General features: G+C 67.9%; 197 protein-coding genes and 1 pseudogene (1 of these 198 cut by a window edge). 139 read left to right on the top strand and 59 right to left on the bottom strand.

Annotated elements, in window-relative coordinates:
• The 15 genes from treZ to FHY09_RS12215 all read left to right on the top strand — a co-directional run.
• A protein-coding gene (gene treZ / locus FHY09_RS12285; RefSeq protein ID WP_166927162.1) for a malto-oligosyltrehalose trehalohydrolase crosses the window boundary here: on the top strand, nucleotides 1–952 show its 3' portion. 803 nt of this gene lie to the left of the window's left edge; the window shows 952 of its 1,755 coding nt (coding positions 804–1,755); its start codon lies off the left edge, out of view; it ends in the stop codon at nucleotides 950–952.
• Nucleotides 949–2,829, top strand: a complete 1,881-nt coding sequence (locus FHY09_RS12280; RefSeq protein ID WP_166927161.1) for a 4-alpha-glucanotransferase — start codon at nucleotides 949–951, stop codon at nucleotides 2,827–2,829. The genes treZ and FHY09_RS12280 overlap by 4 nt, the downstream gene beginning before the upstream one ends.
• A complete protein-coding gene (treY, locus tag FHY09_RS12275; RefSeq protein WP_166927160.1) occupies nucleotides 2,829–5,426 on the top strand; it encodes a malto-oligosyltrehalose synthase in 2,598 nt (865 codons plus the stop codon). Before FHY09_RS12280 ends, treY begins: the two co-directional genes overlap by 1 nt.
• Nucleotides 5,416–5,610 carry a DUF2934 domain-containing protein gene (locus FHY09_RS12270; RefSeq protein WP_166927159.1) on the top strand — a complete coding sequence of 65 codons (195 nt, stop codon included), beginning with the start codon at nucleotides 5,416–5,418 and terminating at the stop codon, nucleotides 5,608–5,610. The genes treY and FHY09_RS12270 overlap by 11 nt, the downstream gene beginning before the upstream one ends.
• On the top strand, nucleotides 5,597–7,714 hold the full coding sequence (gene glgX / locus FHY09_RS12265; RefSeq protein WP_166927158.1) for a glycogen debranching protein GlgX: 2,118 nt from the start codon (nucleotides 5,597–5,599) through the stop codon (nucleotides 7,712–7,714). Before FHY09_RS12270 ends, glgX begins: the two co-directional genes overlap by 14 nt.
• 113 nt (nucleotides 7,715–7,827) lie before the next feature.
• Nucleotides 7,828–8,769, top strand: coding sequence for an acyl-CoA dehydrogenase (locus FHY09_RS12260; protein ID WP_166927157.1), 942 nt, complete (start codon nucleotides 7,828–7,830; stop codon nucleotides 8,767–8,769).
• Nucleotides 8,757–9,569, top strand: coding sequence for a PIG-L family deacetylase (locus tag FHY09_RS12255; protein WP_166927156.1), 813 nt, complete (start codon nucleotides 8,757–8,759; stop codon nucleotides 9,567–9,569). The genes FHY09_RS12260 and FHY09_RS12255 overlap by 13 nt, the downstream gene beginning before the upstream one ends.
• Nucleotides 9,566–10,153, top strand: coding sequence for a methyltransferase domain-containing protein (locus FHY09_RS12250; RefSeq protein ID WP_166927155.1), 588 nt, complete (start codon nucleotides 9,566–9,568; stop codon nucleotides 10,151–10,153). Before FHY09_RS12255 ends, FHY09_RS12250 begins: the two co-directional genes overlap by 4 nt.
• The gene (locus tag FHY09_RS12245; RefSeq protein WP_166927154.1) at nucleotides 10,150–10,872 is read left to right on the top strand and encodes a glycosyltransferase; all 723 of its coding nucleotides are present in this window, start codon (nucleotides 10,150–10,152) and stop codon (nucleotides 10,870–10,872) included. Before FHY09_RS12250 ends, FHY09_RS12245 begins: the two co-directional genes overlap by 4 nt.
• Nucleotides 10,873–11,001: 129 nt before the next feature.
• Complete coding sequence (locus FHY09_RS12240) at nucleotides 11,002–11,862, top strand: STAS domain-containing protein (RefSeq protein ID WP_166927153.1); 861 nt, start codon at nucleotides 11,002–11,004, stop codon at nucleotides 11,860–11,862.
• Between the two features lies 1 nt (nucleotide 11,863).
• Nucleotides 11,864–12,226 carry an STAS domain-containing protein gene (locus tag FHY09_RS12235; protein WP_166927152.1) on the top strand — a complete coding sequence of 121 codons (363 nt, stop codon included), beginning with the start codon at nucleotides 11,864–11,866 and terminating at the stop codon, nucleotides 12,224–12,226.
• Nucleotides 12,223–12,624 carry an anti-sigma regulatory factor gene (locus FHY09_RS12230; RefSeq protein ID WP_166927151.1) on the top strand — a complete coding sequence of 134 codons (402 nt, stop codon included), beginning with the start codon at nucleotides 12,223–12,225 and terminating at the stop codon, nucleotides 12,622–12,624. The genes FHY09_RS12235 and FHY09_RS12230 overlap by 4 nt, the downstream gene beginning before the upstream one ends.
• Nucleotides 12,615–13,634 carry an ATP-binding protein gene (locus tag FHY09_RS12225; RefSeq protein WP_166927150.1) on the top strand — a complete coding sequence of 340 codons (1,020 nt, stop codon included), beginning with the start codon at nucleotides 12,615–12,617 and terminating at the stop codon, nucleotides 13,632–13,634. Before FHY09_RS12230 ends, FHY09_RS12225 begins: the two co-directional genes overlap by 10 nt.
• Before the next feature lie 34 nt (nucleotides 13,635–13,668).
• Nucleotides 13,669–14,523 carry a sensor histidine kinase gene (locus tag FHY09_RS12220; RefSeq protein WP_166927226.1) on the top strand — a complete coding sequence of 285 codons (855 nt, stop codon included), beginning with the start codon at nucleotides 13,669–13,671 and terminating at the stop codon, nucleotides 14,521–14,523.
• Entirely contained in the window at nucleotides 14,516–16,456 is a 1,941-nt protein-coding gene (locus FHY09_RS12215) for a response regulator (protein ID WP_456362808.1), read from the top strand. The genes FHY09_RS12220 and FHY09_RS12215 overlap by 8 nt, the downstream gene beginning before the upstream one ends.
• Nucleotides 16,457–16,485: 29 nt before the next feature.
• Here the strand turns inward: FHY09_RS12215 and FHY09_RS12210 are convergent, their stop codons facing one another.
• From FHY09_RS12210 to FHY09_RS12175, 8 genes are all read right to left on the bottom strand, one after another.
• A complete protein-coding gene (locus tag FHY09_RS12210) occupies nucleotides 16,486–17,112 on the bottom strand; it encodes a nucleotidyltransferase family protein (RefSeq protein ID WP_456362800.1) in 627 nt (208 codons plus the stop codon).
• The gene (locus FHY09_RS12205) at nucleotides 17,109–18,110 is read right to left on the bottom strand and encodes an XdhC/CoxI family protein (protein WP_166927147.1); all 1,002 of its coding nucleotides are present in this window, start codon (nucleotides 18,108–18,110) and stop codon (nucleotides 17,109–17,111) included. The genes FHY09_RS12210 and FHY09_RS12205 overlap by 4 nt, the downstream gene beginning before the upstream one ends.
• The gene (paoC, locus tag FHY09_RS12200; protein WP_166927146.1) at nucleotides 18,110–20,308 is read right to left on the bottom strand and encodes an aldehyde oxidoreductase molybdenum-binding subunit PaoC; all 2,199 of its coding nucleotides are present in this window, start codon (nucleotides 20,306–20,308) and stop codon (nucleotides 18,110–18,112) included. The genes FHY09_RS12205 and paoC overlap by 1 nt, the downstream gene beginning before the upstream one ends.
• Nucleotides 20,305–21,291: an FAD binding domain-containing protein gene (locus FHY09_RS12195; protein WP_166927145.1), complete on the bottom strand. Its 987-nt coding sequence runs from the start codon at nucleotides 21,289–21,291 to the stop codon at nucleotides 20,305–20,307. The genes paoC and FHY09_RS12195 overlap by 4 nt, the downstream gene beginning before the upstream one ends.
• Nucleotides 21,288–21,929, bottom strand: coding sequence for an aldehyde dehydrogenase iron-sulfur subunit PaoA (gene paoA, locus FHY09_RS12190; protein ID WP_166927144.1), 642 nt, complete (start codon nucleotides 21,927–21,929; stop codon nucleotides 21,288–21,290). The genes FHY09_RS12195 and paoA overlap by 4 nt, the downstream gene beginning before the upstream one ends.
• Nucleotides 21,930–22,100: 171 nt before the next feature.
• Nucleotides 22,101–24,509 (bottom strand): hybrid sensor histidine kinase/response regulator, encoded by a 2,409-nt coding sequence (locus tag FHY09_RS12185; protein WP_166927143.1) that lies wholly within the window; start codon nucleotides 24,507–24,509, stop codon nucleotides 22,101–22,103.
• On the bottom strand, nucleotides 24,496–24,966 hold the full coding sequence (locus FHY09_RS12180) for a response regulator (protein ID WP_166927142.1): 471 nt from the start codon (nucleotides 24,964–24,966) through the stop codon (nucleotides 24,496–24,498). Before FHY09_RS12180 ends, FHY09_RS12185 begins: the two co-directional genes overlap by 14 nt.
• Entirely contained in the window at nucleotides 24,963–27,197 is a 2,235-nt protein-coding gene (locus FHY09_RS12175) for an ATP-binding protein (RefSeq protein ID WP_166927141.1), read from the bottom strand. Before FHY09_RS12175 ends, FHY09_RS12180 begins: the two co-directional genes overlap by 4 nt.
• Before the next feature lie 315 nt (nucleotides 27,198–27,512).
• Between FHY09_RS12175 and FHY09_RS12170 the strand changes: the two genes are divergently transcribed.
• Nucleotides 27,513–28,550, top strand: coding sequence for a TraB/GumN family protein (locus FHY09_RS12170; protein WP_166927140.1), 1,038 nt, complete (start codon nucleotides 27,513–27,515; stop codon nucleotides 28,548–28,550).
• Nucleotides 28,551–28,565: 15 nt separating this feature from the next.
• Here FHY09_RS12170 and FHY09_RS12165 read toward each other — a convergent pair whose 3' ends face one another.
• From FHY09_RS12165 to FHY09_RS12150, 4 genes are all read right to left on the bottom strand, one after another.
• Entirely contained in the window at nucleotides 28,566–28,988 is a 423-nt protein-coding gene (locus FHY09_RS12165; protein WP_166927225.1) for a YqaA family protein, read from the bottom strand.
• Nucleotides 28,989–29,051: 63 nt separating this feature from the next.
• A complete protein-coding gene (locus FHY09_RS12160; protein ID WP_166927139.1) occupies nucleotides 29,052–30,515 on the bottom strand; it encodes a UdgX family uracil-DNA binding protein in 1,464 nt (487 codons plus the stop codon).
• On the bottom strand, nucleotides 30,505–31,779 hold the full coding sequence (locus FHY09_RS12155) for a putative DNA modification/repair radical SAM protein (protein WP_166927138.1): 1,275 nt from the start codon (nucleotides 31,777–31,779) through the stop codon (nucleotides 30,505–30,507). Before FHY09_RS12155 ends, FHY09_RS12160 begins: the two co-directional genes overlap by 11 nt.
• A gap of 98 nt (nucleotides 31,780–31,877) precedes the next feature.
• Nucleotides 31,878–32,321, bottom strand: coding sequence for a BLUF domain-containing protein (locus FHY09_RS12150; protein ID WP_166927137.1), 444 nt, complete (start codon nucleotides 32,319–32,321; stop codon nucleotides 31,878–31,880).
• 266 nt (nucleotides 32,322–32,587) lie between these two features.
• On the opposite strand from FHY09_RS12150, the gene ligD reads away from it, so the two are divergent.
• Nucleotides 32,588–35,101 carry a DNA ligase D gene (gene ligD / locus FHY09_RS12145; protein ID WP_166927136.1) on the top strand — a complete coding sequence of 838 codons (2,514 nt, stop codon included), beginning with the start codon at nucleotides 32,588–32,590 and terminating at the stop codon, nucleotides 35,099–35,101.
• A gap of 35 nt (nucleotides 35,102–35,136) precedes the next feature.
• On the opposite strand, the gene FHY09_RS12140 is transcribed toward ligD, so the two are convergent.
• From FHY09_RS12140 to FHY09_RS12130, 3 genes are all read right to left on the bottom strand, one after another.
• On the bottom strand, nucleotides 35,137–35,604 hold the full coding sequence (locus FHY09_RS12140) for a hypothetical protein (protein ID WP_166927135.1): 468 nt from the start codon (nucleotides 35,602–35,604) through the stop codon (nucleotides 35,137–35,139).
• On the bottom strand, nucleotides 35,601–35,882 hold the full coding sequence (locus FHY09_RS12135) for a DUF3247 family protein (RefSeq protein WP_166927134.1): 282 nt from the start codon (nucleotides 35,880–35,882) through the stop codon (nucleotides 35,601–35,603). Before FHY09_RS12135 ends, FHY09_RS12140 begins: the two co-directional genes overlap by 4 nt.
• 130 nt (nucleotides 35,883–36,012) lie before the next feature.
• A complete protein-coding gene (locus FHY09_RS12130) occupies nucleotides 36,013–36,507 on the bottom strand; it encodes a TspO/MBR family protein (RefSeq protein WP_166927133.1) in 495 nt (164 codons plus the stop codon).
• 158 nt (nucleotides 36,508–36,665) lie between these two features.
• Between FHY09_RS12130 and FHY09_RS12125 the strand changes: the two genes are divergently transcribed.
• Complete coding sequence (locus FHY09_RS12125; RefSeq protein WP_166927132.1) at nucleotides 36,666–37,013, top strand: hypothetical protein; 348 nt, start codon at nucleotides 36,666–36,668, stop codon at nucleotides 37,011–37,013.
• Nucleotides 37,014–37,171: 158 nt separating this feature from the next.
• On the opposite strand, the gene FHY09_RS16435 is transcribed toward FHY09_RS12125, so the two are convergent.
• Nucleotides 37,172–37,591, bottom strand: coding sequence for a hypothetical protein (locus tag FHY09_RS16435; protein ID WP_456362799.1), 420 nt, complete (start codon nucleotides 37,589–37,591; stop codon nucleotides 37,172–37,174).
• 173 nt (nucleotides 37,592–37,764) lie between these two features.
• On the opposite strand from FHY09_RS16435, the gene FHY09_RS12115 reads away from it, so the two are divergent.
• The 4 genes from FHY09_RS12115 (at nucleotide 37,765) to FHY09_RS12100 (ending at nucleotide 43,300) form a co-directional block, all read left to right on the top strand.
• Nucleotides 37,765–40,335, top strand: a complete 2,571-nt coding sequence (locus tag FHY09_RS12115; RefSeq protein WP_166927131.1) for a glycoside hydrolase family 3 protein — start codon at nucleotides 37,765–37,767, stop codon at nucleotides 40,333–40,335.
• A 191-nt stretch (nucleotides 40,336–40,526) separates the two neighbouring features.
• The gene (locus FHY09_RS12110; protein ID WP_166927130.1) at nucleotides 40,527–41,477 is read left to right on the top strand and encodes a glutathione S-transferase family protein; all 951 of its coding nucleotides are present in this window, start codon (nucleotides 40,527–40,529) and stop codon (nucleotides 41,475–41,477) included.
• A gap of 158 nt (nucleotides 41,478–41,635) precedes the next feature.
• Nucleotides 41,636–42,391, top strand: a complete 756-nt coding sequence (locus FHY09_RS12105; protein WP_456362807.1) for a histidine phosphatase family protein — start codon at nucleotides 41,636–41,638, stop codon at nucleotides 42,389–42,391.
• Between the two features lie 27 nt (nucleotides 42,392–42,418).
• Nucleotides 42,419–43,300: an NAD(P)H-hydrate dehydratase gene (locus FHY09_RS12100; RefSeq protein ID WP_166927129.1), complete on the top strand. Its 882-nt coding sequence runs from the start codon at nucleotides 42,419–42,421 to the stop codon at nucleotides 43,298–43,300.
• 12 nt (nucleotides 43,301–43,312) lie between these two features.
• Here FHY09_RS12100 and FHY09_RS12095 read toward each other — a convergent pair whose 3' ends face one another.
• The 6 genes from FHY09_RS12095 to FHY09_RS12070 form a co-directional block, all read right to left on the bottom strand.
• A complete protein-coding gene (locus FHY09_RS12095; protein ID WP_456362798.1) occupies nucleotides 43,313–46,108 on the bottom strand; it encodes a PAS domain-containing protein in 2,796 nt (931 codons plus the stop codon).
• Nucleotides 46,109–46,243: 135 nt separating this feature from the next.
• Nucleotides 46,244–46,495: a hypothetical protein gene (locus FHY09_RS12090; protein WP_166927128.1), complete on the bottom strand. Its 252-nt coding sequence runs from the start codon at nucleotides 46,493–46,495 to the stop codon at nucleotides 46,244–46,246.
• Nucleotides 46,492–47,835: a TFIIB-type zinc ribbon-containing protein gene (locus tag FHY09_RS12085; protein WP_166927127.1), complete on the bottom strand. Its 1,344-nt coding sequence runs from the start codon at nucleotides 47,833–47,835 to the stop codon at nucleotides 46,492–46,494. Before FHY09_RS12085 ends, FHY09_RS12090 begins: the two co-directional genes overlap by 4 nt.
• Nucleotides 47,836–47,856: 21 nt before the next feature.
• A complete protein-coding gene (locus FHY09_RS12080; RefSeq protein ID WP_166927126.1) occupies nucleotides 47,857–48,999 on the bottom strand; it encodes an SPFH domain-containing protein in 1,143 nt (380 codons plus the stop codon).
• Nucleotides 49,000–49,076: 77 nt separating this feature from the next.
• Entirely contained in the window at nucleotides 49,077–50,663 is a 1,587-nt protein-coding gene (locus tag FHY09_RS12075) for an SDR family NAD(P)-dependent oxidoreductase (protein ID WP_166927125.1), read from the bottom strand.
• Between the two features lie 185 nt (nucleotides 50,664–50,848).
• Complete coding sequence (locus tag FHY09_RS12070; RefSeq protein ID WP_166927124.1) at nucleotides 50,849–51,742, bottom strand: NAD(P)/FAD-dependent oxidoreductase; 894 nt, start codon at nucleotides 51,740–51,742, stop codon at nucleotides 50,849–50,851.
• Between the two features lie 133 nt (nucleotides 51,743–51,875).
• On the opposite strand from FHY09_RS12070, the gene FHY09_RS12065 reads away from it, so the two are divergent.
• Genes FHY09_RS12065 through FHY09_RS12055 form a run of 3 tightly spaced genes read left to right on the top strand, consistent with a single transcriptional unit; the run spans nucleotide 51,876 to nucleotide 55,721 of the window.
• The gene (locus tag FHY09_RS12065; RefSeq protein WP_166927123.1) at nucleotides 51,876–53,921 is read left to right on the top strand and encodes a TonB-dependent receptor; all 2,046 of its coding nucleotides are present in this window, start codon (nucleotides 51,876–51,878) and stop codon (nucleotides 53,919–53,921) included.
• A gap of 48 nt (nucleotides 53,922–53,969) precedes the next feature.
• Nucleotides 53,970–54,320 carry a DUF6966 domain-containing protein gene (locus FHY09_RS12060; RefSeq protein WP_166927122.1) on the top strand — a complete coding sequence of 117 codons (351 nt, stop codon included), beginning with the start codon at nucleotides 53,970–53,972 and terminating at the stop codon, nucleotides 54,318–54,320.
• A gap of 42 nt (nucleotides 54,321–54,362) precedes the next feature.
• Nucleotides 54,363–55,721 carry an EAL domain-containing protein gene (locus FHY09_RS12055; protein WP_166927121.1) on the top strand — a complete coding sequence of 453 codons (1,359 nt, stop codon included), beginning with the start codon at nucleotides 54,363–54,365 and terminating at the stop codon, nucleotides 55,719–55,721.
• A gap of 37 nt (nucleotides 55,722–55,758) precedes the next feature.
• Here FHY09_RS12055 and FHY09_RS12050 read toward each other — a convergent pair whose 3' ends face one another.
• Nucleotides 55,759–56,235 (bottom strand): hypothetical protein, encoded by a 477-nt coding sequence (locus tag FHY09_RS12050; protein ID WP_166927120.1) that lies wholly within the window; start codon nucleotides 56,233–56,235, stop codon nucleotides 55,759–55,761.
• A gap of 434 nt (nucleotides 56,236–56,669) precedes the next feature.
• Here FHY09_RS12050 and FHY09_RS12045 point away from each other — a divergent pair, with 434 nt between their 5' ends.
• The 8 genes from FHY09_RS12045 to FHY09_RS12010 all read left to right on the top strand — a co-directional run bounded on the left by FHY09_RS12045 (nucleotide 56,670) and on the right by FHY09_RS12010 (nucleotide 67,410).
• Nucleotides 56,670–57,233, top strand: a complete 564-nt coding sequence (locus FHY09_RS12045) for a fimbrial protein (RefSeq protein ID WP_166927119.1) — start codon at nucleotides 56,670–56,672, stop codon at nucleotides 57,231–57,233.
• Between the two features lie 58 nt (nucleotides 57,234–57,291).
• Nucleotides 57,292–58,032, top strand: coding sequence for a fimbria/pilus periplasmic chaperone (locus FHY09_RS12040; RefSeq protein ID WP_166927118.1), 741 nt, complete (start codon nucleotides 57,292–57,294; stop codon nucleotides 58,030–58,032).
• A gap of 45 nt (nucleotides 58,033–58,077) precedes the next feature.
• Nucleotides 58,078–60,753: a fimbria/pilus outer membrane usher protein gene (locus FHY09_RS12035; protein WP_166927117.1), complete on the top strand. Its 2,676-nt coding sequence runs from the start codon at nucleotides 58,078–58,080 to the stop codon at nucleotides 60,751–60,753.
• Nucleotides 60,750–61,811, top strand: coding sequence for a fimbrial protein (locus tag FHY09_RS12030; RefSeq protein ID WP_166927116.1), 1,062 nt, complete (start codon nucleotides 60,750–60,752; stop codon nucleotides 61,809–61,811). The genes FHY09_RS12035 and FHY09_RS12030 overlap by 4 nt, the downstream gene beginning before the upstream one ends.
• A 1-nt stretch (nucleotide 61,812) precedes the next feature.
• Nucleotides 61,813–62,307 (top strand): fimbrial protein, encoded by a 495-nt coding sequence (locus FHY09_RS12025; RefSeq protein WP_166927115.1) that lies wholly within the window; start codon nucleotides 61,813–61,815, stop codon nucleotides 62,305–62,307.
• A 9-nt stretch (nucleotides 62,308–62,316) separates the two neighbouring features.
• Complete coding sequence (locus FHY09_RS12020) at nucleotides 62,317–62,796, top strand: fimbrial protein (protein WP_166927114.1); 480 nt, start codon at nucleotides 62,317–62,319, stop codon at nucleotides 62,794–62,796.
• A gap of 10 nt (nucleotides 62,797–62,806) precedes the next feature.
• A complete protein-coding gene (locus FHY09_RS12015) occupies nucleotides 62,807–63,301 on the top strand; it encodes a fimbrial protein (RefSeq protein WP_166927113.1) in 495 nt (164 codons plus the stop codon).
• A gap of 191 nt (nucleotides 63,302–63,492) precedes the next feature.
• The gene (locus tag FHY09_RS12010; RefSeq protein ID WP_166927112.1) at nucleotides 63,493–67,410 is read left to right on the top strand and encodes an ESPR-type extended signal peptide-containing protein; all 3,918 of its coding nucleotides are present in this window, start codon (nucleotides 63,493–63,495) and stop codon (nucleotides 67,408–67,410) included.
• A 99-nt stretch (nucleotides 67,411–67,509) separates the two neighbouring features.
• Here FHY09_RS12010 and galE read toward each other — a convergent pair whose 3' ends face one another.
• The 3 genes from galE to FHY09_RS11995 form a co-directional block, all read right to left on the bottom strand.
• A complete protein-coding gene (gene galE / locus FHY09_RS12005) occupies nucleotides 67,510–68,628 on the bottom strand; it encodes a UDP-glucose 4-epimerase GalE (RefSeq protein ID WP_166927111.1) in 1,119 nt (372 codons plus the stop codon).
• The gene (locus tag FHY09_RS12000; RefSeq protein WP_208407815.1) at nucleotides 68,625–72,494 is read right to left on the bottom strand and encodes a family 1 glycosylhydrolase; all 3,870 of its coding nucleotides are present in this window, start codon (nucleotides 72,492–72,494) and stop codon (nucleotides 68,625–68,627) included. Before FHY09_RS12000 ends, galE begins: the two co-directional genes overlap by 4 nt.
• 248 nt (nucleotides 72,495–72,742) lie before the next feature.
• Nucleotides 72,743–73,390, bottom strand: coding sequence for a hypothetical protein (locus tag FHY09_RS11995; protein ID WP_166927110.1), 648 nt, complete (start codon nucleotides 73,388–73,390; stop codon nucleotides 72,743–72,745).
• 202 nt (nucleotides 73,391–73,592) lie between these two features.
• Between FHY09_RS11995 and FHY09_RS11990 the strand changes: the two genes are divergently transcribed.
• From FHY09_RS11990 to FHY09_RS11975, 4 genes are all read left to right on the top strand, one after another.
• Nucleotides 73,593–74,072, top strand: coding sequence for a YetF domain-containing protein (locus FHY09_RS11990; protein ID WP_166927109.1), 480 nt, complete (start codon nucleotides 73,593–73,595; stop codon nucleotides 74,070–74,072).
• Nucleotides 74,073–74,221: 149 nt separating this feature from the next.
• Entirely contained in the window at nucleotides 74,222–75,883 is a 1,662-nt protein-coding gene (locus tag FHY09_RS11985) for a bifunctional diguanylate cyclase/phosphodiesterase (RefSeq protein ID WP_166927108.1), read from the top strand.
• 206 nt (nucleotides 75,884–76,089) lie between these two features.
• Entirely contained in the window at nucleotides 76,090–79,407 is a 3,318-nt protein-coding gene (locus FHY09_RS11980) for an ESPR-type extended signal peptide-containing protein (RefSeq protein ID WP_166927107.1), read from the top strand.
• A gap of 220 nt (nucleotides 79,408–79,627) precedes the next feature.
• Nucleotides 79,628–82,861, top strand: coding sequence for a YadA-like family protein (locus FHY09_RS11975; RefSeq protein ID WP_166927106.1), 3,234 nt, complete (start codon nucleotides 79,628–79,630; stop codon nucleotides 82,859–82,861).
• A gap of 67 nt (nucleotides 82,862–82,928) precedes the next feature.
• Here FHY09_RS11975 and FHY09_RS11970 read toward each other — a convergent pair whose 3' ends face one another.
• From FHY09_RS11970 to FHY09_RS11960, 3 genes are all read right to left on the bottom strand, one after another.
• On the bottom strand, nucleotides 82,929–84,359 hold the full coding sequence (locus tag FHY09_RS11970) for a PepSY-associated TM helix domain-containing protein (protein WP_166927105.1): 1,431 nt from the start codon (nucleotides 84,357–84,359) through the stop codon (nucleotides 82,929–82,931).
• Between the two features lies 1 nt (nucleotide 84,360).
• Complete coding sequence (locus FHY09_RS11965; protein ID WP_166927104.1) at nucleotides 84,361–86,400, bottom strand: TonB-dependent receptor; 2,040 nt, start codon at nucleotides 86,398–86,400, stop codon at nucleotides 84,361–84,363.
• A 185-nt stretch (nucleotides 86,401–86,585) separates the two neighbouring features.
• On the bottom strand, nucleotides 86,586–86,885 hold the full coding sequence (locus tag FHY09_RS11960; protein WP_456362797.1) for a DUF2946 family protein: 300 nt from the start codon (nucleotides 86,883–86,885) through the stop codon (nucleotides 86,586–86,588).
• Nucleotides 86,886–87,351: 466 nt separating this feature from the next.
• Here FHY09_RS11960 and FHY09_RS11955 point away from each other — a divergent pair, with 466 nt between their 5' ends.
• Both FHY09_RS11955 and FHY09_RS11950 read left to right on the top strand, forming a co-directional pair.
• Nucleotides 87,352–89,535, top strand: a complete 2,184-nt coding sequence (locus FHY09_RS11955; protein ID WP_166927103.1) for a TonB-dependent siderophore receptor — start codon at nucleotides 87,352–87,354, stop codon at nucleotides 89,533–89,535.
• Between the two features lie 22 nt (nucleotides 89,536–89,557).
• Entirely contained in the window at nucleotides 89,558–91,222 is a 1,665-nt protein-coding gene (locus FHY09_RS11950; protein WP_208407811.1) for an ABC transporter ATP-binding protein/permease, read from the top strand.
• A gap of 104 nt (nucleotides 91,223–91,326) precedes the next feature.
• Here FHY09_RS11950 and FHY09_RS11945 read toward each other — a convergent pair whose 3' ends face one another.
• The 3 genes from FHY09_RS11945 to FHY09_RS11935 all read right to left on the bottom strand — a co-directional run bounded on the left by FHY09_RS11945 (nucleotide 91,327) and on the right by FHY09_RS11935 (nucleotide 92,824).
• Complete coding sequence (locus tag FHY09_RS11945) at nucleotides 91,327–91,932, bottom strand: DUF4142 domain-containing protein (RefSeq protein WP_166927102.1); 606 nt, start codon at nucleotides 91,930–91,932, stop codon at nucleotides 91,327–91,329.
• Nucleotides 91,933–92,071: 139 nt separating this feature from the next.
• The gene (locus FHY09_RS11940; protein ID WP_166927101.1) at nucleotides 92,072–92,266 is read right to left on the bottom strand and encodes a hypothetical protein; all 195 of its coding nucleotides are present in this window, start codon (nucleotides 92,264–92,266) and stop codon (nucleotides 92,072–92,074) included.
• Between the two features lie 81 nt (nucleotides 92,267–92,347).
• The gene (locus FHY09_RS11935; RefSeq protein WP_166927100.1) at nucleotides 92,348–92,824 is read right to left on the bottom strand and encodes a DUF4126 family protein; all 477 of its coding nucleotides are present in this window, start codon (nucleotides 92,822–92,824) and stop codon (nucleotides 92,348–92,350) included.
• Between FHY09_RS11935 and FHY09_RS11930 the strand changes: the two genes are divergently transcribed.
• From FHY09_RS11930 to FHY09_RS11895, 8 genes are all read left to right on the top strand, one after another.
• Entirely contained in the window at nucleotides 92,823–93,764 is a 942-nt protein-coding gene (locus tag FHY09_RS11930; RefSeq protein WP_456362796.1) for a CS1 fimbrial subunit B flags: Precursor, read from the top strand. The genes FHY09_RS11935 and FHY09_RS11930 overlap by 2 nt on opposite strands.
• 127 nt (nucleotides 93,765–93,891) lie before the next feature.
• On the top strand, nucleotides 93,892–94,377 hold the full coding sequence (locus tag FHY09_RS11925) for a CS1 type fimbrial major subunit (RefSeq protein ID WP_166927099.1): 486 nt from the start codon (nucleotides 93,892–93,894) through the stop codon (nucleotides 94,375–94,377).
• Between the two features lie 74 nt (nucleotides 94,378–94,451).
• Nucleotides 94,452–96,953 carry a TcfC E-set like domain-containing protein gene (locus tag FHY09_RS11920; RefSeq protein WP_456362795.1) on the top strand — a complete coding sequence of 834 codons (2,502 nt, stop codon included), beginning with the start codon at nucleotides 94,452–94,454 and terminating at the stop codon, nucleotides 96,951–96,953.
• 26 nt (nucleotides 96,954–96,979) lie between these two features.
• Entirely contained in the window at nucleotides 96,980–98,224 is a 1,245-nt protein-coding gene (locus FHY09_RS11915) for a hypothetical protein (RefSeq protein WP_166927098.1), read from the top strand.
• A gap of 124 nt (nucleotides 98,225–98,348) precedes the next feature.
• Complete coding sequence (locus FHY09_RS11910; protein WP_456362806.1) at nucleotides 98,349–99,302, top strand: polysaccharide deacetylase family protein; 954 nt, start codon at nucleotides 98,349–98,351, stop codon at nucleotides 99,300–99,302.
• Between the two features lie 116 nt (nucleotides 99,303–99,418).
• Nucleotides 99,419–99,946: a DUF6622 family protein gene (locus FHY09_RS11905; RefSeq protein WP_166927096.1), complete on the top strand. Its 528-nt coding sequence runs from the start codon at nucleotides 99,419–99,421 to the stop codon at nucleotides 99,944–99,946.
• 98 nt (nucleotides 99,947–100,044) lie between these two features.
• Nucleotides 100,045–100,455, top strand: coding sequence for a hypothetical protein (locus FHY09_RS11900; RefSeq protein ID WP_456362794.1), 411 nt, complete (start codon nucleotides 100,045–100,047; stop codon nucleotides 100,453–100,455).
• Between the two features lie 20 nt (nucleotides 100,456–100,475).
• Nucleotides 100,476–101,186: a hypothetical protein gene (locus FHY09_RS11895; RefSeq protein ID WP_166927095.1), complete on the top strand. Its 711-nt coding sequence runs from the start codon at nucleotides 100,476–100,478 to the stop codon at nucleotides 101,184–101,186.
• Between the two features lie 144 nt (nucleotides 101,187–101,330).
• Here FHY09_RS11895 and FHY09_RS11890 read toward each other — a convergent pair whose 3' ends face one another.
• Nucleotides 101,331–102,290 carry an AraC family transcriptional regulator gene (locus FHY09_RS11890; protein ID WP_166927094.1) on the bottom strand — a complete coding sequence of 320 codons (960 nt, stop codon included), beginning with the start codon at nucleotides 102,288–102,290 and terminating at the stop codon, nucleotides 101,331–101,333.
• Nucleotides 102,291–102,393: 103 nt separating this feature from the next.
• On the opposite strand from FHY09_RS11890, the gene FHY09_RS11885 reads away from it, so the two are divergent.
• On the top strand, nucleotides 102,394–103,638 hold the full coding sequence (locus FHY09_RS11885; protein ID WP_166927093.1) for an MFS transporter: 1,245 nt from the start codon (nucleotides 102,394–102,396) through the stop codon (nucleotides 103,636–103,638).
• A gap of 910 nt (nucleotides 103,639–104,548) precedes the next feature.
• Here the strand turns inward: FHY09_RS11885 and FHY09_RS11880 are convergent.
• Both FHY09_RS11880 and FHY09_RS11875 read right to left on the bottom strand, forming a co-directional pair.
• Nucleotides 104,549–105,545: pseudogene (locus FHY09_RS11880) on the bottom strand (IS3 family transposase).
• A gap of 288 nt (nucleotides 105,546–105,833) precedes the next feature.
• Nucleotides 105,834–106,205 carry a MerR family transcriptional regulator gene (locus FHY09_RS11875; RefSeq protein WP_166927092.1) on the bottom strand — a complete coding sequence of 124 codons (372 nt, stop codon included), beginning with the start codon at nucleotides 106,203–106,205 and terminating at the stop codon, nucleotides 105,834–105,836.
• A gap of 143 nt (nucleotides 106,206–106,348) precedes the next feature.
• Between FHY09_RS11875 and FHY09_RS11870 the strand changes: the two genes are divergently transcribed.
• The gene (locus FHY09_RS11870) at nucleotides 106,349–107,200 is read left to right on the top strand and encodes an alpha/beta fold hydrolase (protein ID WP_456362793.1); all 852 of its coding nucleotides are present in this window, start codon (nucleotides 106,349–106,351) and stop codon (nucleotides 107,198–107,200) included.
• Nucleotides 107,201–107,269: 69 nt separating this feature from the next.
• Here FHY09_RS11870 and FHY09_RS11865 read toward each other — a convergent pair whose 3' ends face one another.
• Nucleotides 107,270–107,587 carry a winged helix-turn-helix transcriptional regulator gene (locus FHY09_RS11865; protein WP_456362792.1) on the bottom strand — a complete coding sequence of 106 codons (318 nt, stop codon included), beginning with the start codon at nucleotides 107,585–107,587 and terminating at the stop codon, nucleotides 107,270–107,272.
• A 154-nt stretch (nucleotides 107,588–107,741) separates the two neighbouring features.
• Between FHY09_RS11865 and FHY09_RS11860 the strand changes: the two genes are divergently transcribed.
• Entirely contained in the window at nucleotides 107,742–108,473 is a 732-nt protein-coding gene (locus FHY09_RS11860) for an SDR family oxidoreductase (protein WP_166927089.1), read from the top strand.
• A 1,408-nt stretch (nucleotides 108,474–109,881) separates the two neighbouring features.
• Nucleotides 109,882–110,292, top strand: a complete 411-nt coding sequence (locus FHY09_RS11855) for a DUF350 domain-containing protein (protein WP_166927088.1) — start codon at nucleotides 109,882–109,884, stop codon at nucleotides 110,290–110,292.
• A gap of 120 nt (nucleotides 110,293–110,412) precedes the next feature.
• Here FHY09_RS11855 and FHY09_RS11850 read toward each other — a convergent pair whose 3' ends face one another.
• A complete protein-coding gene (locus FHY09_RS11850; RefSeq protein ID WP_166927087.1) occupies nucleotides 110,413–110,835 on the bottom strand; it encodes a baeRF12 domain-containing protein in 423 nt (140 codons plus the stop codon).
• Between the two features lie 151 nt (nucleotides 110,836–110,986).
• Between FHY09_RS11850 and FHY09_RS11845 the strand changes: the two genes are divergently transcribed.
• The 4 genes from FHY09_RS11845 to FHY09_RS11830 are packed head-to-tail and all read left to right on the top strand — an operon-like array spanning nucleotide 110,987 to nucleotide 114,767.
• Nucleotides 110,987–111,676: a DUF3348 family protein gene (locus tag FHY09_RS11845; RefSeq protein ID WP_166927086.1), complete on the top strand. Its 690-nt coding sequence runs from the start codon at nucleotides 110,987–110,989 to the stop codon at nucleotides 111,674–111,676.
• A 10-nt stretch (nucleotides 111,677–111,686) separates the two neighbouring features.
• Nucleotides 111,687–113,777: a hypothetical protein gene (locus tag FHY09_RS11840; protein ID WP_166927085.1), complete on the top strand. Its 2,091-nt coding sequence runs from the start codon at nucleotides 111,687–111,689 to the stop codon at nucleotides 113,775–113,777.
• 2 nt (nucleotides 113,778–113,779) lie between these two features.
• The gene (locus tag FHY09_RS11835) at nucleotides 113,780–114,421 is read left to right on the top strand and encodes an OmpA family protein (protein ID WP_166927216.1); all 642 of its coding nucleotides are present in this window, start codon (nucleotides 113,780–113,782) and stop codon (nucleotides 114,419–114,421) included.
• Between the two features lie 16 nt (nucleotides 114,422–114,437).
• Nucleotides 114,438–114,767: a DUF2894 domain-containing protein gene (locus FHY09_RS11830; RefSeq protein ID WP_166927084.1), complete on the top strand. Its 330-nt coding sequence runs from the start codon at nucleotides 114,438–114,440 to the stop codon at nucleotides 114,765–114,767.
• A gap of 57 nt (nucleotides 114,768–114,824) precedes the next feature.
• On the opposite strand, the gene FHY09_RS11825 is transcribed toward FHY09_RS11830, so the two are convergent.
• Together FHY09_RS11825 and FHY09_RS11820 are read right to left on the bottom strand one after the other, a co-directional pair.
• Nucleotides 114,825–115,580: a SapC family protein gene (locus FHY09_RS11825; protein ID WP_166927083.1), complete on the bottom strand. Its 756-nt coding sequence runs from the start codon at nucleotides 115,578–115,580 to the stop codon at nucleotides 114,825–114,827.
• A 112-nt stretch (nucleotides 115,581–115,692) separates the two neighbouring features.
• Nucleotides 115,693–115,965, bottom strand: coding sequence for a hypothetical protein (locus tag FHY09_RS11820; protein ID WP_166927082.1), 273 nt, complete (start codon nucleotides 115,963–115,965; stop codon nucleotides 115,693–115,695).
• A gap of 262 nt (nucleotides 115,966–116,227) precedes the next feature.
• Between FHY09_RS11820 and FHY09_RS11815 the strand changes: the two genes are divergently transcribed.
• Nucleotides 116,228–118,405: a TonB-dependent siderophore receptor gene (locus FHY09_RS11815; RefSeq protein ID WP_166927081.1), complete on the top strand. Its 2,178-nt coding sequence runs from the start codon at nucleotides 116,228–116,230 to the stop codon at nucleotides 118,403–118,405.
• Nucleotides 118,406–118,491: 86 nt separating this feature from the next.
• On the opposite strand, the gene FHY09_RS11810 is transcribed toward FHY09_RS11815, so the two are convergent.
• The 8 genes from FHY09_RS11810 to FHY09_RS11775 all read right to left on the bottom strand — a co-directional run bounded on the left by FHY09_RS11810 (nucleotide 118,492) and on the right by FHY09_RS11775 (nucleotide 127,442).
• Nucleotides 118,492–119,253 carry a heme ABC transporter ATP-binding protein gene (locus tag FHY09_RS11810; RefSeq protein WP_166927080.1) on the bottom strand — a complete coding sequence of 254 codons (762 nt, stop codon included), beginning with the start codon at nucleotides 119,251–119,253 and terminating at the stop codon, nucleotides 118,492–118,494.
• Nucleotides 119,250–120,254, bottom strand: a complete 1,005-nt coding sequence (locus FHY09_RS11805; protein WP_166927215.1) for an iron ABC transporter permease — start codon at nucleotides 120,252–120,254, stop codon at nucleotides 119,250–119,252. The genes FHY09_RS11810 and FHY09_RS11805 overlap by 4 nt, the downstream gene beginning before the upstream one ends.
• A 47-nt stretch (nucleotides 120,255–120,301) precedes the next feature.
• Nucleotides 120,302–121,351, bottom strand: a complete 1,050-nt coding sequence (locus FHY09_RS11800; protein WP_166927079.1) for an ABC transporter substrate-binding protein — start codon at nucleotides 121,349–121,351, stop codon at nucleotides 120,302–120,304.
• A 66-nt stretch (nucleotides 121,352–121,417) separates the two neighbouring features.
• Nucleotides 121,418–122,407 (bottom strand): alpha/beta hydrolase-fold protein, encoded by a 990-nt coding sequence (locus FHY09_RS11795; protein ID WP_166927078.1) that lies wholly within the window; start codon nucleotides 122,405–122,407, stop codon nucleotides 121,418–121,420.
• A 137-nt stretch (nucleotides 122,408–122,544) separates the two neighbouring features.
• Nucleotides 122,545–122,937 (bottom strand): fluoride efflux transporter CrcB, encoded by a 393-nt coding sequence (crcB, locus tag FHY09_RS11790; RefSeq protein WP_166927077.1) that lies wholly within the window; start codon nucleotides 122,935–122,937, stop codon nucleotides 122,545–122,547.
• 1 nt (nucleotide 122,938) lies between these two features.
• A complete protein-coding gene (locus tag FHY09_RS11785; RefSeq protein ID WP_456362805.1) occupies nucleotides 122,939–124,228 on the bottom strand; it encodes a replication-associated recombination protein A in 1,290 nt (429 codons plus the stop codon).
• Between the two features lie 129 nt (nucleotides 124,229–124,357).
• The gene (gene lolA / locus FHY09_RS11780) at nucleotides 124,358–124,996 is read right to left on the bottom strand and encodes an outer membrane lipoprotein chaperone LolA (RefSeq protein ID WP_166927075.1); all 639 of its coding nucleotides are present in this window, start codon (nucleotides 124,994–124,996) and stop codon (nucleotides 124,358–124,360) included.
• A gap of 91 nt (nucleotides 124,997–125,087) precedes the next feature.
• Entirely contained in the window at nucleotides 125,088–127,442 is a 2,355-nt protein-coding gene (locus FHY09_RS11775; protein WP_166927074.1) for a DNA translocase FtsK, read from the bottom strand.
• 223 nt (nucleotides 127,443–127,665) lie between these two features.
• Here FHY09_RS11775 and trxB point away from each other — a divergent pair, with 223 nt between their 5' ends.
• On the top strand, nucleotides 127,666–128,634 hold the full coding sequence (gene trxB, locus FHY09_RS11770; protein WP_166927073.1) for a thioredoxin-disulfide reductase: 969 nt from the start codon (nucleotides 127,666–127,668) through the stop codon (nucleotides 128,632–128,634).
• A 120-nt stretch (nucleotides 128,635–128,754) separates the two neighbouring features.
• Here trxB and FHY09_RS11765 read toward each other — a convergent pair whose 3' ends face one another.
• Nucleotides 128,755–130,098, bottom strand: coding sequence for a nucleotide disphospho-sugar-binding domain-containing protein (locus FHY09_RS11765; RefSeq protein WP_166927072.1), 1,344 nt, complete (start codon nucleotides 130,096–130,098; stop codon nucleotides 128,755–128,757).
• A gap of 238 nt (nucleotides 130,099–130,336) precedes the next feature.
• On the opposite strand from FHY09_RS11765, the gene FHY09_RS11760 reads away from it, so the two are divergent.
• The 3 genes from FHY09_RS11760 (at nucleotide 130,337) to infA (ending at nucleotide 132,525) form a co-directional block, all read left to right on the top strand.
• Nucleotides 130,337–131,470 (top strand): GNAT family N-acetyltransferase, encoded by a 1,134-nt coding sequence (locus FHY09_RS11760; protein WP_166927214.1) that lies wholly within the window; start codon nucleotides 130,337–130,339, stop codon nucleotides 131,468–131,470.
• A 10-nt stretch (nucleotides 131,471–131,480) separates the two neighbouring features.
• Nucleotides 131,481–132,221, top strand: coding sequence for a leucyl/phenylalanyl-tRNA--protein transferase (aat, locus tag FHY09_RS11755; RefSeq protein WP_166927071.1), 741 nt, complete (start codon nucleotides 131,481–131,483; stop codon nucleotides 132,219–132,221).
• Nucleotides 132,222–132,306: 85 nt separating this feature from the next.
• Entirely contained in the window at nucleotides 132,307–132,525 is a 219-nt protein-coding gene (gene infA, locus FHY09_RS11750; protein ID WP_005409596.1) for a translation initiation factor IF-1, read from the top strand.
• Between the two features lie 144 nt (nucleotides 132,526–132,669).
• Here infA and clpA read toward each other — a convergent pair whose 3' ends face one another.
• The gene (gene clpA / locus FHY09_RS11745; protein WP_166927070.1) at nucleotides 132,670–134,952 is read right to left on the bottom strand and encodes an ATP-dependent Clp protease ATP-binding subunit ClpA; all 2,283 of its coding nucleotides are present in this window, start codon (nucleotides 134,950–134,952) and stop codon (nucleotides 132,670–132,672) included.
• Between the two features lie 341 nt (nucleotides 134,953–135,293).
• A complete protein-coding gene (gene clpS / locus FHY09_RS11740; RefSeq protein WP_166927069.1) occupies nucleotides 135,294–135,620 on the bottom strand; it encodes an ATP-dependent Clp protease adapter ClpS in 327 nt (108 codons plus the stop codon).
• Between the two features lie 108 nt (nucleotides 135,621–135,728).
• Here clpS and FHY09_RS11735 point away from each other — a divergent pair, with 108 nt between their 5' ends.
• The 6 genes from FHY09_RS11735 (at nucleotide 135,729) to FHY09_RS11710 (ending at nucleotide 140,035) form a co-directional block, all read left to right on the top strand.
• Nucleotides 135,729–136,193, top strand: a complete 465-nt coding sequence (locus FHY09_RS11735; RefSeq protein ID WP_166927068.1) for a hypothetical protein — start codon at nucleotides 135,729–135,731, stop codon at nucleotides 136,191–136,193.
• A 1-nt stretch (nucleotide 136,194) separates the two neighbouring features.
• Complete coding sequence (locus tag FHY09_RS11730; RefSeq protein ID WP_456362791.1) at nucleotides 136,195–136,656, top strand: NUDIX hydrolase; 462 nt, start codon at nucleotides 136,195–136,197, stop codon at nucleotides 136,654–136,656.
• Nucleotides 136,653–137,792: a tRNA 2-thiouridine(34) synthase MnmA gene (mnmA, locus tag FHY09_RS11725; RefSeq protein ID WP_166927066.1), complete on the top strand. Its 1,140-nt coding sequence runs from the start codon at nucleotides 136,653–136,655 to the stop codon at nucleotides 137,790–137,792. The genes FHY09_RS11730 and mnmA overlap by 4 nt, the downstream gene beginning before the upstream one ends.
• Complete coding sequence (hflD, locus tag FHY09_RS11720) at nucleotides 137,789–138,403, top strand: high frequency lysogenization protein HflD (RefSeq protein WP_166927065.1); 615 nt, start codon at nucleotides 137,789–137,791, stop codon at nucleotides 138,401–138,403. Before mnmA ends, hflD begins: the two co-directional genes overlap by 4 nt.
• A 138-nt stretch (nucleotides 138,404–138,541) precedes the next feature.
• Complete coding sequence (locus FHY09_RS11715) at nucleotides 138,542–139,732, top strand: methyl-accepting chemotaxis protein (protein WP_166927064.1); 1,191 nt, start codon at nucleotides 138,542–138,544, stop codon at nucleotides 139,730–139,732.
• Between the two features lie 159 nt (nucleotides 139,733–139,891).
• Nucleotides 139,892–140,035: a hypothetical protein gene (locus FHY09_RS11710; RefSeq protein WP_166927063.1), complete on the top strand. Its 144-nt coding sequence runs from the start codon at nucleotides 139,892–139,894 to the stop codon at nucleotides 140,033–140,035.
• 147 nt (nucleotides 140,036–140,182) lie between these two features.
• Here the strand turns inward: FHY09_RS11710 and FHY09_RS11705 are convergent, their stop codons facing one another.
• Nucleotides 140,183–142,945: an EAL domain-containing protein gene (locus FHY09_RS11705; RefSeq protein ID WP_166927062.1), complete on the bottom strand. Its 2,763-nt coding sequence runs from the start codon at nucleotides 142,943–142,945 to the stop codon at nucleotides 140,183–140,185.
• Nucleotides 142,946–143,097: 152 nt separating this feature from the next.
• Between FHY09_RS11705 and FHY09_RS11700 the strand changes: the two genes are divergently transcribed.
• Together FHY09_RS11700 and FHY09_RS11695 are read left to right on the top strand one after the other, a co-directional pair.
• Nucleotides 143,098–145,197, top strand: a complete 2,100-nt coding sequence (locus tag FHY09_RS11700) for a PAS domain S-box protein (protein WP_166927061.1) — start codon at nucleotides 143,098–143,100, stop codon at nucleotides 145,195–145,197.
• 6 nt (nucleotides 145,198–145,203) lie between these two features.
• Complete coding sequence (locus tag FHY09_RS11695; RefSeq protein WP_166927060.1) at nucleotides 145,204–146,976, top strand: EAL domain-containing protein; 1,773 nt, start codon at nucleotides 145,204–145,206, stop codon at nucleotides 146,974–146,976.
• Nucleotides 146,977–147,027: 51 nt separating this feature from the next.
• On the opposite strand, the gene FHY09_RS11690 is transcribed toward FHY09_RS11695, so the two are convergent.
• The 4 genes from FHY09_RS11690 to flgA all read right to left on the bottom strand — a co-directional run bounded on the left by FHY09_RS11690 (nucleotide 147,028) and on the right by flgA (nucleotide 149,724).
• Nucleotides 147,028–148,245 carry an ATP-binding protein gene (locus tag FHY09_RS11690; RefSeq protein ID WP_166927059.1) on the bottom strand — a complete coding sequence of 406 codons (1,218 nt, stop codon included), beginning with the start codon at nucleotides 148,243–148,245 and terminating at the stop codon, nucleotides 147,028–147,030.
• 117 nt (nucleotides 148,246–148,362) lie between these two features.
• The gene (locus tag FHY09_RS11685) at nucleotides 148,363–148,701 is read right to left on the bottom strand and encodes a flagellar protein FlgN (RefSeq protein WP_166927058.1); all 339 of its coding nucleotides are present in this window, start codon (nucleotides 148,699–148,701) and stop codon (nucleotides 148,363–148,365) included.
• A complete protein-coding gene (gene flgM / locus FHY09_RS11680; RefSeq protein ID WP_166927057.1) occupies nucleotides 148,698–148,994 on the bottom strand; it encodes a flagellar biosynthesis anti-sigma factor FlgM in 297 nt (98 codons plus the stop codon). The genes FHY09_RS11685 and flgM overlap by 4 nt, the downstream gene beginning before the upstream one ends.
• Before the next feature lie 79 nt (nucleotides 148,995–149,073).
• Nucleotides 149,074–149,724, bottom strand: coding sequence for a flagellar basal body P-ring formation chaperone FlgA (gene flgA, locus FHY09_RS11675; protein WP_166927213.1), 651 nt, complete (start codon nucleotides 149,722–149,724; stop codon nucleotides 149,074–149,076).
• 177 nt (nucleotides 149,725–149,901) lie between these two features.
• On the opposite strand from flgA, the gene FHY09_RS11670 reads away from it, so the two are divergent.
• The 65 genes from FHY09_RS11670 (at nucleotide 149,902) to FHY09_RS11350 (ending at nucleotide 217,014) form a co-directional block, all read left to right on the top strand.
• Nucleotides 149,902–150,840, top strand: a complete 939-nt coding sequence (locus tag FHY09_RS11670; RefSeq protein WP_166927056.1) for a chemotaxis protein — start codon at nucleotides 149,902–149,904, stop codon at nucleotides 150,838–150,840.
• Nucleotides 150,841–150,953: 113 nt separating this feature from the next.
• Nucleotides 150,954–151,349: a flagellar basal body rod protein FlgB gene (flgB, locus tag FHY09_RS11665; RefSeq protein ID WP_166927055.1), complete on the top strand. Its 396-nt coding sequence runs from the start codon at nucleotides 150,954–150,956 to the stop codon at nucleotides 151,347–151,349.
• Between the two features lie 3 nt (nucleotides 151,350–151,352).
• Nucleotides 151,353–151,760, top strand: a complete 408-nt coding sequence (gene flgC / locus FHY09_RS11660; RefSeq protein ID WP_166927054.1) for a flagellar basal body rod protein FlgC — start codon at nucleotides 151,353–151,355, stop codon at nucleotides 151,758–151,760.
• A 23-nt stretch (nucleotides 151,761–151,783) separates the two neighbouring features.
• Complete coding sequence (locus FHY09_RS11655; protein WP_166927053.1) at nucleotides 151,784–152,464, top strand: flagellar hook assembly protein FlgD; 681 nt, start codon at nucleotides 151,784–151,786, stop codon at nucleotides 152,462–152,464.
• A 34-nt stretch (nucleotides 152,465–152,498) separates the two neighbouring features.
• A complete protein-coding gene (flgE, locus tag FHY09_RS11650) occupies nucleotides 152,499–153,722 on the top strand; it encodes a flagellar hook protein FlgE (protein ID WP_166927052.1) in 1,224 nt (407 codons plus the stop codon).
• 32 nt (nucleotides 153,723–153,754) lie between these two features.
• A complete protein-coding gene (locus FHY09_RS11645) occupies nucleotides 153,755–154,507 on the top strand; it encodes a flagellar basal body rod protein FlgF (RefSeq protein ID WP_166927051.1) in 753 nt (250 codons plus the stop codon).
• Between the two features lie 160 nt (nucleotides 154,508–154,667).
• On the top strand, nucleotides 154,668–155,453 hold the full coding sequence (gene flgG / locus FHY09_RS11640; RefSeq protein ID WP_166927050.1) for a flagellar basal-body rod protein FlgG: 786 nt from the start codon (nucleotides 154,668–154,670) through the stop codon (nucleotides 155,451–155,453).
• Between the two features lie 23 nt (nucleotides 155,454–155,476).
• Entirely contained in the window at nucleotides 155,477–156,169 is a 693-nt protein-coding gene (gene flgH, locus FHY09_RS11635) for a flagellar basal body L-ring protein FlgH (RefSeq protein ID WP_166927049.1), read from the top strand.
• Nucleotides 156,170–156,179: 10 nt separating this feature from the next.
• Complete coding sequence (locus FHY09_RS11630; protein WP_166927048.1) at nucleotides 156,180–157,295, top strand: flagellar basal body P-ring protein FlgI; 1,116 nt, start codon at nucleotides 156,180–156,182, stop codon at nucleotides 157,293–157,295.
• Nucleotide 157,296: 1 nt separating this feature from the next.
• Nucleotides 157,297–158,517: a flagellar assembly peptidoglycan hydrolase FlgJ gene (gene flgJ / locus FHY09_RS11625; RefSeq protein WP_166927047.1), complete on the top strand. Its 1,221-nt coding sequence runs from the start codon at nucleotides 157,297–157,299 to the stop codon at nucleotides 158,515–158,517.
• Nucleotides 158,518–158,524: 7 nt separating this feature from the next.
• The gene (flgK, locus tag FHY09_RS11620; protein ID WP_166927046.1) at nucleotides 158,525–160,405 is read left to right on the top strand and encodes a flagellar hook-associated protein FlgK; all 1,881 of its coding nucleotides are present in this window, start codon (nucleotides 158,525–158,527) and stop codon (nucleotides 160,403–160,405) included.
• Nucleotides 160,402–161,604, top strand: a complete 1,203-nt coding sequence (gene flgL, locus FHY09_RS11615; RefSeq protein ID WP_166927045.1) for a flagellar hook-associated protein FlgL — start codon at nucleotides 160,402–160,404, stop codon at nucleotides 161,602–161,604. The genes flgK and flgL overlap by 4 nt, the downstream gene beginning before the upstream one ends.
• A gap of 298 nt (nucleotides 161,605–161,902) precedes the next feature.
• Nucleotides 161,903–163,063 (top strand): flagellin, encoded by a 1,161-nt coding sequence (locus FHY09_RS11610; protein ID WP_166927044.1) that lies wholly within the window; start codon nucleotides 161,903–161,905, stop codon nucleotides 163,061–163,063.
• 73 nt (nucleotides 163,064–163,136) lie between these two features.
• A complete protein-coding gene (locus FHY09_RS11605; RefSeq protein ID WP_166927043.1) occupies nucleotides 163,137–164,312 on the top strand; it encodes a flagellin in 1,176 nt (391 codons plus the stop codon).
• Between the two features lie 77 nt (nucleotides 164,313–164,389).
• The gene (locus FHY09_RS11600) at nucleotides 164,390–165,547 is read left to right on the top strand and encodes a flagellin (protein ID WP_166927042.1); all 1,158 of its coding nucleotides are present in this window, start codon (nucleotides 164,390–164,392) and stop codon (nucleotides 165,545–165,547) included.
• Between the two features lie 474 nt (nucleotides 165,548–166,021).
• Nucleotides 166,022–167,404, top strand: coding sequence for a flagellar filament capping protein FliD (gene fliD / locus FHY09_RS11595; RefSeq protein ID WP_166927041.1), 1,383 nt, complete (start codon nucleotides 166,022–166,024; stop codon nucleotides 167,402–167,404).
• 105 nt (nucleotides 167,405–167,509) lie between these two features.
• Nucleotides 167,510–167,926 carry a flagellar export chaperone FliS gene (gene fliS, locus FHY09_RS11590; protein ID WP_166927040.1) on the top strand — a complete coding sequence of 139 codons (417 nt, stop codon included), beginning with the start codon at nucleotides 167,510–167,512 and terminating at the stop codon, nucleotides 167,924–167,926.
• Nucleotides 167,923–168,228, top strand: coding sequence for a hypothetical protein (locus tag FHY09_RS11585; RefSeq protein ID WP_166927039.1), 306 nt, complete (start codon nucleotides 167,923–167,925; stop codon nucleotides 168,226–168,228). The genes fliS and FHY09_RS11585 overlap by 4 nt, the downstream gene beginning before the upstream one ends.
• Nucleotides 168,225–168,815, top strand: coding sequence for a PilZ domain-containing protein (locus tag FHY09_RS11580; RefSeq protein ID WP_166927038.1), 591 nt, complete (start codon nucleotides 168,225–168,227; stop codon nucleotides 168,813–168,815). Before FHY09_RS11585 ends, FHY09_RS11580 begins: the two co-directional genes overlap by 4 nt.
• Before the next feature lie 124 nt (nucleotides 168,816–168,939).
• Nucleotides 168,940–169,572 carry a response regulator transcription factor gene (locus FHY09_RS11575; protein WP_166927037.1) on the top strand — a complete coding sequence of 211 codons (633 nt, stop codon included), beginning with the start codon at nucleotides 168,940–168,942 and terminating at the stop codon, nucleotides 169,570–169,572.
• Between the two features lie 262 nt (nucleotides 169,573–169,834).
• Nucleotides 169,835–171,244 (top strand): RNA polymerase factor sigma-54, encoded by a 1,410-nt coding sequence (gene rpoN, locus FHY09_RS11570; protein WP_166927036.1) that lies wholly within the window; start codon nucleotides 169,835–169,837, stop codon nucleotides 171,242–171,244.
• 10 nt (nucleotides 171,245–171,254) lie between these two features.
• Complete coding sequence (locus FHY09_RS11565; protein WP_166927035.1) at nucleotides 171,255–171,632, top strand: response regulator; 378 nt, start codon at nucleotides 171,255–171,257, stop codon at nucleotides 171,630–171,632.
• Nucleotides 171,629–173,119, top strand: a complete 1,491-nt coding sequence (locus tag FHY09_RS11560) for a sigma-54-dependent transcriptional regulator (RefSeq protein WP_166927034.1) — start codon at nucleotides 171,629–171,631, stop codon at nucleotides 173,117–173,119. Before FHY09_RS11565 ends, FHY09_RS11560 begins: the two co-directional genes overlap by 4 nt.
• A 148-nt stretch (nucleotides 173,120–173,267) precedes the next feature.
• Nucleotides 173,268–173,705 carry a hypothetical protein gene (locus tag FHY09_RS11555; RefSeq protein WP_166927033.1) on the top strand — a complete coding sequence of 146 codons (438 nt, stop codon included), beginning with the start codon at nucleotides 173,268–173,270 and terminating at the stop codon, nucleotides 173,703–173,705.
• Nucleotides 173,706–173,905: 200 nt separating this feature from the next.
• Nucleotides 173,906–174,268, top strand: a complete 363-nt coding sequence (fliE, locus tag FHY09_RS11550; protein ID WP_166927032.1) for a flagellar hook-basal body complex protein FliE — start codon at nucleotides 173,906–173,908, stop codon at nucleotides 174,266–174,268.
• Nucleotides 174,269–174,286: 18 nt separating this feature from the next.
• Nucleotides 174,287–175,945 (top strand): flagellar basal-body MS-ring/collar protein FliF, encoded by a 1,659-nt coding sequence (fliF, locus tag FHY09_RS11545; protein WP_166927031.1) that lies wholly within the window; start codon nucleotides 174,287–174,289, stop codon nucleotides 175,943–175,945.
• A 7-nt stretch (nucleotides 175,946–175,952) separates the two neighbouring features.
• Complete coding sequence (gene fliG, locus FHY09_RS11540) at nucleotides 175,953–176,939, top strand: flagellar motor switch protein FliG (protein ID WP_166927212.1); 987 nt, start codon at nucleotides 175,953–175,955, stop codon at nucleotides 176,937–176,939.
• Nucleotides 176,936–177,583, top strand: a complete 648-nt coding sequence (locus FHY09_RS11535) for a FliH/SctL family protein (RefSeq protein ID WP_166927030.1) — start codon at nucleotides 176,936–176,938, stop codon at nucleotides 177,581–177,583. Before fliG ends, FHY09_RS11535 begins: the two co-directional genes overlap by 4 nt.
• Nucleotides 177,580–178,962: a FliI/YscN family ATPase gene (locus tag FHY09_RS11530; protein ID WP_166927029.1), complete on the top strand. Its 1,383-nt coding sequence runs from the start codon at nucleotides 177,580–177,582 to the stop codon at nucleotides 178,960–178,962. Before FHY09_RS11535 ends, FHY09_RS11530 begins: the two co-directional genes overlap by 4 nt.
• Nucleotides 178,959–179,432, top strand: a complete 474-nt coding sequence (gene fliJ, locus FHY09_RS11525) for a flagellar export protein FliJ (protein WP_166927028.1) — start codon at nucleotides 178,959–178,961, stop codon at nucleotides 179,430–179,432. Before FHY09_RS11530 ends, fliJ begins: the two co-directional genes overlap by 4 nt.
• Entirely contained in the window at nucleotides 179,429–180,586 is a 1,158-nt protein-coding gene (locus FHY09_RS11520) for a flagellar hook-length control protein FliK (protein WP_166927027.1), read from the top strand. The genes fliJ and FHY09_RS11520 overlap by 4 nt, the downstream gene beginning before the upstream one ends.
• A gap of 157 nt (nucleotides 180,587–180,743) precedes the next feature.
• Nucleotides 180,744–181,265: a flagellar basal body-associated FliL family protein gene (locus FHY09_RS11515; RefSeq protein WP_166927026.1), complete on the top strand. Its 522-nt coding sequence runs from the start codon at nucleotides 180,744–180,746 to the stop codon at nucleotides 181,263–181,265.
• Nucleotides 181,266–181,276: 11 nt separating this feature from the next.
• Nucleotides 181,277–182,281, top strand: coding sequence for a flagellar motor switch protein FliM (gene fliM / locus FHY09_RS11510; protein WP_166927025.1), 1,005 nt, complete (start codon nucleotides 181,277–181,279; stop codon nucleotides 182,279–182,281).
• Nucleotides 182,278–182,622, top strand: a complete 345-nt coding sequence (gene fliN / locus FHY09_RS11505) for a flagellar motor switch protein FliN (RefSeq protein ID WP_166927024.1) — start codon at nucleotides 182,278–182,280, stop codon at nucleotides 182,620–182,622. The genes fliM and fliN overlap by 4 nt, the downstream gene beginning before the upstream one ends.
• A gap of 2 nt (nucleotides 182,623–182,624) precedes the next feature.
• A complete protein-coding gene (gene fliO / locus FHY09_RS11500) occupies nucleotides 182,625–183,032 on the top strand; it encodes a flagellar biosynthetic protein FliO (protein WP_166927211.1) in 408 nt (135 codons plus the stop codon).
• A 1-nt stretch (nucleotide 183,033) separates the two neighbouring features.
• Nucleotides 183,034–183,837: a flagellar type III secretion system pore protein FliP gene (fliP, locus tag FHY09_RS11495; RefSeq protein ID WP_166927023.1), complete on the top strand. Its 804-nt coding sequence runs from the start codon at nucleotides 183,034–183,036 to the stop codon at nucleotides 183,835–183,837.
• 57 nt (nucleotides 183,838–183,894) lie between these two features.
• On the top strand, nucleotides 183,895–184,164 hold the full coding sequence (locus FHY09_RS11490; protein WP_166927022.1) for a flagellar biosynthetic protein FliQ: 270 nt from the start codon (nucleotides 183,895–183,897) through the stop codon (nucleotides 184,162–184,164).
• Between the two features lie 10 nt (nucleotides 184,165–184,174).
• Nucleotides 184,175–184,966: a flagellar biosynthetic protein FliR gene (fliR, locus tag FHY09_RS11485; RefSeq protein ID WP_166927021.1), complete on the top strand. Its 792-nt coding sequence runs from the start codon at nucleotides 184,175–184,177 to the stop codon at nucleotides 184,964–184,966.
• A gap of 59 nt (nucleotides 184,967–185,025) precedes the next feature.
• Nucleotides 185,026–186,156, top strand: a complete 1,131-nt coding sequence (gene flhB / locus FHY09_RS11480; RefSeq protein WP_166927020.1) for a flagellar biosynthesis protein FlhB — start codon at nucleotides 185,026–185,028, stop codon at nucleotides 186,154–186,156.
• Nucleotides 186,153–188,258, top strand: coding sequence for a flagellar biosynthesis protein FlhA (gene flhA, locus FHY09_RS11475; protein WP_166927019.1), 2,106 nt, complete (start codon nucleotides 186,153–186,155; stop codon nucleotides 188,256–188,258). Before flhB ends, flhA begins: the two co-directional genes overlap by 4 nt.
• 148 nt (nucleotides 188,259–188,406) lie before the next feature.
• Nucleotides 188,407–190,293: an AAA family ATPase gene (locus tag FHY09_RS11470; RefSeq protein ID WP_166927018.1), complete on the top strand. Its 1,887-nt coding sequence runs from the start codon at nucleotides 188,407–188,409 to the stop codon at nucleotides 190,291–190,293.
• Complete coding sequence (locus tag FHY09_RS11465) at nucleotides 190,280–191,167, top strand: MinD/ParA family protein (protein WP_166927017.1); 888 nt, start codon at nucleotides 190,280–190,282, stop codon at nucleotides 191,165–191,167. Before FHY09_RS11470 ends, FHY09_RS11465 begins: the two co-directional genes overlap by 14 nt.
• The gene (locus tag FHY09_RS11460; protein WP_166927016.1) at nucleotides 191,164–191,907 is read left to right on the top strand and encodes an RNA polymerase sigma factor FliA; all 744 of its coding nucleotides are present in this window, start codon (nucleotides 191,164–191,166) and stop codon (nucleotides 191,905–191,907) included. Before FHY09_RS11465 ends, FHY09_RS11460 begins: the two co-directional genes overlap by 4 nt.
• A 22-nt stretch (nucleotides 191,908–191,929) precedes the next feature.
• Complete coding sequence (gene cheY / locus FHY09_RS11455; RefSeq protein WP_166927015.1) at nucleotides 191,930–192,322, top strand: chemotaxis response regulator CheY; 393 nt, start codon at nucleotides 191,930–191,932, stop codon at nucleotides 192,320–192,322.
• Nucleotides 192,322–192,930: a protein phosphatase CheZ gene (locus tag FHY09_RS11450; RefSeq protein WP_166927014.1), complete on the top strand. Its 609-nt coding sequence runs from the start codon at nucleotides 192,322–192,324 to the stop codon at nucleotides 192,928–192,930. Before cheY ends, FHY09_RS11450 begins: the two co-directional genes overlap by 1 nt.
• Before the next feature lies 1 nt (nucleotide 192,931).
• Nucleotides 192,932–194,767: a chemotaxis protein CheA gene (locus FHY09_RS11445; RefSeq protein ID WP_166927013.1), complete on the top strand. Its 1,836-nt coding sequence runs from the start codon at nucleotides 192,932–192,934 to the stop codon at nucleotides 194,765–194,767.
• A gap of 76 nt (nucleotides 194,768–194,843) precedes the next feature.
• Nucleotides 194,844–195,584 (top strand): flagellar motor protein, encoded by a 741-nt coding sequence (locus FHY09_RS11440; RefSeq protein WP_166927012.1) that lies wholly within the window; start codon nucleotides 194,844–194,846, stop codon nucleotides 195,582–195,584.
• A 1-nt stretch (nucleotide 195,585) separates the two neighbouring features.
• Nucleotides 195,586–196,572 (top strand): flagellar motor protein MotD, encoded by a 987-nt coding sequence (motD, locus tag FHY09_RS11435; RefSeq protein WP_166927011.1) that lies wholly within the window; start codon nucleotides 195,586–195,588, stop codon nucleotides 196,570–196,572.
• Between the two features lie 4 nt (nucleotides 196,573–196,576).
• Complete coding sequence (locus FHY09_RS11430) at nucleotides 196,577–197,359, top strand: ParA family protein (RefSeq protein WP_166927010.1); 783 nt, start codon at nucleotides 196,577–196,579, stop codon at nucleotides 197,357–197,359.
• Complete coding sequence (locus tag FHY09_RS11425) at nucleotides 197,356–198,603, top strand: chemotaxis protein CheW (RefSeq protein WP_166927009.1); 1,248 nt, start codon at nucleotides 197,356–197,358, stop codon at nucleotides 198,601–198,603. The genes FHY09_RS11430 and FHY09_RS11425 overlap by 4 nt, the downstream gene beginning before the upstream one ends.
• A gap of 78 nt (nucleotides 198,604–198,681) precedes the next feature.
• On the top strand, nucleotides 198,682–198,990 hold the full coding sequence (locus FHY09_RS11420; RefSeq protein ID WP_166927008.1) for an STAS domain-containing protein: 309 nt from the start codon (nucleotides 198,682–198,684) through the stop codon (nucleotides 198,988–198,990).
• On the top strand, nucleotides 198,987–199,352 hold the full coding sequence (locus tag FHY09_RS11415) for a response regulator (RefSeq protein WP_166927007.1): 366 nt from the start codon (nucleotides 198,987–198,989) through the stop codon (nucleotides 199,350–199,352). The genes FHY09_RS11420 and FHY09_RS11415 overlap by 4 nt, the downstream gene beginning before the upstream one ends.
• A 54-nt stretch (nucleotides 199,353–199,406) precedes the next feature.
• Nucleotides 199,407–201,389 carry a chemotaxis protein CheA gene (locus FHY09_RS11410; protein WP_166927006.1) on the top strand — a complete coding sequence of 661 codons (1,983 nt, stop codon included), beginning with the start codon at nucleotides 199,407–199,409 and terminating at the stop codon, nucleotides 201,387–201,389.
• Between the two features lie 333 nt (nucleotides 201,390–201,722).
• On the top strand, nucleotides 201,723–203,963 hold the full coding sequence (locus FHY09_RS11405) for a methyl-accepting chemotaxis protein (protein ID WP_166927005.1): 2,241 nt from the start codon (nucleotides 201,723–201,725) through the stop codon (nucleotides 203,961–203,963).
• 167 nt (nucleotides 203,964–204,130) lie between these two features.
• Complete coding sequence (locus tag FHY09_RS11400) at nucleotides 204,131–204,307, top strand: hypothetical protein (protein WP_166927004.1); 177 nt, start codon at nucleotides 204,131–204,133, stop codon at nucleotides 204,305–204,307.
• A 31-nt stretch (nucleotides 204,308–204,338) separates the two neighbouring features.
• Complete coding sequence (locus FHY09_RS11395; RefSeq protein WP_166927003.1) at nucleotides 204,339–206,537, top strand: methyl-accepting chemotaxis protein; 2,199 nt, start codon at nucleotides 204,339–204,341, stop codon at nucleotides 206,535–206,537.
• 145 nt (nucleotides 206,538–206,682) lie between these two features.
• The gene (locus FHY09_RS11390) at nucleotides 206,683–207,462 is read left to right on the top strand and encodes a flagellar brake protein (protein WP_166927002.1); all 780 of its coding nucleotides are present in this window, start codon (nucleotides 206,683–206,685) and stop codon (nucleotides 207,460–207,462) included.
• 143 nt (nucleotides 207,463–207,605) lie between these two features.
• Nucleotides 207,606–208,103 carry a chemotaxis protein CheW gene (locus FHY09_RS11385; protein WP_166927001.1) on the top strand — a complete coding sequence of 166 codons (498 nt, stop codon included), beginning with the start codon at nucleotides 207,606–207,608 and terminating at the stop codon, nucleotides 208,101–208,103.
• Nucleotides 208,104–208,222: 119 nt separating this feature from the next.
• Nucleotides 208,223–208,603 carry a hypothetical protein gene (locus FHY09_RS11380; RefSeq protein WP_166927000.1) on the top strand — a complete coding sequence of 127 codons (381 nt, stop codon included), beginning with the start codon at nucleotides 208,223–208,225 and terminating at the stop codon, nucleotides 208,601–208,603.
• A gap of 94 nt (nucleotides 208,604–208,697) precedes the next feature.
• Nucleotides 208,698–211,073: a methyl-accepting chemotaxis protein gene (locus FHY09_RS11375; RefSeq protein ID WP_166926999.1), complete on the top strand. Its 2,376-nt coding sequence runs from the start codon at nucleotides 208,698–208,700 to the stop codon at nucleotides 211,071–211,073.
• Between the two features lie 182 nt (nucleotides 211,074–211,255).
• A complete protein-coding gene (locus tag FHY09_RS11370; protein WP_166926998.1) occupies nucleotides 211,256–213,544 on the top strand; it encodes a methyl-accepting chemotaxis protein in 2,289 nt (762 codons plus the stop codon).
• A gap of 53 nt (nucleotides 213,545–213,597) precedes the next feature.
• Nucleotides 213,598–214,464 (top strand): CheR family methyltransferase, encoded by an 867-nt coding sequence (locus FHY09_RS11365; RefSeq protein WP_166927210.1) that lies wholly within the window; start codon nucleotides 213,598–213,600, stop codon nucleotides 214,462–214,464.
• Nucleotides 214,461–215,057 carry a chemoreceptor glutamine deamidase CheD gene (cheD, locus tag FHY09_RS11360; RefSeq protein WP_166926997.1) on the top strand — a complete coding sequence of 199 codons (597 nt, stop codon included), beginning with the start codon at nucleotides 214,461–214,463 and terminating at the stop codon, nucleotides 215,055–215,057. Before FHY09_RS11365 ends, cheD begins: the two co-directional genes overlap by 4 nt.
• Nucleotides 215,054–216,127, top strand: a complete 1,074-nt coding sequence (locus FHY09_RS11355) for a protein-glutamate methylesterase/protein-glutamine glutaminase (RefSeq protein ID WP_166926996.1) — start codon at nucleotides 215,054–215,056, stop codon at nucleotides 216,125–216,127. The genes cheD and FHY09_RS11355 overlap by 4 nt, the downstream gene beginning before the upstream one ends.
• Nucleotides 216,128–216,222: 95 nt before the next feature.
• A complete protein-coding gene (locus FHY09_RS11350) occupies nucleotides 216,223–217,014 on the top strand; it encodes an alpha/beta fold hydrolase (RefSeq protein WP_166926995.1) in 792 nt (263 codons plus the stop codon).
• 116 nt (nucleotides 217,015–217,130) lie between these two features.
• On the opposite strand, the gene acnB is transcribed toward FHY09_RS11350, so the two are convergent.
• From acnB to FHY09_RS11335, 3 genes are all read right to left on the bottom strand, one after another.
• Nucleotides 217,131–219,722, bottom strand: a complete 2,592-nt coding sequence (acnB, locus tag FHY09_RS11345; RefSeq protein WP_166926994.1) for a bifunctional aconitate hydratase 2/2-methylisocitrate dehydratase — start codon at nucleotides 219,720–219,722, stop codon at nucleotides 217,131–217,133.
• A gap of 62 nt (nucleotides 219,723–219,784) precedes the next feature.
• The gene (locus tag FHY09_RS11340; protein ID WP_166926993.1) at nucleotides 219,785–220,183 is read right to left on the bottom strand and encodes a type II toxin-antitoxin system VapC family toxin; all 399 of its coding nucleotides are present in this window, start codon (nucleotides 220,181–220,183) and stop codon (nucleotides 219,785–219,787) included.
• Nucleotides 220,184–220,190: 7 nt separating this feature from the next.
• Nucleotides 220,191–220,415 carry an AbrB/MazE/SpoVT family DNA-binding domain-containing protein gene (locus FHY09_RS11335; protein ID WP_166926992.1) on the bottom strand — a complete coding sequence of 75 codons (225 nt, stop codon included), beginning with the start codon at nucleotides 220,413–220,415 and terminating at the stop codon, nucleotides 220,191–220,193.
• Between the two features lie 307 nt (nucleotides 220,416–220,722).
• Between FHY09_RS11335 and acnA the strand changes: the two genes are divergently transcribed.
• The 3 genes from acnA to FHY09_RS11320 all read left to right on the top strand — a co-directional run bounded on the left by acnA (nucleotide 220,723) and on the right by FHY09_RS11320 (nucleotide 224,726).
• Nucleotides 220,723–223,476 carry an aconitate hydratase AcnA gene (gene acnA / locus FHY09_RS11330; RefSeq protein ID WP_166926991.1) on the top strand — a complete coding sequence of 918 codons (2,754 nt, stop codon included), beginning with the start codon at nucleotides 220,723–220,725 and terminating at the stop codon, nucleotides 223,474–223,476.
• Between the two features lie 225 nt (nucleotides 223,477–223,701).
• The gene (locus FHY09_RS11325) at nucleotides 223,702–224,076 is read left to right on the top strand and encodes a type II toxin-antitoxin system prevent-host-death family antitoxin (RefSeq protein ID WP_166926990.1); all 375 of its coding nucleotides are present in this window, start codon (nucleotides 223,702–223,704) and stop codon (nucleotides 224,074–224,076) included.
• Complete coding sequence (locus tag FHY09_RS11320) at nucleotides 224,076–224,726, top strand: AAA family ATPase (protein WP_166926989.1); 651 nt, start codon at nucleotides 224,076–224,078, stop codon at nucleotides 224,724–224,726. Before FHY09_RS11325 ends, FHY09_RS11320 begins: the two co-directional genes overlap by 1 nt.
• 63 nt (nucleotides 224,727–224,789) lie before the next feature.
• On the opposite strand, the gene FHY09_RS11315 is transcribed toward FHY09_RS11320, so the two are convergent.
• Nucleotides 224,790–226,343 (bottom strand): BCCT family transporter, encoded by a 1,554-nt coding sequence (locus tag FHY09_RS11315; RefSeq protein ID WP_166926988.1) that lies wholly within the window; start codon nucleotides 226,341–226,343, stop codon nucleotides 224,790–224,792.
• Nucleotides 226,344–226,510: 167 nt separating this feature from the next.
• Between FHY09_RS11315 and betI the strand changes: the two genes are divergently transcribed.
• The 3 genes from betI (at nucleotide 226,511) to betA (ending at nucleotide 230,495) form a co-directional block, all read left to right on the top strand.
• Nucleotides 226,511–227,146: a transcriptional regulator BetI gene (betI, locus tag FHY09_RS11310; protein ID WP_166926987.1), complete on the top strand. Its 636-nt coding sequence runs from the start codon at nucleotides 226,511–226,513 to the stop codon at nucleotides 227,144–227,146.
• A 52-nt stretch (nucleotides 227,147–227,198) separates the two neighbouring features.
• Nucleotides 227,199–228,671, top strand: a complete 1,473-nt coding sequence (gene betB / locus FHY09_RS11305; protein ID WP_166926986.1) for a betaine-aldehyde dehydrogenase — start codon at nucleotides 227,199–227,201, stop codon at nucleotides 228,669–228,671.
• A gap of 144 nt (nucleotides 228,672–228,815) precedes the next feature.
• On the top strand, nucleotides 228,816–230,495 hold the full coding sequence (gene betA, locus FHY09_RS11300; protein WP_166926985.1) for a choline dehydrogenase: 1,680 nt from the start codon (nucleotides 228,816–228,818) through the stop codon (nucleotides 230,493–230,495).
• The last annotated feature ends 191 nt before the right edge of the window (nucleotides 230,496–230,686 follow it).

Below are 230,686 nucleotides of genomic sequence, written 5' to 3'. Positions count from 1 at the left end.
GCAGCTCGCCGATGCCGTGCGTGGCAGCGTGCCGGCCGGGCGCCATGTCCATCTGGTCCTGGAAAACGAGCACAACCAGGCCCATTGGTTGCGTGGCACGTTCGACGCGCAGTGGAACGATGACTTCCACAACGCGCTGCATGTGCTGCTTACGGGCGAGGACGAAGGTTACTACGCGGCCTACGCCGGGCCGGGGCAGGCCGCGCACCTGCTGGCCCGGTGTCTGGCCGAGGGATTTGCCTGGCAGGGCGAAGCCACGGCCGATGGGCGTGTCCGCGGCGAGCCCAGTGGTGACGTGCCACCGGAGCGCTTCGTGGTATTTGCACAGAATCACGATCAGATCGGCAACCGGGCATTCGGCGACCGGCTGATCACGCAGGTGAGCCTGGAGCGCTATCGCGCGGCGCTGGCGCTGACCCTGCTGACGCCCATGGTGCCGCTGGTGTTCATGGGTGAACCCTGGGGCGCCCGCCAGCCCTTCCAGTTCTTTACTGATTTCGAAGCGCCGCTGGACGAAGCCGTGCGCGAGGGGCGGCGCGGTGAGTTCGCGGCGTTCGCCGCCTTTGCCGATCCCGAGGCGCGCGACCGGATTCCAGACCCGAATGCGCGGGCGACGCTGGAACGCTCGCGCGTCGCACTGCCCGACCCGGGCGATGAGGACGCGGCCGAAGCCACGGCCTGGTTCAAGGCGGTGCTCGCCCTGCGCCGTGATCATCTGCAGCCTGGGCTGGCGCAGGCTCGGTCGCTGGGCGCAACGGCCCTCGGCGATCAGGCGGTACAGGCCGGCTGGCAGCTTCCAGGCGGCCAGTGGTGGGTCGCCCTCAACGCCGGCGACGAGCCGGTCCGGCACGGCATGCCGGAGGGCGTCACGCTACTGGGGCAGGGCGCGTCTGAGGATGCGGAGCTGTTGGCGGCCGGGGGCGGATTCATCGCACGCTGGATCGCGGCATGAACGTCCGTGAGGAGCGGCACCGTGCCGCGCGGCAGGCGGGCATCAAGGTGGAATGGACCGACGTCGCCGGTCGTCCCCGGCGGGTCGAGGATGCCGCCCTGGATGCGATTCTCGACGCACTGGGCCCGCAGGCGCATGCAACCGATGACGATGCCCCGGCCCTGCTGACGGCCATGGCGGGGGAGACGCTTGCGATCCCCGGCAGCGCCGCCGCCGAGGCCCAGTGGATCGACGAGAAAGGCGAGGCGCAAACGGCGGCGCGCGCGCGCGACGGCGGTTGGCAGGTGCCAAACGCGCCCGGTTACTGGCAGTGGCGGCAACGCGGACGCCTGCAGGCGGTCGCCGTGGCACCCGCCCGCGCGTGGTACCCCGATCCCACGCTGGAAAAAGGCGACTGGGGACTGGCGGCGCAGGTCTACAGCCTGCGCGCCACCGGCGATGGCGGTATCGGAGACAGCGCCGGCTGCCTGCCGTGGCTGGCCCGGATGGCGCGCGAGGGCGGCGGTGCCTTGGCCTTGAGCCCCCTGCATGCCTCGATGCCCGTGGGACCGGGATTCAGTCCCTACTCGCCGAGCGACCGGGCCTGGTTGGATCCGCTGCAGGCGTCTCCCCTGCAGGTGCTGGGTGATGCGGCCAACGCCGTGCGCGTGGCCGATCCGGACCTGGATGGGCGGCTGCGCGCACTCGAGCAGAATGTACAGATCGACTGGCCCGCCGCTGCGGCCGCGAAGTGGCAGTGGATCACCCGACTGCCGGCCTGGCTGCAGACCCATCAGCCGGAACGCTGGCAGCGTATCGAAGGCGAATTACGTGACGCGGGCGCGCCGCTGCAGGCGTGGAGCCGGGAAACGGCCGTGCTCTGGCACGACAGCGCGGGGCAGCAGGCATTCGCGCAATGGCTGGCGCGGCGTGCATGGCGTGAAGTGCAGCAGCTGGCCCGTGGCCGTGGAATGCGCATCGGACTGATTGCCGACCTCGCCGTGGGCTTCGACCCCGCGGGCGTGGAAGCGCGGCGAACACGTGGCGCCGTGATGCCCGGCCTGGAGCTCGGCGCGCCTCCGGACGCGTTCAATTCCAATGGCCAGGCGTGGGGCATCACTGGATACGCGCCCGGCGCCCTCAAGGCATCGGGGTACGCGCCGTTCATCGCGCTGCTGCGGGCGGTGATGGCTGATCGTGGTGGCATCCGCATCGACCATATACTGGGGCTGCAGCGGCTGTGGGTGCTGCCTCGCGGCGAGCAGAGCGGTGTCGGAGCGTATCTTCAGTACCCCTTCGACGACCTGCTCAATCTGCTGGTATTGGAGTCGTGGCGCCATCGCTGCGTGGTGATCGGCGAGGATCTTGGCGTGGTGCCCCCGGGCATCCGCGATCGTCTGGCGGCGCGTGGCGTGCTGGGCATGGATGTGCTGGCTTTCAGCCGCGACGACGATGGCTTCATTCCACCGGCGCGGTGGCGCAAGGGCGCAGTGGCGATGACCTCCACCCATGACCTGCCACCGATCGCCGGGTGGCTGGCAGGGCGTGACATCCAGTGGCGGCAGCGTCTGGGCTGGACCGACCATGCGGCGGCACAGGATGCCCGTACCGAGCGTGAGGCCCAGGTCGGGCAGCTGGCTGACCTGGCACGCGCCACCGGCGTGGCCACCGGTGATGCCCATACCGATGCGCTGGCACTCACCGCGCGCTCGCCGGCGGTGCTGGCCCTGCTGCCGCTGGAAGACGCACTCGCGCTCGATGAGCAGCCCAATCTCCCCGGAACGGTGGACAGCCATCCCAACTGGCGCCGCCGCCTGCCGACCACCGTGGACGAAGGCGGCGTCAGTACACGGCTGCGTGCCTTCGCCGCCGCCAGAACGCTACCTGGAGAATCTTGATGACCCCGCTGCGCGCTACCGTCCGCCTGCAGTTGCACGCGGACTTTGATTTCGATGCAGCCCGCCTTCAGGTGCCGTATTACGCGGCGCTCGGCATCAGCCACCTCTACCTGTCACCGATCGCCACGGCCAGTGCCGGCTCGACCCACGGCTACGACAACATCGATCCGACCTGCATCAGCCCGGAACTGGGCGGGGAGGCCGGGTTCGTCGCCCTGGCCGACGCGGCCCGGGCGGCGGGGATGGGCATCGTGCTGGACATCGTACCGAACCACATGGCGGCCGAGCCCGCCAATGGCTGGTGGGCCGACGTCCTCCGCCACGGCCGGCGCAGCCGCCATGCGGAGTGGTTCGACATCGACTGGCAGGCGCCCGGTTGCGGGGGCCGGCTGTGGTTGCCGGTCCTTGACCGACCGCTGGACGATGCCATCGCGCAGGGGCTGCTCGAGGTGCACGCCGATGACACCGGTCCGTGGCTTCAGCACCACGACCTGCGGCTGCCGCTGTCACCGTTGAGTTACCCCTTGCAGTCCGGCTCCTGGCCGGACTGGACGCGGCGCTGCAACAGGGCCCCCGAGCGCATGCACGCTCTGCTCGAGCGGCAGGCGTATCGGCTGGCCTGGTGGCGGACCGCCGCCGAACGGGTGAACTATCGCCGTTTCTTCGATATCAACGGACTGGCGGCCTTGCGGGTGGAGCGCAGCGACGTGTTCGATGCGGTGCATGCGCTGCCGCTGCGCCTGGTCAGTGAGGGTCGGGTGGACGGCCTGCGCATCGACCATGTGGATGGGCTGGCCGATCCGGCAGGGTATCTGCAGCGCCTGCGCGCCGCCCTCGATGACGCCGGCCGACAGCGTGGCCTGGCGGCCGGAACGGTAACGCTGCACGTGGAAAAGATCCTTGCCGACGACGAATCGCTGCCCGCCCGCTGGGCATGCGACGGCACCACCGGCTACGACTTCATGGACCAGGTAGGCGCACTGCTGCACGATCCGGCCGGTGAGGCTCCCCTGCAGGCACTGTGGCAGCGCCTGTCCGGACGGGCCGACGATTTCGAAGACATGCAGCGGCAGGCGCGCGTGGAAATGCTCGATGGCTCGCTGCGGACCGATCGCCAGCGCTGCCTGCGCGCGGTCGCTGCCTGCATGGACGGCCAATCCGGTGGCAATGACCTGACGCCGGACATGTTCGAGCGGGCGCTCACGGCCCTGCTGCGCTGCTTCCCGGTCTACCGCACGTACGGCCTGCGCGATGGCGATGACCAGCGTTACCTGCAGCAGGCGGTCGACGCGGCCAGGCGGACACTTGATGGGGCGGCCCAGGTGGCGCTGTCACGCCTGTACGATTGGCTGATCGATACCGCCGTGGATACGCCGTGTGCGGCCGAGCGCGCCAATCTGCGCGTGCGGGTGGAGCAGCTGGCGGCCCCGCTCAATGCCAAGGCGGTGGAGGACACCGCGTTCTACCGCCACGGCCGGCTGTTGTCGCGCAATGAGGTCGGCAGCGATCCCGCGTGTTTCTCATTGGCGCCGGCGGCGTTCATCGAGCGCGCGCGGCAGCGAGGCGACCGCCATCCGCAAGCCTTGCTGGCCTTGGCCACGCATGACCACAAGCGTGGACCGGACGCGCGCATGCGATTGGCCGTGCTGGCCTCTCATGTGGCCAACTGGGAACACGCGCTGCAGCAGGTGCAGTCGCTGGCCGCCGCGGCCGGCAGGCCGTGTCCGCTGCCGGAGGCGCACGCGGCCATGCTGGCGCAGTCGCTGGTCGCCAGCTGGCCCTTGGAGCAGGCGGCCGACCTGGACGCCTACGCCACGCGGATCAGCGACTGGCTGATCAAGGCACTTCGGGAAGGCAAGCAGATCAGCCGCTGGAATGATCCGGACACCGGATTGGAAACAGGCGCGACCGACTGGGTTCGCTGGCTGCTCACCGAACCGGCCGCGCTGCCCGCACGCGGTGCGATGCAGGCGTTCGCTGCGCGGATCGCCGCGCCCGCAGCGCGGTTGGGGCTGGCACAGCTGGCCCTTCAGCTGTGTTGTCCGGGCGTGCCCGATCTTTACCAGGGTAACGAAGGCTGGGATACCAGCCTGGTGGATCCGGACAATCGTCGGGCGGTCGATCATGCCCAGCGCGTGGCATGGCTGCAGGACACCCGCAGCTGGGCCGAGCTGCTGCGAAGCTGGCAGGACGGTGCCCCGAAAGCCCGCCTGCTGGCGCGGGGGTTGCAGCTTCGCCAACGTAACGCGGCGCTCTTTGAACGGGCGCCCGTACAGGCCATTACGCTGCCCGAAGCGGCAGCCGGTTGGTTGCTGATGACGCGCGTGATCGACGACCACGCGCTCTTCCTGCTCGTACATCTTCGCGCCACAGCGCTGGATCCGGCGCCCCCGGGCAGCGATGCCGAAGCCGATCTTTCGCGCGTGCATGACGCCGACAGTGTCACGCTGGCGCTGCCCGGCCTGCCGCGTGGTCGCTACCGCAGCGTGCTGGCCGAGGGCGTAATGGAGGTGTCGGACGATGCGCCGACGCTGGGGCGGCTGCATCAGGGCAGCCCGGTCGCACTCTGGGTAAAGGACGCAGCAGATGAACGTTGATGAGGCGGAGCGCAAGGCACGGATCGGCGCACTGGCACAGCAGATCTGGGAGGCCGAAGGGCGTCCTGACGGACAGGAGCAACGCCACTGGCACATGGCCGAACGCCTGGTGCAGGCTGAAATGACCGTGCTGCCAGTGGAACGTCGCATGGACGAAGAGGAGCCGATGGGTGGCAGGTCGTAAGTGGACACAGACCTCGCGCGTGCGCGAGGGCAGGCCGTACCCGCTCGGTGCGACCTGGGATGGCCTGGGGGTCAATTTCGCGCTGTACTCGCGGCATGCGACCAAGGTGGAACTGTGCCTGTTCGACATGCGCGGCCGCGAGATCGAGCGCGTTGTGCTGCCCGAATACACCGATGAGATCTGGCACGGCTACCTGCCTGATGCGCGGCCGGGACAGCGCTATGGTTATCGGGTCCACGGCCCCTACGCGCCGGAGGAGGGGCATCGGTTCAACCCCAACAAGCTGCTGCTGGATCCGTACGCCAAGCAGATCGTCGGCGAGGTGAAGTGGGCGCCGCATCTGTTTGGCTACACACTGGGCCACCGCGATCTCGACCGCAGCTTCGACCGCCGCGACAGCGCGGCCTACATGCCCAAGTGCGCGGTGATCGATCCGGCCTACACCTGGGGCAGCGAGAAGGCCCCCGGCACGCCATGGGACCGCACGGTGATCTACGAAGCGCACGTGCGTGGCTTCACCATGCAGCACCCGGACGTGCCGCTGATCGAGCGGGGGACATTCTCGGCCCTGCGCCACGACGCGGTGGTCGACCATCTGAAGCATCTCGGCGTCACCGCCATCGAACTGCTGCCGGTGCACGCCTACGTGGACGACCAGCACCTGCTGGAAAAAGGCCTGCGCAACTATTGGGGCTACAACACGCTGTGCTTCTTCGCGCCACAGCCGCGCTACCTCTCGCTCGGCATCGTGGCCGAGTTCAAGCAGATGGTCGCGCGTCTGCATGACGCTGGCATGGAAGTGATCCTGGACGTGGTCTACAACCACACCGCCGAGGGCAACGAGCTCGGCCCCACGCTGTCCTTCAAGGGCATCGACAACACCAGCTACTATCGCCTGGCCGAAGATCGACGCTACTACATCAACGATACCGGCACCGGCAACACCTTCGACCTGACCAACGCCGGCGCGCTGCGCATGGTGATGGATTCGCTGCGGTACTGGGTGACCGAGATGCACGTTGATGGTTTCCGTTTCGATCTGGCGACCATCCTCGGCCGTGAGCGGCACGGGTTCGACCCCTCCTGCAGCTTCCTCGACGCGGTGCGGCAGGATCCGGTGCTGAGCCAGGTCAAGCTGATCGCCGAACCGTGGGACATCGGGCCGGGCGGCTACCAGCTGGGCAATTTCGCACCGGGCTGGGCGGAGTGGAATGACCGCTATCGTGACACCGTGCGCGGACTGTGGCGCGGCGATGGTGGCCAGCTGCCTGCATTCGCTGCGCGGTTCACCGGTTCGGCCGATCTGTTCGACCACCATGGCCGTCGGCCGGCCGCCAGCGTGAATTTCATCACGGCCCATGATGGTTTCACCCTGCATGACCTGGTCAGTTATGCCGACAAGCACAACCTGGCCAACGGCGAAGACAACCGCGATGGCCACTCGCACAACCTCTCCTGCAACCACGGGGTGGAAGGCGAGACCGACGATGAGACGATCATCGCGCTGCGCGGCCGCCAGATGCGCAACCTGCTGGCCACGCTGCTGCTCTCGCAGGGTACGCCGATGCTGCTGGCGGGCGATGAGTTCGGCCACACCCAGCAGGGCAACAACAACCCCTACTGCCAGGACACGCCGCTGAGCTGGATCGACTGGGAGCGGGCCGCACTGCCGCGCGCACAGGCGCAGGCCGCCTTCGTGCGCCGCGTGCTGCAGTTGCGGCGCCGCTATGCACTGCTGCGGCGGAACCGCTTCCTGCACGAGGGCACCGACAATGAGCGCGGCGTCAGTGACATCCACTGGATGCGTCCGGACGGCGGGCCGATGGCACCAGAGGACTGGCATGACGGTGAACGCCGCGCGCTGACCATCGTGCTGGATGGGCGTGGCGCCGACAGTGGCCCGCACGTGCCCGCACGGCACCTGAGCCTGGCGCTGCTGCTCAATGCGGGTGATGAAGCGGTAGCGTTCGCGGTGGGTGATGATGCCCTGCAGTTCCGCCGCGTTCTGGTGCAGACGCCGGAAGCGCCCCTGGAGATGGATGCGGACGGCAACTGGTTGATGCCGCCGCACAGCCTCTGCCTGCTGGCGGCCAGCACCTCCTGAAGACATGCGCGACGTGGCCCGCCGCCAGATTTCATGCGGCGGCGACATCTGCCCGACAGCGTGCACACCAGGTCCTCACTACGGTGAAGCCTTCCCGAAACACTGGCGCGCGCATGCTCGACACCCTGCAGTCTCCCGGTCTGCCCGAGCTGGCACGCCGCTATATGGCCCAGACCCCCGACCTGCCTCACCCGGGCACGGGCCAGACGCTGCAGCGTTGGCAGGCGCTTGCCGCGCTGGGCGCCCGTGACCTGGCGCTGGCGAAGGTGCTGGAAGCGCATTACGACGCGCGGGCGATCCTGGTCGACCTCGGCCAACCGCTGCCCGCCGCGGAGACGCTGCTCGCGGTCTGGGCCGCCGAGACACCGGATTGCGTGCTTTCAGCGGACGCCTGCGGCACCCTCGACGGCAGCAAGGCCTGGTGCTCCGGCGCGAGCCTGGTCGACGCCGCACTGGTGACCGTGCGCGAAGGCCCGCAGCCCGGCCTTTATCTGTTGCCACGCTCCCAGGCGGTCACGCTGGACGAGGACGAGTGGCCAGCGCCGGGCATGTCGTTGATTCCTTCCACCACCATCCGCGTCACCGCAGCCGTCGCCACGCGGCTGGGCAGCGCCGAAGCGTATCTCGGGCGGCCCGGCTTCTGGCACGGTGGCGCTGGCATCGCTGCGGTCTGGCTTGGAGCAGCGGGGGCCCTCGTTGCCGCGATGCAGGCCAAAGCGGAGGGGGAGGTGCGCGCCCGTCTTGCCGGGGAGGCCGTGATGGCCCTGGCAGCAGCGACGGCGTTGCTGCGTGAGCTGGCAGTGCGCATCGACACCGACCCGTCGCAGTCGCATCGCGCGCAGGTGGTGCTCGTGCGCAGCGTCGCCGAGCGGGCCTGCACCCGTATCCTCGACCTCGCCGGACGCGCGCTGGGACCCGGTCCCATGTGTCTCGAGCCGGCTCACGCCCGGCGGTGGGCCGACCTCACCGTGTTCATCCGCCAGAGTCATGCCGACCGTGACTGGGCATGGCTGGGCGCTGAAACGCAGGCACTGGAATCCTCATGGCGCCTGTAACGCCTGGTGTGCATGCCGTGCCCAGCGGCGTTGCCACGGCACGTCGGCCGGAGGACGCGCCGCGCATCCACGGCGAGGGCACCGCCGAGTCCGCCTGGGAACAGTACAACGCGCTGTGGCAGCGGCCGTCGACGACGCTGGGGCAGTTGCTGGGCGATACGGTGCGCCTGGTGGTGATCGCTCCGCATCCGGATGACGAGGTGCTTGCCTGCGGCGGTTTGATGGCCATGGCCGCTGCAGCGGGGGTGACGGTGCAGGTCATCGCGGTGACCGATGGCGAAGCGTGCTATCCCGGCGAGGCCTGGTGGACACCAGAGCGCCTGGTGTCCGCGCGCAGGCAGGAGCTTGAGCAGGCGCTGGCCGCGCTCGGCGCCGCCGGCACGGGCGTGCGTCACCTCGGGATCGGCGATGGCAAGGTAGGCGTCCACGAACACGAACTGGAGCGCGTGCTCCGCGCCCTGCTGCGTGCCGGTGATCTGGTGCTCGTGCCGTGGCGGCACGACGGGCACCCTGATCACGAGGCCACTGCCCGGGCGGCGCTGGCCGCTGCCGCTCAGGCCGGCGCGCGCGCACTGGAATACCCGGTATGGGCCTGGCACTGGCTGCCTCCGGCGCAGGTGCAGCAGGTGTGGCAACGGCCCCTCCTGCTCGATATCAGCGCCAGGGCCGCGGACAAGCAGCGTGCCATCGCCTGCTTCGCGACGCAGACCGGTCAGGTTGCCCACCTCCGCGCGGCGCCCATCCTGCCGCCGCACGTACTGGCCCGTTTCGCGCGCAACCACGAGGTGTTCCTGGGATGAGCACGATTCCCGATTTCGAACGGCTGCACGCGCAGCCCGATCCTTTTGGTTACCACAGCCGTTGGTATGAGGCGCGCAAGCGCGCGCTCCTGCTGGCCAGCCTGTGTCAGCGCCGCCATGCGCGTGGATGGGAGCTGGGCTGCTCCAATGGCGTACTCACCGCGGCACTGGCCGAGCGCTGCGATGCGCTGCTGGCCACCGACCTCAGTGCGGCCGCGGTAGCGCAGGCCCGGCGGGCCGTTGCGGACCAGCCCCATGTGACGGTGCAGCAGGCTCGCCATCCCGGGGACTGGCCGGCAGGCACGTTCGATCTGGTGGTCTGCAGCGAGATGGGCTACTACCTGCGACCGGAAGAACTGTCGTCGCTGCGCCAGGGGCTGCATGGCGCATTGACGCCCGACGGGTTGCTGGTGGCGTGCCACTGGCAGGTTCCTTTCGCACAGGCGGCCAGCACGGCAGCCCAGGTGCATGCCCAGTTGGGGCACGGCCTGGCAGAGGTCTTCGTCTGGCGTGACGCCGACTTCGTGTTGCAGGGGTGGATGCGCGAAGCCCATTCCGTGGCGGCGCAGGAGGGGCTGCGATGATCGGCGTGCTGATTCCCGCGCACAACGAGGCCGAGCGCATCGGCGCCTGCCTGGCGTCGATCCAGCGGGCCGCGCTGCACCCGGCGCTGCGGGGTGAGGAGGTGCATGTGGTGGTGGCGCTGGACAGCTGCAGCGATGCCACGGCCTGGCACTGCGCGCGGGCGGGGGTGGAAACGCTCTCCGTGAAGGTGCGCTGTGTCGGCGCGGCGCGCGCGGCGGCGGCTGACTCCCTGATAGCGCGCGGGGCCAGCTGGCTGGCCAGCACCGATGCCGACAGCCTGGTGCCTGCGGATTGGCTGGTGGCTCAGCGTGAGGGTGGGCACGATGCGTTCTGCGGCGTCGTGGACCTGCACTGCGCCAACGCGCGGGAGCGGCGCCTGCGACGACGCTTCGTCGCGGGCGAACGCTGGGGGGATGGGCATGGCCGCATCCACGGCGCCAACCTCGGCGTATCGGCGGTGGCGTACCAGCGGGTCGGCGGGTTTGCCGCGGTGGCCTGCCACGAAGACGTTGGGCTGGTCGAGCGGCTGCGCGGTCAGGGCGCCCGGATCGCATGGCGGGGCGAGCCGCGCGTGCTCACCAGCGGACGGCTTCAGGGCAGGGCGCGAGGTGGCTTCGCGGACCATCTGCGGAACCTGCAGGATGTGGCGCTCGGGCGGGAAACGGAACGCGGCACGGCCATCCTCGCGGGCAGCATCGTTGCGGTGACAGTGGCCTGAGCGAACTGACGCCATCTTCACGTGCGTACGACGCCTTCACATGATTGAATATGGAGGTCAAGGGGAGGACACGGCGCAGTGTGGCGCAGTCGCACCGTCCCCATGCCCCGTCTCCCAAGGAATGAACGCATGTCCACGCTCCATCCCCGTACGATCGAACTGATCCGCGCCCACCAGTCGCAGCTCAGTGCCCAGTGGCGCACTACGCTGGACGCCAGTGGCCTGAAGGACGATCCCCGTGCGGCGACGCTGGATCCGGACGCCCAGGCCAATGCGTTCCTGCGCCTGCTGCTGCCCGCGCTGGGCTCTGGCAGCGCCGGCACGCTGCAGGGCGCGGAGTGGCAGGAGGTGCGCCGCTTCCTGGAAGACCTGTCCCGCCAGCGCGTGCTGAAGGGCTTCAGTTCCGAGGAGACCGCCTCGTTCGTGTTCTCGCTCAAGCGTCCACTGTTCGATCTGGTGCAGAACGGCTTCGCCGACGCGCCGCAGGACATGGCCGCGCAGCTGTGGGCGGTTTCAGAGATGCTCGACACCCTCGGCCTGCATACGGTGAAGGCCTTCCAGCGCACCCGTGAAGACGTGATCCAGCGCCAGCAGGAAGAAATGCTCGAGCTTTCCACCCCGGTGGTGAAGCTCTGGGACGGCGTACTGGCGCTGCCCATGATCGGCACGCTGGATTCACAGCGCACGCAGGTGGTGATGGAATCGCTGCTGCAACGGATCGTGGAGACCGAAGCGGAGATCGCCATCATCGACATCACCGGCGTGCCGACCGTGGACACGCTGGTCGCGCAGCACCTGCTGAAGACGGTCACCGCAATCCGACTGATGGGCGCCGATGCGATCATCAGCGGCGTGCGCCCGCAGATCGCACAGACCATCGTGCACCTGGGTCTGGACCTGCAGGGCATCGTGACCAAGGCCAACCTGGCCGATGCGCTGGCGCTGGCGCTCAAGCGTACCGGCCAGATCGTCACCAAGGTGGCCCGCTGAGATGGAACGCATCCCGGTCCTTCGGATGGGTGACCTGCTGCTGGTCACCATCCAGGTCGACATGCATGATCAGCTCGCGCTGACGCTGCAGGAAGACCTCAGTGAGAAGATCAGTGCCACCTCCGCACGCGGGGTGCTGATCGACATCTCGGCGCTGGATATCGTCGATTCCTTCATCGGACGCATGATCGCCACCATTTCCGCCATTGCGCAGGTGATGGATGCCACCACGGTGGTGGTCGGCATGCAGCCTGCCGTGGCGATCACCCTGGTCGAACTCGGACTGGATCTGCGCGGTGTGCGTACGGCGCTGAACGTGGAGCGTGGCATGCGCCTGCTGCAGCGCGCCCGGGACGAGGCATGATCACCGACAGTGGCGTCCAGCCGGTCCGTAACGAGCAGGACATCGTGCTGTCGCGGCAGAAGGTGCGCCAGCTGGCGGTCCTCGTGGGCCTGCGCCTGGTCGACCAGACCAAGCTGGTCACCGCCGCCAGCGAACTGGCACGCAACGCGGTGATCTACGGTGGGGGCGGTGACATGCAGTGGGAAACGCTGGCCGAAGGCCTGCGCAAGGGCGTGCGCCTGAGTTTCATCGATCAGGGGCCCGGCATTGCGGACCTGGCGCAGGCGCTCACCGATGGCTGGTCCTCGGGCAAGGGCATGGGCCTGGGCCTGTCCGGTTCGCGGCGGCTGGTGGACCAGTTCGAACTGGACAGCGCGCCAGGGCAGGGTACAAGGATCGTCATCACCAAATGGACATGAACTTCTGCGGCCACGTGACCCGCGTGGTGGCCGTCGAGGAAGTCTCCCAGGTGGGTCAGGCACGCCGCGAGGCGCTCGCGCTGGCCTCGGCGCTGCAGTTCGACGATGTGGATGCGGGCCGGGTCGCACTGGCCGCCACCGAACTGGCCACCAATCTGATGCGCCACGGCGGCGGCGGGCGGCTTTACATCTCCCGCGTGGAGGGTCGCGGCTTTCGTGGGGTGGAACTGCAGACGATCGATGCCGGACCGGGGTTCAACCTCGTCAGCTCACTGCCTGACGGGGTGTCCACCGGCGGCAGCCAGGGCCTCGGCCTGGGTGCGATCCGGCGGCAGTCCAGCCTGTTCGACGCCTGGAGCGATGCGCGCGGGTGCATCGTGGTGGCGCGGATCTATCCCTCCCGGGCCCCGGCCAACGTCGACCGCGGCTATGGCGCCGTGCGGCTGCCGATCCGTGACGAACAGGCCTGCGGCGATGCCTGGCACCTGGGCATCGAAGGCCAGCGCGTGACGCTGACAGTGATCGATGGCCTGGGTCATGGGATCGACGCCGCCGAAGCGGCCCAGGCGGGAACGGCGGCCGCAGCGGCCGCGGCGGCAAAGGGTCCGCCCGATGCCGAAGCGTTGATCGGCCATCTGCATGCGGCGATGTCCGGTACGCGCGGCGGTGCCGTTGCAGTGGCCAGCGTCGAGGAGGGGACCGTGACCTTCGCCGGCATCGGCAACATCAGTGGCAGCCTGATCACCGACGACGAGTCGCGTGGGCTGGCCTCGATGCCCGGTATCGTGGGCGCACGGTTCCGCAAGGTGCAGACATTCCGTCTTCACGCCGCGCCGGGCAGTCTGTTGCTGATGCACAGCGATGGGCTGCAGTCGCGCTGGAACCTGCGCGACTATCCGGGCCTGCTGTACCGGCACCCGGCGCTCATCGTGGCGGTGTTGCAGCGCGATTTCGACCGGGGCCGTGACGATGTCTGTATCGTGGCGGTGCGTACAGGCGCCACGGAGTGATGGAGTGACGGCAGTGGAAGAGCAGCACCTCGAGATGGCGCGGCTGGCGGCGGAGAACGCGGCGCTGCGCGCGGAACTGGACGAGACCAACCAGGGCGTGCTTGCGTTGTATGCCGAGCTGGACGAGCAGGCGGGTCAGCTGCGCGAGGTCTCCGAACTCAAGAGCCGGTTCCTGTCCTACATGAGCCACGAATTCCGCACGCCGCTGGGCTCCATCCTCAGCATGACCCGGCTGCTGGAAGACGGCATGGATGGCCCGCTCAATGAAGAGCAGCTGCGCCAGGTACGTTTCGTGAGCGCCTCGACAGTGGAGCTGCGCGAGATGGTGGATGACCTGCTCGATCTTGCGAAGATCGAGGCCGGCCGCATCACCATCTCGCCAGGCTGGTTCGACCTGATGGACCTGTTCGCGGCGCTGCGCGGCATGTTCCGTCCGCTGGTCGAGGGCGGGCAGCGCGTGGACCTGGTCTTCGAGGATCCGCCGCCCCTGCCGATGCTGTACACCGACGACAAGAAACTCGCGCAGATCCTGCGCAACTACATTTCCAATGCGCTGAAGTTCACGCTCGATGGCCGGGTGGTGGTGTCCGCCGCGCCGGAAGGCGATGACCAGCTGCGGTTCACCGTGCGCGATACCGGCATCGGCATCGAGGCCGACCTGCTGCCGACACTCTACGAGGATTTCGTGCAGGTGGATTCGCCGCTGCAGAAGCGCCTGCGCGGTACCGGCCTGGGCCTGTCGATCTGCAAACGGTTCGCCGATCTGCTTGGCGGACGGGTGGAGGCGGAAAGCGTGGTCGGCCAGGGTTCGGCGTTCCACGTGATCCTGCCGCTGCAGTTCAAGGGACCGGCGGACGCCAGCGGGCAGGAGCGCTCCGATGATCCTTGAGCGCGAGCGTGTATTGATCGTCGACGACAATGTTGCCACGCGCTACGCCGTGCGTCGTGTACTGGAACGCTACGGCTATGCGGTGCAGGAAGCGGGTACGGGCGGCGAAGGCCTGACCGCGCTGCAGCAGGCCGAATTCAGTGCCGTGGTGCTGGATGTGAACCTGCCGGACATGAGCGGTTTCGATGTCGTGCGCATCGTACGGGCGTCGGCACGGACCCAGCTCGTGCCGGTGGTGCACGTGTCGGCGGCCTCGATCGCCACCGGCGACCTCATCACCGGCCTTGAAGCGGGCGCGGATGCCTACCTGGTGCACCCGGTGGATCCCGGCATCCTGATCGCCACGCTGCGCAGCCTGCTGCGCGCGCGGCGTGCGGAAGAAGCGCTGCGCGAAGCCGATGCGCGCTTCCATGCCATCTATACCCAGGTCAACGCACCCATCGCCATGCTTGATCCGGACCTGCAGGTGCGCGAGTGCAACCCCGCGTTCCAGCGCCTGTTCGGCATGCAGCCGATGGACGCGCTGGGCCCTGCGCTGCAGGCCAACGCCGAGTTCACGCTGGACCTGCGCAATGCACTGGCCGAGCATGCTCCGTGGCAGGGCATGCTGGCCCTGGCCGTCAGTGGTCGCCAGCCGCGCGTCACCCAATGGCGGCTGACCCCGGACCGTCGCAGCGGCAACGGGCTGGTGGTGGTGGAAGACATCACCGAGTACCACGAGCGGGCGCGCGAGCAGCGTGCTGAGCTGGAAACCGCGGCCTCCGAGCTGGCCTTCCAGATCGCCGAGCGCGAGCGCACCGAGGGTGAACTGCTGCAGGCACAGAAGATGGATGCGCTCGGCCAGCTGACCGGGGGCATCGCGCATGATTTCAACAACCTGCTGACCACCATCATCTCCGGCCTGGACATGATCGAGCTGTCCGTGCACTCGGGAAAGCTGGAGAAGGTCCCGCATTTCACCGCGGTGGCCGCGGCCTCGGCCCAGCGCGCCGCAGCGCTCACCCAGCGCATGCTCGCCTTCGCCCGCAAGCAGCCGCTGGACGCACGTTCGTTCGAGGTCATCGAACGCGTGCGCTCGCTGGAAGACCTGCTGCGGCGTTCGATCGGCGAAAACATCGAACTCGAGTTCGAACTGGGCAGTGAGCCACTGGTGGCGCTGGCCGATCCGAACCAGTTCGAGAACGTGATCCTCAACCTGGTCATCAATGCGCGCGATGCGCTGCGGGGCAGCGGCCTGATCCGCCTGCGTGCCGAGGCCACCACGGTGGAGCGCGATCTGGAGCTGCTGCCGGGCCAGTACGTCAGCGTCAAGGTGATCGACAACGGTACCGGCATCGCCCCCGATCTGCTGCGCAAAGTGTTCGAGCCGTTCTTCACCACCAAACCGCAGGGCGAGGGAACAGGCCTGGGGCTTTCGATGACGTACGGTTTCGCGCGCCAGTCGGGCGGAGCGGCGCGCATCGCCAGCGAGCCGGGCGAAGGTACCGAGGTCGAACTGCTGCTGCCAACCGGCTCGCTGTCGGCGGTGCAGGCCTCCGAGAACACCGCGCAGTCGCCCCTGGGGCAGGCCGAGCGCATCCTGCTGGTGGACGACACCGATTCGGTGCGGATGATGGTGGGCGAGATGCTGGCCGAGGCCGGCTACCAGGTCATCGCCGCGGCCGAGGCGCGCCAGGCACTGCGGCTGCTGCGGTCCGAGCCGGATGTCGACCTGCTGCTTTCCGACGTCGGGCTGCCGGGCATGAATGGTCGCGAGCTGGCCGATGCCGCGCGCGAGATCAATCCGCAGCTGCCGGTGCTGTTCATCACCGGCTACACGGAGCGTGCCGCCGTGCGCGGAGAGTTCCTCGGCGAGCGCATGGCCCTGCTGCCCAAACCTTTCAGCCTGCACGAACTGCTGCGCGCCGTACGCGAGGCGCTGCACCAGGTCTGAGCCGCCCAGCGGCACCAGCGGCTTCCCGTCTAGGGGTCGATCAGGCCGCGTTCCCGGGCGTGCGCCAGGTCTGCCGGCGTGTCGATGTCCAGCGCCAGCGCGGGATCGTCGAGCAGGTGCAGGTGGGGCGCCGGCAGCGCACGCAGGCGCTGGCGGAACCCCTCATCGTGACGCCCCGCGCGGCCGGCATCGCCGGACGGGGAGCGGCCGAGCCCGATGAACCATTCGCCCGGGACCACGGCGGGCATCGAGGGCTGCCCTTCGATGCGTGTCGCCGCACAGCCGCTGATCGAGGCCCGAGCACCTGCCAGCAACGCATGCAGATGAGGCGCATCAAGCGCCGGCTGGTCGCAGCCCAGGATCAGCACGGGCGCCTGGGCGTCCACATGGGCGGCGGCCAGCTGCAGGCTGCTTGCCATGCCACTGCTGGCCGCCGTGTTGACCAGAGGCCGATGGTCGATGTCCTCGAGCAGCGTGTGCCACTGCTGGCCGCCTGGCGGCAGTAGCACAATCAGCAGGGCAGGGCATGTCCGTGCGGCGCACCGCGCTGCACGGTGCAGCAGGGTCTCGCCATTGCGCTGCAGAAGTTGCTTGGGCTGTCCCAGGCGCCGACTGCCACCGGCCGCAAGCACGATCGCTACGTGCTGCGAGCTCACCGCCGGTGCTGCTCCGTTCCGTGACGCCACGCCTGCAACTGCGCGGCGATGCTCAGCGCGATGGCGTCCGGGCCGCGGCCGCCCAGTGCCAGGCCGATCGGGGAACGCAGGCGCGGCATCAGTGCCGCGACCTTGTCGGCGGGCAGCAGCGAGAGCAGATCGTCGCGACGACGCACCGGCCCCAGCAGCCCGATGAAGCGCACGGGCGCGTCGGCCAGTGCGTCCAGGGCCTGCAGATCGAGCTCGAAGGCATGATGCATCACCAGCACCGCATCGGGCACGGACGCGTCGGACGGCACGGCGCCCTCCGGCGCACGCACGGCGGCGGCGATCCGCGCCCGCTCCCGCCACGCCGCGCGCGGCTCATGCACCTCGACATGCCAGCCCAGTCCCTGCAGCATCGGCAGCAGGGGATCGGCCTCCGGCCCGGCGCCCAGCAGGTGGACGCGCGGAGCGCGCTGCCATGGCAGCGACCAGTGCACACGGGGGCTTACCCATCCGGGGGAGTGCGCAAGGAGCTGCAGCTCGGCGTGGTCCGGACCACAGCGCAGCGCCACGCGCCCGTCGGCATGCAGGTCCCACAGCAGCCGCACCGGATGCTGCAGCCAGCGATTGAACAACCCGCCCATCGGCGCCAGCGCGGCCAGCGGCATCAGCACCAGGCGCTGGGCTCCGCGGCAACCGACCGCACTGCCCGAGAACAACGCCGCATCATCGCGCGTGTCGATCTCCATCCAGTCCATGCGCTGTTCCCCGGCAACCTGCAGCGCACGCCGCTCGATCTCCGGTTCGAGGCACCCCCCGCTGATCCACCCGTGGTGACCGGCGGGCGTGAACAGAACCGGCGTTCCAACGCGGGCGTAAGTGGAGCCCTCGGTCTCCAGCACCAGGGCCAGCGTGCTGCCGGCGGGAGCGTGCAGCAGCGGAACCATCTGCTGCACGACGCTGCGGACATTGCCGTCCTGGACCTCCAGTGGGCGAGGTACGGGAATGTCCATCAACCGAGCGCGGGCAATCCGTGCAGCAGCTTGTCCAGCGTGACCGGATACTCGCGCACGCGCACACCGGTGGCGTTGTAGATCGCGTTGGCAATGGCGGCGCTCACACCGCACAGCCCGAGCTCACCCACCCCCTTGGCCTTCATGGGCGAGGACACCGCATCGGCTTCGTCGAGGAACACCACCTCCTGGTGCGGCACATCGGCATGCACCGGCACTTCGTAGCCGGCCAGGTCGTGGTTGACGAAGAAGCCCAGGCGCGGGTCGACGGCCAGTTCCTCGCACAGCGCGCCGCCGATGCCCATGGTCATCGCACCGATCACCTGGCTGCGCGCCGTGATCGGATTGAGGATCCTGCCGGCAGCGCACACGGCGAGCATGCGCCGGATGCGGGATTCACCGGTGGCCACGTCCACGGCTACCTCAACGAAGTGCGCGGCGAACGTGGACTGCTGGTATTTCTCCTGCAGTTCGGCGAACTCGATCTTGTCTTCGCCGACCAGTTCGCCACCCCGCGTGGCCTCGTGCAGCGCCACGCTGCGGCCACCGGCGACCACGTGGCCATCCGTGAACTCGGCGGTCTCCGGGTCGAGTCCAAGCGTGCCCGCCACCTGTTCACGCAGCTTCACGCAGGCCGCATACACACCGGCCGTCGCGCTGTTGGCGCCCCACTGACCGCCCGAACCGGCCGAGGCCGGGAACAGCGAATCGCCCAGTTCCACGCTGACCTTGTCCAGCGGCAGGCCGAGCATTTCGGCGGCCGTCTGCGCAAGGATGGTGTAGCTGCCGGTGCCGATGTCGGTCATGTCGGTCTGCACCAGCAGCGTGCCGTCAGGCTTGAGCCGCACGCGCGCGCCGGAGGTCATCACCAGGTTGTTGCGGAAGCCTGCCGCCACACCCATGCCGATCAGCCAGCGGCCCTCGCGGCGCGTCGCCGGCGTGGTGGCACGCTGCGCCCAGTTGAAGCGCCTGGCGCCCTCGCGCAGGCAGGTCACCAGCTGCCGCTGCGAGAAGGGGCGCTCGGGCTTGGCCGGATCGACCTGGGTGTCATTGCGGATACGCAGCTCGACCGGGTCCATGCCAAGCTTCTCGGCCAGTTCGTCGATGGCGATCTCCAGCACCATCAGGCCCGGCGCTTCGCCCGGCGCGCGCATCGCGTTGCCTTCCGGCAGGTCCAGTGTTGCCAGGCGCAGGCCGGTCAGGCGGTTCGCTCCTGCGTAGAGCAGCTGGGTCTGCTGCACCGCCTCTTCCGGCGAGCCGCCGGGCAGGTTGCCCGACCAGGATTCATGACCGATCGCGGTCAGCGTGCCATCGGCCCTTGCACCGAGCCTAACGCGCTGCAGCGTTGCAGGGCGGTGCGTGGTGTTGTTGGCGATCAGGGGCCGGGCCAGCGCCACCTTGACCGGGCGCTTGGCCGCGCGGGCGCCAAGCGCGGCGAGCACCACGTCCGAGCGGATGAACAGCTTGCCGCCGAAGCCACCGCCGATGTACGGCGAGACCAGCCTGACCTTGTCCTCGCCGATGCCCAGCGTGGTGGCCAGGTCCTTGCGGCCCCAGGCGATCATCTGGTTGGAGGTCCAGACCGTCAGCTGATCGCCCTGCCACGCCGCCAGCGTGGCGTGCGGTTCCATCATCGCGTGGGACTGGTCCGGCGTGTGATAGGTCTGGTCGAGCTGCACCGGCGCCTTGGCGAAGGCTCCTTCGAAGTCACCCACGCGCACGTCCGGATCGGTGTCCTGCAGCGGCGCCTTTCGATCATGCTCGGCCTGCAGGTCGAAGGCGCCCTTGGCCGGGGCATAGCGGATGCGGACACGCTCGGCGGCCGCGCGCGCCTGCTCGAACGTCTCGGCCACCACCAGCGCGAGCGCCTGGTGGTAGTGCTCGATCTCCGGCCCGCCCAGCAGTGCGGCGGTGTTGCGCGGCGAGGTCTTCAGCGTGCCGGCGTTTTCCGCCGTGACAATCGTGATCACCCCCGGCGAGCGCCGCGCGGCGTCCAGGTCCATCGACTGCACGCGCCCCTTGGCGATCCCTGCGCCTACGACGCAACCGTAGGCCACGCCCTCCACCACGTCGTGCCATTCGTAAGCGTAATGCGCGCGTCCTGTGGTCTTGAGCGGACCGTCGATGCGCGTGTGCGGCTTGCCGACCACGCGCTGGCGGTCGATCGGGTTGGGGCCTGCCGGCGTGGTGAACTTCATGATGCGCTCCTTGTCGAGCCTGGGGCGGCGGGCCGGGCGGCGGCCTCCTGCAGTACGGCGGCCAGCGTGCGCTCGGCGAGCACGCGCTTGAACGCGTTCTGGCCGTGGCTGGCAGCACCGTCGAGCAGGCGCTGCATCACGGCGGCCGCGCCCTGCGGGAGGGCGGCATCCGCTTCCGGGGTGCGCCAGGGCTTGTGGGCTACACCGCCCAGTGCAACGCGTCCGGTGCCGTCGGGCTGGATGATCGCCGCCACCGAGACCAGCGCGAAGGCGTAGGACGCCCGGTCACGGACCTTGCGGTAGAGCTGCGTGCCGCCCACCGGCGCCGGCAGGTGCACGGCGGTGATCAGCTCCCCGCGCTCCAGTACGCTCTCGATGTGTGGCGTGCTGCCCGGCGCCGGATAGAAGGACGCCAGCGCGATCCGGCGTGTGGCGCCATCGCTGCGCACGGTTTCCACCACAGCGTCGAGAACCCTCATCGCCACCGCCATGTCGCTGGGGTGGGTGGCGATGCAGGCCGCACTGGTGCCGACGATGGCCAGCTGCCGGTCCACGCCGCCGATCGCGGCGCAGCCACTTCCCGGCAGACGCTTGTTGCAGGGCTGGGCGGTGTCGTAGAAGTACGGGCACCGCGTGCGTTGCAGCAGGTTGCCTGCGGTGGTGGCCTTGTTGCGCAGCTGGCCGGACGCACCGGCCAGCAGGGCGCGGCTGAGGACCGCGTAATCACGGCGCACGCGTGCATCGGCCGCGAGATCCGAATTGCGAACCAGTGCGCCGATGCGCAGGCCGCCATCGGGCAGTTCGTCGATACGGTCCAGCGCCAGACCGTTGACATCGATCAGGTGCATCGGTGTTTCGATGTCCAGTTTCATCAGGTCGAGCAGGTTGGTGCCGCCGCCGATGAACTTCGCGCCCGGGGTGCGTGCGGCGGCGGCGGCGGCCTGCGCCGGCGACGCGGCGCGTTCATAGGAGAAGGCCCTCATGCGCGGCTCCCCCGTGCGTCCTGGATCGCCTCGATGATGTTGGAGTAGGCACCGCAGCGGCACAGATTGCCACTCATGCGCTCGCGGATCTCCTCGTCGCTCGGCTGCACCGGGCCGTCCAGCGAGGCGCTGACGTGGCTGGGATGGCCGTCGGCGATCTCCTTCAGAACGCCGACGGCGGAGCAGATCTGGCCGGGCGTGCAATAGCCGCACTGGAAGCCGTCATGGCGCACGAACGCGGCCTGCATCGGGTGCAGGGCGTCGGGCGTGCCCAGGCCTTCGATGGTGGTGATTTCGGCGCCATCGTGCATCACGGCCAGCGACAGGCAGGCGTTGATGCGGCGCCCATCGAGCAGCACGGTACAGGCGCCGCACTGGCCATGATCGCATCCCTTCTTGGTGCCAGTGAGGTGCAGGTGCTCACGCAGCGCATCGAGCAGGGTGACACGCGTGTCCAGCTTCAGCACATGCGAGGTACCGTTCACCGTGAGGCGGATGTCGGCCATCACCGGTGCACGGGCGGGATCACCGGGCTGGACAGCGCCGAGGGCGGTCGGCGCGGCCAGGGTGGTGGCCGAGCCGGCGCCGAGCTTGAGCATCTCGCGGCGGGTCAGGTTGAGGGGGGAGGGCTGGGACATGGGTTCCTCGCTGGCGAATCGGGCCTGGCTGGCGGGTGGGCCGACGGGGAAGGCGTTTCCGCCCCGCGCGACACTGCCGGGAATCATCCCCAAGGCCGGGTCGTCATACGGTGAACCGCGGCCCGGCCACGCCTGCCCGGCCAGCCCGCAGGACGGCCGCAACGCCCGCCGTCAACCTGCCGTGGACGGGCCTTCGAGCGCAGCGCGGACGGCCCGCCCGAGGTCACTGCGCGTGAACGGCTTCGCCAGCAGCGCGACGTTGGCGCCCGGATTGCCCTTCATGCCGAGATCGCGCGGATAGCCCGAGGTGAACAGGATCCGCATCTGCGTATTGCGCAGCCGGACCTGCCGGGCCAGCTCCCAGCCCGACATGCCAGGCATCACCACGTCCGAGAACAGCAGGTCCACATGCACATCCGGGCGGTCGAGCAGGCGCAGGGCGGAGGGGCCATCGTGGGCTTCCAGCACCCGATAGCCGAGCTGGCGCAGGGACTCCACCGTGTACGCGCGCACATCGTCGTTGTCCTCGGCCACCAGGATGTTCTCGTTCCGTCCCTCGAGGCTTCCCATCAAGGCGCTGTCCACCTGGCGTGCCTCCGGCAGCGGCAGCAGGGAGCGCGGGAACAGGATGGTCACCAGGGTGCCATTGCCGGGACTGGACTCCACCAGCACCTGCCCCCCCGACTGCTTGACGAAGCCATACACCATCGGCAGGCCGAGCCCGGTCCCGCGACCCACCTCCTTGGTGGTGAAGAACGGCTCGAAGACCCGCTCCAGCGTGGCGCTGTCCATGCCCTGGCCGGTGTCGCGCACCCGCAGGATTGCGTACTCCCCGGCCGGTACATCGCGGTACTGCGCGGCCTGGTCTGCATCCAGGTGCACGTTGCCCACCTCGATGACCAGCTGGCCGCCTTCGGGCATCGCATCGCGTGCGTTCACGGCGAGGTTGAGCACCGAGGCTTCCAGCTGCGCCGGGTCCAGCTCGACGCACCACACATCCGCTGCGGCATGCAGTTCCAGCTGCACCAGCTCGCCCAGCGTGCGCTGCAGCATGTCCTGCATCGCGGCCACGCGAACGGAGAGGTCCACCGCCTCGTTCTTCAGCGGCTGCCGCCGGGCGAAGGCGAGCAGGCGCTGGGTCAGGCTCGCCGCGCGCATCACCCCCTTGAGCGCGTTGTCGAGCGCGCGCGCCGGCGCGGCAGCCTGATCTCCCAGCCGCTCGTTGAGCAGCATGGCGTGCTCCACGTTGCCGGCGATGACGGTCAGGATGTTGTTGAAATCATGCGCGATGCCGCCGGTGAGCTGGCCGATCGCCTCGATCTTCTGCGATTGGCGCAGGGCGTCCTCCGCCTGCCGGCGTGCGGTGGTTTCAACGGCCTCGGCCACGATGGCGGTGACACTGCCGGTAGGGTCGAGCAGCGGCCGGAACGAGAATTCGAAGCTGCGCAGCCCGGTCGGCAGGTTCAGTTCCAGCTCGTGCCCCGAGGCGTCGCCAGCGGCGGCCGCATCCAGGGCGGCGCGCACCCGCGCCCCTGCCTCCGGCGTGGCTGAAAACCATACCGAGTCGGCGAACAGGCGTCCGCTGACCTGCTCCTTGCTGGCCAGCACGGCCGCGAGCGAGGCCACGTTGGCGTCGATCACCACCCCGTCCGGCGACAGCAGGATCTGGTGCTGGAAACTGGATTCGAAGATCGTCAGCAGGCGGCCTTCGCTGCGCTTGAGTTCGGCGGTGCGCTGCTGCACCAGCCGCTGCAGCGATGTATTGCTGTCCCGAAGCGCGTTCTCCGCGTCCTTCAGGTCGCTGATGTCACGGGCCAGGATGAAATACCCGATGACGCTGCCATCGGCCTCCTGCTCGGGTACACCGTCCATCTGCACGAAGTGCGATGTGCCATCGCGATGCGGCAAGGCGGCCTGGAAACGCACGCGCTCGCCACCGAGCAGGGCTTGGAGGTGGGGCACCAGTTCGGCGAACGCCGCTTCGCCCACGGCGCTGGCCATGGGGTGTCCCGCCATGTCGCCAGGCGACAGGCCGAACCAGTCCTCGTGCGCGGCATTGGCGAAGCGGTAACGGTGGTCCGGGCCGAAGTGGGCGATCAACGCAGGCAGCGCATGCGTGATCAGCTGCAGCTGCGCGCCGGCCCGCTTCAGTTCCGTCTCCACTTCCACGCGACGGTTGCGCTCGGCATCCTCGCGTACGGCGCGCAGGATCGCGTCGGGCAGGCGCTGCAGGCGCTGCTTGACCACGTAGTCGCGCGCGCCGCGGGTCAACGCCTGCACCGCAAGTTCCTCGGTCAGCGTGCCCGACACGAAGATGAAGGGCACTTCGGGTGCGATGGCGTGCGCGATCACCAGCGCCGAATCACCGTCGAACCCCGGCAGGACATGATCGGCGAGGATCACATCGTGACGGCGCGCCTGCACCGCCTCGATGAACGCCCCGCGCTGCCAGACCCGCTCGTGCACGAAATCCAGGCGCGCACGCGTGAGCTGCGCCAGGATCAGCTCCGCATCCAGCGCACTGTCTTCCAGCATCAGGATGCGGATCGGCGGCACTACGCCCACGTCAGCCTGCGCCATGGGCACCGCGGTCGATGCTGCGCGGCGGCGGTGGCTGGTTGGTGAGGCCCCAGAACATGCCCAGGCCCTGGATGGCCTCGAAGAATTCCTTGAAGTCCACAGGCTTGACCACGAACGCGTTCACGCCGAGTTCGTAGCTGCTGGCCAGGTCCTGCTCCTCGCGCGAGGAGGTCAGCATCACCACCGGCGTGCTGCGCAGTGCCGGATCGCGGCGGATCAGCTCCAGCACTTCCAGGCCGTTGAGCTTGGGCAGCTTGAGGTCGAGCAGCACCACCACGGGCCCGCCGTGGTTGTCGCCGGCATACTTGCCTTCGCAGCGCAGATAATCGAGCGCTTCGGCGCCATCACGCACGTGGGTGACTTCGTTGAGCAGCTGGCAGCGTGCCAGCGCGGCCATCGTCAGCTCTGCATCCTTGGGATTGTCCTCGACGAGGAGGATGGGTCGCAGGTCCCTCATGAAACGGCTCCGGCAGAATGGGGCAGGGAGAAATAAAGGGTGGCGCCCGCCCCGAGCGCCCCCTCGGCCCAGGTGCGGCCGCCGTGGCGGCCGATGATGCGGCGCACGTTGGCCAGCCCGATGCCGGTTCCTTCGAATTCATCGGCGTGGTGCAGGCGCTGGAACACGCCGAACAGCTTGTCCACATAGCGCATGTCGAAGCCGCAGCCGTTGTCGCGGACGAAGAAGATGTCTTCCCCGTCCTCGCGCCGATACCCGATCTCGATGCGCGGCGATGGGCGGTCACGGGTGAATTTGATCGCATTGCCGATCAGGTTCTGCCACACCAGCCGCAGCATGGCCGGGTCGCCCTCGACGTGCGGCAGGGGCGGGATGTGCCAATCGATGCTGCGGCCCTCGTACTCCATGTCCAGCTTCTGGCGCACGTCCAGCGCCAGCGCGGACATGTCGACCTTGGAGCGGCCCATCGTGGAGCGGCCCATCTGCGAGAAGCTCAGCAGGTCATCCACCAGCGTGCCGGCGGACTTGGCCGACTCCACGATGGTATCGAGGAAGCGCTTCTCGGTGGCGTCCATGCGCTCGCCCGCAGAGCTGTTGAGCAGTTCGGCATAGCCGACGATGTGGCGGAAGGGCGCGCGCAGGTCATGGCTGACCGAATAGGAAAACGCTTCGAGTTCCTTGTTGCTGCGCATCAGCTGTTCGTTCAGCTCGGCCAGCTCTTCGGCCTTGCGCAGCACGATGTCGACGATGGCCACGCGCAGCTCCAGCGCGGCCTCGCGGTCTACATCGCTCCACGGCAGCGACTGTTCGACCACCGTTTCCTTCCAGGCCTCGAAGGAGGCGCGGGGCGACAGCACGCCGTTGTCCACCTGCTTGGCTGGCATGCCGCCCCAGCGCACCGTCCGGACCACTTCGGCGCGGAACCAGATGACATAGCTGTCGTGCAGCTGGGACACCGACACCGCCAGCACGCCGCTGGCGCGGTCGGCGATGGCCGAGCCACCGGACCACAGTGACGGCAGCGAATCGGTGCAGAAAATATCTTCGCCGCCACGTTGGGCGAGCCAGTCCACCAGTGCCAGCACGTCGTTGCGGGTCGGGCAGTCGCCGAGGAACAGGCCATCGCCACGGTGCACGATGGCCACGCCAGTGGCGTCAGTGAGCGCCATCAGGCGGGCCGGATCGCGACCGAGGGCGCCCAGGAAGTCCGTGTCACCGGCCATCCGCCCGAGCAGCTGCATCTGGATGGCCCGGCGTGCCACGCGCTCTTCTACGCTCAGCGCCCGCTCTTTCAGGGCCAGCTGCAGCGACAGGATCTGGCCGACGAACTCGCAGGCCGTGCGCACGTGGTACGGCACGCGGCGCGGGTGTGCGCTGTGGCAGGAAATCAGGCCCCACAGGCGGCCCTCGCGCATCAGCGAGACCGACATCGACGACCCGGTGCCCATGTTGCGCATGTACTGCAGGTGCACCGGCGAAACACTGCGCAGCACCGACAGGCTGAGGTCGGTCGGCGGCGCATCGGCACGGGCCGCACTGCGCAGCAGCGGCACCGGCTGGTAATCGTTGTCCGCGATGAGCCGGACCCGGTTGCGCTCGTACAGCGCGCGCGCCTGTGCGGGGATGTCCGATTCGGGAAAACGCAGGTCCAGGTACGAGGGCAGGGCGTCGTTGCGGTCCTCGGCGACCACGCGACCGTTCCACTCGGCGTCGAACTGGTAGACCAGCGTGCGGTCGAAGCCGGTCAGTTCACGCACGTGCCGTGACGCGATGGCGCACAGCGCGGTGGTGTCGGCGGCCTGCTCGATCTCGGCCATGAAGACCCGGATCGCAGGGTAGAGCTCCTCCAGCGAGCCGGGCTCGCCTGCGACGGGCTCTTCGAGCTCCACGATGACATGGCCGCCGCAGCGGTGCGCGATCACGTGGTGGCGCCCGAAGCTGGCGAGCGGCCAGGAGCCGAGAAACGCGACGCTGCCGGGCGCAAGATCGCGCAGCACCGGCACGGACGATTCAAGCAGCCCACCCAGGGCACGCTCGACCGGCTGGTCCAGCGGATCACCCAGTGCCTGCAGCAGCGCCGGCCGTGACACGGCGCGCTCGATCACGGCGAGCGTTTCCCCGTCGAGGACCAGGGCCAGTCCATACGGCTGGATGGCGCCGGGCGTGTGGATCGGTTCGCGCGCGCACGCGGAAAGGTCTCCTGCGATGTCAGCGTGACCTTGCAGCGTCATGCGTGCTTTCTCCTCTGCCTCAGTCAACGAAGTGCGCCCAGCGCGCCATGCCGGCCCCGAAGGGCGATGACAGGCGGGGCGATGATCTTCGTGCAGGAAGGATGAACGCCACGTGCAGTGTGTATGGTGCCGCATATTGTCGCCCACGCCCAGCGACGATTATCTTCGGCCGGGCATGGCCGGACGGCGGCGGTGCCTTCACCGGGTTGCTGCCCGACCCGCAGGTCAACAAATACGGTATGGAGCTAGGTCTGCATGGGGTGCGATATCACGAAGCCGCACGGCGGTGCGCGAGCGGCGGGGCGGCCCACGGGCATGCAGCGGCCAGCTCTGTCGGTGATGCGGACGCGGTGGGTGGGCCTGGTCGTGATGGGCATGCTGCCCTGGACGCTGATGGCGGCCCCCGTCATGCCCGCACCCGTGGCGCCGGCCCGGCCGGTCGATCTGGCCGCCGTGCAGGTGCGCGGCGAACAGCCCGGGCCCGGTCTCTGGAAGATCAGCAACGCGCAGGGGCATACGCTGTGGCTGCTGGGCACGGTCTCGCCGCTGCCGGAGGGGATCGAGTGGACCTCGACCGAGGTCCTGGCGGTGATCGCGGCGGCCGACCACCTGCTGATGCCGCCGGGCCCGCGCCTGAAGCAGGAGATCGGCGTGCTGCGCGGGCTGACGCTGCTGCCGGCGGCGCTGCGCGCCAAGCGCGATCCGCAGGGGCGCACCCTGGCCCAGGCGCTGCCACCGCAGACCTTCGCCCGCTGGCAGGCGCTCAAGTCGCAGTACATCGGACGCGATCGCGGCCTGGAACAGGACCGGCCGATCGTTGCGGCGGCCGCGCTGTACGGTGCCTTCCTGGAGCGCAACGCGCTGGTCACCGACCGCGACGTGCAACGGACCCTGCAGCGGGCGTACAAGGCGCGCGGCCTGGCACCGGAGGACGCACGCGTGGTGGTCGATGTCCCCGACGTGCGGGCTGTGCTGAAGGACCTGCGCACCACCGCCGTGGACGACACCGCCTGCCTGCAGGAGACCTTGGACATCGTGGAGACCGAGCTGCCGCTGCTGCGCGAGCGTGCCAATGCCTGGGCGCTGGGTGACGTGGCGGCGCTGCGGCGACTGGCACGCGCCGGCCGCCGGGCCTGCACGGTGGCGCTGGAAGACAGCGCGTTCGCGCGCCGGCACGGGTTCAACGATCTCCCGCAACGTGCGCGCCAGCACTGGGTGGATCGCGCGGCGGCCGCACTGGACACCCACGCGTCCACCTTCGCCGCCGTTCCCCTGCGCCTGCTGCTGGGCGAGGAGGCCTACCTGGAGGCGTTCCGGCAGCGGGGGTATACGGTCCACGCGCCGCCGGAATGACGGCGCGGCAGGGGGTCACATCACCCCGAGGGTGACGACGGCCAGCACCGCGTAACGACCGGCCTTGGCCACCAGCACCAGCGGCAGGAACGTGCGCAGGGGCTCGCGCATCACCCCTGCCGCCAGCGTGATGGGGTCGCCGATCACCGGCGCCCAGGACAGCAGCAGCGACCAGCGGCCATGGCGGCGGTAAGCCGCCTGTGCCTGCCGCAGGCGCGCCGCGGACACCGGGAACCAGCGGTGGTGCTGGAAACGCAGCACCTGCCGTCCGAGCCACCAGTTGATCAGCGCACCGAGCACGTTGCCGGCGGTCGCCACGCTTACCAGCAGTACCGGGTCGCCGCCGCCCACCAGCAGGGCCACGAGCACGGCTTCGGACTGGGCGGGCAGCAGGGTGGCGGCGATCAGCGCCGCAAGGAAGAGGCCAAGCAGGGACAGCATGCGGTCGACGGCAGCGCAGGTGGACGCCCTGCCGGCGCAGTATGCCGGAGCGGCCGCCGATCACACCTCGCCGAGCGTGCGCAGGTCCTTGAGCAGCACGGCATAGGCCGCCTCGCGCGCCGCGCCTTCGCCCTGCCGCAGCACCCAGGAGGGATGCACGGTGACCAGGGCCGGGGTCTGGTCATGCAGGGTATGCCACTGCCCGCGTCCTTCGCTGAAGCGGAAGCGCGCGCCCAGCAGCGCCGAGGCCGCGGTGGCGCCGAGGCAGACGATGCGTTCCGGGCGCACCCGCTGGATCTCTTCGGCCAGCCAGGACCGGCAGGTGGCCACGTGGGACTCGTCGGGACGCTGGTGGATGCGGTATTTGCCCCGGCGCTGGAAGCGGAAATGCTTCACCGCATTGGTCATGTACAGCGCCGGGCGCGGGATGCCGGCCTCGGCCAGCACACGGTCCAGCAGTTGCCCCGCAGGCCCGGTGAACGGGCGCCCGCTGAGATCTTCCTGGTCGCCGGGCTGTTCGCCGATGAACATCACCCGCGCGTCCGCCGGGCCTTCACCGAACACGGTCTGGGTGGCCGGCTCCCAGAGCGGGCAGCGGCGGCAGGCGGCGGCCGCTTCGCGCACGGCGGCCAGGGGCAGCGCGCTGTCGAGCGCTGTGGCCGGCGCGGTGGCCTGCGCGGCGGCGGGCCGCGGGGCGATGTCCGGGATCCTGCGGCGCGGCGCCTGGGCTTGGCGCTGGTGCATCTGCTCCACGCGTCCAGCGGCGTCGCGCACCAGGCTGGGCAGCAGGCTTACCTCGGGCAGATGCTTCCAGTATTTCACCGGCATCTCCTGGCGCATCATCCGCTGGTTCAGGCGCGCAGGATTGAAGATGTTGGCGTAGTACGCGCGCCACAACGATTCCTGCGCGTCTTCGGGAGGCGCATCGGCCTGGCGGGCCCCTTCGCCCATGCGCAGCGCCTGCCCATCCCACCATGCACTGCGCAGCGGAGTGAGGATGGCCCAGCGCATGCCGGTGAAGCGGCGCACGAAGAACGGGGCAACGCGGTCCACGATCGCATGCTCGGGCTCGAACCACGCGATGAAGGCATTGTCTTCGCCGGGCACCGCACGGAAGCGCACGAACGCCTTCATTTTGTGACTGTCGCGGCGGACGGCCTGGGCCAGCGCCATCGCCCGGACCACATCGGCGTCAGCCGGGTTGGACAGCACCTCGCGCTCGCCGTGGGTGATCCGCCAGAGCAGCCGGTACAGCAGGGGCAGGCGTTGCCGGTCGCGATGGCAGATCACCGTGGCGGCCAGCTCCATGAAGCCGCGCGGTACGCGCAGCGTGGCCGCGTCCCGGCTCGCGGGTGCGGCGTCCAGCCCCGGCGCATCGAGCAGGCTCGCCTCGGTGCCTTCCTGCCAGTCCAGCTGCGCGGGCGGCACATCGGCGGCCAATGCCAGCCGCGCCTGGGCCCGCCACGCGTCGCTGCACCACGACGGATCCACGCGCGCCGTCCAGCGCGCCGCCTCAGCCGGCATACAGCTCGCCGAACAGGGAGCCCTGGCGCGGCGGCGGCGCCAGCCGGGCGCGCAGGGTGGCCGGATCATCCAGCGCACGGCGCGGGTGGTGGTCCAGCAGCTGCACGAAGGGCAGCACCTTGCTCATCGGCGCTCGCAGGCGCGCCACGTCGGCCACGCGCAGGCGGCCATGGCGGCGCGCCATCAGCAGCCGCTTGACGTTGCGCACGCCGAGCCCGGGCACGCGCAGCAGCATTTCCTTCGGGGCGACATTGAGGTCCACCGGGAACTGCTCCGGATGGCGCAGCGCCCAGCCCATCTTCGGGTCGATCTCCAGGTCCAGCATGCCGTCCTGCGTGGTATCGGCGATCTCACCGACATCGAAGCCGTAGAAGCGCAGCAGCCAGTCGGCCTGGTACAGCCGGTGCTCGCGCTGCAGCGGCGGCGGCTGCAGGGGCAGGGCACGGCTGGCATCGGGAATCGGGCTGAAGGCTGAGTAATACACCCGGCGCATGCGGTAGTTGCCATACAGCTGGTCGGACGCGGTGAGGATGTCACGATCGCTCGCACCGTCCGCGCCGACGATCATCTGGGTGCTCTGGCCGGCCGGCGCGAAGCGCGGGGGTCTGGCTGCGGTCGCGCTGCGCACGGGTACCGCCGCCGGCTTGCGCGCTTCCTTGGCCTCTTCGATGCGCCAGCGCAGCTCACCCATGGCGCCGCGGATGGAGGGTAGCGTCTTCTCCGGCGCAAAGGCGGCCAGGCCGGCTTCGGTCGGCAGTTCGATGTTGATGGAAAGACGATCGGCATAGCGTCCCGCCGCCGCGAGCAGCTCCGGCGAGGCCTCCGGGATGGTCTTGAGGTGGATGTATCCGCCGAAACGGTGCTCCTCGCGCAGCTGCCGCGCAACTTCGACCATGTGCTCCATGGTGTAGTCGGCGCTGCGGATGATTCCACTGGAAAGGAACAAACCCTCGATGTAGTTGCGCTTGTAGAAATCCATGGTCAGCGCCACCACTTCCGCTACGCGGAAGCGCGCGCGCGGCACGTTGCTGGACACCCGGTTCACGCAGTACGCGCAGTCGTAGATGCAGAAATTCGTGAGCAGGATCTTCAACAGCGACACGCAACGCCCATCCGGGGTGTAGCTATGGCAGATGCCTGCGCCTTCGGTACTCCCGATGCCACCGGAGGCCGCCGAGTTGCGCTTGCCCGCCCCGCTGGACGCGCACGACGCATCGTACTTGGCGGCATCAGCGAGGATCTCGAGTTTCTGAAGGGTCTCCATTTGGAAAGGCTATAGGTGCAGCGTCTCAACCCGTGAGACTGGAACAGCCGCCGGGTGAATCATTCATGTCGCTGGGACATGGTGGGCCGGTGCAGCACTCAGCTGTCCGCGAGGGCGGCACTGCCGGGATGCGCACTGGCCAGCCTGATCAGGCCCTCCACGCCATAGAGGCGTTCGCCAGGGACCGACTTGCGGTTGACGAACCCGCTCCAGTCATTGCGGATCGCCGTGCGCAGCTGGTCCGGATCGGCCGGAAGCAGGTGCATGCTCCAATCCGGAAAATGCCGCCGCCCGATCCGCGCGCGGCCGAGTTCCATCAGACTGTGGTGGCTGGTTGCGCCGCGGATGCGTGCATAGGCGGCGTCCAGCCCTTCGTCGGGCCCCTCGATGTACTGCAGGAACCGGGTGCCATCAAACAACAGGACACCGGTGATACCGGCGCTCAGATTGAACGCGGCGGCGGCCTCGGTCAGTTCCTGGACGTGCGCCGAGGTACGGTCGGGAGAGATTTCGCTGGTGTAGGCGATCGCGCGAAGCGACATGGCGGGTCCTTGCTGGCGAGCGAAACGTACCGCCGGCGGGATCCTGCTCGGACACCTGCGGGTCGTGTGCATGATGCCGCTGGCGGAGGGGGGGGGCTAACCTCACTATGCGCTTTTCTGTGTACGACAGTGCCTAGGGCGTGTGAGGGGCAGGTGCGTGCAACTGAGGCGATGGTCGGAAGACGGCGCCCTCGCGCCGGATTCACGGCTGCGCGACGGGGCCGCACGCACGCTCGGGTCCGTTGCAGTGCACACAGGCGCTTCCCATGACCCTTGCCGACTACCGCCGCAAACGCCGCTTCGATCGCACCGCCGAGCCGGCGCCCGCACGCGCGCAGGCCAAGGGTAAACGGGCGATCTTCGTGGTCCAGCTGCATCACGCCAGTCATCGGCACTACGATTTCCGCCTTCAGGTGGGTGATGCGTTGAAAAGCTGGGCAGTCCCCAAAGGGCCAAGTTACGACCCGGCGGTGAAGCGCATGGCGGTGCAGGTCGAAGATCACCCGGTGGACTATGCCGGCTTCGAAGGGGCCATTCCGAAGGGCGAATATGGCGGCGGCCACGTGGCCCAGTTCGACCACGGCGTGTGGTCGACCGAAGGCGATGCCCAGGCCCAGCTGGACAAGGGCCACCTGCGCTTTGAACTGTTCGGCGAAAAGCTCAAAGGGGGCTGGCACCTGGTGCGCTCAGGCAAGCCGGCGCGCCAGCCGCAGTGGCTGCTGTTCAAGGACAAGGACGCCCATGCCGGGAACGTGGAGGCGGACGACCTGCTCGCCGATGTGACACCGCCGCCGGCCGCGGACCTCAAGCGTGCCGGCAGTGGCAAGCCGGCACGCAGGCGCCTGAAGGCGCCGCCGACGCCGAGGCGCCGGCGCCGCGTGGACTGGGCCGGCAAGGCCCTGGCGCTGCCCGGAGCGACGGCGGGGCAGATGCAGGAGGGGGCCTTCGCGCCGCAGCTGGCCAAGCTTGGCGACGCACCGCCGGCAGGCGAGGGCTGGCTGCACGAGATCAAATGGGATGGCTACCGCATCCTCGCCACGATCCTCGGGGGGGAGGTGCGGTTGTGGTCGCGCAATGCGCTGGAGTGGACCGATCGGCTACCGGAAGTCAGGGCGGCGCTGGAGGCCCTCGGCCTGGAGTCGGCGTGCCTGGATGGCGAGCTGATTGCCGGCCGTGGCCGCAAGGAAGACTTCAACCTGTTGCAGGCGACGCTTTCCGGCGAGCGCCAGGGTGCCCTGGCGTATGTGATGTTCGACCTGCTGCATCTGCAGGGGGTGGATGTCAGCGCCGCGCCGCTGCTGGAGCGCAAGGCGCTGCTGGGTGCCCTGCTGGAGGGGGTTGCCGCGCCGCTGGCGATGAGCACCCATGTGGTGGGGGGCGGCCTGGCTGCGTTCGACGCGGCGGCGGCACAAGGCTTTGAGGGCCTTATCTCCAAGCGCGTGGACCCTCCCTACCGGCCCGGCCGTAGCGATGACTGGCGAAAGACCAAGCAGCTGGCCAGCGACGAGTTCGCGGTGGTCGGCTACACCGCGCCCAAAGGCAGCCGCACCGGCTTCGGCTCCCTGCTCCTGGCGCGGCCGGACCCGACGGTCGGCTGGCGTTACGCGGGCCGGGTCGGCACCGGCTTCAGCGATGCCCTGATGCGCGAGGTCACCACGCGGCTGGCCAAGGGCGGTGCGCGACGCCCGAGCGTGCAGGTGGACGTGGATGACCCCGAGCTGCGCGCGGCGACCTGGTTTGCGCCGCGTTTCGTGGTGGAGGTGTTCTTTCGCGGCATCGGCGGCCATGACCTGCTGCGGCAGCCCTCGTTGAAGGCGATACGGGACGACAAGATGATCAGTGACCTGAAGAACAGCGACCGCGGCGATAGGCGTGGGGCCTCCGAAGCGGACGTCGGCGCAGGCGGGGCATTGCCCGCGTTGTCCAGCCCCGACAAGGTGATGTTCCCCAAGGACGGCATCACCAAGCAGGAGGTGTGGGACTATTATCTCGCTGTGATGGACCACCTGCTGCCCGAGATCCAGGGCCGACCTCTTTCGATCATCCGCTGCCCCAGCGGGACGGGCCGTCCGTGTTTCTTCCAGAAACACCACACGGCCGGACTTGCGCTGACCCGCGCGGTGCCGCTGAAGGAAGAGGAGGGCGAGGAGGCGCCCTACCTGGTGGTGGACAGTGCGGCAAGCGTGATGGAACTGGTGCAGTTCAATGCGCTGGAGTTCCATCCCTGGGGCAGCCATGCGCAGGACCCCGAACGCGCCGACCGCGTGGTCTTCGATCTGGACCCGGGCCCGGGGGTGACGTTCGCCGAGGTCAAGCGTGCGGCGACGGACATCCGCGGGCTGTTGAAGCAGCTCGACCTGGTGTCGTTCGTGCGGGTTTCCGGCGGCAAGGGGCTGCACGTGGTGGTGCCGTTGAACCCCGGCTGCGACTGGTCGGTTACGCGGCGTTTCGCCAAGGGTTTCGCCGATGCATTGGCCCAGTCCGAACCGAAGCGCTTCCTGGCCACGGCCAGCAAGGAGCAGCGCAAAGGTCGCATCTTCATCGACTACATGCGCAACGGGCGCGGAGCCACTGCTGTGGCGTCCTATTCGCTGCGCGGACGACCGGGTGCGCCGGTGGCCATGCCGGTGAGCTGGGCCAGTCTTTCAAGGCTGAGTGCGGCCGATGGATTCACGCTGCATGATGTACCAGCCACGCTGCGCCGGCGGCGCAAGGATCCATGGGCGGACATCAACACCGTCAAGCAGGATCTTTCGCGGTGGGCGGAGGAGGCCGGGTAGCCTCTGCCCGGCACGTTCCGGCGCGTTGCTACAGGTCAATTGACCGGCGCAGGCTGTGCATGAACCCAGTCGCGCAGGCGCCGCAGCGCTTCGTCGGCGGCGGCCTGCGGTGTCACCGAGACCAGCGATGCCAGCAGGCGCGCGAACACCCCGTCGATTTCATACTCCAGCCACAGGGTGACCTCATTCCCCTGGCCCACCTCTGCCGGCAGCACGGTCAGTCGACTGGTGGCGCCCCACGGGCCGTCGCCCTCGATCGCATGCACCACCGCAGTGGACATGCGTTCGACAACGGTCACCGTGGCGGCAGGGTGGCGGCCGAGCGGCGCGTTGAGATGCCATCGCACCGCGCCCTGAGTGTCCAGCACGCGTTCGGCCGCTCCGGCGAACAGATGGTCCTGCACGACCGGATCACACCATGCCTCGAGTATCTGCGCGGCATCGCCTTCGATCCGGGCCGTGGAAGACACCTGGCCGGGCGGCAGGGCATCGGGCGTGGTCATTTGGAGCCCACCCGCACGATGTGGTCCACCTCGTCCAGCGCGAGCAGATGCACTCCACCGTCGCCGAGGTCGAAACGCAGCAGGCCGTTGGTGCCTTCGGTGCCTGCGGCATCGACCATCTGCAGTACCGCAGGACGTTCAACCACGGTACCGACCAGCACGCGGCCATCGCGCAGGTGGAGTTCGGCGACAAGCTCGGCATCGAGGGCCTGCTGCAGCGATTTCAGCCGTTCGATTTCTGCGGCGTCGGTGTGGACGCGGTCTACGATCTTGGTCATGGGAGTCTCCGGACTGGGAACCCCACAGTCGCGCGGAACGGGTCAACCCCGTGTCGACACGCTTGCAGGCGCCTTTCACGCCAGCCGGTGATCGCCCCTGCGCTTCGCGTGGGTGGGCGGTGCACGAGGCTCATCCCAGCACGGCTGGGTTGGCCTGCCAGACCGCCCAGTTCAAGGCTGCCGCGAAGGTGATCCAGGCCAGGTAAGGCAGCATCAGCACGGCGGCGAGCCGGTCGGCCCGCCAGAACAGCCTGACCGTCAGCAGCAACGTGGCCCAGAGCACCACGATATCCAGAAAGGCCAGCGCGCCCTGGTGCCAGGCAAAGAACAGCCAGCTCCAGAGGCCGTTGAGTGCCAGCTGCAGCAGGAAGATGGACAGCGTGCCGGCCTGTGCGCGCCACCCACCGCGGCGCCACACCCGCCAGGCCGCAACGGCCATGAGCGCATAGAGAACACTCCAGACGGGGCCGAACACCGACCCTGGCGGCGCCCAACGCGGTTGGACCAGCGAGGCATAGAAACTGCTCGCTGAAACCGAGGCGACGGCACCGAGCGCCGCCACCGCGAAACAGAGCAGCAGCCAGCCGAGGAGGGCGGGCAGTGGATGAGCAGGTCGGCGCGGCATGATGAGGGCTCCAGGAAATGCGCATCGAAGGCGCAGGCACGGGGGAGGGCCCGAGAGGATGGCAAACCATGTGTTTCCACGCCGTATGCACGCAGACGTACACCCACGCTGCACGGTGGCGCCATTACGCTGGATCCACTTCTTCAGGTGATGGACCCATGATCCCGAGTTCCTACTGGCGCAAGAGCTGGGGCGCGTTCGTCAAGCCCAACACCGGCACCTTCGAGATTCTCGATATCGCCTGCCTGCAGGAGCCTGCTTCGCAGCGCATCGTGCATCTGTATCAACTGGACGTGCGCTGCACCGCATGCGACCACGCATTTGCTGCCCGCGATGGGCGCGGTATGGCCACCGTGATTGGCGCCCGCGTTCTCAACTGCCCGATCTGCAGCAGCAGCCAGGCAGTGGCCAATACGGAACTTGCACGTTTTGTCAGCCAGGGCGCGGCCGGGAAGGGCCCGCGGGTGCCGCAGGATGCAGCGGTGCCGGTACACGCCGTCGCCTGAACACCAGGATTTGCGGCAACGTCGGCGAGCCTCTCCGGGGGCTTTCAACGTGGGCGTCACTTCAGACCTGACGCTCAGGCTGCGGGGGCGCTTTCAGATGTCCAGCAACGGAAAAGCCCGCCGGAAGCGGGCTTCTGCACGGGGCGGGAACACGGCCATCATGCCGTGGCGTATGTCCAGCTTGAATACGGATTCGGGCGCGCCACGGCGGGCGCTTCAAGGTGGGCCAGACGCGCGTTGCTGACCGCCTGATGGGCGCCGCAGCCGCTGCAACGGAAGACCGTTCCGCCCGGAAGATGCATCAGTTCGCGCTCGCCCGACGATGAGGTTGTCTCGCAACGCTGGCACTGCAACGTCAGCGCGGTGATGCGCGTGATCTGCCCCGCTGCATCGTAGGCGGCCTGGTAGTCGATGATCTGGAAGGGGCCAGTGTGGGTCATGCGGGCCAGCCATGTGGAGGGGTAGGGTCGAGAATCAGGGTTGCGCTGTGAAGCCCGCGCATCGGCGCAGGCGTCTTTCGTGAAAAAGGACTCACGCTGCGCGCTGCCGAAGGAGGGAGCGGCGGCTGGGGGCGTCATGCATGCTGCGCAGCTCGTGCTGCAGCGCAGCGAACAATCTCTCGGAGTATCAGCGACTTGGCACTTTCTCGGCAGCGCGGCGGCTTGGGGCAGGGCCAGAATTGACAGCGTTGTCAGGTGCCGCTTACAAGGGCAGTGTCCGTTCCGTCGCCATTCAAGGAAGTCCGCGTCCCATGACCACTCGCCTGCCGTCCCTCCCGCATTCCGTTCCGCGCCCGCACCGTCGGCTGCTCGCTGCCGCCCTCGCGCTTGCCTGCCTGTCCGGCGCGGCGATTGCCCAGCCGGCAGAGGGTGCTCCGCCCAGCGTGGTGCCCGCGCACTGGCCGCAGCCGCATTGGCCGCTGCCGGTGGATCCGGCGCTTCAGTCGCGCGTGGATCGTCTGCTGGCGAGCATGACGCTGGAAGAAAAGGTCGGCCAGATCGTGCAGGGCGACATCGCCAGCGTCACGCCCGAGGACATCCGCAAATACCGGTTGGGATCGATCCTCGCCGGCGGTGGATCCGATCCTGGCGGCCGCTACAACGCAGCGCCCGCTGAGTGGCTGGCCCTGGCCGACGCGTACTGGGAGGCCTCCATGGACACGCGCGGCGGCGGCAAGGCGATCCCCGTGATCTGGGGGATCGACGCGATGCACGGACAGAGCAATGTCATCGGCGCCACGCTGTTCCCGCACAACATCGGCCTGGGTGCCACGCGCAATCCCGAGCTGCTGCGCGAGATCGCGCGCATCACCGCCGCCGAGACCCGCACCACCGGCATGGAATGGACCTTCGCGCCGACGGTCGCGGTGCCGCAGGACGATCGCTGGGGCCGCACCTACGAGGGGTACTCGGAGGATCCGGCGCTGGTGGCGAGCTTTGCCGGCGTCTTCGTCGAGGGACTGCAGGGGCGCGTGGGCGCGGAGGATTTCCTCGACGACCACCATGTGATGACCACGGTCAAGCATTTCCTGGGCGATGGCGGGACCGCCAACGGCAAGGACCAGGGCGATACGATCGTCAGCGAAGCGCAGCTGCGCGACATCCACGCCGCCGGCTACGTGCCGGCGATCGCCGCCGGGGCGCAATCGGTGATGGCCTCGTTCAACAGTTTCCACGGCGAAAAGCTGCATGGCCATAAAGCGCTGCTCACCGACGTGCTGAAGCAGCGCATGGACTTCGGTGGTTTCGTGGTGGGCGACTGGAACGGCCATGGCCAGGTCAAGGGCTGCACCAACACCGACTGCGCGCAGACGTTCGTGGCCGGCCTGGACATGGCGATGGCACCGGATACCTGGAAGGGCCTGTACGAGAGCACGCTCCGGCACGCGCGCGATGGCACCCTGCCGATGGCGCGCCTGGATGATGCGGTGCGTCGCATCCTGCTGGCCAAATTCCGCATGGGGCTGTTCGAGAAGCCCAAGCCGTCCGAGCGCGCACTCGGCGGCCGGTTCGAGCTGCTGGGATCGCCGGCGCACCGCGCGGTGGCCCGGCAGGCGGTGCGCGAATCGCTGGTGCTGCTGAAGAACCAGAACGGCGTGCTGCCGCTGGCTGCCGATCAGCGTATCCTGGTGGCCGGCGGTGGCGCGGACAACATGACCCAGCAGACCGGTGGCTGGACCCTGACCTGGCAGGGCGATGGCACGCGCCGCGAAGACTTCCCCAACGCGCAGACCGTCTGGGACGGACTGAAAGCGCAGGTGGAAGGAGCCGGTGGACAGGCTGAGCTTGCCGTGAAAGGGAATTACACGCAGCGACCGGACGTGGCGATCGTGGTGTTCGGTGAAGACCCGTACGCCGAGTTCCAGGGCGACCTGCCAGACCTGATGTTCAAGGGCGGCCGCTCGGGCGACCTGGAGCTCATCCGCAAGCTGAAAGCCGATGGCATCCCGGTGGTGGCGGTGTTCATCAGCGGCCGCCCGCTGTGGATGAACCGCGAGATCAATGCGGCCGACGCGTTCGTGGCGGCGTGGCTGCCCGGCTCGGAAGGCGGCGGCGTAGCCGACGTCCTGCTGCGCGGCAAGGACGGCAAGCCACAGCACGATTTCAAGGGAAAGCTCAGCTTCTCCTGGCCGCGGCGCGCCGACCAGTACGCCAACAACGTGGGGCAGAAGGGCTACAGCCCGCAGTTCGCCTACGGCTACGGCCTGACCTACAAGGACACGGGCAATCTGCGGAAGCTTTCCGAAGAGCCGGGGATCGATCCCGATGCCGCGCGCACCAGCACCTGGTTCGACCGCGGCGTGGCCACGACGGGGCTGACGCTGCGGCTGACCGGGGCCGATGGCGAGGCGATGGATATCGTGCATCCCAATGCCACCACCTCCGATGGGTCGATCGCCATGACCGCGGTCAACACCGAGGTGCAGGAGGGGGGCCGCCAGTTCGTCTTCAGCGGCACGGGGCGGGTGGACCTGCGCGCGAACATGCCGCTGGACCTCACCCGCGAAACCAACGGGGACGTGATGGCCGTGGCCACCGTTCGCGTGGATGCACTGCGTGCGGGTGCGATGGTCACCTACCTGGCTGCATGCGGTGAGGGTTGCGGGGCCAGCGTGCCCTTGCAGGACGCCCTGGCGGCGCTGCCGCAGGGCCAGTGGGCACGGTTGGGCATCCCACTGAAATGCCTGCGCAGCGCCGGCGCGGACACTGCGAAGCTGGGCACGCCGTTCGCGCTGCGCGCCGATGCAGGTGTCACGCTGTCGCTGGCACGGGTCAGCATCGGCACCGACGCCGACCAGAAGGTCACGTGCCCGGCGCCATGACGCGGCGCTGAGAATGTCCCCCGGAGCAGGCGCGGCGCGCGTGGCATCGCGCCCGCTCCGGCAGCGCCGGCGCCGTCTCCCGTTCGCCACGCCTTCACTGCACGCAACCGCCCGGGCCACTACAAAGGAACTCACGACCGCGGGCCGTGCACTTCCGCATCCGGCCTGCACGGCATGGAGGTGGACGCTGCATGGGTAGGCTGATCGACGGAACATGGGAGCAGGGCACGGCGGGCAGCGCTGCGGCTGATGGGCATTTCAAGCGCGAGGCCGCCACCTTCCGGCGCTGGGTGACGGCCGATGGACAGCCCGGCCCGGACGGCGCGCCCGGCGTCCCTGCCGCGCCTGATCGCTTCCGCCTGTATGTCAGCCTGGCCTGTCCGTGGGCGCACCGGACGCTGATCTTGCGCGCGCTCAAAGGCCTGGAGGCGATGATCCCGGTCTCGGTGGTGCACTGGTACATGGGCGAGCAGGGGTGGAGCTTCACGCCGGGCGAGGGCGTTGTCGCCGACCCCGAACACGGGGCGCGGCACCTCCATGAACTCTACGCGGCGGCCAGACCGGGGATGACCGGCAAGGTGACCGTACCGGTGCTGTGGGACCGCCACGACGGCAGCATCGTCAGCAACGAATCGGCCGACATCCTGCGCATGTTCAACAGCGCGTTCGACAGCCTCGGCGCGCGCAGTGGCGATTACTACCCGGCCGCGCTGCGGGAGCGGATCGATGCAGTGAATGCCGAGGTCTACGAAGCGGTGAACAACGGCGTATACAAGGCTGGGTTCGCGTCGACCCAAGCGGCCTACGAGGAAGCGGTCGGCCCCTTGTTCGAGACACTGGATGCCCTCGACGCGCGCCTGCAGCAGCAGCCCTGGCTGGTAGGCGAGGGCATGACCGAGGCCGACATCCGGCTGTTCACCACCCTGATCCGGTTCGATGCCGTCTACGCGGTGCATTTCAAGTGCACGCTGCGGCGCATTGTGGATTACCCCGGACTGCACGCATTCGTGCAGCGCATGCTGGCAATTCCGCAGATCGCAGCGACGGTGGACATGATGCATATCAAGCGGCATTACTACGAAAGCCACCGCCACCTCAATCCGAACGGCATCGTGCCGGTGGGGCCGGCCCATCTGTACTGAGCACGCCCTGCCGGGCACGCGTGACCGGCCCGCTGCAGCGAGCAGGATGTCGTGAGCATGCGAAGGGCACCTTGGCGATGTTCACCGCTGTTCAACGACGGCACGGCTACAACGGTCCTGCCGCTTTGAGGGAGAACCGCGTGGAGCAGAAGAGTGCGATGGAGGGCGCCAGCGCCCGTTGGCCGGCACGGATGTGGATCGTGCGGCATGGACAGAGCGCCGGCAACGTGGCGCGCGATCATGCGGAGGCGCACGGTGTGGCATTGATCGACCTGGAGCATCGCGACGCCGACGTGCCGCTGTCCCGGCTGGGAGAGCAGCAATCGCAGGCGCTGGGTGCGTGGATGGCGGCACGACCGGCTGAGGAGCAGCCGCAGATCGTCCTCGTGTCGCCGTACGTGCGCGCGCGGCAGACGGCGCAGGCGGTATGTGATGCGCTATCGCCCGACCGGGTGCGGATGATCGTGGACGAGCGGCTGCGCGAGAAGGAGTTCGGCGTTCTCGACCGGTACACCTCCGCCGGCATCGTGGCCACGTTTCCGGAGCTGGCGGAGCAGCGCAAGCTGGTCGGCAAATTCTATTTCCGCCCGCCGGGCGGCGAAAGCTGGTGCGATGTCATCCTGCGCCTGCGCGGCGTGGTGGGTGACCTGCAGCAGAGCCACGCCGGTGCGCGTGTGTTGATCGTCGGTCACCAGGTGATCGTCAACTGCATGCGTTATCTGCTGGAAGGGCTCGACGAGCGCGCGATCCTGGACATCGATCGCGAGGGCGATGTGCCCAACTGCGGGGTCACGGAATACCAGGTGACCCCCGATGGCAATGGCCTGGACCTGGCTGCGGCCAATTTCGTGGCGCCCGCATCGTCACCTCTGACCTGCACCCGCGAGCCCGACGCGCCCGCCGGCGCACGCTGACCCCCGTCCGCCGAGAACCCGCTGACAATGCCGACCGACACGCCCATCGAACTCACGCCCGCCGTCCTGCGAGGCATCCCCTTGCCGGCCCCCGGGCAGGACAAGGAAGACCGCGGACGCGTCTGCGTGATCGGCGGCTCAGCACGCGTGCCCGGCGCCGTACGACTGTCAGGCGAAGCAGCGCTGCGCGCCGGGGCTGGAAAACTGCAGATCATCACGGCGCGCAGCGTGGCCTGCGCGTTGGCTGTCGCCGTACCTGAGGCGATGGTGGTCGGGCTGCGCGAGCGGGCTGATGGGGAGATCGCAGCCGGAGACAAGGCTCTGGATGCCGCGCTGGATACCTGTGGCGCGCTGGTCATCGGCCCCGGCATGCTGGGCAGCCGTTTCCTTGCACGTCTGACCGAACGGGCGTCGCAGGCGCAGGGGCAGATCGTGCTCGATGCCGGCGCCCTGCAGCGGGGGGTACGCGCGGCAGAGGGCGCGCCCTTCGTACTGACACCGCACGCGGGCGAGATGGCCGCGTTGTGTGACGGCGACAAGGATGCCGTGGAACACGATCCCCTCGCGCACGCCCGTCGAATCGCGGCGCAGACCCGCAGCGTGGTGGTCATGAAAGGACCGCTCACCTACGTGGTCGCGCCCAGTGGGCAGGCGTGGCGCAACGAGGGCGGCGGCCCGGGCCTGGGAACCTCCGGCTCGGGCGATGTGCTGGCCGGGCTCATCGCCGGCTTCGCCGCACGCGGCGCCAGTGCACTGGATGCTGCGCTCTGGGGTGTGTGGACACATGCCGAGGCAGGCCGCCGACTGGCCATCGAAGTAGGAGCGCTGGGCTTTCTCGCACGCGAGATCGCGCCGCGGGTGCCCGCCATCCTGCACGGGTTTCCCCTGCGTGGCCAGTCGCAGGGCTGAGCCCGCCCCGGCTCAGCGCACCGTGTCGAGAACCTCGCGCACGCGTCGTGCGAGCGCCTCCACGGTGAACGGTTTGCCGATCAGCTGCACACCGGAATCAAGCACGCCATCGTGGACCAGGGCGTTGCGGCTGTAGCCGGTGGTGAACAGGACCTTGAGATCCGGATAACGGTGGCGCGCGGCATCGGCCAACTGCCGGCCGTTGACTTCGGGCATCACCACGTCGGTGAACAGCAGCACGATGCCTGGCTGCTCATCCAGCAACCGCAGCGCACCGGCCGCGTTTTCCGCCGCCACCACCGGGTAGCCCAGCTCGGTCAGCGCATCGATGGAGAACTGGCGCACGGCCGGTTCGTCATCCACCACCAGGATCAGTTCCGCGCCCCCGCGCACCGACGCCGCGGCAGGGCCCTGGGTCACAGCGACAGGGCGGACCTCGTCGAGCAGGCGCGGGAGGTAAACCCGCAGCGTGGTGCCTTGGCCCTCCGTGGAGGACAGCCGCACGTGGCCGGAGGACTGCTTGACGAAGCCGTAGACCTGCGACAGCCCGAGCCCGGTGCCCTGGCCCACTTTCTTGGTGGTGAAGAACGGCTCGAAGGCCTTGGCCATCACTTCGGCCGACATGCCGCTGCCGGTATCGGATACGCACAGCCCCACGTACTGGCCCGGCGGCACGTCGGCCGCGCGCGCCTTCTCCGGGTCGCGCAGATCGAGGTTCGCCGTCTCGACCAGCAGCCGGCCGCCGCCGGGCATCGCGTCGCGTGCATTGACCGCCAGGTTGAGAATGAGGTTCTCGAGCTGGTTGGCGTCGGCATAGACGCTCCAAAGATCGGCGGCGAGCACGGTTTCCAACCGCACGCTGCCACCCAGCGAATGCACCAGCAGGTCGGACATGCCGGCCACCAGGCGGTTGGCGTCCACCGCCACCGGCTGCAGCGGCTGTTGCCGCGAGAAGGCCAGCAGGCGCTGGGTCAACAGTGCCGCACGCCGGGCGCCATCGATGGCCATGTCGATGTAGCGCCGCGCTCGCGGGTCGTCATCGCCGACCCGGGCCGACAGCAGGTCAAGCGGCCCGATGATCGTGGCCAGCATGTTGTTGAAATCGTGCGCGATGCCGCCGGTGAGCTGGCCCACGGCCTCCATCTTCTGGCTCTGCCGCAACGCATCCTCGACCCGCGTGCGTTCGGCCACTTCGGCCGCCACGCGGCTCTCCAGATGCTCGTTGAGCTCCTGCAGCCGTGCCTGCACGTGTTTGCGCTCGGTGACATCCACCACCACGCCAAGCACGCGCAGGCAGCGGTCGCCCTCGAACACACCGCGCCCCTTGGCGGCCACCCAGCGCACCACGCCGTCTTCGCGCCCGACCGTGCGGTATTCCACATCATAGAGCGCACGGCGCTGCGGATCGGCGGCGGCGGCGAAGGCGGCCAGCGTGGCGTCCTGGTCATCCGGGTGCAGGCCGGCCGTGAAGTCGGCGAACGTCACATCACCCTCGGTGGTGATGCCGAACATCCTGCGCGTACGCGGGGCCCAGATCAGGCGGTCACGCACCATGTCCACGTCCCAGAACCCGATGTCGGCGCCCTCGGTGGCCAGCCGCAGGCGTTCCTCGCTCTGCGCCAGCGCCGCCTCGGCGGCCTTGCGCCGGGTCAGGTCGAGCATGGCGCCGATCATCCGCAGCGGCTTGCCGCCGGGCCCGCGCAGCACGGTGCCACGATCCAGTACGGACGCGTAACTGCCATCGGCGCGCTGGAACCGGTACTCGCCCATCCATTCGCTGCCATCACCTTCGATCACGGCGTGGATCTCGCGGTCTATCCGGTCACGATCATCGGGATGGATGTGGTCGATCCACCACTGTGCATCGGTCTCGGCCAACGCGTGGCCGAACAGCTTGCGCAACGCCTCGTTCCAGATCACGTGGCCGTCCTGCATGCGCCAGTCCCAGATCGCGTCGTTGGTGGCGTGCGCGGCGAGCCGGTAGCGTTCCTCGATCTCCAGGTGCAGGGCTTCGGCCGCCTTGCGTGCGGTGATGTCCAGCGAGGTGCCGACCAGCCCGATCACATCGCCCTGTGCATTGCGTAGCGGCGCCTTGGTGGACAGCCACCAGGCCTGCGTGCCGTCGGGCAGGCTCACCGCCTCTTCGACCTGCTCGCCCAAGCCACTGCGCATGATGCGTTCGTCGTTGGCCATCACCGCGGCGGCCTGCGCGGGATCGCGCAGGACTTCGGCATCGGTGCGTCCCACGTAGTCTTCCGGCGGCATGCCGAGCAGTTCGCTGGTGCCGCGATTGCCGATCAGCAGCCGGCCCAGGCGGTCCTTGGCGTAGACCACGCCGGGCGCGGCCTCCATGAAGGAGCGCAGCAGCGTCTGCGCCTCATCGCGCTCGCTTTCCACACGGCGCCGGTCCTCGATGTCGATGATCACGCCGGGGAAGGACACCGCACGCCCCTCGGCATCCATGTCCACCCGGCCGATTGCTTCGATCCAGCGGTAAACGCCTTCGGCGCTGCGCGTGCGGTACTGGTGCGCGTAACGTCCACCGCGCTTCATGGCCTCGCTGATCGCATTGCGCAGGCCCGGCAGATCGTCCGGGTGCACGGCGGACAGCAACGCCTCCAGCGGCAGCTCGCTGTTTGCCGGCGCACCTTCCATCCCGAAGGCTCCGGCCAGTGCGGCGTCCATGGTGACGCTGTCGCGCGTGATGTCCCAGAACCAGGTGCCGACGATGGCACCGGCGGCAAGGGCCAGCTTGACCCGCTCGCTATCGCGCGCGCTCTGGTTTTCGGGCATTTCGGTCTGCTTCACGAACGTCTCGTCAGGGAAAGTCGATGCGTCGGGACGCATCACCGGCCCTGCCGGTCCTGCCCCCCGCCCGCATGCCCAATTTACAGGTAGTGCCGTCGCGCCATCCTCACGCGCCAGCGACCGGGCAGGCAGCGGCTAGCGCTTCACGCGCACCACGCGCGTGCGGTAGGCAGTCCCGTTCTCGCCGCGGATCCGCCGCTCCTGCGTGCCGGTAACCGTATCCACCTGCCGGTCCACACCGGCGATCGGACCGGCCTGCACGCGGGTTTCGCGTTCGAACGCATGCGATTTGTCGGTGTTGCGGTAATAACGGTACAGCGCCCAGTACAGGGCCGCCGCACCCGTGGGGCCGGAGAGCAGCAGCCACAGGCCAGTATCGTCGCTCATGAGGTCGCCACCAGTATCGAGAGTGCGAGGGCTTCGATCACCGTGCCGACGGCGAGTGCGGCCAGCAGCAGTTTCCATTTCTGTACGGGCACGCTGCCCATGGTCTCGCCGGTGCGCCCGTTGACCGCGATGTAATGCAGCATGCCGCCGTTGCGACCCGGCTGGTGGTACGAATACAGCCACACCGGCAGGTACATCGAGACCCAGCGCGTGCCGTGCACGTCCAGGGCTTCCTGTTCCCAGCGCACGCCACGGTCATAACGGCCCAGCGAGGGCGCCACCTGCGCACGGGCGATGGACAGGAGCTGGTCTTCCAGCCGTGGCCGCAGCGCTTCCACGTCGACGTTGCGCTTCTCCGAAGTAAAGCCGACCAGGTAGGATGCGTTCCACTTCAGCGCATTGGCGGTGTCGAACGGCAGGATCGCGTTGATGATGTTGTTGGTGTTTGCCGAGACATCCAGGTTGCCACGCTCGGCTGAAGATTCCAGGGGCAGGTCATCGACGGTGAAGTCGACGCTTCGCTCGACCTGGTAGACCGCCGCATCGTAATAGGTGCGCTTGTTCTTTTCGGTGCCGCGGGTGTACTGCCGGGTCAGGATCTCGCCCTTGCCGGCCACGCTGGCGCTGACATTGCCATCGACGATCATGTAGGGCAGGTAGACGCCCACCACGTTCTCCGGCGTGAACTCGGCCTTGAAGGCCTTGAGGGCGAACAGGCGGCGCTTGTCGACGAACTGGCGGATGCGCGAAACCGCATCGACCTGGCTGATCCGGAACGGCAGGACGGCATCGGGCACGGCGCCGTTGCTGACCTGTTCGTTGACGCCGAACACGTGACGGCACCAGTGGCAGCGCGCGGTCATCGACGTTTCGGTGTTGATGGTGACTTCCGCACCGCAGCCGGTGCACTTGAAGGTCATCAGGGTATCGGTGCCGGCCGCGATGTCGCGCGCACCGGAGGCGATCACCGTGCCGCGCAGCGTGTCCAGATCGTCGCCGAAACCGAAGGCCTCCTCGACGCGGGTGCCGTGCCACTCATTGCGGCAGTACAGGCACACCAGCACGTCCGTGCCGATCTTCAGCCGGATATCGGTGGCGCCGCAGCGCGGGCAGCGGTTGGCGCCGTCGGTGAGTTCGGCGCTGGACGTATCCAGGGCCGCGGGATCGGGCGCCCGCAGCTCCTCGCCGATCGGGTCGGGCAGGGCGGACGGGTCGAGACCGTGTTCGCCGGGCAAGGGCGGCACGTCCCGGGGGGAGCCCGGGCCCACCGCGGTGCGCGGCGGCGGGTTGAACGGCGGTGAGCCGCCGGGCAGCGGCGGCGGACGTGGCGTGTCGGACATGGTGTGCGGCTCGCTGCCCTGTTACAGGCCCAGCGCCTTGGTCTTCAGCGCGTTGTAGTCGTCTTCGGTGATCAGGCCGAGGTCCAGCATCTCCTTGGCCTTCTTCAGCCGGGCCACCGGGTCCTCGGCGGCGGGAGCTGCCGGCTGCTGCATCGCGCCGATGCCGCCCATCATGCCGCTGGCCATGCCCACCCCCACCAGGCCCGCCGCGCCGCCGGTCTCGCCCGCCGACTGGATGCCCTGGGCCACGCTGGCCTGCAGGTTGGAATTGCCACGGGCCCCGGACAGCGCGTCGGCGCGCTGCACGGTCTTGAGCAGTTCACGGGTGGCGGCGTCGTACTCGATCGAGACGATGGTGGTCTTGACGATGGCCAGGCCGCGATCCGAATGCCACTGGTAGGCCGTCTCCACCGCCGCCGACAGGCTCTGCGCGAAGCCGAGTGAATCCTGCTGCAGGCGCGTGATGCGGTTGCCCTTGCCCGGATCGTTGGTGTACAGGCTGAACGCCGGTGCCAGCGAACCCACCACCTCGTTGAACAGCTGGTTGGCCGCCGGGTTGTCCAGGTCGGTGAAGTCGAACACCTCGCCGGGCTGCAGGTAGCGCGCGGGCACGAAATTCTTCACGAACAGGATCGGATCGACGATCTTCAGCGTGTACGAGCCACGCGTCATCGCGCCGACCTGGGTACCCAAGAAGCCGTCGTCCCAGTAGATTTCCGATTGCGTGCCGAAGCGGTTGTCCGGCAGTTCCTTCAGCGAAACGAAGAAGGCCAGTTGCTGGGCGCCCGGCTGGCCACCGAACTTGAAACGTTCCCAGCTCTGCCGGATCAGCGGGCTGAGCAGGCCGTCACCGGCGAAGATCGACTGCGAGTTGAGATCGTCCGAGCGCCACTCGTAGCCGCCCGGCTCGGCCACGAACGCGGTGACCGCACCGTCCTGCAGGAGCAGCAGGCCGTAGCCTTCAGGCACCACGATCTTCGAGCCGTTGGTGATGATGTTGGAGGAGGCGCGGGTGTTGGACCCGCGGCCGGCGTTGGTGCCGTTGGGAACCGCAGCGAACAGCGCCGCCGTCGCCGGAAGACCCGCGGGCACGGTGAAGAAGTCCTTCCACTGATCCGCGAGAACGCCACCCACCGCACCTGCGATCGCCTGCCGAAGACCCATGACACCATCCTTTGATTGGCCGACAGGCGCGTTGCCCGTCGTGACCATCGGACTATATCAGGCGCGCCGGGCGCTGCTCACCAGTCCGTCGGTGCATAGTCCTTGAGGAACTGGCCCCAGACATGCTCGCCGCTGTTGAAGCCGTGGATGATCGGATCGACGATGCGCGCGGCACCGTCGACGATGTCCAGCGGTGGATGGAAGCGTTCCTGCTCGACCTTCTTCGCGGCGATCTCCACCGGATCCTCATCGGTCACCCAGCCGGTATCGACGCTGTTCATGTGGATGCCGTCGTTGAAGTAATCGGCCGCCGAGGTGCGCGTCATCATGTTCAGCGCGGCCTTGGCCATGTTGGTGTGCGGATGGCGGGTGGTCTTGAAGTTGCGGTAGAACTGCCCCTCCATCGCCGACACGTTGACGATGTGCTTGTCGCGCTCCGGCGAACGCAGCATGAGCGGCTTGAGCCGGGCATTGATGATGAACGGTGCCACGGCGTTGACCAGCTGCGTTTCCAGCAGTTCCACCGAAGACACCTCAGCCAGCAGAAGGCGCCAGGAATTGCGCCCACGCAGGTCCACCTGCTGCAGGTCCTGGTCGAGCCGGCCTTCCGGGAACAGGTGCTGCTGGCTGACCAGCTCGTCATCCAGCAGGGGCACCTGCGAAAGTTCGGCGGCACGTGGCAGCGCCTCCCCACCGCGCCCGGCCGCCTGTACGGCGGGCAGGGCGGTGGCCGAGGCCGCCTCGAGCAGCTCCGGCACGCGCAGGCCCTCATACTGCCCGACCAGCCGGCGGATGGTTTCCGGCAGCTCGTGCACCGCCGCGGTTTCGCCGGCCATCATGTGGGCGTAGAACTGCGGCGGCCGGCGCACGGTCTGGCAGGCATTGTTGATGATGAAGTCCAGTCGGCTGCGCGTGGCCAGCAGTTCGCTGCAGAACGCTTCCACGCTCGGGGTGTGGCGCAGATCCAGCCCGTACACCTGCAGGCGATGGCCCCACTCGGCAAAGTCCGGCTCCTCGGCGTAACGCGCGGCCGAATCACGCGGGAAACGCGTGGTGACGATCAGCTCGGCGCCGGCGCGCAGCAGTTTCAGGCCGGCCTGGTAGCCGATCTTGACCCGCCCACCGGTCAGCAGCGCGACGCGGCCGCGCAGATCGGCGGTTTCGGTGCGCTTGTGGAAATTGAGCTCGGCGCAGGCCGGGCACATCTGGTCATAGAAGTGATGCAGCTGGGTGAACTTCTGCTTGCACACGTAACAGTGGCGCAGCTCCGGCGAATGCGTGGGTTCCACGGCCGCTTCGGCGGCGCCGTCGTTGTGGGCGTCGTGCAGGCCGGCGGCATGCGGCGGGAAATAGTTCGGCGTACTGAACACCGGCTTGCGGCGCAGGGCGCGGATGCCGGTCTGTGCCAGCAGCGCTTCGGCCTTGGCGACCTTTTCCTGGTGCCGCGCCTTGGCCTGCTGCTTGAGCTTCGCACGCCTGGCCTTGGGCTCCGGATGGTAGACCTGCGCGACGACGCGGTGCAGCCGCGCGCGGTCGGCCTCGGGCAGGGCGTCGAGGACGCTGCGGTCGGCGTCGATGGTTTCCAGCAGGTCGAGGGCGTGGCGCAGGCGCTCGGCCAGCGGGGCGTCGTCGACGGCGGGGAGGGGCGGGGGAGAGGTGTTCAAGGCAGGTCCGGAAAAGCGGCGAGGCGGGGCGTTTGGCACAGCGCGATGACCGCGTTGTGCGGCGCCCGTGCTGCGGCCGGCCGCAGGGGCCGGGCCGCCCATTGTCTCCGATCCGGCGCCTGCTGCGCCAACCGGCGTTCAGCCCCCTGGCCCGGCGCCCGCGCGCCGCTGGCGGCGATTGCCCCTCAGCCCTCGGGCCAGACCAGCGAACGGTGGATCTGCGCGCCGGCCCACGCGCCATCGGCCACCGCCAGGGATACCGAGTGCGGCATCCGCGCGGCATCGCCGCAGGCGTACACGCCCGGCACGCTGGTCAGCTTGGCATCGCTGGTCTGGTACTGCGTGCCGAGGGGCGTCTCCATCAACGCGCACCCCAGGGCGTCGGCCACCGGTGTTGACGGTGCATTGCGCGAGGCGGTGAACAGGCCGGCGAAGGAGAGGCGGCGACCGTCAGCAAGCAGCACATCGGCGTGGCCCTGCAGGCGCGTGATGGCCTGCGTTTCCACGCTGACGCCGCGCTGCTGCAGCGCGCTGCGGGCATCGCCGTCGAGGGTGAGGGCGCCGTTCAACAGGAACGTGACGGTGCCCCATTCCGGCAGCAGCTGGGCCTGGTGCACCGACAGCGGACCGGTGGCGATGACGCCGATGGCGCCCTGGTCAAGCTCGTAGCCATGGCAGTACGGGCAATGGAACACGCTGCGGCCCCAGCGCTCGCGCAGGCCGTCGACCGCCGGCAGCTCATCGGAGACGCCGACGGCCAGCAGCAGGCGCCGGGCCTCGTACCGCGCGCCAGCGGCCGTGGTCACGATGAAGGCATCGTTGCGGCCGGACGCGTCCACCGCCGTATCGTCCATCCAGGTCAGCGTGGGATACGCCTGCAGCTGGCGCTTGGCGATCGCAGCGATCTCCGCCGGATCGCTGCCGTCCTGGCTCAGGAAGCCGTGCGAGTGCGACGCGAAGCGGTTGCGGCGCTGGCCGGCGTCGATGATCAGTACGCGGCGGCGCGCGCGCAGCATTTGCAGTGCGGCAGCCATGCCGGCGTAGCTGCCGCCGATGATGATGAGGTCGTAGGGGGTCATGATCGAGCCTGATTTGCGGAAAGGGTTGGCGCACAGTGCGCTGATTACGACGTAATGTTATAGTGTTTCATTCGCGCTGTGCAGGCGCCTGCCGTGCGTGGTGGGAGCCACTCCTCCAGACAGATGCCCGCCCATGAAAGCCCCCGCCCTTGCCGTTGCGGTCACCGCCGCGCTGCTCGCACCGGACACCCGTGCCCAGTCCTCCGATTCCGCACTCACCCTGGGGCGTGTGGATGTGCACACCCACCGCGAGGGCCAGCTCACCGCCCACCAGGTCCTCACCTCGGTGGACGTGCTGGGCGCCGACCAGATCGCTGACAAGAACGTGTCCCAGAGCTGGGAACTGCTGGGGCAGATGCCCGGCATGCAGCTCACGGAAACCCGGCAGGGCGCGGAGTCGGGCAAGGTGAGTTTCCGTGGCTTCAATGGCGAGGGTTACCTCAACGCCATCAAGACGCTGATCGACGGCATTCCGAGCAACGTCAACAGCGGCAACCAGCGCTTCATCGACATGCTGTTCCCGTTGGAGATCAGTTTCATCGAGGTGGTGCGGGGCACCAACGATCCGCGTTATGGCCTGCACAACATCGGGGGCAACGTGAACTTTGGAACCCGCCAGGGCGGCAATTACACCGACGGCCGGGTGGCGTACGGCAGCCACGCCACGCGCGACGCCCAGCTGGCCGTCGGACGCGAGGCGGACGGCCTGGCGCAGAATTATTTTGTCGGGGTGCAGGCCTCGCACGGTTACCGCGACCATGACCGTTCGAAGAAGTGGTCGGTGGGTGGCAAGTGGTTCCATGGCGATCTCGAAGAAGGCCTGCGGCTCGGGCTGACCGCGCGCGCCTACCATCACCAGGCCGACGAGCCGGGCTTCATGACCGCCGATGAGCTCAGCGCCGACCGCCGCGGCAGCGAACGCCGCAATGCCAACGATTACGACGACCGTGACATGCGCCAGCTCGGCCTGCACCTGGACATGCGGCTGAGCGACAGTGTGACGTTCGGCGCCCGGCTGTACCACAACCGCTACGAGGACGACCGCAAGGTCACCTTCAGCGACCTGCCCACCGGCAATGCGCCGCGCCAGCGCCGGGTCTGGGATGAGCGCCAGAGCGGCCTGCTGGGCACGTTGACCTGGCAGGCCCGCGCGGACCTTGCGCTGGAAACCGGCGTGAACTACGAACACCAGGACAACGGGTATCGCCGTGAGCGTTTCAGCCAGGGCGTACCGACCGATTTCACCGCCGCCCCGGCACGGATCCAGAACGATGACCGCCATACATTCGACAACTGGGGCGCGTACGCCCAGGCGGTCTACCAGCCGCTGCCCGCGCTGAAGATCGTGCCAGCGTACCGGGTCGACCGCTTCAGCGGCTCCACCCGCGTGCTGGGCGGCCCTGCCAGCCCGCTGCAGCGTTATGGCAGCATCGGCCAGCCCAAGCTCAGCGTGGTGTATTCGTTCTCGCCGCAGACCCACCTGTATGCCAACTGGGGACGCACGTTCCAGGTGCTGACCGGGTCAACGGCACCGGCCTATCTGACGCCGGGGCAGGGGCCGATGCAGCCGTCCACCAATACCGGCACGGAAGCGGGCCTGAAGTTCAGTCCCTTCGCCGGCAGCCAGGCGCGGCTGGCCGTCTGGCAGCAGGACGCGGCCAACGAAGTATCGAACATGCCGGCCACCGGCACCACGGTGACCCTGGGCAAGACACGCCGCCGCGGGGTGGATGCGCAGATCAACGCACAGGTGGGCGAGCGCTGGACGCTGTGGGCCTCGCATGCCTACCAGGAGGCAAAGATCGAACGCGACGGCCGCCCCGGTGCAGTGTCCCTTGCGGGACGCGAAGTGGCCGCCGTGCCGCGGCACATCAGTAATGTGGGGGTGGATTTCCAGGCCACGCCTGCGCTGCAGCTGGGCGTGCAGGGCAGGGCGCAGGGCGACTATTACCTTGAAGAACAGAATGTCACCGGCAAGTTCGGCAACTTCGCAGTGCTCGACCTGAGCGCGCGCTACGAGCTCTCGCCGCGATGGAGCATGGACCTGCAGGTCCGCAACGCCACCGGCCGCGACTACGCCTACGCGTGGTACGACAGCTTCTTCTGGGAACAGGCGCAGCCGATGTTCTCGCCGGCTGCGGGCCGCACCGTCCACCTGGGCTTCAACATGAAACTGTAAGTGCCCGGCGCGTAGACTCCGCTACCCACCGTACGACCATGGCCCGTCATGCCCGATCCGGACGCCCCGCTGCATACCCTGGTTGAAACGCTTTCGCGGCTGTGCGCGCTGCTCCTTCGTGATCCGGGCGGCCCCTGGTACCGGCATTTCGCCGCCTGCCTGCAGCAGGCCCGTGAGCAGCGGGCCGGACCCGGCGACCTGGCTGCGCTCCATGCGCTCGCCGACCGGGTCCTTTCGGTGTATGGCGGCATGGGCAGCTTCAACGATTACGTGCCGCGCCACGAAGGGCGGTGGATTGCCGGCATGGAGGAACTGGAGGCACTTTCCGTGCAGGTCTGGCAGGCCGCGCACGCGCTGCGCGCGGTGGCTGGCCCTTTGCGCGACGAACCACTAGTGTAGAGAGCCCGTCGCGGCGCTACCCGGATCGGAGACGGATTTCTGATGAGAAACGCTGGGCGTTCGGCGGCACAGACGGCGAAGTTCGATGGTGCCGCGCGCAGGGAAAAGGTCGGGGCGATCCTCACCCTCACCGGGGTGTCCTGCATCGTGCTCGGGCTCGGCTGGATGGCCTGTTACCTGTACTTCGACCGGGCGGGCCTGGCGATGGCCTTCACCGGCCAGATCGCCGTGGGCCTGCTGGCCCTGTCGCGCAGCAAGCGCTCGGACAGCACCTCGCTGCTGATCGTGGCGCACGGCATCTTCGTGGCCATCTGCGCGGTGGCGATCATCGATGCGCCCATCGCCTGGGTGCCGCGCTCGGCGCACCTGTATTTCCTGCCGCTGGCCGCAGGCGCGATCTTCACCTTCGAGCCGCGCGAGCGCTACGGGTCGGTCGTGTTTCCGCTGCTCTGCACGGCCACGCTGGTGGCCTTCGCCACCGGCCTGCTGGACGCCGCCGCGCCGGGCCGTTCGCCGCCGATCCAGGTCCGCGCGTGGGGCGCGATCCTCAACACCGTCCTGTCCATGGCCCTGCTTGCGGCCGTGTTCGTGATCTACCGGGCCGACATCGGACGCCGGCTGCAGCTTGAGCGCAGCCTCGGGAGGGCGGTGCGCAATGGCGAGATCGAAGTGCATTACCAGCCACAGGTACGCGCCGATGGCGGGCTGACCAGCGTGGAAGCCCTGGTGCGCTGGCGCCACCCCTCCGGCGTGCTCATCCAGCCGGACGGCTTCATCGCACTGGCCGAGGAAAGCCTGCTGATCCGCGACATCGGCCTGGAGGTCCTGCGCCAGGCCTGCGCCACGCTGAAACTCTGGGCACAGGATCCGGAGCGCCGACATCTGACGATCGCCGTCAACGTCAGCCCAGTGCAGCTTGCCGATGAACGTTTCGTCGGCGCCGTGACCGCGATCATCCAGGCGGCGGACGTGCGGCCGCGCCTGCTGGAGTTCGAGATCACCGAATCCGCGCTGGGCAGTGATCCGGCGCAGGCGTGCGCGACGATGCGTGCCATCGAGGCGCTCGGGGTGAGCTGGGCGCTGGACGACTTCGGCACCGGCTACTCCTCGCTCGCCACGTTGCGGCGGTTGCCGGTGCGGGTGCTGAAGATCGATCGACAGTTCGTGACCGACGCCACCACGCAGGAGGCCGCACGTCGTCTGCTGGGCAAGATCGTGGAGATCTCCGAGGTGATGGGCATGGAAGCACTTGCCGAGGGCATCGAGACCGCCGCGCAGAAGGAGCTGCTGCTGCGCATGGGATGCCGGCGCTTCCAGGGTTTCCTGTTCGGCCGCCCGATGCCGCTGGACCAGCTCGATGCGTGGATCAGCCACCAGGGGGTCACAGCGGCCGAAGCATGAGCACCGGGCAGGGCCCGGCGCTCGATGCCTGCGCGGATCAGCCAGGCAGCGCCCACTTGTCCGGGTCGGCGGGTTTCTCCTTGTAGATCGTGCCCGCGAAATCCACGTGCAGTTCGGTCCATCCGCCGCCGCCCCGGCGGGCCAGTACCTCGAAATGCTTCGGCTTGCGCCGGGGCTCGCCGCGGACCTTCCAATCGGCCTTTTCCACGGCCGCCAGCGCCACCAGCGGGTCGGCCGGCACGTCCGGATGCGCATGCTTTGGGGCATGGTGGGGCTTGGCGTGGTGCACCTCCACGAACCGGCCGCCTTTCCTGGCGATGCGCAGCACCTTGATTTCCGAGGGTCGTTGTTCGCCTTCAAGCCGGACGGTCAGCCCGGGCTCGAGCGCGAAGGCCTGCGCGCCCTTGGGGCCGAGGTCGGCCAGATGGACCGTGTTCCCGCTGAGCACCGTGAAGCGGTGTGCGAAGACGTGTTCGATGGTGCCGGCCAAGGCCAGCGTTTCGTGGTGCGGCATGTATTTCTCCTGAGAGCGCCCAACCGCGGGCGCAGCTGAAGGATGAGGCGCAACGCCACGCATTCAACCCGCCAGCGGCGCCTCACACGCAGGGATTCATCCCAGGGACAGTCGCCATCGCACGCAAAAAACGTGACGCGTCACGCCAATCCTGTTGCTGGAGCGCAGTGGGACAGCGAAAGGCGGCAAGGGTTCGGCCCCCGCGGCGTGGGAAACGGGGGGGGGGATGCGCCGAAGTTCAGCGGATGAAAGTGGGCCCTGTCCGATGGAGCGCTCCCGGAGGCTTGCCTACGCTCCTTTCCGTACGCCGCAGTCTGGCGTGCCGGGAAGGACCCTGCATGTGTCCGTTCCGTCAATCGGACCTCACCCGCTCCCGGGTGTGGTTTTTTCGCCGCCTGCGTGCGGATCACATCTGTGAAGAAGACAACGACCCCATGAAGCTCATCAAGTTTGCTTCCGCTGCAACCCTGCTGCTGGCCGCTGCCGGCGCCAACGCCCAGTCCTACGGCTCGGGCATCATCGAGTTCACCGGCGAAGTCACTGACCTGACCTGCACCATCTCCGGTGGCGCCGGTGCCATCGGCACCACCAACATCACCGTGCCGATGGATCCGGTGGAAGCCAGCACGCTGCCGGCCGCCGGCGCCGTCGCCGGCCTGCACCCCTTCCAGCTGGTCATCGGTGGCCCGGGCCAGGGTACCTGCCAGAACGGCAAGGTCGCCGAGCTGTACTTCGACCCGACCGCCGGCCAGGTGGACGCCACCAACGGCAACCTGCGCAACCAGGAAATCAACTCGCCGGCGGCCAACACCCAGATCCAGGTGCTCTACAAGAACGCCGTGGTGGATCTGCGTGACCCGTCGTTCAAGACCGATCCGGTGACCATCACCAACAACACCGCGACCATCGACATGGCCAGCCAGTACGTCGCCAACGGCGGCGCGGCCGCTCCGGGCTTCGTCCAGTCCTACGTCAACTACAAGGTTGTCTACAACTGAGTCGCAGGGGCCGCCGAACCTCGGCGGCCCCATCGGCCGGTCCCCACAGAGGTGTCCCATGAACGCTATCACCCGCATCGTCGCGGCGGGCGCACTCGCGCTGGCCACTCTGCTGTCCACCCCCGCACAGGCGTCGGTGGTGATCGGCGGCACCCGCGTGGTCTACGATTCGAAGGACAAAGAAGTCTCGCTCAAATTCATGAACGAGGGCGAGCGCGCCGCACTGGTCCAGGTCTGGCTGGACGACGGCGATGACCAGTCGACACCTGACACCGCCAAGGCACCGTTCGTGGTCGCCCCGCCGGTGTTCCGCCTGGATCCGAAGAAGCAGCAGACCACGCGCATCATGTTCACCGGCGCTTCGCTGCCGACGGACCGCGAAACGCTCTACTGGCTCAACATGCTGGAGATTCCGCCGAAGATTGGCGAGGCCGACGCCAACATCCTGCAATTCGCCTTCCGCACCCGTATCAAGGTGTTCTACCGGCCAGCCGGCCTGTCCGGCGATGCGGTGCTGGCGCACGAGAAGCTGCGCTGGACGCTGGTGTCCGGCCCCAAGGGCCTGGTGCTCCGCGCCGACAACCCCACGCCGTACTACGTCAACTTCGCCAACGTCGCGCTGTCGGCAGGCGGCGAGGTGAAGGGCGGGCAGGGCGGTGGCATGGTCGCGCCCCTGTCGCAGGCGGAGTTCCTGCTCAACGGCCTGACCACGCGCCCTCCGGGTGAGGTCAAGGCGGCCATCACCGTCATCAATGACTTCGGTGCATTGGTGGACACCCAGGTCGCCCTGCAGCCCTGATCAGCGCCTTCACCTGCGCTCCGCCTACCACCCGGGAGAGACACGATGAATGCTCATCACCGGGCGCCCACCCACGGCGCCCGCCGCCTGCGGCATGCCCGGCTGCCTGCGCTCGTCGCGGCATTCGTTCTTGCCCATTCGGCCGCTGCCGAGTCTGACGACCCGGCACCGTCGGTCGAGTTCGACGCCGCCTTCCTTCCCGTGGGCGCGTCCTCGCGCCTGGACCTGGAGCGCTTCTCGCAGGATGGCTATGTTGCGCCAGGTACCTACCGCGGTGATGTGCGGCTCAACGGACAGTGGCAGGCCCGCACCGATATCGTCTACCGCGAGATCGACGGTGAGTCACGCCTGTGCCTGGATCCGGCTGCGCTGGTGCGCTACGGCATCGCGCCGCTGCGCCTGCAGAGCGATCCACAGCATCTGCCGCGCGTGCCGTGGCCGGAGACGTTGTACTGCGGAAACCTGGGCGATCTGATCCCCGGTGCGACGGCGACGTTCGACGCCGGCAAGCAGAGCCTGGACCTGGAGGTCGCGCAGCTCTACCTCAGCACCGAAGCGCGCGGCTATGTGGATCCCAGCCAGTGGGACCCGGGCATCTCGGCGCTGGCGCTGAGTTACAACGCCAACGTTTACCGTTACCAGAGCAACGGGGCGACCCGCTATTCCAGCTTCCTGGGCCTGAACGCCTCCGGCCGCGTGGCGGGCTGGCAGTTCTTCCACCAGGGCGCGCTGACCCGCAGCGGCAGCCAGCCGCAGCAATACCGTTCCAACGCCGCCTATCTGCAGCACGATATCGTGCCGTGGAAAGCGCAGCTGCTGGTGGGCGACACCACGACCCCGGGCGACCTGTTCGAAAGCGTGCGTCTGCGGGGGGCGCGGCTGGGCAGCGACGACCGCATGCTGCCGCAGTCGCAGCGTGGCTTCGCGCCGGTGGTGCGGGGCGTGGCGGAGACCAACGCCCGGGTGATCGTGCGCCAGCGCGGCAACGTCCTGCTGGAAACCAGCGTGGCACCGGGGCCGTTCGAGATCACCGACCTGTACCCCACCGGGTACGCTGGCGACCTGGACGTGGAGGTGGTGGAGGCCGATGGGCGTTCGCGCACGTTCACCCTGCCGTACTCGGCCGTGCCCCAGCTCCTCCGGCCTGGCCAGTCGCGCTGGGGTGTCGCCGCCGGACGCGTTGATGAAACCTCGCTGCGCGATGCGCCGGACCTGCTGCAGCTGCAGTACCAGCGCGGCCTGTCCAATACGGTGAGCACCTACGGTGGCGCCGTGCTGGGCCAGGACTATCGCGCGATGCTGGCGGGCACGGCGGTCAACACGCCCTTCGGCGCACTGGCCGCCGACGCCACCTGGGCGCGCACGGATGTGTCCGGCCTGGCGTCGATGTCCGGCAGCAGCTTCCGCGTGGCCTACAACCGCAATGTGGTCAGCACAGGCACTACCTTCGCCATCGCGGCCTACCGCTATGCCACCGACGGCTTCGTGAGCGTGCGTGACTGGGCCGCACTGCGTGATGCGCGCGCGCGGGCATTGGGTGTCGATGCGGTGGCGCGACAGCGCAACCGGATGGACCTGAGCATGAACCAGCGGCTCGGCGAGCGCGGCGGCCAGTTGTTCGTGATCGGCACGCGTCGCGATTACTGGAATGCACCGGGGCGCCAGATCGATCTGAGCGTGGGCTACAGCAACCAGTGGAAATCGCTCAGCTACAGCCTGAATTTCCAGCGCACGCGAGATTCGATCGATTTCATCGGCTCCCGGTTCGACCCGCTGCCCGCCGAGGCGGCAGTGCCGCGGCTGCCGACCCCCACGCGAACGGACAACCGCCTGATGCTGATGGTCTCCATGCCGCTGGGTCGCAGCGTACGTGCACCGACCGGCAATTTCATGCATACCCGCAGCCGCAACGGCGAGCCGTCCACGCAGCTGTCAGCCAACGGCCTGCTGGCGCGCGACGAGCGGGTCAGCTACGGCGCAGCGGTGTCGAGGATCTCCGGACGCAACACCGTCGATGCCAACCTCGGTTTCCGTGGCTCGCGTGGCCAGGTGTCGGGCAATGTGACCCGCGGCAGCGACTATACGCAGGTCGGCCTGGGCGCCTCCGGTGGCGTGGTGCTCCACGAAGGCGGGGTGACCTTCGCACCCCCGCTTGGCGAGACCATGGCACTGGTCCATGCGGCGGGCGCGCAGGGTGCACGCGTGGAGAACAGCAGCGGAGCGAAGATCGATCGGCGTGGCTACGCCGTGGTCCCTTTCCTCACGCCGTACCAGCTCAATACGATTTCGATCGATCCCAAGGGCACCGGCTACAGCGTGCAGCTGGACGAGACCGCACGCATGGTGGCCCCGCGTGGCGGCGCACTGGTGCGCCTGGAATACGGCACCACGCTCGGCCAGAGCGTGATGGTCGACGCGTTGACCGACGAAGGCCTGCCGCTGCCGTTCGGCGCGGAGGCCACCACGGCAGACGGTACACCGGTCGGCGTGGTAGGGCAGGGCAGCCGACTGCTGCTCAGCGGGCTGAAGGGCTCCGGTACGGTCCAGGTGCAGTGGGGCGCAGGCCTGGACAAGCAGTGCGTCCTGCCCGTGCAGCTGCCTGAGGTCACCGGCGCCGACGGCTACACCGTCATCAAGGGACGTTGTCGCGCCCTGACCGCCCTGCCGCCGGCAGAGGCCGATCCGCATGCCCGCACGACCGCCCTGGAGAATGCGCCATGAACCTGCTGCAACGTCTCGCCTCCCTGCTCGTGATGGGCCTGCTGCTGCCGGGTGCGGCATGGGCGCAGAACTGCGTCTACCGGCAAGGCCAGGGGCCATTGGTGAATGTGGCCAATCTCAATGGCTCGATCACCGTAGGACCCGATGTGCCGGTAGGCACTGAGATCTACAACACCACCTACTATGCGGGACCGACGAACGAGGTGGCCTGTACCAAGGGCGACATGAGCCGATCACGCCGGTACGTGACGCTGCCGTTCCCGAAGTCTGCCTACGTATCACCGCGCTTCGGCAACAACGTCTACGACACCAACGTGCCGGGAATCGGCGTGGTCGTATGGTTCAGTGGCACCCCGTTCCCCTCATCGGTCAGCGATGAGTTCAATGGTGACTACGTCAACGTCTTCCTTCCCAACCAGAGCTACGATCTCAGCTTGATCAAGACCGGGCCGATCGCCGCCGGCACGCTGACCGGCGCCAGCCTGCCCACCTTCGAATACCGGATGGATGGCGTCAACAGCGGGGTGGTCCTCTGGAGCGGGCGCGTGCAGGGCAGCCTGAACATCGTCTCGCGCACCTGCACCACGCAGGACGTCACCGTCGATCTGGGCATCCATCAGCTCAGCGAGATCCCTACCGTCGGCAGCACGACCGCGTGGGTCGATGTGCCGGTGGTGCTGAGCAACTGCCCGGCGTTCTTCGGCAAATGGCGGCGCTGGGTGACCACCGGCACCACGCAGACCGAGACCGGCCGCACGTCCAACCAGATCCGTTATCGCGTCGACCCGGTAACGCGCGTGACCGATGCGGGCCAGTCGGTGATGGCGCTGCAGGACGATGGGGTCACGGCCACTGCAACGGGCGTGGGCATCCAGATCGGCACGGCCAACGAGGACTCGGTCGGGTTTGGTGCGGCGCGCGATTCCGGCCTGGCCTTGAGTGAAACGAACAATGCCAGTTACACCATCGCGTTGCGCGCACGCTACATGCGCCAGGCGGCGCAGGCGGCGGCCGGGCAGGCCAACGGCGCGGCCACCATCACCCTGGAGTACAACTGACATGCGCGCCTGGCCATTACCGGCACTGCTGCTCGTCCTGGCTGCCCCGACGGTGGAGGCCGCCGATCTTACAGTGCGCTTCACCGGCCGCTTCCAGCCCGGAACCTGCCAGATCAGTGTCGCGGACGTGGACGTAGGCACGTTCGAGGCGCCGTCGTTCGACAGGTTCGGTGCGCCCACGCCGGTCCCGTTCGAGATCAAGCGCAGCCGCTGCCCGAATGAACTGCTGACCCTGCACGTCATGCTGACGGGGGCGGTTGATGCAAGCAGCGCGAATTACTTCGCGATTCCCGATACGGGCGGCGTGACCGGCCTGGCCGTCCGCATCAGCGACACGGCCAATCGCCCGGTCCGACCCAACCAGCGCGCCGCTGACTGGTTCACCAACGGTACCGAGCAAGGTGTCTATGCGCTCAGGGCCGGCCTGGTCAAGCTCGGCACTGTCACGGCAGGCACCATCCGTACGCCCATCACCGTCCAGATCACCTACAACTGAGGTCACTTCATGATCCGTGCCATTCTGTTCTCCGGACTGCTTTGTGCCGCTGCGGGGGCTCAGGCGCAGGACAGTCAGACGTTCACTGCCTCCGGTGAGATTCTGCCCGGCGTGTGCAAGATCGCGTTCCCCGATGTCGACCTCGGCTCGCACCAGGCATCGCTGTTCACCGGCAGCTACGGCACGCCGTACGTCGATTTCAACGGCACCGTCAGCGACTGCGATCCCCTTGTGCTGCGCGTGGCGATGACCTTCGTCGGCAACGCCGATCCGAACAACGCGTCCCTGTTCCAGGGCGTTCCCGGGGTCGGGATCGAGCTGGTCCGTGCGGTCGGCGGGACCAACATACCGATCGCCCCCGGCGGGTCCACGCAGTTTGTGACTGCAGCGGGGGTGTACCCGTTCCGGGCCCGTTTCCTGCAGTCGGCCGCGTCCGTGTCGGCAGGACGGGTGACACGTCCTGTCACGGTCACTCTTTCCTACAACTGAGGATCTTGCGATGGCTCTGTATTCCGGCCGGCCGGCCGCCATGCTGCTGGTGTCCTGTCTGGGTGCGGCGAGCGGCGGCGCGGCCGCGCAGTCCACGGCCGATTTCCTGGTGACCGGGACCATCCTGCCGGGCGTGTGTCGGATCGCCATCGATGATGTCGATCTGGGGACCTACCGCGCCACACAGTTCACTGGCGCGTACGTCACGCCGTTCGTGCCGGTGAACGTTGTAGTGAGCCAGTGTGATCCGTTGGTGACCCGCGTGGCACTGCGCTTCGACGGCGCGACGGATGCAGCCGATACAAGCCTGTTCCAGGGTGTCGCCGGCATCGGGATCGAATTGCAGGAAACGGATTCGGGTCAGCGGGTGAGTCCCGGCATGACGGTACAACGTGCCACCGCCGCCGGGTCTCATCCGTTCCGGGCACGTTTTGCACAGAGCGCATCGACCGTAGCGGCCGGGCAGGCCAGCCGGCCGATCACCGTGACGATGACCTACAACTGATCGCACCTCATGCAGGGCCGGGCTCGCAGGGCAGTCGTGCCCGCACGCGCCGTCTATCGACACACGTGTCGTTTAAGACCAGTCCCATGGTTCCAAGGCCATGCCGACGGGAGCATTGACCTCGAGCAGGACGCATCGCGCGGCCACCCCGGCCGCAACGCGAGCACGTTATCCACTACGAGGAAAGTGCAATGAACAAGATCTATCGAATCGTCTGGAATCAGACGGCCCGCCGTTGGATGGTCGCGTCTGAACTGACCCGTGCACGCGGCAAGAGCACGGGTGGCCGTCGCGCCGTGCTGGCCGTCGCGCTCAGCCTGGCGGCGGGTACCGCGCTGGCCGGTGAGGCCTGCCGTACCGAGGATGGCCTGGCGGGCGAGCGCGACGCACAGGGGCTGTGCGCCGCGGCAAACAATGAACATGCTTCGGCACGCCAGATCGGCACGCTTGGCGGGCTTGACGGCGGCACCGCATCGGGCGCCGATTCGGTGGCGATTGGCCCCGGCTCGCAGTCGCTGGGTCCCCGGTCGGTCGCGATCGGCAATGGAACCATCGCCAATGGCACCGCCAACGTCACCATCGGTGACAGGTCCAGGACCGACGGGTTCAACTCCGTCGCGCTGGGCTACAACGCGGCTGCCACAGCGCACTACAGCCTGAGCTTGGGCGGCGGTTCCACTGCGACAGGCGTGCGCGCCACGGCGCTGGGTACTGACGCGGCCGCAACGGCCGATACCGCGACAGCCATCGGTGACCGCGCCAAGGCCGCTGCCGTCAACGCTGCCGCATTCGGCGAAAATGCCAATGCCGCCAGCGTGGCTGCCACCGCCCTGGGCACAGGCGCCACCGTGGAAGCAGGCGCAGACAATGGCGTGGCGGTAGGTTCGCAGGCACGCGTTGCCGCCTCTGCCGTCGATGCCGTGGCCATCGGCCGCGGTGCGGTCGCGGACCGGGCCAACACGCTGTCGGTTGGCGCGGCGGGTAGCGAGCGCCAGGTCGTCAACGTGGCGGCCGGAACCCAGAGCACTGACGCGGTCAACGTAGCCCAGCTGGCGTCCGCCGAGCAGGGGATCCGCGATGACATGGGGGTGATCAGTGACACCCTCGACGGCGCCGTGGTCTATGACGGGGCCGACAAGTCTGCCGTGACCTTTGGCGGTACGTCCGGCACGGTGCTGAAGAACGTGGCCGCCGGGGATGTCTCGGCGACCAGCACCGAGGCCGTCAACGGCAGCCAGCTGCATGCCACCAACGAACAGGTGGCGCAGAATGCGTCCGACATCGTCACCGTCGATGGTCGCGTCACCACCGTCGATGGCCGTGTGACCCAGCTCGTGGGCGACCTCAATGCGGGCAGCGTGGGACTGGTGCGCCAGGATGCCACCACCCGTGCGATCAGCGTGGCCGGCGCAACCGACGGCACCTCGGTGAGTTTCACCGGCACCGCCGGCGACCGTGTGCTTAGCGGCGTGGCCAATGGCACGGCTGCCCATGACGCAGTCAACGTGTCCCAGCTGGAATCCACCGAGCAGGGGATCCGCGATGACATGGGTCTGATCGGTGATGCCATCGACGGCGCCGTAGTCTACGACGGGGCCGACAAGTCCGCCGTGACCTTCGGCGGTACGTCCGGCACGGTGTTGAAGAACGTGGCCGCCGGGGATGTCTCGGCGACCAGCACCGAGGCCGTCAATGGCAGCCAGCTGCATGCCACCAACCAACAGGTGGCGCAGAATGCGTCCGACATCAGCACCGTCGATGGTCGCGTCACCACGGTCGATGGCCGTGTGACCCAGCTCGTGGGCGACCTCAATGCGGGCAGCGTGGGCCTGGTGCGCCAGGATGCCACCACCCGTGCGATCAGCGTGGCCGGCGCAACCGACGGCACCTCGGTGAGTTTCACCGGCACCGCCGGCGACCGTGTGCTTAGCGGCGTGGCCAATGGCACGGCTGCCCATGACGCAGTCAACGTGTCCCAGCTGGAATCCACCGAGCAGGGGATCCGCGATGACATGGGTCTGATCGGTGATGCCATCGACGGCGCCGTAGTCTACGACGGGGCCGACAAGTCCGCCGTGACCTTCGGCGGCACGTCCGGCACGGTGCTGAAGAACGTGGCCGCCGGGGATGTGTCGGCGACCAGCACCGAGGCCGTCAACGGCAGCCAGCTGCATGCCACCAACGAACAGGTGGCGCAGAATGCGTCCGACATCGTCACCGTCGATGGTCGCGTCACCACCGTCGATGGCCGTGTCACCCAGCTCGTGGGCGACCTCAATGCGGGCAGCGTGGGCCTGGTGCGCCAGGATGCCACCACCCGTGCGATCAGCGTGGCGGGTGCGACCGACGGCACCTCGGTGAGTTTCACCGGCACCGCCGGTGACCGCGTGCTCAGCGGCGTGGCCAACGGCACGGCCGCCCATGACGCGGTCAATGTGTCCCAGCTGGAATCCACCGAGCAGGGGATCCGCGATGACATGGGTCTGATCGGTGATGCCATCGACGGCGCCGTAGTCTACGACGGGGCCGACAAGTCCGCCGTGACCTTCGGCGGTACGTCCGGCACGGTGTTGAAGAACGTGGCCGCCGGGGATGTCTCGGCGACCAGCACCGAGGCCGTCAACGGCAGCCAGCTGCATGCCACCAATGAGCGCCTCGGGGTGACGGAAAACAGCATCAGCGTGCTGCAGGGGGATGTGGTGAACCTGGATACGCGTGTGACGACCAACGAGGGCGACATCAGCCATCTGAGCACGCAGGTCAACCAGCTCGCCGCCGGTGGCATCGGCCTGGTCACGCACGACGCCAGCACGGGCGTGGTCAGCGTGGCGGCTGGCCAGAATGGCCGCGTCGTCGACGTGGGCGGTACTGATGGCAACCGGGTCGTGACCCACGTGGCCGCTGGACGCCTGGCTGATGACAGCGACGATGCCGTCAACGGTTCACAGCTGAAGGCGACCAATGATCGCGTTGGCGCTGTCGAAGGTGACGTCGTCAACCTTGATGGCCGCGTCACCCTCAACGAGGGCAGCATCACGCGGCTGGATCAGCAGGTGACCAACCTCTCCAGCGGCGCGGCGGGCATCGTGCAGTATGACAGCACCGCCGGAACGATCAACGTGGGCAGCGCACAGGGCGGTGCCCGGGTCGACATGGCCGGCACCGAGGGCCCGCGTCGCGTCGGCGGCGTGGCCAACGGTACGGCGGATACCGATGCCGCCACCGTGGCCCAGCTCAAGGCCTCCGGCCTGGTGGACCCGAACGATGGCCGGGCACTGGGCGCCATTGTCTACGACGACATGTCGCTGGACCGTGCCACGCTGGGCGGTACGCAGGGCACCGTGATCGGCAATCTGGGCAACGGCCTGATCGCCGCTGGCAGCCGCGAAGCGATCAACGGCGGCCAGCTGTGGCAGGTCCAGGCGGACTGGGAAACCCGTTGGGCGGCGCTGGATGGCCGCGTGGGCGTGGTGGAGCAGCGCCTGGATGATGGCGCTGCCGGAAACCCTGGCACGGGCGGCCCTGGCACCTCGCCGGGCGCAGGCCAGGGATCGGTCGCCATCGGCGACAACAGCAAGGCAGAGGGCACGGGCGCCATCGGGATCGGCAGCGGTGCCGGTGCGATCGGCGAAGGCTCGGTGGCCATCGGTGACGGCGCGTCGTCAGCCAACCGCGACTCGGTCGCCATCGGTTCCGGCTCCACCACCGACCGCGACAACGAAGTGTCGGTCGGCTCGCCGGGACACGAGCGCGTGATCGGCAATGTGGCCGCCGGCACGCGGCCCACCGATGCCGTCAACCTGGGCCAGATGGAAGACCGCTTCCAGGCTGAGCGCGATTGGTCCAACAGCCGCTTCCAGGCCGTGGACAAGCGCATCGACCGGATGGGTGCGATCAGCGCGGCCTACGCCGGAATGGCGTTGAACACGGCAGGCCTCAGCGGTGACAACCGCGTCGGCGCCGGCGTCGGCGCGCAGAACGGCCGCACCGCCCTGGCCGTGGGCTACCAGCGCATCCTGGGCGAGAAGAAGAACGTGTCTGTATCGCTGGGTGGCGCGTTCAGCGGCAGCGATCAGAGCGTTTCGGCCGGTGCGGGCTTCAGCTGGTAACGCCCGCAATCCCCGCATGGACGCTGAAGGGCTGGCACGTGATGTGCCAGCCCTTCGTTTTTGTCAGGCGCTGCAGTTTTCACTGCACGGGGAGACGGTTCAGCTCGTTGCCGGCACAACGCCTGCCCGGCCTGGGAGCGCTGGCAAGGGCACGTGCGGCACCGGCAGCGGCATGGGCGCGGTTCTGGCGGCGGTGCTGCGGACGAACTGCCACGAATCGGCGCACATCTCGGCCACGCCACGCTGGGCCGACCACCCGAGCAGGCGCAGGGCACGCCGTGTATCGGCGTAATAGCACGCCACGTCGCCGGGCCGTCGTGCCGCCACCGTGTAGTCCAGCGCATGGCCGCACGCAACTGCATAGGCGTGGACGAGTTCGAGTACGGAAACACCCGCGCCCGTGCCGACGTTGGCCACCCGCAGTCCGGGCGCACGCAACGCCAGCCGTACGGCCGCCACGTGCGCCTCGGCCAGGTCCATCACGTGTACATAGTCGCGCACGCAGGTGCCATCCGGTGTCGGGTAATCATCGCCGAACACGCTGAGCAAGGGCGCGGCGCCACTGGCCACCCGCCCCAGGTAGGGCATCAGGTTCTCCGGAATGCCCAACGGCGATTCGCCCAGCCCGCCTCCCGGATGCGCGCCAACCGGATTGAAATAGCGCAGCGTGACCGCCGAGGCAAGCGGGTCCGCCCCGCAGACATCGCCCAGGATCAGCTCCACCATCATCTTGCTGCGCCCGTAGGCACTCTGCGGGCGCAGCGGATGGTTCTCCTGCAGCGGCAGCGCGTCCGGCTCGCCATAAACCGTGGCCGACGAGCTGAAGACGATGCACGGCGGTCCACACCGCGACATCGACGCCAGCAGCGCGAGCGTTCCGTTGACGTTGATGTCGTAGTACTTCAAGGGCGTGCGCACCGATTCACTGACCGACTTGACGCCCGCGAAATGGATGGCGGCGATGGGGCGGTAGCGGTCAACGATTGCATCGATCGCCGCTGCATCGCGCACGTCGGCCCATTCGAACGCCGGCCGCGTACCGCTGATGGCCGCGATGGCATCAAGCACGCCCTCATCGCTGTTGCTGAGATCATCCACCACCAGCACCTGATAGCCGGCGGCCTGCAGGCACACGCAGGTATGCGAGCCGATGTAGCCGGTGCCGCCGGTGACCAGGATCAGCGGAGCGGGGGTGGCACCGTCGGCGAGCGCGCTCATGTAGCCCCCGCCTTGCGCTGCGCCAGTGACGTGCGCACGTCCGTGGCGGCGCGCCGGCCGGCGAGGAAGGCGTGGTCGGAGTTGTAGTATTCCCATTCGCTGTAACGTCCGGCGAGCACCACGTCGTAGGTCAGCAGCCAGCTGCGGATGGTCTCCACGTTGGCCGCGCGGGCATGGTCATACAGCACGTACGCATAGGGCATGTCGACAATGGAGGCGGTCAGCACCGGATCGTCCGTGCGCATCATGCCCACGTCGATGCACTCGCGGATGCAGCGTTCGATCAGCGCATCGCCGTCCACTGGCAGCGGCTTGGTCGGTGAGTACGTGATCTCGCAGGTGAGCCCGAAGCCGCCCGGCGGGTTGTTGTGCGGGCTGGCATTTCCCTGCACGAAGATGCGATGGAAAATCGTGTCTTCCGGGTAGTAGATCCAATGCTTGTCGGTGAGGTGCTCGCGGCCGATGCCCAGGTTCACGCAGCGGACCGAGATGTGGCGCAGGCCCGCCGCGGCCTGGCGTACGCGTTCGGGCGCTTCATCGCCGATCAGCCGCACGAATTCCGGCAGCGGCAGGGTGCTCACCAGATGCTGCCAGCGCATGCGCTGGCCGTCGGAGAACGTCACCTGGCGACGTCGTACGGAGATGGCCGTGGCCGTCTTTTCCAGCGCCAGCCGGCCTTCCAGCAGCGGCAGGAAGCCATCCATCAGTGCCTGGAATCCACCGTGCAGCGGATAACCGAAGCGCGCGTTCGGGCCCACCGGTGCGGAGACCGGCTCGAGCGCGCCTTCGATCATCTCATCCAGGTTCGGCATGGGAACGCGGCCACCGAGCCAGGAGGTCTCCATTTCACGCAGGGGCACCGTCCACAGCTTGGTGTTGTATGGCACGGCGAAGTGCTTGGCCACACCGGCACCCCACACCTGGTAGATGAACTCCTCGAAGTTGGCCGGTGCGCCACGCCGCGCGAAGGGGGCGACCGACCCTGCCGGGGCGGCGTCCTTCGGATCGCCCGTGCCGGCCATGTCCGGCACGGCACCGTCCGCACAGCAGTCGCCGGAATCATTGGCGGCCTGTACGCCCAGCGTGCGCGGGCTGGCCGGAGCAGGCCTGGCGGACGCGGCCGAGGGCGGGGTGCCTCCGCCGTCGAGGGCACCGAAGCGGGCTTCGATCGCGCCGACCAGGCACTCTTTCAGGACTGCCGGCGGCAACCCGTACAGCGCACCCTGGAACGGATAGCGGGTGTGCACGCCTTTGCTGTAGACCCACGCCTCGCGGTTCTGCCAATGCAGGTTGTCGCCGAGCAGCGTCTGGTAGAGCGCAAGCACATCCGCATCATTGGAGAACATGATGTGGCCGGCATGGTCGAAGCGGAAGCCCTGGTCGTCCAGCGAGCGGCACCAGCCTCCGACGGTCTTCTCACGCTCGACCAGCACGCTGCCGGCACCGTAGTGGTAGGCAGCGGACAATCCGGTCGGTCCGGCACCGAGGATCAGGCACGGTACCGGCGGCTCTTCCATGCTCAACACCTGGTCACCTGCCAGGTAGGCCCTGGCGCGCGGATTGAGCCCGGCGGCCATCGCAGCGAGCACGTGACCGGCCATGGCAACGGCCGTCTGGTCCCAGGACGTGGCCGCGGTCAGCCGGTCCTGCACGGCGATCCGCTCATCGCGCGCGGCAGCGTCTTCCTGGAGTGCACGCTCACAGGCGTCGATGAAGGCGTCCACCGTCCCGGCGACCTGCACGCCGTCGGCATACAGGCGGATGACATCGCGCACCGGCGTGGACACCACCGGCTTGTGCGCAGCCATGTATTCAAGCGTCTTGGTGGGGCTGATGAAGGCGGTGGCGGCATTCATGGCGAAGGGCAGCAGGCATACGTCCCACTGCGCGATCAGTGCCGGAAGTTCGGTGTAGTCGCGTTGCCCCAGGTAATGAAGGTTCGCCGCACGGGGCAGGGTTGCCGGGTCGATCTTGACGACGGGCCCGACAAGCTCGACCTGCCACTCCGGATGCGCCCGGGCAAGCGCTTGGACCAGTTCCAGATCCAGGCGTTCGTCGATGACTCCGAAAAAGCCCAGCCGCGGCGCCGCAGTGCCGCCCGCAGCCAGCACCGGGCGCCGGCCCTGTGCGAAATGGGCGACATCCACGCTGCTCGGGAAGCACAGCACGTTGGGATTGCGCGGGGCCTTGGCGTCCTGCAGCGACGGCCCGCCGGTGAACACCACATCGGCCATGTCCAGCAGCGTACGTTCGCGATCCATCAGGCGTTCGGGGGCATTCTTGAACGCCCCGAGCTGGTCCATGCAGTCGTACACGACCGCATCGGGCGCCAGGTCCTGCACCAATGGCAGCGCCATCGGGGTGTACAGCCACACCGCCATGCCCGGCTCGCGGTGTTCGTCCAGCCAGGCATGCAACAGCGCGCTGAGGAGCGGGAACTGCGCGTCGGCGAACCCGGGCTCGTTGATGGGCGTATGCGCCCGCAGTACCGTCACCCCGATGCACGGATGCAGCACCTCCAGCCACGGAGCCTGGTCAGGCGCGTACACCGGCTCTTCGAAGAACACGACCGCGCAGCGCTGTCCGAGGCGCGACAGCAGATGCTGCGGGCGCTGGTAGACGAAATCCCAGCGGAGGTGGGAAAAGACGAGGAGTTGGTTCATGGTGGGATTTCCAGTGAGGAGGGGAGCGGGCGCGGCCAGCAGCCGGCGCGATTCAATGAGGGCCTGCGCGTAATCGCGCACGAGCCTGGGCGGCCTGAAAATGGCCTGCGGATCGATGTCCCACAGGCCGCTGCGGTGCCAGTGGGACGCGGTTTCCCAATCCGGTCGGTCCACGACCGGGTACAGGCAGATCCCTTCGACGACGATGCCGCGCTCGGCGGCCAGACGGACCTGGGCGGTGATCTCGCGCAGCCACGCGGCACGGCCTCCACCGACGTGGCTGGTTTCACTGAGGGTGATGGGAAGCTGATAGCGCTGCTGCACCTGGGCCAGCAGACGCGAGAGCGGAACGCGGTGGGGATCGGCGTGATGCCAGTGCAGCGGGCGGTGGCTGCCCGCTTCCCACTGATTGCCGTGGTAATAGTTGACGCCCACCAGGTCCACGCACCCGGAACCGCCACCCAGCTCCGGCCGCGACCTCCCGGTCAGCGCATCGAGTACCTCGAACTGGGCCTCCCGCCACGTCTTCGCCTCGGCACGCAGGACGGGGTCGCCCTGGGGCGCACTGACATGGATGAGCGGTTCCACCCACATCATCCGTGCGGCCGGGTCGATGCTCCGGTAGGCGCGGCACCCCGCCAGCGCGGCCTTGATCAGGCGCGTCTTCAGGCGCGGGGCGTCCGCACTGCGGTTCCCCGTGCCAGGCTGGAACAATCCGGTGTGGGTCGCTGCCCATGCCAGGAATGAAGCTTCATTGATGGGCGTGATGATTCGCGGTGCCGATGAGGGATACCGCTCCAGCGCCTGCGCGCAGGCCCTGCAGAAGCGCTCGAACCGGTGGATGAACGTGGCTTCATCGCCGTCCAGCAGATCCACGTCAGCGGGTACGCCGTAGTGCATCAGTGTCCAGCGGATCTGCAGGCCCTGGCGCTGCGCAGCCTGCATGCGGGCGTGCAGCGTGCTGAAATCAAAGCCTGCTGCCGTCTCGCACAGGCGCCAACCGATGCTTTCGCGCACCGCCGTGAAGCCCAGTCGGCGCAGGCGGCGATAATCCACATCAAGGCGCGCCAGGTGGCCGCTGTCGCGCACCATGTCCAGCGCGACACCCTGGCCGTTGATGTGGTCCGCGCCCTCGAAGCCGCCCACCCACCTCATGTACCAGCCCGCCTTGCGCGCATGGCGTGCACCGCATGCACCGGACATGTCACGGAAATCCACATCGGGAAGGCTCCTGCAACGCAGGGCGAGTGGTGCTGCGTGTGAGGAATCACCTGTTACGCGAACACACCTGCCGGCCCGGAAGTGGGCATCGTTCGGCGATCTGATGAGTCCACGCTACGCGCCTGGCCGTGAGGGCAGGCACCCTGTGGAGTGAGGGTCACGCGAGGGGTGCCCATACAGCTTGCACTGCGCATGAAGAATTCAGCGCCGCACGCGATGCCGCACCGTGTTCAACGGTCGCTGCGGGCGGCCAACTGTTCGCTGAGCAGACGGGTGAGCTTGCGCCGGGCGAACCAGCCCTGCTGCTGGCGTGCCTTGATGGTGCGGGCGAACAGGCGCCGCGCGCCGTCGTCCCGGTGCTCGATGCGATACGCACGCGAGGCACCACAGAGCTCTGCCTGGCTTGCTGTGACAGCAACCACCGTGACCTCCAGGCCGTCGAAGCGGGCCTCGGCCCGGATCGCGGGATTCTCGGTACAGGCGCGCTCGATGAGCGTGCGGAAGCGCCCCAGGTCGCGCTCGCCGCCACTGGTCAACGAGCCCACGTTGGTGGCGCGGCGGATGTCCTCGTCCTCAGGCGCCGGGTCAGGCGTGCGGTGCTCGGTGCGCTCGGGGATCACGGCACGCACCACGCGGCCATCGGGTTCGATGAGGTCGATCACCACGTCAAGCAGATAGACCGGTTCAAGCCCCAGGTTGGTGACGAAGCAGTGTGCCTCCAGGTCCCTGCCGGCGCCGGAGGTGATCAGGATCGAGGGCCGCTGCTGCCGGCGGTAACTGCGCAGGAACACGCTCAGGTAGACAATCCAGATCAGCGCGGTCACGCAGGTCATGGCGGCGGTGATCAGCGGCGCGTTGTGGAGCAGGGTGGGGAGCATCGTGTACCTGGTCGGGTGGGGCGTACGGCGGCACGCAGGGGCGCTGGCCCGCGCGTGCCAGCCGTCGGCATGATCCCGCGCGGTGCGCTTGGTCACCGTGAAGTGCCATCCGCAGCGCGGCCACGGCCAGGCCCGGGCGAAGTCACGGCGCGTGGACGAGTGATCTTGTATCCCTCCGCACACGTGCCCGCAGGAGAGCCCCGTGACCCCTCTGTTCGACCTTGGAATGCCTTGGTATGAGTTCGTGCTGCGCGCCAGCGTGGTCTATGTGGTGGTGCTTTCGCTGACCCGGCTCAGCGGCAAGCGGTCCATGGGCCAGTCCGCACCGTTCGACATGCTGGTGATCGTGCTGCTCGGCACCGCCGTCCAGAACTCGCTAATCGGGGAGGACACCTCGCTGCTGGGCGGCCTGATCCTTGCGGCAACGCTGCTCACGCTGAACTGGCTGGTCGGTTTCGTGACCGCCCGCAGCCGCCGTGCCCATGCCTGGGTCGAGGGTGCACCCGTCGTGCTGGTACGCGATGGCAAGGTGTTCTGGCAGCAGCTGCGCCACTGCAACGTGGCCCCGGAAGATCTGGACGTGGCCATGCGCGAATCCGGCTGCGACGGGCACCAGGACATCGCCCTGGCGATGCTGGAGACGTCGGGGAAGATCAGCGTGGACAAGCGCCGCGATGCCTGACGCGCCTTCCTGAACGGTACACCCGCAGCGCCCAGCGGCGGCTTCGGTTTTCCCGCGAGGGGCCGCTATCCAACATTGGAACTCCCTCGACCGGTCGCCCTGCGGCGCTGCCGGGCGGGGCGGGCCATTGTCCCCTGGAGCGCTGAACCTTGTTCGATCCCCGCAACTTCCAGCATCTGCTCCAGTCCAGTCCCCTGCCGATGTGGGTGTACGACGTCGCCACACTGCGCTTCGTCTGGGCCAACCCCGCGGCGATGGCGCGTTACGGGCACACGCTGGAGGGCTTCCAGCAGATGACCATCCTCGACATCCGGCCGCCGGAGGATTGCGTGGAAGTGGCCCGCCTGACGCGCTGCAGGCAGCGCGATGCCGCCAACCAGCCGCGTGTGTGGCGGCACATCGACAGTGCAGGTGCCCAGTTGGAGGTGCGCGTGACCACGGTCGACCTGCTGCCTGCCGGCTGCGGACTGCGGTTGGCGCTGGTGGAGGACGTCACTTCGTTCACCACGTTGACCAAGACCCTGGCGTACATGGCGCGACACGATGCGGGCACGGGCCTGCTCAGTGCGCAGGCGCTGGCCGAGACGCTGGACGACGGCGGGCTGGCGCCTGGCTATTCGCTCGCTTTCCTGCGCCTGCAGGGGCTGACCGAGCTCGCCGACCTGTATGGCAACAGCGTGTCCCGGGAGGTTGCCCGTGCGGTCGTGGCGGCATTGCAGCCGCTGCTGCCGGGAGGGCTGTGGGGTTTCAAAGCCCCCAATGCCATCCTGCTGGCGCACGCTGACCTGCCGGCGGTGGAAGCGTTCGTGGCAGAAGCGGCGCAGCTGCTGGAGCTTCCCGTGATGGCCGAAGGCGCGCAGTGGCAGCTTGCGCTGCACACGGGTGTTGCCCGGTATCCGCAGGATGGCCACGAGGCGGAGCAGGTGCTCGCCTGCGCCGCGCTGGCCGCCCGCTCGCGCGGCAGCGAGAGCGATCCGGCGCAGCCGACGCGCTACGAGGCCTCGCTCGGCGAGCACTCGCGGCGCCGCCGCCGGATGGCGGTCGAGCTGCGGCGTGCCATCCGCGAAGGCGCGCTGCAGGTGCACTTCCAGCCCATCGTCCCGGCATCGACCGACCCCGGTGGCACGCCGATGCGCAAGTTCGAAGCACTGTCACGCTGGCAGCTCGACGGCGAACCCGTATCGCCTGCCGAGTTCATTCCCATCGTGGAAAGCGCCGGCCTCAGCGGCGCGCTGCTGCGGCTGGTCATCGCGCGCGCGTGCGAAGCGATCGTTGCGCTGCGCGGCCAGGGCACCGACTGCACGGTGACCGTCAACGTGCCCGCCGTGGCCTCGGTCATGCGTGACCTGCCCGATGACCTGCGTGACCTGTGTGCCGCCCATGGCGTAGCGCCGTCATCCATCGGAATCGAGATCACCGAATCCACCTTCTTCGACGACGATGGCAGCTGGCGCGCGCCCTTCACACGGCTGCGCGAGATGGGCGTGCAGGTGGCCATCGATGATTTCGGCACCGGCTTCAACTCCTTGGTCTGCCTGGAACGGCTGCCGGCCGATGTCATCAAACTGGACCGCACGTTCATCGCGCAGATCTTCTCCAGCAGGCGGCAGGCGCGGATCTGCGCCGCGCTCATCGGCCTGGCCCACGAGCTGGGGCTGAGCGTGGTGGCCGAGGGCGTGGAGGAGGAGGCGCAGCGCGCATGGCTCTGCGAGCAGGGCTGCGACGAGCTGCAGGGCTACCTGCTCGGCCGGCCTGCGCCGCTGGCTCACCTGTTGCAGCCGGCAGCGTGGACAGCGGGCAGGGTGGCGTGACACGTTCGGCGACCGTTCTCTGACTCGACAGCAAGCCTGCATCCCGGCCCTGGCCTGCCGCAGGCGGCGTGCTGCAACCCCGCCCAGAATAGGCCTCGTCCGATACGTCTGACGCATCTGCCCACCTAGCATTCTCTCCGTGGAAACGGCTTCGGCCCTCCCTCGACCTTGTCGACCCATCGGCCCCCGCGGCCACGGAGAAAATCATGAACTGCATCTACCGCATCGTCTGGAACGCAGCCATCGGCAAGTGGGTGGTGGCCTCTGAACTGGCGACCGGCCGCCGCAAGAAGGCTGCTGGCGCCCGCACCCTGAGCCGCCTGGCCGCCCTCGGCCTGCTGGCGCTGAGCCTGCCGTCGTTCGCCAGTGACGCTGAAGCCCCGGCACGCTGCGAGCGCGCCGATGGCGTACAGGGCGTGATCAACGCCTCGGGCGACTGCGTGCCCCAGGCCGACGTGGCGGCGGATGCGCGTCCGCAGGCGCGCACCATCGGCACGCAGGCCGTGGTCGACGACCGGTATGTGAAGATCAATGCCAGCGGCGCGGCAGCCAGCGCGGACGGCATCGGATCGATCGCCATCGGCGGCAATGCCCAGGCCCTGGCCGATACCAGTGGCGGCATGAGCAACGCCGTGTCCGTCGGCACCAATGCCACCACCCGCGGCGACAATGCCGTGGCCATCGGCTATGGGGCGCGCGCCACGAGCCAGAGTGACAAGGGCGTCGCCGGATCGGTCGCGCTGGGCGGCAACAGCAGCGCCCTCGGCTGGAACGCTACGGCGGTGGGTTTCAACGCGGCAGCGGCCGGCGACGGTGCAGTTGCCCTGGGCCGTGGTGCGGGCGGCACCGCCGACGCCACGGTCGCCCTCGGTGACTCGGCCAACGCCTCGGCCGAGGGCGCCATGGCGCTGGGTGGCTCCACGTCGGCCAGTGCCAGCGGCGCGGTGGCGCTGGGCCGCGGTGCCTCGGCGACCCGGGCCGATACGGTCTCGGTTGGCAACTCGACCCTGCGCCGCAAGGTGGTCAACGTGGCCGCAGGCACGCAGGCCAACGACGCCGTCATCGTGCAGCAGCTGCGCGCGAGCGTGCAGACGCTGGGCGGCGGTGCCACGGTAGCCGCCAATGGAAGCATCACCGGGCCGGTCTACAGCATGAACGACGGCAGCACCCAGACCACGGTGGAAGGCGCACTGACGTCCATCGACAACGGCCTGACGCAGAGCCGCACCACCCTGAGCCGGCTCACCACCGACATCGATGCGGGCCGCATCGGCCTGGTGCAGCAGGCCGCAGCAGGCGCCGATCTCACCGTCGGTGCGGGCACCGATGGCGGCGCGGTGGACTTCACCGGCACCGCAGGCACGCGCCGCCTGGCCGGCGTGGCAGCGGCCACCGCCGACGACGAGGCCGTCAACCTGGCGCAGCTCAAGGGCACGGCCCAGTCGGTTGCCAGCGCCCTGGGTGGCGGTGCGCGCGTTGCTGCCGATGGCACGGTCATCGCGCCGTCGTACGCCATTGGCGGCACCACCTACCGCGATGCGGGCTCGGCGCTCACCGATCTGGACGGTCGCGTGACCGGCAATGCCCAGGACCTGAGCGACATCCGCGACGCGCTCGACGAGGGCAGCCGCTATTTCAAGGCCAACGGGTCCGGCGTCAATGACGAGGCGAGCGCCTCCGGTGACCGTGCCATCGCCGTGGGCAGTGGTGCCCGTGCAACGGCCGCGCAGGGCCTGGCGATCGGCTCCGGAGCACGTGCCGGCACCGGTGAGAATGCCATCGCCATCGGCGCCAACGCCAACGCCACCGGCGCCAACTCCATCGCATTGGGTGCGCAAGCCACTGCCGACCGCGACAACGTGGTCTCGGTGGGCTGGGGCATGGGCGGCAATGGCACGCGGCAGATCATCAACGTCGCCAACGGGACCGAGGCCACTGACGTGGTCAACGTGCAGCAGCTGAAGCCGGTGGTTGCCGGGCTCGGCGGCGGTGCCGCCCACGATGCCACCACCGGTGCGGTGACCGGCCCGCGCTACAGCGTGCAGGGCGGGCAGTTCGACAACGTGGGCGATGCGCTGGGCCAGCTCGATGGCTCGCTGACCTCGCTCGATGCCACCGTGACCCGTCACGAGGGCAGCCTGGTCAGCCTCCGCGAGGACCTGCTGCAGCTGGGCGAAGGCAGCGCCGGGCTGGTCCGCCAAGCCACGCCGGATGCCGCGGTCACGGTGGCCGCAGGCACCGGGGGCACCGCCGTGGACGTCCGCGGCACCGATGGCATGCGCCAGCTCAAGGGCGTGGCTGACGGCAGCGAAGACAACGATGCGGTCAACGTGGGCCAGCTGGCGACCGCTGTCGAAGCGGTGCGCGCCGGAGGCAACCGCTACCTCAGCGTGCAGGGTGCCAATGACGGCAGCGACGATGCACAGGCAGGCGGCATGCAGGCCGTGGCGGTCGGCGCCGGTGCCCGGGCCGATGGCCAGGCAAGCGTGGCACTGGGGCAGGGCGCCCAGGCCGTGGCAGACAACAGCGTGGCCCTGGGCGCCGGCTCGATCGCCGATCGCGCCAACACTGTGGCCATCGGTGCGGCCGGCAGCGAACGCCAGCTCACCCATGTAGCCGACGGTACCGAAGATACCGATGCGGTGAACCTTCGCCAGCTCAAGGCCGCCGGGCTGGTCGCGGACGACGGCAGCCTGCTCGATGCGGTGACCTACGATTCGGGCAGCAACCGCGGCGCGGTGACCTTCGGCGGGACCAACGGTACCGTGCTGGGCAACGTCGCCGACGGCCGCATCGCCAGCGGCAGCCGCGAGGCCGTCAATGGTGGCCAGATCGCCACGTTGCGCGACGAACTGCAGGGGCGGATCGGCGATCTGGACGCGCGCGTGACGGGCCTGGAGTCCGGTGCGGGAACGCCCGGCGCCGGGGCCGGGGCGGGCCAGAATCCGCCGTACTACGACGCCAAGCCCCAGCCGGGCGAGGCAGACGGCGAGCAGCCGGCGCAGGCTGCCGGCCATGGCGCCGTCGCCGCAGGTGCCGGTGCACAGGCCACTGCTGACAACAGCGTGGCGCTGGGGGCAGGCTCGGTGGCCGATCGCGAGAACACCGTGGCGGTGGGCCACGAGGGCGGCGAGCGTCAGATCACTCATGTGGCAGCCGGCGTGCAGGCCACGGATGCAGCGAACGTGGGGCAGCTGCAGCAAGGTATCAGCGACGCCAAGGGCTACACCGATGAGCGCGTGCAGGATGCGTGGAATGGGCTGGAGCAGCGCCTGAACCGCGTCAATCGCCAGGCCAACCGGGGGATCGCCGCGTCTGCTGCCCTGGCGCCGATGACGCCCTACCTGCCGGGCAAGACGACCCTCAATGCCAACATCGCCAACTACCGCAGTGAAACCGCGATGGGCGTCGGTGTCTCGCGCTGGAGCGACGACGGGCGCCTCAACGTCAACGGGGGCGCCTCGATGGCCCGCGGCGACAAGCCGATCTTCCGCATGGGCGTCGGCGTGGTCCTTGGCGACTGATTCGGACCGGCGGGCTGCGCCGGACCGGGCAGGACCGGTCTGGAAAGCGGCGACCGTCTGGTCCAGAGCCCTGATTTCCAGATCCTTTGTACGCGGCGCAGGCGGACCGGTTCCAGACCCGTCCTATACGCCGACGAGGCGCGGCTGCCTAGCATTCACTCATCACCTGTGTGTCGCAGTCACCCCTTGACTTGACGCTCTGCGCGAATGGAGACAACCCATGAACTGCATCTACCGCATCATCTGGAATGCTGCCATCGGCAAGTGGGTGGTGGCGTCCGAGCTGGCCACACGCCGCCAGCGGACCCGCCGCGGCCGCGCGCTCGCCGTCGTCGGTCTTGCGATGCTCAGCAGCAGCGCCCTGGCCCGCGATATCAGCGAACAGCTGTGCGTCGCGGCAGAAGGCGCTCCCTCGTGTGTCGCCGACTCCGCTGCCGCATGGGGCATCCAGGCCGCCGCGGACACGACCTACTTCGCGGTCTCGGCCGGCGCCAATCCGACGGACGCCGCCGTCAGCGGGAGCAACATGACGGCCATTGGCAGCAATGCGCAGTCTGGCCCGACGTCCGGTGGGTACAACAACTATACCGTGACGCTCGGCGCCAACGCCTACGGGCGCGGCAGCAACGCACTGGCCATCGGCTACGGCGCCAGCGCCGACAGCCAGAACGGCAGCGGCACCAGCGGCGCCACGGCGTTGGGCGCGTCCTCGCGCGCCCTCTGGAACGGGACGGCGGTGGGCTTCCAGACCGATGCCACCGGCATCGTCGTGACCGCCCTCGGCGCGGCCGCCAGCGCAACCGGCGAACGCGCCGCGGCGCTGGGTCGCAATGCCTCAGCCAGCGGGCGCTACGGCATCGCGCTGGGCAATGGGGCCCGGGCCACCCATACCAACAGCGTAGCGATCGGCGATGGCTCGGTCAGCCGGGCCAACGACACGGTGTCGGTCGGCTCCACCACGCGCCTGCGCCAGGTCGTCAACATGGCCGACGGCAACTGGGACTTCGATGCCGTCAACCTGCAGCAGCTCGGCGGGGGGCTCGATGCATTAGGCGGCGGCGCCGCGCTCGATGCCGCTGGAAGGGTCGTGGGCCCTACCTACAGCCTCGCCAATGGCGGCGCACAGACCACCGTAGGTGACGCGTTGAGCGCGCTGGACGGCGGCGTGTCGCGCCTGGATGCCGCCATCGACGATGTCGCCGTCCGGTTCGGCGCAGGCTCGATGGGCCTGATGCAGCAGGCAGCCAGCGGCGACGCCCTGCGTGCCGGTGCGCAGCAGGATGGCGCGGTGGTGCGCTTGGCAGGCACCCTCGGCGCCCGCCGCCTGCGGGGCATGGCCGCAGGCACTGCGGACACCGATGCGGTCACGTTCGCGCAGCTCAAGGGCAATGCGCAGTCAGTGGCCGATGCCCTCGGCGGCGGCGCCCAGGCAACGGCGTCCGCCGTGGTGGACGCACCGTCGTATGCCATAGATGGCACCACGCACGCGACCCTGGGCGATGCGCTGCAGGCACTGGACGGACGCGTTGCCGGCCAGCGCGAGGCGATGGAAGATCTCAAGCAGGACGGCGCGACGCAGCAGCGCTACTTCCAGGCCAGCGGCACCGGCAGCGATGCGGCTGAACTGCACGGCATCCGGGGCGTGGCCATGGGCAGCAACGCCGAGGCCGGTGCGGACATGTCGGTTGCGATCGGCGCCGATGCGAGCGCGGCCGGGGAGCAGTCGATCGCCCTCGGCGCGGGCGCCAATGCCAGCGGCGACAACGCGATCGCGCTGGGGGCAGGTGCCACGGCGGCCCGCGATCAGGTGCTGTCGGTGGGTAACGATAGCGTGCGGCGCCAGATCATCCAGGTCGCAGCGGGTACCCAGGCCGCTGATGCTGTCACGCTGGGCCAGCTGCAGGCAACGCTGGCTGCGCTGGGCGGCGGTGCGCACGTCGATACGGCGACCGGGCAGATCATCGGCCCGCAGTACGACGTGCAGGGCAGCCATTACCAGGATGCGGGCAGCGCACTGGGGGCGGCCGATGCCAGCCTGCTTGCCGTCGACGGCCGCGTGCGCGTCAATGAGGGCGACATCGTCGAGCTCCAGCGGCAGCTGGGCGAATGGGAAGACGGCCAGGTGGGCCTGGTGCAGCAGGCCAGCCCCCGGGCCGACGTCACCGTAGCGGCGGACCGCGCGGGTCGGGCGGTCGATGTCACCGGCACCGACGGCGCCCGCCAGCTGAAAGGCGTCGCCGATGGCGCGCAGGCCAACGACGCGGTGACGCTTGCCCAGATGAGCAGGGCCCTGCAGGGGGCGCAGCCGGAAGCCGCACGCTATCTGAAGGTGAACGGCGCGGCCGACGGTACCGACGATGCCTCCGCACAGGGCGTGGGCGCAATGGCGTTGGGCGCTGCGGCACAGGCCGATGCCAGCGGGGCGACCGCGCTGGGCCACGCCGCACGCGGCAACGGCGGGAACAGTGTGGCGCTGGGTGCCGGTGCAGCGGCCGATCGGGACAACAGTGTGTCGGTGGGTTCGGCCGGCGCCGAGCGACAGGTGGTTCACGTGGCCGACGCCACCGCCGACACCGATGGCGTGAACCTGCGCCAGCTGAAGAACGCCGGCCTGGTCGGCGGCGCGGGCGCGGTCAATGATGGCATCACTTACACCGCCGGCAGCCTGCGCGGTTCGGTCATGTTCGCCGGGGCGAACGGCACCCTGCTGGGCAACGTGGCCGATGGCCGCATCGCCGGCGGCAGCCGCGAGGCGGTCAACGGCGGTCAGCTCGCCGCGCTGCGCGAGCAGTTCGAGGGTCAGCTGGGCGGACTGGACGCACGCGTCGACCCCCTCCAGGGAGCGGGGCAGGGCGGTGGCGGCGGCGCGGACACGGCCCCGCCGTACTACGACGCCAGTGCCGATACCGCCTTCGTCGGCGACGGTGCAGCGGCTGACGCGAGGGGCGAAGGCGCCGTGGCCGCAGGCGCTGGCGCCCAGGCCGATGCGGACAATTCCGTCGCGCTGGGCGCTGGCTCGGTGGCTGACCAGGCCGACACGGTGTCGGTCGGCTCGGTCGGTGGCGAGCGCCAGCTGACCCATGTGGCCGCAGGCCTGTACGAGAACGATGCAGTCAACGTGGGCCAGCTGCGTGAGGCGATGGCGGACGTGAACAGCTATACCGACCAGCGCGTGGAGGCGATGGTGGACAGCCTGGAAGGCGAGATGGGCAGCGTCCAGCGCCAGGTCAACCGGGGTATCGCGGCGGCGGCCGCGCTGACCCAGGTCACGCCGAACCTTCCCGGCAAGGTCACCCTCAATGCCGGCGTGGCCACCTACCGGGGCGAGTCCGCCTTCGGTGTCGGCCTGTCCCGCTGGAGCCGCAGCGGCCGCTACAACGTCAACGCCGGCGTCTCCGCCGCACGGGGCGACCAGCCGCTGTTCAACGTGGGCTTCGGCATCGCGTTCGACTGATCGACGCGCACTGCGCAGACGCAGAGGCAGGGACGCCTCTGACGCCTGTCCAGCCCGCTGCCCGCATTCATCGCTGCGCGCCGCGCGCCGCGCGCCAGCCGCTACTGGCAACGAAATCGAACAGGCCCACCAGCAGCAACGAGGCACCGACCAGCGGGAAGACCACCCCGCCGACGCACAACAGCGCGAAGACGACGGCGACCTCACGGCGGCGGGGCGGCAAGGGCGGCACGCCGAGCCCACCCGCCGGACGCCGCTTCCACCACATCACCGCGCCACTGGCACACAGCACCAGGATCAGCACGCAGCCCACGATCAGCAGTACCCGATTGATCGTGCCGTACTCCTGGCCCAGGTGCACATTGATGCCCCATTCCAGCCCGCGCCCCAGCGGCCCATAGTCCGCATGCCGCATGTCCAGCAGCGGCCGTCCGCTGTACTGGTCCAGGTGCACCACACGCTGCAACGCCAGCTGCTCCGGATACACCGATCCGGTGTACACCCCGCGCGTCCCGCGCGGCAGGGCCACGCTGTATCCGGGCGCCAGACCCAGCGCGTTGAACCGCGCCACCGCCGCATCGATCCCGATCGCACCGGGCTGCGGGGCAACATCCCCGAGCCCGCCGCCCCCGTGACCTGCATGGGGGGTCGGGCCGGCCGCCGCGACGGGGTGCGCATGCGGCGGGGTGGACACCGGCACCTGCGCCTGCTCCAGCGACCAGGACGGTGGGCTGGTATCGGCCAGCCGCTGCGTGGACATCGGCACGTCCACGCGCACGCCCGCGGGGTAGCCATAGTCATGGCCGTTGACCAACCGGTTGACCTGGCTGCCCCAGAACACCGACCACGGCATGCCGGTGAGCGCGAGGAACAGCAGCACAACGCCCACCCACGCGCCCACCACCGCATGCAGGTCGCGCCAGAACAGCCGCTGGCCCGGGCGTCCGCGTATGCTGCAGACACCGCCCTTCCGGCCACGCGGCCACCACAGGTAGAGACCGGTGAGCACCAGCAGGATCGCCCATCCTGCGGCGATCTCGATCAACGCCCGGGCGTAGTCGCCGAGCACATCGAGACTGTGGAGGCGCCGGACAGTACCGGAGAACGTCCCTTTTTCCGGCAGATGGCCCAGCACGCGACCCGAGCCGGGGTCGATGTAATAGCTGGTGCGGCGTCCGTCCTGTTCCAGGACGCCGATCTCCGCGCTGGCGTCATCGCGGTCGGGCAGGGTGTAGCGGAACACGCTGCCGCCCGTCAGCGCCCTCACCGCCGCCAGCTGGGTGCTGACCGGCACCGCCCCGGCAACGGAGGGTGTGACGACCTTCAGTTCGTGGTGCACCCAGCGATCGATCGGCTTCTGGTACACGTACACCGCGCCGGTCAGCGCCAGCCACGCAATGAACGGCAGCACCAGCAGGCCTGCATAGAAATGCCATCGCCAGACGGCCCGGTAGACGCTCCAGCGTTGCCCCGTGCGTGGCAGGTCCGTGGTGTCCATGTCAGATCTCCCGGGTCCAGGTCAGGTAGAACGCGCGTCCGTCGCCGGGCGAGTAACCGGAGGAGCCACTGTCGTACCACGCGTAGAGGTAGGCGCGGTCGGCGGCGTTCTTCAGTTGCAGCGTCAGGCTGTCGCGCTCAGTGAGACGCCAGCGGGCACTGAGGTTCAACAGCGTGTAGCCGCCGTATCGGCCCAGGGTATTGCTGCGATCAACGAAGTAGTCGCCCTGGCCATTGCCCCACGCACTGAACGTCCAGTCGGCATTCGGGAGGTAGTCCACGCCGGCACTGGCGAGCCAGCGCGGAACATTCTCGATCTCGCGTCCGCGCGTCTGCGGGGCGCTCGGATCCGGCACTTCGATCACCGCTTTCTGGCGTGAGTACGAGGCGCGGACACGCCAGTGCGTGCCGGCCTGCCATGCCAGCTGCGCATCCCACCCGCGGCGCTGCGTGGCGCCCACGTTGCCGACCTCGTTGCTGCCGATGGCCCCGTTCACGCCCAGGATGGTGGCCACCTCGTCCGTGGCCCGCTGCTCCCAATACGCCAAACGGGTGTCCAGGCCCTGCAACGGCGCCCATCTCAGGCCGGCTTCCCAGCCCTCGTTGATCGACGGCGCAAGGCTGCGGGCCTGGGTGCGATACGCCCCGTTGCCACTGCCGATCTGGAACGTGCGCCCCCAGTTGGCGTAGGCAACCACGTCCTGTGCAAGGTCGTAGGACACGCTGAGCTTGGGCTGCTTGACCAGCCCGTAATCATTGATCGGCGCGCGCGTCGCACTGGCTGCATTGAGGAAGTGCCCATCGATGTGATCTATGCGGTAGGCCGGCACGATCTTCAGCGCGGTGGTCGGCCGGACCACGGCCTGCACGTAGGCGCCGCGCGTATCCAGATCGAAGGTCCAGTCGCGCAGGGTCGCCTGGCGCTGGCGGGCCACGGTCCGGTAGCGCCGTGCCGTGTTGTCCTGCCACTGCCCGTCCACGCCGGCATCCAGCACGAACTCGGCCAGGCCGGTCATGGGCCGCCAGGTCGTGGCCAGGATCAGCCCGCGGTGCGTTTCATCGTTGAACCGTTCCTGCTGTGCGCCACCGGCGGTGAAGGTCACCCAGCGCTGGTTGCGGTAGTCGTTCTGGTAGGCCTTCGCAGTCCATTGCCAGTCGTTGCCCAGCGTGCCGTCGGCATGCAGCGCGGACTGCCGGGTCTCACGCTCGCTGCGGTCATCACGCGCATAGGCCGGTGAGTGCCGGGGATCGGCGACCACCTCGGCATGACTGAGATACCCGGCCTCCAGCGCACGGTTGCGGTAGTAGCGCGTGCTCAGTCCGGCACGCCAGCGGTCGCCGGGATCGGTGTAGAACCATTTGCCCGAGAAACTGCGCTGGATGCCGTCGGCATGCTCGCGCTCCCCCTCACTGCCGCGCCAGCCGATGAAGTAGTTCTGTGACCAGGCACCGCGTTCGACGCCCTTGGCGAGCTGCACATCGCGGGTCCCGAAGCTGCCGGCGGTCACGCTGATCTGTCCGTCATTGCCGCCCTGCCGGGTCAGCACATCGACGGCGCCGGCGATGGCATGCAGCCCATGGCGTGCATCGTTGGTACCGCGCACGATTTCGATCGCGCTGATGTCCAGCGGAAACACCGCGTCGAGGTAAGGCATGCCACCGGCGTTGTCATTGCTGGGTACGCCATCGATCAACAGCTTCACCGCATTGACGCGGCCTTCGCCATTGAACCCACGAAAGGAGAAACGGCCAGCATCCGTGCCCATCTTGAACTGCGTCACCTGCACACCGGGGGCGGCCATCATCAGTTCCCAGGCGTGGTCCACGCGCTGCGGCTGCAGCAGATCGCCACCCAGAACGTCCACCGAAGTGAAGACCGAGTGCGCCGTCAGCCCGCGCTCGGCGGCCGAGCGCGCGTGCACGGTGCCCAGGGTCAGCACCGTGCCGTCGCCGGCGGATGCGGAAAGGGGCGCGATGGCCGCACACGCAAGCGCGAGCGTACCCGCCCCAGTACGGCAGGCCTTGTAGAGAAGTGTATTCATTGACCACGACATCGAAATGCTCCAACCCGGCGGGGGTCGGAACGATCAGAGGATCCGCACGTCAGGCGGGCGTCGTCACGCGCATGATCCTGTCCCTGCCAGGCACTCCATGGCCCTCCGCGCCTGGCAGGCGCGGGCCAGCAGCAGCACGCAGTGGCGGGCTGCCTGCGCAGGCAGGAGCAGGATCAGCGGGCGAGAGCGTGCGGCGGTCCCCGCGCACCGAGCGTGCCCGGGACAACAACGCGCAGGGCAGGTTGCCGTGCGGGGTCGCGGTGAACCATGGCCGGCCATGCGACCAGCACCAGCAGCAGGGCCACCAGCAGGCCGATCATGCGGGCGGCGATCAGGCAGTAGTCACAGTCCACGCCCATCTCGTGCGACGCATGCGGATCCACCGCGGTCGACGGCGGCTCCTGATGCGCGACGGGCGTGGCCGCGTCATGGGCTGCCCCCACCGGATGGGCAGGGTGGTGGTGGGCGTGCATTCTCGCCCCAGCGGGTTCCGCCGCTGCACTCACGTGCCCGCTCATCGCAACGGCAGCGGATGCGGCGCTCCCGGCAGCGGGAGGCAGGGCGCGGCTGACGAGCGGCGCCAGCACCAGCAGCGCGATGGCGAGCAAGGCCAGGGCAGGGAGCCAACGGGGGAGGAGACGCGCGCGCACTGGTTTGATTCTAGGCCACCGGATGGGTCGATAACGAACGCACTGGGTGCTGGCGGCCCTGCTGCGACGTAATGTCACAGGTCAGGTCTGCTCGATGGAGCATTCGCTGCACCCGACTGGAGAGCAGGCGACGTAGTCAGCGTTCTGATGTCGAGCGCCGGCCCTCTGCACGCCGCTGGCAAAATGTAATGTCATAACGTTACACTCACAGGGTCGGATCCGCTTTGGGGGACGGGGCACGTGCGGCGCCCTCCGACAGATCGCCTGCACGTTCTTCCAGTGATGATCAATGACGCTTTCCATACCTCTGCCCCTGCGGCGACGCCCGGCTGCCCGACGTGCGGCACCTCTCAGTCTTACGATTCTCGCTGCCGGTCTCTCCGTTGCCTGCCATGTCCATGCGCAGCAGGGCACCTCACCGCGCAGCGCCGTCGCCGAACTCGACACCCTCCATGTCCAGGCGCGGCGGCAGGCCACGACAGAGGGAACCGGCGCCTACACCTCGCCCGTGGTGACCTGGGGCGGCAAGGCACCCGTCAGGCTGCTGGATATCCCCAGCTCCGTCAGCGTGGTTACCCGCCAGCGCATCGAGGACCAGAATCTGGTCACCGTGGAAAGCGCACTGCGCGAAGTCACCGGCGTCACGGTCACGCCTTGGGACGGTGCAACGAGCCAGATCCGTTCGCGGGGCTACAACCTCGAAGCGTCCTACGACGGCATTCCCGCCTATGGCGCACTCTCGGCATTCCAGCAGTTCGATCTGGCGGTCTACGACCGGGTGGAAGTCCTGCGCGGCCCGGGTGGCATCTTCCAGGGGTCCAGCCAGCCGGGCGGCGTGGCGAACTTCGTGCGCAAGCAGGGCAGGGAGGTCTACGGCGGCTCGGTGGCACTGTCCGCCGGTTCATGGTCGAACTACCGCGCCGAGGTGGACGTCGGCGGCCCCGTCAACAGCCTGGGCACCCTGCGCAGCCGCGCGGTCATCTCCGCCCAGCAGCGTGACTACTTCTACGACAACGCGGATTCGGAAAAGCAGCTCTACTACGGCACGCTCGATTACGACCTCACGCCGTCCACCGTGGTCTCGCTCTCGGCCATGCAGCAGTCCGACGACGTGATGCCCTACATGGGTCAGCCGGCCTATACCGACCAGCGCTTCCTGGACGCGCCGCGGTCGCTGTATCCCTATCCGGACTGGGTGATCCAGCGCTGGGACAAGCAGTCCCTGGCACTGGACCTGGAACACGCCTTCGACAATGGCTGGTCGATGAAGGCGCGTGCGAGCCGACAGCGCCTGGACTGGTTCTACAAGGACAGCTACCCCACCGGCGGGGTGGATCCGCGCACCGGCACGGTGGCCAGCTACGCGCGCCGCCAGAGTGACAATGACGAGGTCCGGCAGGGACTGGACGTGTTCCTCTCCGGCCCCTTCGCACTGCTTGGACGGGTGCACCAGGCCACCGTAGGAGCGAACGTCGAAGACTACGAGAGCACCAGCCGCTATGGCCAGGGTGCGGCAGTGCGCAACGTCCCGGTGAACGCACCGGACGCGGTCGAAGACATCGCCATCGTGCCGACCTCCGGCTATAACGGCGTCACCCGTCAGAGCGGGCTCTATGCGCAGCTGCGTCTATCGCTGACCGAGCACGTCACCGGCGTCGCCGGTGGCCGTTGGAGCGACTTCGAAGCCAAGAGCCGGACCGTCGCACCGCAGCCGTTGACGGCCTGGAAGGCAGGCGCTGAAGCCAACGGCGAGTTCACGCCTTATCTCGGACTGGTGATCCACCTCACCGACGCGCTGACCGCCTATGCCAGCCACGCCGACACGTTCATCCCGCAGACGCAGCGCAAGGTCACGGGCGAGGCTATCGACCCGCGCGTGGGCAAGCAGGTCGAACTGGGAACCAAGGCCAGCCTCCGTGGCGGCGCGCTTACCCTGGCCGCATCGGCGTTCCGCACGCGCGACGTGAACCGGTCCTACCCGGATCTGGCGAATCCCGGATTCTTCCTCCAGGCCGGCGAAGTGGAGGTCAAGGGCTGGGAAATGGAAGCCAGCGGAAGTCCGTTGCCCAATCTGGACCTGACCGCCGGCTATACACGCCTGCTCACCCGCTACGTGCGGCACCCCACCTTCCAGGAAGGCGCGCCGTTCACCCTGTTCGAGCCCGACCACACGCTCAAGCTGTTCGCCCATTACCGCTTCGAAAAAGGCGCCCTGCGCGGCCTTTCGGCGGGCGGCGGCGCCCATGTGTCCAGCGGCCTCCTCGGCAGCGGAGTTGCCGGCGTGCGCGAACAGAAGGGCCATGCGGTCGTCAGCGTGCAGGCCGGGTACCGGTTCACGCCATCGCTGCGCATGACGCTGGCGATCAACAACCTGTTCGATCGACGGTACTACGAGCGCGTTGGAGCACTGAACACCTACAACACGCCGGGCGAGCCACGCAATGTCGTGCTGACGCTGCGGTCGCAGTTCTGACGCGCTGCGGCGACCGGTCACCGTGAAGCTCTCAGCGCGGGAGGTCTGGCGCCTGGTCCGCCCGTGGTGGGTGTCCGAGGAGCGTGGGCGCGCCTATGCGCTGCTCGGCGCCATCGTGGCCCTGGATCTGTTCCTCACCTACATCGGGGTGCGCCAGACCTACTGGCAGAAGAACTTCTTCGACGCACTGGTCGAGCGCGATCTCAATGGATTCCGGCGGCAGATGATGGAGCTGGCCCTCATCATCGCCGGCATCGTAGGGGCGGGTACTGCACGGGTCTGGCTGGAACAGGAACTGCAGATGCGCTGGCGCAGCTGGTTGACCTCGACCTATCTGGCGCGCTGGCTGGGTGATCGTGCGTACTGGCGCCTGGAGTATCCGGGCGATGCGCTGGACAACCCCGATCAGCGCATCGCCGATGACCTGCGGCTGATGGCCACCGACACCGTGAGGCTTACGGTGGGCGTGCTGAACTACGTGGTGGATTTCTTCACCTTCGCCGCGTTGCTGTGGGGCCTCTCCGGTGCGCTGCTTTTTTCTGTGGGGGGCACGCCGATGCAGGTGCCGGGCTACATGGTATGGGTGGCCATCGGCTATGCGCTGATCGGTTCGGTGATCATCGAAGGGATCGGCCGCGGGCTGGTTCCCGTGGATTACCAGCAGCAGCGGCGCGAAGCGGATTTCAGGTACCTGCTGGTGCGGGTGCGCGAGCATGCGGCGAGCATTGCATTGTGGCGGGGTGAACAGGCCGAGCACCGCGGGCTCGACAGCGCGTTCCAGGGGATCCGCAGCAACTGGCGCGAGGTCATGCGCTACACCAAGCGCATCACCGCCATGAATGCGTTGTACGTCCAGTCGTCGATGCTGCTGCCGTATCTGGTCACCGCCCCCCGCTATTTCGCCGGGGACATCACCGTGGGAACGGTCATGCAGCTCAACAGCCTGTTCAACCGCGTCCGCGGCGCGCTCTCCTGGTTCGTCTACCGCTACAAGGACCTGGCCCTGCTGCGTTCGGTGTTCCAGCGGCTTCACCAGTTCGACCAGGCGCTGCAGCAGCCGGTACGGGGCGGATTGACCCGCACCGTCGAAGGCCAGGGGCTGCGGATTGCGGGCATGCAGGTGGAGCGCCCGAACGGGAGCGTGCTCGGACGGATCGAGCGGCTGACCTTGGCGCCAGGCGAGCGCCTGCTCGTGCACGGCCCGTCCGGCTCGGGTAAGTCGCTGCTGCTGTCCGCCCTGGCCGGGCTCTGGCCATTTGCCACGGGCGATCTGGTGCTGCCGCAGGGCCGGGTGATGTTCGTTGGCCAGCGCAGCTACCTGCCAGACGGGACGCTTCATGCCAGCGTCGCATATCCCGGCACCGCGGACCAGATCAGCGTCTACGCCGTGCGCGAGGTGTTGCACGCCGTCGGCCTCGAGGCGCATGTCGCGCATCTCAACGCAGACACGAACTGGTCGCAGCGTCTGTCGCTCGGCGAGCAGCAACGCCTGGCATTCGCCCGGGTTCTGCTGCACCGGCCGGTGCTGGTCGCCCTCGATGAAGCAACTTCCGCGCTGGATGTAGCGGCCGAGTCGTTACTGTATGACCTGCTGGCCGAACGGCTGCCCGAGTGCACGGTGGTAAGTGTCGCTCACCGGCCCAGCCTGCAGACATGGCACGGGCGGCACCTGGCGTGGCCAGGATGAACGACTCCCGCGCGATCCGCGGCCTGACCTGCATAGGTGCGAGCCTTGCACGCGCGGCGGTCTAGCGCATCCGCCGCGCGTGGCTCGGCCTCGCCGGACGTCGCTCAGCGCGCCGGCGTGCGCGCCGGCGTGTTGCCGGCGCTTGCGCCCTCCATCTGCGCAAGCAGGTCCTGGGCCTCCTTGAGGTGGTCTGCCACGTGGCCGCGCGTGGTGCGCAGGAAACTGGCGACGGGGGCATCAGTCGCAGCAGGAATCAGCGTGGTATCCAGCGCCTGCAGGGCGCCCTGGTGATCGCGCACCATGGCCTGCAGATAGGCCTTGTCGAACGCAGCCGCCTTCATTGGCTGCAACATGGCGAGCGTTTTTTTGCCTTCTTCCATTTTCGCGCGGGCCGGCGGAGCGCTGGCATCGGCGGTCCACTTGGCAACCTGCTGGTTGTTCCGGGTGTGCTCATCGATCATGCGCTGGGCGTAGAGCTTGGTCGCTGCATCGCTGGCCTGGGCAAGGGCAAGCCGGCCAGCGTTGATCTCACCGGAATTGACGGCTGACAAGGTGCCCAGCGCGGCGGCCTGGGTGACGTCGGCGCGCGCTGCGGTGGGTGCCTGCGCAGGCGCACGGTCCGGGCCGGCGGCGGATTGGGCCATGGCCGAGGTGGCGGCCAGTGAGACGGTCACGGCGACAGCGAGCGTGCAGAGTGGACGAAGCTTCATCGGGGGTATCTCGAAGGTGTGGACCCCTAGGCTGTGCCATGCCACCTGATGCCAGCGAGAGATTGCGGTGCAGGTCACCTGCAGTACGTACGACGCGATACTGACAGCGGATTAACACTTCGCCGCCCGGCGGCCGATCTCACTCGCCTTCAAGTGACCCCTGGAGCGCGGCGGCGAGTGCGGCGTCCCCATTGACGAGGTCGGCCCAGCGCAGGTGGATCCCTTTGCGGCGGCCCTTCACGGTGAGCTTCAAGCCGTCTGGATCGATCGTCAGGGTGTGCGCCACGCCCTCGATCAGGACCTCGCGACGGACAGGTTTATCAAGCGGGGTCATGGGGGCCATCCGAGCAAGGGGAGGGCGGCCGCGGCCGGAGGACAACCAACGGCGGCGGCCACGCAGCGGACGTTCGACCGATCACTCCCGTGGTTTCGCGCCGCCCGCCGCACAGCGGGTGATCAGAGCCGCACTGCCCACCGCGAGGGCATCCTCCACCGCGCCGGTGCGGGTCTGCCCATAGCGGGCGATGGCCCGCATGCGCAGGTTGAAGGTCACATACGCCATGCCCACGGCCGCGCCCGCACCCAGCGCGGCGCCCAGGCCGCGCTGCCGGTGCGGTGCCAGTGCCGCACCGGCGATCATGCCCGTGGCCACGCGGGCGATCATGCCGGCCGGAACGATGCGATCCGGCGCAGTCTTCATCTTGTCGCCCATCAATTCGCCACCGGCCAGCGCCAGCATTCCAGCCGAGGCCAGCGGGTTGGCCAGAATGCGGGGCGCACCGTTGTCGGCAGGCAGGTTGCCGCTGCGGGCCGCATTGGTGACCGCCGCCAGGGGCGTCATGGCCCGCATGCCGGCGACCGCTCCCATCAGAATCGAATGAATCAGGGCCATGAAGTGTTTCCTGCAGTGGGTGGATTCGGACCCCAACGCTAGGCAACGGCGTGTCAGCGTGATGGCAAGACGCGTTTACGGATTCACTTCGCCCCAAGCGGGCGCGGTCGAGATTCAACTTATTGCATCGATAAAGGCGGACTATCAGACCAATACTAGTCACATCGCAGGTAACTGCTCCGCCCGAGAAACTCCCATGCACCGTTCAGTCATCGCCGCCGGCCTGCTGACCCTCGCAGCGGCCAGCCAGGCGGCATCGCCCAAAATCAATGTCGGACCGTTGTTCGATTATATGCCTTCGGACAGCAGCCAGCTGCTGAAGCGCGTGCGGAACAGTGGCGATGCCACCGCCTATGTCCGGGTGGAAGTCACGGAAATGCACTATGCGGAAGATGGCTCGGCCAGCGAGTCGCCCGTGGATGCGGTGTCCCTTGCGCGCAACGAAACCGGTGCAAGCGGCCTCATTGCAAGCCCCGCGCGGATGATCATCCCGGCGACCAACGGACAGCAGGCAACGCGCCTGGTGTACCGCGGCCAGCGGGATGCCGAGCGCTATTACCGTGTGCGCTATGTGCCGGTCGTGCCGGACACCGAGGAGTTCTCCCTCGATGACGCGCAGAAAGCCGATTACAAAAACAGTGTATCGGCCGGCGTCAATGTGTTTACCGGCTACGGCACGGTAGTTTTTGTTGCCCCTTCCAATGCCCATTACGATACCGCTGTCATCGGCGGAAACATAATCAACAAAGGCAACGCGACAGTGGTGCTGGACAACCTGCGCCAGTGCCAGCGCGCTGCGCCCGACCAGTGCAGTGCGGGAATCAAAGTGCACCTTCGCCCGGGGCAGAGCCATGCGTTGGCCAACGACGCGCTGACCTTCCACCGCTACAACCTGAAAGAAGGCACTGTCGTCCGCGCCGTCGACACCCGCGCTGACTGATCCGCCGCCGCGTTCACTTGCCTGCCCAAGTTCACTTCGCCGGGCCCTGCCGGGGGCCCGTGGTGAAGTCACGTCCCACGCCCGGCGATTTCACTTCCAAACCCCCTTTCAACAAGGATTGACCACCATGAGCATGAACAAAACGCTGCTGGCTGCTGTTGCCGCCCTGATGCTGACCCCGGCTGCGGCCTTCGCCGAAGACTTCCCGATCACCGTCTCGGTCGAGGCCAAGGTGCCCAACGCTGACGGCCTGCAGATCAGCCCCGTCAACGGCTGGGATTCGCTGACCCAGCGGATGGGCTGGGATCTTGCTGCGCAGACGCTGATTCCGATCCGTCGCCAGATCGACATGAAGAGCAGCGCCTCCATCGACGCCTACCTGATCGGTGACGCGGTGCTGACCTCGGCGGCCAACGCGCTGCCGCTGAGCATCGAACTGCATGGCAAGCCGCTGAGTGCCGGCGTGGCCAACAAGGTCGAGATCCTCAACCAGACCGAAGCGGCGGCCAGCCGCCGCGTGGACCTGAAGATCGCCACCACCGCCCCGACCGGCGGCTACGTCGAAGGCGACTACGCCGGCCAGGTCTACATGATGTTCGAAAGCAACCCGTAATTGTCGTGTGCGCGCGCGGAGGGGCCCCGGCCTCTCCCGTGCTTCTCATTCCTTCAACTACTGGAGCTGCCGCCGTGTCGGGCTTTCCTCGTCCCAACCTGCTTGCCCTGGCCACCGCCACCGCCTTGCTGACGTTGGGGGTCCTGCCGGTGTCCGCGTCCACCCCCGGCGGCACGCAAAGCCTCCTGCAACAGCGCCTGCAGATGCCGGCCGAGTTCCGCGAGCATCTGTTCGGCACGCCGATCAGCGTTCGCGTGGAGCTCGATGGCGTGCACCTGGGCGATGCCGATGTGCTGCTGGACGAGGACAACCGCGTGCAGGTGCTGGGATTCGGCGACAGTCTGGACAGCCCCCTGCCGCGGCATGACCGCGAGCGCTGGGCGTCACAGCTGGCCGAGCCCATTGCCCTGGGTGTCCAGGAAACTCCCACGCGTGGCCTCAAGGCGATCCACTACAGCCTGGAGAGCTCGCTGCTTACGCTTCTTTCGGTGCAGGGCGCTGCGAGTGAGCAGCGCTACATCACCCAATCGACCTCCGGCAGCAGTGGATTGCTGCTGCGCAATACCTTGGCCTACAGCGGTGGCCGTGACCAGGAAAGCGCCCTGCGCTACGGTGCCGAGCTGCAGGGCAGCGTGGGCCTGTGGTCAACCCTGGGTAATTACCACTATTACCATTCAAACGTCGCCAGCGATGTCGACGGCCACTACATCAGTGCGCTGCACGCGCAGCGCGAGTTCCAGGACCAGTTCCTGAGGGTCGGCTACTTCCTTCCCAACTTCCAGGGCGTCACGCGCCAGCCGCGCACCCCTGGCACCCAGAACGACACCACCCTGGGGATCATGGTGGGCTCCTCCGATGCGCTGCGCGTCGACACGGGCGGCGCTTCGGTGTACCCGGTGTACGTCACCGCAGGGCGCGACGGCGTGGTGGAGATCTACCGCGACGGTGCGCTGATCGCCACGCAATCTGTGGTCGCCGGCATGCAGGAGCTCAACACCCGCCGGTTGCCCGGAGGCATCTATGACGTCGAGCTGCGCGTGCTGGAAGATGGCCGTGTGGTCTCGCAGGAAAGTGCCACCATCCACAAGCCCGGGAACTGGAGCGACCCGACGCGGCGCTGGCGCTACAGCGCCTTTGCAGGCCAGCAGCGTGGCCTGCTGGACAGCGGTGGCGACAGGGGCGGCCAAGAGGGCAGACTGGCGGTGGGCGCCGTGGTCAACCGCCTCGTCCACCCCAGGGCGGTAGCAGGGCTTGCCGTACAGAAGGTGGGCCAGTCGCGCACTGCGGGAGCCTCGCTGGACTGGCAGGTCAGCGACCGCCTCAATTTCTACACGAACCTGTACGACGCCACCGATGCCGGCCGCGGCGCCGATGTACTGGGCATGTACCGCTATGCCCAAGGCTCGATCGGCGTAGCGCACGCGCGGAACTGGGTCGAGCGGCGCCAGCTGCTGCCGGCCGAAGAAGGCTTTCCGCAGCGGTGGCAGACCGATGGCGGTTGGCAGGACAGCAGCAGTGTCTCGCTCAGCCATCGCTTCAGCAATCGCGACAGTGCCAACATCCGCCTGGCGCACAACCGCGGATTCAACGAGGGACTCAGCTTCGATGCATCGTGGAGCCGCAGGCAGACCCTGTTCGGCGCCGAGGCGAGCTGGCGACTCTCGGTCTATGACCGCCCGCCGATGTCCTATGTGGGGGCGGGGCGACAGCGTGGGATCGACTTCACGCTCAACCTGGCCCTCGGCGATGATCGCCGGCGTTACAGTGGCAGTGTCGGCAGCGCCGCGCGCGTGGACCGCCACCGCGACGTTTATGCCAGCGCGAGTGTTCACCAGCAGGTCGATGCCGAGTGGCTGCAGAGCATCCAGGGTACGGTGACGGCGGACCGTTCCGGCCTCGGGGTCGGGGCGGCGGCGTCCTTCGATCAGCAACAGCTGCAGGGCGACGCGCAGGTCATGCGCACTGCTGAAGGGTCCACGGCGGGCAGCGTGAACCTGGAAAGCACACTGGCCCTGGGTGGCGGCGCGGCAGCGCTGTTGGGACGCAGCCAGGCAGCGAACGCGACCACCGGCATGATCGTGGACGTGCGTTCGGACTACCCCGGCCTGCAACTGCGTGCCGACGACAGCAGCAGTGGCGGTGTGGTGCTCAAGGCCGGGCGCAACTTCGTGCCCGTCACGGCCTACAAGCCCGGTCATATCAATTTCGATTTCGAAGGCAATGGCGCACCCGCTGCCATGATCCAGCCGGCGACGCTGAGTTACCAGCTCAACAAGGGCGGCGTGCAGCACGCCAGCGTGGACGTGGTGCGCACGTTCACCGTCATGGGCCAGATCGTCGGTCCTGACGGCACCGGAGTGCGAGGCGTCCACGCGGTCAACCACGTCGGCCGTAGTGTCAGCCAGGACGAAGGGTTCTTCACCCTGCAACTGAGTGCGCGGGAGCCGGCGATAGAGCTGCAGTTCCCTGACAACACGCACTGCGACATCACCTTGGACGAAGGCCGTTTTCCACGGGAAGGCGATGTGCTGATGGTCGGTGCGCTGCAGTGTCCTGCGGATGCCGCGCCGCGATGACTCTCCAATCTCAACGGGGTACCACCATGTTCATTGGACCGCTCCTTTCCGCGTGTGGCCGCCGGATCGCCCAGGCGCTGACCCTGGCCCTGGGGCTGGGCGGCGTCACGGCAGCCTGCAACGCAACCTCGATCTACGTCTCGGCGGAGTTTGCCCCGTCGGCCACCGACCCAGGACGCAACACGTTCGTCAATACCACGCCATGGTCCGGGGTCTGCAACTCCGTCCACCTTGCCACATGCAAGGCCAACAATTGGTGGAGCATCGACACGGGCATCCGGGGCACCAAGATCGGTACGCGGACCAGTTCCTACGGGCCTGGATCGCTCTATGTCGAGATGCCTGCCATGCGCACAGTGACCGTCACGTCCGAAACAGGGCGCAGCTATACGCTTGAACTGCACATCATTGGCACCGCCTTGCGCGTAACCGACTACGAACGCGACGGCTCACGGAATCCGGCCAGCCTCGGGGGACCCAACGCGGGGTGCAGGATAGGGCTCACCAACGGCAGTGCGAACAATTACAGCGCCATGCGGATGTTCCTTCGCACCGGTGGTGCGGAGAGCCGCCAGGTGTGTGCCGCGCCCTGGCTGGAGAGCAATAATTTCGCCCTCGAGGAGTTCGACCTGACCTATAAGCTGGTGACGCCCAACCCCCTGTCGATGCTGGCCGGCACGTACACCGGAAGTACCATCTACACTACCGGCGGCACCGGATCGGGTGCGGATTTCGACCTCGGCGACGGCGTGACGCTCACTGACAACCAGGTCGAGGTGAATTTCACGCTGACCGTTGACCACGATTTCCAGGTCTATTTCCCGGAGGCGGCGCCCAAGGTCAGCCTGGCGCCGGTGGGCGGTTGGACCCAATGGACCGAGCGCGGCGTGCGGCCGACCCGGCTCCAGCAGGAATTTCCTTTCCTGCTGACCAGCTCCGGCGAGTTCAGCGTCAAGATGCGCTGCGGGCAGGAGGTCGAGGGCCGTTGTGGCATCGAGGATCAAAGCGCTGGCACCGTGGTACCGATCGATGTGGATGTCACGCTGCCAGGCATGTCCGAACTGCGCAGCGGCGCCTCGGCCCGGAATTCGCCCCTGGTCTCCGAGCAGTCAGGCGTCGAAGCGCCGCGGTTCGCGCCTGAGACGTACATCATCAACCGCGGTGCGCGGCTGCGGTTCAGCGCCAATGGTACGTCGGTCAGCCAGATGCTGGACGCGCCAGGTTCCTATTGGCAGGGAGACGTCACCGTGATCTTCGATTCCAATCCCTGAAAAAAATCGCGCGTGATCCTGCGGCGGTGGGCGGACTGGCCGGGCATGGTGCGCGACCGTACCCGGCGCTATGCTGCGAAGCGTATCGCGACAGGAGCAGAGGATGCGCAACAGCTGGATCCGGATGGGCGTGCTCACGCTGCTGTGCATGGTTGGTATGGCGAATGCGGACGTCCCGGACCGGCGCATCGCGCTCACCCTCGACGATCTTCCCTGGCAGCGGCTGGACGAGCGCGCCGAGCCCGAGCTCGCCGCAATGCACGCACAGTTGATCGCGGCGCTCAAGCAGGCCGAGGTACCGGTGGTGGGCTTCGTAAACGAGTCCAAGCTCGAGTCAGAAGGCAGGGTGCAGCCGGCACGTGTGCAGATGCTGCGGGACTGGCGTGATGCGGGGTTCGAGCTCGGCAACCACACCTTTGGCCACGTCGACATGCACGCGATGCCGCTGCACGCCTACCAACAGGACATCCTGCACGGTGAAGCCACGCTGCGCCCGTTGCTGGCGGAAACCGGACATGCCCCGCGCTGGTTCCGGCATCCGTATCTGCGTACAGGCAGATCACCGCAGGCACGGGCCGCGCTCGGCGCGTTCCTGCGGGCGCACGGCTATGAAGTGGCCCCGGTTACCGTCGACAACAGCGAGTGGGTCTGGGCATTCGCCTACGATCATGTGCGCGACACCGAGCAGGACCCGGCCAGGCGTGCTGCGCTGCTGTCACAGCTGCGTCGCGGCTACGTCCCTTACATGCTTCGCAAACTGGACTACTACGAACAGCGTTCTCAGCAGCTGCTGGGGCGCCTGCCGGCCCAGGTCTGGCTCATCCATGCCAATGCACTCAATGCCGACTGCGTCGGCGAGCTGGTGGCGGCCACGCGGCGCCGCGGCTATCGGTTCGTTTCTCTGGAGGCAGCACTGCAGGATCCGGCCTATCGGCACCCGGAGGGCTACAACGGGGCAGGTGGCATCAGCTGGATCCAGCGGTGGGCGATGGCCGCGGATGTGCCCCGGTCGTTCTATGCCGATGAGCCCGTTGTTCCGACCTGGGTGATGACCCTGGCGGGGCAGGGCGGGGAGTAGGGCGAGGCACGTTCGGCCGATGACAGGTGTCACTTGAACGGCGCCGCGTTCCAGCGATGATGGGGGCGCCCCGGCCGGCTGGATGGACGGGCCTCTCACCTCTTCAAGGATGTGTCGTGCAGACGCTTCAACTCATCGTTTCGCATACCCCGCTCTGGGTCTGGGCGCTGCTGGCGTTCCTGGTGTCACGCGGCGTCGCGGCGTTCAAGCCGCAGCCAACATCGCTGGGACGTCTTGCCGTCGTGCCGGCACTGTTCACGGCCTGGGGCGTGTGGTCGCTCACTGCGCGCTACCCCGATGCGTGGCAGGCCTGGGCGCTGTGGCTGGTCGGCCTCGCCCTGGGTGCGTGCATCGGTTGGATGCTGCTGCGTCGCGTGCGCATGCATGTCGATCCGGCCTCCGGCGCGCTGTGGCGTGGCGCGGATCACAGCCTGCTGCCGCTGCTGCTGGTGACCTTCCTGGTGAAATATGGATTCGAGGTGGCCTTTGCGATGTCGCCCGCGCTGGTCGCGGATGCCGGTTTCCGGGCAGCGTATCTGCTGTTGTCCGGCGGCTTCAGCGGCATCTTCGTCGGCAAGTTCTGCCGGTACCTCAGCGCAGCCCGGCTGCTGACGATGCGCGGCAGGCAAGCGCCGGCAAATTGACGCAAGCGTGGTGGTTTCGCCCGGTCGTTTGCTCGGGCTACCATGCTGGCCGGGTTTACTGGCCGGGTAGAGGCACGAATATGGATGTTCGAACATTGATGGTGGGACTTCTGCTGGTGCTTGCCTGCCCAGTGGCGGCGCAGCAGATCCGGGCGGCGATGGGCCCTGCCGCCAGGCCGCTGCCCGCCGCGCCCAAGGCGGCCTACAACTCGATGGCCAACGGCACCACGCCGTTCAATTGCGAGCAGTACCGCTGGCCCAACCACCCGCACCCGTCCATGAAAGCGTATTGCGAGCGAACCGAGGCCCGCACGCTACAGAATGAGGCGCGTCGCGCAGGCCGGCCCGGCCCTTCCAGCAGCGTGATCGGGTTGCCTGCACTGGGATCAGACGCAGCACGGCGCGCCGGGCAGGCCTGCGTGGGCGGGCAGGCGATGCGCAAGCTGCCCAATGGGTGGGAGCAGATGGGCTCGCCGTCCGGCGGCTGGCAGCGATGCCGCGAGCAGTGAAGGCAGCTCAGAGGGACGACATGGAAAGCCCGCGCAAAGGACTGACAACGGCAGAGGTGGCTGCCTGTGGCTCGGCAATCGTCACTTTCGGGTTGGTCCAAGGGGCTCTTTACCTGCGAGCCTATTGGGGCCACTTCGGCATTGATCCGTTTCAGTTCGTTGCCGTGAGTGAGCTGGCATTGACCGGCCTCACGTCCATCGGGCTGGTGTTGTGTCTTGCGCTTCTCGCTGCGCTGTTTGGCGACTGGCTGCAGGCCAGGCTGACAACGGGAAGCAGCAAGGGCACGCTGATGGCCCGGCTGGCATGCGTGTTGATATTTGCCGCATTAGCCTGGCTGTCCTGGTGGTCGAACGCTTGGCCCATCCTGATAGGTGTCATCCTGACGCTCCTGTGCGCGTTGATTGTGAACCTCTCGCCCGTAGTACCCTCCGCCGTAAAGGATTCCCCTTGGCTTATCTTCGCCTTGGTGATGCTCGTCTACATGTCTGTCATTTCGGGCTGGCTTGGCGCGATGCGCGCCAAGTCGATTTCCGCTGCGGAGAGTACGTTGACCACTACGCTGACTTACGAAGGTAAGGTGCAGGAAGGCGTGATACTGATTGGCCGACTTGGTGATTGCTACGCGCTTTGGGATCCCGTCCGAAAAGCTGCCGTGCTTCTACCGGTGAGCGACGTTCAGCGCTTGGATATCGCGCGCAGGAGCACGATGTCGGCCCCGGTGGGACGCTGAGGTCCTGGTTCAGAGTGAGAGTTGAGGAATGAGCAGTAATGCCGAGGAAGCTCGATTTCGCGCCATCGGGTGACTTTGGAGTAGTGCAATGGATTGATTAAGGATGCGTATCACGGATAGGGCTGATGTCTGCTTCTGGCCGAATCAAGGCAACGCGCGCGGCCGGCGTGTCGCGCCAGGAGAGTGCCCGATGACGCGCTTGTAGGCGCGACTGAACGCCGCCTGCGACGCGTAGCCGAGACGCTCTGCCACGGCCTCGATGGAGAGGCTCTGGTGGGTCAGCCACTGACTCGCCAATTGCATTCGCAGCTCCGTCAGGTACCGCAGGGGCGCGGTTCCAATAACGGTCTGGAACCGGTCTGCAAAGACGGAACGTGAGATGTTGGATTCTGCGGCCAGGGCTTCGACGGTCCAGTCACGCCCGGGATTTCTGTGCAGGGCAAGCAACGACGGCGATAGACGCGGGTCGCGCATGGCCATGACCAGGCCCGATGCGCCGTCGCAACCGCGCTCGACCCAGTCACGAACGATCATGGCGGCTACTGCATCCGCCAATCGGGCGAGTATTCCTGCATATCCGATACGTCCGGAGCAGACCTCGCGCTTCATCGCGTCGACCATCGGCAACAGCCCAGGGAACTGCGTGCCGTTGCCGTCGGCCAACATCACCACCGGCATCACCTTGCTCAACCCTTGCATGCCGCCCAGATCGAACACCATGCAGCCGTGGAAGAGCACCGCGCTTGGCACGGCATGTGTGCTCGGGCATGTATCTATCCCGCTCACCGCGTCACCCAGCGGGGCTGCGTCTATCGTCTCCAGGCACTGGACGGGATGGTCGTCGGCAGACAGCAACGCGTGTTCTTCTCCGCGGGGAAGAAGCGCGACATCCCCGGCAGATAGGCGGTATCGGCTACCGTCCGCGCCACGAAGAATGGCAGTGCCCACTGCCAGGTAATGGAAGTAGGCATGGCCTGGCTTCCGAGGAAATCCAAGCCCAAAGGTCGGCCCGGTCTGAATGCGTCGGTATTGAACGCCGTGCAGCCGCATGCCAGTCAGCAGCTCGCTGATCAGGTCGGTCGGCTTGGATGGAGCGTGGCTCATGAGACGACCCGGGGTTTCGATCAAACATACAGGTCAGGCAATCATAGATCATCCGGGTGTGGCTCCCTAGACTCTCGGCTGCACGATTGCACTGGGATCTTTGATGAGTAATAAAGTAGCTGATGCCGCAGACGTAGCTGATTCTGTGGCCTGGAGTAGCGGGGAGCCTTCTTCATCGGCATGGGTGGCCGTGTTTTCGCTGGCCATGGGCGTCTTCGGGCTGCTCACGGCCGAATATCTGCCTGCCAGCCTGTTGACGCCGATGGCGTCGGATCTGGGAGTGTCGGAGGCGCTGGCCGGTCAAGCCGTGACGGTCACTGCTGTGGTGGCGCTGTTCGCTGGCCTGCTAGTGCCTCGGCTGACCCGATCGATAGACAGACGCCTGGTGTTGTTGAGTTTCACGGGCCTCATGATCCTCTCCAACGCCTTGGTGGCACTCTCATCCAGCATCGGCGTCCTGCTGGTGATGCGCGTCCTCCTGGGCATCGCGCTGGGCGGTTTCTGGAGCATGGCAGCGGCCGTGGCCATGCGGTTGGTGCCGCCGCAGCGCGTGCCTCGCGCCCTTTCCATCATCTTCAGCGGCATTGCGGTCGGTACGGTGGTGTCGGTACCTTTGGGCAGTTATCTCGGTGGGCTGCTGGGCTGGCGCAGCGCCTTCTGGGCGGCGACGGCGGTAGGAGGACTCACGTTCGCGTTTCAGTGGTTCACGCTGCCCCGAATGGCCCCGCGCAAGGCGGCAGTCCCGGAGTCGGTGATTGGGCTCCTGTGCCGGCCAGGCGTTGCGGTCGGCATGCTGGGCTGCGTTCTGGCGCACACCGGTCAGTACTCGCTCTTTACCTACATCCGCCCCACGTTGGAGAGTTTGGGACCGATGGGCGCGGATGGCCTGGCGCTGATTCTGCTCGGATTCGGTGTGGCTAACTTTGTCGGCACACTGCTGGCCGGCTGGCTCATGGAGCGCAGCTTGAAAGTCACGCTGGTGATCATGCCAGCCTTGGTTGGCGCAGCCGCTCTGGGCATGCTCCTGTTGCCCCTGGGGGTCGGCGGGCTGTCGATGCTGGTCGCGCTGTGGGGCTTGGCCTTCGGTGGCGTGCCCGTTGCCTGGTCGAGCTGGGTTGCACGGGCGGTACCCGATCAGGCCGAGAGTGCCGGCGGAATGGTCGTCGCCGCTGTGCAGTCCTCCATCGCGACTGGGGCCGCCTTGGGTGGTCTGGTGTATGGGCTGGGGGGCATCAGTGCAGTCCTCTCTGTCGCTGCGACGGTGATGCTCCTCGCAAGCCTTCTCATTGCCTTCCGAGTCAGGGTTCGCTCGCCGACATTCTCGCCACGCACGGTGTCCCACATTTAGATGCCATCAGCCATTAGCGCAACTCTGGCCGACGTCAACGAGTGCACGATCTCACCTACGTCGGCCGGGGACAGGGCAGGGCCAATCCGCTGCTTGGCAGGCCCTCGGCGAGGCCTGAGGCCTGAGGCCTGAGGCCTCCAACGAGTCCTTGAGAGCGAGGACAGCTCGATCGAGCACCGGTTTGTCCGCCATCGAGTTGGCCGTAATGCTGGCCTGCTGGGTCTTGCTGTGCTCCAGCCGGTAGGAGCAGCGGGATCTGGGGCTTTGAAGAGCCGATCGAACTGAGACGGCAAGACAGCAACCTGATGGCCGGCGTCAAGAAGCGCCGAAGACGGCGAAATCTGATCGCGAGGACTGCGGCAAGGGCGCCAGATCTGTCGAAAATCGAACGCACAGCGACGTGGGCCGATCTAGCCTGGAGGCGAAAAATCTCCAGGCTAACTGCGACAACTTTCGGCGCAGCTCGAGGCAGCGTTTACCGGCCGAGAGTCCAGCAAAGTCGGCACCGCTTTGGTTAGGCGAATGTTCGTCGCAGAGATTTGACGGCAAGCTAAGTCACTGATTCCTTGGGTCATAATTCTATCGCAACGCCACAATCTCCATGATCCAACGCAGATCTTTCTGGGCCTAGGATGCCAGTCGCAGACATTCCTTCCACTGGAAGGACAGATGCCGACAATTCCGCCCTTTGGAGATCCGATGCAGACAATTCTGCATCTCAATCATTTTAGTGAGAGGCGGTCCAAGTTTGGCAGGGAAGGACCCTCGATCCATTACATCTGACCGGCACCTCTGTTTCGCACCTTGCCGGCGCATCCCAGCCACGCCAGAGTCAGAAAGCACGAGCTCCTTCTATGTCTGATCATGACCACTGGTCGGATTGAATCGCCCAGGGTTTTGTAGACAGTCGTCAGCCGTTTAGTGCGTACTGCTTTTCGAACTCTACCGGGGACAGCCCGTCGTTGAAACTGTGGCGCCGCTTTGGGTTGTAAAGCATCTCGATGTGCTGGAAGACGTCGGCGCGTGCCTCGTCGTGATTGCTGTAGATCCGCCGCTTAATACGCTCCAGCCTCAGTAGCTGGAAGAAGCTCTCCATAGCTGCGTTGTCGTGGCAGTTTCCTCGCCGACTCATGCTGCACACGATATCGTGCTCGCGCAGGAAGCTCTGCCAGAAAACAGATCAAGCACTACCGCCAAGTACAGGAAGCCGTCGTACGTGCGGATGTAGGTGATGTCGGTGACCCAAGCGCGATTTGGCTCACTGACCTTGAAGCCGCGGGCCAGAACGTTCTTAGCCACTGACCCGACAGGGCCGCTTAATGGGCGTGGCCGCCGACCGTAGCCGACCATAGCCCGCAGCCCCTCGCTCTTCATCAAGCGTGCCACACGATGCCGACTACACGTCTCGCCAAGCTCGCGCAGATCTGTAGTCACCTTGCGGTGGCCATACACCGAGCCGCTTTCCAGCCAGCTGTGCTTGATCAGCCCAAGCAATCGCTGATCGTCCTTGTCGCGATCGCTTGCCGGCTCTTTGAGCCAGGCGTAGTAGCCGCTGCGATGGATGCCAAGCATCCGACACATCGCCGCGAGGCCGAACTCATCTGCGTGCTGCTTCATGAAGGCGTACTTTGCTCTTAACCCTTTGCAAAGTACGCGGCGGCTTTTTTTATGATGTCTCGCTCTTCAGTGACCCGGCGTAGCTCAGCCTTGAGGCGGCGCACTTCCGCGTTCTGGTCCTGCTCGACACGCCGGCCAACATCACCTTTGCCTTGTTGCCGCTTCCAGCCATAAAGACTGTGGATCGACACGCCCAGTCGCTCGGCAACCTCCGCTACCGGACGGCCGTACTCAACGATCTGCCGGACCGCCTCGATCTTAAACTCATCGGTGTACCGCTTCGTGCTCATAACCACCTCCGCCTGAGCCATAGTTTATGGCTGCGAGGTGTCTACGGAACCCTGGGCGATTCAGCTTGAAGCCATGCTGACGCCTCACGGCCGTCGAGAGTAGAAAACTTGCTCCGGGTCTGTGTGCATCGGCGCTCCGGCAACAACGCAAGCACGTCCCTGTGACATCAGTTCTCAGCCTGTGTAGATCTTCCGCATCTAACGGGCGGCCTAGGTGCGCGTAGGGCGGTCAGTGGCAGCAATGGCGACGTTGTGTAAGGCCAACAGAATCGTCAGCTTCGCAGGCTCTTAAGTAGAAGCTACGAGCATGGCACGCAAGCGAGACCTCTGCCTGTCCAGCATCTCGATCTGCTTGTCTAGAATGGCCAGCCTCTTGCGCTGTGTCTCGCTAGTATCTGGGCACGCGAGGGCCCCTTCGATCAGCAGCATGCATTCCGGGAAGCTACGGATCTCCTCCAGACTGAAGCCTGCCGAGATAAGACGCTGTATTTGCTTCACCTGGGTAACCGACACCGCTTGAAACGCGCGGTAACCATTCCCTGATCGGGAAGATGCCAACATCCCATGCTGATCGTAGTGGCGGATTGAACGCACGCTGACGCCGCTAGCCTCGGCTAGCTCACCAATCTTCATCAGGTCATTGCTGGATTGCTTGGACATGGCGAGATCCTAAAAAACGTCCACTTGACTCTAACACTAGTGTCAGCCTTTAGCCTCTGCGTTCCGCTCTGTGAGGTTCTTTTTCCATGGTTTCTTCCTCAGTCTCACCCATTCGATGCGTCTGGCTCTGTTGCATCGTTCTGTTGCTGGCACCACTACTTGCACAGGGCACAAACCGAGCTTACACAGTAGAGTCAGCGGACGGAGTCGAGATAGCTGTTCAAGAAGCGGGCAATCCTCACGGACAGCCCATCATCTTCATTCACGGGCTTCTGGGTAGTCACCTCAGCTGGGAGAAACAGGTCAGTAGCCCTGAGTTGCAGCGCTATCGGCTGATCACCTTTAATATGCGCGGACACGGCCTGTCCGACAAGCCAGTGGAGCCGGAAGCCTACCGCGAGGGCCGTCGCTGGGCAGATGACCTCGCGGCCGTCATCACGGGGTCCGGAGCACACAAGCCGGTGCTGGTAGGCTGGTCTCTCGGGGCAGCTGTCACCACCAACTATCTGGCTGCATTTGGGGACGAACAGATTGCGGGCGCGGTGTATGTAGGCGGGGTCATCGAGCTCAAGCCGGAACAACTCGTCGCACAACCCACCGCTTACAGCGGCATGGCGTCGTCGGACCTGAGATTGCATCTTGAAGGCGAGAAGGAATTCGTCGCGCTGTGCTTCAGTACGGTGCCTGACGACGCAACATTTCAGCGCATGGTCACCGCTGCGGCCATGGCATCAAGCGAGATGCAGATCGCCGTCCACGGCATGTCGATCGATACTGCCAAAGGACTTGGTTCCATGCATAAGCCACTACTACTCATCTACGGTAAGCAGGATGCGCTTGTTCAGCCAATCGCCTCCGCGGCTCGGGCGAAGGAACTGTATCCCAGGGCCGCAATTGAACTGTACGCAAAGTCAGGCCATTCGCCCTTCTTCGAGGAGCCAACACGCTTCAACCGAGATCTCTCTAAATTTGTTGATGTAGCGAGCGGGGACTAACCGAGGTCGCTACGGACCCGAATTCGTTCAAGTCCAACACGGGACCGGAAACAGCAGGCTTACGCAGGTTCAATAGCTGCCTTGGTCGTATCGTGCACACGCGGCTTCAAGCTCACGGCCGTTCTTCAAGGCCCAGCTACACAGCGCTTCAAAGGGCTGTTTCAGGGAGTGACCAAGAGGGGTGATCGCATACTCGACGCCAATTGGTGCAGTTGGTAGCACGGTCCGCGTCACCAGGCCATTTCGCTCGAGGCGCTTAAGCGCGTCTGCAAGAGACTTGTGGGTGATTCCGTCCAATCGGCGCTTGATCTCGTTGAAGCGGGACGGTTTTGGGCAGATCACGGTAAGAATCATGATCGTCCATTTGTCCGCGATCTTCTCCAGCATCGGTCGAACCTGCGCCATGTCAGAGAGCACTTTCGCAGAGGTCTCGGCCGAACAGGTATCACCGGGTATATCTAGGCTAGTCATAGTGCGTTCTTGATACTTGATATATAGCGTATATCTTAGCAGCACTTTTGGTTTTTACAGGTGCTCACGAATGAAGAAGATGGAAGGAAAAGTTGCCCTGGTCGTTGGCGGCGCAAGGGGCATTGGCCTGGCAGTGGCGGCTCGGATCGCCGCGGAGGGCGCAACGGTGTTCATCACAGGGCGAGACCGCAAACAGGTGGAGGAGGGCGTCGCAGCAATAGGTCCAGGCGGCCGTGGCATCGTCGCTGACGCAAGCGCTCCTGAAGACATCGATCGGGTAATCAGGGAGGTTGGCAGTCAGTTCACTCGACTGGACGCCCTCGTACTGAATGCAGGCCTGAGTGAGCCGGCATCACTTGCCGAAGTGACCGAAGAACACTTTGACCGACACTTCTCGGTGAACGTGCGCGCCCAGATCTTTGGCCTTCAGAAAGCCCTTGGCTTGCTTCAAGAGGGCTCAGCGGTGGTACTGATGGGGTCGGTAGCAAGCTCACTCGGCATCGCCAACTATGGAACCTACGCCGCAACGAAGGCGGCCCTTCGATCGTATGCTCGCACATGGGCGGCAGAACTGGCCCCCCGCAGCATTCGGATCAACGTGGTGGCACCAGGACCTACAGATACGGAGATGATGGAGCGAGTCCCTGATGAGATGCGTAAAGCAATCGTCGCCCCCATTCTTCTCGGTCGAATGGCCAGGCCCGACGAGGTCGCCTCTGCGACGTTGTTCCTTCTCAGCGACGAGTCGAGCTTCATAACAGGTGTGGAGTTGTGCGTGGATGGAGGCATGGGCCAAATCTAGGCACCAAACGGTTATCCAGTGCCGTGCGAAGCCACCTTATGTGGCTTCGTTGATGCACGTCGCATAACAGAACGGCGCAAATAACGCCAAGATCACTTCGGTGATAAGAGGTGCGGCGTGCAGGACGTCCATCGGGGCGGCTACGGTCAGCAAGCTAGAAGGAAGATGCGCTGGAGAGTGTCTTCCAGGATGGCACCGGAGCACATGAATCAACGGCTGTAGGGGAGGGAGGACGCGACTCCGGCGCGAGCAGACGCTAAAAGCTGTTGGCATTCCGTCAACCATGGATTCTCGCTTAACATAAGCTGCGTTATGCGGCGTAACGCATTGATATATATGACGTTTTTAAGCGCAAGCCCGATACTACATCGAGCCGTCAACCTCATCAATACCTGGCGCTGCTCAGGACGCACATAGCGCGAACGGCGTGGGCATCATCACCAGCGCGACCGGGCCGCGCCGAATGGCCGGCTGAAAGACGAGCTAAAAGCGTGGGGGAAACGTCCCGAATTGCCTGGTCAAGGCTCAGCGCCAAAATCAGGGTTCACCAGCGGCCATCATCACTAGACGACGAGAAGTCTTGCTTGGCAACGGCCAGGACCAGATCCGGATCCAGAGCAAGTACCTCTGATGGCTTCGCGCCGGACAATAGAGCATACGGAGCAACCAGCCACTCGATTTCCTCCCACCCAGACGTAGGTTCGCCACTTGAGACGCCATATGGCCCACGCAGTAGCGCCAACACTTCAGAGAGGCCAGCCCAAGGTGTCCCAGCAGGGTCGAGCTGCCACGATGGCCGTGCTGCGATCCACACGCCCAAAACGCTGTCAGATGGACGATTTGTTCTGCGAGCCACAGAGACTTCGCCCAATCCTGAATTGCGCATAATGTATATTATGTTATCACAAGCCCTACAGAGGCCGGCCTCGTCCCGCACACCAGCTGATGGAGCTCCAGACCACCACCAAGCTCCTGCGCCGGCCTTCGAAGGCGCGGCTGACCCCATAACGAGCAGTCAGCCGCTGACCTCATCACCGCCCCTGCATCCAGCTGCCCGACCCACGTCGCCGCCCGGCGCACGGCAGTCCCGCCCGGCGCACGGCATGAGTCCTGCCCAATTCACCGTGACGCATCACGTAAATAGTCCGGCCGGCAGCGACCTTATCCGGCGAAGCGCCAAGCCGGGACCAGGTTGTGGCCCCTGATCACCGTCGATGGTGCTGCACTGTGGTCAAAATGAGTGACGTTGAGGTTTGGGCCGGTCACAGCCGCAGGCGCGAACCGACGCGAGAAGAGTCCCGAACGCCTCGCATGAGTGCTCGAGCGTGCCCATTCCGGCTGCAGCAGCTGTCAAAGCGGGCTACCCTGCCCTCAATTCATTCGATCAGGACGACAACAGCTCATGCCCATGGCCTACGTGATCTCGCTGGATACCTTCCTTGCCTTTTGTGCGTTCGCCGGCATCGGCCTGGCATTGCTGGTCGGGGCCATCACGCTGGTCGCGCTCGTTACGCCGCACGACGAAATCGCGCTCATCCGTGCGGGAAACAAGGCAGCGGGTATCGGCATGGCAGGTGCGCTCATCGGCCTGGCGCTGCCGCTGAACTCGGTGATCAGCAACTCGGTCTCGCTCATCGACGCAGCCATCTGGGGCGGCATTGCGGCGGTCATCCAGATACTCGCCTTCAGCGTGTCACGCTTCATCATCACGCGCCGCGGCCCGGATCAGATCGATGCCGGCAATGAGAGCGCTGGCTGGTTCTCCGCAGGGGTCGCCGTCTCGGCTGGCTTGATCAATTCGGCTGCCATGGTGCCCTGATACTGCGACGACCGACCGTCAACGCAGGCACGTCACTCAATGCCTTTGGCGCCGCAGCATCGAGGGTCTCCACGATGCGTGCGGCGCCAGGCTGGCTTTGACGTGGCTCAACGCCAGCGGTCAGCCCACCTTCCCCAGCGCCTGCTCGATGTCGCTGATGGGCGCGTTCGTGTAATCCTTGGCCAGATCAACGATCAGGCGGGCCTGTGTTTCCTTGTGCAGCAAGGGACGGATGCGCCCGAGGGTGATCGGATCGGCCACAAGCACCAGGTGCTGGAAGCGCTGGTTCAACGCGTCCTCGTTGAGGTGCACGGCCACCTGCTTGGCAAACGTCGCTTCATTGGCTTGCGCGATGGTGAGGTCGGGCGGCGCCGACCCGGACGGCCCCTGTCCGGAAATACCCGCATCGATCATGTCCTGCATCCGCAGATCATCCTCCTGCTTCAACGTCAGCGCGCCGTCGCTGCCGACGTTGGTGAAAACGCGGGCGGATGCGCCATTGGCGACGACGATGAGGGTGCCCTCGGGAATCTTGACGGTCATGCGGTGCTCCTGTTGGGGGTGAGGGGCGATGCCCCGTTTTCATAGTCGTCGCATGGGTGTATGCGCTGCGGCAAGCAGGAGTTAGGGCGGCGTGGTGGCGGCACCGGATGCGTGGAGCGTGTAAAATCGCGTCTTTTGGCCCCCTTGGACAATGGCGAAACCGTCCCATCGGCCGCCCATAGCCGGGCCGCCCCTCATCCGTGCACTCGCGCCGTTTGGCCAGCACCCCTACACCACAGGTCCGCTCGACCTGCCCGCGACGCTGGGCGGCTGGGTGGACTGGAACCGGGCGGTGGCGCTTGCGCGGGCGCTCGACGGGCCTGCCGAAGCGCCGGCCGAAGCGCCGGACGCAGCCCCGCCCTCCTCACCCGCCCCGCCCCGCACGCTGGAATCGCTGGAGCAGGAGGCCACACGTGCGCGCCAGTCGCATGCCGAGGCGATCGACGCGCTGCTGGCCCGTCTTGAAGGTCCGGAGTCGCCCGATGCGGCTGAACTGCAGCGCCTGCATGCCTCCCTGCAGCGCGGCCAGCTGGCCAGCACCGGACGGCTGCGTGGCCAGCTGCGCGATCTGCTCGCTACGATCGACGCCCAGGGCGCGCGGCTGGCGGCCATTGACGAGGTGATGGAACACGCACTGGCACCGCGCGAATACCGCCTGCTGGACGCCTTCCCGGTCTACCTGGGCACCCAGGTGGGCGCGACACGTGCCGACCCAGGCGACACGGTTTCAAATCCATGGCCTGCCAGCCTGCGCGACAACGTGCGCGATCTGATGCAGGCCGAACTCGACCTCCGTTTCCTACCGATCGACGGGCTGCTTGCCGCCCTTCATCAGCACTGAGCAGGACCGTATGCTGCGCAACGCTTTGCACCTGACCGTCTTTTTCCTCGGCCTCGCCGCGGCCCTCTGGATCGGCGCCGGCTACATCGGGCACCACGCCGCAGGGGCTGCGGTCGCCTTCGTGATCGCACTGTGCTACTGCGTGGGCGGCATGGAGCTGCTCCACTACCGCCGGGCCACCGATGCGCTGGATCTGGCCCTGGCCGACGCCGGGAGCGCGCGCGATGACCTCGCGCAGTGGCTGCAGCGACTGCCGGAGGGGCTGCGTGGCGCGGTCCGGCTGCGTATTGAAGGCAGCCGCACGGCCCTGCCCGGCCCCGGCCTCACGCCCTATCTGGTCGGCCTGCTGGTCCTGCTCGGCATGCTCGGCACCCTGCTTGGCATGATGGCCACGCTGCGCGGCACCGGCGTGGCGTTGCAGAGCGCGACCGATCTGCAGGCCATCCGTGGCTCGCTGGCCTCGCCGGTGGAAGGGCTGGCGGTAGCGTTCGGCACGTCCATCGCCGGCGTGGCGGCATCGGCGATGCTCGGCCTGCTCTCGGCCCTGCTGCGGCGTGAGCGCCAGGCCGCTGCGCAGCGCCTCGACCAGCGCATCAGCAGCGACCTCCAGCAGCATGGCCCGTCCTGGCAGCGTGGCGAAAGCCTGCGCCTGCTGCAAGGCCAGGCGACCGCCCTGCCCGCCCTGGTCCAGCAGCTGCAAGGCCTGGTCGAGGGCATCCAGCGCTCCACCACCGCCAGCCATGCCCAGTTGCAGGCACAGCAGGCCAGCTTCATCGAGCGGCACGATGCCGCGCAGGCACGGCTTGCCGCGCAGCTTGAACAGTCCCTGCTGCGTGGCGTGCAGACCGGCACCGAAGCCATCGGCAGCACCCTGCAGCCGATGCTGCGCGGCTCGCTTGACGCCCTGCAGGCCCACAGCGAAGCCACCCAGGCCACCGTCACCGAGGCGGTCGAGCGCCAGATGCAGGGCGTGCAGGCCGCCCTGGCCCAGGCCGCCGATGCACTCGGCGCGCGCTTCGATGCCGCCGTGGCTGCACAACGCGGCACGCATGCCGGATTGATCGAAGCGCTGGGCACTGCGCTCAAGGATCGTGACACGCAGCAGGCCGCTGCACAGGCGCAGATGCTCGATGCGCTCGACGCGCGGCTGCGTGCACACCAGGAAGCGCAGGTGGAGGGCTGGGCCGGACTCACCGCCCGCCATGATGCCGCGCTGCAGGCGCAGGCCCTGCGCAGCGAGCAGGCCACCAGCGCCTTCCTGGAGGCGCAGAACGCCCAGGCAGGCGCCCTGCTGCAGCAACTGCGGCAGCAGCACGCCGAGCATCACGCCCGTTCTGCCTCCGAAGATGCGCAGCGGCTGCAGGCCTGGGCGGAAACGTTTGCCGCCCAGAGCGAGGCCGCTGCAGCGCAATGGCACGACGCAGGCGCGCAGTCCGCTGCACAACAGCAGCGCATCTGCGAGGTGCTGGAAGCCTCCGCGCAGCGCATCTGGGAGGAGGCGCGCGTGCAGGCCAATGCCACGGTCACCGAAATCGCGCGCTTGCTGCAGGCCGCCAGCGATGCGCCGCGTGCGGCCGCCGAGGTGGTGGCCGAACTGCGCGAGCGCCTGTCCGACAGCCTGGTGCGCGACACCGCGCTGCTGGAAGAACGTGCCCAGCTGCTGGGCACGCTCGGTACACTGATGGCCTCCATCGAGACCGCTTCAGGTGCGCAGCGCGCCGCGGTGGATCGCCTGATCGAAGACGCCGCCGGGCAGATGCAGCGCACCGGCGAGCGCTTCGGCGAGCAGGTGGATGCGCAGGCGCAGACGCTGCAGACCCTGGTCGGCGGCATCGCTGAGGCCGTGTCCGGCACCCGTGCGCTGGCGGAAGGGCTGGAGGGCGCGGTGACCTCGTTCGCGGACACCAGTGGCTCATTGGCCGGCCACCTCCAGCAGCTCGCCGGCGCCCTCGACGCCACCCTCGCCCGCAGCGATGAGCAACTGGCCTATTACGTGGCGCAGGCACGCGAGGTGGTCGACCTCAGCCTGCTCTCGCAGAAGCAGATCACTGAAGAGCTGCGCCAGCTGGGCCTGGCGCGTGGCGCGGGCACGCGTGCATGAGCATGCACGATGAAATCGAAGGCGATGGCGGAACGCCGATCTGGGCCGCCTTCGGCGATCTGATGTCGGTTCTGCTGGGCGCGTTCGTGTTGATCCTGGTCGGCGTTGTCGCCATGCAGCTGGAGCTGACGGGCCGCCTTGACGAAGAGGTCAAGCAACGCCAGGCCGCCGAACAACGCCAGCAGACGCTCGAAGACGCCCTCGCCGGCCCGTTGGCGGCCGGTCGGGTCACGCTCGTGGATGGTCGCATCGGCATCCGCGGAAGCGTGCTGTTCGCGCTCAATTCCGACCAGCTGCAGCCTGAAGGCCGCGACGTGCTGCGCAGCCTGGCAGGGCCGTTGAAGGGGTGGCTGGCCCAGCGCGAGGACATCCTCATGGTGAGCGGCTTCACCGACGATCAGCCGGTGCACGCCTCAAACCGTCAGTTCGCCGACAACTGGGAGCTGTCGGCGCAACGTGCCCTGACTGTCACGCGCACGTTGATCGCCGAGGGCGTGCCCGCCGCCTCCGTGTTCGCCGCCGCGTTCGGCGCACAGCAGCCGGTCAGCAGCAACGCGGACGAAGATGGCCGTGCGCGCAACCGGCGCGTGGAACTGGCGCCCGTTGCGCGTCCCGGCAAGCAGGGCGCGGCTGATGCACCCTGAGCGGAGGGGGGGCGGCTTGACGGAGCTGGTCAGGCGCCTGGACGAAAACTCGTCCTCGGCCGCGCACTTTCCGCAGTTGCCGGACCTGGCGCTGATGCGCGCCGCGTGGGAGCGGCTGCACGCCGACAGTCGCCTGCGGATCGCGCTGCAGCAGGCCCCGGCCGAAGGCGGTCCATTGAACTCCGCCGTCCTCATCGGCCGCATGCTGGAGACGCTGCATGGGCTGTCGCCCGGCTACCTGCGCAACCTCATCGCGCATGCCGACACCCTCGCCTGGCTGGAGCGTATTCCAGGCGCCGCACGCACCACCGGTACGCCGGCCCGCCGGCCAGGACGCCGCCGCTGACGGCGCCACCCCGGATCCGGATGAGCCGCGCCCCGATACGCGAGCGCGGCACTGCGGTCAGGTCTGTGCCGCGTTCGCGGTCCGTGCGGCCTGGCGACGGCTCAGGTCACTGAAACGGTGCAGCGACATCAGGTGCTGGTGCACCAGCGCAAGCCAGCCCTTGCGGTGCCATTCCAGTACGGTGGCGTCGGGCAGCTGCCCGAACTTCTCCACGTCCACGACGTAGAACCCGTTGAGATTGAGTTCGTTGCCGTCGGGCAGGCGCACGTTCGCGCTGCGCTCCACGAGCAGGTCGAGCGCGGCCAGGCCCTTGGCGAACTCCTGGGTGATCACGTGTTCGCGGGTGAACTGGCCGCAGAATTCCATCGCCTGGTTCAACACATCGGTGGGCTTGCCGTCGACGAACAAGGCATTGCCTTCGTCACCGCCATGCACCACGCGCGGACTGTCGGCATCAAGGCCGAGCACGAAGTTCCTGCCATCGTCGACATCGATGAAAATGAAGGGATGGCGGCGTACGTAGGCCGGGATGTAGCTGGCGTCGTCCCACTCACCGTTGCTGACGAACAGGTTGTCCTCGGTCAGCCCGAGTGCGGCCATCGGCACGCCACTCTTGCCTGCGAACAGGATCGGATAGTGATGCAGCGCCTGCGCGAACTCGCCGACCACCAGCGGGATGGCATTGTTGCGGGCAGTGAAGCCGTGGTCGGCCTTGAGGATGCGCACATCCGCGTGCGCGTCGGCCTGTACCGGCACCGGACGGCTGTAGAACAGGGGAGCACCGGCAGGCGCGGCTTCGTTGGCAGAGGTCATTGCAGGGAACCGTGTGTCCTGCGCGCCAACCGTCCCGGGCGCGCATGCGGGCGAGGCATGAACTGCGCATTATTCATCAACGCATGTCACCCGCACCACCCTGCCCTGCGGCCTATTTCAACTGCAGCGGATAGCGTTGCCACAACACATGGACAAGAAAGCCGGTGAGTTCCGGATCCTTGGCCCGGATCGAAGAGCGGATCTTGTCCAGCAACACCATGTCGCTGCACTGGCGCACGTCGGCATGGTTGGCCTGCCCCGAGCGTCGTGCCCGATAACGCGCGGCACGCTGGGCATCGCTCATCGCGTAACCGAACTTGGGTGGACGCCCCCGCTTGCGCGGCAGGACCAGTTCCAGTGTTCCGGGGTCATTGTCGTCGCGCATGCCATCAGTACGGATAAACGGCCGCGCACTTTATCGTGAGGCATCACTTTAATCCAGTGTTTTCTGGGGTTTTTCGTGTCATTCCGTGACACGCGGGCGAACCCGCCTGCACGCACTGCATCTGCGTTACCTGCGAATGGTTCCTGTTTGCGTTAAGGATCGTTTACGACTAGGCTTGCCGGGTTATCCACCACTGGCGACGCACGCCGCTGACGGTCAGCTTTCGCGCGCCGCAGGCCTGCCCGCCGCACCGCCGATGCCCATGCCTTCGATCCGTCCCGATTCCCTCGCCATCGCCTGCGCGCTGGCGATCGTAAGCCCCTTCGCGCACGCCAAGGCCTCCGCCACCGACCTCGACGCAGTGCGTGTCAATGCCTACCGCGCCGCCAACAGTGTCAGCGGTGCGACCAAGACCAGCACCTCCGTCGCGGAGACAGCGCAATCGGTTTCGGTGATCGAGCGTGCGGAACTCGATGCCCGTGGCGTGCAGTCCCTCAACGACGCCATGCGCTATGTCGCCGGCGTGAGCCTGGAAAGCTCCGGCATCGACAACCGCGTCGATGATTTCCGCATCCGCGGCTTCGACGCCGGCAGCTGGTCCAACAACGTGACACTCGACGGCATGCGTGCGCCGCAGGGCAGTCAGTGGAACCGCAGCATGTTCGACAGCTGGAACCTGGAGCGCGTCGAGGTGCTGAAGGGCCCTTCAGCGGTGATGTATGGGCAGATCGCGCCGGGCGGCATGGTCAACCAGGTCAGCAAGACCCCGCGACCCGACCCACTGCAGCAACTGCGCCTGGGGCTGGATGCACACGGCCAGTACAGCGCGGCATTCGACGTGGGCACCGGCAGCGACGACCAGCGCCACCTGCTGCGGCTGGTCGGCCTGTATCGCGATGGCCAGACCCAGATCAAGCACACCACGCTGGCGCACGGCTTCCTCGCGCCCAGCTACACCTGGCAGCTTGCCGACCAGACCCGGCTCACCCTGCTCGGCATGTACCAGAAGGACGATGGCGGCGCGACGTATCAGTTCCTGCCGATGGACGGGACGCTGCGGCCGGCGGCGGAGGGCTACATGAAGAACTCGACCTTCATCGGCCAACCGGACTGGAACACCTATGACCGCACGCTGTGGACGGCAGGCTGGCTGTTCGAACATGCCCTCAACGAGCACGTGACGCTCAGTCAGAGCGCGCGACGCCTGCACGTCGATTCCCTGTACCGGGGCGTGGTGACCTTCGGCGCGCTCGGCCCGGACGGGCGCACGCAGAACCGCCGGGGTGTCCAGGGCACCGGCGACTCCGACGGCGACACCTTCGATACCCGCCTGCAGGCGGGTTTTGCGACCGGTGCGGTGGACCACACCGTGCTGCTCGGCTGGGATTGGCAGCGGGCGGACTGGGAGGGCGTGCGCAGTGCGATGAGCAATCCGGCGGCCATCGACATCTTCAATCCCGTGTACCGTCCCTACGCGCCGACGATCACCACCGAGACACCCACTGGCGGGACCAACCGACAGAGCGGCGTCTACCTGCAGGATCAGCTCGCTCTGGGCAACTGGCGCATGACGCTCGGCGGCCGCTACGACTGGACCAAGGACGACACCACCAGCTCGACCCGCAACCTGGCCACCGGCATCGCCCAACCGGGCAACCGGACGGTGATCAAGAGCGAGGCCTTCACCGGACGCGCAGGGCTGCTGTATGTCTTCGAGAACGGCCTGACGCCGTACCTGAGCTATGCCGAATCGTTCCAGCCTTCGACGCGCACGCCGCTGGACAGCTTCACCGGCACCGGCTTCGAGCCGATCACCGGTCGCCAGTGGGAAGCCGGCCTGAAGTACCAGCCGGGCCGCATGGACGGCCTGGTCACGCTTGCCGCCTACGAACTGCGGCAGCAGAACATGATCGTGGATGACCCGGATCCCAGCCACCGCAGCTGCGGCGCGACGGGCACCGTGCGCTGCTCGGTGCAGGGCGATGAGGGCCGCGTGCGCGGCGTGGAACTCGAAGGGCGCCTCACGCCGGTGCAGGGCTTCAGCGTGATTGGCGCGGCTGCGTGGATGGATTCGGAGATGACCGTGTCCAGCGCCTACGCTGGCAAGGAACTGGTCATGGTGCCGGATTTCACCGCCTCGTTCTGGGCCGATTACACGTTCAGCAGCGGCGTGATGGCCGGCATCAGCCTGGCCGCCGGCGCTCGCTACAACGGTGCCAGCCATGGCGACAGCGCGAACCTGTTCCGCATTCCGGGATACACCCTGTTCGACGCAGCGATCCGCTACGAAGCCGGGCGGGTGGGCAACGCCGACCTCCAGCTCGCCCTCAACCTGAGCAACATCGCCGATCGCCGCTTCGTATCCACCTGCACCACCGTGTCCTCGTGCTACTACGGCAGTGGCCGCACGGTGATGGCCAGCGCCAGGCTCGACTGGTAGTCGCCCCGCCATCGCAAGCGCCATGCGTCGGTCCGTCCGGCCATGGCCCAGCGGCGCGTGCTGCACACTGCACCGCCCACCCGGGATCAGATCACGACCACCAGCGGAACCGGGCGCCGCGGATGCGCCATCACCAGCACCTCCTGCTGGTACACCCGCTGCAGCGTGGCCTCGGTAAGCACCTCGTGCGGCGTGCCGTCGGCGGCCACCCGGCCCTGCTCCAGCAGCACGATGCGGTCGGCATGGCCGGCCGCCAGGTTGAGGTCGTGCACCACCACCACCACGCAGGCCCCGTCCGCGGCCAGCGCACGCACCGTACGCAACGTGCGCTCCTGGTGACGCAGGTCCAACGCCGCCGTCGGCTCATCCAGGAACAGCACCGGCGTGGCCTGCGCCACCACGCGCGCGAAGGTGGTGCGCGCGGATTCGCCGCCAGAAAGCCCCTGCACCTCGCGCCGCCGCAGCGCCTGCAGCTCGGCCGCGTCCAGGGCACGCTCGACCTGCCGCGCATCCTCCGCTGCATCCGGCACGTGCGGCAGCCGCCCCATCGCCACCACTTCCTCGACGCTGAAGGCAAAGCGTATGGCGTGCTCCTGCGGCATCACCGCGCGCTCGCGCGCAAGTGCCCGCGCCCGGTAGTCGTGCAGCGGCTGCCCATGCAGCAGGACCTCGCCCGCATCGGCGCCGATGTCGCCACTGGCGACGGCAAGGAGCGTGGATTTGCCGGCGCCGTTCGGCCCTGCCAACGCGGTGACCGTGCCGGCCGACAGCGCCAGCGAGACATCGGCGAGGATCGCACGCCCCTGCCGTTGCACGCCCACGCCGCGTAGTTCAAGCAGCCCGCTCATGCGCCACTCCCGCGCCGCTGCTGCAGCACCAGCCAAAGGAAGAATGGCGCACCGAGCGCGGCTGAAAACAGGCCCAGCGGAATCTCCGCCGGTGGATCGAGCGTGCGCGCCAGCGTGTCCGACACCACGATCAGCACCGCGCCGACCACCCCGGACACCGGCAACAGGCCGCGATGCCCCGGCCCGACCAGCAGCCGCGCCACGTGCGGCACCACCAGCCCGACGAAACTGACCGCGCCAGCGAACGCCACCGCAGCACCCACAAGCAAGGCGCTGAACATCACCAGGTGCCGACGCGTGCGCGGCACGTCAAGCCCAAGGTGCTGCGCCTGCCGTTCGCCGAGCGCCAGCATGTCCAGAGGCGTGGCCAGGCGCCACACCGCGAAGGTCCCTGCCGCGAACAACGGCGCAACCGCCGCCACATCCTGCCAGTCCGCGCTGGCCAGGGATCCCATTTGCCAGAACACAAGCGACTGGAGCTCGGCTTCGCTGGCGATGTAGGTGAAGAAGCCGATCAGCGCCGAGCAGAACGCGGCCATGGCGATGCCGACCAGCAGCAGCGTGGCATTGCCCGTGCCCCGCCCGGGCCGCGCCAGCAGGTAGGTCGCCGTGATCGCCGCACCGCCGCCAGCGAAGGCGGCGAGCGGAATGACCCAGCCACCCACCGCCGCCGCGCCCAGCACGATGGCGGCCACTGCGCCCAGCGCAGCCCCCTGGCTCACGCCCACGATGCCCGGATCAGCCAGCGGATTGCCGAACAATCCCTGCAGGCTGGCACCGGCCATCGCCAGCGCCGCACCCACCATCGCACCCAGCAGCACGCGCGGAATGCGCAGTTGCCACACCACGGCCATGTCGCGGGGGCTCACCTGCGCTGCGTCGACCAGACCCAACCGCACGCCCACGGCCTGCAGCACCTCCAGCGGCGGCAGGCGCAGCGGCCCGACGGCAAAGGACGCCATGACCGCTACCACCAGCACCATCACCACCGCGCCCAGCATCAGGCGCCTGCGACGGCGCCGCGCGCCCGTTCCGCCGCCCCCCACCGTCATGCCGGCGGCAGCGTCGCCAGGGCCCCGGCGAGGGCCAGCGCACCGGCACCGGAGCCTACGCTGGTGTATTTCAACTGCACGTCCGGCATCACCCAGACCCGTGACGCGGCGCCTGCCGGTGTCTGCCGCAGTGTCGGATACGCGCGCCACAGCCCGTCCGCTCCGCCGAACAGCTGCAGATCGTGTTCGGTCACCAGGATCACCTCGGGTGCGGCGGCGATGACGCCCTCGTTGCTGAGTGCGGAGAAGTTCGCCAGGCCGGCCTCGGTGCCGATGTTGCGCCCGCCCGCCAGGGCGATCAGCTGGCCGGACGCCGTATCGGCGCCTGCGACCGTGGGGGAGCCCCCAGCGCCCGTGGCCGATACATGGATCACCCGTGGACGCTGCGAGCGGTGCTGCGACCGCTCGCGCGCGATGGCGCTGGCCGCATCCAGCTGTGCCTGCACCTTCGCCGCCAGGGCCTGGCCGGCGGCCGCCATGCCGAGGGCGGCCGCCACTTTCCGCACCTTGTCCGGCGCAGGCTGCAGGTCGTCGACGATCACGGCGTCCTGGCCCACCGTTCGCAGTTTGCTGGCGAGGTCGGTATGCCGGCGCAGGCTGTTGCCGATGAACAGCGTGCCGCCGAGGCTGAGCACGCCCTCCACGCCGGTGCTGCGGTTGAACAGGAAGCGATGCGGCGCGGCGCGGCCGGCGGCGGTGGTGGCGTTGGTCGGTGCGGCGAACACCTTGCCGCCCTGTCCCAGGGCCTCCATGACCGATATGACGTCATCGCCCCCCACGATCACCCGCCCGATATCGTCGATCACGACGTCCACGCCCTCATCCGAACGCACCGTGGCCGGCAAGGCGGGCTCGGCCGCCGGCACGGTGGGCACCGCCCCGCCCTCCAGGCGGCGCCAACCGTCAGGCAGTGCAACCGGGGCGTGCGCATCCGCGGAGCCGTCGGCAGCGGCGCCTGGCGCATCAGCGGCACCGCACGCGGCGAGCACCGTGCACACCATCAGCGGCAGCACACGCAGTGTCATTCGATACAGCAGGGTCGTCATGGGTTCTCCTATCGGGGCGATGCTTCGCCCTGTCTGCCGGGCACACCTGCGGCCGGGCCGGCGCGGTCAGGGGGAAGTGGCTTCGCCACTGCGGTCGGCCATGCCATACAGCACGGCCAGGGCGGCCTTGAACGATGCAGGCAGCATGGGCCCATGCCCGAGGCCGGGGAATTCGCGGTACTGCACCTGCAGTCCAGGCACCGCCGTCAACCGCGAGGCCAGCGCGTGCGCAGCATCCGGCGCAGCCGCCTCGATCCGGCGCAGATGCGCGACCACGCGGGGGTTGCTCATGTCGCGCGCGCCGCGGTTGCCGCTGCGTTCGTCCCCGCCGAGCATGATCCACACGCGGGCCGGCGTGCCGGCGCTGTTCTGTACGAACTGCGCCTCGATGTCTCCCAGTGCCGCGCCACGGCTCCACCACAGCGACGGGCTCGCACTGATGTAATCGGTGAAGGCGCCGGGCCGCGTGTAGAGCGTGCTGAGCACGAACAAACCGCCGAATGAGTGGCCCCAGAGCGCCTGGCGGCGTGGATCGGTGCGCACGCGCCGCTCCACTTCCGGCCGTACCTGCCGTTCCAGCAGGTCGGCGAAGGCATAGGCACCGCCGCCGGTGGCCCGGGTCACCCCCTCCTCATCGTCGGTGCGGTCGATCCAGGCGGTGTAGTCGCGGGTGCGCTGCGGCGAGTCGATGCGGCGCGCGTTGTCGTAGCCGACCAGCACGAGCGCAGGCGGCGCCGTACGTGCCGCGAGCTCGGCCAGCATCGGCGCGTCCAGCACCATCGCCGCCGCATTGCCGTCGAGCGCGTACAGGACGGGCACTGGCCGTGTCGCCACAGCAGGAATGGCCAGGTTGATGCGCCAGCGACGCTGGTGGTCGGCGCTTTCAACCACGAAGCGCTCGAAGCGGTAACCGTTCACCGTTTCATCCAGCACGGTGCGGCCCATCATCTGGTCCGGGTTACGCTGCTGGGCGATCGCTGCGGGGGCCAGCGCGAGCAGCGCCATGCAGAGGGAGACAGCGCCGAGGGCGGCGCGGTGGAAACCAGAACGACACATCGAAAAAACGTCCACGGGCAGGTGCGTCGGCTCCGGACGGTGGCCGACAAGGCGTTAGCCTCTGCCGTCAGTCTAACAAATGCGAATGCTTCTCGCTTTCGATCTGAAGGTCGAGCCGTGTCGTGCGCCTGACGGATTCAGCGCAAGGCCTCGGCCAATCGCGCGCCCAGCCAGACCAGCACCAGGCCGCCAGCCACGCTGGCGGCGATGTACGCCGGCACCGTGAGGCCACGGTCGCTGCGCGCGAACACCAGCGATTCCAGCATCATGGAGGAGAACGTGGTCAGGCCGCCCATCAGGCCGACGACGAGGAACGCGCGCAGCAGCGGACTGTTGCCGCCACGGGTCTGCAGCCACACCAGCAGGTACCCCGCCAGGAAGGCGCCGAGCAGATTGGCGCACAGCGTGCCCCACGGGAATCCCTGGCCGAGCCGCCGGGTCATCGCGTCACCGATGCAGAAGCGCGCCAGCGAGCCCAGCGCACCGCCGGCCATGACCAGTCCGACCTGCTGCCAGTAAAGGGCGCCCATATCAGCCGTCCGTCCCGCCGCTTGCATCCTGCCGCGCCTGTGCCCGTGCGGCGCGTAGACGGTCCAGCTTGTCCTTGAGCTTGATCTCCAGTCCGCGTGGCACCGGCTCGTAGAACACGCGCTCGCCCATCGCGTCCGGGAAGCCGGTCTGGTCCAGCGCGATGCCGCCCTCCACATCGTGGTCGTACTGATAGGTGGCCCCGTACCCCAGCTCCTTCATCAATCTGGTCGGTGCGTTGCGCAGGTGCAGCGGCACCTCCAGCGTGCCGCTCTGCCGCACTTCCGCCCTGGCCTGGTTGAACGCCGCGTAGCCGGCGTTCGATTTCGCCGTGCTCGCCAGGTACAGCACCAGCTGCGCGAACGCCAGTTCACCCTCCGGGCTGCCCAGCCGCTCGTAGATGTCCCACGCTTCCAGCGCCATCGTCTGCGCCCGCGGATCGGCCAGCCCGATGTCCTCGATCGCCATGCGCGTCAACCGCCGCGCGAGGTAGGCAGGATCACAGCCCCCATCGAGCATGCGCGTCAGCCAGTACAGCGCCGCATCCGGATTGGAGCTGCGCACGGATTTATGCAGCGCGGAGATCTGGTCGTAGAACTGTTCGCCGTTCTTGTCGAACCGTCGCGTCCGGTCGGCCAGCACCTGCGCCAGCGTCTGCGGCGTGATGTGCCCGCCCTCGTCCACCGCCAGCTCTGCGGCGATTTCCAGCAGGGTCAGCGCACGGCGCACATCCCCGTCGGCGGCGGTGGCGATCTCCAGCAGCAGCTCGGGGCTGACCTGCAGGTGCTCGGCGGCCAGCCCGCGCTCGCTGTCCTGCAGCGCCCGCTGCAGCGACGCTACGATGTCCTGCGGCGAGACGGGTTCGAGCACATGTACGCGGCAACGCGAGAGCAGTGCCGAGTTCAGTTCGAAGGAAGGGTTTTCCGTGGTGGCGCCGACGAACACGATCGTGCCGCGTTCGATATGCGGCAGGAACGCGTCCTGCTGCGTCTTGTTGAAGCGGTGCACCTCATCCACGAACAGCACCGTGCGGCGGCCCTCGGCGAAGCGTTGCGCCGCCTCGGCAAGCACCTGGCGCACGTCCGGCAAGCCGGACAGGACGGCCGAGATCGCGCGGAACTCGGCGTCGGAATACTCGGCAAGCAGCAGCGCCAGCGTGGTCTTGCCACAGCCCGGCGGCCCCCACAGGATCATCGAGTGCACACGACCGGATTCCACCGCGCGCCGCAGCGCGCTTCCGGGTGCGAGCAGCCGGCGCTGGCCGACCATTTCATCAAGGGTGCGCGGCCGCATGCGCTCGGCAAGCGGACGCAGGTTGTCCCGATCCACACTCAGCAGATCGGGACCCGGGAAGGAAGAGGTACGTTGTCTGGCCACCTGCCAATTGTAGCGTGGGTGGCGGTGACGACCCCTGCCCCGCGCTTACTCGCCGATGACGTCGGTGCCGGCCGGCGGCGTGAAGCGGAACGTATCGGCCGGCAGGCTCGGGTTGCGCCGCCAGTTGCTGAAACTGATTTCGGTCCGCTGGCCAACCGCATCGACGATTTCCATCTTCGCCAGCCCCTGCGCATTGAAGCCCAGCGCGGCGTACTGGAAGCTCGCCTCGGTCTCGCGCTTGGGCGTGAGCGAAAGCCACTGCAGGCCCGCGCGCGCGGTGGCTTCCTCGCTCAGATCGTACTGCTGCTCCAGCAGCGCCGGATTGATCAGCGCGGTCAGGGGGCTGTTCTGTTCCTCCTTGCCCTGCGCGCGTACCGTGGCCTGTTCCAGGTCCGGCTCGTACATCCAGACCTTGCTGCCATCAGCGACGATGACCTGCACGTGCGGCTTCTGGTATTCCCAGCGGAACAGGCGCGGCGCCGACAGCGCAACGCGTCCGGTGGTGGTTTCCTTGACCCGTCCGTTGCTGGTGAAGACCTGCTGGCTGAACTGGCCATCGAGCCCCTTCAGGCCGCTGGTGAACTGCTTGAGGTCATCGCGCGCGCCGGCCCAGGCCGAGCTTGAGGCCAGGCAGGCCACGGCCAGGGTGGAGGCGGACAGGAGGTGGCGGAAAGTGGCATTCATGCGTCAGGTCCGTCAGAAGTCACAGGTGATGGCGGCAGTGTGCCCGGTTCTTGCTGAATGGGCGATGGGAGCAGGCGCCCCCCGCCCGGCATCAGCGTGGCGGCGGCGGTGCCAGCACCGTGCGGTCACCGTTGTGCTCTGGCGGACTGACCACGCCCGCCGCCTCCATGGCCTCGATCAGCCGGGCCGCGCGGTTGTAGCCGATCTTCAGGCGGCGCTGCACGCCGGAAATGGACGCCCGGCGGGTCTCGGTGACCACCCGCAGCGCCTCGTCGTACAGCGGATCGGATTCGTCGCCGGAGGACGCGGTTTCCGGCAGGCCACTGGCGCCGACGACCACCCCATCGCCCATCGTCTGCACCTCGTCCAGCACGCCCTCGATGTAGTCCGCAGGCCCCATCGCTTTCAGGTGCTCCACGACGCGGTGCACTTCCTCGTCGGAGACGAACGCACCGTGCACGCGGTCCGGCATGGCCGTGCCCGGCGGCAGGTACAGCATGTCGCCGTGGCCGAGCAGCGTTTCCGCGCCGGACTGGTCGAGGATGGTGCGGGAATCGATCTTGGAACTGACCTGGAAACCGATCCGGGTGGGAATGTTGGCCTTGATCAGGCCCGTGATCACGTCCACCGATGGACGCTGGGTCGCCAGGATGAGATGGATGCCGGCCGCACGCGCCTTCTGGGCCAAGCGCGCGATGAGCTCTTCGACCTTCTTGCCAACGATCATCATCATGTCGGCGAATTCGTCGATGAAGATCACCACGAACGGCAGCGTCTCCAGCGGCCGTGGCGCCTCGCCCAGCTCCGGATTCGGCTTGAACAGCGGGTCCATCAGCGGCTGGCCGGCATCCTGCGCGTCCTTGACCTTTTTGTTGAAGCCGGCGAGGTTGCGCACGCCCACCGCGCTCATCAGCTTGTAACGGCGCTCCATCTCCGCCACGCACCAGCGCAGGCCGTTGGCGGCCTCCTTCATGTCGGTGACCACCGGCGCCAGCAGGTGCGGAATGCCCTGGTAGACGCTGAGTTCCAGCATCTTCGGGTCGATCATCAACATGCGCAGGTCCTTGGGGCTGGCCTTGAACAGCAGGCTCAGCACCATGGCATTGACCGCGACCGACTTGCCCGAACCGGTCGTGCCGGCCACCAGCAGGTGCGGCATGCGCGCCAGGTCGGCGACCGTGGGCCGGCCGGCGATGTCCTTGCCCAGCGCCAGCGTCAGCGGACTGGCGGACTTGTCGTACTCCTTGGAGCGCAGCAGCTCGGACAGGAAGATCATCTCGCGGGTGACGTTCGGGATTTCCAGGCCCACCACCGACTTGCCCGGGATGACGTCCACCACGCGCACGGATTTCACCGACAGGCCGCGCGCGATGTCCTTGTCCAGCGAACTGATCTGGCTGACCTTGATGCCCGGCGCCGGCTCGATCTCGAAGCGGGTGATCACCGGGCCCGGGTAGGCACCCACCACCACCGCGTCGATGCGGAAGTCCTTGAGCTTGAACTCGATCTGCCGCGAGAGGGTCTCCAGCGTGTCCTCGTCATAGCCCTTGGGCTGCGGCTTGGGATCGTCGAGCAGCGCCAGCGGCGGCAGGTCCGAGCCGTCGCCGTTGACGCCCTGGAACATCGGGATCTGCGTATCCCGCTTGGCACGATCGCTCTTTTCGATCACCGGCTCCGGGCGCGGCTCGATCTTCACCGGCTCACGCTTGGCGCGCACCTCGGCGTCGGCCTTGCGGATTTCCTGGCGTTCCTCGCGCAGCACACGGGTCTGCTGCCACTCCGTGGCCTGTTCCTTCTTCTTCTCCAGCAGCGGCGCCAGCGCCATCACCGCACGGCCGATGCGCTCCATCACCGAGAACCAGGACAGTCCGGTGGCGAGCGTGATCGAGGCCAGCAGCAACACCAGCACGAACAGGTTGGCGCCCAGCGCACCAAAGCCGACGCTGAGCGAATTGCCGACCAGTTTGCCCAGGATGCCGCCCGCCGAGGCCACATCGGCGGTGTACAGGCGCAGGTGCAGGAAGCCGGTTCCGGCGATCAGGAAACCCACCAGTCCCACCAGCCGCAGCGCCGGGTCCAGGTCGTTGTCGCCCTTGGTTTCCCGCTTCAGGCCGAACATCGCAAACCACGCCACCGTACCGAGCACGATGGGCAGCACGAACGCCATGTAGCCGAACAACTGCAGCAGCACGTCGGCGATCCACGCACCGGCCCGTCCGCCCATGTTGCTGATCGGGGCGACCACGCTGCCGGTGTGCGACCAGCCCGGATCGGCCGCCGAATACGTGAACAGGCTGGCGATCAGGTACAGCAGCGCAGGGGCGATGGCGATGAGGCCAAGATCGCGCCACAGCCGCAGCCGCTTCGGGTTGTCCGCTGCCGGCGGCTCTTTGCGCCGCGCCTTGCTTTCGGCGGATCGTGAACGTTCGGGCACCTGCTTCGCCACCTTCGACAATACCTTTGGAATGCGCTGTTAGTGGTTGATAATAAACGAACGGCGTCGATTTTCCGTCACCTGCCGTGCCACGCGTTGCCGTCAGGCACCTGCACCGGTGCGATCCACCCCGGTGGGTTGAATCCCCCCGCCCCTGCCATCACTCTATGGCCTGCCCCCAAGCCCGCGCCCCTACGCTGCGCGCCTTGCCCCGTCTACTTTTTCGCGAGTCTACATGAGCACCCTGCCTACCCGTCATCAGAAGCTTGTCATCCTGGGCTCCGGCCCGGCCGGCTGGACCGCCGCCGTCTACGCTGCGCGCGCCAACCTCAAGCCGGTGGTCATCACCGGCCTGCAGCAGGGCGGCCAGCTGATGACCACCACCGAGGTCGACAACTGGCCGGGCGACCCCCACGGCCTGATGGGCCCGGACCTGATGGCGCGCATGCAGGAGCACGCCGAGCGCTTCGAGACCGAGGTGATCTTCGACCACATCCATACCGCCGATGTATCGCAGCGTCCGTTCAGGCTCATCGGCGACAGCGCCGAGTACACCTGTGACGCCCTGATCCTCGCCACCGGCGCCACTGCCAAGTACCTGGGCATTCCTTCCGAAGAGGCCTTCAAGGGCCGCGGCGTTTCGGCCTGCGCCACCTGCGACGGCTTCTTCTACCGCGACCAGGACGTCGTGGTGGTCGGCGGCGGCAACACGGCCGTGGAAGAAGCGCTGTATCTCTCCAACATCGCCCGCAAGGTCTACCTGGTCCATCGCCGGGACACGCTGAAGGCGGAGAAGATCATGCAGGACAAGCTGTTCGCCAAGGTGGAAGCGGGCAAGATCGAAACCGTCTGGCACCACCAGGTGGATGAGGTGCTGGGCAATGACGCCGGAGTGACCGGCGTGCGGCTGAAGTCCGTGCAGGACGGCAGCACCCGCGAGATTGCCGCGCACGGCTTCTTCGTGGCCATTGGCCACCATCCCAACACCACCCTGTTCGATGGCCAGCTGGCGATGAACAACGGCTACCTGACCATCAACTCGGGCTTGAACGGCAACGCCACCCAGACCTCCGTGGAGGGCGTGTTCGCCGCCGGCGACGTCGCCGACCAGCACTATCGGCAGGCCATCACCTCGGCCGGCTTCGGCTGCATGGCCGCGCTGGATGCCGAGCGCTGGCTGGATGCCCAGGGCAAGGCCAGCTGAGGCGGGCTGCCTGAACCGGTCCCGGCGCGGCCTGAGGCCCGCCGGGATTGCGCCTGCGCGCGGTGGCGCGCCCTGAGTCCGGACACCACCTGGACCACGATGCCCCGCATCCCACCTGCGTCATCCAGAGCGTTCCGCCTGGCGCAGGCGGGCCGACGTACACGCAAGGCGCTCGACCGTCGCGGAAATAGACCCCAATGCGTCGCTGCGGCGATTGTGCAGGCCGATCCTCCGCGCCCCGGCGCGCAGGACCAGATCGTCCAGCACCTGCGCCACCGCGCTGCGCAACGCAGCGGCCGTCGGCCTGCCCGTTCCGAGATCCAAGCCACAGCCGGCCATGGTCACCCGCGTGCCAACCTCCTGCTTGTCCTCCGTGTCCCCGGCGATGATCACCGGCACATCATGGGACAGGGCGAGCTGCACGGTGCCATAGCCTCCGTTGGTGACCAGGGCAGCCGTTCGCGGCAGCCAGTGGTCGAACGGGGCAAACGGCACGACCGACGCGTTGTGCGGCGTGGGCAGTCCCTGCGGGTCGCGACCGCCCGTGGTCGCCAGCACCCGCACGGGCTGGTCAGCGAGTGCGAGCAGTGTGGGTGCCAGCAGCTGCGTCAGATCCTGATTGGCCAGCGTGCCCTGCGTTGCCAGGACCAATGGCCGCGGATCGTCCTCCGCCCACGGCGGCGCACCGGCAGCGACCATGCCGGGTGTGCAGGGCAGCGGACCGACGAACTGCACATGGGCCGGCAGCTCGCTGCGCGGGTACTCGAACGCCGTGGTCGCCAACTGCAGGCATGCATCACTGCGCAGGATCATTTCGTCGGTGTAGAAACGCGAGAGCGGGCCCTCCCCGGCACGCACGGTAGCGGCACTGAAGGCGTGTCCGATTTTCCGCAGCATGGCCGCCTCTGCCGCTGACCGCAGGCACCGGCCGCGCAGCACCGGTGGCAGCACCTGCGGGGGCACGCGCGGGCCAAAGAGCAGCGAATCCCCCGTTGACAGCGCGAAGGGTGCCAGCCCCACCATGAGGGCCGCGGGGCGTGCGGGCAGCGGGCGCTGCAGCAGCGGCAGCACACCGGTGAACAGCGAATCGAACACCACCACATCGGCCCCGTGCTGGGCGATCAGGGCCTGCAGCTGCCGATGGATGAATGGCACCGCCGGTGCGAAGAAGTGCGACAGCACCAGGGTCATTCGGGCCTCGCCGGGTGGCAGTGCGCTGTAGTCCACGGTGAAGGCCTCATCCCCTTCGTCCGTCGACATGTCGAACGCGCGGTCGCGGTAATCGTAGTCCCCCTGCGGACAAAGCGGCTCGAAGCCGAAGCCATCGGCCTGCAGCATGTCGGCGAACAGCGCGCCGGTCAGGAAATGAACGGTGTGGCCCTGGTCCCGAAGATGCCGGGCGATGAGGTGCAGGGGCAGGACGTGACCCGGCGTTGGAACAGCGCAGACGACAATGGTGGACATGTTTCCCTCGTGGTTGCAGTCGCCCCGATGGATGACTGCCCGGCGAACCGGACGCCCCCACGGCGCCGCCCCGTGCGGCAACCCGGAGCCTAGCGGTCGGGTCGCCGTCGCGGTGCCCCCTTATCGTGCAATGTCCCATCCGTGTCGTCGGCCGTCAGTGGGGCCCCCGGGCCGGCGCTGGCGGCAGTGCGCGCCGCGGCGCATACCGGCAACCTCAGCGATGCCCTATCCTGCCTGCATGCTCAGCCCCCGCTTCCTTTCATCATTGCAATCGATCGACGCGACCTACTGGGATGCCCTGCATGACCAGCGCAACCCGTTCATCAGTCACGCATTCCTGGCCGGACTGGAGGCCCACGGGTGCCTGCGCGAAGACTGGGGCTGGCAACCGCAGCATTTCACGTTGTGGGAGGACGACACCTTGGTGGCCGCCATCCCCGGCTATCTCAAGCACAACTCCCATGGCGAGTTCGTCTTCGATCATGCCTGGGCCAATGCCTACGCCCAGCACGGCCGCGATTACTACCCCAAGTGGCTGGGCGCAGTGCCCTACTCGCCGGTCACCGGCCCACGCCTGCTGGCGGTGCGTGAAACGGCGCGTTCCGCCCTGCTGCCTGCGCTCGTCAACGCACTGCCGCAGCTGGGCGTGTCCTCGGCACACGTGAACTTCCACCTCCCGCAGGAAGACGGGATATTCGGCGGCCAGTGGCTGCTGCGCGAGGACATCCAGTTCCAGTGGCACAACCCCGGTGACTGGCAGACCTTCGAGGATTTCCTTGCCGCCATGAATCACAAGCGGCGCAAGAACATCCGCCAGGAGCGCGCACGGATCAGCCGCCAGGCCATCCAGTTCCGCGTCGTCCATGGCGATGAGGCCAGCGCTGCCGATCTGGAGGCGATGTACCGTTTCTACCTGCAGACCTTCCTGGAATACGGCAACGCGCCAGCGCTGACGGCGGGGTTCCTGCGCCATCTGGCCGACCGGCTGGGCCGGGGGCTGGTGATGTTCCTGGCCGAGCACGAGGGCGCGCTGATCGCCGGTGCGCTGTGCCTGCGCGGTGGGAGCACGCTGTACGGCCGCTACTGGGGCGGCACTGCCCTGCCCGGGCTCCATTTCGAAGCCTGCTACTACCAGGGCATCGACTATTGCCTGCGCGAAGGCCTGTGCCACTTCGAACCCGGTGCCCAAGGCGAGCACAAACTGGCCCGTGGCTTTCTGCCCACGCGCGTGCGCAGCCGGCACTGGATTGCCGATGCGGACTTTGCCCGCGCCCTGGCGCCCTGGTGTGCGCAGGAGCGGCGGGAAATCGACCGCTACGAGGCGGTCCTGAACACGCATTCGCCGTTCCGTGGCGAGGGTGGCGCGGCATGAGGCCACACCCGTGACCCGGCGCCTGCCGTGGCGACTCGACGACGCCCCCAAGGCGCCGTTCCCGCCGGCGGAATCCGCGCTGCGTCACCCGGACGGCCTGCTTGCCGTGGGCGGTGATCTGACGCCGGTACGGCTGCTCAATGCTTACGCGGGCGGCATCTTTCCATGGTTCAGTGAAGGCGAACCGATCCTGTGGTGGTCGCCAGACCCGCGCATGGTGTTCCAGACCGATGGCGTGCACCTTTCATCGCGGTTCCGCCGACAGCTGCGCGGCCTGGACTGGACGATCACCGCCGACACGGCGTTCGTCGACGTCGTGCGGGCCTGCGCACAGGCGCCCCGGCCAGGACAGGACGGCACGTGGATCGGGGCCGGCATGCTGGCCGCGTATGACGAACTGCACCGGCTGGGGTTCGCGCATTCGGTGGAAGTCTGGGACGGGGACCTGCTGGTGGGCGGCATCTACGGCGTGGGTATCGGCCGGATGTTCTTCGGCGAGAGCATGTTCAGCGCCCGCAGCGGCGGCTCCAAGGTGGCGCTGGCAGCATTGGCAGCGCTCCTGCGCGGCTGGGACGTCGCCCTGCTCGATGCCCAGGTGGAAAATCCGCACCTTCGGCGCATGGGGGCCGTCCCCATGGCGCGCGCGATGTTCCTGGACCATGTCCGCCAGGCCGTCCAGCAGCCGGGGCCGGAGGGAAACTGGGCCCAACGCGTCGGCACCTTGCCGGTCCGGCACGTGGGTGGCGGTTAACGCAATCTTTGCAATGCATGGAAAATGTGCGTAAAATGCTGCGGCTTAGGCCCCAGTGGCCGTTCTCTGAACCGCACAGGATTACATGTCGAAAGACGACTCCATCGAGTTCGAAGGCACCGTCAGTGAGACGCTGCCGAATACGACTTTCCGCGTCCGCCTGGAAAATGGTCATGAAATCATTGCCCATATCTCCGGCCGCATGCGCAAGAACTATATCCGCATCCTGACGGGTGACCGGGTCAAGGTTGAAATGACCCCGTACGACCTGACCAAGGGTCGCATCACCTATCGCATGAAGTAAGCGGTACGGCGCGTTGCGCCTGTTGAAAAGGCCAGTCTTCGTACTGGCCTTTTGGCGTGCGTGGGATTGAAGAACTGCGTACGGAAGGCCGAGGCAGGCTCGGCGCATCCTGGGAAGAATGCCGGGCATGGCCCGGCATCCTCGTTACTCCACCGTGGCCGGAAGACGCTTTTCCGGCTCGGCAAACGCTTCGACGACCAGCTCGTTCTCGCGCACGTCGATCGTCACCCGGCCACCGTTCACCAGCTTGCCGAACAGCAGTTCGTCGGCCAGTGGGCGCTTCACCTTGTCCTGGATCACGCGTGCCATCGGACGGGCGCCCATCAGCGGATCGAACCCGTGCTGGGCCAGCCAGTCGCGGGCCAGCGGCGTGGCCGAGAGCGAAACGTGCTTCTCCTGCAGCAGCATCTCCAGCTCGATGATGAACTTGTCCACCACCCGCAGGATGTGGTCGAAGCCCAGCGCCTGGAACTGCACGATGGCGTCGATGCGGTTGCGGAACTCGGGCGTGAAGCTGCGGCGGATCGTCTCCATCGCATCGGACGCATGGTCCTGCTTGGTGAAGCCGATGGAACGGCGCGAGGCCTGGGTGGCACCGGCATTGGTGGTCATGACCAGCACCACGTTCTTGAAGTTGGCTTCGCGTCCGTTGGTGTCGGTGAGCACGCCCCGATCCATGACCTGCAGCAGGATGTTGAAGATATCCGGATGGGCCTTCTCGATTTCATCCAGCAGCAGCACACAGTGCGGCGTCTTGACGATCTTCTCGGTCAGCAGCCCGCCCTGGTCGAAGCCTACATAGCCCGGAGGTGCACCGATCAGGCGACTGATCGAGTGGCCCTCCATGTACTCGGACATGTCAAAGCGCACCAGCTCGATGCCCAGTTGCAGGGCCAGCTGCTTGGTGACCTCGGTCTTGCCGACACCGGTGGGACCGGCGAACAGGAAATTGCCGATCGGCTTTTCAGGATTGGCCAGGCCCGAACGGGCCAGCTTGATCGCCGAGGCCAGCGACTCGATCGCCGGGTCCTGGCCGAAGATCACCATCTTCAGGTTGCGCTCGAGGTGCTGCAGCACGTCCTTGTCGGTGGCGGTGACCTGCTTGGCCGGAATGCGCGCCATCTTGGCCACGATCGCCTCGATTTCCTCGATATCGATCTGCTCCTTGCGCTTGCCTTCCGGCATCAGGCGCTGACGTGCGCCGGCTTCGTCGATCACATCGATCGCCTTGTCGGGCAGCAGGCGGTCGCCGATATGCTTGACCGACAGGTCCACCGCCGCCTGCAGGGCGTCATCGGCATAGGTCACGCCATGGTGCGCCTCGTACTTTGGCTTGAGGCCCTGCAGGATCTCGTAGGTCTCGCCCACCGTCGGCTCCACGATGTCGATCTTCTGGAAGCGACGCGCCAGCGCGCGATCCTTCTCGAAGATGCCGCGGTATTCCTGGAAGGTGGTCGAACCGATGCAGCGCAGTTCGCCCGAAGACAGCGCCGGCTTGATCAGGTTCGAGGCGTCCATGGTGCCGCCCGACGCCGAACCGGCACCGATGATGGTGTGGATCTCATCAATGAACAGCACCGCGTTGGGGAGCTTCTTCAACGCCGTCAGCACGCCCTTGAGGCGCTTTTCGAAGTCGCCGCGGTACTTGGTCCCTGCCACCAGCGCGCCGAGATCGAGCGAATAGATCACGGCGTCGGCCAGCACCTCGGGCACCGAACCTTCCACGATGCGACGCGCCAGTCCCTCTGCGATGGCGGTCTTGCCGACACCGGCCTCACCTACATACAACGGGTTGTTCTTGCGGCGGCGGCACAGCACCTGGATGGTGCGCTCGATTTCATCACCGCGACCCACGAGCGGGTCGATCCGGCCGTTGCGCGCGGCGTCGTTGAGGTTGCTGGCGAACTCGGCCAGCGCATCGCTCTTGCCTTCGCCCTCTCCGCCCTCGGCCCGACCCTCCGGATCGGCGCCGGACGGCTGCTCACCGTCTTCACCCAGCTTGGCGATGCCATGGGACAGGTAATTGACCACGTCCAGCCGGTTCACGTCCTGCTGGTTGAGATAGTAGACCGCGTGCGAATCCTTCTCGCCGAAGATCGCCACCAGGACGTTCGCGCCGGTGACTTCCTTCTTTCCCGAGGACTGGACATGGTAGACGGCGCGCTGCAGCACCCGCTGGAAGCCCAGCGTGGGCTGGGTATCGCGACCGTCATCTTCGGCCAGCCGCGAGACCGAGGCTTCGATGGCCTGGCCCAGCTCCTGGCGCAGCCGCTCGGGCTCGGCGCCGCAGGCTTTCAGGACGGCCTGGGCGGATGGGTTGTCGAGCAGTGCCAGCAACAGGTGTTCGACGGTCATGAACTCATGCCGGGCCTCACGTGCACGCTTGTAGCACTGGCCGATGGTGTGTTCGAGGTCTTTACTGAACATGCTCTACTCCGGCGGCAGTTGAGAACGATATGCGGCCTGACAACGCGTTTTCCATCACCCTAGCGGAAACGGTTGTTCAGATGGCGTTAGCGTGGCGCGGCGCTCCTGCACGGGGCATGACGATAGCCTACGCGCCGGCCGTGCCCCGGGCTGGAAGAGCAGCGTCACGGGCCCGGTAAAACGCCTTCGACGCCGCCTGGACGCGCAATGGGCACGCGCACCAGGCCCTGCGACATTCAATGGCGCGGGCGGGAGGGAAGATCAAGACGCTGGATGCGGCGGGGGATGGAACGCAGTGGGCCATGCATGATGCAGGCCGGTGACCGCCGACGGCGCTGGCCTCAGGCCTTTTCCATCGTGCAGAGCAGGGGATGCTGGTTCATGCGCGCATATTCGTTGACCTGCGCGACCTTGGTTTCGGCCACCTCGCGGGTGAACACCCCGCACACGCCACGACCGCGCGTGTGCACGTGGAGCATCACCTGGGTGGCGCGTTCCAGATCCAGGGTGAAGAACTGCTGCAGGACATCCACCACGAAATCCATGGGGGTGTAGTCGTCGTTGAGCAGCATGACCTGGTAGAACGGCGGCGGCGCGACCTCGGGGCGGGCCGCATCAAGCAGTACGCCGTGGTCGGAATGGGAATCGTGGGAGGGCTCGCGGGGCATCGGGATATTATAGTCGCCTGCCGCGGCGGATTGGACGCCGCGCCCCTGCCCCGGTCACAATCCGCCCACCGGCTCGCCGCCTCCCTACGTTGTTTTCACAGGACTCTCATGAAACGGACTGCTCTGCTCGCCCTCCTCCTGGCTGTCGCCGGCACGTCCACCGCGGCCGAGGCGGACAAGGCCGTCGGCCGCCAGCTGGAGAAGCTCGGTTTCAATTTCGAGGTGGATGAGGACGGCGATTACCGCATGGTGTTCGATCTGGACAATGACCGCACGCAGCTGGTGTACGTACGCTCGGCGGTCGAGGAATTCGGCAGCCACGCCGTACGCGAGGTCTGGTCGCCGGGTTACACCAGCGCCACCGACGCGCTGCCGGTGGCGGTGGCCAACCGGCTGCTGGAAGACGCCCAGGACGCCAAGCTCGGCGGATGGGTGAAGCAGCAGCGCACGGCCATGTTCGTGGTCAAGGTGGATGCGAAGGCCAGCGCGGACCAGCTCAACGATGCGATCGATGCCGCCACCCGCACCGCCGATGCGATGGAGCTGGAACTCACCGGCAAGGATGAGCTCTGAGGTGAGTACACCGTCGCCACGCTGGACGCCGCATGTCACCGTCGCCACCGTGGTGATGGACGAAGCGGGCCGCGTTCTGCTGGTGGAAGAGCGCATCGACGGCAAGGCCGTACTGAACCAGCCCGCCGGCCACCTGGAGCCGGGCGAAAGCCTGGCCGAGGCGGCCGTGCGCGAGACGCGGGAAGAGACCGGCTGGGACGTCGAGCTGACCGCCTTCATCGGCTGCTACCAGTGGCAGGCCCCGGACGGCACCGCGTTCCTGCGTTTCAGCTATGCCGCGCGCACGCTGGCGCATTATCCGTCGCGCCCCCTGGACACCGGGATAGAGCGCGCGTTGTGGATGGCCCCGGACGCGCTCCGCAGCGCGGCCACGCCGCTGCGCAGCCCCCTGGTATGGCAGGTCGTGGCCGACTATCTGGGTGGCCAGCGTTACCCGCTGGCGCTGGTGCGGGAGCTCGCATGAGCACGCCACGGGTGATGGTCGGCGTGTCCGGTGGCGTGGATTCGTCGGTTGCCGCGTGGCGCCTGGTGCAGCAGGGCGAGCCGGTCGCGGGGCTGTTCATGCAGAACTGGGCCGAGGACGGCAGCGGCGATTGCCGCGCCGAGGATGATCGGCGCGACGCCGTAGCGGTATGCGGCCTGCTGGGCATTCCGTTCCACTTCCGGGACTTTTCCAGCGAGTACTGGCAGGGCGTGTTCCAGCATTTCCTCGACGAGTACGCCGCCGGCCGCACGCCCAATCCGGACGTGCTGTGCAACCGCGAAGTGAAGTTCAAGCATTTCCTGGACGCCGCGCGCGAGCTGGGGGCCGAACGCATCGCCACCGGGCATTACGCCCGCGTGGTCCAGCAGGGCGGGCAGTGGCGGCTGCTGCGCGGGGCCGACCACTCCAAGGACCAGAGCTATTTCCTGCACCAGCTGGGCCAGGCGCAGCTGGCAGCCACCCTGTTCCCGATCGGCGACCTCGACAAGAGCGACCTGCGCCGCATGGCGCGGGATGCGCGCCTGCCGACCCATGCCAAAAAGGATTCGACCGGGATCTGCTTCATCGGCGAACGTGACTTTCGCGAGTTCCTCGGCCGCTATCTGCCGGCGCGCGAAGGCCGCATCGTCGACCCGCAGGGCGTGGACATCGCCCGCCACCCCGGGGTGTTCTATTTCACCCTGGGCCAGCGCGAAGGCCTGAACATCGGCGGCGTGCGGGGGCGGCCAGCCGCGCCGTGGTACGTGGTCGGCAAGGATATCGCCAGCAACACCCTGTACGTGGACCAGGACCGCGACAGCCCCTACCTGCAGTCCACGCAGCTGCTCAGCGAGCGCGCGCACTGGATCGCCGGAACGCCGCCGGCCCGTCATTTTGAATGTACGGCGCAGACCCGTTACCGTCAGTCCGATGAACCGTGCAAGGTCACGGTCAACGACGACGGCAGCGTGCAGGTGGTGTTCGCCCGCCCGCAACGTGCCGTCACCCCCGGCCAGTCCCTGGTGCTGTACGACGGCGAGGTCTGTCTGGGCGGTGCCGTGATCGCGGCCACCGACGCCCCCCTGGAACAGCGCCTGCGCGCGCTCCCCTCCCCCTTCGAGGTATCTGCTGCATGAGTTTCACTGTCGACGACCGCGTCCTCGCCCTTGCCGGCATCGCCCAGGCCCTGCAGCAGGTGCGCCGCATCGCCGATACTGGGCACTCCGATGCGGCCGCAGTGCGCACGGCCATGGACAGCGTGTTCCGCATCGACGCGGCATCGCCACAGGCCGTGTACGGCGGCGTGGACGCAGTGAAGCCGGGGCTGCGCCTGCTGCACAACTACTTCCGCAACCAGGGCCAGGATCCCATCCTGCCCAAGCTGGCGCTGGCCGTGCTGCAGCTGGAGCGTCGTTTCGTCAGCGAGCCGGACACCATCGAGCGCGTGGCGCAGGGCGTGGCCCGCGCTGCCGCCGAGGCCCGGCGCCTGGAGGACAGCGCGCATCCGGACGTGCTGGCAACCGTCGGCGGCATCTACGCCGATACCATCAGCCACCTCAAACCGCGGGTCATGGTGCAGGGCAACCCGCACTATCTCGGCCAGCCGGGCGTGGTCGCGGAAATCCGTGCGCTGCTGCTGGCGGCCGTGCGTTCGGCGGTGCTCTGGCGCCAGCTGGGCGGCGGTTACTGGGATTTCCTGTTCGGTCGCAAGGCCATGGTCGAGGCGATCGACCGCGCACTGCGCTGAGCCCACCCAGCACCCGCCGTCCGCGGGGCGAGGCCCGCAGCCAGCGCGCGCCTGAACGTGCGTGCGCCGCCCTGCGGGGGCGCTAAAGAGAATCGGGGTACGGCCGATACATCAACCGTGCACCTCCCGAGAACGTCCATGTACTCACGCATCATCATCCGTCTGGCCGCACCCCTGGTGCTGACCCTGCTGCTCCCCCTGGCGTTCGCGCTGGACTGGCCCGCCGCGCTGCGCTGGGCCGTGCTGACCACGATGACCCTCAGCTGGCTGGGCTTCGCCTGGTGGTCAACCCGTGCACAGGCACAGCGTTCACCCGAACACACCCGCATCCTGCGCGAGCAGGACCAGCTGCTCACCGAACTGCGCAGCTTCGTCGGCACCGAGATCGACGGTTCGCGCAGCGAGATCGAACGCGCCCGCGATCTGATCCGGCAGGCCGTGGCCGGCCTGGGCGGCAGTTTCGACGCGATGAACCGCAAGTCGCGGCAGCAGAACCAGGCGCTGGCCCGCATCGTCGACCGCGCCGGAGAAGACGGCCCGGCCGGGCTGGACGTGGCCCGCTTCGCCCAGCACGCCAGCCACCAGATGGAACAGCTGGTGGAGGCCCTCGAGCAGGTCAGCGGCCAGAGCAGCAACACCGTGCAGCACATCGACCAGATGGCGCAGCACCTGGATGGCATCTTCGCGCTGCTGGAAGACGTCAAGTCCATTGCCGATCAGACCAACCTGCTGGCACTGAACGCGGCCATCGAAGCGGCACGTGCCGGCGAGGCCGGTCGTGGCTTTGCGGTGGTGGCCGACGAGGTACGCAATCTCTCCGAACGCTCGACCACGTTCAACGAGCAGATCCGCAAGCTGGCCCACAGCTCCAAGGACGCCATCGCCAAGGTGCGCGAGACCGTCTCCCACATGGCGTCGCGTGACATGGACCGCTCCCGCGAGGCGCGCCACGAGGCGGCTGCCATGGTGGACAGCGTGGCCCAGATCAATGCGTCGCTCGGCGATGGCATGCGCGAGGTCTCCGAGTGTGCCCGCGCCATCGACGCCAGCGTGGCCGAAGCGGTGCGCGCGCTGCAGTTCGAGGACATCGCCACGCAGTCCCTGGGCGGCGTGCATGTGCACCTGGATCGCCTGACTGCGATCAACCGCGAAGCCATGAGCCTGCAGGAACTGCTGCACCGCAATGGCGGCGTGATGGATGAAGAGATGGTGGTGGCGCTGCAGCGCACCGGTTCGCGCCTGCGCGAAATGCGCGTGGAATGGGAACGTCCGCCGCACAAGCCGGTGGCCCAGCAGAGCATGGGTGCCGGGACAGTCGAGCTGTTCTGACCGGTGGATTCGAATGTCGCCCGCCGTGTGCAAAGCCCCGACCTGCTCGGGGCCTTTGCATGTCCGGAGGGGCGCGATGTCTCCCTTGACCCGCTGCGTGTGGTCCCTGCCCCGCCCGCGCGGGCAGCCACGCCCCCCCGGGTTTCGGCGGGCGCACAGTTGGCACAGCTCGAAGCGCTGGCACGGCGCGAGCTGGCAGAGCTTCAAGCAGCCGCGTCCGCGCCGGACGCCTCGCCCGGCATGGACCCGGCGCTGGCGAGCCTGGCGTGGGATCTCGGGCTGGACGTCTCGCTGATCGGCTGAGCCGGCCCGCGCAGCACCGGGGGCTGGCCCGCAACGGGATTGGCAGGCGGCACGGCACTGGGCCGGGCCTGGCGACACGATCGGCAGCGGATGGGGCGGCCGGGCAACGCCCGGCATCACCTGCGGGCGCCCACCGGGCGCCCGGCGTCAGGACAGTACGGGGGCGTCGAGGCGACTCATCTGGATGCCCTGGCGCAGCCAGCTCGCCAGGTCACGCGGCACCAGGGGACGTGAGTACAGGTAGCCCTGGATCTCGTCGCAGCCCTGCCGGCGCAGCATGTCCTCTTCCTGTGCGGTCTCCACGCCTTCGGCCACCACTTTCATGCCGAGCGCGTGGCCCAGATGCACGATGGCCTGGGTCACCTCGGCGGTGCCGCTATCGTGCAGCATGCCCTGCACGAAACTGCGATCGATCTTCAGGCGCCCCACCGGGAACCGGTTGAGGTAATGCAGGTTGGAGAATCCGGTGCCGAAATCATCCACCGCCAATGGCACGCGATGGCGGTCCAGCACTTCGAAGCAGTGCCGCAGGACCTCGGTGTCCTGGATCAGCGCCGACTCGGTCAGTTCCAGTTCCAGGCGCGTAGGCGAAAGGCCCTGTGCGTGGCAGATCTCGATCACCCGCTCGGCGAAACCGCGCTCGCGCAGCTGCACCGCCGACACGTTCACCGCGATGCGATCGAACACCAGTCCGGCGCGATCCCACGCCGCGGCCTGGCGGCACGCCTCGTTGAGCACCCAATCACCGATCCGCACGATCTCACCGCACTTTTCAGCGATGGGAATGAACTCCGCCGGACTGCAGTAACCGCTGCCCGGCCGATGCCAGCGCAGCAACGCTTCGATGGCCGGTGGCTCGTCGGCGTCGGTGTGCATCAGCGGCTGGTACACCAGACTGAACTCCTCGCGCTCGATCGCGCCCAGCAGGGCCTGCTCAAGCTCCAGGCGGCGCTGGATGCGGCTCAGCGCGTCCTGGCTGTAATACTGGTAGGTGTTACGTCCTGCTTCCTTTGCCGCGTGCATGGCCGCATCGGCGGCGCGCAGCAGCGTCTCGAAATCTTCGCGCCCCTCTTCCATGAAGGCGATGCCGACGCTTGCGCCGACCTTGAGCGTGGAATCACCGCGCTGCAGCGGCTGGCCAAGCGAAGCGATCAGCTTGCGCGCTACATGCCCGGCATCTTCGGGCTCGGCCAGGTCGCGCAGTACGACGATGAACTCATCGCCACTGAAACGTCCGAACAGATCACTGTTGCGCAGCCCCTGGTGCAGGCGCGCGGCCGCGGACTTCAGCAGCGTATCGCCGGTGGCGTGGCCGAACGTATCGTTGATGGTCTTGAAACCGTCCAGATCGATGAACAGCATGGCCAGCGCGGTGCCACGATCGCGCGCCTCGGCGATGGCCTCGGCAGTCTGCTCGCGCAGCAGCATGCGGTTGGGCAGGCCGGTCAGCAGATCGTAATGAGCCAGCAGTTCGATGCGCTCGTTGGCCTCACGCTCGCGGGTGATGTCACGGAACAGCACCACAAAGCGCGCCGGCAGGCCGTCGCGGCGGTCGAGCTCGACCAGCACCTGGACCCACACGCGCACCCCGGACTGCCGATAGAAGCACAGGTCCAGCTGCTCGGGCAGGCCGCCTTCGGCGATGCGTGCCAGGGCGGCCTCCAGGGCCGAGCGCGATTCATCCGTGTACATGGCCAGCACCTGGTCCAGCGTGACCGGCTCCTTGCGCAGGCCATGGATGCGGTAGCACTCCTCGGTCCATTGCATCTGCCGGCTGCCGACTTCGATCTCGGCGCCACCGATGCGGCCGAGGGCGGAGATCCGGTTGAGCAGCTCGGTGCGCCAGCGGATCAGCGCATCGGTCTGGTGCTGCTCGCTGATGTTCTGCACCTGCCCGAGCACGCGCTGCACGCGGCCGTCGGCGTCCTGCAGGGGCTGCATCCAGACGCGCAGCTGCATCGGGGCAGCGCCGTACGCGCCGCGCAGTTCCAGTTCAAGATGCGTCGGCCGGCCGTCACGGCCGAGACGGCGCCAGGCCAGCCGCAGCGCGCCGCGTGAGCGCGCTGGCACGCGACGCAGCCAGTTCCGCGCCTGGCCCGGAGTGGACAGGCCTCCGCCGAGCAGCGCGAGCAGTTCAGGAGACCACCGGAAGACGCGGCTGTGCGGATCCCAGGACCAGCTGCCCATGCTGGCGATGCGCTGCGCTTCGGAAAGATGCAGCTGTTGTTCCTGGAGCCGGGCCTCCAGCTGTTTCTGTTGTTCGATATCGGTGTGGGTGCCGACCATCCGCAGGGCCTGGCCATCGGCGGTGCGGGTGACCACCCGGCCGCGGTCCAGGACCCAGCGCCAGCCGCCATCGGCCTGGCGGGCCCGGAACTCGGCGCTGTACTGCGCGGTTTCGCCCAGCAGGTGCGACTGCACGGCGGCGCGGACCGCCGGACGGTCCTCGGGATGGACCCGGTCCAGCAGTGCACCGCCCGCCTCCTGCAGCTCGCCACTGCCACCCAGCCGCGGCGAGCGCAGGATCTGGTCATTGCCCACGTTCCAGTCCCACAGCCCGTGGCCGGCGCTTTCCAGTGCCAGCTCCCAGCCTTCGCCGGAATGGCCCGCGGCCGGCTCCGGGACGCTCAGCGTGAAGGCCGTCAGGTGACCGTCCTCATCGTGCACAGCGCGCAGCCAGCCATCGTGGCGGCCTTGCGGACCGCCGGGGAGGCTGCATGGCACGGTGCCCCCGTCGGCGGCGAGCAGGCGCATGTCTTCGAGCAGGTCGCGGTAGGCGGTGGCTGCCTGCGGCAACTGGTACTGCCGGGCCACCGGGTTGGCGGCCAGCGGGCGCCCTTCCCGATCAAGAATGACCAGTGCCGAAGCGAGCGGATGCTGCAACAGGCTGGCGATGATCCCTTGGTTCACGCGGTGTGCTCCGGTAACGCTCCCGACAGCCGGGAACGAAATCGTTAGCGGCCTGCCGGACGGATTATTGAGGGCCTGCGCACCGGGGGTGCAACCCGCGCGGTACTATGCGTCGACAGATCCTCCCGCACGCGAACGCCGTCCCGTCTCCCATGTCCCCGGAATCGAACGCCGACGTGTCACGCCCCGATACCCGCCTGCTTGCCCGGATGCTGCGCCGTGACCGGCGCCGCGTCGTCCTGGCTTTCCTGCTGCTGGCCGTGGCCTGGATCGCCAGCACCGACCTGGCCGTGCAGGCGCTGGTTCCCGACCCGCACACCGCTGCCTGGTGGCAGAGCGCCAAGGGGCTGTTCTTCGTGGCCGCCAGCGCGCTGGTGCTGTACCTGCTGCTGCGTCCGCTCGGCGCGCACGTGCTGCAGGCACATGACCTGCTGGCGGCGTCGGACACCCGGCACCGGCAGGTGTTCGTGGGCAACCCGGGGCCGATCCTGGTGTATGACCTGCACAGTGCCGAGATCCTGGACGTCAATCCTGCGGCCTGCGCGATGTTCGGCTGGGAGCGTCCGGAGCTGCTGGGTCGTTCGATCGAGGCGCTGTGGCCGTCCGAGGGCGTTGAAGCGCTGCAGCGCAGGCTCGAACAGCTGCGTGAGCGACCCGACCAGACCTGCGTGCTGCGCGCCCAGCTGCAGTTGCGCGATGGCCGCCTGCGGCAGATGGAACTGCGCAGCAACGCACTGGACTACGATGGCCGTGAGGCGCGGCTGCTGATCGTCATCGATCGCACCGCCGAGGACGAGGCGCTGCAGCGCCGCGACCAGGCGCTGGCACGCCTGGAAGAAGCGCACGAACTGGCCCGGATCGGTGCCTGGGAGGTCGACCCGGCCACGGGCGAAGGCCGCTACGCACCGCAGGTGTATGCCCTGCTCGGCCACCGCGCGCCCGGCACGGTCCGCTGGCACCCCTTTGGCGACCTGCTGGTCCCGGCCGACACGGCCACTGCCGGCCTGACCAGCCAGCTGCTGGATGCCATCGGATCGGGCGAGCCGGTGCATCTGGATGTGCTGTTGCCCCTGCGTGCCGCCGACGGGCGCGCCGTGATGGTGCACCTGCGTGCCGAGAGCGGCGTCGACGAGGCCGGTCGGCCACGCGTGCTCGGCACGCTGCAGGACGTGACCGAGCGCGAGCAGTCGCGACGGCTGCTGCGCGAGCGCGAAGACCAGTTCCGCGAGCTGGTGCGCGTGCTGCCCGATGGCGTGGTGATCCTTGCAGCCGAACACGTGCTGTATGCCAACGCGTTCGCGGTGGACCTGTTCGGCCATGGGGGCCAGAGCCTGCTGGGTGAACCGCTGCAGGGGCTGTTGCCGGACAGCGGGTTGCGGCACCTGCGGCAGCTGCTGCAGGGTCCTGCGGCGGCGCGCGATGGCCACTCCCTGGTGCTGGAGATGCAGCGCCGCGACGGGCGCCGCTTCCAGGCCGGGATCGTGCTGGGTGACGTGCGCTACGGGGGCCGCGACTGCCAGCTGCTCATCGTGCGCGACCTCAGCGAAAGCGAACGCACCCGCGATGCGCTGGAGCGCAGCAACCGCGAACTGCAGGCCATGGCAGGACGCCTGTTCTCGCTGCAGGAAGACGAGCGCCGCGCGATCTCGCGCGACCTGCACGACGACATCGGCCAGGCCATCACCGCGATGAAGCTCTCGGCGTGGGCGGCCCTGGATGAGGACGACCCGGTGCGGCGCGCGGAAGATCTCCAGCAGATCGTGACCCTGGCCGATTCCAGCGTGGCCAAGCTGCGCGATCTTTCCACACTGCTGCGACCGCCCCAGCTGGATGCGCTCGGACTGGAAGCCGCGCTGCGCTGGCAGGCCGGGGTGCTGTTCCGCGCCTCGCCGGTGGAGCTGCTGGCGCGCATCGACAGCCTGCCGCGCCGGCCGGCCAACGACATCGAACAGGCCTGTTTCCGCATCGCACAGGAAAGCCTGACCAATGCGCTGCGGCACGCGCGTGCCAGCCAGGTCGAGCTGGTGCTGCGCGACCAGCACGGTGAAGGCCTGTGCCTGCAGATCCACGATGATGGCGAAGGCTTCGACCCGGACGGACCGCGCGGCCTTGGCCTGATCGTGATGCGCGAGCGTGCGCAGAGCGTGGGCGGGCAGCTGCGGATCGAATCGGCACACGGCGAAGGCACGTGCGTGTCGGTCCATCTCCCCTACCAGGCCGGCGCCACGCCGGCCCACGACCTGGAACGCTGAGTGCACATGTGGAATACGAGCCTGCCGCTGGCCCCGATCGACCAGGCACCCGAGCGCTTGGGTGCTGCAAATCCGGAGCTGCAGGCGATGGTCGGCGAAGCCGCTTCCGGTGGCACGCCGATGATGCTCATGCACGTGGACATCGACCATTTCGCGTCGGTGAACGAAAACATGAGCGCCGAGGTCGGCGACCAGGCCCTGGTCCTGATCGCCCAACGCCTGAGCGGCTGGCTGCGCGGGCGTGGCAAGCTGTGGCGGCATGGCAGCGACGAGTTCCTGCTGGCCGTGCCGCGTGGCCCCGAGGTGCCGCTGCCGGAAGACCTGGCCGAGGAAATCCGCCAGCAGCTCGAACTTCCGCTCTCGGTGCTGCCCTATACGCTCTTCATGACCGGCAAGGTCGGCGTGAGCCTGTGCCCGGAACATGCGGGCACGGCCACGCGGCTGCTCGATCACGCCGAGGACGCGCTGCACCAGGCCGCGCGCGAGGGCGGCAATGCGGTGCGCATCCACGCGCTGGACATGCCGCCCAGCGCGCACAGCGAAAGCATCATCGCGCGCCAGATCATCGATGCCATTCCAAATGGCGAACTCAAGCTGCGCTACCAGCCGCTGGTGAGCGCGCGCGATGGCCATGTGGTCGGCATGGAAGCGCTGCTGCGCTGGCAGTCGCCGACGCTGGGCATGCTGGTGCCGGAGCGATTTATGCGCACCGCCGAGCGGCTCGGGATCATCGTGCAGATCGGCACCTGGGTGCTGGAAGGTGCGCTCCGGCAGGCACGGCTGTGGCGCGACCAGGGGTTCGACGATTTCACCATCGCGGTCAATGTGTCCACCCTGCAGTTGCTGCGACCGAACTTCTTCGCCGAGGTCATCGAGCTGATCCGCGTGACCGGTGTGCCGGCGGCGATGCTGACGCTGGAGATCAACGAAAGCGCGCTGACCAACAACGTGAATTTCGTGCACGAAACCCTGGTCAACCTGCGCGACGAAGGCATCAGCCTGAGCCTGGACAACTTCGGCACCGGCGATTCGAGCCTGAGCGCGCTGGTGCGCTACCCGGTGGACAAGCTGAAGATCGACCGCAGTTTCATCAAGAGCGCCCCGGCGGGCAACCGCGAGGCGGCCATCGCCCGCGCCATCATCGCCATGGGTCACCAGCTGGGCATGACGGTGATCGCCAATGGCGTGGAGTCGCAGGCCCAGCTGGGCTTTCTGCGCCGCAACGACTGCGATGTGTTCCAGGGGTACCTGTTCGGTGAACCGATGTCGGCCGATGCGGCCGGCATGACGCTGCGCCGGCGCTACCTGCGCCCGGAGGCGTTCGCCGATACCCGCCCGGACCGCACGCTGCTGCTGCTGGACGATGAGGAGAACGTGCTGCGTTCACTGGTACGCCTGTTCCGCCGCGACGGCTACCGCATCCTGGCGGCCGGCAATGTGCGCGATGCGTTCGACCTGCTGGCGATCAACGATGTGCAGGTCATCCTGTCCGACCAGCGCATGAGCGACATGAGCGGCACCGAGTTCCTGGGCCGGGTGAAGATGCTCTACCCGGACACCATCCGGCTGGTGCTATCCGGTTACACGGATCTGAACACGGTGACCGATGCGATCAACCGGGGAGCGATCTACCGCTTCCTGACCAAGCCGTGGAACGATGATGAGCTGCGCAAGCACATCCACCAGGCCTTCCGTACGTACGAGGAGCAGCGGCGCAGCAACGGCGGCGCACTGCCGGCGGATCTGCTGGGCGCGGGCGCGCGGGGCGTGCCGCGCTGAGCTGCAGGGCGGCACCAGGGAGGTGCTGGCCGGGCCATGCCCGGCCTCGGCTCAGCGCGGCTGCTTGATCGGCAGCACCAGGCGGAAGGTTGAACCCACGCCCGGGGTGCTTTCCAGGTCGATCCGGCCGTTGTGCTTGTTGATGATGCTGTAGGAGATCGACAGTCCGAGCCCGGTGCCACTGCCCACCGGCTTGGTGGTGAAGAAGGGATCGAAGATGCGCTGGCGCAGTTCGGGTGAAATGCCGCCGCCGGTGTCCTGGAACTCGACCCATACGTACTCCCCGTCCACGCCCGAACGCACGGTGATCGTGCCGCGCTCGGCGATGGCATGGCCCGCGTTGAGCAGCAGGTTCATGTAGACCTGGTTGAGCTCCGAGGGCAGGCACTCCACCAGCGGCAGCTGTCCGAATTCGCGCTCCAGCACGACCTTGTACTTGAGCTCGTTCCAGATGATGTTGATCGTCGATTCAAGCCCGGCATGCAGGTCGACCAGCTTCCACGATTCATCGCGGCCGGAGTACGAGAAGTCCTTCAGGTCGCGCACGATGCGGGTCACCCGTTCAATGCCCTCGCGCGATTCGGCCATCAGCTGCGGCAGATCGCGGCTGATGAAATCGATGTCCAGCCGATCGCGGATGTCATCGATTTCCGGGATGAGGGCTTTTGGATCCGGTGCGCGCAGCGCACGCTCGTAGGCCTCGATCACGGTGAACAGGCTGCGCAGATACTCCTGCAGGCTGCCCAGGTTGGAATGCACATAACCGATGGGATTATTGATCTCATGGGCCACGCCGGCGGCAAGCTGGCCGATGGAGGCCATCTTCTCCGACTGCAGGAGCTTCTCCTGCGCGCCGTTGAGGCGCAGGTAGGCCTGGCGGAGTTCCGCGTGACGCTGCTGCAGTTCGCGTTCGTAATCCTCCTGGCCCTCGATCTGCCGGAACAGGCCGAGGTACCAGCCACGGCCCTCGTCACGCTGGTGGAAGATCTGCGCGATCACCACGGCTTCGGCCATCACCAGGCTGCCATTCCACTGGCCATGGTCGCGTGCCTGGGCCAGTGCGTCGGCCGGCAACAGGCTGCGGAGACGGCGCGCGGCACCGTCCTCATCATCGGCCTCCCCGCCGAGCATGGCCTGCACCGCGGGGTTGGCCAACAGCGTGCGGTCATCATCGGCGAACAGCAGCAGCCCCTCGCGGAGGGGTGCGACCAGCGCCTGCAGCACCGGCTGCGGCGGAAGGAGGACGGTCGGGAGAGGCGTGGCAGTCACGGTGGATCCGGCAGCAGAAACAGTGCCGTCACTATACGACAGACCCTTCCCTGCCTCCCCTGCGCTGCGCGGCGTCCACACCGCGCGGGGGGCCGCACAGGGCGGCGGCCGGCACGGTCAGGCGACGGCGAGCGGACGCCCGGCGCGGGCCTGGTGGGCCTGTCCGCGGCTGTCGTAGGCCGGTGCGTCTTCACTGCGGCCGAGCTGGCGCAACGCCCAGTTCACTTCGCGACGGCGGCGGGCGAGCAGCACCCCGTTGGCGCGGTTGCGCTCGGCCAGCGCCTGCAGCGCCTCGGCCTGGCCCACCGGAGGGGCCCCTTCCAGGGTACGCAGGGCGTCGAGCTTGGCACCGGTGGCGCGGATGAGCGCATGCACATCGTGTTCGGTCAGCGCCTGCCGTTCGGCATCCAGCGCATCGCTCAGGCGTTGCATGGGCTCGCTCATGGGCGTGCTCATCCCAGCAGCTGCTGGTCCAGCTCGAGCATGCGCGAGGCGATCGCTTCGGGGTTGATGCGGTAGGTGCCGTTCTGCAACGACTCTTTGACCGCCTGCACGCGCTGGGCATCGATCGCCGGCGCACGTTCAAGCGCCTGCAGGTTGGTGGCCTCGGCGGTCAGGGTGAGACGGTCGGGGCCGGCCACGGGCGTTGCCGGGGCGTCGGTGCCGACGCTGGCCTTGTTGGCGGGCACCAGCGTGCGCAGGGCCTGGGCCTGTGCTGCCTGGCTGGTGCCGTCGATTTTCTGGCTCATGAGTAGTCCTCGGAGTTGCCGTACACGAAGGATAACGGCCCGTCGGCCATGACCTTTAGGGTTTTTTTGTCGCCCGCCATCAACGCGTCACAAAAACGTCGCCGCTGGCGGCCACCGTCCCCTGCACGATCTTGCGCGAGGCGAGGTTTTCCACAGAGACGCGCTCGTCCTGGCCCGCATCGCCCAGTGCCCGGCCCGCCACGCGGACCTCCACCGAACCGCGGCGGGAGACCAGCGCGACACTGTCACCGCGCTTGACCAGCCGCTGCGCGACCAGGTCCGAGGCGGCGACCAGGCTGCCGGCCTGCAGCGGCCGACGGGCCACCCGACCCACGGCCTGGGCTGGATCGGCCAGCACGGCGCCGGCGATGCGGGCGGCATCACGGCGCGCCGTACTGATATCGGCAGCGGAGAGGGCTTCTCCAGCGGCGATGCCGCGGGTCAGCACGAGGACCGATTGCTCACGGCGCACCTTGACCGGCACGAACAGCCGCCAGCCGCCGGCATCCGGACAGCTCACTTCCACCGTGGTGTTGGCCGTGGCCTGGGCCGCCAACGGCTGGCCGCAGGCCGGCAGGCGCATCGCATCGGCCACCACGGCTTCGCCCTGTGCATCAGCGGCCAGCAGTGACAACGCGGCGGCGCGGATCTCCTGCACCGGCTGCCACTGCGGCGTGGCGAAGGCCGGCAGCACGGCGATGGACAGGCACACGAGGGCCTGCCAGCGCAGGCGCGCAGTGCGCGTGACGGCCCGACAGGCGGTAGAAGGCGGGAAGCGTGACGACGGGGTCCGGCGGGGCATGGGCAGTCGCATGAATGAGGCCTGCCCGTCCCGGTGCAAGCGCCGTGCCAGCGCCTGCGGCCGGGCGCCCTCAAGTTGCGCACCGGAGCAGCCGATACAGAGTCCATGTCACATGACCTGCTCAACCGCATCGACCAGCGCACCCGGCTGGCTGGCCACAACCGCCTGGCGCTGCTGCTGTTCCGCCTCGGCGGCCGCCAGCTTTTTGGCGTGAACGTCTTCAAGGTGCAGGAAGTCCTGCGCCGGCCCGAGCTGTTCCAGGTGCCGGGCCTGCCGACGGAGTTTTCCGGCGTCGCCGACGTGCGCGGCCGTTCGGTGCCGGTGCTGGACCTCGGCGAGGCCATCGGCCACCCCGAGCGCGAAGGCGGCGGCGGACCCGGCTATCTCGTGGTGACCGAGTTCAACCGTTCCATCCAGGGCTTCCTGGTCAGCGGCGTGGAGCGCATCGTCAACATCGCGGTGCAGGACATCCACCCGCCACCGGAACTGGGGGCCGAATCGAGCTACCTGACCGCGGTGACGCGCTTCCAGGGCGAGCTGATCCAGGTGATCGACGTGGAGAGCGTACTGGCCGACATCGCGCAGGTCCGCGGAGAGGCGGTCATCGACCCTGCCCTGGCCATGCCGGCCGACGCTCCCCAGCTGCAGGTGCTGGTGGTGGACGATTCGCGCGTGGCGCGCCAGCAGATCCGCAGCGTGCTGGACCAGCTGGGGGTGGGCGCCACCCTCCTTTCCGATGGCAAGCAGGCGCTGGAGCACCTGCTGCAGATCCATGCCTCGGGCGAAAACCCGGCCGAGCGCTACGCGATGGTGATTTCCGATATCGAAATGCCGGCGATGGACGGCTATACGCTGACCACCGAGATCCGCCGCCACCCGGGGCTTTCGGGTCTGTACGTCCTGCTGCACACCTCCCTGTCCGGTGTGTTCAACAACGCGATGGTGGAGCGCGTGGGGGCCAACGCCTTCGTCGCCAAGTACTCCCCGCACGAGCTGGCGGACTTCGTGCTTGATCGCCTGCGGCGGGTCGCCGAAGCGGCCTGACCCCCTGCCCGGCCGGCGTTCCGGCCGAGCCGCCGATCGCGCCCGGCCCGACGCCGGACGCGGTGTGGCACGCGCCTTGCAACCTCCCCGGCAACGTCCCGTGGGAGCGCGCCATGCCCAACCTCATCTCCGATTATCTCGGCCTGCACGCGCAGGCGATGCCGCTGCGCGAGCAGCGCATGAAGATCATCGCCAGCAACCTCAGCAACGCCGATACGCCGGGGTACAAGGCGCAGGACCTGGATTTCGAGGCCGCCCTGCGCAGTGCCCAGGGACAGACCGGTGCCGGGCTGATGACCACCACGCATGAGCAGCACCACGCGCTCAATCCCGGCCTGAACCCGTTCCAGATCGACAAGACCGGCGTGCAGCCCAGCCTGGACGGCAATACCGTCGACCCCGATGCCGAGCGTGCCGCCTACGGCCGCGCTGCCCTGGAATACCGGGCCTCCCTGCGATTCGTCGAGGGCAAGGTGAGCTCGATGATGACCGCGATCACCGGACAGTAAGCCATGAGCAATCTCCCGATCTTCGATATCGCCGGTTCCGCGCTGCAGGCGCAGTCGGTCCGCATGAGCACCCTGGCCTCCAACCTGGCCAACACCGATTCGGTGGCCGGCTCGCCGCAGGCGGTCTACAAGCCGTTGGAGCCGATCTTCCAGGCTGTCACCAGCCGCACCGATCCCAATGTCACCACGGTGCAGGTGAAGCAGATCAACCAGAGCGAGGCGGCGCCGATCAAGCGCTACGAGCCCGGCCATCCGCTCGCCGATGGTGACGGGTACATCTACCAGGCCGACATCGATCCGGTGGCGCAGATGGTCAACCTGATCTCCACCTCGCGCAATTACCAGGCCGGTGTCGAAATGCTGGGCACCGCCAAGGAACTGGCGCTGGCCACCCTGACCATGGGCCGCTGACCGCGCGCTCCCGAGGAAACCGCATGAGCACGATCTCCAGTCAATCCAGCCAGGACGTCTATTCGGCGCTGGGACTCACCGCGCCCAACAGCGCGGCGGCAACAAAGAAGGACACGCTGGGACAGGCCGATTTCCTGCGCCTGATGACCGAGCAGCTGCAGCACCAGGATCCCCTCAAGCCGATGGACAACACCCAGATGGTCGCGCAGATGGCGCAGATGTCGACCGTGCAGGGCATCACCGACCTCAACACGACGGTGAAAGGGTTCCAGTCCTCGATGGCCGGCGACCAGGTGCTGCGCGGTGCCGCCCTCGTCGGGCACGACGTGCTGGTGCCTTCGGAAAAGATGGTGCTGGGTGCGGAAGGCGGAGCCAGCGGCGTGGTCGCCGCGCCGTCGGCCGGCTTCGTCACCGTGGATGTCACCGATGCGAACGGGATGAAGGTCGCGCAGATCAGCGTGGAAGCCAAGGCGGCGGGCGAGACCGGGTTCGACTGGGACGGCAAGGACAGCAATGGCAACCGCCTGCCACCCGGCGATTACCGGCTGGCGGCGACCCACAGCGATGCCGCCGGCACCCAGACCAAGCTTTCCACCTATGTCCAGGCGCCGGTGGAAAGCGTGACGGTCGGATCCGATGGCCTGTACCTCAACCTCAAGGGGCTCGGCACGGCCCCGATCGACTACGTGCTGCGCGTCAGCTGAGCACGTCCCTCCCTCCTTTCCAGAGAACGCCGTCATGAGCTTCAGCACCTCCCTGTCCGGCATCAAGGCCGCCAACACCGATCTGGGCGTCACCGCCAACAACGTGGCCAACGTCAACACGACGGGCTTCAAGGAATCGCGCGCTGAGTTCGCCGATCTGTTCGCGGCGACCAGCTACGGGCTGTCGCGCAACCAGACCGGCACCGGCACGCGGGTCACCAATGTGGCCCAGCAGTTTATCCAGGGTGCCAACCAGCAGACCGGACGCGGGCTGGACATGGCGATCTCCGGCGAAGGCTTCTTCACCATGAGCATGAACGGAGCGCCGGCCTACTCGCGTGCCGGCAACTTCCAGACCGACGCCGCCGGTTACGTGGTCAACCCGCAGGGCGCGCGCCTGCAGGCGTTCGCCGCCAACGCCGATGGCACCAGCTTCGACGTGGGCCGCATGGGCGATCTGCGCCTGCTGACCACCGACAGTGCGCCGAAGCAGACCAGCGAGGTACAGATCGCCTTCACCCTGCCCGCCAACGCCAACGTGCCCAAGGTGACTCCGTTCGACCCGGCCGATTCCAACAGTTACAGCCAGTCCAGCGGGGGCATCACCGTGTACGACTCGCTGGGCGTGAGCCACACCCAGACCTCCTACTTCGTCAAGACCGCCGTGCCGAACCAGTGGGAAGTGCACAATTACGTGGACGGCCAGAATGCCGGCGGTACCGTGACCCTGCAGTTCGATGACAACGGCTCGCTGACCTCGCCGGCCAACGGACGCATCGCGCTCGATCCGATCGTGCCGGTGACCGGCGCCGGTGCGATCAACCTCAGCCTGGACGTGAGCGGTTCGACCCAGTACGGCGAGAAGTTCGCCCTGCGCAACACGCAGCAGGACGGTTATGCGGCGGGCAAGCTCAACGAGATCAGCGTGTCCGAGAACGGCATCGTCTACGCGCGCTACACCAACGGCGATGACCGCCCGCTGGGCCAGGTGGCGCTGACCACCTTCAACAACCAGCAGGGCCTGCAGCCGAAGGGCGACAACATGTGGGTCGAGACCTTCGATTCCGGCACGGCGCGCACCGGCGCACCGGACACCGGAAGCCTTGGCAAGATCCAGGCCGGCGCACTGGAATCGTCCACCGTCGATCTCACCGAGCAGCTGGTCAACATGATCGTCGCGCAGCGCAACTTCCAGGCCAACGCGCAGATGATCACCACCCAGGACCAGGTCACCCAGGCCGTCATCAACATCCGTTGATGAGCTGCTGACCGTCCACCGGAGCAAGTGACATGGACAAGGCCCTCTATGTGGCGATGACCGGCGCGCGCGCCTCGCTGCAGGCGCAGTCGACCGCCTCGCACAACATCGCCAATACCGATACACCCGGCTTCAAGGAAGCGCTGGCCAACACCGAAGCGTTTCCCGTCCGGGGCGAAGGGTTTGCCTCGCGGGTGGACGCCCTGCACGTCGACGCAGGCTTCAACCGCCGCGTCGGCGCGCAGCAGATCACCGGCAATCCGCTGGATCTTTCCCTGCGGGCCGGCAACTGGCTGGCCGTGCAGCCGCCGGGCAACGGTGGCGAAGCGTATACGCGTGGCGCCGCGCTGGCACTGACGCCCAATGGCCAGCTGGTGACCGCCGGCGGGCATGCGGTGCTGGACGAAAACAACAACCCAATCGCCATTCCGCCGCACCAGGCGATGGAGATCGGCAACGATGGCACCATCTCAATCGTCCCGCTCGGTGAGGGCCCGCAGACGATGGCGGTGATCGGACGCATCCGCGTGGTGGCCGCTCCGGATGAGCGCCTGGAGCGCGGACTGGACGGACTGTTCCGCAACACCGATCCGCAACAGCCGTTCGTGCAGGCGCAGGGGGCCTCGATGGAGAGTGGCCAGCTGGAAGGCAGCAATGTGAACGTGGCCACCGCGCTGGTCCAGATGATCCAGCTGCAGCGCCAGTACGAAATGCAGGTCAAGGTGATCAAGCACGGCGATGAGAACGCGCGCAGTGCCAATGCCCTGTTGCGGCTCAACGGCTGAGCGCGGTCCAGCGCCGCAGCCGCCGGTGCACCCGGTGACGTAACCCCGGCGCGGCCCATCTGGCACGCCGCTTGCAGTTCTCCTCCTGCCAGCCCGCGCAACCCGTCGGGCCACCGCCACCGGGCCCGCACGGCCGCGACGCCCAGCAGAGGAACCAACGATGAACCAGGCATTGTGGATCGCCAAGACCGGCCTCGACGCGCAGCAGACGCGCATGTCGGTCGTGTCCAACAACCTCGCCAACACCAACACCACCGGCTTCAAGCAGGACCGGGCCAGCTTCGAAGACCTGCTCTACCAGCAGGTCCGCCAGCCTGGCGGTGCCTCGTCGGCGCAGACGCAGCTGCCGACCGGCCTGCAGCTGGGCACCGGCGTACGCGTGGTCGCCACCGCCAAGAACTTCGAACAGGGCAGCCAACAGCAGACCGGTCGCGCGATGGACGTGATGGTCAATGGCCGCGGCTTCTTCGAAGTCTCCCTGCCCGATGGCAGCTCGGCCTATACCCGCGACGGCTCGTTCAAGGTCAACCAGGACGGCCAGCTGGTCACCAACAGCGGTTACCCGGTGCAGCCGGGCATCCAGATTCCAGAGGGTGCACAGACGCTGACCATCGGCAACGACGGTACCGTCAGCGTGAAGATGGCCGACGACGCTGCCACCGTGGAGATCGGCGCGCTCACGCTGACCGACTTCATCAACCCGGCCGGCCTGCAGTCGCGCGGCGAGAACCTGTACCTGGAAACCACCGCATCGGGCCCGGCGCAGAACGGCAACCCCGGCCTCAACGGCCTGGGCAATGTGGTGCAGGGCGCGCTGGAAGGCAGCAACGTCAACGTGGTGGAGGAGCTGGTCTCGATGATCGAAACCCAGCGTGCCTACGAGATGAACGCCAAGGCGATCTCCACCACCGACTCGATGCTGGGTTATCTCAACAACAACGTCTGATCGGCACTTTCCGGATGACTGCCATGCCCGTGTTGCCCTCCCTTGCCCGCCCCGCCATCGCCTGCGCCCTCTCCGGCCTGCTGGGTGGTTGCGTGATCGCCGGCGATGTCCGCCCCTACCCCGCCATGGCGACGCTGCAGCCGATCGTTCCGGCGCAGGGCCAGCCCACCGCGGGTGCGATCTACGCCGCCGGCCCCTCGCTCAATCTCTACGGTGACCGGCGCGCGCGCGATGTCGGTGACCTGCTGACCATCACCCTGTCCGAGAACACCCAGGCGCAGACCACGGCCAACACCGCCACCAAGAAGGAGTCCGAGCTGGCGATCGGGACGCCGACGATCTTCGGCGCGCCGGTGACGCTGGGTGGCCGGGACATCCTCGGCGCCAGTGCCAACGGATCACGCGACTTCACGGGCCGCGGCAGCAGCGCGCAGAGCAACCGGCTGCAGGGCAACGTCACCGTCACCGTGATCCAGCGCATGCCCAACGGCAACCTGGTCGTGCAGGGGCAGAAGAACCTGCGCCTGAACCAGGGCGACGAGCTGGTGCAGGTGCAGGGCATCGTGCGCCCCGGCGACATCAGCCAGGACAACACCGTGCCGTCCAGCCGCGTGGCCGAAGCCCGCATCGTGTATGGCGGTCGCGGCGCGGTGGCGCAGTCCAACGCGCAGGGCTGGCTGAGCCGCTTCTTCAATTCCGCCCTGTCGCCGTTCTGAGCCTGCCGCCATGACCCTCACGCTTCCGCGTCTTCTTTCCCTTGCGCTGCTCGGCCTGCTCGGTGCTGCCCTGCCCGCGCACGCCGAGCGCATCAAGGACCTGGCCCAGGTCGGTGGCGTGCGCGGCAACGCGCTGGTCGGCTACGGGCTGGTGGTCGGCCTGGATGGCAGCGGCGACCGCACCAGCCAGGCCCCTTTCACCGTGCAGAGCCTGAAGAACCTGCTCGGCGAGCTTGGCGTGAACGTGCCAGCCAACGTCAATCCACAGCTGAAGAACGTCGCGGCGGTGGCGATCCACGCCGAACTGCCGCCGTTCGCCAAGCCGGGCCAGCCGATCGACATCACCGTCTCGTCCATCGGCAATGCGGTTTCGCTGCGCGGCGGCTCGCTGTTGATGGCCCCGTTGAAGGGCGCCGACGGCCAGGTGTATGCCGTGGCACAGGGCAGCCTGATCGTCGGTGGCTTCGGCGCGCAGGGCCGTGACGGCTCACGGGTCTCGGTCAACGTGCCGAGCGTGGGCCGGATTCCCAACGGCGCGACCGTCGAGCGCGCCCTGCCCGATGTCTTCGGCAGTGCCGGGGAAATCACCCTGAACCTGCACAACAACGATTTCACCACCGTCTCGCGCATGGTCGCCGCGCTGAACAACGCCTTCGGCGACGGCGTGGCCCGTGCGGTCGATGGGGTGACCGTCTCGGTCCAGGCGCCGACCGATCCCGGCGCGCGCATCGGCCTGCTGGCTCGCATCGAGAACCTGGAGCTTTCCCCGGGCAGCGCACCGGCCAAGGTGGTGGTCAATTCGCGCACGGGTACGGTGGTCATCGGCCAGCAGGTCCGCGTCGGTGCGGCGGCCATCTCGCACGGTTCGCTCACCGTCACCATCCAGGAAGGCACCGCCGTCAGTCAGCCCAACGCCCTGGCCGGGGGCCAGACCGTGGTGGCGCCGCAATCCACGGTGACGGCCTCGGCCGATGGCAGCCGCATGTTCAAGTTCGAGGGCGGCACCTCGCTGGATGAGATCGTGCACGCGGTCAACGCCGTCGGTGCCGCGCCCGGCGATCTGATCGCGATCCTCGAAGCCCTCAAGCAGGCCGGTGCCCTGAGCGCCGAGCTCGAGGTGATCTGACGTGCGCATCCAGCCCGCCTTCGAACTCAATCCCGCGCAGCGCAACGATCCGGCCAAGGTCGAGCAGGTCGCGCGGCAGCTGGAGGGGCAGTTCGCGCAGATGCTGGTCAAGAGCATGCGCGATGCCAGTTTCGGCGACGCGCTGTTTCCGGGTGAAAACACCCTGTTCCGCGAGATGTATGACAAGAAGATCGCCGAATCCATGACGCAGGGCCGCGGACTGGGGCTGTCGGCGGTGATCGCGCGCCAGCTTTCCGGCGGCGCGGGAGAGGCCGCTGCGCTGGATGCACGCATCAAGCCGGCCGACGCCAGCCGCGCCTACCAGCTCAACGCACCTGCCGCCCCCCCGGCCGGCATGCCGCTGGATGAGGCGGACAAGGCCATGCGCCTGCTGGAGAAGATCGGCGCGGGCGTGGCGCCGCGCCTGCTGCCGCAGATGGAAGACACGCTGGACATGATCGCCGGGCGTGACAGCGCGGGGCTGCATCCGTCGAGCCATCACCCGGCCATGAACCCGGATGCGGCCGAGCTGTCGGTCGATCCACTCGCCTCGCTCGGCTGGGGAGAAGCCAGCGACCAATGGCCAGCCACCGCGGACAACCGTGGCAGCATGCCTTCGGCCGCCGACGCCGCGGCCAGCCGCACGGCCGTGGCCGAACTCGGCGCGCACACGCCGGCAGGCTTCGTGGCCGGGATCTGGGACCATGCAAAGATCGCGGCGAAGGAGCTCGGCGTGGATGCCCGCGCACTGGTCGCGCAGGCGGCATTGGAGACCGGCTGGGGCCGCCGCCAGATCAAGCATGGCGACGGACGCACCTCCAACAACCTGTTCGGCATCAAGGCGACCGGCTGGAAGGGTGACAGCGCGTCGGTCGGCACGCACGAATACGTGGGCGGCGTACGCCGCAACGAGACCGCCAGCTTCCGCAGCTACGCCTCGCCCGCAGAGAGTTTCGCCGACTACGTTCGGCTGCTGAAGAGCAACCCGCGCTACCAGCAGGCGCTGGCCGCCGGCACCGACGTGCGCGGCTTCGCGCGCGGCCTGCAGCAGGCCGGCTATGCCACCGACCCCTCGTACGCGGCGAAGATCGCGGCCATCGCCGGTGGCCCGACCATCGAGCGCGCGGTCGCGGCGATCGCCTCGGCCGGTGATGCCGCCACGTCCCTGGGACGCACCTTCGCCGGCGCCGCAACCGCGGCGCTGGGCACCATCCGACGTTGAGGACTCCATGACCAGCGTGCTTTCCACCGGTACCAATGCGCTGCTCGCTTTCCAGCGTGCCCTGGCCACGACCAGCCACAACGTGGCCAACATCAACACGCCCGGCTACAGCCGACAGCGCGTGGACTTCGCCACCAGCGACCCCGCGCAGATGGGATTCGGCACCGTGGGCACCGGCACGCGCATCGCCGACATCCGCCGCGTCGCCGACCAGCTGGCGGTGTCCCGGCTGCTCGATGGCAGTGGCGAGCTGGCACGGCTGAAGCAGCTCTCGACCATGGCCGACCGCGTGGACGCGCTGTTCTCCGACACCGCCACCAATGTCGCCGGCGTCTGGTCGAAGTTCTTCGATTCGGTCAGTGGGCAGTCGTCCAATGCCTCGGCCACCGCCGACCGGCAGAACATGCTCGACAGCGCCACCTCGCTGGCCACCCGCTTCACCCAGCTCAACGTACAGCTGGACCGTCTGGGCGAGGAGACCAACAACGGACTGCTCGCCGGCGCGGCGGAAATCAACCGGCTGGCCCAGGAGATCGCGCAGCTCAACAGCGCCGTCGGCGGCAAGGGCGTGAACGCCTCCCCCGACCTGCTGGACCGGCGTGACCAGCTCATCGCCAACCTGGTCGGCTATACCGGCGGCACGGCGATGATCCAGGACGGCAACCTGATGAACGTCTACAGTGCCGGCGGACAAGCGCTGGTGGTCGGCACGACGGCCAGCCGGGTCACCACCACCACCGATCCCTACCAGCCAGAGCGGCTGCAGCTCGCACTGGAATCGCAGGGACGGACGATCACCCTGGAACCGCGTGCGCTGGGCGGCCAGATCGGCGGCCTGCTGGAGTTCCGTGACACGATCCTGACCCCTGCCAAAGCCGAGCTCGGCAAGCTGGCAGTGGGGCTGGCGAGCGAATTCAATGCCGTGCACCGCGCCGGCGTGGATCTGTACGGCCAGCCGGGCGGTGATTTCTTCACCTTCGGCACCCCACGCGTAGGCCCGAACGCAGCCAACACCGGCAGCGCGACCCTGAGCGCGAGCTACGGCGATCTTTCCGCGCTGGACACGCAGAACGTGGTGCTGAAATACGAAGCGGGCGCGTGGAGCGCGCAACGCGCGGATTCCGGGGCCACGGTGCCCATCAGCGGCAGCGGCACCGCCGCCGATCCCCTGCGGATCAATGGCGTGGCGGTGGTGGTGGGCGGCACGCCGGCCAACAACGACCGCTTCCTGCTGCAGCCCACGGCCAGCGTGGCCGGCAGCATCGGCATCGCGATCACCGATCCGTCGCGCATCGCGGCGGCGGCGGCGGTGAAAGCCAGCGCCACACTGGCCAACACCGGCACCGGCAAGCTCAGCGGCATCCAGGTCACCGATGCCAGCAACCCCGCGTTGCGCACACCGGCGACGATCGTGTTCACCTCGCCCACCACGTATACCGTCGACGGCGGTGCCGTACAGACCTACACCCCGGGCCAGACGCTGGCGGCCAATGGCTGGAGCGTGGTCATGGACGGGGCACCGAAAGCCGGCGACAGCTTCGCCATCACGCCGACCGGGGCCGGTTCGTCGGACAACAGCAATGCCCTGCGCCTGGCCAAGGTGGAGGATGTCAAGCTGTTCAATGCCGGCACGGTCACCCTGGGCGGCGCGTTGGGCGGGCTCACCACCCAGGTGGGTGCGGCGGCCCGCGCAGCCGATTACTCGCTGCAGGCGCAGCAGGTCATCACCGACCAGGCGCAGTCGGCACGGGATGCCATCTCCGGCGTGAACCTGGATGAAGAGGCCGCCGACATGCTGCGCCTGCAACAGGCTTACCAGGCCGCCTCGCAGCTGATCTCCACCGCTGACACCATGTTCCAGACCATCCTGGGGGCTGTTTCCCGATGACCGATCGCATTTCCACCTCGCAGATGTACAACCAGTCGGTCTTCCTGATGCTCTCCAAGCAGGCCAAGCTGAGCCATCTGGAGCAGCAGATCGCCACCGGGCGCCGGCTGGTGAGCGCCAAGGACGATCCGGTCGCCTCCGGTGCGGCCGTCGGCCTGGACCGCAGCCTGGCCGCGCTGGACCAGATGAAGCTCAACGGCAGCGCCGTGCAGAACCGGCTGGGCCTGCAGGAAAACACACTGGCACAGGTCAACGACCTGATGGGGCGGGTGAGCGAACTCACCATCCAGGCCAGCAACCCCGCGCTTGGCGCGGCCGACAAGAAAACCCTGGTCGCCGAGATCGAGCAGATCCGCGGCGGCCTGCTGGCGCTGGCCAACAGTACCGATGGCACCGGGCGCTACCTGTTCGGGGGCACCCAGGATTCCGATCCGCCTTTCAGCCAGGTCAACGGCCGTGTGGTGTACGGCGGCGACCAGACCCAGAAGCGGGTGGAGGTCGGGCCGGATACCTACGTGCTCGATGCATTGCCGGGCAGCGAGATCTTCCTGCGCATCCCCACCGGTGACGGACGCGTGGATGCCCGCGCGGACGCCGGCAACACGGGGACGGCCGTGCTGACCCAGGTCAGCCTCGACGGCAGCGGTGCCTGGGACAGCCAGCCGTTCAGTGTGCGCTTCACCGCCGCCAACACCTTCGAGGTGGTCGATGCCACGGGCACGGTCACCTCCACGGGCACGCGCGCGCCTGGCGATGACATCGTGGCGAACGGCGTGCGCCTGACCGTGGAAGGCACGCCCGCCGCAGGGGACAGCCTCCAGGTCGAAGCGGCCGGCAGCCGCGACATTTTCTCCACCATGGACGGATTGATCGCGGCGCTCGGCAGCGAGTCGGGCACCCCCACCCTGCTCGCCGCGCAACAGAACAACCTGCAGGGCGCGCTGCGCGACGTAGCGCGGGCGGCGGAACGGATGATCGATGCGCGCGCCAGCGGCGGCTCGCAGCTCAAGGCGGTGGACGACGCCGCTGCCATGCGCGAGGCCAACACGGTGACGCTGAAGGACACGCTGTCCCAGATGCGCGACCTCGACTACGCCGATGCACTGAGCCAGTACCAGCTGGAACAGACCTCCCTGCAGGCTGCCCAGGCGATCTTCACCCAGATGCAGCAGATGTCCCTGTTCCAGCGCCTGGGCTGAGCCCGCGCCACCTGCCGGTTGCAGAAAGGCCGCGATGCCTGCATCGCGGCCTTTTTCGTGGGTGCGCGCCCGGCTCCGCAAGGCTCGGGCAGGGGCCCGCTAAAGTTCGCCCCGGCGCTGCCGCTAGGCCCCGCCCGGCCCGCCCAACGCGAAAACCGCTGAAAAAACAAGGCTCCGGCACTAAAGGTTGCCGGGCATGCGCCGTTACCTATCTGGCAACAGCGACGTGCACGACCTACAAAAAACAATCAGGCGGCACGGCGTTCACCCACCGGGACCCAATAAGCGGAGACGACCCATGGCACAGGTAATCAACACCAACACGATGTCCTTGAATGCTCAGCGCAACCTGAGCACCAGCGGCGCATCGCTCGCGACCACCATCCAGCGGCTGTCGTCCGGCCTGCGCATCAACAGCGCGAAGGACGATGCGGCCGGCCTGGCGATCAGCGAACGCTTCAGCACCCAGATCCGCGGCCTCGACGTGGCCATCCGCAATGCGAACGATGGCATCTCGCTGGCACAGGTCGCCGAAGGCGCCCTGGGCGAAGTGGGCAACAACCTGCAGCGGGTCCGTGAGCTGGCCGTGCAGTCGTCCAACGCCACCAATTCGCCCAGCGACCGCAAGGCGCTGCAGGCCGAAGTGACCCAGCTGGTCAGTGAAATCGACCGGGTGGCCAAGCAGTCCGACTTCAACGGCACCAAGCTGCTCGATGGCAGCTTCACCAGCCAGTTGTTCCAGGTGGGTGCCAACGCGGGCCAGTCCATCGCCATCGATGGCGTGGTCGATGCCCGTACCAACGCACTGGGCAACACCCAGTTCGCAGCCGCCACCACCGGCACGGCGATCACTGCCTTCGCCGCGCTGGACACGGTGAGCATCAACGGCGTGGCCATCGGCAGCATCGCCGCCGCGGACGACGCGGCTGCCTTCACCACCAATGCGGCCGCGGCCATCAATGCCAAGATCGGCGAGACCGGTGTGTACGCCAAGGTCACCACGCTGGCCGGCGGCGAGCCCGCCCTGGAGCTGGTCTCGGTCAAGGCCGGCAAGGACCTGGTGATCGACGGCGCCGCCGACCTGGGCCTGGCCGACAGCACCGACGCTGCGCCGACGGCCGCCGCCGCCGATGCAACCGCCACCCATGTCGCCGACCTGGACATCACCTCCTACGAAGGCGCGCAGAAGGCGCTGGAGATCGTGGACGCCGCCCTGGAATCGGTCAATGGCGTGCGCGCCGACCTGGGTGCCATCCAGAACCGCTTCACATCGGTGGTGGCCAACCTGCAGACCTCCTCGGAAAACCTGTCCGCTTCGCGCAGCCGCATCCGCGACACCGACTTCGCCAAGGAAACCGCTGAACTGACCCGCACCCAGATCCTGCAGCAGGCCGGTACGGCCATGCTGGCCCAGGCCAACCAGGTTCCCCAGAACGTGCTCAGCCTGTTGCAGCGCTGACATCGAACCGCTCCCGGTGCACGTCGGGCGCGACTGACCTCATTCACGTGCAACTGCTCAAGGACCTCTCCTCATGGCACAAGTCATCAACACCAATACGATGTCGTTGAATGCTCAGCGCAACCTGAGCACCAGCGGCGCGTCCCTGGCCACGACCATCCAGCGCCTGTCCTCCGGTTCGCGCATCAACAGCGCCAAGGACGATGCGGCCGGCCTGGCAATCTCCGAGCGCTTCGGCACCCAGATCCGTGGCACCGACGTGGCCATCCGCAACGCCAACGACGGCATTTCGCTGGCACAGGTGGCCGAAGGTTCGCTGAGCGAAATCGGCAACAATCTCCAGCGCATCCGTGAACTGTCGGTGCAGTCGGCCAACGCCACCAACTCGGCCAGCGACCGCAAGGCCCTGCAGGCCGAAGTGACCCAGCTGGTCAGCGAAATCGACCGCGTGGCCAAGCAGTCCGAGTTCAACGGCACCAAGCTGCTGGACGGCTCGTTCTCCAGCCAGCTGTTCCAGGTCGGCGCCAACGCCGGCCAGGCCATCGCCATCGACAAGGTGGTCGATGCCAAGGCCGAATCGCTGGGTGGCGCGCAGTTCTCCAGCGGCACCGCCACCGCCATCGCCGGCGTCGCCAACACCGATACCGATATCGCCGCGTTCACCATTACCGACAGCAAGGGCGCCACGGTCAGCTTCGATGCGATGACCGTCGCCAGCGTCGGTGACGTGGCGGCCAACACGGCCGCCAACGGCAAGGCAGTGGCCGCGGCCATCAATGCCAAGATCGGCGAGACCGGCGTGTACGCCGAGGCCGCCGACGACGGCGCGCTGACCCTGACCTCGGTCAAGGACAGCGTCAATGCCGATGGCGAGTTCACCGATATCGACAGCACCCTGGCCGGCTTCGCTGCCGCCGATCCGGCGGCCGGCAAGCAGTTCGCCGCCGCCATCGACGTGTCCACGGTCAAGGGTGCCCAGCAGGCCCTGGAAATCGTCGACAAGGCCCTGGGTTCGATCAACAGCACCCGCGCCGATCTCGGTGCCGTGCAGAACCGCTTCACCTCGGTGGTGGCCAACCTGCAGACCTCCTCGGAGAACCTGTCCGCCTCGCGCAGCCGCATCAAGGACACCGATTTCGCCAAGGAAACCGCCGAACTGACCCGCACCCAGATCCTGCAGCAGGCCGGTACGGCCATGCTGGCCCAGGCCAACCAGGTGCCGCAGAACGTGCTCAGCCTGCTGCGCTGATCCCTCGCGCATCCCGTCGACCGCCGCTCCCGGCGGCGGTCGACTGACCCTCCACTTACTGCCACAGGAAAAACGAAATGGCACAAGTCATCAACACCAATACGATGTCGTTGAATGCCCAGCGCAACCTGAGCACCAGCGGCGCGTCCCTGGCCACGACCATCCAGCGCCTGTCCTCCGGTTCGCGCATCAACAGCGCCAAGGACGATGCGGCCGGCCTGGCGATCTCCGAGCGCTTCGGCACCCAGATCCGTGGCACCGACGTGGCCATCCGCAACGCCAACGACGGCATTTCGCTGGCACAGGTGGCCGAAGGTTCGCTGAGCGAAATCGGCAACAATCTCCAGCGCATCCGTGAACTGTCGGTGCAGTCGGCCAACGCCACCAACTCGGCCAGCGACCGCAAGGCCCTGCAGGCCGAAGTGACCCAGCTGGTCAGCGAAATCGACCGCGTGGCCAAGCAGTCCGAGTTCAACGGCACCAAGCTGCTGGACGGCTCGTTCTCCAGCCAGCTGTTCCAGGTCGGTGCCAACGCCGGCCAGGCCATCGCCATCGACAAGGTGGTCGATGCCAAGGCCGAATCGCTGGGTGGCGCGCAGTTTGTCTCGGCCACCGTCGCCGCACCGACCGTGACCGACGGCGCCGCAACGGTTGCAGCCTTCAGCCTGACCAGCGCCTCGGGCACGGTGTCCTTCGAAGGTCTCGACCTGACCGACACCACCACGGCGAAGGCCGGCCAGGCCCTGGCCACGCACATCAATGCGAAGATCGGCGAGACCGGCATCTACGCCGAGGCCGATGCCACCACCGGCGCACTGACCCTGACCTCGGTCAAGGACAGCGTGGACAAGGACGGCACGCTGGTCCAGCTCAGCGGGACCGACATCACCCTGGCCGGCAACACGACCGTGCCGGACAAGCAGTTCTCCGACGCGATCGATGTCTCCACCGTCAAGGGCGCCCAGCAGGCCCTGGAAATCGTCGACAAGGCCCTGGGTGCGATCAACAGCACCCGAGCCGACCTCGGTGCCGTGCAGAACCGCTTCACCTCGGTGGTGGCCAACCTGCAGACCTCCTCGGAGAACCTGTCCGCCTCGCGCAGCCGCATCAAGGACACCGATTTCGCCAAGGAAACCGCCGAACTGACCCGCACCCAGATCCTGCAGCAGGCCGGTACGGCCATGCTGGCCCAGGCCAACCAGGTGCCGCAGAACGTGCTCAGCCTGCTGCGCTGATCCACGCATCGAGGCAGCCTCTGGACTCCCCGCCGCCTGCACTGCCAGGCGGTCGGGAGACCCGGCGGCAACCTGCCCTGCCCAACCGCCCTTCACAGGCGCGGGCCATGCCCAGCCCAGACCCGTCCACGCGGTCCGATCCGGATGGTCATGGCCCGCTCCTGCGGCCTCCACTTGTCAATGCAGTACCTCTTTGCTGCCGCACCGGATGGCTTCGTCTCCCTCCGATTGTCAGCACCCTGATCCCTCCCCTGCATAGGGGGAGGGTTTTTTATGTCCGCGGCTGGCTTCGTCTCCCCGCCTGGACCTCCCTGCAACCCCCATGCCAGAACCGCGGCCGCCCCCACCCCGCCTTTTTCTGGCACGCGTCATGCATGCCCCTCCGGGTTAAAGAAAAACCAGAATCGGCCGTTAGCCTTCTCGTACGCAATCCCGCGTCGGACGTGGCCGGTGCGGACTACAGGGAGACAGCGCGTGGCGGACTTTGGTTACGGTGGCATCGGCTCGGGCCTGGACATCTCCGGCATGGTCAGCCAGCTCGTGGCGGCTGACCGCAAGCCGGCCGACAACGCGCTCAACCTGCAGCAATCACGGGCGAAGATGCAGTTCACTGCGATCAGCACCGTCAAGTCCGCCTTCGATACGCTGAAGACCTCGCTCACCGCACTCAAGGCGGCGACCGCCTTCGATACCCGCACGGTCAGCGTGGTCAAGACGGGCACCGATGACATTCTCACGGCGACCGCCAGCAACGCCGCTGCCAATGGCAGCCACACGATCGTGGTGGAATCGCTGGCCACGGCCAACAAGTGGATCGCCGATTCCTCGGTGGACAAGGCCAAGACCTTCAATGCGGGCACGCTGTCGCTGACCGTCGGCACCGGCGATGCGGCGAAGGTACTCAAGGTCGAGGTCGCGCAGGACGACACGCTCTCCAGCATCCGCACCAAGATCGAAAGCGTGGCGCGCGGCGTCGGCGTGCAGGCCACGCTCATCACCTCCGGCGACCAGCAGTACCTGTCGATCTCGCAGGAAAAGACCGGCACTGCCAACGCGCTCAAGCTCGGCTACGACGGCGCCGATGCGGACCTGAACGCACTTGTGGCGTCGATGAGCGAGCGCACCCCCGCCGCCGATGCCAAGCTCACGGTGGACGGCGTGGCGGTGACCAGCGCCGAGAACAAGGTCAGCACCGTCGTGCCCGGGCTGACGCTCAACCTGACCAAGACCGGCGAAGCCAAGGTCAACATCGCCACCGATATCGCCGCTTCGCGCAAGGTGGTGCAGGACTTCGTCACCGCCTACAACGGTGCGCTCGCGGCCATCAACACGGCCACCAAGTACGACGCCGAAAACCAGTCGCCCTCCGCACTGACCGGCGACGCGCAGATGCGCGGTGCGTCCAGCCAGCTGCGCGGCCTGATGGGCAACGTCCTGAAGGACCTGGCCGCGGTCGGCCTGGATGCCAAGACGCTCGGACTCAACACCCGCGGCTACCCCAACGCCGACGGTACGCTGGTGCTCGACGCGGCCAAGTTCGATGCGGCGATCGCCAGCCAGCCCGATGCGATCCGCAAGGCCTTCACCGGCGAGGCCGGTGCCGCCGGCAAGCTGTTTGGCGCGGTGGAAGGCTACGTCGGCGGCTCGGCCGGCAAGGAGGGTGCTTTCGTGGCCCGCACCAAAAGCATCAACGCGACGCTGAAGAACATCGACACGCGACGCGAGGCGTTGAACGTGCGGATGGAGAACGTCGCCGCCCGCTACAAAGCGCAGTTCCTCGCACTGGACAAGCTGATGGGGGAGATGGGACGGGTCAGCAGTTCACTGTCCCAGCAGCTTTCCCAGTTGGCCGGCTGACGCGGCGGCGTGCGCTCAAGAGCGTGCGCCCTGCGCCGATAACACAGCATCACATATCGCAGGTCGTCGCCCGGTGGGGGCGACCCGCTCAAGGAGATCGTTGCAATGTACGCATCCAGCCGCCAGTTCGCCGAGCAGTACCGACAGGTGGGCGTCCAGGGCGCCGTCGCCGACGCCAGCCCCCACAAGCTGGTGGCCCTGCTGCTGGCCGGCGCGCTGGAGCGCGTGCGGCGGGCCATCGTGCTGCTGGAGCGTGGCGACCAGGCACTGAAGGGCAAGGCCATCGGCGAGGTCTGCGCGATCGTCGGCCACCTCAACGGTTCGCTCGACCATGAGGCCGGCGGTGAGATCGCCGGCAACCTCGCCTCGCTCTACGATTACCTCATGCAGCGCCTGACCGAGGCGAACCTGCACAACGACCCCGCACCCCTGCATGAATGCCTGGAGCTGCTGGGCGCCATCGAATCGGCCTGGAATGCGATTCCCGGCGGGCAGCGCAACGCAGCGGACGCCCTGCGATGACCACCGGGGCCTGCATCGCCCTGCTCCAGTCCGAGCTGCAGGCGCTGGGTGAGGCGATCGAGGAGGAGCGGCTGGACGATGCCGCAAGGCTGATGGCCGCACATGCGGAGCATCTGGCCGCGCTCGACCTGACCACCCTGCAGCCACCGGATGTACGCCAGCTGGAAGCGCTCCTGCAGGGCCAGCTCGCACTGCAGGCGACGATGGGCCAGCGCCGCGATGCCGCCCGGGATGGCATGTTGGGCGAGCGCCGCGCCTACCGCGCTGCCGATGCCTACCTGCTCGCGGAGTCCCTGGCATGAACGATCCCGCCGCCCCCGCCGTGCACCATCCCGCCGAGAGCGAGCTGTTCGATGAGACGCTGGTGTGCGATCTCGCGCTGCCGGCGGAGTTCATCCTCGGCAGCGGCACCGCCGGCGGCGTGCGTGCAGGCATCGCCGAACAGCTGCTGCGCAGCATCGCACTGGTGGAAGACAGCCGCACCGAGGACAAGGACGAGCGCGGCGAAAGCAGCCTGTCGCTGCAGCGCCTGGAAGCCAAGCTTGATCTCGTCCTGACCCTGCTGGGCCGCCTTGCACGTCAGCACGCCGAACCCCTGCCGCTGCGGCCCCTGCGCTGGTCGCGCCGCGGCATCCGCCTGGAACTTGGCCCGCGCAGCGGCGCCAGCCCCGGCGGCCAGGGCAGCGTGCGCCTGCAGCCCAGCGACTGGCTGCCTGACCACGTGGACCTGCCCGTGCAGGTCGTGGCGGAGGCAGCCACCGGCTCCGGTGGGCATTTCCTGTGGTTGCGCTTCCATGGCCTCAGCGACGGCCTGGAAATGGCGCTCGAACGCCATCTCTTCCGCGTGCACCGGCGCCAGGTGGCGGAAACCCGGCGCGGCACGGCCTGACCGCGTCCCGTCGGCTCCGTAGGCGGGAGGTTTCCGCGACGTGCGTCGACGTCTCGATACGTCGCTATTGGCCCAGACGGCCCGCTCCGCTAAGGTGGTGGCATCTTCACATCCGTGACTGCCCGTGCGCGTTCTCATCGTCGACGATCACACCCTCGTCCGGGCCGGGCTCGGCCGGCTGCTGCAGGGGTTCGCCGACGTGCAGGTGGTCGGTGAAGCCAGCAATGCCGAACAGTCCCTGCAGCTCACCCTGCAGCTGTCGCCCGACGTGGTGCTGATGGACCTCTCCCTGCCCGGCCGGACCGGCCTGGAAGCGTTGAGCGACATCCTGGTGCGTGCACCGGGCACCCGCGTGGTGATGATGACCATGCACGACGATGCCGCCCATGTGCGGGATGCGCTGGACCGCGGGGCAGTCGGCTTCCTGGTCAAGGATGCGGCCCCGGCCGAACTGGAACTGGCCCTGCGCGCCGCACACGCCGGGCAGGTCTTCCTGAGCCCCCAGATCTCGGCAAAGATGCTCGCCCCCCTGCTGAGCCGCGAGAAACAGAGCGGCGTGGCCGGCCTGTCGCCGCGGCAGCGCGAGATCCTGCGCCGGATCGGCACCGGCCAGAGCAACAAGGAGATCGCGGCCGATCTCGGCATCAGCGTGAAAACGGTGGAGACCCATCGCGCCCGCATGATGGAAGCCCTGGGGTGCCGGCGCGCCAACGATCTGGTGCTGCTGGCGGCGCGTCATCAGAACGAGCTGGGCTGAGATCGCCTTGGCCGGGGTGTCGGCAGACCGTCACCGGCACCGCATGCCGGGTACGGCTGCCAATCGTCCGGCGGGGGCGGCACGCGCGATCAACGACTTGCCGCAGCAAGGGCGTCGATGTTCCGACGTTATGTCAGGAAACTTCCTACAGCCTGTCGGCAATCCGCCTACCGCCCTCAGGATCGCCCTGATTTCCATGTCAGGCCGCTCCCAGCAAGATGTGTTCCACAACGCTCCGGGGACTCGGCGCGAGGGGATCACGATGAAAGCCACACTGTCCGCCCAGCTCGGCCAACACCTGCACCTCACGCCGCAGCTGCTGCAGTCCATCCGCCTGCTGCAGCTCAACGGGCTGGAGCTGGAGATGGAGATCCAGCGCGCCCTGGACGCCAACCCCCTGCTGGAAATCGAAGACGCGCCGGGCGAAAGCGCCGACAGCGCAACCGCCGATGGCGCGGCGCAGGACACGGCGGCCTTCGACGAGCTGCCCGAGTCGAACCTGTGGGATGTGCCCGGTGCCAGCTGGCAGGACGGCGATGAGGACCGCATGGCGCGGATCGCTGAAGGCCAGTCCACCGATCCGCATGTGCGCGTGCTTCGCGAGCTGGCGCTGGAGCTGGACGAGCGCTCGCTCGCGGTGGCGGCCTTCTGGCTCGAGCATTGCGATGAGGCCGGCTACCTGGATGCGCCCCTGGCCGGGCTGCAGCAACTGGCGTCGGCCCGTCACGACCTGCCCGCTGCGCAGGTCGAAGCGATCCGCCAGCGCCTGCTGCACGGCGAGCCGGCCGGCCTGGCCGCCACCGATCCAGGCGAGTGCCTGCGCGCGCAGTTGGCCGCCCTGCCCGGCCGCGTTCCGGCCCGCCACCTCGCCATGCGCCTACTCGACGCGCCACTGGAACTGCTCGCCACGCACGATTACGCAGGCCTGGCCAGCGCCTGCGATGCCGAGCTCGACGATGTGTGCGAGGCCGTGCGCCTGATCCTTTCACTGCAGCCGCGCCCGGGCGATACGCTGCTGCCGGAACGCAACGCGGTGGTGGTGCCGGACGTGGTGGCGTGGCACGCCGATGGCCAGTGGCGCGTAGCGCTCAACCCCGCCACCAGCCGCCGGGTCAGCATCAACAGCCAGTACGAGCAGGCCCTGACCGAGAGCAGTGAAGCCAGTCCGGCACTGCGCGAGATGCTCGCCGAGGCGCGCTGGCTGACCCGGGGCCTGTCGATGCGTCATGACACCCTGCTGCGCACGGCGCGGGTGATCGTCGAGCGCCAGGCCGCGTTCCTGGTCAAGGGCGAAGAGTCCATGGCCCCGCTGACGCTGAAGGAAGTGGCCGATGCGATCGGCATGCATGAATCCACCATTTCGCGCATCACCACCGGCAAGTACCTGCAGACCCCGCGCGGCACCTTCGAGCTGAAGCGCTTTTTCGCCGTGCGCCTGGAAGGTGCCAGCGTGTCCGGGGCGGCGGTCAAGGCCATGGTGCGGCGCCTGATCGAGTCCGAGCCGGCGGCACGTCCGCTGGCCGATGAAGCCATCGCCGGCCTGCTTGCGCGGCAGGGTGTGAACATCGCCCGCCGTACCGTTGCAAAATACCGCGAACAACTGGACATCGCCCCGGCGCGCGAGCGCCGCCGGCACCAGACCCGGACACCGCTGATGGCCCGCGTGGGCTGAAGGAAGACCGATGACCAAGCTCACCGTCCTGCTGGTTGATGACCACGAAGGATTCATCAACGCGGCCATGCGCCATTTCCGCAAGGTCGACTGGCTGACCGTCGTCGGCAGCGCGGCCAACGGCCTGGAAGCCATCGAACGCTCCGAAGCGCTGCGCCCGCAGGTGGTGCTGATGGACCTGGCCATGCCCGAGATGGGCGGGCTGCAGGCCACCCGCCTGATCAAGACCCAGGACGAGCCGCCCTACATCGTCATCGCCAGCCATTTCGACGACGTCGAGCACCGCGAGCACGCCCTGCGCGCCGGTGCGGACAACTTCGTCAGCAAGCTGTCCTACATCCAGGAGGTCATGCCCATCCTGGAGGGCCTGAAGGGAGCCGCGCCATGAGCGAGTCGCGGATCCTGGTGCTGGACAACGATGCCGTCCGTGCCGAACGTACCGTCGCGCTGCTGGAGTTCATGGATTTCAACCCGCGATGGGTCGCCGACGCGGCCGATTTCTCGCTGGCACGGCAGCGCCAGAACGATTGGATGGCGGTGATCATCGGCGCGCTCGACGACAGTGCCGACAGCCGCGCGGTGTACCAGTGGCTGGGCCAGAGCAGCCTGCCGCCGCCGGTGCTGCTGATCGATGGTGACGCCACCGCCTTCGCCCGCCAGCACGGCTTGCACGAGGCCAACGTGTGGCCGCTGGAGGCGCCGCTGCGGCATGCGCAGATCGAAGGCCTGCTGCGCCGTGCGAGCCTGAAGCGGCTGGACGCCGAACACCAGGCCGGGGCCGGCCAGGACCAGGGCCCGACCGGCCACGGTGCCGCCGTCAGCGCGCTGCGGCGGATGATCGAACAGGTCGCCGCGTTCGATACCACGGTGCTGGTCCTGGGGGAATCGGGAACCGGCAAGGAAGTGGTCTCGCGCAGCATCCACCAGCGCTCGCCGCGCCGCGATGGCCCCTTCGTGGCGATCAACTGCGGCGCCATCCCCGCCGAGCTGCTGGAAAGCGAACTGTTCGGTCACGAAAAAGGTGCGTTCACCGGTGCGCTGAGCGCCCGCAAGGGCCGCTTCGAGATGGCCGAAGGGGGGACCCTCCTCCTCGATGAGATCGGCGACATGAGCCTGCCCATGCAGGTGAAGCTGCTGCGGGTGCTGCAGGAGCGCAGCTTCGAGCGCGTGGGCGGCAACGAGACCATCCGCTGCAACGTGCGCGTGATCGCCGCGACCCACCGCAATCTGGAAGACCGGATCGGCGATGGCAAGTTCCGCGAGGATCTGTTCTACCGCCTCAACGTGTTCCCGATCGAGGTACCGGCCCTGCGCGAGCGCGCCGAGGATCTGCCGTCGCTGGTGGAAACCATCGCCAACCAGCTCGCCCGCACCGGGCGCGGCGAGGTGCGCTTCGCCCCCGAGGCGATGCAGGCGCTGACCGCGTATGCCTGGCCGGGCAACGTGCGTGAACTGACCAATCTGGTGGAGCGCCTGGCGGTGCTGCATCCGGGCGGCACGGTGCGCGTGCAGGACCTGCCGGCCCGTTACCGCGCCGATGTGCCGGTGGCCGCAGCGCCCCCCGCGCCGGCCGCGGCCCCGCCCGTGGCCAGCGGCGAAGACCGTCTGGACCTGCGCAGTTTCTCCTTCCACGCGCCCGCTGCGGAAGGCGCCGGCAGCCCGGCTGACAGCGCGCCGGCGGCCTTGCCGGACGACGGCCTGGACCTGCGCAACCACATGGCCAGCATCGAGCTGCGGCTGATCCACGAGGCGCTTGAACGTACGCAGGGCGTGGTGGCCCATGCCGCGCAGCTGCTCGGCCTGCGCCGCACCACGCTGGTGGAGAAGCTGCGCAAATACGGTATCGAACGCGACCAGACCGAACTGCCGCACTGAGCGCGGCCGCGCGCCGGTGCCACGTCGAGGCCGGCGTGCCGTCCCGGGGGGGGGACGCACGCTGGCCCCGCCAGTTTGCAGGTTTCCTCAAAGCGCGCGGGGACAAAGGGAGGGAGGCTGGGGCTTCCATCCCTGCCCCGGACCGCCGATGCGCACCTTCGCCCTGTCCACGCTCGTCCTGTCCGCCCTCCTCGCGCCGCCGCCGGCGCACGCCGCCCCGCCGGGCTGCAGCCTGCCCGGGCGCCTGGAAGGCCGGCGATTCACCAACCTCACCGACCCGTACTACCGGCCGGACAATCCCAACGCCGGCCACATGGTACGCGTGGACTTCAGCGCCAACCGCTATCTGTTGACGGTCCTGGGCACGCGTCTGCGCGTGCAGGGTACGTACCGGTATGCCCGCCTGGCTCCGAACATCGCGGTGGTGGACATGGAGGAAGCCTTCGAAGGCGGCGACACCCGCTACCAGCTCGTGCTGACCTGCCTGACAGACCATGAAGGACACTTCATCTACACCCAGTCCGACGGCCCGGTGCCCCCGCAGCGGCGGCAGAACAGCGGGCGCTGGACGCTGCAGCCGCGCTGATCCCCCCTGCAGCGCAGCCGGAAACCCGGCGCCAATTTGCCGGCAGGGCTCACCGCCGGGGGAACGCGCGATCCTGCTGCGTCCCCGGCGCGCGGGCCGCGGCGGCGCGCGCCGACTGAACGGCTCAGGCATTTCCGGCACGCACCTTGCAACAGTGTTCGGGCAGTCCCCCTTGTAACCGTTGCCTGGAACCGCGCCCCATGTCCCACTCCGTCACCTCGATCCTTTCGCAGATCCGCAGCTACCAGTCGCAGGTCAGCCCGCCGGTGGCCAGCCCGGTTGCGGAGATGCCCCGTTCCGATGCGATCACGAACCTCGGCAATGGCACCGCAGCGGCCGGGGTGAGCTTCACCGACACCCTGCGCGGCGCGCTGTCATCGGTGAACCAGGCACAGCAGACCTCCGGCACCCTCGCCCGCGACTTTGAACTGGGCGTGCCGGGCGCCGACCTGGCCAAGGTCATGATCGCTTCCCAGCAATCGCAGATCGCCTTCCGCGCCACCGTGGAAGTCCGCAACCGTCTCGTCCAGGCCTACCAGGACGTGATGAACATGCCGCTGTAACCAGGGACTTCGCTGCACATGGCACTGACGCTCACCAAGGACACCCTCAACGCCGAGAAGGCCGGGCAGTGGTTCGACCGCCTGCAGAGCCTGCAGATCGCGCGCCGCCTCGGCCTGATGGCGATGATCGCCGTAGCCGTGGCCGCAGGCCTGGCCGTTTTCTTCTGGTCCCAGAAGCCGGCCATGGTCCCGCTCTACACCGGCCTTGACCAGAAGGCCACCGCCGAAGCCACCGACCTGCTGCGCGCCGCGCAGATCCCCTTCGAGCTCGATGCCGCCACCGGTGGCATCACCGTGCCGGAAAAAAACCTGCACGATGCCCGCCTGAAGCTCGCAGGCTCCGGGCTCACCGACAGCGGCCGGCTCGGCTTCGAGCTGATGGAACGCGACCCGGGGTTCGGCGTCAGCCAGTTCATGGAAGGCGCGCGCTACCAGCATTCGCTGGAAACCGAACTGTCGCGCACCATCAATACGCTGCGCCCGGTGCGTGACTCGCGCGTGCACCTGGCCATTCCCAAGCCGAGCGCCTTCACCCGCCAGCGCGATGTCGCCAGTGCGTCGGTGGTGCTGGAACTGCGCGGCGGCCAGCAGCTCGAACGCGGCCAGGTGGATGCCATCGTGCACATGGTGGCCGCCAGCATTCCCGACCTTGCACCGGAGCGCGTCACCGTGGTCGACCAGAGCGGCCGCATGCTCAGCGTCAGCGACCCGAACAGCGAGGCGGCTATGAATGCGGCCCAGTTCGAGCAGGTGCGTCGCCAGGAAACCTCGTTCAACCAGCGCATCCGCGAGCTGCTCGAGCCCATGACCGGTCCCGGCCGGGTCAATCCGGAAGTCAGCGTGGACATGGATTTCTCCACCACCGAGGAAGCGCGCGAGCTCTACAACGGCGAGCCGGCCAAGGTGCGCAGCGAGCAGACCAGCGAGAACATGAACACCACTGCCGGTCCGCAGGGCGTGCCGGGCGCGGCCAGCAACACCCCGCCGGAGGGCACCGCCGCGCCGGCGCCGGGTGCCGCGACCGCAGCCGCGACGCCGACGGAGACCTCGCGCAATTCCACCCGCAACTACGAGCTGGACCGCACCCTGCAGCACACCCGCCAGCCGGCCGGGCGCATCAAGCGTGTCTCGGTGGCGGTGCTGCTGGACAACGTGCCGCGTCCCGGCGCCAACGGCAAGGTCACCGAGCAGCCGCTGGCGGCCGCTGAACTGACCCGCATCGAAGCGCTGGTGAAGCAGGCGGTCGGCTTCGACGCCGAGCGCGGTGACACCGTTTCAGTGATGAACGCACCCTTCGTGCGCGAGATCACCCCGGTCGAAGGCCCGCAGTGGTGGGAGCTGCCGATCGTGCAGGACGGCGTGCGCTGGCTGCTTGGTGCGATCGTGGTGCTGGCGCTGCTATTCGGCGTGCTGCGTCCGGCCCTGCGCGGGCTCGGGGCGCCGCGTACCGCGCCCGCGCAGCTGCGCCAGGACCCGATGACCGCCGACGTGCAGCTGGTCGATGATGACCTGGACCTCGCCGCGCTCGGCGATGACAGCGTGCGTACCGCACAGGGCGCCACGCTGGCCCTGCCTGTGGATTCCTATGAAGAACGCCTGCGCCTGGCGCGCGAGGCCGTGAAGACCGACTCCAAGCGCGTGGCGCAGGTCGTCAAGGGCTGGGTTGCAAATGACTGATGAAGCGATGAGTGGCGTGCAGCGGGCGGCGATCCTGCTGCTTTCGCTGGGCGAACAGGAAGCGGCCGACGTGCTTCGCCACATGGAACCCAAGGAGGTGCAGAAGATCGGCATCGCCATGGCCACCATGTCCGACATCACCCGCACGCAGGTCGAGCGGGTGATGGACACGTTCAACAACGAACTCAGCTCCAAGACCTCGCTGGGGGTCGGCTCGGACGACTACATCCGCAACATGCTGGTGCAGGCGCTGGGCAGCGAGAAGGCCGGCAACCTGATCGACCGCATCCTGCTTGGCCGCAACACCACCGGCCTGGACGCGCTGAAGTGGATGGACCCGCGGGCGGTGGCCGACCTGGTGCGCAACGAGCATCCGCAGATCATCGCCATCGTGATGGCGCACCTGGAAACCGACCAGGCCGCCGAAGCGCTCAAGCTGCTGCCCGACCGCACCCGCGTGGACGTCCTGCTGCGCATCGCCACGCTCGATGGCATCCCGCCCAACGCGCTCAACGAACTCAACGAGATCATGGAGCGCCAGTTCGCCGGCAACCAGAACCTGAAATCGTCCAACATCGGCGGCGTGCAGTGCGCCGCCAACATCCTCAACTTCATGGACAGCGGACAGGACCAGGCGATCCTCGGCGAGATCGCGCGCGTGGACGCGCCGTTGAGCAACCGCATCCAGGAAATGATGTTCGTGTTCGATGACCTGGTGGACCTGGACGACCGCGAGATGCAGCTGGTGCTGCGCGAGGTCAGCGGCGAGCGCCTGGGCCTGGCCCTGCGCGGTGCCGACATCAAGGTGCGCGACAAGATCACCCGCAACATGTCCCAGCGGGCGGCCGAGATCCTGCTGGAAGACATGGAAGCGCGCGGACCGGTGCGCCTGTCGGACGTGGAAGCGGCGCAGCGCGAGATCCTGGCGATCGTCAAGCGCATGGCTGACGAGGGCACCGTGACCCTGGGCGGCAACGCGGAGGCCATGCTGTGAGCCCCGCCGTGCGCTGGAACGCTCCGGACCTGCTTGCCGAGCCGATGGCCTTCGACCTCGACGAAGGCTTCGACCTCGACCCGGCGACCGCCGGTGATGGCGCGCCCGAACCCGAGCCGCTGCCGCAGCCACCGACACTGGAGGAAATCCAGGCCATCCAGGACGCCGCGCAGAAGGAAGGCTTCGCCGAGGGCCACGCCGAGGGGCTGGCGCAGGGGCAGTCGGAAGTGCGCCGCCTGACCGCCCAGATCGAAGGCATCCTCGACAACTTCAGCCGGCCGCTGGTGCGCCTGGAAAACGAAGCGGTGGCCGCGCTCGGCGAGCTGGCCGTGCGCATCGCCGGGGCCCTGCTGGGCCAGGCGTACACGACCGATCCGGCACTGCTGGCGCAGCTGGTGGACGTGGGCATCGATGCGGTGGGCGGCAGCACCCGCGAGGTGGAGGTGCGCCTGCATCCGGACGACATCACCGCCCTGGCACCGCTGCTTTCCCTGTCGCCGCAGCAGCGCCTGGTAGCCGACAGCGCGCTGAGCCGCGGCGACCTGCGCGTGCACGCCGAAACGGTGCGCATCGATGGCACGCTCGAGGCGCGCCTGCGCGGCGCCTTGGACGCCGTGGTGCGGCAGATCGGAGCAGGCGCATGAGCGTGCTGGATCTGCCCCTGCCACCGGAATGGACCGGAGCGCGCAACCTGCGCCTGGGCGCACGCCTGGATGCCCTGCGCGCCGATACCCAGCACGGCCGCGGCCTGATCCGCGAAGGTGTGCTGCGCCGCGCGGTGGGACTGACCCTGGAAGCGGTGGGCTGCGAAGCCCCCCTGGGCGCCAGCTGCAAGGTCGAAGTCGATGGCGGCTGGGTGGATTCGGAGGTCGTCGGCTTCGCCGGCGAGCGCACCTACCTCATGCCCAGCGCCGAACTGCACGGGCTGCTGCCCAACGCACGCGTGGTGCCGTCGCTGCGCCGCGGCGGCGTCGAGGTCGGCGAGGGCCTGCTGGGACGGGTGATCGACAGCGACGGCGTTCCGCTGGACGGCAAGGGTCCGATCCGCGCCGAAGGCACGGTGGGCATGGCCGGTGTCTCGATCAATCCACTCGCGCGCGAGCCCATCACCATGCCGCTGGACGTGGGCGTGCGCGCGATCAACGCGCTGCTGCCGATCGGCCGCGGCCAGCGCGTGGGCCTGTTCGCCGGCTCCGGCGTAGGCAAGTCCACCCTGCTCGGCATGATGACCCGCTATACCGCCGCCGACGTCATCGTGGTCGGGCTGATCGGCGAGCGTGGCCGCGAAGTCCGCGACTTCGTGGAATCCACCCTGGGCGAGGAAGGCCTGCGCCGCGCGGTGGTGGTGGCCAGCCCGGCCGACCGCCCGCCGCTGGCGCGGCTGCATGGCGCCTACCGCGCCACGGCGATCGCCGAGTGGTTCCGCGACCAGGGCTTGAACGTGCTGCTGCTGATGGATTCGCTGACCCGTTTCGCCCAGGCGCAGCGTGAGATCGGCCTGTCGGTGGGCGAACCGCCGACCACCCGCGGCTACCCGCCTTCGGTGTTCGCCAAGCTGCCGGCGCTGGTCGAACGTGCCGGCAACGGGGCCAAGGGCCGCGGCTCCATCACCGCCTTCTACACCGTGCTGACCGAGGGCGATGATCCGCAGGATCCCATTGCCGACGCAGCGCGGGCGATTCTCGACGGCCATATCCTGCTCTCCCGCCGGGTGGCCGACAGCGGCCTGTACCCGGCGATCGACGTGGAAGCATCGGTCAGCCGCGTGGTCACCGAAATCGCCGACGAACCGTGGCGGCTGCGCATCCGCAAACTCAAGCGGCTGGTCTCGGCGTATTCCTCCAACCGCGATCTCATCGCCATCGGCGCCTATCAGCGGGGCAATGACCCTGCCACCGACGAGGCGCTCGAGCGCTGGCCGGAGATCGTTGAATTCCTCGGCCAGGACGTCGGCAAGGCCGCCGACCTGCCGCACAGCCAGGCCGCGCTCAAGCGCGTCGTCGAACCGGAGAGCCTGACATGATGCAATCCAAGCGTATCGATCCCCTGCTCAAGCGGGCGCAGGAGAAGGAAGACACCGTGGCCCGCGAGCTTGCCGATCGCCAGCGCCTGCTCGAAACCCACCAGGCGCGCCTGGAAGAGCTGCGCCGCTATGCCGACGAATACACCAACCAGCAGATGGCCAACGCCCAGATGGCCGCCACCAGCCCGGCCCAGCTGCTGAACCGCCGCGCCTTCCTCGAGCGGCTGGACAGTGCCGTGGAGCAGCAGCAGAAAACGGTCCAGGGCAACGTGGAGAACGTGGAGGCCGAGCGCGCTCGCCTGCTGCTGGCCAGCCGGGACAAGAAGGTCCTCGAGCAGCTTGCCGCCAGTTACCGCGCCCAGGAGATGCAGGTGGTCGAGCGCCGCAGCCAGCGCGAGATGGACGACCTCGGTGCGCGGCGCGTGCGCCTGCTGCAGGCCGAAGACAGTGACGAGGCTGCGCGGCCGTGAACCCTTCGACCCTGTTCAACGCCGCGTCCGCTGCCGGTCCGGGCGCTGCACGTACACCGGCCTCCGCGGGCGCGCCGGCACGTGACACCGCCGGTGACCGCACGCCCTTCGACCGCCATCTGCAGCAGGACCGTGCCGGCAGGGATGCGACCTCCGCCGCAGCGGCCCGTCGACGCGCGGAACGTCCGGACGCCAACACGCCCAGGACAGGCACCACCGCACCCAGCGACAGCGGGGAGGCGCCACGTCGCCGTGATCGCACGGCCGGCTCCGCGCCCGCCGACGACGCCGAGCCCGCAAGCGCCGCTGCACCGGCCCCGCCCGATCCGCAGACGCAGGATGCCTGGCCGCCGCTGGGCCTGGCCGGACTCGCCCTTTCGCCGGTGACCGTGCCCGGGATCGCCCCACCCGCCGTGGCCAGCGATACGTCCGCAGTGGGCGCCGCGGTCCCGGGCGTTGCCGGCGCGCTGCCTGCCCCGCCCCTCGCCGCAGGTCTGGCGCCGGGCGTGGCCGCGGCCGTTGCCCCCGGCGCGGCGCAGGCGCCGGAGACGGCGCCGGACGGGCTGGAGGACCTCTCCGGGGCCCTCCCGTTCCAGGCCGTGCTGGACACCACGTCCGAGGACAGCGGCGATGCGCAGGATCCCCTTGCCACCCTTTTGCAGCCGGGCGCGCTGCTGCCTGCCACGCGCAGCCCCGCCGAGGCCGCCGCACTGCGCGGCACCGCCCCCACCGCCACCCCGGTGCTGGGACAGGACGGGTTCGACGATGCGATCAGCGCACGTATCGGTTGGCTGGCGGACCAGAAGATCGGTCATGCCCACATCCGGATCAGTCCGGACGACATGGGCACCATCGATGTGCGCCTGCAGATGGACGGCGACCGCATCCATGCCACCTTCGCCAGCCCGCATGTGGATGTGCGGCAGGCGCTGGAAAGCAGCCTGCCGCGGCTGCGCGACCTGCTCGGCGAGCAGGGCTTCCAGCTCGCCCACGCCGATGTGGGCCAGCACGCGGGGGACGGCGGCTCCGAAACGCACCGCGGCGCGCCACCGGCCCCGGGCAGCCGCCAGGACGGTGATGCATCGCGCCTGGAAACCACCGTCACCGCCGCCCAGCTGATCCGCCAGCGCGGCCTGCTGGACACCTACGCCTGAGCGCCAGGCGGCCGCCGCGCCGCCTGGATGCCCATGGCAGCGAGGCCTGCGCCGCGCGCGCCCACTCCGCCCGCCGTCAACAACCCGTCATCCGGCCCGCACCCCACTCCGGCACACCGCTTGCATCTGCCTGCAGGCAACCTCCAGGAGTGTTCCCGTGGCCGCAGCCGCTGACAAGACCAAGAAATCTGCCGACAAGGAAAAAGCCGCCGCACCGCGCAGCCGCCTGCTCGTGTTCGGCCTCATCGCCCTGATCGCTGCCGGCGCCGCCGGCGGCGGCGTGTGGTATTTCACCTCCGCCGGCCATCCGGCCGAAGCCGAGGCCAATGCCGCGCCGGCCAAGAAGGCCCCGCCTGCCCCGGCCCAGTATTTCGCGCTCGAGCCGGCGTTCGTGGTCAACCTCAATGGTTCGATGGACGGTCCGCGCTACCTGCAGGTGGAGATCCAGCTGATGACCCGCGACCCGGCCGCGCTGGAGGCCATCAAGACCCATGCGCCGGCCATCCGTGCGCGGCTGCTGATGCTGCTGTCCCAGGTGACCGCCGAAGAAATCGCCGACCTCGCCGGCAAGCAGAAGCTGCAGGCCGCAGCGCTGGCTGAGGTGCAGAAAGTGCTCGTCACGGAAACCGGCAAGCCCGGCGCCGACGAGCTGCTGTTCACCAGCTTCGTCACCCAGTAAGGCGCGCGACCATGAATGACCTGCTGTCCCAGGACGAGATCGATGCCCTGCTGCATGGCGTCGACAGCGGCGTGGTGGATGTCGAACCCGAATCGGACGACGGGCAGGCCCGCTCCTACGACTTCGCCAGCCAGGACCGCATCATCCGCGGCCGCATGCCGACCCTGGAGATGGTCAACGAGCGTTTCGCGCGGCTGTGGCGGATCGGCCTGTTCAACCTGATCCGCCGTTCGGCCGAGCTGTCCGTGCGCGGCATCGAGCTGGTCAAGTTCAACGATTACATGCACTCGCTGTACGTGCCGACCAACCTCAACCTGATCCGCTTCAAGCCCCTGCGCGGCACCGGCCTGATCGTGTTCGAACCGACCCTGGTGTTTGCCATCGTCGACAATTTCTTCGGCGGCGACGGACGCTACCCGACCCGCATCGAAGGCCGCGAGTTCACCGCCACCGAGATGCGCGTCATCCACCTGCTGCTCAAGCAGACCTTCGCCGACCTGCGCGAAGCCTGGGCGCCGGTGATGGATGTCGAACTGGAATACATCAATTCGGAGATCAACCCGCACTTCGCCAACATCGTCACCCCGCGCGAATACGTGGTGGTGTGCCGGCTGCACGTGGAGCTCGATGGCGGCGGCGGCGATATCCACGTCACCCTGCCCTACTCGATGCTGGAGCCGATCCGCGAACTGCTCGATGCCGGCATCCAGAGCGACCGCAACGACCGCGATGAAAGCTGGGGACAGACCCTGCGTGACCAGCTCAACGTCTCCGAAGTGACCCTCTCCAGCGTGCTGGCGAGCAAGCGCATGACCCTGCGCGAGCTGGCGGCCCTGAAGGTCGGCGACATCCTGCCCATCGACATTCCCAGCCACGTACCGATCTGCGTGGAGAACATTCCGGTGTTCACCGGGCAGTTCGGCATCGCCAACGGCATGAACGCCGTGAAGATCACCGCAACCCATCCGCCCGGTACGCGCCCGCGCGCCCCGGTCAGCCAGGAACTCCCGCAATGAATGACACCGAAACCCAAGAAGCCCTTGCCGCCCAGTTCGAGACGCTGCGCGCCGAAAACCCGCTCGGCAGCGGCAGCAGCGAACTCAACCTCGATGTCATCCTGGACGTGCCGGTCACGTTGTCGCTGGAAGTCGGCCGCGCGCGGCTGCCCATCCGCAGCCTGCTGCAGCTCAACCAGGGCTCGGTGGTGGAACTCGAGCGCGGGGCCGGTGAATCGCTGGACGTGTTCGTCAACGGCACCCTGATCGCCCATGGCGAGGTGGTGACGATCAACGATCGCTTCGGCGTACGCCTGACCGACGTGGTCAGCCCGAGCGAGCGGATCCGGAGACTGCGTTGACCATGGGCCTGCTCATCGCCGCCGGGCAGGCCACCGCACGCGTGGCCGCGCCCGCCGCGCAGCACGCGCCCTCGGCGCCGGGCGTGTTCGGCGCGATCATCGCCCTGCTGGCGGTGCTCGCCCTGGTCCTCGGCCTGGGCTGGCTGCTCAAGCGCATGCCCGGCACCGGCTTCCGGCCGGCAGACGGGTTGAAGGTGGTTGCCAGCGTGGCGGTGGGCGCGAAGGAGCGCGTGGTGGTGCTGGACGTCAACGGCACCCAGCTGCTGCTCGGCGTCACCGCTGGTGGCATCACCGCCCTGCACAGCCTGGAACAGCCGCTGCCGGCACCAGCGCCGGTGAAGTTGCCGGACCTGAAGAACCTGCCCAATTTCGCCCAGCTGCTGCAGCAGCGGCTGCGCAAGGATTCCTGACATGTCGTGCTCCGTACGCCTGCCTGCCGGCCCGTCACCGGTACCGTCCACCGCGCCGCGCACCTGGCTTGCCCGCGTGCTGCTCCTGCTGGTGCTGCTGTGGCCCGCGCTGGCCTTCGCTGCACCTGCCACGCCGCTGCCGGACGTACCGGTGGGTCAGATCGGCAACCAGCCGGTGAGCCTGCCGCTGCAGACCCTGCTGCTGATGACGGCGATCACGCTGATCCCCTCGATGCTGCTGGTGCTGACCGCCTTCACCCGCATCATCGTGGTGCTGGCGCTGCTGCGGCAGGCGCTGGGCACCGGCCAGACGCCCTCCAACCAGGTCATGCTCGGCCTGGCGCTGTTCCTCACCGCGATGGTCATGCTGCCGACGTGGGACAAAGCGTGGAGCGCCGGCATGGCGCCCTACCTGGACGGCAAGATCGATTTCCAGACGGCCTGGCAGCTCACCACCGCACCGCTGCGCGCCTTCATGCTGGCGCAGATCCGCGAGACCGACCTGATGACCTTCGCCGGCATCGCCGGGCATGGCACGTATGCCAGCCCGGATGCGATCCCCTTCCCGGTGCTCGTTGCGTCCTTCGTCACCAGTGAACTGAAGACCGCGTTCGAGATCGGCTTCCTGATCTACATTCCGTTCGTGATCATCGACCTGGTCGTGGCCAGCGTGCTGATGTCCATGGGCATGATGATGCTCTCGCCGATGCTGGTCTCCGCGCCGTTCAAGATCCTGCTGTTCGTGCTGGTCGATGGCTGGGTGCTGACCGTCGGCACGCTGGCGGCCAGCTTCAATCCCGTCTGACGCGTTCCTGCCTGCCACACGCCCGTCCCCGCGCCCGCCCTCCAACGGATTTCCGCCATGTCACCCGAACTTGCCCTGACCGAACTGCGCGGGGGCCTGATGGCCACGCTGTGGATCGCCGGCCCGCTGCTGCTCACCGTGCTGGTCGTCGGCGTGGTGGTGGGCGTGGTGCAGGCCGCCACGCAGCTCAACGAGCCCACCATCGCCTTCGTGGCCAAGGCCGCCGCGCTCACCGCCGTGCTGTTCGCACTGGGCAGCCTGCTGCTGGGACACATGGTGGAGTTCACGGTCCTGTTGTTCCAGCGCATACCGCACCTGATCGGGTAGGCCGCGCAGGATGGATGCCGCCACCGGAATGGCCTTCGACGGGCTCAACGCCTTCGGCATGATCGCCGATACGCTGTGGGTGCTGCTGCGCCTGGGCGCGATGATCATGGCCATGCCGCTGATCGGCACCCGCGCGGTGCCGCAGCGGGTCAAGGTGCTGCTCGGTGCCACGCTGGCCATCGCGCTGGCACCCATCCTGCCGCCCGTGCCGGCCTGGGTCGGCTTCGATGCCACCACCGTGCTGACGATCTTCCGCGAACTGGTGATCGGGGTGACCATCGGCTTCATGCTGCGGCTGGTGTTCGAGGCCGGTGCACTGGCCGGCGAACTGGTGGCGCAGGGCACCGGCCTGGCCTTCGCGCAGATGACCGACCCACTGCGTGGCGGCAGCTCCGGCGTCATCGGGCAGTGGTTCTACCTGCTGTTCGGGCTGATGTTCTTCACCCTCAACGGGCACCTCGCACTGATCTCCCTGCTGGTGGACAGCTACCGCGCCCTGCCCATCGGCGCCGCCCTGCCCGACCCGTCCGCGCTGGTGTCCATCGCCCCCACCTTCCTGCTCACCGTGCTGCGGGGCGGCCTGAGCCTGGCGCTGCCGCTCATCGTGGCGATGCTGGCCATCAACCTGGCCTTCGGCGCGCTGGCCCGCGCCGCACCCGCGCTCAACCCCATCCAGCTCGGCCTGCCCGTTTCGCTGCTGCTGGGCCTGGTGCTGCTGACCGTGCTCTCCAGCGAGATGGCACCGCCGGTGCAGCGCCTGTTCGACGCCGCCTTCGAGGCCGCCCGCGCGGTCTATCTCTGAGGCCTGCCGCCTGGCACGGGAGTTGCACGTAAGCGTGCACCCTCCCGCTGCCGCGTGCCATGTCCGAAGAAGAATCCGCCGGCGAAAAGACCGAACAACCCACCGAAAAACGCCTGCGCGATGCCCGTGAGAAGGGCAACATCCCGCGCTCGCGCGAGCTGGGCACCGCCGCGGTGTTCGGGGCCGGGGTACTGGCCCTCATGGCCAGTGGCGGCACGCTGGCGCGCGAAGGCCTGGCCTGGATGAAGCGGGCCCTGCAGCCGGACCTGGCCCTGCGCCAGCACCCGGCCGAACTTTTCGGGCACTTCGGCGACCTGCTGCTGCGCCTGCTGCTGGCCACCGCGCCGCTGCTGGTCGTGTGCCTGCTGGCGAGCGTGGCCGCACCGATGCTGATGAGCGGCCTGCGCTGGTCCAACACCTCCCTGGCACCGGACTTCAAACGCCTCAGCCCGGCCGCAGGGCTCAAGCGCCTGTACGGGCCGGAAGCCATCGCCGAGTTCACCAAATCACTGCTGCGCGTGGCCTTCGTCGGCGGTGCCGCCGGCCTGGTCATCTGGTCCAGCATCGCACCGCTGACCATGCTGATGGACCGCCCGCTTGAGGCAGCCATCGTGGGCGGGCTGGGCTTCACGCTCAAGCTGCTGCTGGCCACGGCCGGGGCCATGCTGCTGCTGGCCGCCATCGACGCCCCGTACCAGCGCTGGAACTGGAACCGCAAGTTGAAGATGACCCGCGAGGAACTGCGGCGGGAAATGAAGGAAAGCGACGGCAGCCCGGAGGTCAAGGGCCGCATTCGCCAGCTGCAGCACCAGATGGCCAACCGCCGCATGATGGAAGCGGTGCCCACTGCGGACGTGGTGGTGGTCAACCCGACCCACTACGCGGTGGCCCTCAAGTACGAAGGCAACCGCATGGGTGCCCCCACCGTGGTCGCGCTGGGCGTGGACGAGACCGCGCTCCACATCCGCCAGGTGGCCGAGGGCAACAAGGTGGCGATCGTGTCCGCCCCGCCTTTGGCACGCGCCTTGTATCGGGAGGGGGAACTCGGAAAGGAAATCCCCGTGAGACTGTACTCCGCCGTGGCCCAGGTCCTGTCCTACGTCTACCAGCTGCGCACCTGGCGCACCGGGCCGATGCCGCCCACCCCGTTGATCGCCGTGGATGAATTCGGTCCAGGAGAACACCCATGAGCACGCAGGCTCCGGGATTCAATACGCGCCGCATGCTCGGCATGATCCGCCAGGGGATTGGCGCGCCGCTGATCGTGCTGGCGCTGCTGGCGATGGTCGTGGTGCCGCTGGCCGCGCCGGTGCTCGATGCGCTGTTCACCTTCAACATCGCCATCTCGCTGATGGTGCTGCTGGCGGTGGTCTACGTGAAGCGCCCGCTGGATTTCACCATCTTCCCCATCGTGCTGCTGGTCACCACCATGCTGCGCCTGGCGTTGAACGTGGCCTCCACCCGCGTGATCCTGCTCAACGGCCAGAACGGCCACGAGGCGGCCGGCAAGGTGATCGCCTCCTTCGGCGAGTTCGTCATCGGCGGCAACTACGCGGTCGGCATCGTGGTCTTCGCCATCCTGACCATCATCAATTTCGTGGTGATCACCAAAGGCGCCGGCCGCGTTTCGGAAGTCACCGCGCGCTTCATCCTCGATGCCATGCCCGGCAAGCAGATGGCCATCGACGCCGACCTCAATGCCGGCCTGCTGACCCGCGAAGAAGCCAAGGTCCGGCGCGAGGAAGTGCGCGAGGAAGCCGATTTCTACGGTGCGATGGACGGTGCCAGCAAGTTCATCCGCGGCGATGCGATCGCCGGCCTGCTGATCCTCTTCATCAACCTGGTCGGCGGCCTGGCCGTGGGCATGCTCCAGCACAACATGGCCTTCGGCGATGCCGCCGCCACCTACACCATGCTGTCCATCGGTGACGGCCTGGTTGCGCAGCTGCCGGCCCTGCTGGTCTCCAGCGCGGTGGCGATGCTGGTCACCCGCGCCTCGCGCGCGCAGGACATGAGCGCGGCAATGACCGGACAGGTCTTCGGCCAGTACCGTGCGCTGGCGATCACCGCCGGCATCATCGGGCTGGTCGGACTGGTGCCGGGCATGCCCAACGTGGCCTTCCTCACGCTGGCGGCGATCCTGGGCCTGCTGGCCTGGAAGATCTGGAAGAAGGACCAGGCTGCCGGCGCGGCCGGAGAATCCGCCACGCCGGCGGCGCCGGGCTCGCCGGCGGCACTCGGCCGCCCCGCGCCCGCACCGACCGCCGAACTGAGCTGGGAAGACCTGCGCCCGGTGGATCCGCTCGGCCTGGAAGTGGGCTACCGGCTGATCCCGCTGGTGGATGCGGCGCAGGGCGGCGAGCTGATGGCACGGATCAAGGGCGTGCGCCGCAAGCTGACGCAGGACCTGGGCTTCCTCATCCCCTCCGTGCACATCCGTGACAACCTGGAACTGCCGGCGTCCGGCTACCGCCTGCTGGTCCACGGCGTACCGGTGGCCACGGCCGAGATCCATCCCGACCGCGAACTCGCACTCGATCCGGGCAGTGCGCTGGGCCAGCTGGAGGGCATCGCGGGCAAGGATCCCGCCTTCGGCCTGGACGCCACCTGGATCCAGCCGCACCAGCGTGCCCATGCCGAGTCCATGGGCTATACGGTGGTCGACCCGGCCACGGTGATGGCCACGCACCTTTCGCACCTGATCCGTGAGCACGCCCCGGACCTGCTCGGCCACGAAGAAGTGCAGCAGCTGCTGGCCAACCTCGGCAAGAGCGCGCCCAAGCTGGTGGAAGACCTCACGCCCAAAGCGCTGCCGCTGTCGGTGGTGGTGCGCGTGCTGCAGAACCTGCTGCTTGAACGCATCCCCGTGCGCCAGCTGCGCAAGATCACCGAGGCACTGGTGGAAACGGCCCCGACCAGCCAGGACCCGGCCGTGCTGACGGCGGCGGTGCGCAACACGCTGGGCCGTTTCATCGTGCAGGAGATCGCCGGGATGTCGCCGGAGCTGCCGGTGTTCACCCTCAATCCGCAACTGGAACGCGTCTTGCAGGAGTCCACGCAGGGCAACGGCGCTGCGCTGGAACCCGGTCTCGCCGAACGGCTCCACCAGAGTCTTGCCGAATGCGTGGGCAAGCAGGAAGCCCGCAACGAGCCCGCCGTCGTGCTGGTACCGGGAACGGTACGCGCCGCGCTGGCACGGCTGGTCCGCCACAGCGTCCCGGCGTTGTCGGTGCTGGCCTACAGCGAAGTGCCGGAAGACAAGCGCCTGAAGCTGGTCGGCACGATCAGCTGAGGCCGCGACGGAAAACCGCCACACGCCGTACCCGCGTCACCGAACACACACCTGTCAGACCACTCGACCAAGGGGATTACTCGCCGTGCTTACCACTGAACCGATGCACTCCCCTTCGTCCGCCACGTCGCCGTCCCGGAACGCCAGCATGAAAATCAAACGATTCGTCGCCGCCGACATGCGCTCGGCCATGAACCTGGTGCGCAAGGAACACGGCCCGGATGCCGTGATCCTCTCCAACCGGCGGATCGCGGAAGGTGTCGAAATCGTGGCCGCCGCCCATTACGATGAATCAGTGGTGCAGCGCGCCCTGGACGCCGCCCGTCGTGACAGCGCCCCGGCGCCCGCAGCGCCGCCGCCGCGCCCGCGCAGCGCCGCCGATGCGATGATCGCGGCGATGACGCGCCGCCGTCGCGAACCCGATACCGAGCCCGCGCCCGCCGCCGCCACCACCTCGGCCGTGGCCGCCCTGGCCCGCGCTGCGGTCGGCGCCACCGGCCGCACCCTGGATTCGGCCAACGAAAGCGTGCCGCCGCGCGGCAGCACCGGGTTCGCCGCCACCCTCGCCCGTGCCGCCGGCCTGTCCCGTTTCGATGGCGCACGCCCGGATGAGGCACGCTTCAACGTCGCACGCTTCGAAGTGCCGGAATCCGAAGCACCCGTCAAGGAAACGGCGTCGCTGCCGGAACAGATCTTCGCGCCCTTCGCCCGGGCGGAGCAGCCGGCGCCGAGGGACCCGGAGCGGCGCGTGGACAGCCCCGCCACGGGCACTCGGGCGGTGTTCCACATCGATCCGCCGCAGGAGGCGCCGCGCCTGCAGCCCGACGTGACCCTGCCGCCGCCCCTGCCGCTGCACGCACAGGCCATCGCGCAGCCGCGCGTGCCGACCCTGTACGAGCCGCTCCCGGTCGCCGTGGACGCCGTCGAACCGGCCCATGTAGCCATACCGCTGGCCCCGACGGCCCCGCTCGCCCCGTTCGCCGCGGGCGCCGTTGCCGAACCTGCAGCACCGGTCTTCGTGCAGCACGAGATCACCCGGGTGGATCCGCCCGTGGCCGCGATCGCGCCGGCGCCGGTGGCCGCCGCGCCTGCCGTGCAGGCCCCCGTGCTCACGGTGGTCCCGCGTGATGATGGCGAACTGCGCAGCCTGCGCAATGAAGTGGCCGGCATGCGCCAGATCATCGAGCGCGAAATGAACCGCTTCACCGACGAGCGCCTGCGCGGCAGCCCGGTGCGTTCAGGCGTGCTCGACCTCATGGAAGAGTACGGCTTCGATGCCGGCATGTGCCGTGACATCACCCTGCAGATTCCGCTGGACACGGAAGCGCACCGCAGCCGCGGCCTGATGCTGGGCCTGATCTCGCGCCGCCTGCCGATCGCCCCGGTGGACCCGCTGGAGGCTGGCGGGGTGATCGCGCTGGTGGGCCCCACCGGCGCCGGCAAGACCACCACCATCGCCAAGCTCGCTTCGCGTTTCGCCGAAACGCATGCCCCGCGCGATGTGGCCCTGGTCACCACCGATACCGCCCGCATCGGTGCGCGCGAGCAGCTGTACGGCTTCGGCCGCCAGCTCGGCATCGCGGTGCACGAGGCCAACAGTGGCAGCGACCTGGACCGCCTGCTGGAGCGCCTGAAGGACTACAAGCTGGTGCTGATCGACACCGCCGGCCTGGGCCCGCGCGACCGCACCCTGGTCGCGCAGCTGCAGTGGCTGCGTGCCGCGCGCCAGGTCAGCAGCCTGCTGGTGCTGCCGGCCAACACCAGCTTCAACGACATGGACGAAGTGGTGCGCCGCTTCAGTGCCGCCAACCTGCAGGGCGTGGTGCTCAGCAAGCTGGACGAAACCGGCCGCTTCGGCAGCGCCCTTTCGGTGGCCGCCGACCACCGCCTGCCCATCACGTGGGTCACCGACGGCCAGGATGTGCCGGAAGACCTGCACCGCGCCAGTGCCGCCAATCTCGTACTTCGCCTTGAAGATCTGCGCCGCGCGGCCGATATGCCCTGCAACCCGGAGTTGAACCATGCAGTCGCGTGAGTACGCCAAGCTGACCACCACCTTCCCGTTGTCGGCTACCCGCAGCCAGCCGCTCGGGCCCGTGCGCACCATCGCCGTCACCGGCGGCAAGGGCGGCGTGGGCAAGACCAATGTTTCGGCCAACATGGCCGTGGCACTGGCCGGCATGGGCAAACGCACGCTGCTGCTGGACGCCGACCTCGGCCTGGCCAACATCGACGTGATCCTCGGCCTGCACCCCAAGCTGACCCTGGCCGACCTGGTCGCCGGGCGCTGCACGCTGGAGGACGTCATCATCGAAGGCCCCAACGGCGTGCTCGTGGTGCCCGCCGCCTCCGGCCGCCGGCACATGGCCGAACTGGCCCCGGCCGAGCACGTGGGCCTGGTCAACGTGTTTTCCGAACTCGAGCGCGAGCTGGACGTGATGGTCGTGGACACCGCCGCCGGCATCAGCGATGGCGTGCTCACCTTCTGCCAGGCCGCGCAGGACACGGTGGTGGTGGTCTGCGACGAGCCGGCCTCCATCACCGATGCCTACGCGCTGATCAAGGTGCTCTCGCGCGAGCGCGGCGTGGACCGCATCCAGGTGGTGGCCAACATGGTCCGGGACCCGAACGAAGGCCGCGTGCTGTATGAAAAGCTGGTGCGGGTCTGCGAGAAGTTCCTCGCCGATGTCTCGCTCAACTACCTGGGCTGCGTGCCGCAGGATGACTGGCTGCGCCTGTCCGTGCAGCGCCAGCAGCCGGTGGTGAAAGCCTATCCATCCAGCCCCTCGGCCCTGGCGATCAACGAGATCGCCCGGCGCACCGCGCGCTGGCAGGCTCCGACGGTACCGCGCGGCGGCGTGGAGTTCTTCATGGAACGCATCCTGCGCCAGCGCGGGGTGATCGCATGAAAGCCGCCGCCCACTACCGCGAAGTGCAGCGCAACTCCGCCAACGAGTGCATCGCCCAGCACGCGGACCTGGTCCGCCGCATCGCCCATCACCTTGCCGCGCGGTTGCCCGCCAGCGTGGAAGTGGACGATCTGGTGCAGGCCGGCATGATGGGGCTGATCGAGGCCTCGCGCAGCTACGACGCCGAACAGGGCGCCTCGTTCGAAACCTACGCCTCGATCCGCATCCGTGGTTCGATGATCGACGAGATCCGACGCGGCGACTGGGTGCCGCGTTCGGTACACCGCCGTGCGCGCGATGCCGCCGCCACCATCCGCCGCCTGGAGCAGGCCGGTGGCCGTGCCGCCAGTGCCACCGAAGTGGCGGCCGCGATGGACATGCCATTGCCGGACTACCTGCGGCTGATGGAAGATGCCGCGCGCGGCCAGGTGCTGAGCCTGGAATCGCGCATCGAAGACCAGGGCGAGCTGGACACCCCCGCACAGGGCGGTCCGACGCCGCAGCAGGTGCTGGAACGGGGCGAGTTCGGGCGCGAGCTGGGCAAGGCCATCGGCCTGCTGCCCGAGCGCGAACAGCTGGTGCTCTCGCTCTACTACGAGCAGGAACTGAACCTGAAAGAGATTGGCGCGGTGCTGGGTGTCAGCGAGTCCCGCGTCTGCCAGATCCACGGCCAGGCGGTCCTGCGCCTGCGTGGCCGATTGAAGGTCTTCCAGGCTGCCGACGCCGGCCTGGAAGAATAAAGCACTCACGAGGAAACCCGCTTTGAACAAGAACATGCGCATCCTGATCGTCGACGATTTTTCGACCATGCGTCGTATCGTCAAGAACCTGCTCGGCGACCTGGGCTTCACCAATACGGCCGAAGCCGAAGATGGGCATGCCGCGCTGACGCTGCTGCAGAGCCAGCCCTTCGATTTCGTGGTCACCGACTGGAACATGCCGGTGATGACCGGCATCGAGCTGCTCAAGGCGATCCGCTCCGATGACCGGCTCAAGACGCTGCCGGTGCTGATGGTGACCGCTGAAGCCAAGCGCGAGCAGATCATTGAAGCGGCGCAGAACGGGGTCAACGGCTACATCATCAAGCCCTTCACCGCGCAGACGCTGGAAGAAAAGCTGGGCAAGATCTTCGAACGCCTGGCGGCCAGCGCCTGATGGAGACGATCGCGGAGAAATCGCTGCTGGTGCAGCGCCTGCAGGATGCCCTGGCCGCGCTGGAAAGCGGTGACGAAGCCGGCTGGCGCCAGCATATCGACGGACTGGCCGCCGCACGCACCCAGCCGATGATGGCCGGCCTTTCGCGGCTGGCACGCGAGCTGGGCCAGGCGCTCGGCGAGCTGCCCACGCTGCCCAGCGAGGCCGGCGAGCTGGACGATGCCTGCGCCCGCCTGGACCACGTGGTGGCGATGACCGAACAGGCCACGCACCGCACCCTGGACCTGGCCGAGGAATGCCGGCGCCTGACCGAGCAGCTGCGCGCGGACGGCCTCAACGCCGACCAGGAAGGGCAGCTCGAGCGCATCCGCCACAACCTCACCGAGATCGCGCTGACGCAGAGCTACCAGGACCTGACCGGCCAGATCATCCGCCGCGTGGTGGGCATCGTGCGCCGCGTCCATGAAGGCTTCGGCGCCCTTGGGCTGCCGCCGGAAAAGCACGGCGCCAACGAACCGGCGCTGGCCGGCCCGGCCGTGCGCGGCATCGACCGCCACGCGGTGTCCCAGAACGACGCCGACGATCTGCTATCCGACCTGGGGCTGTGACATGAGTGGAATCGCCGACGACATCGCTGCGGACTTCATCATCGAGGCGCAGGAAATCCTGGATCGTCTCGGCGAACAGCTGGTGACCCTGGAGCAGGACCCGCAGGACAGCGGCCAGCTCAACGCGGTGTTCCGCGGTTACCACACGCTCAAGGGCGGTGCGGGGTTTCTCGGCATCCAGCCGATGGTCGAGCTCTGCCACGCCGCCGAGGAAACCCTCGGCCTGGCCCGCTCCGGCCAGGCCACGCTGCAGCCGCACCACTTCGATGCCGGCCAGCAGTCGCTGGACTACCTGCAGGCGATGCTCGATGCGGTGTCCAGCGGTGAAGAGCCGGGACACGCCCCGGCGGAACTGATCGCGCAGTTCGATGTCGGCGCTCCGACAGCGGCCGGCGCGGGCCCGGCCGCCGCATCGGCCGACCCGGACCTGATCACCGACGATGAGTTCGAAGCACTGCTGGACCAGCTGCAGGGCAATGCGAAGGCCGCCGCGAAACCGCCGGCCGATGATGGCCTGATCAGCGAAGACGAATTCGAGGCCCTGCTGGACCAGCTGCACGGCGGCGGCGTGCCCGGTGCCAACGCGCCCTCCTCGCCCACCCCGCGCCCACTGCCGGCCCGCCCCGCGCCTGCGGCCGCACCAGCGCCCGCGCCGGCCGCCAAGCCGCCGCGCGTGGTCGCCGAGGCCGAACAGACCGTACGCGTGGATACCAAGCGCCTGGACGCGATCGTCAACCTGATCGGCGAACTGGTGCTCTCGCGCAACCGCCTCAAGACCCTGCGTGCGCGCCTGCGCGATGAAGAACTCGATCGCGCGGTTTCCACGCTGGACATCGCCACCGCACGCCTGCAGTCGGCGGTCATGCGCACGCGCATGCAGCCGGTGGGCAAGGTGTTCTCACGCTTCCCCAAGGTGGCCCGCGATGTAGCGCGCAACCTGAAGAAGGAAGTGGAGCTGGACCTGTTCGGCGCCGAGACCGAGCTGGACCGCAACCTGGTGGAGGCCCTGGCCGATCCGCTGGTGCACCTGGTGCGCAATGCCATCGATCACGGCATCGAGATGCCCGAGCTGCGCGAAGCACAGGGCAAGCCACGCAGCGGCCAGGTGCGGTTGTCGGCGCAGCAGGAAGGGGACTATGTCAGCATCGAAGTGCAGGACGACGGCGCCGGCATCGATCCGGAAAAACTGCGCGCCAAGGCCCGCGAGAAGGGCCTGATCGACCCGGAAGCCGCCGCGCGGCTGAGCACCGAGGAGTGCCTGCACCTGGTGTTCCTGCCCGGCTTTTCGACCAAGGCGGAGGTGACCGATATCTCCGGCCGCGGCGTGGGCATGGACGTGGTGCAGTCGCGCATCCGCGAGCTCAGCGGGCAGATCCAGATCCAGTCCGAGCTGGGCCGCGGCAGCCGCTTCCTGATCCGCGTGCCCCTCACCCTGGCCATCCTGCCGACCCTGCTGGTGCAGGCGGGCGAGGATGTCTATGCGCTGCCGCTGGCCCGCGTGATGGAAGTACTGCATGCACCGTCCACGTCGCTGGGCTGGTTCGATGGCCGGGCGGTGCTTGATCGCCGCTCGCACACCCTCGCCCTGGTCGACCTGCGCCGTTGGCTGGACGTGGAACCGATGCAGAGCGCACTGCTCACCATCGTGGTGCTGCAGGCCGGCGAGGCCCGCTTCGGGCTGGTGGTCGACCAGGTCCGCGGACGCGAGGAAGTGGTGATCAAGCCGCTGCCCAAGGCGCTGCGTGGCCTGCGCGGCTATGCCGGTGCCACGCTGATCGGCGACGGGCGCATGGCGCTCATCCTGGACGTCGACGGGCTGCGCAGCCCGCACGACTGAATGAAAACGTGACGTCGGTCGGCACCCTGCCGGCCGGCACCTCAAGTCAACGCACGCCAGGCCGATACCAACCACCATGGACAGACTCAGCCTCATCGGACTCTTCCTCGCCCTGGCGTCACTGGTCGGAGGCAGCATCCTCAAGGGCGCCGGACTGGCCTCGCTGTGGTCGCCCGCCGCCTTCGTGATCGTCATCGTGGGAACCATCGCCGCGATCCTCCTGCACACCTGCCCGGCCGTTTTCAGGCATGCGTTCAAGATCGTCGGCTGGGTCGTCCGTCCGCCGGCCAGTGATCGCCGCGCCCTGATCCTGCAGATCGTGGAATGGAGCAACATCGCCCGCCGCCAGGGCCTGCTCGGCCTGGAAGCGCAGGTGGACGCGCAGCGCGACCCGTTCCTGCGCAAGGGGCTGCAGCTGCTGGTGGACGGCGTGGAGCCGGAAAGCATTCGCCACATGATGGAGATCGAACTGAGCAGCCGTGAACACCAGGACCTGGCCGCGACCAAGGTCTTCGAGGCCATGGGCGTCTACGCGCCCACGCTCGGCATCATCGGTGCGGTGCTGGGCCTGATCGCGGTGATGAAGAATCTCGCCGACCCCAGCAAGCTCGGCCACGGCATCGCCGCCGCGTTCACCGCCACCATCTACGGCATCGCCTCGGCGAACCTGCTGTTCCTGCCGGTGGCCGCCAAGCTCAGGAGTGTCATCGCCCACAACACGCGCGACCGCGAGATGGCCATCGAGGGACTGATCTCCATCGCGCAGGGTGAGAATCCGCGCAACATCGAAACCAATCTTTCCGGGTTCCTGCACTGACATGGCCCGCCGCCGCCCGCACGAAGAACATGCCAACCATGAGGCCTGGGCGATCCCGTACGCCGACCTGATGACGCTGCTGCTTGCCTTCTTCGTGGTGATGTATGCCATCTCCTCGGTCAACGAGGGTAAGTACCGGATCATGGCCGATGCGCTGACCGATGCCTTCGGCGGCGCACCACGCACCATCAATCCGGTGCAGGTCGGCAACCAGCAGGTGCAGGGCGCGCAGTGGGACAGCCCGTCGGTGATCAAGACGGGCAACCGCGTGGGGCCGTCGCTGCCCTCGCCGGTGACCGACGCCTCGCTGTTGCCTTCGATGGCCGCGCAGATGCGCAGCCCGGTTTCGATGCGCGACCAGGCACGCCTGCAGCAGGCCGAACAGCAGCTGGGCATGATCGCCGACGGCCTGACCGCCACGCTCGCGCCGCTGATCGAGCGCGGCATGATCAGCGTGCGCCGCAACGAACTGTGGATCGAGGTCGAGATCAACAGCGACATCCTGTTCCCCACCGGCTCGGCTACGTTGAACGTGCATGCGCGCGACACCCTGGCCCGCCTGGCCGACGTGCTGCGCAATGCACCCAACGGCGTGCGCGTGGAAGGCCATACCGACGACATCCCGATCGCCACCGCGCAGTTCCCCTCCAACTGGGAACTGTCGGCCGCACGTGCGGCCAGCGTGGTGCACCTGTTCGCCGACCAGGGCCTGCAACCGGATCGGCTGGCCATGGTCGGCTACGGTGAGTTCCGCCCGCGCGCGGAGAACACCACCGCGGCCGGGCGCAACCGCAACCGGCGCGTGGTGGCCATCATCCTGGCCGATACCGGCCGCGCGGCCGATGCCGTGGCACCGCAGCTGGATGCCGTGGCCACTGCTTCGGCAGACACCCCGCGTTCCCCCTCCCCCACCCGGACGGCGCCCAGTGCGCCGCCGACGGCAGGCCGCCCCGCCGGCGCCGCCGCCACGTCAGCCATGAAGGAGTAGATCGATGCGCATCTGGGCAATCGCCAACCAGAAGGGCGGCGTCGGCAAGACCACCACCACCCTCGCCCTCGGCCGTGGCCTGGCCGCGCTGGGACATCGTGTGCTGCTGATCGACCTCGACCCCCACGCTTCGTTGACCCGCGCCTTCGGCGTTGCGCTGGAGCCGGTGCCCAGCGGCGTGCTGGAGCTGTTCGCCAGTCCGCCTGCCGAGCTGTCCAGCCTCGCCCGCCCCAGCCCGATCGCGCACCTTGATTTCATCTGCGCACAGGCCGGCCTGGCCACGCTCGAGCGCCGCAGCGCCAACCAGCCCGGCCTCGGCCTGGCGTTGCAGAGTGCGCTGTCGCGCCACCAGGGCCGTCACGATTACATCCTGCTCGACTGCGCGCCGACCCTTGGCCTGCTGATGATCAATGCCCTGGCCGCCGCTGACCGGTTGATCATTCCGACCCAGGCCGAACCGCTGGCACTGCACGGCCTGGATGGCATGGTACGCACCGGCGAGATGGTCGAGCGTTCGCGCCGGCGCCCGATGCCGATGTCGATCCTGCCGACGTTGTTCGACCGCCGCACCCGCGCAGGCACCGACAGCCTGCGGCAGATGCAGGAGCGCCATGGCGCGCGGGTCTGGGAGGATGCGATCCCGGTGGATACGCGCATCAGCCAGGCCGCTGCGCTGACCCTGCCGGTGGTGGGTGACGAGTACCCGGGCCGCGGCCTGGCCGCGTACCGGCGTGCACTGCAGTGGATCCTGGCCGACGATGCGCGTGCGCTGGAGCAGGCCGCATGAACCGCGAAGACGTGCTCGACGACTACCTGGTGGAGCTGCTCGGCCCGGTCCAGGCGGCGCCGGTCGGCGCGCCCGCCACGGCGGATGCCAGCGCTGCGGTCCTTGCCCATGACGCCCCAGGCGCCTGCGGCGAGGCCCGCGAGCCGACCTGGGACGATCTCCCCGATGAGGTGATCTACGAGACCGGCCCGGCCACGCTGGCCGCCGATGTGGCCATTGCGGTGGCCGACGATGCCGAGCTGCAGGCCGCCTTCGACGCCGTGGCCAGCGCGGAGATCGCCGACGCCCACGCGGCCGCGCCTGCCCGCGAGCCGACCTGGGACGACCTGCCCGACGAGGTGATCTACGAGAGCGGTCCGGCCACGCTGGCTGCCGATGTCGCCATCGCGGTGGCTGACGATGCCGCGCTGCAGGCCGCTTTCGACGCCGTGGCCGGCGTCGGCATCGCCGACGCTGCGGGCCAGCCTGGCGCCAACGCGGCCGCCACGCCGGAGCCGACCTGGGACGACCTGCCCGACGAGGTCATCTACGAGACCGACCCGGACGCCAGTGCCGTGCTGACCAACGCCGACAGCCCGCACCTGGAGGCCGCGTTCGCCGCAGCGGCCGAGGTCCCCGCCGATACACCGCCGCCGGCACCGTCCACGCGCCTGCCCAGGCTGGCCCCCGCCGCGCCGGCCATCGCCCCGGCGTTCCAGGCCCCCTTCGCCGCACGCGCGCAACCCGCCGCCCCGGCTGACGGCAGCGCACGCCCGGCCAGCTGGCACGAACTGCAGGCCCAGCAGCCGGCCAGCAGCCCCAACGCCAATCGCCGCGCCACCGAACGCACCACCCGCTGGCTGCGCCTGCGCTGTGGCCCCCAGGCCTACGCGCTGGAGCTGCTCAAGGTGCAGGAGGTGGTGCTGCCGGTACCCCTGCTGCCCTTGCGCGGCACCCGTCCGGAGATGCTGGGCATCATGAACCTGCGCGGCCAGGTGGTGCCGGTGATGGACCTCGGCATACACCTCGGTGCCCAGGCCGCGGCCGATGACAGCCTCGCCCGCATCGTGGTGCTGGAAGAAAATGGCGACATCATGGGCCTGCGTGTCTCGGCAGTGGAGGACGTGACCAATCTGTCCGAATCCCAGATCGAACCCCCCGACACCGCCCGCATCTGCCGGATCAGCAACGATATCTTCCGCGGCGTGGCGCGCCTGCAGCAGCAACCGATGATCCTGCTCGACGCTACCCGCCTGCTGAACTGAATGCCGGCCTCAACGGAAGGCTAAAGCTTCCCGACGGTTCGCCGTTAATGACCTTGGAACCGTTTGTCCGGAGCAACGATGACTACTGTGGACCTGGGTGAGGATCTCGGCATCGAGAGCAGCACCGAGCTCAAGAACCGCCTCGCCCCCCTGATCGGGGACGCCGCGGAGGTGAGCCTGGATGTCAGCCGCGTCGGCCGCATCCATACCGCTGCCGTGCAGGTGCTGTGCGCCTTCGTGCAGCAGCGCCGCAGCACCGGGCTGGCGACCGGATTCAGTGGCGGCAGCGCCACTTTCAACGATGCCGTGCGACTGCTCGGCGTCGGCCAGGCCCTCGGCCTGGCTGTACCCCATGACAACCTGAAATCTGTGGAGAACGCGGCATGAGCGCACGTATCTTGGTGGTGGACGATTCGGCGTCGATGCGCCAGATGGTTTCCTTCGCCCTCACCTCGGCCGGTTTCGCCGTCGAAGAAGCCGAGGACGGCGCGGTGGCGCTCACCCGTGCCAAGGGCCAGCGCTTCAATGCCGTGGTCACCGACGTCAACATGCCGAACATGGATGGCATCTCGCTGATCCGTGAACTGCGCCAGCTGGCGGACTACAAGTTCACCCCGATGCTGATGCTGACCACCGAATCGGCCGCCGACAAGAAGTCCGAAGGCAAGGCCGCCGGTGCCACCGGCTGGCTGGTCAAGCCGTTCAACCCCGAACAGCTGGTCGCCACCGTGCAGAAGGTGCTGGGCTGATCGCCCCGCATTCCTGAGCCCCTTCCCGCCCTCGCACCACGGATCGCCCCCCACATGAGCATGGACCTGCAGCGTTTCCACGCCACCTTCTTCGAAGAGAGCCGCGAAGGACTGGACGCCATGGAATCGGGACTGCTGACCCTCGAATCGGGTCAGCACGATGCGGAGATCATCAATTCGGTGTTCCGCGCCGCCCACTCGATCAAGGGCGGTGCAGGCACGTTCGGCTTCGATGCCATCGCCAGCCTGACCCACGTGCTTGAAACGCTGCTGGACGAACTGCGTGCGGGCAAGCGGGCCCTGGAGGCGAACGCGGTCGATGCCATGCTGGCCTCGGTCGACGTGCTGCGCGCCCTGCTGCGCGAAGCCGAGCACGGCCAGCCCGCGGACCCGGCCGCCGTGGCCGCGATCAAGGCGCGCCTGGAATCCATCCTCTCCGGCCAGGCCGCACCCGCGGCGAGCACCCGGCCGGCCGCCGTGGCCGAGCCCGATCCCGAAGCGTGGGAGATCGGCTTCGTGCCGGCGCCGTCACTGTTCATGAGTGGCAACGACCCGCTGCGCATCATCCGCGAGTTGGAGCACCTGGGCCCGCTCAGTGTGCAGGCACGCATGGAACGGCTGCCCGGCTTCGAACAGCTTGATCCCTTCGAAGCCCACCTGGCCTGGGACCTCGGCCTGATCGGCCGCATCCCGCGCAGCAAGATCGAAGACACCTTCGCCTGGGTGGTGGACGACTGCGAACTGGACATCCGTCCGGCGGCCCCGCCAAGCCTGGCCACGCAGGCCGCCCCGGCACCGGTGGCCGCAGACGCGCCGGCGCCTGCGGCCGCGCCGGCCGCCACCGCGCCCGCCGCGGCGCAGCAGGAAGCCGAAAGTTCGATCCGCGTCAGCGTGGACAAGGTCGACGCGCTGATCAACCTGGTCGGCGAGCTGGTCATCACCCAGGCCATGCTCAAGCAGGTCTCCAATGCGATCGATCCGGCCCACGCAGAACAGCTGTTCGCCGGCCTGGACCTGCTTGAACGCAACACCCGCGATCTGCAGGAAGCGGTGATCGGCGTGCGCATGCTGCCGGTCGATGCCGTTTTCAGGCGCTTCCCGCGCCTGGTCCGCGACCTCTCCACCCGCCTGGGCAAGCACGTACGCCTGCGCACCATCGGCGAAGGAACCGAACTGGACAAGGGCCTGATCGAGAAGATCGCCGATCCGCTGGTGCACCTGGTGCGCAACTCCATCGATCACGGCCTGGAAATGCCCGAGGTCCGCCGCAACGCCGGCAAGGACGAGACCGGCACCATCACCCTGGCGGCCTCGCACCAGGGCGGACACATCGTCATCGAGGTCAGCGACGATGGCCACGGCCTCAACCGTGACCGCATCCTGGCCAAGGCGGCCGAGCGCGGCCTGGCCGTGCCGGACAACCCCACCGACGCCCAGGTCTGGGATCTGATCTTCCAGCCGGGCTTCTCCACCGCCGATGCGGTGACTGACCTGTCCGGGCGTGGCGTGGGCATGGACGTGGTCCGCCGCAACATCCAGGCACTCGGTGGCGAGGTGCAGATCGAGAGCCACCGCGGCGCCGGCACGCGCACGCTGATCCGCCTGCCGCTGACGCTCGCCATCCTGGACGGCATGACCGTTTCGGTGGCCAACGAAACGCTGATCCTGCCGTTGGCCTACGTCCTGGAGGCCCTGCAGCCGCAGGCCAGCGAGATCCGCAGCATGGCCGGCGAAGGCCGCGTGCTGAGGGTGCGTGGCGAGTACCTGCCCATCGTCTCGTTGAGTGAGTTCTACGGCTACGGCACGCGGCCCGCCGGCGAATCGCTGGTGGTCGTGGTGGAAGGCGATGGCCAGAAGATCGCGCTGGAAGTGGACGAACTGGTCGGCCAGCAGCAGGTGGTGGTCAAGAACATCGAGAACAACTACCGGCGCATCGACGGCGTCTCCGGTGCGACCATCCTCGGCGATGGCCGCGTGGCGCTGATCGTGGACATCGGTGGCCTGGTCCGCTCGCTGCGGGTTCCGCAGGCGGCCTGATCGGCGGGCGTCACCGCCCGGCATCACCCCAGACAGCCGGGCCCTGCCCGGCTGTTTTTTCGTCCGGACACCGCAACTGTGACCTCGCGCGGGCGTGGGCCGGCGCCCCGCGCATGGGCAGGGCTGTCCGCTGCCCTTTTGCGTGCTCGCGTTGGCGGGCCCTGCACCCGTGCGCCGGCGAAAAAAAGTGTGAACTTCATCTCAAGTGAAACGGGTACGCGCCGTTATCAGAAGTGACGGCGTGACACCGGCGCCGCCGCCCCTTCCGAATGACCGCCTTCGATCCCCGCCAGCGCCGCCCCCAGGCACGCTGCATCGCACTGGAGCACCCGCATGAAGTGGTTCCGAGACCTGCCCATCGCCCGCAAGCTGGCGGTGGCGTTCATCCTCACGACGCTGATGACGGTCGCGCTGGGGGCCTTCGCCCTGCTGCGCCTGTCCGGCGCCAATGCCCAGCTGGGCCAGATGTCCGGCAACACCATTCCCTCCATCCAGCACCTGGGTGAAGTGCGCGCCCAGCTCGGCGAGTTCCGTACCTACGAGATGGCCCAGCTGACCATGCTGGACCAGCCTGATCGCGTGGCCGACTACAACAAGCGCATGGACGCCTCGCACAAGATCGTCCAGGACGAGATGGTCGCCTATGCGGCGCTGCCCGCCGACGATACCGACCGGGCCATGTTCAAGAAGGTGCAGGACGATGTGGCGGCCTACTTCGCGGCGAACGCGAAGCTGCGCGAAGCCAGCAACGCCGGCGACGCGGTGACGGCCCGGCAGATTTCCGATGAGCAGTCGCGCCCGTTGCGCCGCAAGCTGTTCGAAGACCTCAAGGAACTCACCACCTATACCGCCAAGCGCATGGAAACCGACCTGGCGCAGGCCAACGACCTCCACAGCGCCAGCGTGACCGCGATCATCGTCACCATGCTGCTGCTCGCGCTGGTCGCCGCGGCGCTGGCGGTGCTGATCTCGCGCGCCATCACCGTCCCGCTGGGCAAGGCGCTGCAGGCCATCCAGGCCGTCTCGCGCGGCGATCTGAGCGTCACCGCAACGGCCAGCAGTGGCGACGAAGTGGGTCGCATGCTGGGCGCCACCGGTGAGATGACCGCGCTCCTGCGCCGCTTCTCCGACCAGACCCGCACCATGGTCGAGCAGCATGCCGGACCGGACATCAACCACCGTATCCCCGAAGATTTCCCCGGCGTCTACGGGGAGCTGGCGCACGGCATCAACACCGTGATCTTCGAACACCTCGACGCCATCCGCGATGCCATCGATGTGCTCAACCAGTACGCCACCGGCAACCTGGCGCCCGACGCACGCCGCCTGCCCGGCACCCGCGCGATCCTGCACGAGTCGATGGACGCGGCCAAGGCCAGCCTGCTGGCCATCAACACCGAGATCCAGGCGCTGGCCTCCGCCGCGGCCGTAGGTGATTTCAGCCAGCGCGGCGATGCCACCCGCTTCGATCACGATTTCAAGGTGATGATCCAGCAGCTCAACACCATGATGGAAGTGGCCGACGGCAATCTGTCCCAGCTCTCCAGCCTGCTGCAGTCCATCGCCGCCGGCGACCTCACCGCGCGCATGGATGGCCAGTTCCACGGCGTCTTCGCGCGCATGCGTGATGATGCCAACACCACCGTGGTCCAGCTGACCGACATCGTCTCGCGCATCCAGTCCTCGGCGCTCAGCATCCGCGGCGCTGCCGGCGAGATCGCCAGCGGCAACAGCGATCTCTCGCGGCGCACCGAACAGCAGGCGGCCAACCTGGAAGAAACCGCTGCCTCGATGGAGGAACTGACCTCCACCGTGCGCCAGAACGCAGACCATGCACGGCAGGCCAACCAGCTCGCGCAAGGCGCGCAGACAGTGGCCAGCCAGGGCGGTGATGTGGTCGGCCAGGTGGTCACCACCATGTCGGCCATCGAAACATCCTCCAGGAAGATCGCCGAGATCATCTCGGTCATCGACGGCATCGCCTTCCAGACCAACATCCTGGCCCTGAATGCCGCCGTGGAAGCGGCGCGTGCCGGTGAACAGGGCCGTGGCTTCGCCGTGGTCGCCAGCGAAGTGCGCACCCTGGCGCAGCGTTCGGCCGCAGCCGCCAAGGAAATCAAGGGGCTGATCGACGAGTCGGTGGAAAAGGTCGGCGACGGCTCGGCGCTGGTGCACAAGGCCGGCGAGACCATGGGCGAGATCGTGGCCTCCGTGCAGCGCGTCACCGACATCATGGCCGAGATCTCCGCCGCCTCCCAGGAACAGTCCGCCGGCATCGAGCAGGTGAACACCACTGTCGTGCAGATGGATGAAACCACGCAGCAGAACGCCGCCCTGGTGGAGGAAGCCACGGCTGCCGCGCGGGCCATGGAAGAGCAGGCGATGCAGCTCACCGACGCGGTGGCGCTGTTCCGCCTGGCCGGCAGCGAAAGCGCTGCGCGTCCCTCCGCGCCCGAGCGCGGCAGCATGCCGACGCCGGCGGTTCGCGTGCCACCGAAAGCCCCGGCGGCGCGCCGTGCGCCACAACAGCGCCAGCCCGCGCTGGCCGGCGATGGCGACTGGCAGGAGTTCTGATCGCGCATCTTGACCCTATCCGGGGGCGGTCCTGAGCGGCCACCCCCCTGCTGCGCACACACGGCCGCGGCCGGCGGAACTGGATTCACAGGCATTTCACGTCGCCTGGTGTTCAAGTTCCGCCGGCCGCGGCCGTTACTGCTTCCAGCTGACCGTGGAGACAGCGCATGGAAGCCACCGATCCCGCCCCGCCCGTTCCCCGCAGACGCCACGCCTGCGCCGGCGTCCTGCTGTTGGCGCTCTGGCTCGGGTGGACCGTGCCCGCCCTGTGGGCCCAGCTCGCTGCCGCCGATGCCGGCCTGATGTGCACGCCTGCGGCGGACGCCGCAGCCGATCCTTACTGACCGTCTGTCCATGCCACAGGGAGCCTTGCGCATGTCCACCCCAACCCGTGCCTTCGACCGTCTCGCCGGCCACGAACCGCTGCCCTTCCTGCAGGTCCTCGGCGCCGAAGCCGATCGTCTCTTCCTGGGTGTCACCGCCCTGCTCGCCGTGGTCTCCCTGGTGATGTCGGCCACCAGCGGGCACTGGCTGCCGTTCCTGTCGATCAGTCTGCCGACCGTTCTGGTGGTGGCCGCACAGGTGCGCCTGCTGCCCGGCACCCGGCTGTCACGCTGCACGATCGCACTGGCGTGGATGGTGCTCGCCGCCGTGCAGATCCACCAGAGTGGCGGCGTGCTCGAGACCCATTTCTCGGCGGTCATCCTCATCGCCCTGCTGCTGTACTACCGCGACTGGCTGCCACTGGTGGTCGCCGCCACCGCCATCGCCATCCACCATGTGGTGTTTTTCGTCCTGCAGCAGCGCGGACTGCCGTTCCCCGTGTTTGCCGCCGGCAGCGGCATTGGCGTGCTGGTGCTGCATGCAACCTACGTGGTGATCGAAACGACGCTGCTCTCGGTCATGGCGATCCAGATGCGCCGGCAGCTGGTGCTGTTGGGCCACGACCCCCGCGCACTGGCGAAACTGGCCCGGGACGTGGCGGCCGACGTGCCGCTACCCGCCGGCGTGGAGGCCACGCAGTTCCCGCCCGATTCGCTGGCCCGTGCGCTGGTCCAGGCAAGCGGCCAGCTGCTGCAGCGCCGCAACCAGGAGCAGGCGTCGCTGGCCGAAACGCTGCGCATCCGCGCGGCACTGGACGATGTCACCACCCACGTGATGATCGCCGACCGCGAGCGCAACATCGTCTACGTCAACCGCCCCCTCGCCACGATGCTGACCACCGTGGAGGCCGACCTGCGCCGCGACCTGCCGCAGTTCGATGCCGCGCACCTGATCGGCCGCAGCATCGACATCTTCCACCGCAACCCGGCCCACCAGGCGGCGCTGCTGGATGGCCTGACCGGCACCTGGCGCGCGCAGATCCGCGTGGGTGGCCGCACCATGCGCCTGATCATCAACCCGATCATCGCCAGCGACGGGACCCGGCAGGGTTTCGTGGTGGAGTGGTCCGACCGCACCGCCGAGCTGCAGGTGGAAGAAGAGCTCGGACGCATCGTGCAGGCCGCCGCGCAGGGTGACCTGGCACGCCGGGTCGCCTGCGAGGGCAAAGAGGGCTTCTTCCTGCAACTGGCCGAGCAGCTCAACGGCCTGCTGGACACCACGGCCCAGAGCATCGCGCAGATCTCCACCCTGCTTTCCTCGCTCTCGCGTGGCGACCTGACCACCCGCATGGACGGCGATTTCCACGGCGTCTACGCGCAGATCCGTGACGATGCCAATGCCACCGTAGGCGAGCTGAACGCCATCGTCTCCAGCATCCAGGGCGCTTCGCTGAGCATCAACGGCACGGCCACGAGCCTGTCCGAGGGCAACCGCCATCTGGCCGGACGCACCGAACAGCAGGCGGCGAGCCTGGAAGAGACCGCGGCCACGATGGAAGAGCTGACCGCCACGGTTCGCCAGAATGCCGAGCACGCGCGCCAGGCCAACCAGCTCGCCAGCGGCGCCGCCGCCGTGGCCCGCGAGGGCGGCGAGGTGGTCGGCCAGGTGGTGGCCACGATGAGCGAGATCGAGACCTCGTCGCGGCGCATCGCCGAGATCCTTTCGGTGATCGATGGCATCGCCTTCCAGACCAACATCCTCGCCCTGAACGCCGCCGTGGAAGCGGCGCGCGCAGGCGAGCAGGGTCGCGGCTTTGCGGTCGTGGCCTCCGAAGTGCGTACCCTGGCCCAGCGCTCGGCCGATGCGGCGAAGGAGATCAAGGGGCTGATCGCCGACTCGGTGGACAAAGTCGCCCATGGTGCGGCACTGGTCGACCGTGCGGGCGCGACCATGGGGGGCATCGTCAGCGCGGTGCAGCAGGTCAACCAGATCATGGGCGAGATCTCTGCCGCCTCCCAGGAGCAGAGCGCCGGCATTGAACAGGTCAACCAGAGCATCGCGCATATGGACGCCAACACGCGGCAGAACGCCGCGCTGGTCGAACAGTCCAGCGAGGCCACGCAGGGCATGGCCGGACACGCCGAACGGCTCGGCGAGGCCGTCGCACGCTTCCGCGTGCAGGCCGATCCCGGTGAACGGGCCGTGCTGCAGCGCCTGCAGGCACTGGCCGCGCAACCGCTGCGCGGCTGAGGCGGCGACCGGGCGCGGTGACGGCAGGCAGGGCTCAACTATCGCGCCCTGCGGCCGATACCTTGCTGAAGCAGCCGTCATGGTGCCCTCGCCAGCGCGCCCGCCACGCACCGCGCGGCATCCTCGTACCCGAACGTAGAACCCCATGTCCGCAGGCACGACCGACGCAGAACAGACCGACACCCACGCACAGGAAAGCGAGGCCGATGAGCGTTTCCTCGTCCGCAACCCCCTGCAGATCCGTCAGCTCCTGCGGTCGCTGATCGAGCAGCGGGCGTTGATCAACGCGCATATCGGCGGACGCGACCAGAGCTTCCCCACGGCGGTGCTGGAACTGGACGATGCGGAGGATCTGCTGCTGCTCGATGGCAGTCCGATGGAGTCGGCCAACCGCGCCGCAGAGGCGGAAGGCAACCTGCTGTGCTTCGCACAGCTTGAGAAGGTGATGGTGCGTTTCCGCGTGGACGGACTGCAGCGCGTGGGCAACGGCCAGCACATGGCCTTCCGCGCCGGGCTTCCCGACGAAGTGATGCACCTGCAGCGGCGCGAAATGTATCGGCTGGAAACCCCGATCACTGACTCGCCGCACCTGCTGCTGCCGGCCGCCGACGGCCGCCGCGAAGCACTCTCCATGCGCGTGGTGGACATCAGCGGCGGCGGCCTGGCCGTGAACATTCCCGCCGACATGCATCTGTTCGGGATGCAGAAGCGCTATGAGGCCGAGCTCTCCATCCCGGAAGGCCCGGACCTGCAGGTGAGCCTGATCGCCTGCAACGAGCGCCTGCTCAAGCTGCCCAACGGCAGTGAGAGCACGCGCATCGGGCTGCGCTTCGACCGCCTGCCGCGCGGTGGCGACAGCGCCATCCAACGCTACATCTTCCGCATCGACCGCCAGCGCAGTGCGCGCAAGAACGGGGATCTCTAGCACGCGCGCCGGAGAGGACTGCCGGTGCGGCCAACGACGTCTGCAGCACCTGGCGCCGGACCCGTGCAAGCAGTCCTAAAGTCCCGCCGCCCAGCGCCGATACAAAGCCTGAGACCGCGAACTCCGGCCCACCAGGACCCCCGATGAACGACAAGAACCAGGCTTCCGCCGACTCCGGCGGCGAATTCCTCAGCTTCACCCTCGGCGCCGAGCACTACGGCGTGGACATCCTGAAAGTGCAGGAGATCCGCGGTTACGATGCCGTCACCCGTGTACCCGATGCGCCCGACTACATCAAGGGCGTCATCAACCTGCGCGGCACCATCGTGCCGGTGATCGACCTGCGCCTGAAGCTGCGCCTGGAGAACGCCCGCTACGATGCCTTCACCGTGATGATCGTGCTCAACGTCGAGGACCGCGTGGTCGGCATCGTCGTGGACAGCGTTTCGGACGTGATTCCGCTGGCCGCCGAGCAGATCCGCCCGACCCCGGAATTCGGCGCCGCAGTGGACACCCGCTTCATCTCCGGGATCGGCACCCAGGACGACCGCATGCTGATCCTGCTGGACATCGAAACCCTGCTCGACAGCGCTGACATGGGTCAGGTCAACGCCGTCGACGACACCGCAGCAGCCGCCTGATCAACGGCGACAGCAGGCCTCAAGAATCGCCCTGTCGTGCCGATAGGGGATCAAGGCTTGTCCGCGACTGACTGCACCCTGCGGGCCGCACCATCCTTTCACCCTTGGAGATCCACCTCATGAAGTCCCTGCTTGCCGTTGCATCGGCCACCCTGCTGGCCGCCACCGCCCTCACCGCCACCGCCCAGCAGGCGATGATCCCGCCGGAGATGGCGGCCCGCCAGGTCGGCAAGGAAGGCATGGTGTGCGGCAAGGTGGAGAAGGCGCGTTACGCCGAAGGCTCCGAGGGCCAGCCCACCTTCCTGTACATGGGCGGTGCGTTCCCGCGCCACACCTTCTCCGCGCGCATCGCCGGCGCCAACCGCGGCAAGTTCAGCTTCCCGCTGGAAACGCTGGAAGGCAAGAACGTCTGCGTGATCGGCAAGATCGAGCGCGATGCCTCGCGCGCCGAGATCGAGGTCGCTTCGCCGGCCGGCCTGAAGCTGGCCGACATCAAGTAAGACCTGCTCCCAGCCGCACCCGGCGGTCGCCGGGGCGGCTGTACCAAACGGGCCGCCGGCCCGGCTGCGTCAGTCACTGGAGACCGCAACGCTCATGCCCTGGATCAACAACCTCAAACTGATGCCGAAGCTGCTCGTCACCTTCGGCGTCATCCTTCTGGTGATGCTGCTGCAGGGCATCGTCGCGTACCGTGGCCTGCACTCGCTCAACGATGTGACCACCGAGCTGGCCGGCAAGCGCATGGAAAGCATCCGCATGGCCGGCGAGATGCGCGGGATGATGGGCGAGTACCGCAATTCGGCCTACCAGCAGCTGATCCGCGCCAGCGACGACGTCAAGGCCGAAGCCCGCAACCGCGCCGCCGGCGTGCGCACCAAGATGGACGAAGCGCTCAAGGCCTACCCGGGCCTGGCCGACAACGCGCAGCAGAAGGCGCTGTTCGACACCTTCGCCAAGGACTGGGCAGCCACGCTCAAGTCCTACGATTCGGTCACCGAGATGCTGGAACTGCAGCTGCCCGACGATGCGATCGATACCTTCGTCGGCGAGACCCGCACCGCCCACCTCAAGTCCGCCGCGGCACTGGACGCGCTGATCGCCGAGGACAACCGCCTGGCACGTGCCGCGCGCGAGAAGGCCACCTCCACCTACGCCGCCTCTTCGCTGCTGATGGTCATCGCGCTGATCGGCGGCGCCGGCCTCGGCTTCTTGCTGGTCTGGCTGTTCGCCCGGGCCCTGGTCGGCAGCGTGCGCGGCGCGGTCAGCGTGGCCAACGACGTAGCCAACGGCAAGCTCGACGGACACATCGACACCTCGCGCAAGGATGAGGTCGGCGACCTCATGCAGGCCATGCAGCGCATGCAGCGTGACCTGCGCGAACGCATCGAAACCGATGCCGCCGTGGCCCGCGAGAACCTGCGCATCCGTACCGCGCTGGACTACAGCTCCACCGGCCTGTATGTCACCGACGCCAACCACGATGTGGTGTACGTGAACCGTGCGCTGGGCAACACGCTGGAAACCCATGCCGATGACGTGCGCCGCGAACTGCCGGACTACGATCCGCAGGTCTCGCTGATCGGCCAGAACGCCAGCGCGCTGGAGCCGGGTGGCCGTGTCGACCCGTCGGCCCTGGCCGAGCTGGAACGTGTGGGTTCGGTGCGCCGCGAGCTGCGCTACGGCGACGCCCAGTTCGCCCAGGCCATCTCCACCATCCGCAACGAAGACGGCGAAGTGGTTGGCCATGTGACCGAATGGCGTGACCGCACCGAAGAGGCACAGGTTGAAGCCGAAGTGGCCCGCGTGATCGCCCAGGCCGCCGCAGGCGACCTGACCGGTCGCATCGACGATGAAGGCAAGCAGGGCTTCTTCCTGCAGCTGGCGCATCAGATCAACGGTCTGCTCGATGCCAACGCATCCAGCATCGAGCAGGTGTCGCAGCTGCTGGCCGCACTGTCGCAGGGCGACCTCACAGCACGCATGCACGGCGACTACGAAGGCGTGTTCGCCCGCATGCGTGACGATGCCAATGCCACCGCTGAACAGCTGAGCAGCATCGTCACCCGCATCAAGACCTCCAGCCGCGCGATCAACTCGGCCGCCGGCGAGATCGCCAGCGGCAACAGTGATCTCTCGCGCCGCACCGAACAACAGGCGGCCAACCTGGAAGAGACGGCCGCCTCCATGGAGGAACTGACCTCCACCGTGCGCCAGAACGCCGAACATGCCCGCCAGGCCAACCAGCTGGCGATCGGTGCGGCCGGCGTGGCCTCGCAGGGCGGCGATGTGGTCGGTGAGGTGGTGACCACCATGTCGGCCATCGAGACCTCCTCGAAGAAGATCGCCGAGATCATCTCGGTCATCGACGGCATCGCGTTCCAGACCAACATCCTGGCGCTCAATGCCGCCGTGGAAGCGGCACGTGCCGGAGAACAGGGCCGCGGCTTCGCCGTGGTCGCCAGCGAGGTGCGGACCCTGGCGCAGCGCTCGGCTGCAGCCGCCAAGGAAATCAAGGGACTGATCGATGCCTCGGTGGGCAATGTGAGCCAGGGCTCGGCGCTGGTCCGCAAGGCCGGTGCCACCATGGGCGAGATCGTGGCGTCGGTACAGCGCGTCACCGACATCATGTCGGAGATCTCGGCCGCCTCGCAGGAACAGTCCGCCGGCATCGAGCAGGTCAACCAGACCGTGGTACAGATGGACGAGACCACGCAGCAGAATGCCGCACTGGTCGAGGAAGCCACCGCCGCCGCGCGGGCCATGGAAGAACAGGCCGCCCAGCTCAGCGATGCGGTCTCGGTGTTCAAGCTCGATGACGCCGAAGAGGCCCACCCGACCCTAGTCTCCACACCGGCCCGCAGCCGTGCGGTGGCCCCTGCGCCGGCGGCCAAGGCAGCCACCGCGCGTCGTCCGGCGCCGCAGCGTCCGGTCGCTGCCGAGCTGGCCGAAGGGGACTGGCAGGAGTTCTGATACGCCCTGCGCGCTGATCCAGGTCACGCCCCGGCGCCAAGGTGCCGGGGCTTTTTTTCGCCTGCAGCGCCGACCGCATGCGCTGCGCCCTCAACTGTGGCGCGTGCCTGCCGATAACTGGTTTGCCACATCCATCACTCCGGTCCTGCCGGACGGCTCCCTCAAGCTCTGGTGCTCACTCCATGACGCGCTCTTCCTCGCCCCGCTCCTTCGCCAACCTGCCGGTCCGGCGCAAACTCGGCCTGCTCACCGTCCTGATCGCCCTGGGCGTCATCGTGCTGTCGATCATCGCCGCACGCATGCAGTACCTGGACCTGACCGAGACCCGCAAGGACTCGCTGAAGATCCAGGTGGAACTGGCCGAAGGCGTACTGGCCCACTACCACGAGCTGGCGGTGAAGGGCGAGCTCAGCGAGGACGCCGCCAAGGCCGCTGCGCTGCAGGCGCTGTCCTCGATGCGCGCGCAGGGCCAGAACTATTACTACAACGTGCTGGACACCAACTACACGTTGCTGCTCCATCCGTTCCGCCCCGAGCGCGTGGGCCAGAGCCAGAAGGACTACACCTCCGTCGATGGCGTGCGGCTGTACTACTACGCGGTGGGCATGGCACGGTTGGGCGGTGGCTTCACCTACTACAAGGCGCCCAAGTACGGCAGCGCCGGCGCCGAAGGCGAGCCGATCGAAAAGGCCAGCTACGCGCAGCTGTTCAAGCCCTGGAACTGGGTGGTGTTCAGTGGCGTGTACATGGACGACGTACAGCACCAGGCGCTGGCCTTCACCACCGTGATGACGCTGGCCGGTGGCGTGCTGGTGCTGCTGGTGGTCGGGCTGAGCTGGCTGATCGGCACGCGCATCGCCCGGCCGCTGCGGGAAGCCACGGCCGTGGCCGAGAACATCGCCTCGGGCAAGCTCGACAGCCGCATCGGCGCGCAGGCCCAGGACGAACCGGGCCGCCTGCTGGAAAGCATGTCGCGCATGCAGACCCAGCTGCACGCCGTGATCAGCGGGCAGCGCGAGATGGCCCGCCAGCATGATGCCGGGCAGACCAGCTACCGCATGGACGAGACCGCCTACCCGGGCGAGTACGGGCTGATGGTGCACGAAACAAACGTGCTCGTCGGCGCGCACGTGGCGACCATGCAGGGCGTGCTGGAGGTGGTCCAGCGCTACGCCGTGGGCGATCTCAGCGTCGATCTCGCGCGCCACCCCGGCGAGAAGGCCGCCATCACTGCCACGGTGGATGCGGTCAAGCAGAACCTGGGCCGCATCAATGCCGAAGTCAAACGCCTCGGCGCCGCAGCGGCCGCCGGCGATTTCAGCCAGCGCGGCGACGCCTCGCGCTTCGAGCATGACTTCAGGCAGATGGTGCTCGACCTCAACGCGATGATGCAGGTCAGCGATGAGAACCTCGGCAAGCTGTCGGCGCTGCTGGCCGCCATCGCCGAAGGTGACCTGACCACCCGCATGAGCGGTGAATTCCAGGGCGTGTTCGCCCGCATGCGCGATGATGCCAACGCCACCGTCGACCAGCTGAGCCGCATCGTCGGACAGATCCAGGCCTCGGCCTCCAGCATCACCCTGTCCTCGGGCGAGATCGCCAGCGGCAACAGTGATCTCTCGCGCCGCACCGAGCAGCAGGCCGCCAACCTGGAAGAAACCGCCGCCTCCATGGAGGAGCTGACCTCCACCGTGCGCCAGAACGCCGAGCACGCGCGCCAGGCCAACCAGCTGGCGATCGGTGCGGCCGGGGTGGCCTCGCAGGGTGGCGAGGTGGTCGGCCAGGTGGTGTCCACCATGACCGCCATCGAGACCTCCTCGAAGAAGATCGCCGAGATCATTTCGGTCATCGACGGCATCGCGTTCCAGACCAACATCCTGGCCTTGAACGCCGCCGTGGAAGCGGCACGCGCCGGTGAGCAGGGTCGTGGCTTCGCCGTGGTGGCCAGCGAAGTGCGCACCCTCGCGCAGCGTTCGGCGGCCGCGGCCAAGGAGATCAAGGGCCTCATCGATGCATCGGTGAGCCGCGTCAGCGAAGGCTCCGAGCTGGTGCACAAGGCCGGCAGCACGATGTCCGAGATCGTCGCCTCCGTGCAGCGCGTCACCGACATCATGGCCGAGATCTCCGCCGCCTCGCAGGAACAGTCGGCCGGCATCGAACAGGTCAACACCACCGTCGTGCAGATGGACGAGACCACGCAGCAGAATGCCGCACTGGTGGAAGAAGCCACCGCCGCCGCGCGGGCCATGGAAGAACAGGCCGCCCAGCTCGCCGACGCGGTCGCGATCTTCCGCATGGACGACCAGGTGGGGGCGGCCGTGCGCGCGGTCGTGGCCAAGGTACCGCCGATCGCGCGCGCGCCGCTGGCCTCGGTTCCCTCGCGACCGGTGCGCGCGGCGCCGGCGGCGCGGCCGCTGGCCACTCCCGAGGACGGCAGCCTGCCCGACAACGGCCACTGGCAGGAATTCTGATCAACCCGGCGTGGCGGCCTCGCCACGCCTCTCCACGGATTACCGACGTGACAGTGCCCAGCTCCCCCATCATCCGTACCGACCCACGCGAGTTCGAGTTCGACGACCGCGATTTCCGGCGGGTCTGCGACCTCATCCACGAGCGCGTCGGCATTTCGCTGGCGCCGGCCAAGCGCGACATGGTGTACGGGCGCCTGTCGCGGCGCCTGCGCACCCTGGGCCTGCGCAGTTTCCAGGACTACCTGGACCGGCTCGAACGCGACGGGGGCGAGGAGTGGCAGGCCTTCACCAACGCACTGACCACCAACCTGACCTCGTTCTTCCGCGAGCCGCACCACTTCGACAAACTGCGCGACGAACTCAAGCGCCGCAGCAGCACCGCCAGCGCCTCGCAGCCGCTGCTGCTGTGGTCGTGCGCGGCCTCCACCGGGGAGGAGCCCTACTCCATGGCCATCACCGCGTGCGAAGCCTTCGGCACCCTCAAGCCGCCGGTGCGCATCGTCGCCACCGACGTCGATACCCAGGTGCTGGCCACGGCCAGCCGCGGCGTATATGCGCTGGACCGTGTCAGCAGCCTGGAGCCGGACCTGCGCCGGCGCTACTTCCAGCGCGGCACCGGCCCCAACGAAGGCCAGTGCCGCGTGCTGCCGGCGCTGCGGGAGCTGATCGAATTCCGCCCGCTCAACCTGCTGGCCCCACGCTATGACGTCGGCGGTCCGTTCACCGCACTGTTCTGCCGCAACGTGATGATCTACTTCGACAAGCCCACCCAGCGTGGCATCCTCGGCCGTCTGGTGCCGCACATGGCCGATGACGGCCTGCTCTACACCGGCCATTCCGAAAACTACCTGCACGCGGCCGATCTGATCCAGCCCTGTGGACGCACGCTGTACCGGCGTGCAGCGGGGGCCCGTGGATGAGCGCCGTGCTTCGCGAAGACGATGTGATGCGGTACTACGACAGCCGCTTCAAGGTGACCGCCGCCAAGCTGCTTCCCACGCAGTACCTGGTGGTCAACGATGACACCGCCCTGACCACCACGCTGGGCTCCTGCGTGGCCGCCTGCCTGCGTGACCCGGTGCTGCGCATCGGCGGCATGAACCATTTCCTGCTGCCCGAAGGCAATGTCGGCGACGGCGCACCGGCACGCTACGGCAGCTATGCGATGGAGCTGCTGATCAACGACATGCTCAAGCGCGGCGCCAACCGCAAGCGCATCGAGGCCAAGGTGTTCGGCGGCGCCAACGTGCTCAAGGGCTTCACCTCCAATCCTGTCGGCACGCGCAATGCCGAGTTCGTGCGCCAGTACCTGCATGCCGAGCACATCCCGATCATCGCCGAGGACCTGTGCGGCATCCATCCGCGCAAGGTCTGGTTCTTCGCCGACAGCGGGCGCGTGGTGGTCAACCGCCTGCCCCACGCGCACGAAGCCGAAGTGGCCGCGACCGAATCGGCCGTACGTGCGCGCCTGTCCAAGGCGCCGGTCACCGGTGGCGTGGAGCTGTTCGAATGAGCCTTTCCGCGCCCTGCCGTGTGTTGATCGTGGACGACTCCGCCGTCGTGCGGCAGATCCTCAGCGAAATCCTGGCCAGCGATCCCGGCATCGAAGTGGTCGGCACCGCCGCCGATCCGCTGCTTGCCCGCGAGAAGATCAAGCGGCTCGCCCCGGACGTGATCACGCTTGACGTGGAAATGCCGCGCATGGACGGCCTGGCCTTCCTTGAGAACCTCATGCGCCTGCATCCGCTGCCGGTGGTGATGATTTCATCGCTCACCGAGCGCGGCGCGGACACCACCCTGCAGGCGCTCGCGCTGGGTGCGGTGGATTTCGTCTCCAAGCCGAAACTCGACGTCAGCCGCGGCCTGCAGGGCTACGCCGACGAGATCGTTGAAAAGGTCAAGGCGGCTTCGCGTTCGCGCGTGCGCCCGCTGACCCGCAGTGCCGCCGCACCGAAGGTCACCCTCGCCCCGCTGCCACCGGGCAGTGCGCCGCGCAGCACCCAGTTCCGCACCACCGATCGCCTGATCGCCATCGGGTCCAGTGCCGGTGGTACCGAGGCCCTGCGCGTGGTGCTGGAAGGCATGCCTGCCGATGCGCCGGCGATCGTGATGACCCAGCACCTGCCGGCCAGCTTCAGCACCGCCTTCGCCGAGCGCCTGGACCGGCACTCGGCGATGTCCGTGCGCGAAGCCAGCGACGGCGAAGCCGTGCTCGCCGGGCATGCGTACCTGCCGCCGGGTGGAAAGCACCTGCGGATCATCCGCGACGGTGCGCGCTGGCGCTGCCGCGTGGACGATGGTCCGGCGGTGAACCGCCACAAGCCTGCCGTGGACGTGCTGTTCCAGTCCGTGGCGCAGAGCGCGGGCGCCAACGCCATCGGCGTGATCCTGACCGGCATGGGCGATGACGGAGCGCGCGGGCTGCTGCAGATGCGCCAGGCCGGTGCGCCGACCCTGGTGCAGGACGAAGCCACCAGCGTGGTCTGGGGCATGCCCGGGGCCGCATTCAAACTGGGCGCGGCCGAGGAACAGCAGCCGCTGGAGAAGATCGCCGAGCGGCTGCTGGCGCTTTCCCGCGTGTAACGGCTTGCCGCATCCGGCACTGGACCCGGTGCAACCCACCCTGTCCACTGGGCATCCTGCACGCACCGTGCGTCGGATATACCAGGACAGTGGCAATGGAGAGCGGACTGCATCACGAAAGTTACGGACACGGGTTTCCCGTCGTGCTCGGCACCAGCTATCTGTGGGGAGCGGACATGTGGCAGCCGCAGATAGAGCGGCTCGCCCGCACCCACCGGGTGATCGTCCCGCTGCTGCCCGGCCATGACAACGATGCGCCACTGCCGCAGGACTGCACGACGCCTGCCGCGCTGGCGCTGCGCGTGGGCGCGCTGCTGGACGAACTGCAGATCGGGCAGTGCGCCGTGGCAGGGCTGTCGGTCGTCGGCATGTGGGCGGCGGAACTGGCCCTGCTGCACCCTGCACGCGTGCATGCGCTGATGCTGCTGGACACCTTTCTCGGTGCCGAGCCCCCGGCCACCCACGCGCGGTATTTCGGCATGCTGGATGCGATCGAACAGGCCGGCAGGATTCCCGAAGCCCTCATCTCGCAGATCGTTCCGCTGTTCTTCCGGCCCGGCATCGACCCCCGGGATCCGCTGTGCCTGGCCTTCGCCGACCGCCTGGCGCAGTGGCCTGCCGCGCGCATTCCCACGCTGGTCGCGCTGGGCCGGCTGATCTTCGGTCGGCCCGATCGACTGCAGGCCCTGGCAGCGCTGGATGCGCAGCACACGCGTGTGGTCTGCGGGGCCGAAGACATCCCGCGCCCTGCCGCCGAAGCCCGCCGGATGGCCGAGGTGATCGGCTGCCAGCTTGAGCTGGTCCCGGAGGCCGGCCACATCAGCGCGCGCGAGAACCCTGAAGCAGTGACCGCGCTGATGCAGGCCTGGCTGTCCAGGCTGCACTGAATCCAGGCGCGCCGGCACGCGTACAGGTCGTCGTGCACGATGGCCCCGCCCCTCGCCAACGAAAAAACCCCCGGCACGTGCCGGGGGTTTTCGTTGATCGCTCCAGACGATGAGGATCAGGCCGCGACCGTCTTCGCCGAGTCCTGGTATTCCTCGATCTGGTCGAAGTTCATGTAGCGGTAGATCTCCGCACCGCTGGCATCAAGCACGCCGATGTCCGCCATGTACTCTTCCTTCGTCGGGATGCGACCCAGGCGCGAGCAGATCGCCGCCAGCTCGGCCGAACCCAGGTACACGTTGGTGTTGCGGCCCAGGCGGTTCGGGAAGTTGCGGGTCGAGGTCGACATCGCGGTGGACCCTTCACGGATCTGCGCCTGGTTGCCCATGCACAGCGAGCAGCCCGGCATTTCCATGCGTGCGCCGGTGGCGCCGAAGGTGCCATACACGCCTTCCTTGGTCAGCTCGGACGCATCCATCTTGGTCGGCGGGGCCACCCACAGGCGGGTCGGCAGGTCGCGCTTGCCTTCCAGCAGCTTGGCAGCGGCACGGAAGTGACCGATGTTGGTCATGCACGAACCGATGAACACTTCGTCGATCTTCGCACCCGCGACTTCGGACAGGGTCTTCACGTCGTCGGGGTCGTTCGGGCAGGCCACGATCGGCTCGTGGATGTCGGCCAGGTCGATCTCGATGACGGCGGCGTACTCGGCGTCAGCATCCGGCTCCAGCAGCTCCGGGTTGGCCAGCCACGCTTCCATCTTCTCGATACGACGCTGCAGCGAACGCGGATCCTGGTAACCCTCGGCAATCATCCACTTCAGCAGGGTGATGTTGCTGGTCAGGTACTCGATGATCGGCTCCTTGTTCAGGCGCACCGAACAGCCGGCCGCCGAACGTTCCGCCGAGGCATCGGACAGTTCGAACGCCTGTTCGACCTTCAGTTCCGGCAGGCCTTCGATTTCCAGGATGCGGCCGGAGAAGATGTTCTTCTTGCCCGCCTTGGCCACGGTCAGCAGGCCCGACTTGATCGCGTACAGCGGGATCGCGTTGACCAGGTCACGCAGGGTCACGCCCGGCTGCATCTTGCCCTTGAAGCGCACCAGCACCGACTCCGGCATATCCAGCGGCATGACGCCGGTGGCAGCGGCGAAGGCGACCAGGCCCGAACCGGCCGGGAACGAAATGCCCACCGGGAAACGGGTGTGCGAGTCACCACCGGTGCCGACGGTGTCCGGCAGCAGCATGCGGTTGAGCCAGCTGTGGATCACGCCGTCGCCCGGACGCAGCGAGATGCCGCCACGGGTGGAGATGAATTCCGGCAGGGTGTGGTGGGTCTTGACGTCCACCGGCTTCGGGTAGGCCGCGGTGTGGCAGAACGACTGCATCACCAGGTCGGCCGAGAAGCCCAGGCAGGCCAGGTCCTTCAGCTCGTCACGGGTCATCGGGCCGGTGGTGTCCTGCGAGCCCACCGAGGTCATCTTCGGTTCGCAGTAGGTACCCGGGCGCATGCCCTGCCCTTCAGCCAGGCCGCAGGCGCGGCCGACCATCTTCTGTGCCAGCGAGAAGCCCTTGCCGGTGTCGGCCGGCTGCACCGGCAGGCGGAACAGGTCGGTCGGGGCCAGGCCCAGCGCTTCGCGCGCCTTGCCGGTCAGGCCACGGCCGATGATCAGCGGAATGCGGCCACCGGCCCGCACTTCGTCGAACAGCACGTCGGACTTGACCTGGAACTCGGCGATCACTTCGCCGTTCTTCAGCGCCTTGCCTTCGTACGGACGCAGCTCGACCACATCGCCGTGCTCCATCTTCGACACGTCCAGCTCGATCGGCAGCGCGCCGGCATCTTCCATGGTGTTGTAGAAGATCGGGGCGATCTTCGAACCCAGGCAGACGCCACCGGCGCGCTTGTTCGGGATGTACGGAATGTCATCGCCGGTCCACCACAGCACACTGTTGGTGGCCGACTTGCGCGAGGAACCGGTACCGACCACGTCGCCGACATAGGCGACCAGGTGACCCTTGTCCTTCAGGTCGAGGATCTGCTGGATCGGGCCGCGCTTGCCGTCTTCTTCCGGGGTGAACGGCGCATCGTCGCGCTTGTTCTTCAGCATCGCCAGGGCGTGCATCGGAATGTCAGGGCGGGTGGTCGCGTCCGGTGCCGGCGACAGGTCGTCGGTGTTGGTTTCGCCCGGCACCTTGAACACGGTGACGGTCAGGCTCTGCGGCACTTCCGGGTTGCTGGTGAACCACTCGGCATCGGCCCAGCTCTGCAGCACGGACTGGGCGTTGGCGTTGCCGGCCTTGGCCTTTTCCTGCACGTCATGGAAGGCGTCGAACACCAGCAGGGTCTTCTTCAGCGCGTCGGCAGCGATGGCGCCGACGCTGGCGTCGTCCAGCAGCTGCACCAGCGGCGCGACGTTGTAACCACCCAGCATGGTGCCCAGCAGTTCGGTGGCGCGCTCGCGGCTGATCAACGGGTTCTGCTCGCTGCCCAGTGCGATCGCGGCCAGGTACGAGGCCTTGACCTTGGCCGCGTCATCGACGCCGGCCGGCACGCGGTGGGTCAGCAGGTCGAGCAGGAACTCGGCCTCGCCCTGCGGCGGGTTCTTCAGCAGTTCGATGACATCGGCCGTCTGCTGCGCGGTCAGCGGCAGCGGCGGGATGCCAAGCGCAGCGCGCTCGGCGACGTGGTGGCGGTAGGCTTCCAACATGACAACTCCCGGGTGATACGGAAAGAAACGGTTGAGTGATTTCGTGGAACGGTGAACGCGGTTCAGGCCTGCGGCACGATCAGCTTCAGGCCCTTGAAGTAATCCCTGTAGAAGGCGTCGTGCCAGGTGATCAGGCCATCGCACTGCAGCAGCGCGTGGGCCCCGACCATGAACGCATCCAGGCTGCGCCGCTCATTGCCGCGCTGGCGATGGCGGCGCTGCATTTCGCCGGCGCGCAACGCCGATTTGGCTTCCAGCGCACTGAAGTGCACGCCCATCTCTTCCAGCGCCTCGAGCACCTCGGCACCACCGCGCAGCGCCGCGCAGACCTCGGCCAGGGTGGCCCCGCAGACGACCACGCGGCCACCGACCAGGCTCTGCCGCAGGCAGGCCTCGACCGCATCGGCCTGCGGTCCGTTGCTGAGCAGCTCGATCAGGACGGGCGAATCGACGGCGATCATGGCCGGCTCAGGACTCGTCACGGACAGCCTTCACGGCTGCGGCGGTGGACTCGAAGCCATCCAGCGCGAACTTGCCGCGCGCTCGGGAGATGGCATCGTCCACGCTCTTGCGCAGGATGATCCGGCCCCCTTCCAGCTCCACGGTGAGCTGGGTGCCCTTGGTCAGCCCCAGCGCATCACGGACCGCCTTGGGCAGAGTGATCTGGCCGCGCTCGGCAACGGTGGCTTCCATGGGTAGGCCCTCTTCGGTATGTACGAATTATACATACTTTCGAACGGCGACGCTTCCGGAGCCTGGCGCGGCGTTGGCGTCAGGCGCTGGGATGAAACGACCTGTTCCGTCGCGCGCCGTTCCTGCCGTGACATCGGAACGACACGCGGACATGTAAGGTTGTCCACTGCGCCAGGCCAGTCCGCGGCTGCGCGGGTCGGCCCCAGGGGCCGTACTCCGGCGGCGGCAGGCTCCGGCACACGCAAGCAGGTCCGCGCCCCTGGTGGGCCAGGCCAGTGCAAGCCATCCGCAACAGGAGTCATCCCGCATGAGCGATTCGTTCTCCACCCGCAGCCAGCTCGATGTCGGCGGCAAGCGTTACGACTATTACAGCCTGCCCAAACTGGGCGAGCGCTACGACATTGCCCGCCTGCCCTACTCCATGAAGATCCTGCTGGAGAACCTGCTCCGCCACGAGGATGGCGGCGCGACCGTCGGCCGGGACCACATCGAGGCCGTCGCCCGGTGGAATCCGACTGCCGAAGCGGAGACCGAGATCGCGTTCATGCCCGCGCGCGTGGTCCTGCAGGACTTCACCGGCGTGCCCTGCGTGGTGGACCTGGCCGCGATGCGCGATGCAGTGGTCAAGCTGGGAGGTCGCCCCGAACAGATCAATCCCTTGATCCCCTCCGAGCTGGTCATCGATCACTCCGTGCAGGTGGATGTCTTCGGCAAGCCCGATGCGCTGGACATCAACGGCAAGATCGAATTCCAGCGCAACCAGGAGCGTTACGGCTTCCTGCGCTGGGGCCAGAAGGCCTTCGACGATTTCAAGGTGGTGCCGCCCAACACCGGCATCGTCCACCAGGTGAACCTGGAGAACCTGGCCCGCGTAGTGATGGCGGTCGAGAAGGATGGCGTGACGCTGGCCTACCCTGATACCGTCTTCGGCACGGACAGCCACACCACGATGATCAATGGCATCGGGGTGCTGGGCTGGGGCGTGGGTGGCATCGAGGCCGAGGCGGCCATGCTGGGCCAGCCCTCCTCGATGCTCATCCCGCAGGTCATCGGATTCAAGCTGACCGGCCAGCTGCCCGAAGGCGCCACGGCCACCGACCTGGTGCTCACCGTGACCCAGCAGCTGCGCGCCCACGGCGTGGTCGGCAAGTTCGTGGAGTTCTTCGGCGACGGCCTGCAGCATCTGCCACTGGCCGACCGCGCGACGATCGGCAACATGGCCCCGGAATACGGCGCGACCTGCGGCATCTTCCCGATCGACCAGGAATCGCTGAACTACCTGCGCCTGTCCGGACGGCCCGAGGAACAGATCGCCCTGGTCGAAGCCTATGCGAAGGCGCAGGGGCTGTGGCATGACGCCGACACCGCGCACGCGCAGTACAGCGCCACGCTCGAGCTGGACATGGCCACGGTGAAGCCCTCGCTGGCCGGTCCGAAGCGGCCGCAGGACCGCGTGCTGCTGGAAGACGTGAAAGCCAACTACCGCCAGGCACTGGTCGGCCTGACCAGCAACCGCGACAAGAAAGGCGTGGACGTATCCACGTTCCTCAACGAAGGCGGCGGCACGGCGGTGGGCAACGAACAGCTGGCCAAGGGCCAGGCCGATGTCGAGCTCGACGGCCACGCCTTCCGCCTGAAGGACGGCGCCGTGGTCATCGCCGCCATCACCTCCTGCACCAACACCTCCAATCCGGCGGTGATGATCGGCGCCGGCCTGCTGGCACGCAATGCCGCCGCGCGCGGCCTGAACCGCCAGCCGTGGGTCAAGACCTCGCTCGGACCCGGTTCGCGCGTGGTCACCGATTACCTCGAAAAGGCCGGCGTGCTCAAGGAACTGGAGAAGCTCGGTTTCTACGTGGTGGGCTATGGCTGCACCACCTGCATCGGCAACTCCGGCCCGCTGCCGCCGGAGGTCAGCGCGGCCGTCACCGCCGGCGACCTGGTGGTCACCTCCGTGCTGTCGGGCAACCGCAACTTCGAAGGCCGCGTGCACCCGGAAGTGAAGATGAATTACCTGGCCAGTCCGCCGCTGGTGGTGGCCTATGCCATCGCCGGCACGACCGACATCGACCTGACCACCGAGCCGCTGGGCACCGGCAGCGATGGGCAGCCGGTGTACCTGCGCGACATCTGGCCGAGCAACAAGGAGATCGGCGATGTCATCGCCGCGACCCTCGGGCCGGAGATGTTCAAGCAGAACTACGCCGACGTGTTCAAGGGCGATACGCGCTGGAACACGATCGCCTCGCCGGACGGTGACCTGTACGCGTGGGATGACAGCTCCACCTACATCAAGAACCCGCCGTATTTCGAGGGCATGACCATGCAGGTCGGGCAGATCGACGACGTGCACGGCGCCCGCATCATGGGCCTGTTCGGCGACTCCATCACCACCGACCACATCTCCCCGGCCGGCAACATCAAGAAGGATTCACCGGCGGGCCGCTTCCTGCAGGAGCGCGGCGTGCAGCCGGCCGACTTCAACAGCTACGGCAGCCGCCGCGGCAACGATGACGTGATGGTGCGTGGCACCTTCGCCAACATCCGCATCAAGAACCTGGTGTTCGGCGGCGAGGAAGGCGGCAACGCGCACTACTACCCGGCCACCGGTGGCGAGCCGGAGAAGCTGGCGATCTACGATGCGGCGATGAAGTACAAGGCCGACGGTGTACCGCTGGTGGTGCTTGCCGGCAAGGAATACGGCACCGGTTCGTCGCGCGACTGGGCGGCCAAAGGCACGCTGCTGCTGGGCGTCAAGGCGGTGATCGCCGAGAGCTTCGAGCGCATCCACCGCTCCAACCTGGTGGGCATGGGGGTCCTGCCGCTGCAGTTCCGCGACGGCGCCAATGCCGAGTCGCTGGGACTGGACGGTTCGGAGGTGCTGGACATCACCGGGTTGCAGGACGGTGCGAGCAAGCGGGCCACGGTGACGGCACGCCGGACCGACGGCACCTCGGTGAGCTTCGAGGTCTCGGTGATGCTGCTGACGCCCAAGGAGGTCGAGTACTTCCGCCATGGCGGTCTGCTGCAGTACGTACTTCGTCACCTGGCGGCGCGCTGAGCGGGACGTCCCAGCCACACGCGAGCGACCTGCGTGGTTGAAGAGAGGAACCCGGAGGGACGGCCAAGGCCGTCCCTCCTGTCATCTGGGGGCACCAGGGCTGACCGCACCCTGCCGCCCGCAGCGCCTCGCGGGCGAAGTGATAAACATACATTTTATGAAATTCATATAATTCGAACGAAACCAGAGTAAGCTCCCGACAAGAGGCCACGCCCGGAGCACGCCATGCTGCACACCCCGATCACCTTCGAACCCATCACCGAGCTCACCCGCACCACCGCCTCCTCCGTGAAGGAACACTGGCGCAAGGTCATGCAGGACGTGCGCGACCAGCGCATGGTCGTGGTCACCAACCATAACGAACCACAGGCGGTGATCATCTCCGCCGAGCAGTACCAGGTCCTGCAGGCCCAGGTCGAGGCACTGGAAAACGCGCTTGGCGAGCTGCGCAGCCAGAACCCCGCGCTGGCCGAGCTGCGCCACGGATTCACCCAGCGGCTGGCCGTACTGCAGGACGCCCAGGCCGGTAACCGTGCGCGCGACCTGCTGCGACGCCCTGCCCGCCTTGAAGGCAAGGTCAAGGCAGGCACCGGTTTCTGATGGAGCGTCCGTTCCTGTATGTCCTGGCGGGCGTCAATGGCGCCGGCAAGAGCTCCATCGGCGGCCACCTGCTGCGCCAGGAGGGACTGGATTGGTTCAATCCGGACAGCTACGCGCGAGCACTCGTCCAGGAACTGGGCCTGCCGCAGGCCGAGGCCAACGCCCAGGCCTGGCACTACGGCGTGGACCAGTTGAAGGCAGCGATCACGGCAGGCCGCCCCCATGCGTTCGAGACCACGCTCGGCGGCGCCTCCATCGCCGCGATGCTGCACGAGGCCAGCCGCACCCACGACGTGCTCGTCTGGTTCTGCGGACTGTCCAGCCCGGAACAGCACGTGGCGCGGGTCACGGCACGGGTCGCCGCGGGCGGGCACCCGATCAGCGAAGCCGACATCCGCCGCCGCTGGCCACGCGCGCAGCACAACCTGATCCATCTCATGCCGGTGCTGGCTGGCCTGCAGGTCTACGACAACAGCGCCGAGGCCCTCCCCGGGACCGCCATACCGGACCCGACCCTGGTGCTGCAGATGGCCGATGGACGCCTTGAGTGGCCCGCCGCGGACGATCTGGCGCAGCTCCAGGCCACGCCGCACTGGGCCGAACCGCTGCTGGAAGCCGCGCTGCGCTGCAGCGGCCGCGCCGCCCCATGACCGGGCCGCTGCACGGCGCTGCCGCTGCCGTCGCGGAGGCGGCCGCGCCAGCACCGCCTGCCATCAGCGCAGGTGCGGTGCGTCCGGATCGGTGCGCAGTGCGCGCAGCAGCCCGACCATGTAGAACGCCAGCGTGACCGAGAACGGCAGGCCGCACAGCACCACCGCCGTCTGCATGGCGTTGAAGCTGCCGGCCAGCAACAGGCCGATGCTGACCACCGTGATCACCACCGCCCAGAACACGCGCAGCCAGACGGGCGCGTCGTGGCCGCCTTCCACGCCGCCATCGACGCGCCGCGTGCACAGATTGGCAATCATCAACGTGCCCGAGTCCACCGGCGTCAGGAACAGCACGAAGCCGATCACCACCGCGGCACCGGCAACGTAGGGCGACCACGGCAGATACTCCAGCAGCTTGAACAGGGTCATCGCCGCGTCGGCCTTGGCCACTTCGCCAAGTACCACCTGGCCGTGGTTGAGCACCAGATCGATCACCATGTTGCCGAAGATCGACAGCCACGCCAGGGTAAACCCCAGCGGGATCAGCAGCACGCCGAAAATCACCTCACGGATGGTCCGCCCGCGCGAGATGCGCGCCACGAACAGGCCCACGAACGGGGCCCAGGCGATCCACCATGCCCAGTAGAACAGCGTCCACGCGCCCAGCCAGTCCCGGCCCTTGGGCTGGTTGAAATAGATGTCGAAACTCTTGCTGACCAGTGCCCCCAGGTAATCGCCGGTGTTCTGCACCAGGCCATCGAGCAGATGCAGCGTCGGCCCGGTGACCAGCACGAACAACAGCAGCACGCACAGCAGGCGCACGTTGAGGTTGGACAGCCAGGCGATGCCCTTCTCGATGCCGGCGACCACGCCGACCGTGGCCACCGCCATCATCACCAGCACGATCAGCACCAGCGTATGCGGCGTGTCGGGCATGCCGAACAGGTAGCTCAGGCCGGACTGCACCACCAGCGCGCCGATGCCCAGGTTGGTGACCATCGAGATCATGGTGGCGAGGATGCCGAAGCCATCCACCATGTCACCGATGCGGCCATGGATGCGCTCGCCGAAGATCGGCTGCAGCGCCGAACGCAGCGCCAGCGGCAGGTCCCGACGGTAGGCGAAATAGCCCAGCGCCACGCCTACCAGCGCGTACAGCGCCCAGCCATGCAGGCCCCAGTGCAGGAAGGTCAGCACCATCGCCTCGCGGCTGGCCTGCACCGTGCCGCCCGGCTGGTCGGGCGGAGCAAGGAAATGATCCAGTGGCTCGTAGGCGCCGTAGTACAGCAGGGCAATGCCGATGCCCGCCGAGAACAGCATGGACACCCAGGGCACGTAGCCGAAGGCCGGCGCCTCCTCATTGTGGCCCAGCCGGATATGCCCATAGCGGGAAAACGCCAGCCACAGCACGAACACCAGGCAGGCCGCCACCAGCAGCATGTACCACCAGCCGAACGCGGCGGACACCTGCGCCTGCGCAAGGTGCAGCCAACGCGCGCTGGCCTCCGGGTAGAGCACGGTGAGAAGGCCGAGGACGCCGATGGACAGCGCCGCACTGAAGAAGACGAAGCCGTTCAGGCGCAGAGGCGGGGAAACGGAGGACGGTGTGGAAGACATCAGGTTGTCTCATCGATCCTGGAGGACGCGGGGCCCGACCGGATCGGAACCGGTCCCCGGAGTGGGTACGCTGGCGCATCCTACGCCTTTATTGATTGAACGTTCAATCAATAAAAAGTATGATGATCTCCGTCCCCACCACGTCCGGGCACCGCACAGGAGCGCCGATGCCGAAGAAAGGAGTTGAACCCGTCCGCCGTGAACAGCTGATCAGGGCCACGTTCCAGACCATCGACGAGATCGGGCTGGCCGATGCCACCGTCGCGACCATCGCCAGGAAGGCCGGACTGTCCACCGGCATCGTTGCCCACTATTTCGGTGACAAGGGCGGCCTGCTCAACGCGGCCATGCGGCAGATCCTGCGTGAGCTCAAGGCAGCCGTGGCGCGCTACCGCGCCGACGGCGGGGAGGACCCGCGCTCCCAGCTGCGGGCGATCGTCGATGGCAACTTCGACGACAGCCAGACCAACGGCACCGCCATGCGCGTGTGGCTGACCTTCTGGGCCGCCAGCATGCATCAGCCCGAACTGGCCCGGCTCCAGCGCGCCAACGACCAGCGCCTGTTTTCCAACCTCAGCCACCAGTTCAAGCGCAGCCTGCCCCCGGAACAGGCCACGCTGGCCGCCCGCGGCCTGGCCGCGATGATCGACGGCCTGTGGCTGCGCGGCAGCCTGGTTGGCGGACAGTTCAATGCGGACAAAGCGCGGCGGATCGCCTACGGCTACATCGACTTCCAGCTGGGTGACGCCCAGCCGGCGCGCCCCGACCGCGGTGACCTTTCCTTACGGCCGGACGCGCTATAAGCGCCGTAACCGCGTCCACTCCCGCCTCCCCTTCCCTTTCCAGGAGTTCCCCATGTCCACCCTGCCCCTCCAGCAGCTCTACATCCATGGCGCGCTGGTCGACGCCACCAGCGGCACGACCTTCGAGACGATCAATCCGGCTACCGGCGAGGTCATCGCCGAGGTCCAGGTCGCCAGCAAGGACGACGTCGAACGCGCGGTGGCCAGCGCTGCCGAAGGCCAGAAGGTCTGGGCCGCCATGACGGCGATGGAGCGCTCGCGCATCCTGCGCCGCGCCGTGGAACTGCTGCGCGAGCGCAACGATGAGCTCGCCCGGCTGGAAACGCTCGACACGGGCAAAGCACTGAGCGAGACCACCACGGTGGATATCGTGACCGGTGCGGATGTGCTGGAGTATTACGCCGGTCTGGCCACCGCGATCGAAGGCAACCAGCTGCCGCTGCGCGAATCCAGCTTCTTCTATACCCGCCGCGAGCCGCTGGGCGTGGTCGCCGGCATCGGCGCCTGGAACTACCCGGTGCAGATCGCGCTGTGGAAATCGGCACCGGCGCTTGCGGCGGGCAACGCGATGGTGTTCAAGCCCTCCGAAGTCACCCCGCTCACCGCGATCGAACTGGCCAAGGTCTATACCGCCGCCGGCGTGCCCGACGGTGTGTTCAACGTGGTGCAGGGTCCCGGCCGCGAAGCGGGCCAGTGGCTGACCGAGCACCCGGTGATCGAGAAGATCTCCTTCACCGGTGGCGTGGAGACCGGCAAGAAGGTGATGGCTTCGGCCGCGTCCTCGTCGCTGAAGGAAGTGACCATGGAGCTGGGCGGCAAGTCCCCCCTGGTGATCTGCGAGGACGCGCCGCTCGAGCGCGCCGCCGATATCGCCGTGATGGCAAACTTCTTCAGCTCCGGGCAGGTGTGCACCAACGGCACGCGGGTGTTCGTGCCGCGCGCGATGCTCGCGGCCTTCGAAGCGGCCGTGGTTGAACGGGTCAAGCGCATCCGCATCGGCTCGCCGCTGGATCCGCAGACCAATTTCGGACCGATGACCAGCTTCGGCCACATGGACAACGTGCTGCGACTGATCGAGAGCGGCAAGCGCGAAGGTGCGCGGCTGGTGATCGGTGGTGAGCGCGCGGTGGCCGGCGAACTCGCCAAAGGCGCCTATGTGCAGCCCACCGTCTTCAGCGACTGCCGCGACGACATGACCATCGTGCGCGAGGAGATCTTCGGACCGGTGATGAGCATTCTCGCCTACGACGACGAAGAGGAGGTGATCCGTCGCGCCAATGACACCCACTTCGGCCTGGCGGCCGGCGTGGTGAGCTCGGACATCGCCCGCGCGCATCGCATCATCCACCGCCTCGAAGCGGGCATCTGCTGGATCAACACGTGGGGCGAATCACCTGCGGAGATGCCGGTCGGCGGTTACAAGCAGTCCGGCGTGGGCCGCGAAAACGGCATCTCCACGCTGGCCCATTACACCCGCATCAAGTCGGTGCAGGTGGAGCTGGGCGACTACGCAAGCGTGTTCTGAGCCGGCCGACCTGCCCCGCGGCCCCGTGCCGCCGGCCAGGCGCCGCCCCCATGCTTTCCGGCCGGGACCGCCCTCCCCCACCCGGCCCCTTTTCCCGCCCGGCGACTGCGTACGCGCACCGCTCCGGCCCGCAGGAGACCTTCCATGAGTACGAGCAACGAGTACGACTACATCATCATCGGCGCAGGCTCGGCCGGTAATGTCCTGGCCACCCGCCTGACCGAAGACGCCGACGTCACGGTGCTGCTGCTGGAGGCTGGCGGTCCGGACTACCGCCTCGATTTCCGCACGCAGATGCCGGCGGCACTGGCGTTTCCGCTGCAGGGCAAGCGTTACAACTGGGCGTACAAGACCGATCCCGAGCCGCACATGAACAACCGCCGCATGGATTGCGGCCGCGGCAAGGGGCTGGGTGGCTCCTCGCTGATCAACGGCATGTGCTACATCCGCGGCAATGCGATGGACTATGACAACTGGGCCAGCATGCCGGGCCTGGAGGACTGGACCTACGCCGACTGCCTGCCGTACTTCCGCAAGGCGGAAACGCGCGACATCGGGCCCAATGACTACCACGGTGGCGACGGCCCGCTGCGTGTCACCACGCCGAAGGCCGGCAACAACGAACTGTTCGCCGCGATGATCGAGGCCGGCGTACAGGCCGGGTATCCGCGCACCGAGGACCTCAACGGCTACCAGCAGGAAGGCTTCGGGCCCATGGATCGCACGGTGACCCCCCGTGGCCGCCGCTCGAGCACCGCGCGTGGGTATCTGGACCTGGCGCGCGAGCGTCCGAACCTGACCATCGTCACGCACGCACTGACCGACCGCATCCTGTTCGCCGGCAAGCGCGCGGTGGGCGTGGCGTGGCTGCGCAACGATGAACCGCAGCAGGCGCGTGCGCGCCGCGAGGTACTGCTGTGCAGTGGTGCGATCGCTTCGCCGCAGGTACTGCAACGCTCGGGCGTGGGCCCGGCCGACCTGCTGCGTGGGCTGGGCATCGACGTGGTGCACCACCTGCCTGGCGTCGGCGCCAACCTGCAGGATCACCTGGAGATGTACCTGCAGTACGAGTGCAAGAAGCCGGTTTCACTCGCACCGGCGCTCAAGCTCTACAACCAGCCCGCCATCGGCGCCGAATGGCTGTTCCTGGGCACCGGCATCGGTGCGAGCAACCAGTTCGAAGGCGGTGGTTTCATCCGCAGCAACGAAGAATTCGACTGGCCGAACCTGCAGTACCACTTCCTGCCGGTGGCCATCAATTACAACGGGTCCAACCCGATCAAGTCGCACAGTTTCCAGATGCATGTCGGTTCGATGCGCTCGCCGAGCCGTGGCCGCGTGCACGTGCGTTCGACCGATCCGCGCGAACATCCCAGCATCCTGTTCAACTACATGTCGCACGAGCAGGACTGGCGCGAGTTCCGCGATGCCATCCGCATCACCCGCGAGATCTTCGCGCAGCCGGCGCTGTCACCCTACACGGGCCGCGAGATCTCGCCGGACAGCCAGATGCAGACCGATACGGAAATCGATGCGTTCGTGCGCGAACACGCTGAAACGGCGTACCACCCGTCCTGCTCCAACAAGATGGGTGACGCCTCCGATCCGATGGCGGTGGTCGATGGCCAGGGACGCGTGCACGGGCTGGATGGGCTGCGCATCATCGACGCGTCGATCATGCCGCAGGTGGTGACCGGCAACCTCAATGCGCCGACCATCATGATCGCCGAGAAGCTGGCCGACGTGCTGCGGGGTCGTGCGCCGTTGCCGCGCAGTACTGCGCCTTATTTCAAGGCCAACGGTGCGCCGCCGCGGCGGGGTTGAGGCGAACGGCTGGGCCCCTCCGTGGTGGACGGTGGGTCAGGCTGCCGGGTTACTGGATTGGGCCGGGCGGTGGGGTTGGGTGGGGGACGGCAAAAGCCGCTCCTGCGGGCCTCGTTTCGCGCCATCCTTGGCGCTCAACGCCCCCACCCAACCCCACCGCCCGGCCCGGGGGCCGGGGTGCGTGCACCCCG

The sequence above is a fragment of the Xanthomonas sp. 60 genome (assembly GCF_011761925.1).
The sequence above is the reverse complement of the archived record's forward strand: the minus strand, read 5'-3'. Positions and strand labels throughout refer to the sequence as shown.

Coding starts and splice junctions, on each gene's coding strand:
- FHY09_RS12280 (WP_166927161.1), top strand. CDS start 949: ATGAACGTCCGTGAGGAGCGGCACCGTGCCGCGCGGCAGGCGGGCATC.
- treY (WP_166927160.1), top strand. CDS start 2,829: ATGACCCCGCTGCGCGCTACCGTCCGCCTGCAGTTGCACGCGGACTTT.
- FHY09_RS12270 (WP_166927159.1), top strand. CDS start 5,416: ATGAACGTTGATGAGGCGGAGCGCAAGGCACGGATCGGCGCACTGGCA.
- FHY09_RS12260 (WP_166927157.1), top strand. CDS start 7,828: ATGCTCGACACCCTGCAGTCTCCCGGTCTGCCCGAGCTGGCACGCCGC.
- FHY09_RS12255 (WP_166927156.1), top strand. CDS start 8,757: ATGGCGCCTGTAACGCCTGGTGTGCATGCCGTGCCCAGCGGCGTTGCC.
- FHY09_RS12250 (WP_166927155.1), top strand. CDS start 9,566: ATGAGCACGATTCCCGATTTCGAACGGCTGCACGCGCAGCCCGATCCT.
- FHY09_RS12245 (WP_166927154.1), top strand. CDS start 10,150: ATGATCGGCGTGCTGATTCCCGCGCACAACGAGGCCGAGCGCATCGGC.
- FHY09_RS12240 (WP_166927153.1), top strand. CDS start 11,002: ATGTCCACGCTCCATCCCCGTACGATCGAACTGATCCGCGCCCACCAG.
- FHY09_RS12235 (WP_166927152.1), top strand. CDS start 11,864: ATGGAACGCATCCCGGTCCTTCGGATGGGTGACCTGCTGCTGGTCACC.
- FHY09_RS12230 (WP_166927151.1), top strand. CDS start 12,223: ATGATCACCGACAGTGGCGTCCAGCCGGTCCGTAACGAGCAGGACATC.
- FHY09_RS12225 (WP_166927150.1), top strand. CDS start 12,615: ATGGACATGAACTTCTGCGGCCACGTGACCCGCGTGGTGGCCGTCGAG.
- FHY09_RS12220 (WP_166927226.1), top strand. CDS start 13,669: ATGGCGCGGCTGGCGGCGGAGAACGCGGCGCTGCGCGCGGAACTGGAC.
- FHY09_RS12205 (WP_166927147.1), bottom strand. CDS start 18,110: ATGGACATTCCCGTACCTCGCCCACTGGAGGTCCAGGACGGCAATGTC.
- paoC (WP_166927146.1), bottom strand. CDS start 20,308: ATGAAGTTCACCACGCCGGCAGGCCCCAACCCGATCGACCGCCAGCGC.
- FHY09_RS12195 (WP_166927145.1), bottom strand. CDS start 21,291: ATGAGGGCCTTCTCCTATGAACGCGCCGCGTCGCCGGCGCAGGCCGCC.
- paoA (WP_166927144.1), bottom strand. CDS start 21,929: ATGTCCCAGCCCTCCCCCCTCAACCTGACCCGCCGCGAGATGCTCAAG.
- FHY09_RS12185 (WP_166927143.1), bottom strand. CDS start 24,509: ATGGCGCAGGCTGACGTGGGCGTAGTGCCGCCGATCCGCATCCTGATG.
- FHY09_RS12180 (WP_166927142.1), bottom strand. CDS start 24,966: ATGAGGGACCTGCGACCCATCCTCCTCGTCGAGGACAATCCCAAGGAT.
- FHY09_RS12175 (WP_166927141.1), bottom strand. CDS start 27,197: ATGACGCTGCAAGGTCACGCTGACATCGCAGGAGACCTTTCCGCGTGC.
- FHY09_RS12170 (WP_166927140.1), top strand. CDS start 27,513: ATGCAGCGGCCAGCTCTGTCGGTGATGCGGACGCGGTGGGTGGGCCTG.
- FHY09_RS12160 (WP_166927139.1), bottom strand. CDS start 30,515: ATGCCGGCTGAGGCGGCGCGCTGGACGGCGCGCGTGGATCCGTCGTGG.
- FHY09_RS12155 (WP_166927138.1), bottom strand. CDS start 31,779: ATGGAGACCCTTCAGAAACTCGAGATCCTCGCTGATGCCGCCAAGTAC.
- FHY09_RS12150 (WP_166927137.1), bottom strand. CDS start 32,321: ATGTCGCTTCGCGCGATCGCCTACACCAGCGAAATCTCTCCCGACCGT.
- ligD (WP_166927136.1), top strand. CDS start 32,588: ATGACCCTTGCCGACTACCGCCGCAAACGCCGCTTCGATCGCACCGCC.
- FHY09_RS12140 (WP_166927135.1), bottom strand. CDS start 35,604: ATGACCACGCCCGATGCCCTGCCGCCCGGCCAGGTGTCTTCCACGGCC.
- FHY09_RS12135 (WP_166927134.1), bottom strand. CDS start 35,882: ATGACCAAGATCGTAGACCGCGTCCACACCGACGCCGCAGAAATCGAA.
- FHY09_RS12130 (WP_166927133.1), bottom strand. CDS start 36,507: ATGCCGCGCCGACCTGCTCATCCACTGCCCGCCCTCCTCGGCTGGCTG.
- FHY09_RS12125 (WP_166927132.1), top strand. CDS start 36,666: ATGATCCCGAGTTCCTACTGGCGCAAGAGCTGGGGCGCGTTCGTCAAG.
- FHY09_RS16435 (WP_456362799.1), bottom strand. CDS start 37,591: ATGACGCCCCCAGCCGCCGCTCCCTCCTTCGGCAGCGCGCAGCGTGAG.
- FHY09_RS12115 (WP_166927131.1), top strand. CDS start 37,765: ATGACCACTCGCCTGCCGTCCCTCCCGCATTCCGTTCCGCGCCCGCAC.
- FHY09_RS12110 (WP_166927130.1), top strand. CDS start 40,527: ATGGGTAGGCTGATCGACGGAACATGGGAGCAGGGCACGGCGGGCAGC.
- FHY09_RS12105 (WP_456362807.1), top strand. CDS start 41,636: ATGGAGGGCGCCAGCGCCCGTTGGCCGGCACGGATGTGGATCGTGCGG.
- FHY09_RS12100 (WP_166927129.1), top strand. CDS start 42,419: ATGCCGACCGACACGCCCATCGAACTCACGCCCGCCGTCCTGCGAGGC.
- FHY09_RS12090 (WP_166927128.1), bottom strand. CDS start 46,495: ATGAGCGACGATACTGGCCTGTGGCTGCTGCTCTCCGGCCCCACGGGT.
- FHY09_RS12085 (WP_166927127.1), bottom strand. CDS start 47,835: ATGTCCGACACGCCACGTCCGCCGCCGCTGCCCGGCGGCTCACCGCCG.
- FHY09_RS12080 (WP_166927126.1), bottom strand. CDS start 48,999: ATGGGTCTTCGGCAGGCGATCGCAGGTGCGGTGGGTGGCGTTCTCGCG.
- FHY09_RS12070 (WP_166927124.1), bottom strand. CDS start 51,742: ATGACCCCCTACGACCTCATCATCATCGGCGGCAGCTACGCCGGCATG.
- FHY09_RS12065 (WP_166927123.1), top strand. CDS start 51,876: ATGAAAGCCCCCGCCCTTGCCGTTGCGGTCACCGCCGCGCTGCTCGCA.
- FHY09_RS12060 (WP_166927122.1), top strand. CDS start 53,970: ATGCCCGATCCGGACGCCCCGCTGCATACCCTGGTTGAAACGCTTTCG.
- FHY09_RS12055 (WP_166927121.1), top strand. CDS start 54,363: ATGAGAAACGCTGGGCGTTCGGCGGCACAGACGGCGAAGTTCGATGGT.
- FHY09_RS12050 (WP_166927120.1), bottom strand. CDS start 56,235: ATGCCGCACCACGAAACGCTGGCCTTGGCCGGCACCATCGAACACGTC.
- FHY09_RS12045 (WP_166927119.1), top strand. CDS start 56,670: ATGAAGCTCATCAAGTTTGCTTCCGCTGCAACCCTGCTGCTGGCCGCT.
- FHY09_RS12040 (WP_166927118.1), top strand. CDS start 57,292: ATGAACGCTATCACCCGCATCGTCGCGGCGGGCGCACTCGCGCTGGCC.
- FHY09_RS12035 (WP_166927117.1), top strand. CDS start 58,078: ATGAATGCTCATCACCGGGCGCCCACCCACGGCGCCCGCCGCCTGCGG.
- FHY09_RS12030 (WP_166927116.1), top strand. CDS start 60,750: ATGAACCTGCTGCAACGTCTCGCCTCCCTGCTCGTGATGGGCCTGCTG.
- FHY09_RS12025 (WP_166927115.1), top strand. CDS start 61,813: ATGCGCGCCTGGCCATTACCGGCACTGCTGCTCGTCCTGGCTGCCCCG.
- FHY09_RS12020 (WP_166927114.1), top strand. CDS start 62,317: ATGATCCGTGCCATTCTGTTCTCCGGACTGCTTTGTGCCGCTGCGGGG.
- FHY09_RS12015 (WP_166927113.1), top strand. CDS start 62,807: ATGGCTCTGTATTCCGGCCGGCCGGCCGCCATGCTGCTGGTGTCCTGT.
- FHY09_RS12010 (WP_166927112.1), top strand. CDS start 63,493: ATGAACAAGATCTATCGAATCGTCTGGAATCAGACGGCCCGCCGTTGG.
- galE (WP_166927111.1), bottom strand. CDS start 68,628: ATGAGCGCGCTCGCCGACGGTGCCACCCCCGCTCCGCTGATCCTGGTC.
- FHY09_RS12000 (WP_208407815.1), bottom strand. CDS start 72,494: ATGTCCGGTGCATGCGGTGCACGCCATGCGCGCAAGGCGGGCTGGTAC.
- FHY09_RS11995 (WP_166927110.1), bottom strand. CDS start 73,390: ATGCTCCCCACCCTGCTCCACAACGCGCCGCTGATCACCGCCGCCATG.
- FHY09_RS11980 (WP_166927107.1), top strand. CDS start 76,090: ATGAACTGCATCTACCGCATCGTCTGGAACGCAGCCATCGGCAAGTGG.
- FHY09_RS11975 (WP_166927106.1), top strand. CDS start 79,628: ATGAACTGCATCTACCGCATCATCTGGAATGCTGCCATCGGCAAGTGG.
- FHY09_RS11970 (WP_166927105.1), bottom strand. CDS start 84,359: ATGGACACCACGGACCTGCCACGCACGGGGCAACGCTGGAGCGTCTAC.
- FHY09_RS11965 (WP_166927104.1), bottom strand. CDS start 86,400: ATGAATACACTTCTCTACAAGGCCTGCCGTACTGGGGCGGGTACGCTC.
- FHY09_RS11960 (WP_456362797.1), bottom strand. CDS start 86,885: ATGCACGCCCACCACCACCCTGCCCATCCGGTGGGGGCAGCCCATGAC.
- FHY09_RS11955 (WP_166927103.1), top strand. CDS start 87,352: ATGACGCTTTCCATACCTCTGCCCCTGCGGCGACGCCCGGCTGCCCGA.
- FHY09_RS11945 (WP_166927102.1), bottom strand. CDS start 91,932: ATGAAGCTTCGTCCACTCTGCACGCTCGCTGTCGCCGTGACCGTCTCA.
- FHY09_RS11940 (WP_166927101.1), bottom strand. CDS start 92,266: ATGACCCCGCTTGATAAACCTGTCCGTCGCGAGGTCCTGATCGAGGGC.
- FHY09_RS11930 (WP_456362796.1), top strand. CDS start 92,823: ATGAAGTGTTTCCTGCAGTGGGTGGATTCGGACCCCAACGCTAGGCAA.
- FHY09_RS11935 (WP_166927100.1), bottom strand. CDS start 92,824: ATGGCCCTGATTCATTCGATTCTGATGGGAGCGGTCGCCGGCATGCGG.
- FHY09_RS11925 (WP_166927099.1), top strand. CDS start 93,892: ATGAGCATGAACAAAACGCTGCTGGCTGCTGTTGCCGCCCTGATGCTG.
- FHY09_RS11915 (WP_166927098.1), top strand. CDS start 96,980: ATGTTCATTGGACCGCTCCTTTCCGCGTGTGGCCGCCGGATCGCCCAG.
- FHY09_RS11910 (WP_456362806.1), top strand. CDS start 98,349: ATGGGCGTGCTCACGCTGCTGTGCATGGTTGGTATGGCGAATGCGGAC.
- FHY09_RS11900 (WP_456362794.1), top strand. CDS start 100,045: ATGGTGGGACTTCTGCTGGTGCTTGCCTGCCCAGTGGCGGCGCAGCAG.
- FHY09_RS11895 (WP_166927095.1), top strand. CDS start 100,476: ATGGAAAGCCCGCGCAAAGGACTGACAACGGCAGAGGTGGCTGCCTGT.
- FHY09_RS11890 (WP_166927094.1), bottom strand. CDS start 102,290: ATGAGCCACGCTCCATCCAAGCCGACCGACCTGATCAGCGAGCTGCTG.
- FHY09_RS11885 (WP_166927093.1), top strand. CDS start 102,394: ATGAGTAATAAAGTAGCTGATGCCGCAGACGTAGCTGATTCTGTGGCC.
- FHY09_RS11875 (WP_166927092.1), bottom strand. CDS start 106,205: ATGTCCAAGCAATCCAGCAATGACCTGATGAAGATTGGTGAGCTAGCC.
- FHY09_RS11865 (WP_456362792.1), bottom strand. CDS start 107,587: ATGCTGGAGAAGATCGCGGACAAATGGACGATCATGATTCTTACCGTG.
- FHY09_RS11860 (WP_166927089.1), top strand. CDS start 107,742: ATGAAGAAGATGGAAGGAAAAGTTGCCCTGGTCGTTGGCGGCGCAAGG.
- FHY09_RS11855 (WP_166927088.1), top strand. CDS start 109,882: ATGGCCTACGTGATCTCGCTGGATACCTTCCTTGCCTTTTGTGCGTTC.
- FHY09_RS11850 (WP_166927087.1), bottom strand. CDS start 110,835: ATGACCGTCAAGATTCCCGAGGGCACCCTCATCGTCGTCGCCAATGGC.
- FHY09_RS11845 (WP_166927086.1), top strand. CDS start 110,987: ATGGCGAAACCGTCCCATCGGCCGCCCATAGCCGGGCCGCCCCTCATC.
- FHY09_RS11840 (WP_166927085.1), top strand. CDS start 111,687: ATGCTGCGCAACGCTTTGCACCTGACCGTCTTTTTCCTCGGCCTCGCC.
- FHY09_RS11835 (WP_166927216.1), top strand. CDS start 113,780: ATGCACGATGAAATCGAAGGCGATGGCGGAACGCCGATCTGGGCCGCC.
- FHY09_RS11825 (WP_166927083.1), bottom strand. CDS start 115,580: ATGACCTCTGCCAACGAAGCCGCGCCTGCCGGTGCTCCCCTGTTCTAC.
- FHY09_RS11820 (WP_166927082.1), bottom strand. CDS start 115,965: ATGCGCGACGACAATGACCCCGGAACACTGGAACTGGTCCTGCCGCGC.
- FHY09_RS11815 (WP_166927081.1), top strand. CDS start 116,228: ATGCCTTCGATCCGTCCCGATTCCCTCGCCATCGCCTGCGCGCTGGCG.
- FHY09_RS11810 (WP_166927080.1), bottom strand. CDS start 119,253: ATGAGCGGGCTGCTTGAACTACGCGGCGTGGGCGTGCAACGGCAGGGG.
- FHY09_RS11805 (WP_166927215.1), bottom strand. CDS start 120,254: ATGCTGGGCGCGGTGGTGATGGTGCTGGTGGTAGCGGTCATGGCGTCC.
- FHY09_RS11800 (WP_166927079.1), bottom strand. CDS start 121,351: ATGACGACCCTGCTGTATCGAATGACACTGCGTGTGCTGCCGCTGATG.
- FHY09_RS11795 (WP_166927078.1), bottom strand. CDS start 122,407: ATGTGTCGTTCTGGTTTCCACCGCGCCGCCCTCGGCGCTGTCTCCCTC.
- crcB (WP_166927077.1), bottom strand. CDS start 122,937: ATGGGCGCCCTTTACTGGCAGCAGGTCGGACTGGTCATGGCCGGCGGT.
- FHY09_RS11785 (WP_456362805.1), bottom strand. CDS start 124,228: ATGCGGCCGCGCACCCTTGATGAAATGGTCGGCCAGCGCCGGCTGCTC.
- lolA (WP_166927075.1), bottom strand. CDS start 124,996: ATGAATGCCACTTTCCGCCACCTCCTGTCCGCCTCCACCCTGGCCGTG.
- trxB (WP_166927073.1), top strand. CDS start 127,666: ATGAGCACCCTGCCTACCCGTCATCAGAAGCTTGTCATCCTGGGCTCC.
- FHY09_RS11765 (WP_166927072.1), bottom strand. CDS start 130,098: ATGTCCACCATTGTCGTCTGCGCTGTTCCAACGCCGGGTCACGTCCTG.
- FHY09_RS11760 (WP_166927214.1), top strand. CDS start 130,337: ATGCTCAGCCCCCGCTTCCTTTCATCATTGCAATCGATCGACGCGACC.
- infA (WP_005409596.1), top strand. CDS start 132,307: ATGTCGAAAGACGACTCCATCGAGTTCGAAGGCACCGTCAGTGAGACG.
- clpA (WP_166927070.1), bottom strand. CDS start 134,952: ATGTTCAGTAAAGACCTCGAACACACCATCGGCCAGTGCTACAAGCGT.
- clpS (WP_166927069.1), bottom strand. CDS start 135,620: ATGCCCCGCGAGCCCTCCCACGATTCCCATTCCGACCACGGCGTACTG.
- FHY09_RS11735 (WP_166927068.1), top strand. CDS start 135,729: ATGAAACGGACTGCTCTGCTCGCCCTCCTCCTGGCTGTCGCCGGCACG.
- mnmA (WP_166927066.1), top strand. CDS start 136,653: ATGAGCACGCCACGGGTGATGGTCGGCGTGTCCGGTGGCGTGGATTCG.
- hflD (WP_166927065.1), top strand. CDS start 137,789: ATGAGTTTCACTGTCGACGACCGCGTCCTCGCCCTTGCCGGCATCGCC.
- FHY09_RS11715 (WP_166927064.1), top strand. CDS start 138,542: ATGTACTCACGCATCATCATCCGTCTGGCCGCACCCCTGGTGCTGACC.
- FHY09_RS11700 (WP_166927061.1), top strand. CDS start 143,098: ATGTCCCCGGAATCGAACGCCGACGTGTCACGCCCCGATACCCGCCTG.
- FHY09_RS11695 (WP_166927060.1), top strand. CDS start 145,204: ATGTGGAATACGAGCCTGCCGCTGGCCCCGATCGACCAGGCACCCGAG.
- FHY09_RS11685 (WP_166927058.1), bottom strand. CDS start 148,701: ATGAGCACGCCCATGAGCGAGCCCATGCAACGCCTGAGCGATGCGCTG.
- flgM (WP_166927057.1), bottom strand. CDS start 148,994: ATGAGCCAGAAAATCGACGGCACCAGCCAGGCAGCACAGGCCCAGGCC.
- FHY09_RS11670 (WP_166927056.1), top strand. CDS start 149,902: ATGTCACATGACCTGCTCAACCGCATCGACCAGCGCACCCGGCTGGCT.
- flgB (WP_166927055.1), top strand. CDS start 150,954: ATGCCCAACCTCATCTCCGATTATCTCGGCCTGCACGCGCAGGCGATG.
- flgC (WP_166927054.1), top strand. CDS start 151,353: ATGAGCAATCTCCCGATCTTCGATATCGCCGGTTCCGCGCTGCAGGCG.
- FHY09_RS11655 (WP_166927053.1), top strand. CDS start 151,784: ATGAGCACGATCTCCAGTCAATCCAGCCAGGACGTCTATTCGGCGCTG.
- flgE (WP_166927052.1), top strand. CDS start 152,499: ATGAGCTTCAGCACCTCCCTGTCCGGCATCAAGGCCGCCAACACCGAT.
- FHY09_RS11645 (WP_166927051.1), top strand. CDS start 153,755: ATGGACAAGGCCCTCTATGTGGCGATGACCGGCGCGCGCGCCTCGCTG.
- flgG (WP_166927050.1), top strand. CDS start 154,668: ATGAACCAGGCATTGTGGATCGCCAAGACCGGCCTCGACGCGCAGCAG.
- flgH (WP_166927049.1), top strand. CDS start 155,477: ATGCCCGTGTTGCCCTCCCTTGCCCGCCCCGCCATCGCCTGCGCCCTC.
- FHY09_RS11630 (WP_166927048.1), top strand. CDS start 156,180: ATGACCCTCACGCTTCCGCGTCTTCTTTCCCTTGCGCTGCTCGGCCTG.
- flgK (WP_166927046.1), top strand. CDS start 158,525: ATGACCAGCGTGCTTTCCACCGGTACCAATGCGCTGCTCGCTTTCCAG.
- flgL (WP_166927045.1), top strand. CDS start 160,402: ATGACCGATCGCATTTCCACCTCGCAGATGTACAACCAGTCGGTCTTC.
- FHY09_RS11610 (WP_166927044.1), top strand. CDS start 161,903: ATGGCACAGGTAATCAACACCAACACGATGTCCTTGAATGCTCAGCGC.
- FHY09_RS11605 (WP_166927043.1), top strand. CDS start 163,137: ATGGCACAAGTCATCAACACCAATACGATGTCGTTGAATGCTCAGCGC.
- FHY09_RS11600 (WP_166927042.1), top strand. CDS start 164,390: ATGGCACAAGTCATCAACACCAATACGATGTCGTTGAATGCCCAGCGC.
- fliS (WP_166927040.1), top strand. CDS start 167,510: ATGTACGCATCCAGCCGCCAGTTCGCCGAGCAGTACCGACAGGTGGGC.
- FHY09_RS11585 (WP_166927039.1), top strand. CDS start 167,923: ATGACCACCGGGGCCTGCATCGCCCTGCTCCAGTCCGAGCTGCAGGCG.
- FHY09_RS11580 (WP_166927038.1), top strand. CDS start 168,225: ATGAACGATCCCGCCGCCCCCGCCGTGCACCATCCCGCCGAGAGCGAG.
- rpoN (WP_166927036.1), top strand. CDS start 169,835: ATGAAAGCCACACTGTCCGCCCAGCTCGGCCAACACCTGCACCTCACG.
- FHY09_RS11565 (WP_166927035.1), top strand. CDS start 171,255: ATGACCAAGCTCACCGTCCTGCTGGTTGATGACCACGAAGGATTCATC.
- FHY09_RS11560 (WP_166927034.1), top strand. CDS start 171,629: ATGAGCGAGTCGCGGATCCTGGTGCTGGACAACGATGCCGTCCGTGCC.
- FHY09_RS11555 (WP_166927033.1), top strand. CDS start 173,268: ATGCGCACCTTCGCCCTGTCCACGCTCGTCCTGTCCGCCCTCCTCGCG.
- fliE (WP_166927032.1), top strand. CDS start 173,906: ATGTCCCACTCCGTCACCTCGATCCTTTCGCAGATCCGCAGCTACCAG.
- fliF (WP_166927031.1), top strand. CDS start 174,287: ATGGCACTGACGCTCACCAAGGACACCCTCAACGCCGAGAAGGCCGGG.
- fliG (WP_166927212.1), top strand. CDS start 175,953: ATGAGTGGCGTGCAGCGGGCGGCGATCCTGCTGCTTTCGCTGGGCGAA.
- FHY09_RS11530 (WP_166927029.1), top strand. CDS start 177,580: ATGAGCGTGCTGGATCTGCCCCTGCCACCGGAATGGACCGGAGCGCGC.
- fliJ (WP_166927028.1), top strand. CDS start 178,959: ATGATGCAATCCAAGCGTATCGATCCCCTGCTCAAGCGGGCGCAGGAG.
- fliM (WP_166927025.1), top strand. CDS start 181,277: ATGAATGACCTGCTGTCCCAGGACGAGATCGATGCCCTGCTGCATGGC.
- fliN (WP_166927024.1), top strand. CDS start 182,278: ATGAATGACACCGAAACCCAAGAAGCCCTTGCCGCCCAGTTCGAGACG.
- fliO (WP_166927211.1), top strand. CDS start 182,625: ATGGGCCTGCTCATCGCCGCCGGGCAGGCCACCGCACGCGTGGCCGCG.
- fliP (WP_166927023.1), top strand. CDS start 183,034: ATGTCGTGCTCCGTACGCCTGCCTGCCGGCCCGTCACCGGTACCGTCC.
- FHY09_RS11490 (WP_166927022.1), top strand. CDS start 183,895: ATGTCACCCGAACTTGCCCTGACCGAACTGCGCGGGGGCCTGATGGCC.
- fliR (WP_166927021.1), top strand. CDS start 184,175: ATGGATGCCGCCACCGGAATGGCCTTCGACGGGCTCAACGCCTTCGGC.
- flhB (WP_166927020.1), top strand. CDS start 185,026: ATGTCCGAAGAAGAATCCGCCGGCGAAAAGACCGAACAACCCACCGAA.
- flhA (WP_166927019.1), top strand. CDS start 186,153: ATGAGCACGCAGGCTCCGGGATTCAATACGCGCCGCATGCTCGGCATG.
- FHY09_RS11470 (WP_166927018.1), top strand. CDS start 188,407: ATGAAAATCAAACGATTCGTCGCCGCCGACATGCGCTCGGCCATGAAC.
- FHY09_RS11465 (WP_166927017.1), top strand. CDS start 190,280: ATGCAGTCGCGTGAGTACGCCAAGCTGACCACCACCTTCCCGTTGTCG.
- FHY09_RS11460 (WP_166927016.1), top strand. CDS start 191,164: ATGAAAGCCGCCGCCCACTACCGCGAAGTGCAGCGCAACTCCGCCAAC.
- FHY09_RS11450 (WP_166927014.1), top strand. CDS start 192,322: ATGGAGACGATCGCGGAGAAATCGCTGCTGGTGCAGCGCCTGCAGGAT.
- FHY09_RS11445 (WP_166927013.1), top strand. CDS start 192,932: ATGAGTGGAATCGCCGACGACATCGCTGCGGACTTCATCATCGAGGCG.
- FHY09_RS11440 (WP_166927012.1), top strand. CDS start 194,844: ATGGACAGACTCAGCCTCATCGGACTCTTCCTCGCCCTGGCGTCACTG.
- motD (WP_166927011.1), top strand. CDS start 195,586: ATGGCCCGCCGCCGCCCGCACGAAGAACATGCCAACCATGAGGCCTGG.
- FHY09_RS11430 (WP_166927010.1), top strand. CDS start 196,577: ATGCGCATCTGGGCAATCGCCAACCAGAAGGGCGGCGTCGGCAAGACC.
- FHY09_RS11425 (WP_166927009.1), top strand. CDS start 197,356: ATGAACCGCGAAGACGTGCTCGACGACTACCTGGTGGAGCTGCTCGGC.
- FHY09_RS11420 (WP_166927008.1), top strand. CDS start 198,682: ATGACTACTGTGGACCTGGGTGAGGATCTCGGCATCGAGAGCAGCACC.
- FHY09_RS11415 (WP_166927007.1), top strand. CDS start 198,987: ATGAGCGCACGTATCTTGGTGGTGGACGATTCGGCGTCGATGCGCCAG.
- FHY09_RS11410 (WP_166927006.1), top strand. CDS start 199,407: ATGAGCATGGACCTGCAGCGTTTCCACGCCACCTTCTTCGAAGAGAGC.
- FHY09_RS11405 (WP_166927005.1), top strand. CDS start 201,723: ATGAAGTGGTTCCGAGACCTGCCCATCGCCCGCAAGCTGGCGGTGGCG.
- FHY09_RS11400 (WP_166927004.1), top strand. CDS start 204,131: ATGGAAGCCACCGATCCCGCCCCGCCCGTTCCCCGCAGACGCCACGCC.
- FHY09_RS11395 (WP_166927003.1), top strand. CDS start 204,339: ATGTCCACCCCAACCCGTGCCTTCGACCGTCTCGCCGGCCACGAACCG.
- FHY09_RS11390 (WP_166927002.1), top strand. CDS start 206,683: ATGTCCGCAGGCACGACCGACGCAGAACAGACCGACACCCACGCACAG.
- FHY09_RS11385 (WP_166927001.1), top strand. CDS start 207,606: ATGAACGACAAGAACCAGGCTTCCGCCGACTCCGGCGGCGAATTCCTC.
- FHY09_RS11380 (WP_166927000.1), top strand. CDS start 208,223: ATGAAGTCCCTGCTTGCCGTTGCATCGGCCACCCTGCTGGCCGCCACC.
- FHY09_RS11375 (WP_166926999.1), top strand. CDS start 208,698: ATGCCCTGGATCAACAACCTCAAACTGATGCCGAAGCTGCTCGTCACC.
- FHY09_RS11370 (WP_166926998.1), top strand. CDS start 211,256: ATGACGCGCTCTTCCTCGCCCCGCTCCTTCGCCAACCTGCCGGTCCGG.
- cheD (WP_166926997.1), top strand. CDS start 214,461: ATGAGCGCCGTGCTTCGCGAAGACGATGTGATGCGGTACTACGACAGC.
- FHY09_RS11355 (WP_166926996.1), top strand. CDS start 215,054: ATGAGCCTTTCCGCGCCCTGCCGTGTGTTGATCGTGGACGACTCCGCC.
- FHY09_RS11350 (WP_166926995.1), top strand. CDS start 216,223: ATGGAGAGCGGACTGCATCACGAAAGTTACGGACACGGGTTTCCCGTC.
- acnB (WP_166926994.1), bottom strand. CDS start 219,722: ATGTTGGAAGCCTACCGCCACCACGTCGCCGAGCGCGCTGCGCTTGGC.
- FHY09_RS11340 (WP_166926993.1), bottom strand. CDS start 220,183: ATGATCGCCGTCGATTCGCCCGTCCTGATCGAGCTGCTCAGCAACGGA.
- FHY09_RS11335 (WP_166926992.1), bottom strand. CDS start 220,415: ATGGAAGCCACCGTTGCCGAGCGCGGCCAGATCACTCTGCCCAAGGCG.
- acnA (WP_166926991.1), top strand. CDS start 220,723: ATGAGCGATTCGTTCTCCACCCGCAGCCAGCTCGATGTCGGCGGCAAG.
- FHY09_RS11325 (WP_166926990.1), top strand. CDS start 223,702: ATGCTGCACACCCCGATCACCTTCGAACCCATCACCGAGCTCACCCGC.
- FHY09_RS11320 (WP_166926989.1), top strand. CDS start 224,076: ATGGAGCGTCCGTTCCTGTATGTCCTGGCGGGCGTCAATGGCGCCGGC.
- FHY09_RS11315 (WP_166926988.1), bottom strand. CDS start 226,343: ATGTCTTCCACACCGTCCTCCGTTTCCCCGCCTCTGCGCCTGAACGGC.
- betI (WP_166926987.1), top strand. CDS start 226,511: ATGCCGAAGAAAGGAGTTGAACCCGTCCGCCGTGAACAGCTGATCAGG.
- betB (WP_166926986.1), top strand. CDS start 227,199: ATGTCCACCCTGCCCCTCCAGCAGCTCTACATCCATGGCGCGCTGGTC.
- betA (WP_166926985.1), top strand. CDS start 228,816: ATGAGTACGAGCAACGAGTACGACTACATCATCATCGGCGCAGGCTCG.